Below are 171,879 nucleotides of genomic sequence, written 5' to 3' on the forward strand. Positions count from 1 at the left end.
GCGGGGGCCGCGGCCGGAGCCTTGGCCTTCACCCACGCGTCGAACTCGGCCTGGCTGACGACCTTGATCTCGATCGGCATGAAGGCGTGGTCGATGCCGCAGAGCTCCGAGCACTGGCCGTAATAGGTGCCCACCTTCTCGGCCTTGAACCAGGTCTCGTTCAGGCGGCCCGGGATGGCGTCGATCTTCAGGCCGAAGGCCGGCAGGGCGAAGGCGTGGATCACGTCGGCGCCGGTGACCTGCACGCGGACCACCTGGTTGACCGGCACCACCATCGCCTCGCTGGCGGCCAGCCGGTACAGGCTGTGCGGCAGGCCCTTGGCGGCCACCTGCTCCTCGGTGAGCACGTTGGAGATGATCTCGGGGATCTTCTGGTCGGGGTACTCGTAGCCCCAGTACCACTGATAGCCCGTGGCCTTCACGGTCATGTAGGGCTTGGGCATGTCGTTGTAGCGGAAGAGCAGCTTGAACGAGAAGATCGCGATGATCATCAGGATCAGCACGGGCACCAGCGTCCAGATGATCTCGATCATGGTGTTGTGGCTGAACTTCGCGGGGACCGGATTGGCCTTGGCGTTGTAGCGCACGGCGATCCAGATGATCAGGCCCAGGACCAGCAGGGTGATGGCCGTGATGATCGGCAGCAGGATCCAGTTGTGGAACCAGATCGCGTCATGCTTCAGCACCGACGCGGCGGGCTGGAGGGCGATCCCCCCAGGCGTCGGCTGACCCAATAGATCCTCTGCGAAGGCTTGCCCCGCGAACGCCATCGTGGCGGCGGCGGCGCAAAGGCCAGCCCACTTCCGCCGCATCCCCTGGAATTGCTTCATTTCCCTCTCGGCCCGTTTCGGCGGCGTTCTAACGGGGTGACACTCCGTCTCCCGCCGCGCCGACTTGCACAATACGACCGGATACCGGGGTTCAAGCAATCGACTTTGCAACAAGTCGGAGCTCTCCCCATGGCGCCGATCGGTCGCAGGCGTGCATACGCGCATCAATCCCTGTTGCCAAGCACCCGAAACCACATGTGGAGCAGGGGAATCGCACCAGTTGCGAAGCATTCTCAATAACTTCGCCAAATCCATCCACACGACCGACAGGCGAATCACGCCGATCTCCGAACATTGATAACTTGTAATAACAGCTACCTTGCATCACACACTACCTGTCGGTACAAGGGTCCTACCAACAGGAACCGAGAGCCGTGCCTGAAGCCATCGAAACACAATTGAAGAAGGGCGTGCTGGCGCTGTGCGTGCTGGCCCTGCTGTCGAAGGCCGACAGCTACGCCTACGAGATCGCCAGCCAGCTGGCCCACGACATCGACATGGGAGAGGGGACCATCTACCCGCTGATGAGACGCCTGCAGTCCGACGGACTGGTCGAGACCTACCTGGTCGAGTCGACCAGCGGTCCGCCCCGCAAATACTACCGCCTGACCACCGCCGGCCGCGACAGCTTCGCCGCCCAGAAGGCCGAATGGGCCGCCTTCACCAAGGCCGTGGACGACATCCTGGGAGCCGCCGCATGACCCGCGCCGAATTCATCAGCCGCCTGAAGCGCGGCCTGGCCGGCCTGCCGGCCACCACCATCGCCGACGCGGTCGCCGACTACGACGCCCACTTCGACGACGCCGTCGCCGCCGGCCGCACCGAGGCCGAGACGGCCGCCGCCCTGGGCGATCCCGAACGCCTGGCCCGCGAGCTGCGCGCCGAAGCCGGCCTCAAGCGCTGGGAAGAGACCAAGAACCCGTCGGCCGCCGCCGGCGCCGTGTTCGCGGTGCTGGGCCTGGGCGCGATCGACATTCTTATCCTGCTGCCCATCCTGATGGGCGTGATCGGGGCGCTGTTCGGCTTCTTCATGGCCGGGATCGGCGTCTTCATCGCCGGGGGCTTCGTGTTCTCGGCCGGACCGTTCTTCAACCCGCCGGGCGGCCCCGCCGTCGCCATCCTGGGCGGCATCGGCCTGATGGCCGCGGCCACCGCCCTGACCGCCGTCACCGGCCTGGTCACGGTCGGCCTGGTCAACGTGCTGGTCTGGTACGGCCGCCTCCACTACCGGCTGCTGAAGCCGGCCATCGAACCGCAAGCCTGAGGTCGCGCCATGATCCGCAACCTGACCATCATCGCCGTCGCCAGCTTCGTCCTGGCCGTGGCGTGCCTTGGAACCGCCTTCGCCATCGGCGGCCGCCAGCTGATCCAGCAAGGCGGCTGGACCATCCCCGCCAACATCCACTTCAACGTCGAGGACGACGACGGCCGCGTCTCCGTCCATCGCAACGGCGAAGTGACGATCGAGGACAACGGTCCCAACACCACCCGCCAGATCGCCTGGACCGGCGGCGAGGCCCTGCGCATCGACCTGCCCGCCCGGGTGATCTTCACCCAGAGCGACAAGGCCGGCGTCACCGTCGAAGGCCCGCAAGGCCTGGTCCGCCGCGTGGTGCTGTCGGGCGACCGCCTGCACCTCGACGGCGACGGCAACGGCCGCGGCTTCACGATCACCGGCGACGGGGTGCGGCTGCTGGCCCACTCCGACGACCTGATCATCCGCGTCTCGGCCCCGTCGGTGAAGAGCTTCGTGCTCAACGGCTCGGGCGACCTGGACATCCAGTCCTACGACCAGCCGAGCCTGGCCCTGGCGCTGAACGGCAGCGGCGAGGTCTACGCCTCGGGCAAGACCAAGGCCGTCGACCTGCACATCGCCGGATCCGGCGAGGCCGAACTGAGCGCCCTGACCGTCGCCGACGCCAAGGTCGAGATCGCCGGCAGCGGCGAGGCCAAGCTCGGTCCGACGGGCGAGGCCGACGTCAGCATCGCCGGCAGCGGCGACGTCACCCTGACCGAGCGCCCGGCCCGCCTGTCCAAGTCGATCGCCGGCTCGGGCGAGGTCAACGAGGACTGGTGAACCCCTCCCCTCCGCCCCGCGACAGGATCGCGGGGCGGAGGGAGATGACGCGGGGCCTTCGAGCGCCTAACTTGTACGGATGACCGCTCCCCTCTCCGCCCCTTCCCTGCTGGACGCCGCCGGCGTCGATCCGCAACGCGCCCGCGCCATCCTGGGCGAGGCCCTGGCCGGGGCCGACGACGGCGAGCTCTTCCTCGAGCGGTCCGAGAGCGAGGCCTTCGTCTTCGACGACGGCCGGCTGAAGACCGCCTCCTATGACTCGGGCGAAGGCTTCGGCCTGCGCGTGGTGGCCGGCGAGACGGCCGGCTACGCCCACGCCTCGGAAATCTCCGAAGCCGCCATCGGCCGGGCCGCGGCCTCCGCCAGCCTCGCCAAGCGCGGCCACGCGGGCGTCTCGGCCGAAGGCCCGCGCTCGACCAACGAAAAGCTCTATGGCGAGGACGACCCGGTCTCCTCGCCCGCCTTCTCCGAGAAGGTGTCCCTGCTCCAGGAGATCGACGCCTTCGCCCGCCAGCGAGATCCCCGCGTCGCCCAGGTGATGGCCAGCCTGACCGGCGAGCGCCGGGTAGTCGAGATCCTGCGCGCCGACGGCAAGCTGATCCGCGACGTGCGCCCGCTGGTGCGCCTCAACGTCCAGGTCACGGTCGAGAAGGACGGCAAGCGCGAAGCCGGCTCGTCCGGCGCCGGCGGCCGCGCCGGCTTCGCCGCCTGGATCAGCCCCGACAAGTGGCAGGAGCAGGTCGACGAGGCCCTGCGCCAGGCGCTCGTGAACCTCGACGCCGTCGCCTGCCCGGCCGGCGAGATGGACGTGGTGCTCGGCCCCGGCTGGAACGGCGTGCTGCTGCACGAGGCCGTCGGCCACGGCCTGGAAGGCGACTTCAACCGCAAGGGCATCAGCGCCTTCTCGGGCCGCATCGGCGAACGCGTGGCCGCCAAGGGCGTCACCGTCTTCGACGACGGCTCGATCCCCGGCCGCCGCGGCTCGCTGACCATCGACGACGAAGGCACGCCGACCGAGCGCACCATCCTGATCGAGGACGGGATCCTCGTGGGCTACATGCACGACCGCATGTCGGCCCGGCTGATGGGCATGGCCGCCACCGGCAACGGCCGCCGCCAATCCTACGCCCACATGCCGATGCCGCGCATGACCAACACCGGCATGCTGGCGGGCGACCACGACCCGGCCGAGATGATCGCCTCGATGAAGAAGGGTCTCTACTGCGCCAATTTCGGCGGCGGCCAGGTCGACATCACCAACGGCAAGTTCGTCTTCCAGTGCACCGAGGCCTACCTCGTCGAGGACGGCAAGATCACCGCGCCGGTCAAGGGCGCCACCCTGATCGGCGACGGCCCCAGCGCCCTGACCCGGGTGACCATGATCGGCAACGACTTCGACTTCGATCCCGGCATCGGCGTCTGCGGCAAGGCCGGCCAGGGCGTGCCCGTGGGCGTGGGCCAGCCGTCCTTGAAGATCACCGGCCTGACCGTGGGCGGCACCAGCCTTTAAGTCCTTAGGGAGAGGGCGACCCTGTCGGCGATTTAATCCACCTGTCGCGCTTGTAACTTCACCCGCGCCTCGCTCGCGGCCCAGTCTGGCGCGGCCCAGTCTGGGCGCGTCAACGAGGCCGCCGCCCGCGATTACCGGTCCCCAATCCCAAGCGGATCAGAAGCGGCCACTGCGAAGGACCCCGGCGGAGCATGCCGGGGTCCTTTTTCGTTGGCGGCGAGCGCCTCAGCCGGCCTTGGCGGCGCGGCCGGCCCGCACGGCGGCGGCCAGGTCCTCGAGCACGCGCACCGACGTCTCCCAGTCGATGCAGGCGTCGGTGACCGACTGGCCGTAGGTCAGGGGCTTGCCGGGCACGATGTCCTGGCGGCCGGCGACGAGGTTGCTCTCGATCATCACGCCCATGATCGGCGAGGTCCCGGTCGCCACCTGGGCGGCGATGTCGGCGACGACGGCGGGCTGGTTCCCGTGGTTCTTGCCGCTGTTGGCGTGGCTGGCGTCGACCATGATCCTGGGCGGCAGGCCGGCCTTGACCAGGGCTTCAGCCACCGCCCCGACGCTGGCGGCGTCGTAGTTGGGCGTCTTGCCGCCGCGCAGCACCACGTGGCTGTCGGCGTTGCCGGTGGTGGTGGCGATGGCCGCGCGGCCCTCCTTGGTCACGGCCAGGAAATGGTGCGGCTGGGCGGCGGCGGTGACCGCGTCGATCGCCACCTTCACGTCGCCGTTGGTGCCGTTCTTGAAGCCGACCGGGCACGACAGGCCAGACGCCATCTCGCGGTGGATCTGGCTTTCGGTGGTGCGGGCGCCGATCGCGCCCCAGGCCACCAGGTCGGCGATGTACTGCGGGGTGGTGACGTCCAGGAACTCGCAGGCGGTCGGCAGGCCTTGGGCGCTGACGTCGAGCAGAACCCGCCGCGCCAGCCGCAGGCCCTCGTTGATCCGGAAGCCGCCGTCGAGATCAGGATCGTTGATCAGGCCCTTCCAGCCGACCGTCGTGCGCGGCTTCTCGAAATAGACCCGCATGATCACTTCCAGCTCGCCGGCATGCCGCTCGCGCTCGGCCGCCAGGCGCTGGGCGTAGTCGAGGGCGGCCTTGGGATCGTGGATCGAGCAGGGGCCGATCACCACCACCAGGCGGTCGTCGCGGCCGTGCAGCACCTCGTGCACCGCCTGGCGGGCGTCGCCGACGATCTCGGAGATCGACGAGGAGGCCGGCGCCTCGCCGATCACCTGGGCGGGCGGGCTGAGGGTCTGCAGGCGCGAGATCCGCAGGTCGTCGGTGGGGACGGGCAGCGAGACGAGACTGGCGGCGGTGGAAGAAGAAGGCATGGCGCGGTTCCTGGAAGATCGAGAAGAAGTTCGGAAGGTCCGGCGGCCATTAAAAAAGCCGCCCGGGAGACCCCTGGCGGCTGGTGAAAGGCGTTTTTGGCGGCCTGATCTCAGGCCAAACGATCCCCTCCCGGCGCCAGAGGCGTCGGATAGCTAAAATACCAAAACAGCTGTTGGCTGGCGGCGAGGATCATCCGGGCACCCTAGAGCCAAGTTTTCCGGGAGTCCACAGCCCAGGCTGGGCGCCCCTTAAACGCTGCGATAGGCGAGGCCTATTGGTCCACCACCTTGATGATCCGCTCCGACGACGGGCGGCCGGCCAGGCCCTTGCCCGAGGCGTAGGTGATGATCAGGGCGTCGTCCTTGACCGCCGCGCCGGGCTTGCGGCCCTCGGCCAGCAGCACGCGGCCGATGCGGTTCAGCAGGTTGCGGTCGCCGTTGCGGGCCATGCGCTCGAAGGCCTCGGCCGCGACATTGGCGCTTTCGGCCACCAGAACCGAGGTCTCGGGCCGGGCGTCCTGCACGGTCTCGAAGCTGACCTGGTGGCGCGCGGCGCGGCTGGCGCGGTCGGCGGCCTGGGCCATGCGCAGGAAGAGCGCGCTGGGCTTGATGAAGGCCGGCGGCTGGATGGTCGTGGCCCGGCCCATCAGGGCCGCGGCGGCGCCGGCCGGGCGGTCGGGCGTGAACAGGATCATGCCCCCCAGCTTGGTGGCGCGCAGCACCGGCTCGCCCAGCTCGTTCTTGTAGATCACGTCGCCGCGCGGCCCGGCGTGGGGCGACAGCACCCACACCTCGCTGCTGTTCTCGAACTTCAGCAGGGCGGTCGGCGTGGCGCGGTCGAGCACGAAGGCCCCGCCGCCTTCCGAGACGTAGCGGGCCACGGGCGGCGCCGGCGGCTTGCGGGCTTCCGCCGTGGCGCGGTCGCCGAACAGGGCGTCGCGCAGGCTGTGCTTGGACTGGGCGGCGGCGGGCGAGGCGCAGAACCCTGCTCCGATCAGGGTGAGCGCCAGCGCGGCCGCGCAGCCTCTCGGCCCCATCGTTTCCACCGTCGGTCGTATCATGGCGACGGTGATGGTCCCCGACTGGGGCGATTCTTGGACGTGGAGGCGGCGCTTCCTGGCAAGCGTCGCCATGCGACTTTTCTGCAACGCTTCCCTGGCGCCCGGCAATCGCCACGCGCCCCCTGAACATCCCGGTCGGCGCCTACAGACGCCGACCGGGACCGCGTGGTCAAGCCACAAGCCTTCCGGCCCGGGCGGAACGACCGTCAGGCGAGGTACTGGCCGCCGTTCAACGACAGGGTGGCGCCGGTCACGAAGCCCGCCCGCTCGCCGGCCAGGAACGACACCATGTCGGCGATCTCCTCGCCCTTGCCCAGGCGGCCGACGGGGATGGCGCCGATGATGCCGGCCAGCACCGTCTCGGGGACGGCGGCCACCATCTCGGTGTCGATATAGCCCGGGCAGATGACGTTGACGGTCACGCCCTTCTTGGCGTTCTCGAGCGCCAGGGCCTTGGTGAAGCCGATCAGCCCGGCCTTGGCGGCCGAATAGTTGGTCTGGCCGACCTGGCCCTTCTGGCCGTTGATCGAGCTGATGTTGACGATCCGGCCCCAGCCGCGCTCGCGCATGCCCTCGATCACCGGGCGGGTCATGTTGAAGGCCGAGTCCATGTTGACCCGGATCACTTCCGACCACTGCTCGTAGGTCATCTTGTGCAGGAAGCCGTCGCGGGTGATGCCGGCGTTGTTGACCAGCACGTCGATGGGGCCGAGTTCGGCGGTGACCTTGGCCACGGCGGCCTGGCAGTCTTCGAACGAGCCGACATTGCCCTTGACCACCGTCACGCCCAGTTCCTTGGCGCAGGCCTCGGCCGCCGCCTCGTTGCCGGAATAACCCGCCGCCACCTTCAGGCCGTCGGCGACCAGCCGCTCGCAGATCGCCCGGCCGATGCCCCGGGTGCCGCCGGTCACGAACGCAACTCTAGCCATTCAACGTTCCTCTCTCGATCCGGGCCTTGTTCGGCCACGTGGGGGATGGGTCGTGCAGGAAGCGTCACTGTGCCTGTGGGGCTCCGTAAAGGAAACGCCAATCGTCGGCATAGCGGGGATCACGGATCCCGATCGGATGATAGGGGTTAGGACCATCACCTTTGAAGCCCTCGGGTAGAGCTTCACTAAAGATTCTCACATGGGTTGTCGGAACGCCCAGCCGGCGATAGCTCTCCGCCAGCAGGTCGGCGGTGTTTTCGCGGCTGTTGTAGGCGGCGTACCAGCGCTCGGGCGGGGTCGCGCCCGGCCCGTCGATCCACGGCGCCAGCCGGCGGCCGGGCGTGGTGAAGTCCCACGGACTGGAGAACAGCACCACCCGCGCCACCGGCGTCTCGCGGGCGATCCAGGCGGCCATGCCCGCGCCCTGCGACAGGCCGCTGACGACGATGCGGCTCCAGTCGGGCGCGCCGTCCTTCAGATAGCCGCCCCAGCCCTGGCCGGGATGGTCCTTGTCGAGCCGCGCCAGCAGGGCCGCCAGCCGCCCCTCGATCGAGGCCGCGCGGCTGTTGCTCACGGCGCGCGAAGGCCCATCGCCGCGGATGCGCATGCGGCGGAAGTCCGACGAGCAGGCCGGATCGGGATCGCGCGGACACACCTGCACCACCGCCGGAATGTTGGCGTACTGCAGGCCGATCGTCGGATAGCCTTGGGCGGCGATGACCTTGAGCAAGGCCGACGCGCCTTCGGGCTTTCCGCTTGTGCCCGGCAGAAAGATCACGAGCGGCGTTCCCGGCGCGATATTGGCCGGGCGCAGGACCAGGTTGGGCTCGTCGAACTCGGCGATCGACGGATCGATCGCCGAGGACCTGAGGCTCCAGGCCTGGATCTCCGCCGCATCCGCCGCGGAGATCAGGGTAGCGGCTGCGAGGGCGCCAAGGAGCGCCCCCGCGATACGCTGGAACACGCGCGGGCCGAGCGTCAGACGGCCTCGATGCAGAGGGCCACGCCCATGCCGCCGCCGACGCACAGCGTCGCCAGGCCCTTCTTGCCGCCCGAGCGCTTCAGCTCGTGCACCAGGGTGGTGAGGATCCGCGCGCCCGAGGCGCCGATCGGGTGGCCGATGGCGATGGCGCCGCCGTTGACGTTGACCTTGGCCGGGTCGAGGCCCAGCTCGCGCACCACCGAGATCGACTGGGCGGCGAAGGCTTCGTTGCTCTCGATCAGGTCGAGGTCGGCGACGGTCCAGCCGGCCTTTTCCAGGGCCTTCTTGCTGGCCGGGATCGGGCCGGTGCCCATGATCTCCGGATCGACGCCGGCGTTGGCCCACGAGACGATCCGGGCCAGGGGCTTCAGACCGCGCTTCTCGGCTTCCTCGGCCGTGGTCAGCACCAGGGCCGCGGCGCCGTCATTGAGGCCCGAGGCGTTGGCGGCGGTCACCGAGCCGTCCTTGGCGAAGGCCGGCTTCAGGCCCGAGATGCTCTCCAGGGTCACGCCGTGGCGGATGTATTCGTCCTGGTCGACGACGATGTCGCCCTTGCGGCCCTTAATGGTCACGCCGACGATCTCGTCGGCGAACTTGCCGGACTTCTGGGCCGCCTCGGCCTTGTTCTGGCTGGCGACGGCGAACTTGTCCTGGTCTTCGCGGGTGATCTGCCAGCGGTTGGCGATGTTCTCGGCGGTCTGGCCCATGTGATAGCCGTGAAAAGCGTCCCACAGACCGTCCTTGATCATGGTGTCGACGAAGCCCAGGTCGCCCATCTTCTGGCCGGTGCGCAGGGCCTGAGCGTGCGGGGCCTGGCTCATGCTCTCCTGGCCGCCGACCACCACGATCTTGGCGTCGCCCGACAGGATCTGCTGGGCGCCCAGGGCCACCGCGCGCAGGCCAGACCCGCACAGCTGGTTCAGGCTCCAGGCCGGGCTCTCGACCGGAACGCCGGCCTTGACCGAGGCCTGGCGGGCGGGACCCTGGCCGGCGCCGGCCTGCAGCACCTGGCCCAGGATCACTTCGTCGACGTCGGCCGGAGTCAGGCCCGCCCGCTCGACCGCGGCGACGATGGCGGTCTTGCCCAGCTCGGAGGCCGGCAGGCTGGACAGCGCGCCGAGGAAGGAGCCCACCGGCGTGCGAGCGGCGGAGACGATGACGATGTCGGTCATTGGCTTTCGTTTTCCCGTGACTGTTCGGTGACGCCTTCGCAGGTGCGGCGCCCACACTTTTGCAGTGCAACAGCACCATGCCGAAACGAACGGCGTTCGTCACGAATACATTTTCACGTCATGATGCGCAGTCCAGCTATTCGCGGGACTGGCGCCATGCCTTTGCATTGGCGATAGTGCGATGCGAAAAGGCGGGCGACACCGCTGTCCCAGGGAACGAAATGTCCGAGAACCCCGAAAAAGGCGAAGCCGCCCCCGGCGCTGACAAAGCTGAAAAAGGGTCGGGCCAGCGCGTCGTCATCAAGAAGTACGCCAACCGCCGGCTCTACAACACCGCGTCCAGTTCCTACGTCACCCTCGAGCACCTGTCGGACATGGTGAAGGAGGGCGTCGACTTCGTCGTCTATGACGCCAAGTCCAACGACGACATCACCCGCTCGGTCCTGACCCAGATCATCTTCGAGGAAGAGAACCGCGGCGGCGGCCAGAACCTGCTGCCCATCCAGTTCCTGCGCCAGCTGATCGGCTTCTACGGCAACTCGATGCAGGCCTTCCTGCCCAGCTACCTGGAGATGTCGCTGGAAAGCTTCTCCAAGCAGCAGGAGCGCATGCGCCAGCAGTTCACCGGCCAGGGCCTGGCCGGCAAGGCCGCGGCGCCGGGCATGGCCATCTACGAAGAGCAGATCCGCCAGAACATGGCGCTGTTCGACCGGGCCATGAAGATGTTCTCGCCCTTCGCCTACAACCGCCCGGAAGACGGCGCGGCCGCCGAGGCCCCGCCGGCCCCGGCGCCGCAGCCGGCCCCGTCCGCGCCTAGCGAGGACAGCCTGGCCGACCTCAAGCGCCAGCTGGAAGCGATGCAGGAGCAGATCGCCAAGCTGGCGACCAAGCCGTAAATCCTGAACGGGCGTCAACCATGCCGGCGCATTCGTTCTTAACGGACGCGCCGCTAGGGTTACTCACCATGAACGGTCCGATCGATCCCATCCGACGTGCGGCCAACGCACGCCGGGCGCTGCCAGCGCCCCGGGACTCCGACCGCCGCGAGGCGGACGGGGAAGACGTGACTCATGTTCGCGAGGAAGAGGAAACGCCGGCCCCGCCGCCGCCTCCGCGGCGCGGGGCCTTCGCGACCTTCGCCGCCCACCTGATGGGCCAGCCCGGCCAGAAGCGCGGGCTGCGCGGTGGGCAGGAAGTGCTCGACAACGCCCGTTCGACCTATCTCGGCACGGAATATTCCGGCCCGGCCGACCGCCGTCCCAAGACGGGCCTGATCAAGAAGACCGAGATCTAACCGCCCAAGGCGGCCAGCCGGGCCTCCAGCGCCGCCACCCTCGCCTCCAGTTCCGCGATGCGTCGCGCGGCCGGATCGACCGGCGCCGCATGCGCCCCGATCCCGGCCCTTTGCGCGGCCTCCTCGCGCGAAACCCCCAGCATTTCGGCGAAAACCGCCACTTCGGCGGGGCTCAGCTCGCGCTGGTCCTTGAACGCCAGGTCCAGCGCCTCGGCGCTCAGGCCCGCCGCCACGGCCAGGGCGACGCGATCGAGCCCGCGCTCGGCCAGCCGCGCGTCATACCACCCAGGGTCGAAAAATAACGTCATGTGGAATTGTTAGCGCCGAAGGCCGGCTTGGCGCCAGTCTTGCTAGGTCGAGCCCTGAATCTTTCCGCAGAGCGCGCCGACCTATGCTGACCCTCCTGATCCGAGCCTTCGACGTCGCCGTCGTCACCCTGATCTTCACGGCCCTGACCTGACAACGTTTTCCTGACAACGCTTCCCTGCGACAAAAGCGCCGAGCGACGTTCATTCGCTTGATTGAAGGGGCGAGCGGGTTCAATTTCAGGACGTCGCGTTCACCCCCCACAACGCGACATGCGTACCGCCGGCCCGAGGTTGCCCCTAGTCCTCGGGCCGGTTCTACGTCCAGCCTCCAGCACATCGGCAGATTTTCGCTACCGTTTCACGGGAATCGTGCAGACGGACAGAAAGCGCCTACGCCGCTTCCAGCAGCATCATCGTGCCCTGGCCGCCGTCGGCGCAGATGCTGACGATGGCCTTCTCGCCCTTGCCGCGCGCGGCCAGTTCCTTGGTCGCCTGCGACAGGATCCGCGCGCCGGTGGCCCCGAACGGGTGGCCGATCGCCAGGCTGCCGCCGGTGGGGTTCATCCGCTCGCGGGGGAAGGCCCCGAGGTCGGCGGTGACGCCAGCCTTCTCGGCCAGGAACTTTCTGCTCTCCCAGGCGGCGATGTGCGACAGCACCTGAGCCGCGAAGGCCTCGTGGATCTCCCACAGCCCGATGTCGCCCAGCGTCAGGCCGTTGCGGGCCAGCATGCGCGGCACGCCGTAGGCCGGGGCCATCAGCAGGCCCTCGTTCCTCAGGTCGATGGCGGTGACCTCGTAGTCGAGGATCTTCACCCGCGGCGTCCGCTCGGGCAGGCGGGCCAGCCCCGCCTCCGAAGCCACCCAGATGCTGGAGGCGCCATCGGTCAGGGGCGAGGAATTGCCGGCCGTCAGCGTGCCCAGGCCGCTGGTCTTGTCGAAGGCCGGCTTCAGCTTGGCCAGCTTCTCCAGCGTGCTGTCCTTGCGCGGAATGGTGTCGCGTCGGGCCTCGCCGATGGGGATCACCAGGTCGTCGAAGAACCCGCTCTCCCAGGCGCGCACGGCGTTCTGGTGGCTGGCGAAGGCGATGGCGTCCTGGTCGGCGCGAGCCAGGCCCCACTCCTTGGCGGTGATCTCGGTGTGCTCGCCCATGGACAGGCCCGTGGTGCGATTGGCCACCTTGGGCACATAGAGCCGCGCGTCGGCCGCCTTGAACGCCGACAGCACGGCCAGCCGCCCCTTCAGGTCGCGGGCCTGCTGGAAGCGGCGGATCCAGTCCGACAGCCGCACCGAAAGCCCGATCTGCACCCGGCTCATCGCCTCGACCCCGCCGACCAGGGCCAGATCCCGGCCGCGCCCGTCGATCATGCCGGCGGCCTCGAGCACGCCGGCCATGCTGGTCGAGCAGGCCATGACGGTCGAGAAGGCCGGGATGGTCGGATCGGCCCCGGCGTCCAGCAGCACCTCGCGGGCGATGTTGCTCCAGGTCAGGTTGGGGATCACCGTGCCCCAGACGGCGAAGTCGGGACGCGCGCCCTTCTCCAGCATGGCCTTCACCACGGGCACGGAGAGGTCGATGGCGTCATGGGCGGCCAGGGCGCCGTCCACCTTGGCGAAGGGGGTGCGCAGGCCGGCGGCGAGCCAGAGGTTGGAAGCGGTCATGAACGGCGTCCGTAAGAGGGTCTGTTACCGATAGATAGGCGCGCGCGGACCGCCGCGCTTGTCGAAATCCGCCGCCCTCACCAATAGCGTTCCTCGGCCCAGGGATCGCCGCGATTGTGATAGCCGCGCTCCTCCCAGAAGCCCGGTTTGTCGGCGGCGACGAACTCGATCCGCTTCAGCCACTTGGCGCTTTTCCAGAAATAGAGGTGCGGCGCGACCAGCCGCACCGGCCCGCCGTGCTCGGCCGCGATCGGCGCGCCCTCCCAGCCGTGGGCCAGCAGCACGCCCTCGTGCAGAAAGTCTTCGAGGGTCAGGTTGGTGGTGTAGCCGTCGTACGAATGCAGCATCACGAACCGCGCCTCGTCCCTGGGCGCGACGGCGTCCGCCAGGTCGCGGGTCAGCACGCCCCGCCAGTGGTTGTCGTAGCGCGACCAGGTGGTGACGCAGTGGATGTCCGACACCGGCGTGCTCTGCGGCTGGGCCAGCAGGGCCTGGAAGTCCCAGGTGGCGGGGCGGGCGACGAGGCCGTCGATGCGCAGCCGCCAGTCGGCGGTCGGCAGATCCGGCTTGAGGCCCAGGTCCAGCACCGGCCAGTCGCGGGTCAGATGCTGGCCGGGCGGCAGGCGCTCGGCCTCGGGCCTTGCGGTGTGGCCGGTCAGGAACTTGCCGGCCCTGGCCCAGGCTTCCTTGCTGCGGGTGAGCTTGCTGTCTTCCGGCGGCTGGTCGTCGTCCATCTGGGCCTCCTGGGCAGGGAGGCTAACGCGGAGATCCGGTTCACGGCTTGAAGAAACGCCTCAGCGGTCGCCGAAATCGACGTCGCGACGGGCGGCCACGATGGTGACGATGAAGCCGGCCAGCACGTCGAGCAGCACCATCAGGGTGATCAGGAAGAACACCGAGGTGGCGAAGGCCGGCAGCAGCAGCAGTTGCACCAGGCAGACGATGAACAGCACCATCGACAGCGAGTGGTTGATGATCGCGATCTTGCGGCTGGTCGTCGACTTCAGCAGCTCGACGAACAGCACCACCAGCGAGGCGCCCAGCAAGAGGTCGCCCCAGCTGACGATCCAGTCGACCCGCGAGGCCATGTGGATGCGGAACAGCTGCTCGCCGAACCGATAGCTGGCCGCGTCGGACGAGAAGCCGCCGCCGACGGTCAGGGCCAGCAGATTGTAGATCAGCACCGGCAGGGCCAGCAGCGGAAAGGCGGCGAACATTGCGGTGAATTCCCCCGAGACGGCTTTCAGGGTTAACCGGTTTCGGGGCCGTGGTGAAGCCGGGGCCGCCTGTCGGGCGAGCGCCTTTCCGAACCCCTCTTCCATAGGGAGAGGGAGGGGCCCGCCGCGAAGCGGTGGGAGGGTGAGGGGTTTCACCGTCGGCCGGCAAATCCCCAACCCGTTCTGCCAGGGCTATAGAGTGTCGGCGCTCGTAAGGGCCGCGCCCCTTTCGGATGAGGTGTAACCTCTCACCCTCCCACGCCTTCGGCGCGGGCCCCTCCCTCTCTCTATGAGAGAGGGGTCATTCCCTACGCCTCGTCGACGCCCTGCGGATTGCGCGCCCGCGACTGCAGCCACATCACGCCGAACAGGTCGCTGATCGAGGCCTTCAGGCGGCCGAAGTTGGTGTATTTCGACACCCCGGTCTCGCGGTGACGGTGGTTCACCGGCTGGAAGGCGATCTCGTAGCCCTCGCGCAGCATCAGCGCGGGGATGTAGCGGTGGATGTGATCGAAGTACGGCAGGCGCAGGAAGGCCTCGCGGCGGAAGGCCTTCAGGCCGCAGCCGGTGTCGTTGGCGGTGTCCTTCAGCAGGCGCTTGCGCACGCCGTTGCCGAACTTGCTGGCGAAGCGCTTGGCGTTGCTGTCCTGGCGCTTGACCCGCTCGCCGCCCACCAAGGCGAGTTCGACCGGCGCCGCCTTCAGCGCCTTGGCCAGGCGCGGCGCATCGGCCGGGTCGTTCTGGCCGTCGCCGTCCATGGTGACCACGATCGGAGCGCGGGCCGCCAGGATGCCGCTGCGGATCGACCGGCTCTGGCCCGAGTTCTTGCGGTGGCCCAGCACCCGCAGTTGCGGGATCTCGACCTTCAGGGCGGTCAGCAGGGCCTTGGTGTCGTCGCGGCTGGCGTCGTCGACGAAGATCATCTCGTAGGACTCGCCGGCGAAGGCGGCCGCGATCTCGCGCGCCAGGGCCGGCGCCGCGCCGCCCTCGTCGAATACGGGCACGACGACGGAGAAATCGGGGATCGCGGCGGGATTGGAAGACGTCATGGCCGCTTTTACCGCAAAACTCGCGCCAGGAAAGGATCGTGCTATTCCATCGCTCATGAGCGCCAATACGAGCCCCAGCCCGACCGCCAGCATGAGCCTTGAATCCCGCCTCGACGCCTGGTCGCGCGGCTGGCGCGCGCCGGTCTTCGCCGCCCTGGTCGCCCTGATCGCCGGCCTGCCGGGCCTCTTCGCCATGCCGCCGCTCGACCGCGACGAGTCCCGCTTCACCCAGGCGACGGCCCAGATGCTGGAGACCGGCGACTATGTGAACATCCGGCTGCAGGACCAGCCCCGCAACAAGAAGCCGGTCGGCATCCACTGGCTGCAGGCCGCGGCGGTCTCGGCCGTCTCCGCGCCCGAGGACCGGGGCATCTGGGCCTACCGCATCCCCTCGCTGCTGGGCGCCATGCTGGCCGCCGCCGCCTGCGCCTGGGGCGCGGCCGCTTTCTTCGGCCCGCGCGAGAGCCTGCTGTCGGGCGCGATCCTGGGCGCGACCTTCCTGCTGTCGACCGAGGCGTTCATCGCCAAGACCGACGCCTCGCTCTGCGGCTTTACAACCTTGGCCATGGCCGGCCTGGCCAGGATCTACGCCGCGGGCCTGGCGGGCGAAAAGGCCGGCAAGGGTCCGAAACTGGCCTTCTGGATCGGCATGGCCATGGCCGCCCTGATCAAGGGCCCGGTCGGCCTGCTGGTCGTCATCCTCGCCATCCTCGCCCTGTGGGCCTGGGACCGGAAGGCCGGCTGGCTCAAGCAGCTGGGCTGGAGCTGGGGCCTGATCCTGTTCGCGGCCATCGTCCTGCCCTGGGCGACCATGATCACCGTCGCCACCGACGGCGCCTTCTGGGGCGCGGCGGTGGGCGGCGACCTCGCCCCCAAGCTGGCCGGCGGCCACGAGCGCCACGGCGGGATTTTCGGCTACTACGCCCTGCTCTCGCCGCTGCTGCTGTTCCCGGTCACCCTGCTGCTGCCCGCCGCCCTAGTCCTGGGCTGGACCGGCCGCAAGGAGCCGGGCGTGCGCTTCGCCTTGTGCTGGCTGATCCCGACCTGGCTGATGTTCGAGATCCTGCCGACCAAGCTGGCCCACTACACCCTGCCCGCCTTCGGAGCCCTGGCGATGCTGATGGCCGCGGCCCTGCGCAAGCCTCTGGGCCTGCCCTCACGGATCGTCGGCACGGTGCTGCTGGCCATCGCCGGCCTCGCCTTCGCCGCCGTCTGCGTCGTCGCCTGGAAGCAGTACGCCGCGCCCTCGGCCCTGCCGCTGGCCATCCTCGCCGCCCTGCTGTTCGTCGCGGCCGCCGTCGCCGGCGGCTGGCTGATCCTGCGCGAGCGCAAGGCCGCCCTGGCCCTGGTCACCGCCGGGGCCCTGGGCATCCTGGCCCACGGCGCCATGGCCGGCCTGCTGGCCCCGCGCCTGGACTCGCTGTGGCTGTCGCAGCGCCTGGCCCGCGCCCTGGAGAAGGCCGATCTGGCCCCCCGCGCCGGCGCGCCCGGTCCGGTGGCGGTGACCGGCTATTCCGAGCCCAGCATGGTCTTCCAGTTGGGCACCACCACTGAACTCACCGATGCGGAAGGCGCCGCCGACGCCGTCGACGAGGGCCGCCCGGCCGTGGTCGAGGGCCGCGAGGACGCCAAGTTCAAGGCCGCGCTGGCCGCCATGGGCCACGCCCCGCGCCCGGCCGGCGAGATCAAGGGTCTGAACTATTCCGACGGCGACGACGAGGTGCTGCGCATCTATCGCGGCGAGCCGCGCCGCCATGACGCACCGGAAGACGCCGTGAGCGGCGCCGAAGTGGAGGCCCAGCCATGAGCCGCTTCATCGAGATCGTCGAGGTCGGTCCCCGCGACGGCCTGCAGAACGAGAAGGCCATACTGTCGGTCGAGGAAAAGCTCGACCTGATCCGTCGCCTCGAAGCCGCCGGCGCCCGCCGCACCGAGGTGGTGTCGTTCGTCAATCCGAACCGCGTGCCGCAGATGGCCGGCGCCGAAGAGATCATGGACGCCCTGGGCGGCCCCGATCCCAAACGCTCGCGCATCGGCCTGGTGCTCAACATGCGCGGCTGGGAGCGCTGCGTCTCGACCGGCTGCGACGAGGCCAATGTCGTGGTCTGTGCGTCGGACGGCTTCGGCGTGAAGAACCAGGGCGCCACGGTCAACCAGCAGCTCGACACCCTGGCGGCCATCGTCGAGCGCCAGGCGATCGACGGCGGCCCGCCGATCACCGCCACCATCTCGGTGGCCTTCGGCTGCCCGTTCGACGGTGAGATTTCCGAAGACCAGGTCGTGGCCATCGCCCGCGAGGCGGCGGCCATGAACGTGCCCGAGATCGCCATCGCCGACACCATTGGCGTGGCGGATCCCTGGACCGTCCGCAGGCGCATCGAGGCCGTCCGCGCCGCGGCGCCCGACGCCCGCCTGCGCATGCACTTCCACGACACCCGCAACACGGGCCTGGCCAACGCCTTCGCCAGCGTCGAGGCCGGGATCGACGTGCTCGACGCCTCGGTCGGCGGCCTCGGCGGCTGCCCCTTCGCCCCGGCGGCGACCGGCAACATCGGCACCGAGGATCTGGTCTACATGCTGGAGCGGGCCGGGTTCGAGACGAGCTACGACCTCGCCGCCCTGATCGCCATCGGCCGCGACATCAGCGAACGCCTGGGCAAGGCCCCGGCGTCGTCGCTGGCGCGCGCGGGCGGGTTTCCAGGCTCGTTTTGACGGTGGCCAAGAAGGTGTTCGAGATCTGGTGGACCGATCTTGGCCGCATGATGCTGCCGGTCGATCCTCAGAGCGATCGATTGATCCAGGCCTACCCCGAAGCCACGCTAGTGCATGTGTTCACGGCTGAATCGAGCTTCGAGGCGTTTCAGAAGAACTACGACTTCAACGACTTCGGCGTGTGGGACCCGGGTCCGGAAGGAAGAAACGACCTTTTCACCGATGAGGAGGTCGCCGAACAGCAGCGCTACATGGCGACGCGATCGCTTCCGAACGGCCAGATCACGCCGCCCGCGACAGCGGGCTGAAAGACTTTAGGCAGCGAACCTTCCCAGGTCCTGCTTGCTCTCGACCAGGTCCAGCACGTCGCCCATGCGGAAGCCGGGATCCACCGGGTGCAGGGCGTCGTAGATCGAGCGGGCGAAGGCGAGATCGGCCGGGGTCTTCACGCGCCAGTCGAGGCTGGACCAGTCGCGCACGGCCCGCAGGTGAGCCTGGCGGAAGCGGCCCGGCTGGCTGCGGATGGCGGCGGTCGGCGAGATGCGGGCCAGCGGGTCGCGCTCCTCGGCGGCGGCGGTGCGCAGGGTCTGGGCGGCGATGACCTCGACCTCCAGCCCGGCCGGATAGGTGCGGTGCACGCGGTTGGAGGCGTAGTCGGCGCCGGTGCTCAGGGCCAGGCGGACCGTCTGGTCGATCAGGCCCGGATCGACGAAGGGCGCGTCGCCCTTCAGCCGGACGATGTGGCTGACCGGGCCGGCGGCCTCGGCGCAGCGGGCGATGCGATCCAGAATGTCGGCGCCGGCCCCGCGATAGACGGTGACGCCGCGCGACACCAGGAAACCGGCCAGCGCGTCGTCGGCGGCCTGGTCGCTGGTGGCGACGATGATCTTCGAAAGGGTACGCGCCTCGCGGATCCGCTCCAGCTGGCGCAGGATCATCGGCTGTCCCTGGAGGGTGGCCATCGCCTTGCCGGGCAGACGGCTGGAGCCCATGCGGGCCTGCAGGACAGCGAGGATCATCGGCTTTGCCTCCCTTCGAGGCGTCTTCTCGGTTCTTTCTTGAACCTTGAGCTTCGAGTCGGGTCCGCCGCTAGGCGACCCAACGTCGCGGGTCGAGGGCCACCGGGTCGTCGATGGCCATCTCGTCCCAGTCGAGGTCCGGCGGCGGGCTGGAAGCAGCCGCCACGACGGCGGAAAGCTCGGCGGCCGAGGTCACGCCCACGATCACGGCCGAAGCCTCGGGACGCGACAAAGCAAAGCCCAGGGCGGCCTGAAGCGGATCGGAACGGCCTTCGGCGATCATGCGGCGCACGCGCGACAGGCGGCCCGAGGCCCCCTTCAGCTGGGCCGGCACGCGGTCGGGCGGCAGGAACAGCAGGCCGTTGAGGAAGATCGAGCGCAGCTGCACCTCGATGCCCATGCCGGCGATGCGTTGCAGCGAGCCGTCGGCCAGCAGGCGCTGGTCGAGCAGGCTGGCCGGCGCCTGGATGATGTCGGGCTTGAAGCGGCGGGCCACGCCCACCGGATCGTCGGTGGCGTGGGCGGAGATGCCGATGTTGCGGAACAGGCCCTGCTCGCGCAGGCGGTGCAGGCGGTCCCACATGGCCGGGCCATGGGCGCCGAACAGTTCCGACGGCGACTGGACGATGATGGCGTCGGCGCGTTCCAGGCCCATGCGGCGCAGCGAGGCGCGGGCCTCGGCCTCGACGAAGTCGGGACCGCGGTCGGCGCGGGCGGCCGCCATGGTGACGCGGCACGAGACCGGACGCGGGATCAGGTCGCCGAGCACGGACTCCGAACGGCCATAGACGCCCGAGACGTCCAGCACCGACAGGCGGGCGCGCGCGGCGATGTTCAGGATGTCACGCGCCTCGATCTCGGGGGAACGCGAACGCGGCGACGCGTTCATGCCGTCCAGTCCGAACTGGGCGGCGGCGAGACCGAGCTTGGAGACGGTGAGCGACATGAAAATCCGCGTCGGGTGAGCACCAATGTCGGGCAGCGTACGCGCCAAGGTTTGAAGAAGGCGTTTCTGGAAACTTGCCGAGGGGTTAAGATCGGGCCGATGGACCTTACCGATCCCGCCGTCCTTTCCGGCTCCGAATGGCCCATGCACGGCCTGGCCGACGACATCCGGCCGGCCCTGGAAAAGGCCCTGGCGGAAGGGCCGGCGGTCCTGGCCACCATCATCGCCCTGGAAGGCGGCGGGCCGCGCCCGGTCGGCACGCAGATGCTTTTCGCGCAAGGTTTTGCGAGCGGCTTCCTGTCGGGCGGCTGCATCGAGGGCGACGTCGAGATCCACGCCCGCGCGGTGCTGGAAACCGGCGCGCCCCGGCGCCTGGTCTATGGCGAGGGCAGCCCCTGGCCGGACATCCGCCTGCTGTGCGGGGCGCGCATCGAAATCCTTGTCGAGCGCCTAGACATTGACGACGCGGCCGCGCGCGACCTTTTGACTCATGCAACCGAAAGGCGGCCGGCGGTCTGGGTCAGCGACGGCGTCCGGCGCCTCTGCGCGACAAAAGAGGCCGCGCCGGCCCCTTGGCCCAGCGCCTTCGGCCGGGGGTTCGATCCCGTTCCACGCCTGGTGGTGATCGGCGGCGACCCGACCGCCCTGGCCCTGGCGAGCCTCGGCGCCCAGGCCGGGTTCGAGACGACGCTGGTCCGCCCCAAGGGACCGCTAGAGCCGCCGCCCCTGGCCGGCGTCGCCTACAGCCGCGCCGCGCCGGGCGAGGCCCTGGCCGCGATCGGCCTGGATCCCTGGACGGCGGTGGCGGTGTGCGGCCACGACCTGGTCCTGGACCACGAGGCCCTGCTGGCCGCCCTGCCCTCGCCCGCCTCCTATGTCGGCCTGCTGGGCGCCCGGCGGCGGCTGGCCGAACGGATCGCGGCGTTGCGTGCGGAGGGTTTGACCGAGCGGGATCTGGCCAAGCTGCGCGCGCCCATTGGCCTGGATCTCGGCGGCAAGGCCCCGTTCGAGGTGGCGATCGCGGTCATCGGCGAGATCATCGCGGCGCGCCATGGACAGCCGGCGCTGGAGAGAAGGGCGCACGCCGAAACGCTTTCAATATAGCCGTCATCCCGGCCGGAGCGCGCAGCGCGGAGAGCCGGGACCCAGGGGCGAGCGACGAAGCGCTGACCGCCGCGAAGGCGCCAGCCTCACCACCGAGCCCAGTCTCCTGGGTCCCGGCTCTACGCTTCGCTTCGGCCGGGATGACGAACTTTGGAGTCCGGGAGAAGGATCAGGCCTTCCAATCCCCCGACTTCCCCCCCGTCTTCTCGACCAGCCGCACGGCCTCGATGACCATGCCCTTCTCGGCGGCCTTGAGCATGTCGTAGATCGTCAGGCAGGCCACCGACACGGCGGTCAGGGCCTCCATCTCGACCCCGGTCGGACCGGTGGTCTTGACGCGAGCGGTGACGGCAAGCCCGCCCTCGCCCGGCTCGACCTCGACCACCACCTTCGAAAGCGCCAGCGGGTGGCACAGGGGGATCAGATCGGACGTCTTCTTGGCGGCCATCACCCCGGCCAGTTCGGCCACGGCGCGGACGTCGCCCTTGCGGCCGGTTCCCGACACGGCCAGCGCCAGGGTCTCGGCGCTCATCCGCACGAAGCCCTCCGCCACCGCCTCGCGCACCGTCGAGGCCTTGTCGGAGACGTCGACCATGCGGGCCCGGCCCTGGTCGTCGATGTGGGTCAGCTTGCTCACTTTGCGAGGCGCCCTATCGTTCCAGAAGCCGGGGCATCAGCTCGACCATGTTGCAGGGCTTGTGGCGGCTGTCGAGCTGCGGGCCGATGACCTTGTCCCAGCCGTCCTTCACCGCCCCGTTCGAGCCGGGCAGGCAGAACACGAACACCCCGTCGATCAGCCCGGCCGTGGCCCGCGACTGCAGGGTCGAGAGCCCCACCGTGGCGTAGGACACCAGGTGGAAAACCACCGCGAACCCGTCGATGACCTTGTCGAACAGCGGCTGCAGCGCCTCGACGGTCACGTCGCGGCCGGTCAGGCCCGTGCCGCCGGTGGAGACCACCGCATCGACCTCTCCGCTCGCGATCCAGCCCCGCACGGTGGCGCGGATCTTCTCGATGTCGTCGCGCACCACCGCCCGGCCGGCGAAGTCGTGGCCGGCGGCCTTGACCCGCTCGATCAGGATGTCGCCCGAGGTGTCGGTGCTTTCGTCGCGGGTGTCGGAGACGGTGAGGATCGCCACCCGCACCGGCTTGAACGGCAGCTCCGGCTTGATCCCGCCGCCCGGGGTGAGGCCTGCCGACATTCTGAAAGCTCCCGCTCTAATCCCAACGCTCGGCGTCGGTCCTATCCTGCGCCGTCGGCTCGATCCAGCGGGCGCCGTCCGGACCGTGCTCCTTCTTCCAGAACGGCGCCCGGCTCTTGAGCCAGTCCATCAGGAAGTCGCACGCCTCGAAGGCGGCCCGGCGGTGTTTCGACGCCGTCGCCACGAACACCACCGCCTCGCCCGGCGCGATCCGGCCCACCCGATGGACGATCCGCCAGTCCTGCAAGCCGAACCGTCCGGCCGCCTCGACCGCGAACGCCGCGATCGCGTTTTCGGTGAAGCCCGGATAGGCCTCCAGCTCCAGGATCGACGCATTCCCGCCCTCGGCGCGAGCCAGACCGACGAAGCTGGCCACCGCGCCTGTCTCGTCGCGACCCTTGCAGAAGTCGGTCAGCAGCGCCCCGGGCTCGAACGGCGCCTCGGTCAGGGTGATCATCCGCCGCTCATCGGCGGCAGGAAGGCGACCTCGGTCGAGCCGATCAGAGCCGCCTCGCCCCGCACCAGCGCCTTGTCGACCGCCACCTGCACGCCGGGACCGGCCAGGGCCTCGGCGAGACCCGCGTCGTCATTGGCGATGGAAGCGCGCAGGGCGGAAAGGCTTTCCGCCGCGACCTCGCGCTCGCGCCAGCCGGCCTGGTCGGCCAGGCGCCCGAACAGCAGCACGCGGGCCATGGCCTAGCCTCCGGTCGTCGACATGTGGCGGGCCACGGCCGGCCGTGGCGCGTCGACCTGGAAGTCGTGGCCCTTGGGCTTGGACCCGATCGCCGCGTGGATCGCCGCGACCAGTTCACCGTCGGTGGCCCCGCCGCGCAGCACGGCCCGCAGGTCGCTGGCGTCGTCGCGGCCAAGGCAGGTGTGCAGGGTGCCCGTGCAGGTCAGGCGCACCCGATTGCAGGTGTCGCAGAAATTGTGGCTCAGCGGGGTGATGAAGCCCAGCCGCCCGCCGGTCTCCTCGACCTTGGCGTAGCGGGCCGGACCGCCGGTCGCATAGGCCTGGTCGGTCAGGGTCCAGTAGGACGACAGCTCGCGCCGGACATCCCTGAGCGACAGGAACTGGTCGGTGCGGTCCTCGTCGATCTCGCCCAGGGGCATAGTCTCGATCAGCGTCATGTCGCAGCCGCGATCGTGCGCCCACTGGATCAGGGCCGGCAGTTCGGCGGCGTTGTCGCGCTTCAGCGCCACCGCGTTGATCTTGACCTGGAGGCCGGCCGCCAGGGCCGCGTCGATCCCGCCGATCACCTTGGCCACGTCGCCGCCGCGCGTCAGCCGGCGGAAGAGATCCGGCTTGAGCGTGTCGAGCGAGACGTTGATCCGCTTCACCCCCGCCGCCGCCAGACGCTCGGCGTACTGGGCCAGCTGGGTGCCGTTGGTGGTCAGGGTCAGTTCGTCCAGCGCGCCGGTCTTCAGGTGGCGCGACAGGCTTTCGACCAGCTCCATGATCCCCTTGCGCACCAGCGGCTCGCCGCCGGTCAGCCGCAGCTTTCGCACGCCCAGGCCGACGAAGGTCGAGGCCAGACGGTCCAGTTCCTCGAGCGTCAGCACCTCCGCCTTGGGCAGGAAGGTCATGTGCTCGGCCATGCAATAGACGCAGCGCAGGTCGCAGCGGTCGGTCACCGACACGCGCAGATAGCTCACCGCCCGGCCAAAGCCGTCGATCAGGCGGGGGGTGTCGTCAGGGGACGTCATATCCGCGATAGAATAGGCGTCTCGGAGCCTGGCGGAAAGGGAACTGATGCGGCTGGAGGCGATCGTGCTGGCGGCGGGGGCGGCCTCGCGGTTCGGCGGCGGCAAGCTGCTGGCCGATTATCGCGGCCGGCCGCTGCTGGATCACGCGCTGGATACGGCCCTGGCCGCGCCGGCGCGCGGGGTCACGGTCGTGCTGCGTCCCGGCGATACGGCCGCCCTGGCCCTGGTCGAGGCCCGGGCCGAGCCCCGCCTGCGACCCTTGGCCGCGCCCGAAGCTGACGAGGGGCTCGGGGCCTCGCTGCGCACGGCGATCCTGGCCCTGCCGGCCGACGCCGAGGCGGCGCTGGTGCTGCTGGGCGACATGCCGCGCGTGCCCCACGACCTGGCGGCCGACCTGGTCCAGGCCCTGAGCGCCGGCCCTGGCATCGCCGCTCCCGTCCACGCCGGCCGTCGCGGCCACCCGGTGCTGTTCGCCCGCCGCTGGTTTCAGGATCTCGCCGCCCTGGCCGGCGATCGCGGCGCGCAGGGCGTGCTGACCAAGGCCGGCGACGCCATCGCCCTGGTCGAGACCGACGACCCCGGCGTGCTGTTCGACGTCGACCGGCGCGAAGACCTGGAGCGGTAGGCCCGCCTAACCCTCCATCGCCTCGTACCGCCGCATCTCGCGCCAGTGCAGCCAGACGCCGAGCGCCAGGGTCAGCAGGATGGCGTAGCTCCAGACCGCCAGGCTCATCATGTAGGTGTTTATGGTCACCCGCAGGTCGATCAGCACCGCCACGTGCGAGGCCAGGGCGACCAGCTGGAACGCCGAGATCGCCACGGTCCACAGCAGGCGCGAGCGGATCGACTCCCAGATGAAGATCAGCGCCGCCACGGCGTCGACGATCATCACCCCGACGTCGGGATTGATGCGGTTGTGGCGGAACATGACCAGCGAGGCGGCCCAGCCGGCCAGCAGGGTGACCGCGATCCGCTTCTCCGACGACCCGCCCCGCCAGAAGGCCAGGCCGCAGATCACCAGGGTCAGGAAAAGATAGAGATAAGCCGACACTGTACGCCCCCCTTCACCGCTCCAGGTTGACGCAAGTCCGGCTCGGATCAAGTGCGATCCGAGCCGGAGCTTTACGCCTTGGATATCGGCGACCGCCCGCTAGGCGGACGGAACTCTAGTGCCGCGTCTTCTCGCCGTCGCAGAGAATCCGGCGGATCTCATCGACGACGCGCACCGCGCCATCGGCGTCGTCCGCCGCTTCCATATCGACGAGCCGCCGCAGCAGCACCGTCAGCACACGCTGCTGGGTCGGACACAGGGACCGAATGCACCGCCCGAACTCGGCGGCCTCTTCGATGGCCGGATCCATAATCGCCAGGACCGCGCTCATGCCGCGCCCTCCATTAGAACTTCGCGCATACCGGAGACGATCAGGCGGCCCGACCGCCGTCGACGGCGCGCAGGCCCGAGGTGCGCGGCGTGTCGCCGCCCTCGACCTTGCCCAGGTCGCCCAGCGCCAGGGCGCCGCAGCCGATCTGCGAGCGGACTTCCGCCAGATCGCCGTGCGCCTTCACGATGGTGCGGCGGGCCGACAGGATGTGGGTCAGGGTGACGCCCAGGGTCTCCAGGGCTTCCTGGCCGATCACGGCCGACAGCTGCGCGTCCATCCGCAGCGTGGGCAGCAGGCCCATCAGCTCGGCGGTTTCACGCACGGCCGCGTCGATCGCGGCTTCGGCTTGTTTCAGTTTTTCGGCCCCGGCACGGGCTGCGTCGCTGCGCTTCATGCAAGACTCTCCCACTCGCGCGGGCGCCCCCCGCACGTTCAAAGGCTTGGATTGTTGGAAATTCGGTTTTTTGGCTGACCCGAGACCGACGATCAGTTCGTCGGCGGGGCGCTCCAGCCCTCGCGGAACCGCTGGAGGGCGAAGAGGAATTCATGGGCTCCCATGGTCACCACGCTGAGCAGCACGCCGGCCGCCAGGGCTGAAACCAGGATCAGGCCCATCCATTGGGCTGGGCTCAGGTCATGGCGCCAACCTCCCCGCGTTCGGACCTGATCGGACTGTCGTCCGACAGGAAGGCCGTGGCCGCGAGAACTCGCAGCAACAGCTTCGAAGGAGGATCGCCGGCCGCCTGGGCCTTGCGCAGAGCCGACACCGTTTCCGGCACCAGGCGCTCCCGCTCGGGGGTGGCCGCCATCAGGGTCAGGCCTTCCTCGAGAGACTTCCAGCTCGCGATGAAGAAGGCCGATCCCGGGGGCGAGCCAGTCTTGGTCTTGGGTGTGTTGTCGTTCATGGCCGCTCCCGCTGCTGTCGTCAGGAGAGACCGGCTCAGGTTCGTCGGCTAGGCCCGGCGATTGCCTACGGTAGTCATTACCGGGGTGCTGTTCCCACGCCACGAAGGCCAGGGCGGCGTCGCGGCGCGGCATGCCGGCCAGGCGCCGGCGCGCGCTGAGCACGTGCATCTCGACGGTCTTGGGCGACAGGCTGAGCAGGCGCGCGATTTCCTTCGAGCGCTGGTGCTGGGCGATCAGGCGCAGGATCTCGCGCTCACGAGGCGTGAGCTTCTCGAAACCAAGGCTGTCGGCAGGCTCGACCATGGCGCTAACATGGTCCCAGCACAGCCTCCCGTCCAGCCGGTGAGGCGTCAATTTCGGACGCGTCAGAGTTAACAATCAGACAGTTCGCCCGGTCAGGCGCTTCGGACGAACGGCAGGCTGACGGTCGGCTGGCCCAACAGCGCCAGCAGGGCGTTGGCCGTCGCCGGACCGATCACCGGCGTTCCCGGCTCGCCCACCCCGCTTGGAGGCGCGGCCGACGGCACGATGTGGGTCTCCACGCTGGGCGCCTCGGCGAAGCGCAGCACGCGATAGGTGTCGAAGTTGCTCTGGTCGACCACCCCCTCGGTCAGGGTCACCTGGCCGAAGAGCGCCGCCGAAAGCCCGTAGCAGGTCCCGCCCTCCATCTGGGCGGCGATCTGGTCGGGCGAGACGGCCACGCCGCAGTCGATGGCGGTGACCACCCGGCCGACGCGCGGTTCGCCGTCCACCAGCTTGACCTCGGCGACCTGGGCCACGACCGAGCCGAAGCTCTCGTGCACCGCCACCCCGCGCGTCCACCCAGCCGACGCCTTCGGGCCGGCCTTCTCCAGGGCGAGATTCAGGGCCGCCAGGTGCCGGTTGGCGCCGGCCTTGGCGTAGAGCGCGCGGCGATACTCGACCGGATCCTTGCCGGCCTTGCGGGCCAGCTGGTCGATGGTGTGCTCCATGACGAAGGCGGTGTGGGTCGCCCCCACCGAGCGCCACCACAGCACCGGCACGCCGACCTCGGGGAACGCCACCTGGGCGTCGACGACGGGCGTGGCCTTCAGATAGGGCGAATCCGACGCCCCCTCGACGGCGGTCTGGTCGACGCCCTTCGAAGGCATCGGCGAGTCCTTCATGATCGACTGGCTGACGATGCGGTGACGCCAGGTCGCCGGCAGGCCGTCCTTGTCCAGCGTGACCCGCACGGCGTGGACCACCAGCGGCCGGTAGTAGCCGGCCTTCATGTCGTCCTCCCGGGTCCAGACCAGCTTCACCGGCTTGCCGCCGCCGACCTTTTTCGCGACGTGCACGCACTCGGCCACGTAGTCGGAATTGAAGGTCGCCCGCCGCCCGAACGAGCCGCCGGCGAACAGGGTCTCGACCTCGACAGAGCCGGGCAGGGTACCGACGATCTTGGCGGCGTTCAGCTGGTCGAGGGTCTGGCCCTGCGAGCCGTGCACCAGCTTGACCGAATTGCCCTCGACGATCGCCACGCAGTTCATCGGCTCCATGGTGGCGTGGGCGAGGTAGGGAAACTCGTAGACCGCCTCGAAGGCGTCGCCACCACCGGCGGCCTGGGCCGCGTCACCCTTGGCTCCGAACGACTCCCACTTCTGCTCGGCCGGACCCTTGCCGGTGGCGAGATCCCGGAACGCCGCCGTGATCTCTTTCGAGCCGCGCTTCTCGGCCTTGCCCTCGTCCCAGCGCACGACCAGCGCCTCGCGCCCCAGCCGCGCGGCCCAGGTGGACTTGGCCACCACCGCCACGCCCGTCGGGATCTCGTAGACATCGACCACGCCCGCCACCTTCTTGGCGGCGTCGGCGTCGAAGCTCTCGACCTTGGCCCCGAAGCGCGGCGGATGGGCGACCATCACCGTCAGCATGTCGGGCAGGTGGACGTCCTGGGTGTAGCGGGCCGTGCCGTCGACCTTGGCCTGCGCGTCCTTGCGGCGGACCCGATCGGTGCCGATCAGGGTGAAGGTCTTGGGGTCCTTCAGCGGCGGGTTCTGCGGCGGCGTCACCTTGGCGGCGTCGGCCGACAGGTCGGCGAAGGCGGCGCTCTTGCCCGAGGCGTGGGTCAGCACCCCGTCCTTGACCACGATCTCGCCGGCCGGGACGTTCCAGCGGTTGGCGGCGGCCTCGACGAACATCGCCCGCGCCCCGGCGCCGGCCTTGCGCAGTTGCTCCCAGCTGTTGGAGATCGCCGAGCTGCCACCGGTCAGTTGCGCGCCCAGGGCGCCGTTGCCGTAGAGCTTGGCGTTGGCGGGCGACTGCTCGACCCGCACCTTGGCCCAGTCGGCGTCTAGTTCCTCAGCGACGATCGCCGCCAGGCCCGCATGGCTGCCCTGGCCGAACTCAACGTGCTTGGAGATCACGGTGACGAAGCCGTCCGGCTCGAAGCGGATGAACGGGCCGAACGCCCCGACCTCGACCTTCGAGCCGGCGCTCATCAGGTCGGCCGGCGAGCAGCCGACCACCAGGGCGCCGCCGACCACCGCCGCGCCGACCACCACCTCGCGGCGGCTGAACCCTTCGGATTTCACGGGCGCGTTCATCGCACTTCTCCGCGCTGGATCCGCGACGTCGCGCCCGAGGCGGCCGAGATCGCCTCGTCGATGTCGGCCTCCTTGGCCGGTTCGGCGACGACCGCCGGCGCGGCGACCACCGGGATCGCCTGGCCCGTCGCGGCCTGCTTGATCGCCGCCCGGATCCGCTGATAGGCGCCGCAGCGACAGATGTTGCCGCCCATGGCCGCGTCGATGTCGTCGTCGGTCGGCTTCTTATTCGCTTCAAGCAGGGCGGCGGCCGACATGATCTGGCCCGACTGGCAGTAGCCGCACTGCGGCACGTCCAGCTTCACCCAGGCCTGCTGCAGCGGATGCGCCCCGCCCAGGCCCTCGATGGTGGTGATCTTGGCGCCCGACAGCGCGGCGATCGGGGTGACGCACGAGCGCACCGGATCGCCGTTCACATGCACCGTGCAGGCCCCGCACTGGGCCAGGCCGCAGCCGAACTTCGTGCCCGTCAGGCCCAGCTCGTCGCGCAGCACCCACAGCAGCGGCGTATCGGGATCGGCCTCGACCGACATCGTCTTGCCGTTGACGTCCAAGCTCGCCGCCATGCGTCTGCCTCCTGCCCTTGGGGCAGCTAACACCGTTCTCCCGAGGCTCCGCCAGTGAAATTTAACGCCGCCAAGATCGCCCCAAGGATGCTCGGAAAGCCGGTTCCGCCACGCCTGTTGCGCGAAAGGCCTCACGTTCTTGGCCGACGCGCCCTAGCTTGAACGCACGACGCCTTTACGAGGACGCGCTGCCTTGGACTCCTTCCCCGCCTATTTCCCCCTCGCCGGCCGCAAGGTGGTGATCGCCGGAACCGGCGAAGGCGCCGAGGCCAAGGCCCGGCTGTTCGACGGCTCGCCCGCCACCCTGGTGCGGCTGGACGGCCACGCGGCCTTCCTGCCCGGCTCCTATACGGGCGCGGTGCTGGCCTTCATCTCCAGCGCCGACGAGGTGTTCGCCCAGGCCGCCGCCCGCGCCGCCCGCGCCGCCGGGGTGCTGGTCAACGTCGTCGACAAGCCCGACATGTGCGACTTCAACACCCCCGCCGTCATCGACCGCGGCGAGGTGGTGGCCGCCGTCGGCACCGGCGGCGCGGCCCCCGTGCTGGCCACCATGCTGCGCTCCGACATCGAGGCCCAGGTGCCCGAGGGCGCCGGCCGGGTCGCGGCCCTGATGCGCAACTTCCAGAGCGAGGTGCGCGGCGCCCTGCCCACCCTGCACGAACGCCGCGCCTTCCTGCGCGAGGCGCTGTCGGGCGAGGCCGCCCAGGCGGCCATGACCGGCGACATGGAAAAGGCCGGCGCCCTGTTCCGCGACGCCCTGGCCAAGAGCGTCAAGAAAGAGGGCAAGGTCCGCTTCGTGGCCGGCAAGGGCCCGGCCGACCTGCTGACCCTGCGCGCGGTGCGGGCCCTGTCGGCCGCCGATGTGCTGGTTATCGACGAGGCCGCCGACCCCGAGGTCGTCACCATGGCCCGCCGCGACGCTCACCGCCTGTCGGCCGCCGAGGCGACGCCTGAACAGCTGATCGAACTGGCCCGCAGCGGCCGCCAGGTCGTGCGGCTGGTCGCGGCGCCGGTCGAGGCGGCGGACATCCAGGCGCTGGCGGCGGCCGGCGTGGCGGTCGAGGTGCTGCTGACGGCGCCGGCGGGCTGACAAGGGGGCGGCGCCCGTGCGGATCGTCGAGACTTTCGAGATAGCGGGACGCGGGCTCGTCGTGGTTCCGCAACTTCCCGCCGGCCTACCCGCGCAGGGACGCCTGATCGCCGTCATCACATGCCCCGACGGCCGCGTTGTGCGTGCGGAGGCCTCACTTGAATGGATGCTCAAACGCGGGGAGGAGCCTGTCGAAAGTCCGATCTTCCTCCTCAAAGGACTCTCGATCCCCGATATTCCAATCGCGAGTTCGCTGGCCTTCGAATTCGAGGATTGAGCCGGCGCGCCCCTACCGCTCGAAAACGTCTGAACGGGGCTTCGACGCCGCATTGACTCCCCGCCCCCCCTCCGTATGTTCCGCGCCGTTCGAGTGACTGGCGTTGAAGGTGGGTGACCACCGGGGAGCTCGAGACGCATATGCCGCGCGCCTGGGCTCCTTTCTGACCGCAACCAGACCCGGAGTCCCCCGTGCCCGCCGCCCCCGACTATCCGTCCGCCCCCGATCTCGTCGCCCCCAAGCGCGCCCTGCTGTCGGTCTCCGACAAGACCGGCCTGGTCGAAGCGGCCAAGGTCCTGCACGAGGCGGGCGTCGAGCTGGTCTCGACCGGCGGCACCAAGGCGGCCATCGCCGCGGCCGGCCTGCCGGTGAAGGACGTGTCGGACCTGACCGGCTTCCCCGAGATGATGGACGGCCGGGTCAAGACCCTGCACCCCATCGTCCACGGCGGCCTGCTGGGCGTGCGCGACGCTCCCGAGCACGCGAAGGCCATGGCCGACCACGGCATCGGCGGCATCGATATCCTCTATGTAAACCTCTATCCGTTCGAGGCCACCGTCGCGAAGGGCGGCGCCTACGAAGAGTGCGTCGAGAACATCGACATCGGCGGCCCGGCCATGATCCGCTCGGCGGCCAAGAACCACGGCTATGTCTCGGTCTGCACCGACCCGGCCGACCTGGCCGAAGTGCTCGAAGCCCTGAAGGCCGACGGCGGCACGACCCTCTCGCTGCGCAAGACCCTGGCGGCCCGCGCCTACGCCCGGACGGCGGCTTATGACGCGGCCATCTCGGCTTGGTTCGCCGGCCAGCTGGGCCAGGACTTCCCGGCCCGCAAGGCGATCGCCGGCGAGCTGCGCCAGACGATGCGCTATGGCGAGAACCCGCACCAGAAGGCGGCCTTCTACACCTTCCCCAATCCCCGCACCGGCGTGGCCACGGCCAAGCAGCTACAGGGCAAGGAACTCAGCTACAACAACATCAACGACACCGACGCGGCCTTCGAGCTGATCGCCGAGTTCGATCCCGCCGCCGGCCCGGCCGTCGCCATCATCAAGCACGCCAACCCCTGCGGCGTGGCCCTGGGCGCGACCCAGCGCGAGGCCTATGAGCGGGCCCTGGCCTGCGACCCCACCTCGGCCTTCGGCGGCATCGTCGCTGTCAACACCCGTCTGACCCGCGAGGCGGCCGAGGCCATGGTCGAGATCTTCACCGAGGTGGTGATCGCGCCCGAAGCCGACGACGACGCGATCGCCGTCTTCGCCGCCAAGAAGAACCTGCGCCTGCTGGTCACCGGCGGCCTGCCGGATCCGCTGTCGACCGGCGACACCTTCAAGAGCGTGGCCGGCGGCTTCCTCGTGCAATCCCGCGACGACGCGCGGATCAAGGCCGGCGACCTGAAGATCGTCACCAAGCGCCAGCCGACCGAGGAAGAGATCCGCGACATGCTGTTCGCCTTCCAGATCGGCAAGCACGTCAAGTCCAACGCCATCGTCTACGCCCGCGCCGGCCAGACCCTGGGCGTCGGCGCCGGCCAGATGAACCGCAAGGACAGCGCCCGCATCGCTGCCCTTCGGGCAGCTGATTTTGGCTTGGACCTCAGTGGCTGCGCCTGCGCCTCGGAAGCCTTCTTCCCGTTCGCCGACGGTCTGATCCAGGCGGCCGAAGCCGGCGCCACGGCGATCATCCAGCCGGGCGGCTCGATGCGCGACCCCGAGGTCATCGAGGCCGCCGACAAGCTTGGCCTCACTATGGCCTTCACCGGCGTGCGAGTGTTCCGCCACTAGGGTCTTTGGGGAGCTTTCAAGGCTCCCCAAATCCGACTACCCCCGCGAAGGCGGGGGCCCAAGCTGAGGTTCCGGAAAGCCCGCTTGGATCCCCGCCTTCGCGGGGATGCGCGGAGATAAAGACGGGAAGCTAGATGGACAGCACATCCTGGGGAGCCAAGGTCGTCTCGCGCTCGCGGGTGTTCAAGCCCGCGGGCCTGGGCCCCTTCCCGGTGGCGCTGATCCTGCACGGTTGCGGCGGCAAGACCCCGTTCCTGGAGACCTATGCCGAGGTCGCAGTGAAGGCCGGCTACGCCGCCATCGTGCTCGACTCGTTCGCGCCGCGCGGCATGAGCACGCTCGACGGCAAGCTCTTCGTCTGCACCCTGATGACCCTGCATGGGGCCAAGCGCGCGGCCGACGTGTTCGGGACCCTGGCCTGGCTGAAGACCCAGAGCTGGGCGCGGGCCGACCAGGTGTTCCTGGCCGGCTGGAGCCACGGCGCCTGGACGATCATGGACGCCTACGCCGCCGGAACCTCGGCCCCGTCGGCCACCGGCCTGGCCGACGCCGACGCGGTCGCCCTGCGCCGCCAGGTGAAGGGCGCGCTGCTGGTCTATCCGTATGCGGCCTATCCCTCGATGACCAGCCGCCGGGGCTGGGGTCCCGGCGCGCCGCCGGTGTGGTCGGTGCTGGGCCAGAAGGACGGCGTGGTCGGCTGGCGCTATCCCAAGAAGGCGCTGGAACGGCTCAGCGCCGACGGCGTCAAGGTCGACCTCAAGCTCTACCCCGACGCCACCCACGCCTTCGACGACGACAAGGCCAACGACCCGCGCGCCATCTACCGGCCGGACCTGTTCCAGGAGGTCCAGGACTACTTCGCTTCGGCGCTGCGGGCGGTCGCGCCGAAGCCGGGGCTGTTCACTTAAGATCCTGCCGAGAGGGAGAGTCCCTTTTCGGCCCCCTCCCCCGTAAAATCCCCGCGAAAGCGCAGCCGCCTGGTCCCTCTCCCCTTGCGGGAGAGGGTGGCCCTGCGGAGCAGGGTCGGGTGAGGGGTCTCTCAGAACTGAAAGCCGCGTGCAGCGGTTAGGCCGGGCGGGGCGTCTCCCATCTGAGAGACCCCTCATCCGACGGCCTTCGGCCGCCACCTTCTCCCGCAAGGGGAGAAGGGACGCCAATGGGGATAGAGCGCCCTCAATCCCCGGCGATCTCGGATCAAACCCCAACCAATCCAGCCACTTGCAACTTTCTCAGCGCTCTGGATCAGACGCGCTGAAACCCGCTGCATAATCAGAGCTGTCCCGTCGCAGGGAGAGGGCGCAAGGATCCGGCCCGAAGCGTGCGACGGCGATGCGATCGAGCGGGGCCGCCGGAGCTGCGAGAGCAGGGCCGGGCCAGGCTTAAATGAGGGTGGGGGACGTAAACCCATCCATCGGGAGTCTGCCCAATAGGCTCCCGCCCGTCCGAGGGTCCGCTCCGGCGCCTTCTGTCTGCACGCGATGGCTAGCGAAGCTTACAGCCCGGTTCCGGGGAAGGCACAAGCCGAAGGGGGTGAAGGGCGGAAGAGGCCCGCGCGCCCCGGCCTGAGGCACAACGATCGCGCGGGGCGTCCAGCTTCGTCGAAACGGTATTCAAACTCACAGCTCCGGGCGAGGCCCGGACGCCCCGCGCCCTCTCCGATCAACTCAGCGGTTCACCGCGTGAGATCGCAAACCCGTTCCCTCTCCCCTTGCGGGAGAGGGTGGCCTGCGAAGCAGGTCGGGTGAGGGGTCGCGCGTACAGAAACGCCGCGACGGCTTGTCAGCTGTCGCGGCGTCAGAAGTCTGAGAGACCCCTCATCCGTCGCCTTTCGGCGACACCTTCTCCCGCAAGGGGAGAAGGGTCTCGCTCCTAGTGCTTGAACGACACCGAAACCCCCATGAACCGGGGCTCGCCGGCGATGAAGGTGGGGATGCCGAAGGCGTCGCCGGTGTTGCCGGCGTCCTTGATGTAGTCCTGGTCCAGCGCGTTGGTGACGAAGGCGCCGAAGGTCACCGGGCTGTCCTTGGGCTGGTAGGTCAGGCGCAGGTTCAGCAGGCCGAAGGCCTTCTGGACCTCGTCCTGCACAGTGTCCTTGATCACGCCCGTCGTGCTCTGCAGGGCGGCGATGTCGTTGTTGTTGTCGAAGAACTGTTCCGACTGCCAGGTCCAGGTCGGCAGGAAGGTGAACTTGCCGATCCCGGTGTCGCGCGAGGCCTTCACGCCCAGCGAGAACGAGTGGTCGGGCGACAGGCGGAAGTGGTTGCCCTCGAACCGGCCGTTGCCGAACCGGGCGTGGCTGTAGCCGTAGGTGGCGAACACCAGCAGGTCGGACGTGGCCTGGAAGTTGGCCTGGCCCTCGAAGCCGTAGGTCTTAGCCTCGCCGGCGTTGATGGTGATGGCCGTGCCGGTGCTGGTCACGCCGCTGGTCTGGAAGTTCTCGTAGTCGTAGCGGTAGATCGCCCCGTCCACGGTCAGGCGACGGTCCAGCAGGGCGGCCTTGGCCCCGGCCTCGTAGGAGGTGACCTCTTCGGCCGGCACTTCGCTGAGGCTGGCGCCGGTCAGCACCTTGGGACGGCGGCCGGTCGAGACCGAGCCGTAGACGTTGACGTCGTCGGCCAGCTCGTAGCGGGCCACCAGGCGCCAGGTGACGCCGCTGTCGGTGAAGTCCTTGTAGTAGGTCGAGACCGGCTGAACGATCAGGCCGCGGGTGACGGTGGCGGTGCTGCCGCCGATGATCGACGGGCTGCTGATCCAGGCGCCGTAGCCGCTGGTCTTGTCGTCGTAGGTGTAGCGCAGGCCGGCGGTCAGCTCGAGGCGGTCGGTGGCCTTGAAGGTGAAGTCGGCGAAGGCGTCGTAGGAGTTGGTCTTGCCGTAGTTGGTGTATTCCTCGGTGCGGCCCGACGACAGCGCCGACAGGGCCGGGATGGCGTTGATCACGGTCGTCGACAGGCCGTTGGGGATCGACAGCTGGCCGGTCAGGAAGAGGTAGGCGATCTTCTCGTTGATCCGCAGCGGCACGCGCTGGCTGCCGTCTTCCCAGAACATGCTGACGCCGCCGAAGGCGGTGACGCGGCCGCCGGCGTCGTAGTTGAGGCGGAACTCCTGGCTGGCCGACTTGCCCTGCGCGTCCTCGGCGAACACGAACAGCGGCAGCGAGAAGCCGTCCGGATCGAACACTTCCTCGCCGCTGAAGTAGCGGTAGGCCGAGGTCGAGTTGAGGGTCAGGGTGTCGTTCAGCTTGTAGCTGGCCAGGGCCGTCAGGCTCCACAGGCGGCGGTCCAGGCCCAGCGGCTGGCCGTTCTCGAAGCCATCGACGGTCGACAGGGCCGCGCCGGAGTTACGACCCAGGTCGCCGATCACCTTGCCGGTGGTCGGGTCGGTCGGGGCGTAGGTCAACGACTTGAACGAGGTGCCTGACGGATTGTCCTGCTGGTAGTTGTAGAGCACGTCCAGCTTGAAGCGGTCGTTGGGCGTGTAGTTGACAGCCAGGCGCGCGGCCACGGTGTCGGTCGAGTTGAAATCCTCGCCGCCCAGCAGGTTCTCGACATAGCCGTCGCGCTTCTTGACGCGGGTCGACAGACGCACGGCCAGGGCGTCGGTGATCGGGGCGTTCACCATGCCCTCGGCCATGAAGTACCCGTAGTCGCCGCCTTCGACCTTGAGGCTGGCGTCGAAGTCCGGCTTGGCCTTGGCCTGGATGATGTTGACCGCGCCGATCAGGGCGCCGCGACCATAGAGGGTCGACTGCGGACCCTTGGCGATCTCGACCCGCTCCAGGTCGAAGAGCTCGACGTAGGAGCCGCGCGACTTCGAGATCGAGACGCCGTCCTGGTAGACCGAGACGCGGGGCTCGTTGGTGGCCTCGCCGCTGTCGGAGGTGATGCCGCGCATCACGAAGCCCGGGTTGTTGGGCGACTGGTTCTGCACGTCGAAGCCGGGCACGAACTGGCCCAGTTCCTCGAACTCCTGCAGGCCCAGCTCGTCGAGCTTCTCGCCGGAATAGGCCGTCAGGGCCATCGGCACGTCGAGCACCTTCTGCTCGCGCTTCTGGACGGTGACGATCAGCTCGTCGACCTGGGTCGGCGCGGCGGTCGCGTCGCCTTCCGCCGCGACCGGGGCGGCCAGGACGGGGCTGGCGATCGCCAGGGCCAGCAGGCTCGCGCCGGCGAGCGTGCCTCGGAGCGTGGTGGTGCGGATGGCGCGCATGGACTATTCCCCTCAAAACAACTGTACGAGGCCCCGCCCGTAGGGAGCGGCGGTGTCGCTTACGCGACGGGGTTGTGAAGGAGCCGTGAAACAGCGTGGCTGAAGCCGAGGACGACGTCGAAGACCTGCTGGATGCGCCCGCTGGAGGCGAACGGCGCCTGACGGCTGAACTGTCGGGCGACCTGGTCGGCCAGCGGCTGGACAAGGCCCTGGCGGCGCTGTTCGACGCACTGTCCCGCGCCCGCCTGCAGGCCCTGATGGCCGAGGGCCGGGTCTTCCGCCTCGACGCCGGCGGCGAGCCGCGCCCGGTCACCAGCGGTTCGGCCAAGGCCCAGGCCGGCGACTACCTGGTGGTCGAGCCGCCGCCGGCCCCGGCGATCCCGCAGCCCGAGGCCATTGCGCTCAGCGTGCTCTACGAGGACGCCCACCTGATCGTCGTCGACAAGCCGGCCGGCATGGCCGTGCACCCGGCGCCGGGCAGCGAGACCGGCACCCTGGTCAACGCCCTGCTGGCCCACTGCGGCGACAGCCTGTCGGGCGTCGGCGGCGTGGCCCGCCCCGGCATCGTCCACCGGCTCGACAAGGAGACCTCCGGCGTCATGGTCGCGGCCAAGAGCGACGCGGCCCATCGCGGCCTCTCGGCCCTGTTCGCGACCCACGACATCGACCGCATGTACGTCGCCCTGGTGCGCGGCGCGCCGCAGCCCTCGTCCGGCACGATCGAAACCCGGCTGGGCCGCTCGCCGCACGACCGCAAGAAGATGGCGGTTCTGAAGAGCGGCGGCCGCGAGGCGACCACCCACTATCGGGTCGAGCGCACCTTCGGCGGCGACGGGGCCAAGCCCCTGGCCGCCCGGGTGTCCTGCCGGCTGGAGACCGGCCGCACCCACCAGATCCGCGTGCACATGGCCAGCAAGGGCTCGCCGTGCCTGGGCGACCCCGTCTACGGCGCCGGCGCCCCGGCGGCCCCAGTCAAGGCCGTGCTGACCGAAACCGCCTTCGCCCGCCAGGCCCTGCATGCGGCCCTGCTCGGCTTCGTCCATCCCGTCACCGGCGAGACCCTGCGCTTCGAAACGCCCCTGCCGCCCGACATGGCCGCCGTCGAGGCGGGGCTGGAGGCGCTGTAGACGATGGCCCGAGGTCGCACCTACCCGCGCTTTCGCCGCTTCGTGGATCGCGAACTGGCAAAGCCGAGGACCGCCGCCCCGCTGCCGGCCTGCCTGCTGGTGCTCGCCATGGCCTTCCTGAAACCGCACCTGGCTCCACCCGCGGCCCTCGCCGGCTGGATCATCGTCGCGGCGGCTTCCCTGGCCTGGGTCGCCTTCCTCGCCTGGCGCGGCTGGCGCCTCTTCCGGGCCGGCGCCCTGCGCGGCGACCGCGCATTCGACCAGCGCGGCAAATTCGAGCTCCCACCCGAGTATTGGACCTCGGAAAGCGTCAGCCGGGCGCGCCGCCGAAAGCGTTGAACCGCCTTGCGTCGGAGCAATATTCGCGCCCTAATTCGGCTTGACCGCCCGCTTATCGGTAAAGGGCTGGAGATTTGTCCCATGTCCTTCGCCGCCCGCCTGGTTCCCGCCCTGCTGCTTCTGGCCGCGCCCGCCGTCGTGTTCGCCGCCGGCGCCGATGACGAGGTGGTGGCCACCGCCAAGACGACGACGAGCCCAGCCCAGGCCGAAGCCGCCCCGGCGCCGGCCGCGCCGGCCGCGACCCGTCCGCTCACCACCCAGGAGCAGATCGACGCCTGGCTGAAGGCCTCGCCGGTCAAGACGGTCGATGACAGCGGCGGCCCGCTGAACCTGACGCGCGCCGACGAGGACGGCCCGACCAAGCGCAAGATCCACGGCAGCGTCGAGGTCGGCGTCGGCACCGGCGGCTATCGCCACATGGGCGTCACCGCCTTCTATCCCGTCGGCGAGAACGGCACCCTGGGCGTCGCCGTCAGCCAGACCGAGTACGGCAAGAACGGCCGCGGCGGCTATGGCTACGACGGCTACGGTTATGGGGGCTACGGCTATGGCGGTCTCGGCTACGGCCCCTACGGCTATGGTCGCGGCGGCAAGAGCCAGTCGATCGCCCTGTCGCTGGACATGACCGGTCGCGGTTCGGCCGCCGAACGTTGTGCGAGCGGTCTCCGCGCCGACGACGGCCGCTACATCGAACCGCTGTGGGCCACGCAGATGCGCGGCGCCCAGCGCCCCTGCGACATCGACGACCGTCCGTAAAATTCGGGTTCAGACGAGTCCCGTTCCGGCGTTCGCCGAAGCTTAACGGCTTGCCGTCATGGTGCCCAGCAATCGGGGACCTTCAGGCGTAAGCATGCAGCCGGACATCACTGCGTATCACCATGCCGCCACGGGGCGGGTGACCTATCTCGTGGCCGATCCGGCCACTCTGCTGTGCGCCATCGTCGATCCGGTGCTCGATTTCGACCCGGCCACCGGCGAGACCTCGACCGCCTTCGTCGACGGCATCATCGCCGACATTCGCGAAAAGGACCTGGGCCCGACCTGGATCCTCGAGACCGGCGTCCACACCGGACACCTCTCGGCCGCCGGCCACCTGAAATACGAGACCGGCGCCTCGGTCGCCATCGGCGCCCACGTGCTGGAAAGCCTGCAGCGCCTGGTTCCGGCGCTCGGCGCCGAGGGCGTCGACCTGGAAGGCTGGGACTTCGACAAGCTGGCCCGCGAGGACGACGAGCCGCTGATCATGGGCGGGATCGAGTTCCACCCCATCGCCCTCTCCGGCCGCCTGCCCGGCGCCGTGGCCTACAAGGCCGGCGACGTGGTCTTCGTCGGCGACGCTCTTCTGCCCACCGGCCTGCCCGACAGCGACGCCCCCGGCGCCGATGCGGCCGGCCTGTTCGCCGACGCCCGCAAGCTGCTCTCGCTGCCCGACGACACCCGCCTGCTGTCGAGCCAGGGCGAGACGACCGTGGCCGCCCAGAAGGCCGACAATCCCGACGCCGGCGACGCGGTCTCGCAAGCCGAGTTCGTCGCCCGCCGCGCCGGCGACAAGCCCGCGCCCTCGGCCCTGACCATCGCCGCCCTCGACGTCGCCGTCCGCTCGGGCAAGCTGCCCTATCCCGACGAGGCCGGGGTCCGCTTTCCGTTGCGGAATATCAGTTCGCTTTAAAAACGGACTTGCCTTCATCGCCCTCGGCGCGCCTAATACTTCGCACGTGAAGCATTAGGAGGCCTCGCCATGGCCGACGACCAGAGCGCCAACCTCACCGCCGTCCAGGCCGGCAGCCTGCCCGACCACCTCGGCCTGCAATGGCTGGAGGCCAAGCCAGGCCTGGTGCGCGGACGCTTCGACGTCAAAAGCCATCACATGGCCCCCAACGGCTTCCTGCACGCCGCCGCCGTCATCGCCCTGGCCGACAGCGCCGCCGGCTACGGCTGCGTCGTCTCCCTGCCCGAGGGCGCGACCGGCTTCACCACCATCGAGTTGAAGTCGAACTTCCTCGGCACCGCCCGCGACGGCGGCGTGGCCTGCGAGGCCAAACTGATCCATGGCGGCCGCAACACCCAGGTCTGGGACGCCGTCGTCACGGCCGAAGGCACGGGAAAGACCATCGCCCTTTTCCGCTGCACCCAGATGGTTCTCTACCCGAAAGCCTGAGCCGCCACGGTCCGGACGCGGATCAAGCCGCCGCCCGACGCAGGAAATTGCGCCCTGAGACAGAAAAGCGCACCAGAGCCTCTTGCGCTCTTTCGGCGGCGCGGATAGGTATCCCGCCCTCACTCAAGGCCGGCCCCAAGCCAGCCACGAAGACCCCCTGGAGAGGTGGCAGAGTGGTCGAATGTACCGCACTCGAAATGCGGCGTGCCTGGAAGGGCACCGTGGGTTCGAATCCCACCCTCTCCGCCATTACCCCCTGAAAATCGACCCTGCGAAAGCGCCCACGGCGCTAGCCTGATCGCGTGCTCTCGCGCTCGACCAACCGGGCCGGCACGACCCGCGCCACGCAGGTCGCCCCCGCCTCCAAGCCCAGCAACTCCATCGCCATCGCCACCAGGGCCTCGATGTCCTGGTCGAACGAGGTGAGGCGGTAGGGGGACCAGCCGGCCATGTCGAGATTGTCGTAGCCGACCGCCAGCACGTCGTCCGGAACCCTCAGACCAAACGCGTCGCGCAGGGTGTCGATCACGCCGAAGGCCGCCAGGTCGTTGGCGCAGAACAGGGCGTCGGGCCGCGCCTCACTGCCAAACAGGACCCTCGCCGCCTCCGCCCCGCTGGCGTAGTCGTAGCCGCCGCCCGCCCGCACGGCCGGCGACAGGCCAAGGCTCGCGAGGCCATGGGCGAAACCGGCTTCGCGGGCGACCTGGGCCGGGCTGTCCGCAGGGCCCGCGACGAAGCCGAACCGGCGCCCGCCCCGCTCGTGCAGCAACCGCGCGGCGGCCTCGCCGGCGGCGAAGTTGTCGGACGACACGGAGCGGATCCAGTCGCCCGCCAGGTCCGAATTCAGGGTGACGATCGGAATGCGCAGCTTCGACAGCTGGTCGGCGGCCTCCTGCGAAGTCAGGGCCAGGGCCGAGACCACGGCGTCCACCCGATAGCCGGCCAGCTGATCGACGACGCCGTCGAGGATGCGGTCGCTGTCGACCCGCACCAGCATCATCTGCCGCCCCGCCGCCGTCAGGGCCTTGGAGAAGGCCTCCAGGGTCATGGCGAAATAGGGATTGTAGAAGCCGCCCACGACCACGGCGACGATGCCCGAGCGGTTGGTCTGCAAGATCCTGGGCAGGAGGTTGGGCCGATAGCCCAGGGCTTCGGCGGCGGCCATCACCTTGGCGCGCGTAGCCTCGGCGATCTTGGCGCCCGGCGTGAAGGCGCGCGACACCGCCGACTGCGACACCCCCGCCGCCTTGGCCACGTCGATCGACGACGGCGGTCGCCAGTTTCCGCTCATGCGGCGATCCCTCGCACCCTTTTCCCCACGCGAGCCTGTTTAGAGGGTTGCGCGCCGGCTGGCGAGTGAATAGCTATGCACGCATTCATCCAACCGCAGCGCGGCCCTAACCGCGCGCCGTGTCCGTCGAGCCAGCGCTCGGGCGGACGACAGGCGCGTGCGTGAAAGGCTTGGCTGCATCCGCCCAGCAAGGTCCGCCATGAGCGCCGATCCGTCCCACCGCCGCGCCCCCTCCGCGGCCCTCGTGCAACTGGCCTTGGCGCTGGGCGGCTTCGCCATCGGCACCACCGAGTTCGCCTCGATGAGCCTGCTGCCCGACTTCGCCCGCACCCTGGGCGTCGACGAGCCGACCGCCGGCCACGCCATCAGCGCCTACGCCCTGGGCGTCGTAGTGGGCGCGCCGATCATCGCCGTGCTGGCCGCCAAGATCGCCCGCCGGACCCTGCTGGTCGGGCTGATGGTGCTGTTCGCGGTCGGCAACGGCCTGTCGGCCCTGTCGCCCAACTTCGAGACCATGGTCCTCTTCCGCTTCCTCAGCGGCCTGCCGCACGGCGCCTATTTCGGCGTCGCGGCCCTGGTCGCCGCCTCGCTGGCCGCGCCCGACAAGCGGGCCTCGGCCGTGGCCCGGGTGATGATCGGCCTGACCGTGGCCACCATCGTCGGCGTGCCGCTCGCCAACGCCGTCGGCCAGTGGATCGGCTGGCGCTGGGGCTTCGTCATCGTCGCGGCCCTGGCGGCCCTGACCGCCCTGTCGGTCTATCTGCTGGCCCCGCGCGACGCCGCGCCCAAGAACGCCAGCCCGCTGCGCGAGCTGTCGGCCCTGGCCAGCCGCCGCGTCTGGCTGACGCTTGGCATCGGGGCCATCGGCTTTGGCGGCATGTTCGCGGTCTACACCTATCTGGCCTCGACCCTGATCGAGGTCACCCACGCCTCGCCGGCCGCCCTGCCTGGCGTCCTCATGGTGTTCGGACTGGGCATGACCGCCGGCACCCTGGTCTGCGCCTGGGCCGCCGACCGCGCCCTGATGCCGGCCGTCGGCGTCATCCTGTTGTGGAGCGCCGCCTCGCTGGCCCTCTACCCGCTGGCCGTCGGCAGCCTGTGGACCCTGGTCCCGGTCGTGTTCCTGATCGGCTGCGGCGGTGGCCTCGGCGCAGCCCTGCAGACCCGCCTGATGGACGTGGCGGGCGAGGCCCAGACCCTGGCCGCCGCCCTCAACCACTCGGCCTTCAACACCGCCAACGCCCTGGGCCCCTGGCTGGCCGGCCTGGCCGTGGCCTCGGGTTTCGGCTGGCGCTCGACCGGCTGGGTCGGCTGCGCCCTGGCCCTGGGCGGCTTCGTGGTCTGGGCCATCGCCGTCTGGGACGACCGCCGCCAGACCGAGGCGACGGCGACGGCCTGATAACAAACCCGTAACCCCCCCGCGAAAGCGGGGGCCCAGGTGTTTTATCGTCGAGCGCCGCGGGTTTCAGAAAAAGCCTGGGTCCCCGCTTTCGCGGGGATTTTACGGAAAATGAAAAAGGCTCCCTCTTCGGAGGGAGCCTTTTTTGATCTAGTCCTTCATGCGCCAGGTGGCGCCGGTCGGGCTGTCCATGACCACGACGCCGAGGGCGTCGAGGTCGCCGCGGATGGCGTCGGCGGCGGTCCAGTCCTTGGCGGCACGGGCGGCGACGCGGCGGGCCAGCAGGTCTTCGACCTGGGCCTTGAGGTCGTCGGAGGCGTCGCCCTCGAACCAGGCGTCGGGATCGGCCTGCAGGAAGCCCAGCAGGGCGCCGGCCTCGAGCAGGCGCGACTTGTGGATCGCCACCTCGGTCAGGTCGCCGGCGGTGACGGCCTTCTCGATGGCGCTCGACACCTCGAACAGCTTGGCGACGGCGGCGGGCGTGTTGAGGTCGTCGCAGAGGGCGTCCATCACCTCCTGCGGGGCCTCGACGGCCTGGTCGGCGACGACGTCCTTGGCGCGGCGCAGGGCGCCGTAGAGACGGTCCAGCGACTTCTTGCTCTGCTCGAGCAGCTCGGGCGTCCAGTCCAACGGCTGGCGGTAGTGGGCCGACAGCAGGGCCCAGCGCACCACCTCGCCCGGCGTGGTCTTCACCAGCTCGTGCGGGATGATGACGTTGCCCAGGCTCTTGGACATCTTCTCGCCGTCCATGTCGAGGAAGCCGTTGTGCATCCAGTAGCGGGCGTAGGTCGGCAGGCCGTGGGCGCAGCGGCCTTGCGCCACCTCGTTCTCATGGTGGGGGAACTGCAGGTCGATGCCGCCGGCGTGGATGTCGATCGGCAGGCCCAGCTGCTTGTCGATCATCGCCGAGCACTCGATGTGCCAGCCCGGACGGCCCGCGCCCCAGGGGCTTTGCCACTCGGGCTCGTTTTCCTTGGACGGCTTCCACAGCACGAAGTCGGCCGGGTGGCGCTTGTAGGGGGCGACCTCGACGCGGGCGCCGGCGATCATGTCGTCCAGGGGACGGCCCGAAAGCTGGCCGTAGTCGGCGAAGCTCTGGGTGTCGAACAGCACGTGGCCCTCGGCGGCGTACGCCGAGCCATTGTCGATCAGCTTGCCGATCATCTCGACGATGGCGTCGATGTGGTCGGTGGCCTTGGGCTCAAGCGTCGGGCGCAGGGCTCCGAGGGCGTCGGCGTCCTCGTGATAGGCGGCGAGATAGCGGTCGGTGATGACCTTGATCTCGACGCCCTCGTCGGCGGCCTTCTTGTTGATCTTGTCGTCCACGTCGGTGACGTTGCGGGCATAGACCACCGCCTCGTCGCCGAATTCGTGGCGCAGCAGGCGGAACAGCACGTCGAAGGCCACCACCGGACGGAAGTTGCCGATGTGGGCGTAGCCGTAGACCGTCGGTCCGCAGACATACATCGTCACCCGGTCGCGATCGGCGGGAACGAAGTCGCGCTTCTCGCGCGCCATGGTGTCGTAGAGCCTGATGGTCATGAAAACTCGGTCGCCTTGACGCAGCGGAAGGGTGTTGTCGGAACGAAAAACCGGACCCATATAGCGGGGAGCGAGCCTTCGAACCACGTCTTTGCGACGTGAGAGGCGCGCCCTTTAACGGGTGGCACGCGTAATTCCGGGGCGAACGGCGCTCCGGCGCAACTCAGCCCGTGGAAAGCCCCCTTCGAAAACATGGACGCACTGACCCGCGAGCGAACCCTGATCGGCTCTGACGACAACGCCGGTCTTGATCTTGAACCCGCCCAGCGCCCCAGCCGAGACGAGGCCATGGCCGCGGTGCGGACCCTGCTGGCCTGGGCCGGCGACAACCCCGACCGCGAGGGCCTGCTCGACACGCCCCAGCGCGTGGTCGACGCCTATGGCGAGTGGTTCGCCGGCTATACGGGCGATCCGGCCAAGGAACTGTCGCGCACCTTCGAGGACGTGCAGGGCTATGACGACATGGTCATGCTGCGCGGCATCGACGTGCAGAGCCACTGCGAGCACCACATGGCGCCGTTCCTGGGCAAGGCCTGGGTGGCCTACATGCCCACCGGCAAGGTCGTGGGGCTGTCGAAGCTGGCGCGCCTGGTGGAGATCTTCGCCAAGCGCCTGCAGACCCAGGAGACCATGACCATGCAGGTCGCCGACGCCATCGAGGACCACCTCTCGGCGGCCGGCGTGGCCGTGCTGATCGACGCCGAGCATCAGTGCATGAGCACCCGCGGCGTGCACCACCACGACGTCTCGACCATCACCACCCAGTTCCGCGGCGTGTTCAAGACCGACAAGGTCCTGCAGCAGCGGTTCATGGATCTGGTGACCCGGAAATAGGCCGATAGATGCTCCCCCTCTGGGGGAGCTGTCGCGAAGCGACTGAGGGGGTTTGGGCGGCCGACGCCGCGCTACCCCCTCCGGCCCTCTGGGCCACCTCCCCCAAAGGGGGAGGATCTGGGCCTGCGAGCCTCCCCGGATTCTAGCTGCGCTCGTAGGCCAGGAGCTCCGCCTCGCCGGCGCTGGTGATGATCCAGCCGGTGCGGCCGCGTTCGGCCAGGCCCAGTTCGGTCAGGCCGCGGGCGTCGGCGATGTTGATCCAGTCGACGTCGTGGCCTTGCTTCTTGCGGGCGAGATTGCGCAGGGCCGTCACCTGCTCGGGCGAGAGCGCCATCCTATTGGCCGCCCGACAGCGGGTTGGGCGCGACGGCGGCGCGGACGGCGAACGCCCCCAGGCGCTGCTGCAGCCGCACCACCTCGGCCGTGAGGTCGCCGACCTCGGCCTGGAGCTGGGCGTTGCGGCGCTTGAGATACTCGTTCTCCCGCTGGATGCGGTCGGTTTCCTCAGTCATCGGAGCCCTCCAGGCGGGGCGGGCGAGCCGCGGCGCTGCAACGCGCCACCCAGCCCAGTCCGCGCTCACGCGTCATCTGCATGACCGTGAAGTCCTGGATGCCGCCGTCGGGCGAGCCCAGGGTGTAGATGTCGCCGATGACCGGCGGGGTGGCCAGCTGGCCGCCGATCGTGACGCTGAGCGCCTCGTCACGCCAGCCGTAGGTGATCTCGTAGTCGTGGCGCCCGAACGGCTCGCTTCCACTGACGCTGCGGGCGCTCATGAGCGCCGGCCAGGAGGAGGGGTCTTCGCGGCCTGGTCGGCAAGGCTGTCGTCGACATGGGCGCGCAGCCCGGCTTCCATCGCGCCCTTGGCGTCGGCGGCGGCGACCGGTTTGGCGAACGCGGCGGCGATGGCGCGATGCGCCAGCAGGCCGGCGGCGTTGAGGTCGGGCTGGAAACGGGCCGCATAGCGCCGCAGGACATCCGACAGGGCCAGCAGGCGAAGATCCCGCGACAGGCGCGGCGAACGCCCTTCGGCCTGCGAAGCGATCGGCGGGTCAGTCGGCGGGAAGCGGGACATCGAGGATCTCCAGGCGCGCGCCGACGCACGTCCTGGCGATAGGACGGCGCGCCGGACGTCGGCGGCGATGAACGAAAACGGCCTTGAACGAAAAGGCCCACGAACGACGCCGGCATGAAACCGGCGGGCCGCCGAACCAGGTCGAGGTCGCCGCGAACGGAACCCCTTGGCGCGCTCTTCGGCGCATGGATCATCATAGCACGAAGCGGGCGATCCCGGCGGGATTTCTCCGGCTCGACGCGCCCCTTGGAACGCCCCTCAGGCCGCCGCGCGGATGCCTTCGCGCAGGCGCTCGACGCAGGCGTCGAGCGGGCGGTGGACGAGGCTGACCAGGACGAAGCTGATCAGCATCAGCAGGTACCAGGCCCCCAGCTTCTCGATGGCGACCATATGCCAGCCGCCGGCCTGGCTGGGATAGATCCAGGCCCCGGCGAAGGTGCCCAGGTTCTCGGCGAACCAGATGAACAGCGCCACCAGCATCAGGCCCAGCAGCAGCGGCATGCGCCGCGCCTGGCGGTCGGGCGTGTAGACGATCCAGGTGCGGCCGAACAGCACCGCCGACAGGGCGAAGAGGCCCAGGCGGATGTCGGTCACATAGTGGTGGGTGAAGAAGTTGACGTAGACCAGCACCGCCAGGATGTGGGCGCTCCAGAACGGCGGATACTTCACGAAGGTGAAGTCGAACAGCCGCCAGGCGCGGGCGATGTAGCTGCCGACGCAGGCGTACATGAAGCCGGTGAACAGCGGCACGTCGCCGATCCGCAGCACGCTGTCTTCCGGATAGATCCAGGAGCCGTGGGCGGTCTTGAAGATCTCCATGGCCGTGCCGACCAGGTGGAAGATCAGGATCACCGCCGCCTCGTCCCAGCGCTCGAGCTTGAGCAGCAGCAGGGCCGCCTGGATGGCGACCGAGGCGATGACGAGGAAGTCGTAGCGCGCCAGCGCCGCGTCCTTGGGCCAGAACAGGAAGGTGCCGACCAGCAGGGCCAGCATCAGGCCGCCGAACAGGCAGGCCCAGGCCTGCTTGAGGCCGAACAACAGGAATTCGTAGGCCCACGCGTTGGCCTTCGAGCGTTCAGCCCAGGGCCGCGCCCAGCGGTCCAAATCCGCCACGCCGCCCTTGATCCTGGACTTGAGGTCCATCGTCCCGTCTTTTCCCGTCCCCCGCCGGATGCGGGAGGCTAGCCCAAACCGGGGGTGTTGCGCCATATGTCTTTGATGACCAGCGCCTTCTTCCCCTCCGCCCCCGACAAGCATGCCCTGGAACGCGGCCCGGCCCTCGCTCCGCGCTTCGACGCCAACGGCCTGGTGGCGGCGGTGGCCCAGCACGCCGACACCGGCGAGATCCTGATGCTGGCCTGGATGAACGACGAGGCCCTGAAACTCACCCTGGAGACGGGCGTCGCGCACTATTTCAGCCGTTCGCGCAACGGCCTCTGGAAAAAGGGCGAGACCAGCGGCCAACTGCAGATCGTCAGCGAGGTCCGCGTCGACTGCGACCAGGACGCCGTGGTGATCAAGGTGCGCCCGCAGGGCGACGGCGGCGCCTGCCACGTCGGCTTCCGCTCCTGCTTCTATCGCGTCTGGGAGAACGGCCAGCTGGTCGAGCGGGAGGAGGACCACATCCATGACCACGCCTGAGGCCCTGGTCGCCTTCACCCTGGCCGCCAGCTTGCTCACCATCACGCCGGGGCTCGACACCGCCCTGGTGCTGCGCAGCGCCGCCACCGAGGGCCCGCGCCGGGCGGCGGCGGCGGCCATGGGCATCGGCATGGGCTGCCTGATCTGGGGCATGGCCGCGGCCTTCGGGGCCGGGGCGCTGCTGACCGCCTCGGAACTGGCCTATACGGCGCTGAAGTGGGCGGGCGCGGCCTATCTGGTGTGGATGGGCGTGAAGATGCTGATCAAGCCCCGCGACCGCTTCGAGCCGGGGGCGGTGTCGCCGACCGGCGGCGGGATCGCGGACTCGTTCCGGCGCGGCCTGTTCACCAACCTGCTCAATCCCAAGGTCGGGGTGTTCTACATCTCGTTCCTGCCGCAGTTCATCCCGGCGGGCGCCAACCCCGGCGTGTTCGGCACGCTGCTGGCCGGGATCCACGTGCTGCTGGGCCTGGCCTGGGCCGGCCTGCTGATCGCCGCCACCGCCCCGCTGGCCGGCCTGCTGCGGGAAGCGGCCGTGGTGCGCTGGCTGGATCGGATCAGCGGCGGGGTGTTCATCGCGTTCGGGCTGCGGCTGGCGCTGGAGCGGCGATAGGAAATCCCTCTCCCCTTGCGGGAGAGGGTGGCCTGCGCAGCAGGTCGGGTGAGGGGTCTCTCAGACCTCGAAGCCGCGTGCGACGGCCAGACCGGATGAAGCGTCTCCCATCTGAGAGACCCCTCATCCGTCGGCTTCGCCACCACCTTCTCCCGCAAGGGGAGAAGGATCAGATTTCGCTCAGCGCCTTCACACCGCCGCCATCCGCCGGCGTCACCACGAACGTCTTCAGCACTTCCGTCGTGTAGTCGGTCGACAGGATGGTCGAGACGGCGATCAGTTCGCCCACGGCCTTGCCCTTTTCCAGCGTCAGCAGGACGAAGCCCTTGGCGCTGGGGTGGGCGTATTTCACTTCCTTGTTGCGCTGGACGAAGGCCTCGCCGATCGGGGCGCCGGGCATGATGTCGCCGTAGCCGGGCGAGGTGACCGAGGTGGCCCCGAACTCGGCGGCGACGCGGGTCGAGCCGGCGTCGTCCCACAGCTCGTTGGCCCAGAACATGTGGCTGTCGCCGGCCAGGACGATCGGCGTCGCCTGGCTGGCCTTGAAGATGTCGTAGACCCGCTGGCGATCGACCGGATAGCCGTCCCAGGCGTCGAGGTTGGAGGGGATGTCGAAGGCCGACATGGCCACGCCCCCCGCCACCCGGCCGCGGGCGTATTCGGGCAGGGCCGCCAGCATGGCGTCGAACTTCTCGTCGCCCATCGTGGCCTTGAGGTTGGGCGGAGCGACGCGGGCCATGACCACCTGGTTGCCCAGAACCTGCCAGGCCGTGCCGGCCTTGACCGAAGCGTCGACCTCGCGGGCCAGCCACTGCTCCTGGCCCTCGCCCATCATCCGGCGCGACGGATCCTTCCACTTGGCGACGAAGGCGGCGATGTCGGGCTTGCCGTCGGCGGTCTTGGGCAGGTCGCGCTCGTAGGTCAGCTGCTCGGTGCGGGCGGTCAGACGGGTCTCGACCATCAGCAGGGTCGCGACATCGCCGAACTGGAAGCGGCGCCAAGCGGCTTCGGGCAGGGTTCCGCTGGACGGCTCGCGGATCGGCATCCACTCGTAATAGGCCTTGAGGGCGGCGGCCTTGCGCGCGGCCCAGTCGCCTTCGCCCTTGTCGGGGTCGTGGTTCTCGGCCCCGCCGACCCAGCTGTCGTTGGCGGTCTCGTGGTCGTCCCAGACGACGATCCACGGCGCGCGGGCGTGGGCGGCCTGCAGCATCGGGTCGGTCTTGTAGAGGGCGTGGCGGCGGCGATAGTCCGACAGGCTGACGATCTCGTGCGGCGGATCCGGCTGGCGCTGGGCGGCGACCGGCGAGCTCATGCCGTAGTCCTTGGGACCACCGCCGTATTCGTAGATGTAGTCGCCCAGGTGCAGCACGGCGTCGACGCGCGGCAGCTTGGCGATGGCGTCGTAGGCGTTGAAGTAGCCGTTCGGATAGAGCGAGCACGAGGTGACGGCCAGGACCACGTCCTTGACGCCGCCTTCGGGCAGGGTGCGGGTCGCGCCCGTGATCCCCTCGCCGACCGGCTTGCCGGCCTTCAGGGCGCGGAAGCGGTAGTGATAGTCCGTGCCCGGCTTGAGGCCCGTGGCGTCGATCTTCACGGTCCAGTCGCGGCCGGCGTCGGTGAGCGTCCGGCCCTGGGCGACGAGGGTCTTGAAGTCCGGATCGGTCGCCACTTCCCAGCGGACGGCGACCGGGGCGGTGGCGCCGCCTGCCGTCGCGCCTTGGGGCGTGACCCGGGTCCAGAGGATGACGCGGTCGGCCAGCGGGTCGCCCGAGGCCAGGCCGTGCAGGAACTTCACCTCGCCCTCGAAGGGCTTGGGAGCGGCGGCGGCGACCGGCGTGGCCGCGCCCGTGCCGAGCAGGGCCAGAAGCCCGCGACGATCGATCTTCATTGTACGCACTCCCCGACGGGACGCCCACGGCGTCTGCAAGCGGCGTTAGCGACGAGCGGCGACAGACATGTGACGCACGCCGTTCGCTCGGCGGTTTCTTGTGACCGACACGGACGATGGCTCAACGGCGCCATTTATCAACCCGTCATTCCCGCCCTTGTGGCGGGAACCCCTGGCTCCGTACGCACGTGAAGTTGCGGCGGATCGCTGGCGACCCGCCTCTTCCGCCCTTACGGCTGAAAGAGGGGTTCCCGCCACAAGGGCGGGAATGACGGGAGAAATTAAGGGATCACGCCCGCCGCAGCGGCGCGGGGCCGCGATAGAGCCGGCGCCAGATCCATTCCAGCGGACCCATGGTGAAGCGCTCCAGCCACCACCGCGACCACAGGATCTGGACGATCCAGATCGCCACGACGATCAGGGCCAGGGCTGGGCGGTCGAGGCGGGCGTAGAGGCCAAGGCCGCGTCCGCCGTAGAAGATGGCGGTCATGATCAAGGACTGGGAGAGGTAGTTGGTGAAGGCCATCTGGCCGACCGGCGCGAGCACGGCGGGGATCTTGCGCCAGACGCCGGTCGAACGCGCGGCCAGGGCCATCAGACCGACATAGGCCAGGGTGGTCAGGGGGGCGGTGATGGTCTGCAGGCCCTCGGCCAGGTGCAGGACCGGCTGGGCCATGCCGCCCAGCACGAAGGTGAAATAGGCCCAGCCGGTCGCGGCCAGGGCCAGCAGGCCGACGGCGATCAGCACGCCGTAGGTGCGCTTCGAGGCCTCGCCGGTGAAGACGCCGGTCTTGAAGGCGCCCAGGCCGATCATCATCAGGCTGGTCGTCAGCAGGAAGATGATCGGCTCGTAGGGCAGGCTCTCCAGCCGCTCGCGGGCGTTGATGGTCATCGACTGGATGAAGTCGCCGCGATAGGCCGCGATCGCCGCCGCGCCCTTGGCCGCCTCGCGGGCGGCTTCGGCCGCGGTCTCGGACGGCGCCTCGCCCGACAGCAGCGCCAGGCCCAGGGCGGTCAGGACGGCGAACACCAGCCACACCCCCACGCCCCAGCCCAGCAACCGCCGCGCCGGCCACGACCGCGCCTGGGCTACCACGAAGCCGGCCAGGGCGTAGCTCAGCAGCACGTCGCCCCACCAGATGGCGAAGCCGTGGGCGATCCCGAAGGCCAGCAGCCAGAAGAGACGCCGATAGAGGAGCGGACCACGTCCCTGACTTTTGTCGCCGCCGACCAGGAACATCGAGATCCCAAACAGCATCGAGAACAGGGTCACGAACTTGCGCTGAAACAGCCACTGGGTGACCAGCCACACCGACATCGTCTGCGGCCCGGTCCCGAACGGCCAGGCCGTCACGCTGTCGCTGAGATCGAGCGGAAAGGCAAAGCCCGGAACGTTGCACAGCAGTATGCCCAGCACGCCGAGGCCGCGCAGCGCGTCGAGCAGGAGGATACGGTCTTTGTCGGCGGCCATGCGGCGCTTGCCCCGGGGTTGAGTCGGGGGATGGTGACGAGGTTCGCGGGCGGCGTCAGCCGGTTCCTTCTCCCCTTGCGGGAGAAGGTGGCGACGAAGTCGACGGATGAGGGGTCGCACACACGGAAACGCCGCGACAGCGGATCGGCTGTCGCGGCGTTCGATGTCTGAGAGACCCCTCACCCGACCCCGCTCCGCGGGGCCACCCTCTCCCGCAAGGGGAGAGGGATCCGGGTCAGCCCTGAACCGACAGCTCGCGCAGCGCCGCGTTGGCGATGGTGAGCTTGGCGAAGGTCCAGCCGCCGCCGGCCTGTTCGATGTCTTCCACCGTGCGCTTGGCGGCCTTGACGCGGTCGGCGCGCAGGGCGGCCCACGAGGTCACGGCGGCCTTGGCGGAGGACTCGTCGTCGCCGGCCTGGGCGTTGGCGGCGAACTTCAGAACCGCCTGGGTGATGGCGGCCTGCTCGAACAGCAGGTCCTCGATCAGGCGGCGGACGGCCAGGCGCTCGAAGCTGTCGCCGCCGACGAACTGGCCGGCCGCCCAGCGCAGGCGGTCGAAGCCGAGCGCCGCGCCGACCTGGTGGTAGAGGCGGGCGACGTTCTCGACGCTCCAGCTGGAGGCGTTGCCGATGTCGACGAGGTCGGCGGCCGTGGTCGTCGGCTGCAGGGCCGCGACGGCTTCCGCCAGCGCCTGCGGGGCGCCGTCGGCGACATAGGCCTTGGCGCGCTTGGCCGTGGTCTTCTGCTCGAAGGTCGACAGGATCGTCGGGGTCAGGCCCTTCAGGGCGGCGACCGACGGACCGTAGGCCTCGACCAGTTGCTTGACGCTCGACTTGTCGCGGAAAGCGCGGCGGGCCAGCCAGAAGGTCAGGCTGCGCAGGGCGTAGGCCAGAGCCTTGTAGAGGGCGGTCTGGCCGTCGGCTCCGGCCTGGTTGTCCAGGGCCGAGACCTGGTCCCACAGGGCGTCGATCCCGAGGATCTCGCGGGCGGCGGCGAAGCCGACCACCAGGGCCTCGACGTCGCAGCCGGCGGCGGCCTTCAGGCGGCTCGGGAAGGTCGGGCCGCACATGTTGACCATCTGGTTGCCGACCACCGTGGCGATGATCTCGCGCTTCAGGCGGTGCTTCTGCATGGCGTCGGCATAGACGCCCAGCGCCTTGGGGAAGTAGCCGTGCAGGGTGGCTTGGAACCAGGGATCATCCGGCGCGCGCGAGGCGATGATGTCGTCGAACAGATCAAGCTTGCCGTAGGCCAGCAGCACGGCCAGTTCCGGCCGGGTCAGGCCCTTCTTGGCCTGGGCGCGGTCGGCCAGGACGGCGGCCTCGGGCAGGCCCTCGACCTTGCGGTCGAGACGGCCGCGGCCTTCCAGCTCGCTCATGAAGCGGGCGTGGGAGTCGAGCTCCTCGACGCTGTCGCTTTCCAGCAGGGTCAGCGCCAGGGTCTGGTCGTAGTTGTGCTCCAGCACGTGATGGGCGACGTCGTCGGTCATCGAGGCCAGCAGAGTGTTGCGGCTGGGACGCGTAAGGTCGCCCGAGCGCTCCAGCAGGCCCGTGAGGATCTTGATGTTGACCTCGTGGTCGGAGCTGTCGACGCCGGCGCTGTTGTCGATGGCGTCGGTGTTCAGGTGGCCGGTGCTTTGCGCGAACTCGATGCGGCCGGCCTGGGTGAGGCCCAGATTGGCGCCCTCGCCCACCACCTTGACCCGCAGGTCCGAGCCGTTGACGCGGATGGCGTCGTTGGCCTTGTCGCCGGCGTCGGCGTTGGTCTCGCCCTTGGCCTTCACATAGGTGCCGATGCCGCCGAGATAGAGCAGCTCGGCCCGCGACTTGAGGATCGCGGTCATCAGCTCGGCCGGCGAGACGCTGGCGGCCTTGAGGTCGAGCATGGCCTGGACCTCGGGCGACAGCGGGATCTCCTTCTGGTTCCGGGGCACGATGGCCCCGCCCTTGGAGAGCTTGCTGGCGTCATAGTCGGCCCAGGACGAGCGCGGCAGCTTGAACATCCGATCGCGCTCTTCCCACGAGATCGCGGGATCCGGATCGGGGTCGAGGAAGATGTGGCGATGGTCGAAGGCGGCCAGCAGCCTGGTCTGCTTGGACAACAGCATGCCGTTGCCGAACACGTCGCCCGACATGTCGCCGACGCCGACCACGGTGAAGGGCTGGGTCTGGATGTCCTTGCCCAGTTCGCGGAAGTGGCGCTTGACCGCTTCCCAGGCGCCGCGGGCGGTGATGCCCATGACCTTGTGGTCGTAGCCGACCGACCCGCCGGACGCGAAGGCGTCGCCCAGCCAGAACCCGTAGGACTCCGCCACGCCGTTGGCGATGTCGGAGAAGGTGGCCGTGCCCTTGTCGGCGGCGACGACCAGATAGGGGTCCTCGCCGTCGTGGACGACCACGGAGTCAGGCGCGATCACCTTGTTGTCGGCGTCGATGTTGTCGGTGATGTCGAGCAGGCCGAACAGGAAGGTCTTGTAGGCGCGGATCGCCTCGGCCTGGATGGCGTCGCGATCTCCGCCGCGCGGCAGCTGCTTGGGATAGAAACCGCCCTTGGAGCCGACCGGCACGATGACGGCGTTCTTGACCTGCTGGGCCTTCACCAGGCCCAGGACTTCGGTGCGGAAGTCGTCGCGGCGGTCGGACCAGCGCAGGCCGCCCCGGGCGACGGGACCGAAGCGCAGGTGCACGCCCTCGACATGCGGGGCCGAGACGTAGATCTCGCGATAGGGCTTGGGCGCGGGCAGGTCGGCCAGTTCGCGCGAGGCGATCTTGAAGCTGATGTGCGGCTTGGGCGCGCCGTCCTCGCCCGTCTGGTAGAAGTTGGTGCGCTGGATCGCGCCCACCAGGGCGGCGATGCGGCGCAGGGCCCGGTCAGCGTCGAGGCTTTCGACCGCCTGCAGGGCCTCGGTGATCTTGTCGGCGACCGCGACGGCCTGCTCCTTACGGGCCTCCAGGTCGGCGGCGATGGCCGGGTCGAACTTGATGCGGAAGAGATCCAGGATCAGGCGGGCGACGCCGGGATTGTCGGCCAGGGCGGCTTCTTGCACCGCCTGCGACGGGTCCAGGCCCGTCTGCTGGCGGTAGCGGGCCAGGGCGCGGACCAGGGCGGCCTCGCGCCAGTCGACGCCCAGCTCCAGCACCAGGCGGTTGAAGCCGTCGCTTTCGGCGCGGCCCGTCCAGATGGCCACGAAGGCGGCCTCGAAGGCGCCCTTCACGTCGGCGAAGGCCAGATGCTCGCCCTGCTCGTCGCGCAGCACGAACTCGTGCACCCAGGTCGGCGAGATCAGGCCGTCGACGATCGGCTTCAGCTTGAAGCCGTCCTCGATCAGGGCCTTGAGGCCCATGTGCTCGAGGATCGGCAGCACGTCGGCCAGGGGGGCCGCCGCGCCGGGGCGATAGAGCTTGAAGCGGAAGGTCAGGGCGTCGTCGCCCTCGCGGCGGAAGGCGCGCACGCGCACGGCCTCGCCGGACTTCAGGTCGTCGACGACGGCGATGTCGGCCAGGGCCTCGGCGGCGTCGTACTGGTCGCGATAGCCGGGCGGGAAGGCGCCGGCCCAACGGCCCAGGGTGTCGACCACCGGACGGGTGGCGCCGCGCTCGCGGACGATGGCCTCGAAGCGGTCGTCCCAGGTGCGGGTGGTCTCGGCGATGGCCGCTTCCAGGGCCGCCAGATCCGGATCGCCGTGCTGGCCCGGCTTGACGCCGAGGATGTAGTGCACGCGCGCCAGGGGGGCGTCGGAGAAGCTGGGATAATAGGCCGAGACGCGGCCGTCGAAGGCCTGGCTGAGCAGTTCGCCGGCCCGCTGGCGCACGCCGGAGTCATAGCGCTCGCGCGGGACGAACAGCAGGGCCGAGATGAAGCGGTCGAAGGGGTCGCGGCGGGTGAACAGGCGCACGCGCGGACGGTCGTAGAGGTGCAGCACGCCCAGCGCCATAGAGAGCAGGTCGCCCTCCTCGATCTGGAACAGCTCGTCGCGCGGCCAGGTCTCGAGGATGTTGCGCAGGCGCTTGCCGTTGTGGCTGTCGGGATCCTTGCCGGCCTGGTCGAGCACATGCTCGACCTTGCGGCGGATCAGCGGCACCTCGTGGGCGGGGGTCTCGTAGGCCTCGGCGGTGAACAGGCCCACAAACCGGACCTCACCCGAGGGCTTGCCGTCGGGGCCGTAGCGACGGATGCCGACGTAGTCCATGTAGCCGCGGCGGTGGACCTTGGAGCGCAGGTTCGACTTGGCCACGACCAGGGGCGCGCCCAGCAGCAGGTGGTCGCGGACCTGGGGCGACAGGATCGCCGGCTCGCTCTCGCGGCGCAGGACGGTGCGGGTCTGGTCGCGCAGGACGCCCAGGCTGCCTTCCGGCTGGTACAGCGGCTCCTCGGCCGCATAGCCGCCGTCGGCGGTGCGGGGGTAGTCGTAGACCCGCGCGCCCAGGAACACGAAGTGGTCGCCTTCCAGCCAGTCCAGGAAGGCCAGGCCCTCGGCCCGCTCGTCGGCGGGGAGGTCGACGCCCGCGCCGCGCAACTCGTCGATCGTGCGGCGCATCAAGGCGCGCATGGCGTCGAAGTCGTCGACGGCCAGGTGGACGTCGGCCAGGGCGTCGCGGACGGCGGTCAGCAGGGCCGCTTCCCGGTCCTGGCCGACGGGCTCGAGCCAGACCTGGATCAGCGAACGGCGCTGGCCGGCCAGTTCGACCATCGGGTGGAACATGGCGCGCACCGAGAAGCCGGTCTCGGCGATGGCGCCCATGATGCTGTCGACGAGGAAGGGACGGTCGGGCTGGACGATCTCGAGCACGTCGCCGCCTTCGGCCGCGCGGACGCGCAGGGCCAGGGGCTGGTCGGCGGCGGATTCGGCGAAGCGCCAGAGCTCGGCGAGGCCGGCGGCCACTTCGGCGGGTCCGACGCCGGGCAGCTCCTCGGCCGACCAGTCTTCCGACGCCAGGGCCGCGAACTGAGCCTGGGGCGGGGAAAGCGATCCGCCCAGCGCCGCGGCCAGGGCCGCGCTCAGAGCGTTTGACGCCTGCTGGTTCGCCTTGCGGTCATTTTCGCCGACCATGGGTATTTCCTCGCGAATTTTTGGCGACAACCTAGCCCTTTCCCACGCGCGTTCAACACACGCGCCTGAGAACCGAACAATATTTTGCCTAAACTGCCAAATTCCGAAGGATGCGCCACCCACATTTCTAGCCCAGCCGGATGACCATTGATTGTTCGGAAATGCGGTCCGGAAACGGAAGCGCCGCCGGTGGGGGGAGACCGGCGGCGCAGGCCCGCCTTGGGGGGAGCGGCGGGCTGTTTCCGCTTACGACGCGCCAGGTAAAGCAGGCTGGCGTCGCGCGGGACCGGGGTGGGGGCTCCCGGTACGAGACTTAGATAGGCGCGCCTTTTCGGAATTTAAGCCCCTTTTTTCAAACTTGGCTTTTTTCTCGTAGAACCCTGTTTGGCAACGCCCGCAGGGCCGTGCTCGACGGCTTTCTCGCCGCTGGGATCGCCGTCTTCCGACAGCAGGATGGCGATCCAGCGGGTGCCGTCGAACTGGGCCAGGATCAGCATCACGGCCACGGTCAGCGGCGTGGACAGGAACATGCCGGTGACGCCCCACAGCGCGCCCCAGACGGCCAGCGACAGCAGCACCACCGTCGGGTCCATGTTCAGGCTGTCGCCCTGCATGCGCGGCAGCACGACGTTGCCGACCACGAAGTAGATCACCTGCAGGGCGGCGGCCAGGATGATGGCCGGCAGCAGGGTGTGATTGAACTGCACGAGGGCGAACAGCGGCGGCAGGATGCAGCCGACGGCCCCGCCCAGGATCGGGATGTAGCTGGCGATGAAGATCAGGAAGGCCCAGAAGAAGGCGTTGTCGAGCCCGACCAGGGCCATGACCGCCCAGGCGGCGATGGCGATGATCAGGCCGGTGACGGTCTGGATCCACAGGTACTGCTCCACCCCGTTGCGGATGCGCTGGAACAGGGCCATCGAGCGGTCGCGCTCGGCGTGATGCGGGAACAGGGCGACGATCTTGCGCGAGAAGCCCCGGCGCGAGGCGACGATGAAGCCCAGATAGATCAGCACCAGCACGGCGTTGGAGGCGAAGTTCTGCAGGCTGCCGGCGACGGCGCCGACATATTGCTGCGGATTGAGCTGGGCGATCAGGTCGTCAATGGTCGGGGGCACCTGGACGCCCACCAGGCCCGTGACCTTGGCGATCACCTCGTTGAGGCGCGGGGCGTAGGCCTTGGCCTGGCCGACGAACTCGGCGCCGTTGTCGACCACGATCCACACCGAGCCGCCGAACAGCAGCAGCGACAGCAGGATCGCCATCGGCAGGGCCAGGCGCTGCGGGAACTTCGGCACCCGGTTGCTCAGCACCCGGGCGAAGCTGTCGATCATCACCGCCAGGAAGGCGGCCAGGGCCAGCGGGGTGAGGATGTCGCGCGCGAAGTACATGGCCGCGCCGGCGGCGACCACCGCCAGGAAGACGACGGCGTTGCGGCTGGTGATCGAGGGCGGAGCGGTCGTCATCGACGGGAATCTCTTTTGACGTAAGTCTTGGGGACCATTGTTCAGCCGGAATGGCGAAGGACAAGGCTTAGAGCTAGGCTTAAGCCTCAATCATGTAGGGAAGTTGCGCATGACCCTGGAGATCGGCGACGGCGAGATCCTTATCGGACTCGGCGAAGGGCCCGTGACGCAGCGGCTGGACCGCTCCAACCGCCACGGCGTGGTGGCCGGTGCGACGGGCACCGGCAAGACGGTGACCCTGCAGATCATGGCCCAGGCCTTCGCCGACGCCGGGGTGCCGGTGTTCGCCGCCGACGTGAAGGGCGACCTCTCGGGCGTCGCCGCCCCGGGAACGCCCAACGAGAAGATGCTGGCCCGCGCCGCCTCGATGGACATCGCGCTCGCCCCCGGCGCACCGCCGACCATCTTCTGGGACCTGTTTGGCGAGAAGGGTCACCCGATCCGCACCACCATCTCGGAGATGGGGCCGGTGCTGCTGTCGCGCCTGCTGGAGCTCAACGACGTGCAGGAAGGGGTGCTGACCATCACCTTCCACGTCGCCGACAAGGACGGCCTGCTGCTGCTGGACCTGAAGGATCTTCAGGCGGCGCTGAAATACGTGGCCGACCACGCCGCCGACATCGGCACGCAGTACGGCAACGTCTCGCCGGCCACGGTGGGCGCGATCCAGCGCAAGCTCTTGACCCTTCAGACCCAGGGCGCCGAGCACTTCTTCGGCGAGCCGGCCCTGAAGCTCTCCGACATCATGCGCATCGACGTGACGGGGCGCGGCTACGTCAACATCCTGGCGGCCGACAAGCTGATCCAGTCGCCCAAGCTCTATTCGACCTTCCTGCTGTGGCTGCTGTCGGAGCTGTTCGAGGAGCTGCCCGAGGTGGGCGATCCGGAGAAGCCCAAGCTCGTCTTCTTCTTCGACGAGGCGCACCTGCTGTTCAACGACGCGCCCAAGCCGCTGATCGAGAAGATCGAGCAGGTGGTGCGGCTGATCCGCTCCAAGGGCGTGGGTATCTATTTCGTCACCCAGAACCCGGCCGACATTCCCGACGCGGTGCTGGGCCAGCTGGGCGCCCGGGTGCAACACGCCCTGCGCGCCTACACCCCCGCCGACCAGAAGGGGCTGAAGGCGGCGGCGCAGTCGTTCCGGGTCAATCCGGCCTTCGACACCGCCGAGACCATCCAGGCCCTGGGCGTGGGCGAGGCCCTGATCTCGGTGCTCGACGCCAAGGGCGCGCCGACCGTGGTGCAGAAGACCCTGATCCGTCCGCCGGCCTCGCGCCTGGGTCCGCTGACCCCGGAGGAACGCGCCGCCGCCGTCGCCAAGAGCCCGGTCGCCGGCCTCTACGACCAGGTGCAGGACCGCGCCTCGGCCTACGAGACCCTGCAGGGCCGCGCCGCCCAGGCCCAGAAGGACGCCGCCGCCGCGGAGGACGCGGCCGAGGCCGAGCGCCAGCGGGCGGCCGAGGAGAAGGTGCGTGAGCGCGAGCGGGCGAAGGAGGAGCGCGAGGATGCGCGGGCTTCGCGGCCTCGGGCGTCAAACCGCCAGGGCATGGCCGAGACCTTCGCCAAGTCGCTGATCCGCACGGTGGCGTCTCAGGCGGGTCGGGAGATCATGCGCGGGCTGCTGGGGGGCTTGAGCAGAAGGCGGTAGAAACCTCCCCCTCTGGGGGAGGCGGCCGAAGGCCGGTGGGGGGCCGTTCTCAGCTTCCCGTGCTTTGGCCGATTTCGCAGCCGCTCCCCCCACCGATCGCTGCGCGATCGCCTCCCCCACAGGGGGAGGTTCCTTGGCGTTTTCCTTCTCCCCTTGCGGGAGAAGGTGTCGACGAAGTCGATGGATGAGGGGTCGCACCCACGAAAAACGCCGCGACGGCTGATCGGCTGTCGCGGCGTTTCATGTTTGAGAGACCCCTCACCCGACCTCCCTCCGGGAGGCCACCCTCTCCCGCAAGGGGAGAGGGATCAGCGGATGGCTTCGGCCAGCGCGCTTCGCAGCTGCTCGATGCGGAACGGCTTGCGCAAGACCGGCCACGGCGAGTCCTCCAGGGCGGCGGCCAGGCGGTCGCCGGCGTAGCCGGTGGTCAGCAGCACGGCCATGTCGGGGTCGCGCTGGACGGCGATGCGGGCCAGTTCGACGCCGCTGACGCCGCCGGGCATGACCAGATCCGACAACAGCACGTCGAACGGCGGCTCGGCCTCCAGGCGCGCCAGGGCCGCGTGGCCGTGCTCGGCGACCACGACGATGCAGCCCATTTCCGAAAGCGCGCCCTCGGTGATGGCCCGGACGCTGGCGTCGTCCTCGACCAGCAGCACGCGCACGCCCGACAGATCGGCCTCCGGACCGACCTCGACGACGATCGCCCCCGCCGCCTCGGGCGCGGCGGCCGGCAGGTGCAGCGACACGGTCGTGCCACGGCCCTCCTGGCTGTCGATGGTCACCGCCCCGCCGCACTGGCGCACGAAGCCGTAGACCTGGGCCAGGCCCAGACCCGTGCCCTTGCCGACCTCCTTGGTGGTGAAGAACGGCTCGAACACCCGGCCCAGCACCTCTGGCGACATGCCATGGCCGGTGTCGGTGACGGCGACCCGCACATAGTCGCCGGCGGGGGCCTCGCCCGCCTGCCCCTCGACCAAGGCCTCGGCCGTGACCGAGACGGTGATCGTCCCGGCGTCGGGGGTGGCGTCGACGGCGTTGACGACGAGGTTGAGCAGGGCCGCCTCGAACTGGGCGGCGTCGACGCGGCTGGCGCCGGCCTGCGGATCGGCCTCGACCACCAGGGTCTTGGCGTCGCCGGCCGCGCGGCGGACCAGGGGCTCGACCTGCAGGATCAGGCCGGCGATGTCGACGACCTCCAGCTTGAGTTCCTGGCTGCGCGAGAAGGCCAGCAGCTGGCGGGTCAGGCGCTCGCCGCGCTGGCCGGCGGCCAGGGCCGCCTCGCCCAGCCGCTGCACGCGGGCGACGTCGCCGGGCTTCTTGAGGATCATGTCCAGCCCGCCGACCATGACGGTCAGCAGGTTGTTGAAGTCGTGGGCAACCCCGCCGGTCAGGCGGCCGACCGTCTCCAGCCGCTGGGCCTGGGCGAGCGCCGCCTCGGCCTTGGCGCGCTCGGCGATGCTGGCCTCCAGGGCGGCGGTGCGCTCGACCACGCGGGCCTCGAGCTCAAGGGTGGTCTCGACCACCTCGGTATTGTCGAAGCAGCTGCCGATATAGCCCTGGAACTGGCCGTAGGCGTCGTGGCGCGGGGCGCCGGCGCTGCTGATCCAGCGCCAGGCGCCGTCGGCGCGCTTCAGCCGGAAGGCGGCGCGGAACGGCTGGCGCAGCTTGGTGGCGGCCAGCACCTCGGCCTCGGCGGGACCCAGGTCGTCGGCATGGACGCCGTGCGCCCAGCCCCTGCCTGTCTCCTCCTCCAGCGAGCGGCCGGTGAACTTCAGCCAGGCGTCGTTGAACCAGACGCAGTCGCCGCCGACGTCGGAGATCCAGATCATCACCGGGGCGGCGTTGGCCACGCCCCGGAACTGCTCCTCGCTGGTGCGCAGGGCGGCGGCGGCCTGGCGCTCGCGGGTCACGTCGCGGAAGGTGATGGCCAGCCCCTCGCTGATCCGCACGCCCGACGAGCGCACCCAGCGCGGCTCGCCGTCGATCACCCGCATCAGCTCCAGGTCGTCGGGACCGCCCTCGTCGAGCAGCCGCGTCAGGCGCGCGAGCATCTGCTCGCCGGTGTCGTCGCGAAAGACGTCGCGCACCCGGCGGCCGGTCAGGGTGGAGATCCCCTTGGGCCGCATGGCCTGGGCGGCGGGGTTGGCGTAGGTCCAGCGGAAGTCGACGATCTGGCCGCCGCGGCGAAGCGGTTCGAGGATGACGAAGGCGTCGAGCGAGGCCTCCTGGGCGATGCGGAACCGCTCCTCGGCCGCGAAGCCGTTGCGCACCGCCAGCCGCAGGGCCGCGACGAACAGCACGATCAGGCCCGCGCTCACGGCAAAGGTCGCCAGCTGGGCGGCCTCGACGGCGTCCAGCGGTCCCATCCACAGCAGCTTGACCAGCAGGGCGCTGGCCCCGACCGCCAGCAGACCGCCCCACAGGCCGCCGACCAGGGCGGCCAGCATCACCGCCACGAAGAACGGCGGGAAATTGCTCGGATGGTTGGTCAGGGCGACGGCGCCGACGCGCGCCGCGGCCGCCAGCCCCACGGCCAGGACCACGAGGCACAGCCGAAGGATCGGCCGATCGACGGACGAGGCGAAACGGATCGCCGTCCGGCTCAGAAATTGGCCCATGCCGCCGCCCTAGATCACACTTACACCCCGGGGAGGGCACCCCCGAGGAGGGCGCTGGAGCTAACGCCCCTCAGCGGTGAAGGTTCCGGCGGATCAGGCCGCGCCGCGAACCTTCACCTTCGGAGCCTTGGCGGCTTCAGGAAGGGGCTCGAACACGGCCGCTGCGCTGGCCAGGGTCCAGGCCGACAGGCTGTCGAGCGGACCCGGACGGCCGATGGCGTAGCCCTGCAGCTCGGCGCAGGCCTCGCCGCGCAGGAAGTCGATCTGCTCCTGGGTCTCGACGCCCTCGGCCACGACCGGGATCTCCAGACTGCGGCCCAGGCCCAGCACGGCGCGCACGATGACGGTGGCGCGGTCGTGGCGGTGGATGTTCTCGACGAAGCTCTTGTCGATCTTGATCTTGTCGAACGGGAACGACTGCAGGGTCGAGAGCGACGAGAAGCCGGTGCCGAAGTCGTCCATGGCGATGCGCACGCCCAGGGCCTTCAGGCGGCGCAGGTTGTCGAGCGCGCGCTGGTAGTCCTTGAACAGGGCGCTTTCGGTGATCTCCAGCTCCAGTCGCGAGGGCGACAGGCCGGTGGCGATCAGCACCTCGTGCACCAGGGTGGGCAGGTTGGGCTGGTTCAGCTGCAGCGGCGACAGGTTGACGGCGATGCGCAGCGGGCGGTCCCAGCTGGCGGCGTCGGCGCAGGCGCGGCGCAGGACCCACTCGCCCAGCTGGGTGATCAGGCCGTTCTCCTCGGCCACCGGGATGAAGTCGAGCGGCGGGACCATGCCGCGCACCGGGTGCTTCCAGCGGACCAGGGCCTCGAAGCCGCAGACCTCGCCGTCGGCGGCGCGGGCCAGCGGCTGGTAGAACACCACCAGCTCCTCGTCGGTGATGGCCTGGCGCAGCTCGCGGGCCAGGGTGCGGCGCTCGCGGATGGTCTCGTCCATCTCGCGCTTGAAGAAGCGATAGACGCCGCGGCCGCTTTCCTTGGCGCGGTAGAGGGCCATGTCGGCGTTGGCCAGCAGGGCCTCGGCGGTGCGGCCGTCGTCGGGGAACAGCGACACGCCCAGGCTCGCGCCCATGGCCAGGTCCTGGCCTTCGTAGACGGTGGGCAGCGACAGCTGTTCCAGCACGTGGCCGGCCAGTTCGGCGGCGGCGGTCGGCTGGTCGCCGGCGGCGATCTGCACGATGATGAACTCATCGCCGCCCAGGCGCGCGGCGAAGGACGGGGCGGTGACCGACTCCTGGAGACGGCGCGCGGCCTCGACCAGTAGGGCGTCGCCCGCTAGGTGGCCGTGCAGGTCGTTGGCTTCCTTGAAGTGGTCGAGGTCGATGCAGACCAGGCCCAGGCTCTCGCCCGAGGCCTCGACGCGCTCGAGCGCGGCCGCCAGGCGCACCTGCAGCGAGTTGCGGTTGGGCAGGCCGGTCAGGCCGTCGTGTTCGGCGAGATAGCGGATCTTCTCCTCGGCCGAGCGGCGCTCGCGCAGGTCGCGAATGGCCAGCACGGTGAGGCCCGAGGTCTCGGTGCGGGCGCCGTCGTCCATCAGGCGCGAGAACACCTCGACCGGAATGGCGCGGCCGCCTTCGGGCGGCTGAAGCAGGCCTTCGCGGCGCACGCCCTCGCGAGAGGATTCCTTGCCGTCGAAGGTCAGCATGGCGTTGTAGAGCGGCTTGCCGACCAGTTCATCCAGCGAGGCGCCGGCCAGTTCGCAGAAGGCGGCGTTGGCGTCGTTGATGCGGCCGTCCTGGACCACGACGATGCCTTCGTAGGCGGCGTTGGCCAGGCGGCGGATGCGGTCGAGGGCCGAACGGCTGGTCGAGGACTCGATGGTCACCGCGCCCAGGCCGCCCAGGATGATCAGGCCGGTGATCGAGGTGACGGCTAGGGTCAGCACGGCGCCCGACAGCAGCTGTTCGGGCACGATGACGCTGGGGTCGGGCATGATGGTGACCGCGCCCATGCCGGTGAAGTGCAGACCGCAGACGCCCAGGGTCAAAATGCCGCCGCCGATCAGCTGCTTGGGCAGCGTGCGGGCGCGGCCGCCCAGCACCAGGGCGCCGGCCGAGAACGCGACGCCGATCAGCACCGACACGGCCACCGTGGCCTGTTCCCAGACCACATAGCCCTGGGTCACGAAGGCCGACATGCCGGTGTAGTGCATCGCCCCGATGCCCAGGCCCAGCAGCAGGCCGCCGGCGCAGTCGTTGGTGCGGGTGCGCTCGGCCGAGGCCACGGCGAAGCCGGCGGCCATGAACAGCACGGCGATCATCAGCGACAGCAGAGTGCCGGCCGGGCTGTAGCCCGTCTTCAGGCCCGGGTCGTAGGCGACCATGCCGATGAAGTGGGTGGCCCAGACGCCCGAGCCGGCGACGAGGCCGGTGAGCAGCAGCCAGGCGCCGCGGACCAGGCCGCGGGCCCCGCGCAGGCGCGAGAAAAGACGGAACGCCGTGAAACACGCGGCGAAGCAGACGAGGCCGGCGACAAGCACGAGCCTGAAGTCATGCTGCCCGGTGAGGCAGGTCAGAACCTTCAACAAAGGCGTTCCCCCAGAGTGGTACGAGGCCACTCTGTGCGGAAAGATACAAAAAAATGGTTTCTAATACGCGGCCAGGTAGTCGTAGGCGCGGCCCATCGCCGCATTTCGTAGTGAATCGAACCTTAATCCGCTCGATTGCACGAAATATACCGCGCCCACGCGGTGTTTCTTAGAAGAAGCGTTCGCCGATACGGACGGTGTCGCCCGGGCCGACCTTGGTCGAGGGGGTGAGTTCGACCTTGGTCTCTTTCTCCTCGCCGTCGTGCTTGATGAACACCTTGGCCTTGTCGGCGCGGTAGGTGTAGCCGCCGGCGGTGGCCACGGCGTTCTGGACGGTCAGGCCCGAAGTATAGGGATAGGTGCCCGGCTTGGTGACTTCGCCCAGGATGTAGAACGGACGGAAGTTCAGGACCTCGACGCTGACGCGCGGCTCCTTCAGGTAGCCGTCGCGCAGGGCCGTCTCGACCGTGTCCTGGAACTGGCGGACGCTGAGGCCCTCGGCCTTGACCTCGCCGACCAGCGGCAGGGACAGCTTGCCCGAACCGGTGACGTAAAACTCGCCCGACAGCGACGGCTCGCCGAAGACCGTGACCCGGACCTTGTCGCCCGAGCCCAGCTGGTAGTCGAGGCCAGCGGCCTGGTCGGCGGTGATCGGTGCGCTGGCCTGCGGCGCGGGCGGAACGCCTTGGGCTTGGGCGGCCGGAGCGATCGCGGCGAGGGCCAGGCAAAGCGAAGCCGCCCGAATGAAGCGCCGAACGGTAATCATGCTGGTCACGTCTCTTGGCTGCATCCCTCGCCGGTCTCATGGCATGGGCGAAGGACAGCCACAAGCATCACGCCGGCACCGCGCGACGTTTTCGCGCTTGCAGCATCGAAGGCGGTCCTTCGCCCAGGCGTACGGCGGTCAGAACGCCCGTGGCGTAGGCTCCGGTGTCGACATTGATGCGGTGCGGCCCGACGAAGGGCTCCTCGTCAGGGGTGTGGCCATGCACGACCACCAGGCCCAGGCCGTGGGGCTGATGCAGGAAGTCGCCGCGGATCCACAGCAGGTCCTGCGGGTCCTGCTCGGCCAGGGAGCGGCCCGGCCGCACGCCGGCGTGGACGAACAGGTAGTCGCCATAGAGGGCTGAAAGCTCAAGCTGGCGCAGGAAGGCCAGGTGGCGGCTGGGCAGGTTGCGCTGGAACTGCTCCTGCGCCGCGCGCCAGGCCTCGGGATCGCGGCCGGCCGGGCGGGCGACGCCGTAGGAGGCCAGGGTCTCGCCGCCGCCGAACTCGGCCCACACCGGCCCGCCCTCGGGATCGTCGAGGAACTGCAGCAGGGTCTGCTCGTGGTTGCCCATAAGGGTCCGCACCTCGAAGCCGGAGGCGCCGCCGGACACCGCCTTCAGCGCCTCGACCCGGTCGATCACCCCGGCCGAGTCCGCGCCGCGGTCGATGTAGTCGCCGACGAACACCAGCACCGGCCGGTCCTGGCGGCCCAGGCCCGCGAAGTCGGCGGCCACGGCGTCGAGCAGGTCGTCGAGCAGGTCGAGGCGGCCGTGGACGTCGCCCACGGCGTAGACCACCCGCCCGCCGGTGCTGGCGGCCTTGGCCTTCGACGCGGACTTGGAACGCAGGAAGCGGAAAACCATGAGCTCTGATGATGACGGAAAACGAGGCTTCAAACTGCCTCAGCCGCTTGCGGGCGGCAACTGTCGCCGCACGCCATTGTTAACACGAAATACACCGAGAATTTGCACGCCAATTTCACCGTAAATATTCAGATACGATTATCAATAATACCAAATAAACTAGATCGCTTATTCGTTAAAACACCAAGCATTTTGATCCGATATTCAATGGAAGATCGCAGGATGGACTCACGAACTTCGCGAGACCACCATGAAGATCTCCGCATTTCTTGGATCCGCCGCCGTCGCTCTGAGCGCGATGATCGCCGCCGCGCCCGCCATGGCCGCGCCGCCGGCCTTCATGCCGCATGGCGCCCCGGCCGCGGCCCCTCCGGGCTTCAAAGCCTTGTGCCAGCGGGATCAGGCGAGCTGCATCGCGCCGCCGCAGGAGGTCGCCGCCCTGGCCGCCGACGCCAATTCCGCCGCCATCAACACCTCGTCGATCGGCGAGCGCCGCCTGACCTGGGGCTCGGCGCCGCTGTCCGTCTCGGCTGTAGAAGAAGACGAAGATACTTCCGTCCAGACCATCGAAGTCCTGCGCGCCGTGCGCCCGGACGTTAACATTCGCCTGAGCTCGCTGGACCAGACCCTGGCCGCCCTGCTGGCGACGACCGCCGCCTCCGCCCAGCCGGCCGGCGTGACGCTGGCTTCGGACGTCGACGGCCTGGCCCGCCTGACCCGAGACCAGATGAAGCTGATCAACGAGATCAATCGCCAGGTGAACCGCGAGGTCCGCAAGGCCGACGACTTCGATCTCTACGGCCTGGCCGAGTATTGGTCGCTGCCGAAGGTCATCGACGGCAAGATGTACGGCGACTGCGAAGACTACGCGCTGGAGAAGCGCCGCCGCCTGATCGAGGCGGGCGTGCCGGCCTCGGCCCTTTCGATGGCCGTCGCGGTCACCGCCCGCGGCGAAAGCCACGCCGTGCTGCTGGTCGCCTTCGAGCAGGGCGACTGGGTCCTCGACAACCTGACGCCCTGGGCCACGCCCTGGAGCGAACTGAACTATCGCTGGATCGAGCGCCAAGTGGCCGGCTCGTCGGCCTGGGTCTCGGTGAGCTGAGCCCCGGCCCTCCCGGATCTCAGCCCAAAGAGAAAGGCCTCGCTCCGGATCCCGGAGCGAGGCCTTTAATCTTGGTGCGGCGCCCTTTGGTTAGGCGCCTTCCGGCTGAAGCCTAGTAGGCGTTCTCGGCCAGCAGCAGGTGCGGCACGGTCAGCAGGATGATGCGGATGTCGCTGAACAGCGACCAGCCGTCGATATAGGCGATGTCGGCCTTCACGCGGGCGGCCATGGCCTCGACGTCGGTGGTGCCGCCGCGCAGGCCGCGGATTTGGGCCAGACCGGTAAGACCCGGCTTGGCCTGGAAGCGCATGTGATAGGTCGAGATCAGCGCGCCGTAATAGGCGTCGTGCGCCATGGCGTGCGGACGCGGACCGACCAGCGACATGTCGCCCTTGAGCACGTTGAGCAGCTGCGGCAGCTCGTCGATGCTGGTGGTGCGCAGGATCTTGCCGATCTTGGTGATGCGGTCGTCGTCGCGCTTGGCCTGGACGACCTTGTCGCCATTCTCCTCGCAGCGCATCGAGCGCAGTTTGAAGATCGTGAAGGTGCGACCGTTCAGCCCGCCCCGCGTCTGGCGGAACAGGATTGGTCCAGGAGATTCAAGTTTGATCAATAGCGCCGCGAGCAGAAGCACGGGCGCGAAAAAGATCAGTGCAAGGCCTGAAACGACGACGTCGATCACACGCTTGCCGGGGTCGACAGCCACGCGCGGAAGAATCTCCGACTGGACGTCGCCCATGATTTCGGTGTTCGAGCTTCCGCTCACAGCGCAACCCCCTATCCCACCACACACAAAACGAAGCCCGCCCCACTTCGTGTCTAACTACCTAATGCAACTCTTCGACGACGTCGCGCGGAAACTGATACTTAACCATAAATATAGTGACATTGCGTAAACCCTGTTCCTTCACGCAGGCTTTAGGGTCAGCGAACTAGGCTGTAGTCGCGTAGGGAGGGCCTGCGCGTAGGACTTCGGGTTCCATGCCGCACGTCAATCTCTCGCTGAACAGCCTCGCCCAGACGATCCCGGCGCCGCGCCGCCTGCCGCGCGCCATCGGCTGGGGCCTGGCGGCCATCGTTTCGGCCGGCATGTGGTACGCGGCGGTCGAAGCCGTCCGCCTGCTGTTCTGATCCTCTGAACCTGACCTTCAGGCCCTGACGGCGCGACGCGCCTAGATCAGGGCCGAACGCCCAGCGCCGTAAGCTGCAGCGCCATGCCCACCCGGCCCGCCGGGTTGCGGAGGCTGTTGGCCAGGGCGATGAGCGGCTTGGGCTTGCGCCTCAGGCGCCACTCCGCCCCCAGATGATAGAGCGCCTGCTCGCGGGCCGCCGGCGTCAGCCGGTCCCAGCGCTCGAAGGCGAAGACCGTCCGCGCGCGGAACAGGCTCGTCTGCAGCGGCGCCACCAGATACGACCGCTCCAGCGCCTGGGCCGCGGCCTTGTCGCGCCCGGCCGCCGCGTCCACCGCCGCCCGCCGCAGCCAGGCCGAGCCGGATCCCGGCCGCAGGGCCAGTTCGCGGTCGCTGAGACCATCCAGCTTCGCCAGCTCTTCCCGCGACGGCGCGCCATGCGACAGGCCGCGCTCGATCCGCGAGGCCAGGACCTCGGCCGAGGCCGTCGGCCAAGCCGAAAGATCGCCGTCCAGCTTGACGGCCAGCAGCGGCGCGGCCGCGCCGATGGCCACGAGACAACAGGCGATCGCTCCGGCCAGCATCAGGCGCGCGGGCCGCGAACTGGGCGCGGCGCGCGCCTCGCGGCGCCCGGAGGCCATGCCGCCGACCACGCCGAAACCAACCACGGCCAAGGCCTGGATGGCCGGCGTCTGCAGGGCGAAGTCGCTGAGGCCATGCACCAGGAACACCGCCACGGCGCAGATCGCGCCCCGCGACCAGACCGAGACGCCGTCCGAGCCCAGGGCCGCGCGGCCGATCGGGGCCAGGCGCTCCAGGAACAGGGCCGCCATCAGCGCTGCGCCGACCACGCCGGCCTCTTCCAGCCACTGGACATAGAGATTGTGCACCGCGCGGACGTTGTAGAGCGCCGGCAGGCTGTCCTGGGTGACGACCAGCTGGTTGACGGTCGGGAACGATCCCAGGCCGTAGCCGAACCACGGCGCGGCCAGGAAGGCGCGCCAGTGCGGCTCGACGATCTGGGCCCGGACGTCGAGATGCTGCTGGGCCATGCCGAAGCGCTCGAGCACCAGGCCCGCGCCATTGAACACCAGCACCCCCGCCACGAGCAGGGCGACCAGGGCGTAGAACACCGCGGCCTTGCGCGAGGCGCCGCGGCCGGAGAACAGCTCCCAGGCGACGAACAGGCCGACGCCGAAGACCGCCGCGACCAGGCCGCCGCGCGAGGCGGTCATCAGCAGGCAGACCAGCAGCAGCGCGCTCAGGCTCGCCATGCTGACGGCCCGCGGATCGCCCTGGCGCAGCATGCGCGCCCCGCCCCGGCGCAGCCGCGCGGCCAGGGCGGCCACGGCCATGACCAGGGCGGCGGCGAAGACGGTGGCGGCGCTGTTGGGTCCCAGCAGGGTGGCGCGCATCCGACCCAGGCCGCGCACCGAGACGTACTGCGCCAGAGACCCGGCGGCGTAGATCGCCACGGCGGCCAGCAGACAGAACAGCAGGCGGCGACCGCGCGTCTGCGACGCCCCGATCACCCGCGCCGAAACGTAGAGGCAGAAGAGGCCCAGCAGGTTGACGACGTTCAGCAGCACGGCCGACCGGTCCAGCGTGGTGGCGGCGAAGGCTTTGGGAACGTAGGACCAGACCGGGTGGGCGCCGTCGGGGGTCCAGGGGGTCAGCGGCCAGAGGACGGCGGCCAGCAGCAGGGCGGCCAGCACGCCCGGGACCAGCCATCCGCCGAGGCGGGCGAGGTCTCGACGCGCCCAGCCGCAGCTGGCCAGCAGGCCGACGAGGAACAGGGCGTAGAGCGCCGAGAAGCCGGCCGCCACCGCCAGCTCGCTGGCCCCGAAGGCCAGGACGGCGGCGAACACCAGGCCCGTCAGGACCAGACAGGCGGCGGTTTCGGACCCCGCAAGCCGCCGGGTCCGCCCCGCGTCAGTCGGCATAGTACTTTCGGTAGCTCTTGTAATAGTAGCCGGCGTCGCCGTAGCCGTAGCGGGACTGCGCCTTCAGATCCATCTGGGTCAGGGCCACGCCGGCCAGGAACACGCCGCGGCCTTGCAGCAGCGACAGGGCCGAGGTGATGGCCTTGACCGGGGTGCGCTTCCAGCGGGCCAGCATGACCACGGCGTCGGCGTGCGGCGCCAGGATGCGGGTGTCGGCGATGGCCAGCAGCGGGGCGGTGTCGAGCAGCACCACGTCGAAACGCTGGCGCAGCTCGGCCAGCAGGCGCTGGAAGGCGGCCGAACCGAAGACGTCGCGCGGCGTGTAGGCCGACTTCATCAGCGGCAGCACCTTGGCGCCGCTGACGTCGGAGACCAGGGCTTCGTCCAGGGTCGCCGCGCCGTTCAGCACCTCGATCAGGCCCACGGTCGGGGCCGTGGGCAGGAAGCGGTTGATCGCGCCCTGGCGCAGGTCGCAGTCGACGACGACGACATTGGCGCCCGAGGCGGCCAGCGTGCGGCCCAGCGAGAAGGTGGTGGTGGTCTTGCCCTCGCCCGGCAGCGACGAGGTGACCGCGATCACCTTCACCGCCTCGCCGACCTTGGAGAACAGGATCGCCGCGCGCAGCTTGCGCAGGCTTTCGGCGAAGCTGGAGAGCGGCTTGTTGAGCAGGTAGTCCGGCGGCGTCAGGCCCCGGACGGCGCGGGCGTCGTCCAGGGTGGAGCTGAGCAGCGGCACCGAGCCCAGGTAGGAGACGCCCAGGCGGCGCTCGACCTCGTCCTCGGTGAACAGGCCGGCCATCAGGATCTCGGCCAGGATGATGGCGCCGACGCCAGCGGCCAGGGCGGCGACCAGGCCGACCATCAGGTTCAGCGACGGCTTGGGCGCGCTGGGCTTGGTCGGGATGGTGGCGCGCGACACCACGCGGGCGTCGGGCTGCTCGATGCCTTGCTGGGCCGAGGTCTGCTTGAAGCGGGCCAGCAGGGATTCATACAGCGTGCGGACGGAGTCGGCCTTGCGCTCCAGCTCGCCCAAGCGGATGCCGGCGCGGTTGTTGCCGGCCAGGGCCCCGCGGGCGGCGCCGACGCTGCCGGCCATCGAGCCGGTGCGCTGGCGGGCGACCTGGGCCTGGGCCTCGAGGTTGGAGATGATGCGCTTGATCTCGGCCTGGATCTGCCCGTCGATGTCGGTCAGTTCGCGGCGGGCCTTCAGCAGGTCGGGGTGACGGTCGCCGTAGCGGCCCGACAGGTCGGCCACGGCGGCGCTCTTCTCGGCGCGCTGCTTGCGCAGCTGCTGCACGACCGGCGAGTTCAGCGACTCGCCGACGTCCTCGCCGGTGCTGCCGCGGGCCAGCTGGCTGCGGGCGATGCTGAGGCGGGCGTCGGTCTCGGCCTGCTCGGCGCGGGCGCCGGCCAGTTGCTGGTTCAGGCCCGAGATCTCCTGCTCGGTCAGGGTCGCGCCCTGGGCGCTCATCAGGTTGTTGGCGATCTTGTACTGCTGGACGTCGGCCTCGGCCTGCTGCAGCTCGCCGCGCAGGTCGGCGACGCGGGTGTTCAGCCAGTCGTTGGCCTGCCGGGTGGCGTCGAACTTCGCCTCCAGCTGCTCGGTCAGGTAGAGGTCGGCGAAGGCGTTGGCCAGCTTGGCCGCCTGGGCCGGATCGGGATGGGTGTACTGGACCGAGATCAGGTAGGTGACGCCCGAGCGCTTGACGGCCAGGCCGCTCAGCACGCGATCGACGACGCGCTCGCGCCGACGCTGGGCCTCGATGTCGCTGACCTTCTCGGCCGGGGTGACGGCCTTCTTCAGGAAGGGCAGCCAGGCGCGCACGCCCTTGGCGCCGGCCAGGCTAGGATTGAAGTAGGGGTCCTGTTCGAGCTTCAGCTTCTGGACCACGCGGTCGGCCAGCGAGCGCGAGCGCAGCACCTCGACCTCGGTGTCGACCACGGCGCTGTCGGCCGGCAGGCCCGAGAGCACCGCGCTCATGTCGGGCGTGACCTGCTCCTGACGCACGTCCAGCATCACCTGGGCCGAGGTCGAGTAGGTCGGCGTCTGCTGCAGGGTGTAGAGCACCACCGCCACGAACACCGCCAGCGCCACCGCCGCGAACAGCCGCAGCCGCCGCCGGAAGACGGCGATGATGACGTTGAGATCGAACGCAGGGCCTCCGACGTCGGACGCCGGAGCGGTTTGGGTCTCGAAGGTCGAGCCGTCCATGATGCACTCTTCAACTGGCCGAATGGTCCCCCGCCTAGCGGAGGACCGTGACCTATTTCAGGCCTGGAGCTCGTCCATTACCGAAGAAAACCTCGGCAATGGATTAACCGGCTCCAATTCAAACATTCCAAACGCGCCGGCCGCTCAAATTTTCGGCCGTCGGGTCCTAGAACTGCAGGGCGAGCGATGCCGCCAGCTTGTTGTCGGTGAAGCTCTTGGACTTGTCGACGCCGTCGGACTTGGTCTTGGCGTAGGTGTAGGTCAGGAAGACGCCGACGCGGCGGTTCATCAGATAGGCGGCCGACAGCTTGCCGCCGGTGCGCTTATCGGCGCGATCGATGCCGTCGTAGTCGTCCTTGCCGAAGCTGGCCTGGCCCGACAGCAGCACGTTGCGCAGCAGCTCGTGGTCGACGGCGACCGAGCTGTTGGTCGACACGTAGCCCTGCGAGGCCGCGACCACGGCTTCCTCGATGTTGCGCGAGGCGTTGAAGGTGACCGTGGTCAGTTCGGTCGGGAACCACTCGACCTTGGTCTTGGTGCTGAAGCCGCCGACGTCGCGGCTGCCGCCGGCGAAGTTGTCGTAGGTCTGCTTCATATAACCGGCGTCGACCTGGCCGCGAACGGCCTGGGCCAGTTCGAAGTCGACACCCGCGGCCAGGTTGTAGCCGTCGGAGTCGCGGGTCTTGGTGACGTCGTAGCGACGCGAGTCGCCGGTCAGCGAGACGTAGAAGGCGGTGTCGGGGCTGATCGCGTAGTCGGCCTTGACGCCATAGCGGATCTGGTCGCGATCGCGGAAGTCCTGGTCCAGGGCGGTCGTGCCGCCGCCGGTCACCGCCAGACGGCCGTCCTCATAATCGAACGAGCGGCTGTTCAGGTCGCCGGTGATGCGCAGGCGGTTGAATTCCTTGACGCCCTTCAAGGTGGCCGTGACGAGCGAGTACTCGATCGGGGCCAGCGAGGCCGTGGGCGATTCCGGCGCGGAGCGCGGCTCGATCAGCTGTTGGTACTGCAGCGAACCGGAGATGTTCGAGCCGCGCACCACGTCCAGGCGACCGTTGACGCCGAGGGTGTATTCCTCGTTGTTTTCGGTGTCGTGGTCCGAATAGCGGTTCACCGAGGCCGAGGCGAAGGCGCCCAGGGCATGGCGCGACCAGTCCGAACGCAGCGCCAGTTCCGGCTTCACGCGCCAGATGGTGTCGCTCGTCTCGCCGGTGGCGACGGCGTAGATGTTGTCGTCGCGCTCGGCTTCGACCGTCAGCCGAGGATAGGCCAGAAACCCGCCCAGGCGAACGCCGGCGGCCTCGTAGTCAGGGCGCGGACGCTGGCGCACGCTGACGTGCTTGTCGCGCTTGAAGCTGGTGGCGGCGTCTTGCGCAGCCGCCACCTGCGGCGCAGCCGCGACGAGCACGGCCGCGACCGCGGCTGAAGCCAGAATTTTCATTATCCATCCCCACTTCGACGGCCATCAGGCCGTCTTTTCGGAAACCCGACACAAACAAAAGGGCTCGCCGACGAAACCCGAGGGCGCGAAGAGCGCCGAAGTTCTAGACGGCGATCAGGTGCCGCAATAGTCGGCGATGACGCCGGCGCAGGCGTCGTACTGGGCGCCGGGCGTGCCGGCGTCGCCGCCGGCCGCGGCGCCGTCGAGGCTCGACAGCACGGTGACGGAGTCGCCGCCGTCGGTCGCCGCGGTGACGGTGCCGGTCGCGCCGGTGGCGGCGGCCACCTGGGCGCCCAGCTCCGGCGAGACGGCCGAGGCCACGTCGACGGCCATGGTCCCGGTGATCAGGCCGCTGGCGGCGGCCTTGGTCAGGGCGGCGACGATCACGGCCGGGGAGGCGCCGGACTTGGCGAGGGCGGCGGTGATCGCGGTCTTGACGGCGGCTTGCTTGCCGGCGTCGTCGAGAGCGGCGTAGCCGGGATCGGCGGCGGCGGCGGTCGCCGCGTCGGCGATCACCTGCTGGAGATCTTCAGCGGTCGGCGGAGCCGGTTCAGCGGCCGTGGTCGGCGCCTGCAGGGAGGCAGCGATCGAAGCGAGCGGCGCGACGGTGATAACCAGGCCCAGCGCGGCGGCCTTGGCGAAACGCGATGACATGGTTTACCCCCATTAGTAATGCGCGTTTTCCTATAGGCCGCAACCGCGGGCCATTACCAGCCCTAAATCCCGGCGTTAGGTTAATTGACCGCCCGTAGATGCGCATTCTGCACAGATGCGCAACAATCCCTGAGCGACCTGCTTCTGACAGGATCAATTCTTAGGCCATGCCTGTGACGCGGGCATGAAACCCGAGAACCATCGGTTCTATATCCTGAAAGGCGAATATTTCCCGCGGCGACTCATCGACTCGCCTGGAGAGCATCAAGCTCGACCATAGAGTCGAGTTTGTGATCAAGACGCGGAACGAATTGTCGCCAGTTCAATATCCAGCCGTTCACGGATAGAGCACTCAGCGCCGTCGACGCGCCATGCGGCGCAATCCTCGCACCACGGGCCGCTCGATGCTGGGCCAGATCAATAGTCCGACGAGAAAGATAATGACGGCGACGGCGACGAGCACGATGCAACCCCAAGGCGATAGACCCTTATAGTCCGAACGTGACCGTTTGTCCGTCCTCCTTGCGTGGAAAGCGCGTTGCCGTATTGCACCGCACGCTCGCGCGGCGCATGGAGGCGAAGCCTGACCTCCCCCGCGCCATCCTCCTCGTCTCGGGGCGGCGAGCGTCCGGCCCGATCCGAGCGAAGAGGTTTCGATGCGCGTAGCGATGATTGGCACGGGCTATGTGGGCCTGGTGTCTGGGGCGTGTTTTGCGGACTTCGGTCACGTGGTGACGTGCATCGACAAGGATCCGCGCAAGATTTCGCGGCTGCTGGCCGGGGAAATTCCGATCTTCGAGCCGGGCCTGGACGATCTGGTCGCCCGCAACGTGCGCGAAGGCCGGCTGTCGTTCACCCTGGAAGGCGCCCAGGCGATCAAGGACGCCGACGCGGTGTTCATCGCCGTGGGCACGCCCACCCGTCGCGGCGACGGCCATGCCGACCTCTCCTACGTCTACGCCGCGGCTGAAGAGATCGCCGGCCTGATCGACGGCTTCACGGTGATCGTCAACAAGTCGACCGTGCCGGTCGGCACCGGCGACGAGGTCGAGGCCATCGTCAAGCGCGTGGCCCCGAACGCCCAGTTCGCCGTGGTGTCGAACCCCGAGTTCCTGCGCGAGGGCGCGGCCATCGAGGACTTCAAGCGTCCCGACCGCGTGGTCGTGGGCACCGAGGACGAGCGGGCCCAGGCGGTGATGCGCGAGCTCTATCGCCCGCTGAGCCTCAACGAGACCCCGATCATCTTCACCGGCCGCCGCACCAGCGAGCTGATCAAGTACGCCGCCAACGCCTTCCTCGCCATGAAGATCACCTTCATCAACGAGATGGCCGACCTGTGTGAAAAGGTCGGGGCCGACGTGCAGCAGGTGGCCAAGGGCATCGGCCTGGACAAGCGCATCGGGAGCAAGTTCCTCAACGCCGGCCCCGGCTACGGCGGCTCGTGCTTCCCCAAGGACACCATCGCCCTGGTCAAGACCGCCGCCGACTACGGCGCGCCGACCCGGCTGATCGAGACCACGGTCGAGGTCAACACCGCCCGCAAGAAGGCCATGGCCGACAAGGTCGCCGCCGTGCTGGGCGCCGAGGACCTGTCGGGCAAGACCGTCGGGGTGCTGGGCGTGACCTTCAAGCCCAACACCGACGACATGCGCGACGCTCCCAGCCTCGACATCCTGCCGGCCCTGCAGGCCAGGGGCGCCAAGGTTCGCGCCTTCGACCCCGAAGGCCGTCATGAGGCCGAGCACCTGCTGCCCGGCGTCGAGTTCGTCGGCGGTCCCTACGAGGCCGCCCAGGGCGCCGACGTGCTGCTGATCCTCACCGAGTGGGACCAGTTCCGCGCCCTCGACCTTGTCCGCCTCAAGGGCCTGCTGGCCGCCCCGGTCGTCGTCGACCTGCGCAACATCTACAAGCCCGCCGAGATGGTGCGGGCCGGCTTCACCTACGCTTCGGTGGGGCGCGGGGCGAAGTAGGCCCCTACCCGCCCTCGCCCGCGATCAGCGCCGCCTTCATCGCCTGCGCCTGCTCGGGCGAGACGCCCATGGCGGCGAGGATCGGCGAGGGGGTGCGCGTATCCCAGCTGCTGCGCGGACCGATGGTGATGCCGCCGTCGACCACCAGGTGCGTGCCGGTGACGAAGGCGGCGTCGTCGCTGGCCAGGTAGAGGGCGGCGCGGGCGATGTCGTCGGGCAGGCCGGCCTTGGCGATCGGCTGGATCTTCGGGCCGATCTCGGCGACGCGGGCGGCCATCCGGTCGGCGACGTCGCGCGGCAGGCCGATCGAGGCGCCGAAGATCGAGGTGGCGATCAGGCCGGGGCACAGCGCGTTGACCCGGATACCCAGCGGCGACAGCTCGGCCGCCGCGCAGCGGCTCATGTGGATCACCGCCGCCTTGGCCGAGGAATAGGCCAGCGGCCCGAAGCCCGCCTGCAGGCCGGCGATCGAGGCGGTGTTGATGATCGAGCCGCCGCCCCGCGCCAGCATGGCCGGCACGGCGTGCTTCATGCCCAGCGCCGGACCGCGCAGCAGCACGGCGAAGGTGGCGTCCCAGGCCTCGCCGGTGATCTCGGCCGCGCCGTGCGGCGCGCCGCCGTGGCCGGCGTTGTTGAACAGGATATCGAGCCCGCCGAAGGCCTGCGTCGCCAGATCGATCGCCGCGGCGATGTCGGCCTCGGCCGTGACGTCGCAGCGGGCGAAGCGCACGGCGTCGGGAAAGCGTTTTTCGAGGATCTCGCCCTTCTCGACCTGCAGGTCGGCGGCGATGACGCGGGCGCCCTGCGCGACGAACAGTTCCACGGCCCCCAGGCCTATGCCCGAGCTGGCTCCGGTGATGACGGCGACCTTGCCGTCCAGACGTCCGCCCATGCGGCTTCCTCCCTTGGCTCGCGGCCTCTGGAGGCGGGCCGCTCAGCGCGGGAGGATCATGGAATGGCCGGCCGCGCGCGGCCAGTCTTACCCAGCGTCAGTTGGCGGGCGAACCGAAGACCCGGTTCGGAAACGGCCGCCCGACGGCCGGCCGTCGCGTCACCAGGCTGAAGACCAGCCACAGGGCGCACGGAACCAGCATCACCACCCAGGCCAGCACGAGTCCGGCCAGACCGAAGGCGGCGCAGACGCGCTGCCAGGCGTTCGGCTGTTCGATCGCGCGGCGGCGCGGCTTGTCGATCTTCAAACCCATAGGTCCCCCACGGACTTCAGAATTCAAGGCTTGAGCGCCGGCGCCCGTCGATACGCCTCGGGCGACACTTCGTTTTTCTTTTTGCCCGGCTTCAGCTGCCGCGCAAGGGCGTTCTTGGCGTCGACCATGGCCGGACCGAACAGATGCCACGGCTCGACGCAGTAGCGGGTGAACAGGCGCTGCGGATCGGCCATCAGCCGGAACAGCCACTCCATGCCCACCTGGCCCATCCAGCGCGGCGCGGCCAGCTGCACGCCGGCCTCGTAGTCGAAGGCGCCGCCGACCGTGAAGCCGACGCAGGGGTCGAGCTTCTTGTGGTTCTCCAGCAGCCACTTCTCCTGGCGCGGCATGCCCATGCCGACCAGCAGGACGTCGGGCTTGTAGGCCCGGATCTTCTCGACCACCGTCTCGTTCTCGAGGCTGCCGTCGGTGACGTCGAAATAGCCCTGGTGGCTCTCGACCTGGGCCGTCGGCCAGTCGCGGCGGATGTTGTCCAGCGCCGCCTCGGCCACGCCCGGGGCGCCGCCGACGAAGAACACCTTCCAGTTTTCCTTGGTGGCGCGCGCCCAGAAGTCGTTGCGCCAGTCGAGATAGGTGCAGCGGTGGAAGCGACGGCTGGCCCGGCCCACGATGCGGGCCCAGAAGATCAGCGGCACGGAATCGACCTCGATCAGGTCGGCCGACTTGAAGAAGTCGACGACCTGCTGATCCTTCTGGATCAGATAAAGGCTGTGCAGGTTGTGGTTGGCGACGACCGCGCCCTTGCCGGCCGAGATCCGGCCCGCCACGAAGTGGAAGACCTCCTCGGGGCGCACGAGATCCATCTCGCCCCCGAGCACCTTCACGCGCTCTTCGGGACGCCGGTTCATGCGAAACGGGCGGCGCGCCTCCAGAGGATACGCGTCGCGAGCAGGAAGGAACATCTGAACCCCGCCTCCGACTATTCGAAGAGCAGCAATAGCTCAGGTGACCTAACCGCTTCGCTAAAGGACGTCCTTAGCGAGATTTAACCGTATGATTTTACTGCTGTTTCATTATGGGACGACACGACCTCGTCAATCGATCGGCACGCGCGGCGGACGGGCGCCGGGTCCATGCGCCTCGACCTCGATCCAGATCGGCATGAACATCGGCAGCGCCCCGCGCCGGTCCTTCGCCGGCAGCAACGTCACGCCCAGGGTCCGATCCTTGCCGCAGACCTGGAACGGCCAGACCTCCACCCAGGCGCCCTTGAGGTCGAGCTCGTCGACATAGGGCAGCAGGCTCTCCGGCAACACGACCCCCGGACGCCCCTTGCTGGGTTCCGGCCTCTTGGCGCCGGGAAGCGCCACCGACAGGTCGCCCGGTTTCGCCGCGACATAGACGTCGGCCAGACGGGTCTCGCAACCGGCGTCGAGACCCTTGTGGACCTCGGCGACAGCCGCCCGATAGAGGTCTTCCTGCATATCCATCTCGGCGAGGCTGTCGCCGGGCAGGCCGGCGGCCATCCGCCAGGGCGGGCTTGCCTCGAAACGGCCGATGTTCAGGTTCTCGACCGAGGTCCGGCCACAGCCGGTGATCCGCGCCTTCACGCGCCAGACGATCATGTCCGGGTGGTCGGCGATCTTCCACGGCCTGACCGACACCACCTCGACCTGGGCGTCGTCGCAGCGCGAGCCGTTGAAGCGGGCGTCGGCGACCTTCGTCTGCTCGACGACCATGGCGTCATAGGCGGCCTGCTCGGCCGGCAGCACCCCGCCCGGCGGCGGTCCGGCCACGGCCAGCGCCGCGGCGACAAACATACCCAGCATCGAAAGCCCCCTCGATCCCAGGCCGTACTCTAGCGGTCATTCGCGTCTCAGGGCCAGCGGCGTCGCACGAACGACGCCGCCCGGCGGAGCGCCCTACTCCACCGTCACCACGACCTTGCCCATGGCCTTGCGGCTGGCCAGGTGGGCGATGGCGTCGCCGGCCTTTTCCAGGGGGAAGCGCTCGGAGACGTACGGCTTGATCTTGCTGGCGGCGTAGAGGTCCATCAGCTCGCGGACATTGGCCGCGTGGCCGGCTGGATCGCGGGCCACGGCCGCGCCCCAGAACACGCCGACGATGTCGCACGACTTCAGCAGGGTCAGGTTCAGCGGGATCTTCGGGATGCCCGACGGGAAGCCGATCACCAGCATGCGGCCGCCCCAGCCGGCGGCGCGGATGGTGGCTTCGGAATAGTCGCCGCCGACCGCGTCATAGGCCACGTCCCAGCCGTTCGGACCGCAGGCGGCCTTCAGCTGGTCGGCCAGGGCCTTCTGGCCGTCCTTGTCGAACGGGCCCCGGGCATAGACGACGCCGGCGTCGGCGCCGCGCGAGATGGCCAGATCCACCTTCTCCTGGCTGGAGGCGGCGGCGATGACCCGCGCGCCCAGGGCCTTGCCCAGCTCCACGGCCGCGAGACCCACGCCGCCGGCCGCGCCGAGCACCAGCAGGGTCTGGCCCGGCTTGAGGAAGCCGCGGTCCTTCAGGGCGTAATAGGATGTGCCGTAGGTGAGGATGAAGGCCGAGGCCTCGTCGAAGGGCATGGCGTCGGGGATCGGCGTGCAGCGGGCGGCCTCGACCGCCAACTTGTCGGCCATGCCCCCCCAGCCGGTGGAGGCCAGCACCCGCTGGCCGACCTCGAGCGTGGTGACGCCCTCGCCGAGCGCGGCGACCACGCCCGAGACCTCGCCGCCCGGCGCGAAGGGGCGGGTCGGCTTGAACTGGTACATGTCCTGGATGATCAGCAGGTCGGGATAGTTGACCCCGCAGGCCTTGACGTCGATCAGCACCTGGCCGGGCGCGGGGGTCGGATCGGGCAGCTCCTCCAGCACCAGGGTCTCGGGTCCGCCGACCGCCTTGCTGAGCACCGCCTTCATCTCGCTTCTCCCGTCTTTTCTGTTTAGAAGCCCGACGCTAGCGCAGGCCGACCGGTCGAGAAAGCCAAATGTCAAACAAACGTTTTACCCTCGCCCTGCACGGCGGCGCCGGCGCCAAGCGCGGCCATGACTATTCGGTGGAGATCGCCCACATGCGCGGCCTGATCGAGGCCGGGCGCGAACGGCTGGCCGCCGGCGCCTCGGCGCTGGACGTGGTGGTCGAGACGGTGGCGGCGCTGGAGGCCAGCGGCCTCTACATCGCCGGCAAAGGCGCCTCGCCCAACGCCGCGGGCGAGTACGAGCTGGACGCCAGCCTGATGGACGGCGCCACCACGCGCGCCGGCTCGGTGGCCGCGCTGCAGGGCTTCGCCAGCCCGATCCTGGCCGCCCGGGCGGTGATGGAGAAGACCCCGCACGTGATGCTGGCCGGCGAAGGCGCCATGAGCTTCGCCCGCGCCCAGGGCCTGGAAACGATCGAGGATCCGCAAGGCTACTACACCCGCGCCGGCGCCTTCGAGGACAACGCCGCACCGGACGTCTTGCCTGCGGGCACGGTCGGCTGCGTGGCGCTGGACCAGGAGGGGCGCCTGGCCGCCGCCACCTCGACGGCGGGCGTGTTCGGCAAGCTGCCGGGCCGGGTGGGCGACAGCCCCGTGATCGGCGCGGGGGCCTGGGCCGACGGCTTCGCCGCCGTCTCGTGCACCGGCCAGGGCGAATATTTCATCCGCACCGCCGTCGCCGCCCAGATCGCCCACCGCATCCGCTTCGGCGGCCAGAGCCTGGACGAGGCCGCCAAGGGCGCCATCGAAGGCGTCGCCGAGCTGGGCGGCCACGGCGGGCTGGTGTCGGTCGACCGGGACGGCAATGTCGCCATGCCGTTCGCCTCCAGCGGCCTCAAGCGCGCGGCCCTGCTGCCCGACGGGACCATCGTCGCCGAGGCGTTCTAGGGCGCGACGCTCGCGAGCTTGAGCCGCTTTATTCACCCAGCATCCCCGCGAAGGCGGGGATCCAAGCCGCGTCTGCGGAAGATCCACGGCCGCGCCTCCTCCTGAAAGTCAGCTTGGATCCCCGCCTTCGCGGGGAAAGTCGGATTGGGGAGAAACTGGGAGGCGAATGTCGATCCGCCCTGGGGCGAGGCGCGAAAGGGCGTGCCAACCGGGAGGCGAGCGGGTTAGCTTCGCCTCATGTCGCGTCGCGTCGCCGCCCTTCCTATTCTGCTGTGCCTGGCGGCCTTCGTCCAAGCGCCACCGGCGCGCGCCGACGTCGCGCTGGACGCCGACTGGATCCGCCGGGTCGAGACGGGCGAGGTGGCGCTGGGCGTGCGCGCCGATCCCAGCGTCCACGGCGGCGAGGTGCGCGCGGCCATCGACATCGCCGCCCCGCCGCAGGTGGTCTGGCGAACGATCCTGGACTGCGACCGCGCCGCCCGCATGACCCCCGGCGTGCGCCGCTGCACGGTGCTGTCGCGCTCGGCCGACGGCCGGGCCGAGACCCGCGAGCACCGGGTGAAGTGGAGCCTGCTGCTGCCGCCGCTGCGGTCGGTGTCGGAGCTGACTCTGTCCCCCTATCGCAGCATCGCCTTCCGCTGCATCGACGGCGACATCCGCGACTGCCAGGGCCGCTGGCTGCTGACGCCGCTGGCCGGCGGGGCCGGCACGCGGGTGGTCTATGAGAACCGCGCCAGCGCGCCGTTCGGCCTGCCCTCGGGCGTGGTGTCCTCGGCCATGCGCCGCGACGTGCCCGCCGCCCTGCTGGCCCTGAGACGCGAATGCCTGGAGACCCGCCCGTGACCCCTGCCCCGCCGCCCGAACCCCTCTGGCTGTTCGACGGGGTGTGCAACTTCTGCTCGGGCTCGGTGCGGACGGTGCTGGCCATCGACCGCAAGGGGATCATGCGCTTCACCCCGATCCAGTCGGACTATGGCCGGCAGCTGGCCCTGGCCCACGGGATCGACCCGGACGATCCGGCCAGCTTCCTGCTGCTCGACGGCGGCCGGGCGCTGGAGAAGAGCGCCGCGGTGCTGGCGCTGCTGCGGCGCCTGGGCGCGCCGTGGTCGTGGCTGGCGATCATCGGCGTGGTTCCAGAGCGCTGGCGCGACGGCGCCTATGACTGGCTGGCGACCAACCGCTATCGGCTGATGGGTAAGCGGAGCAGCTGCATGGTCCCCACGCCCGAGCAAAGAGCGCGTTTCGTGCTGGAGCCGCCGACCGCATGACCCTGCCCCGCAAACGCGTCGTCCTGGTGGGGGCCACCGGCGTCTTCGGCTCGCGCCTGGCGCGGATGCTGGCCCGCCGGCCCGATGTCGAACTGGTGCTGGCCGCCCGGCGGCTGGGACCGCTGGAGGCGTTCCAGGCCGAGCTGATGCAGGATCGCCCCAAGGCCCGGATCGAGGTCGCGGTCGTCGATCGCGAGCGGCCGAGGACCCTCGCAGCGCTGGCGCCCTTCGTCGTGATCGACGCGGCAGGACCGTTCCAGGGCCAGGACGCGGCCTTTCCCGCCGCCGTGCTGGCGGCCGGGGCGCACTATGTCGACCTGGCCGACGCCCGCGACTTCGTCGCCGCCTTTCCCGAACGGCTGGCGATTCCGGTCAAGGCGGCCGGCCGCTGGGCGATCACGGGCGCGAGCTCAACCCCGGCCCTGACCTGCGCGGCGGTCGATCGCCTGACCGAGGGCTGGACGCGGATCGACCGCATCGAGGCGGCGATCTCGCCCGGAGCGCGGGCGCCGCGCGGCCTGTCGGTGGTGCGGGCGATCCTCCGCTGGGCCGGCGCGCCGGTGGCGGTGTTCACCGACGGCCGCGAGACCGAGAAACCCGGCTGGAGCGCGCCGCGACGCCTGGTCTTCCCGGGCCTTGGCCGGCGATGGGTGAGCCTCGCCGAGACCCCCGACCTCGACCAGTTGAAGAGCCGCTACGCCCCGACGCGCGACGCCCTGTTCGGGGCCGGGCTGGAGCTGGCGCCGCTGCACCTGGGGCTCTGGTCCCTCAGTCTGCTGCGCCGCTGGAAGCTGCTGCCGGCGCTGGAACCGCTGGCCGTGCTGCTGAACGCCGGCGCGGGCCTGCTGGCGCCGTTCGGCTCGGATCGGGGCGGCATGACCGTGCGAGCCGAGGGCCTGGACGCGGCGGGCGCGCCAGCGCTGGCCCGCTGGAGCCTGTGGGCCGAGGAAGGCGCGGGTCCCAATGTGCCGGCCGCCCCGGCGGCGGCCATGGTCGCGGCGCTGCTGGACGAGCGCCTGGGCGAGGCGCGCCCCGCGCCTTGCGTCGGCCTCGCCCCGCTGGAAGACCTGCTGGCGCCGCTGGCCGGCCTGCCGATCCAGACGCGGATCGACCGCGCCGCCCCGGCCATGCCCGGCCTCTTCCCCCGCGTGCTGGGGCCGGCCTTCGACACCCTGCCGCCGGTGGTGCGGGCCGCTCACGACGGCGCGGCCGCGGTGGCGATGGAGGGCCGGGCGCGCGCCCGGGGCGGACGAGGACTGGCCACCCTGGCCCGGCGGGTACAAGGCCTGCCCGCGCCGGGCGACCACGCCCTGGCGGTGAGCATCGCGCCGGAGGCCGGCGCCGAGACCTGGAGCCGGCGTTTCGGCGCGCGGACCTTCCGTTCGCGGATCGCCGCGGCGGCCGACGATCCGTTCGCCTTCGAGGAGACGGTCGGTCCGCTGACCTTCCGCTTCCACGCGGCGGCGCGCGGCGAGGGCTTTTCGTGGATCTTCGAAAGCTGGCGGCTGGGTCCCCTGCCCCTGCCGGCCGCCTGGGGGCCGCGCGTGCGGGCCTACACCTTCGCCCGCAACGGGACCTATCGCTTCCGGGTGCTGGTGGCCCATCCGTGGCTGGGCGTGGTGTTCGGCTACGCCGGGCGGCTGGAAGCCAAGCGCTAAGCGTCCATCCGTCGGAACACCGCCATGGCCTGGCCGACGCCGGAGACGTCGCTGGGGATGGTCTCGACCAGACGCCAGGCCGGCGCGGCGCGGCGGGCGAAGCCTTCGGCGGTCATGTAGCCGCACAGCAGGTTGGAGCCCTCGGCCCCCCGCTGGCGGATGAAGAAGCCGTCGGCGGCCAGGCGGTCGGCGAACTCGGCGGCGGCCGGGATCTTTTCGTCGAAGAACGACAGCAGGGCCAGCCCGCCGGGCCGCACGACCCGGGCCAGCTCGGCCAGCCAGGCCTTCAGCGGCTCTTCGGTCATGTGGGTGAAGACCGAGGTGGCGTAGACGAGGTCGAAGGCGGCCGCTTCGTAGGGCAGGGGCGGCGTCTGGCGCGACAGCACGAAGCGGCCGGGCAGGTTGGCCGCGACCCAGTTGACCAGCTTACCGTTGATGTCGCAGCCCGACAGCCGGGCCCGGGCGCCGAGATAGCGCGACACCCGCCCGCAGCCGCAGCCGAAGTCCAGCACGTCGGGATGCTCGGAAAGCGGCCGGTCGTGGCGGGCGGCGACGGCCTCGACCAGGTCGGCGGCGGCGCGCCCCTGGGTCAGGAAGGCCGCGGCGTCGGCGTGACCGGCGGTCATCACCCGCAGATAGGCCGGCGGGACCGGCAGATCCTCGACGGCGACATCCTCGGCCGCCGGCTTGAGGGCCTGCAGGTGCTGGAAGATGGCGAAGGCCGCGTCGGCCAGGCCCAGGCGGTCGAGCACGCCGATCAGGCGACGCCTCATGACTTGCCCCGCTTCATGACTTACGCAGACGGGGATTGAGGGCCGGGCGGCAGATCGATAGCAGCAGGATCAGCGGCGCCAGCATGACGGCCGCGACATAGCGCTGCCAGGTGTCGGCCCGCTTGATGAAGTAGCGCGACAGGCCCACCCCCTTGTGGAACTCGACCTTGACCGGGTGCTCGAGGCTGGTGTGGCCCAGGTGGATGACGCGGGCCTGCGGGTGGAACAGCACCTGGCCGCCGGCCTGGCGCGCCCGCCAGCACAGGTCGATGTCCTCGACATGCAGGAAATAGCCCTCGTCGAAACCGGCCAGGGCCACGAAGTCGCGACGGCGCAGGGCGAAGCAGGCGCCGGAGATGGTCGGCACGGGCGCGGGCTCGGCCGGCAGGGGCTCGTGCTCGCGGTGGATCTCGAAACGAGCGAAGCGCTTCACCTTCTGGCTGAGCTGCGACAGGCTCAGCAGGGTGGTGACAGGGGTCACCTCGCCCCGGCGGCCGCCGCGCTGCTCGGTGCCGTCGACGTTCATGACCCGGGCGCCCATGACCGTGGGCGTCGGCTGGTCGCGGAAGGCCGTGACTAGCCCCGGCACGCAGTCCGACTGCAGGTTGGCGTCCGGATTGACGAAGATCAGATACTCGCCCTGGGCGATCGAGGCGCCGAGATTGGCGCCCCGGGCGAAGCCGACATTGCCGTGGCCCTGGGCCAGCTGCACGCGCGGTTCGGTGAGGCCCAGGGCCCGCAGCATCTCGGCGTCCGACGGCGAGGAGCCGTTATCGACGATGACGAACTCGTCGACCATCGGCTCGGCCAGCACGTGGCGGATGCTCTCGATCAGCGCTTCTCCCGTCCAGTAGACGACCATCACCACCGAAACCAAGGGCTTGGCGGGACGTGCGCCTGCGGCGATGACCGTAAAGGACGGGAGAATGCTGTTCATCAGACCTGCGCAGGCTCTCGAACATCTCGCGGCGCCTGGGCGCGCACGAGGTCGGGCGGCGTGGCCTCCTGGCCGAGCACCACGAGCGCGTCGTCGAGCGAAAGGATCTGCTGACCTTCGCCGCCCAGGCGACGTAGGGCGACCTGGCCCGTCTCCGCTTCCTTACGCCCCACCACTGCGATCACCGGAACCTTGCCGAGGCTATGCTCGCGAATCTTGTAGTTGATCTTCTCGTTACGAAGATCGACTTCCGCGCGCAATCCCATAGCGATCAACCGCTCGGCCACCGTGCGCGCATAATCGTCCGCGTCCGACGTGATCGTGGCTACGACGACCTGGGTCGGCGCCAGCCAAAGCGGCAGGTGGCCCGCGTAGTTTTCCAAAAGAATCCCGATGAACCGCTCGAACGACCCCAGGATCGCGCGATGCAGCATCACCGGCCGCTTCTTGGATCCATCCTCGGCAACGTACTCGGCGCCCAAACGTTCCGGCAAAACGTAGTCAAGCTGCAGCGTGCCGCAGGTCCACTCCCGCCCGATGGCGTCCTGGACGATGAAATCGAGCTTGGGCGCGTAGAAGGCGCCATCGCCCTCGGCGATCACCGGCTCGACGCCGGCCAGGCGCGCGGCCTCGGCCAGCATGCCTTCGGCCTTGTCCCAGAACTCGTCCGAACCGGCGCGCAGCTCCGGACGCGTGGCCAGGGCGATGTACTTGGTCGTCATGCCGAGGTCGGCGTGGATCATCCGCGTCAGGCGGATGAAGCGCTCGGTCTCCTCGACGATCTGGTCCTCGCGGCAGAAGATGTGGGCGTCGTCCTGGGTGAAGGCGCGCACCCGCATCAGGCCGTGCAGGGCGCCCGACGGCTCGTAGCGGTGGCAGGCGCCGAACTCGGCCATGCGCATCGGCAGTTCGCGGTACGACCGCTGGCCGACGTTCCAGATCTGCACGTGGCCGGGGCAGTTCATCGGCTTGAGGGACAGGATCTCGCCTTCGACCGTCTCGCAGACGAACATGTTGGCGCGGTACTTGTCCCAGTGGCCCGAGTTTTCCCAGAAGGTCTTGTCCAGGACCTGGGGCGTCTTGACCTCGATATAGCCGGCGCGGTCGAGGCTGCGGCGCATATAGGCCTCCAGCGTCTGCCACAGCTTCCAGCCCTTGGGGTGCCAGAAGACCATGCCCCGGCCCTCTTCCTGCATGTGGAAGAGACCCAGCGCCTTGCCCAGCTTGCGGTGATCGCGCTTCTCGGCTTCCTCGATGCGCTTCAGATAGGCTTCGAGGTCGGCCTCCGAGGCCCAGCTCGTGCCGTAGATGCGCTGAAGCTGGGCGTTGTTCTGGTCGCCGCGCCAGTAGGCGCCGGCCAGCTTGGTCAGCTTGAAGGCCTTGCCGACGTGCTTGGTCGACGGCAGGTGGGGACCACGGCAGAGGTCCTTCCAGTTCCCCTGGCGATAGACCGTGATCGTGTCCGTGCCCGGCAGGTCACGGATGATCTGGGCCTTGTACTGCTCGCCGATCTCGTCGAAGTGCTTGATCGCCTCGTCGCGGTCCCAGACCTCGCGCGTGATCTTCTCGTCGCGGTCGACGATCTCCTTCATGCGCTTTTCGATCGTCGCCAGGTCGTCGAGGCTGAACGGCTCGTCGCGGGCGAAGTCGTAATAGAAGCCGTCCTCGACGTTCGGGCCGATCGTCACCTGGGTGCCGGGGAACAGCTCCTGCACGGCCTCGGCCAGCACGTGGGCGGTGTCGTGGCGGATGGTTTCGAGGGCCTCGGGGGCGTCGCGCGTCAGGATCTCGAACTTGCGCTCGCCCGTCAGCAGGTCGGGCGTCAGGGCGCGGTCGAGATCGAGCACCTGGCCGTCCAGCTTGATCAGCAGGGCCTTCTTCTCGAGCGACTTGGAGATGGCGGCCGCGACGTCGCGACCCGTCGCGCCATCGGGGTACTGACGGGAGGAGCCGTCGGGGAAAACCAGATCGATCATTCTTCACACATCCATTTACGCGGCTCGCGCGGCGGCGGCGGGTCGTATCCCCAGCCGCCGAACGGATTGCATCGGCAGATCCGTCGCAGCGCCAGCCAGGACCCCTTGGCGGGTCCGTGATCCTTGAGCGCCTGGGCCGCATATTCCGAACAGGTCGGCATAAAGCGGCACTGGCGCCCGATGAGAGGCGAGAGCGTCAACTTGTAGGCGCGCAGGCCCAGGTCGACAGTGCGGTCATAAAGGCTCATGCCGGCGCTTTCGCGAACGGAGTCGGGGACTTATCGCACCCGCGAAAAGCTCCGATCAAGCGGCGCCGGCGCTGCTAGTTCGCGTTTGGGCGGAAGCTGTGGCCTTCCGGACAGCCTCGACCGCGGCCTCGAACGCCAGAAGCGTCGAGGCGTGACGGGCGGGATAGTCCTTGACCGGCTCCAGCACGGCGAGCTCCGCAAAGCGGCCCACGGGGGGCGGGCCGTTCGACTTGAGCATAGCGGCCAGGGCGTCGCGGGCCAACTCAAGTTCGGAAAGATCCGTACCGATGATCTGCGCGCCCAGCACCGCGGCGCTGGCCTGACCCAGGGCGCAGGCCGAAACCTCCTGGGCGAAGTCGGCGACCTTGCCGTTCTCGACCACCACGTCGACGACGATGCGGCTGCCGCACAGCTTGGCCGTCTTCTCGGCGCTGGCGTCGGGCGCGACCAGCCGCCCGGCCCGCGGCATGTTGGCCACGAGCGTCAGGATGCGGGCGCTGTAGAGATCGTCGATCATCCGACTTCAGATGGGACCGCGCCACGCTCGCGCCAGAGGGCCTCGGCCCGATCGCGCACCGCCTCGCCCATGGCCGTGAAGGCCGTCTTCAGCGCCTTGCGCTCGTCCTTGCCGATCCACTTGACCAACAGGCCCATGAACAGCTCGCCGTTCGAGAAGGTGGCGTTGTTCGGCCCCATGTTCTCGACCTCGATGTAGCGGATCGCCGTGACGAAGCCGCCCAGGCGCTGCGAACGCCAGTGCAGCTGCTCGTAGGGCACCCAGTCCTGGACGATGGGCTGGATGACCTTGACCGGACGATCGCCGATCGCCTCTTCCAGCGTCAGGGCGGTGCCGATCTTCAGCTGACCGGCGGCCTTGACGTAGAGCGGGTTCCACTGGTGCCAGCTGTCGAAGTCGGACACGACTTCCCAGACGATCTCGGCGGGGGCCTGGACCCCGATACGGTGCTCGACGGCGCGTTTCATGGCAGCGATCTAGCACATCCAGGGGGTGGAGCTACAGACGTGAACTGGTGTGAAGGCTGTCGGCGCCTACGCGCCTTCCTTTCCGCCCGTCATTCCCGCCCTTGTGGCGGGAACCCCTGGTTCCGTTCGCCCGGGAAGCGCAAGCGGACTGCTCAGCAGTCCGCCCCTCACGCCCTTGCGGCTGACAGAGGGTTTCCCGCCACAAGGGCGGGAATGACGGGAGTATGAGAGTGAAAATCTAGACCCCCGCCTCTCTTTGATACACGGGCAGATCCAGCGACGGCGGAGCGATCCCCGCCTGGCTCAGCAGGTCGTGGGCCTGGCCGCGGTGATGGGTCTGGTGGTTGAAGAGGTGGGCCAGGGTCTTCCACAGCGGACCGACCACCTCGACCCCGTCGGCCTTGCGCACCCAGCGGAACTGCGCGGCGCAGGCCTCGTCGGTGAGGCCGGCGACATAGGCCACAAGGCCCGCGTCCTCGGCGTCGCGGGCGGCGCGCAAGGACGCCAGGTCGTCGAACAGCAGGGTGTCGAGACCGTAGGACGGCAGCGGCGTGCCGGCCAGGCGCGCGGTCCAGATGCGGTCGGTGACCAGCAGGTGGTTCAGGGTCCCGGCGATCGAGCCGAAGAAACCGCCGCGCGGGGCGGTGAACCCGCCGGGCGGCAGGGCCTCGCAGGCGGCGTGCAGGCGGGCGTTGGCCCAGGCGTTGTAGCCGGCCATCAAGATGAAGTAGTCGCGCATGAGGTCGGCTCCGAACGCGGGCGGGTTGCGGACCGCCCGGTGCGGAGATGGCGCAGCTTGGCGGGCGGTGCAAGGCGGAGAGCCGCAGCCAGGGGCCTCCACGGAACCCCTCTCTCTTTGAGAGAGGGAGGGGCCCGCCGCGAAGCGGTGGGAGGGTGAGAGGTAACAAACTCTCCGAACGAGGCGCAGTCAGAAGGGCGCGGACAGAAACCCGGCGCCCCAGACAAAAGGACCCGGGACTTTCCGGCCGACGGTGAAACCTCTCACCCTCCCACGCCTTGCGGCGTGGGCCCCTCCCTCTCTCTCAGAGAGAGGGAATTATAGCGCCACCTCGAACGCCGCCTCGGTCTTGGCCTGGACCTCGTCGACGCTGACGCCCGGGGCCAGTTCGATCAGCTTCACCGGGGTCTTGCCGCGGTTGATCTCGAAGACGCCCAGTTCGGTGATCAGCAGGTCGACGACGCCGGCGCCGGTCAGCGGCAGGGAGCAGGCCTTGAGCAGCTTGGGGGCGCCGGACTTCTCGCAGTGGTCCATCACGACGACCACGCGCTTGACGCCGGCCACCAGGTCCATGGCCCCGCCCATGCCCTTGACCATCTTGCCGGGCACCATCCAGTTGGCGAGGTCGCCGGTCTCCGAGACCTGCATGCCGCCGAGGATCGACAGAGCGATGTGGCCGCCGCGGATCATGGCGAAGCTGTCGGCCGACGAGAAATAGGAGCTGCTGTCCAGCTCGGTGATCGTCTGCTTGCCGGCGTTGATCAGGTCGGCGTCCTCTTCGCCCTCATAGGGGAAGGGACCCATGCCCAGCATGCCGTTCTCGCTCTGCAGCGTCACGTGCATGCCCTCGGGGATGTAGTTGGCCACCAGGGTCGGGATGCCGATGCCGAGGTTCACGTAGAAGCCGTCGCGCAGCTCCTTGGCGGCGCGGGCCGCCATCTCGTCGCGGGTCCAGGCCATTACGCTTGTTCCTTTTGGCGCGTGGTGACGCGCTCGATGCGCTTTTCGAACTTCGCGCCCTTGATGATGCGGTCGACGAAGATGCCGGGGGTGTGGATGTTGTCCTTGTCGAGGGCGCCGGTCTCGACCAGTTCCTCGACCTCGACGACGGTGGCCTTGCCGGCCGTGGCCATCATCGGATTGAAGTTTCGGGCGGTCTTTCGGTAGACGAGGTTGCCCTCGGCGTCGGCCTTCCAGGCCTTGACGATCGACAGGTCGGCCACCAAGCCGCGCTCCATCACGTACATCTCACCGTCGAACTCGCGGGTTTCCTTGCCCTCGGCGACCAGGGTGCCGTAGCCGGTGCGCGTGAAGAAGGCGGGGATGCCCGCGCCGCCGGCGCGGATGCGTTCGGCCAGCGTGCCCTGCGGGTTGAACTCCAATTGCAGTTCCCCACTCAGGTATAGCTGTTCGAACAGCTTGTTCTCGCCCACATAGGACGAGACCATCTTCTTGATCTGACGGTTCTCCAGCAGGATGCCCAGGCCGAATCCGTCGACCCCGCAGTTGTTGGAGATGACCGTGAGGTCCTTGACCCCCGTTTCGCGGATGGCCGCGATCAGGTTTTCGGGAATGCCGCAGAGACCAAAGCCCCCCGCCATGATGGTCATGCCGTCGAACAGCAGACCCGCCAACGCTTCAGCGGCGTCGGACTTCACCTTGTCGACCATGGTTCCTCCCGGAGCGACGTTCGCCGACTGCTCTGAAGCGCCGGCCGGAGAAATTCAAGCCTTGATGAATAAATTTTCCCGCCACGCGACTTCGATCGGTGAGCGCGCGTGACGGGCGAGCCTAACACCGCGCTCGTGACGCCCGCCACCGCCGGCGCCCTGCTGACCCTGGCGCATCCGGCGCTTGAACGCTCGCGCGCCAATCGCGCCCTGGCCAAGGCGGCCAAGGCCCTTTCCGGCGTCACTTTCCACGACCTGTACGAGACCTATCCGGACTTCGCGATCGACATCGAGACCGAGCAGCAGAAGCTGCTCCAGCACGACATCATCGCCCTGCAGTTCCCGCTGTTCTGGTACTCGCCGCCGGCCCTGATGAAGGAGTGGCTGGACCTGGTGTGGCTGCACGGCTTCGCCTACGGACTGGGCGGCGACGCCTTGGCCGGTAAGCGCCTGTTCGTGGCCTGCACCACCGGCGGGGCGGCCCAGGCCTATCACGCCAAGGGCTACAACCGCTTTACCCTGGACGAATTCCTGCGCCCGCTGGAGCAGACAGCCTATCTGTGCGGCATGGTCTGGGAGACGCCGTTCGTGGTGCACGGGGCGGCGATGAAGGACGACGAGCAGCTGAAGGCCGAGGCCCTGCGCTACCAGGCGCGGCTGTCGGCCCTGCTGACCGCCGACCACGCGGCCGAGGGAGCGTAAGCCATGGAACCGTTCCTGAAGCAGACCCTGGTCTATCTGGGCGCCGCGGTGATCTCGGTGCCGATCGCCAAGCGACTGGGCCTGGGCTCGGTGCTGGGCTACCTGATCGCCGGCGTGCTGATCGGCCCGGCCATGCTGTCGCTGGTCGGCGAGCAGGGCGACGTCATGCGCTTCGCCGAGTTCGGCGTGGTGATCCTGCTGTTCCTGATCGGGCTGGAGGTGCGCCCCTCCACCCTGTGGGAGATGCGCAAGACGATCTTCGGCCTGGGCGGCGCCCAGGTGGTGGGCACCTCACTGGCCGTGGCCGCCATCGGCTATCTGCTGGGCCTGCCCTGGCAGACCGCCCTGGCCGTGGGCCTGGTGCTGGCCATGTCGTCGACCGCCATCGTGCTGCAGACCCTCGACGAGAAGGGCCTGAGGCAAGGTCCGGTGGGCCGCGCGGCCTTCGGGGTGCTGCTGCTGCAGGACCTGGCGGTGATCCCGATGTTCGCCCTGCTGCCGCTCTTGGCCACCGTCGCGCCCGAAGCGCACGGCGCGGACGCCGGCGGCCACGGCGCCAGCCTGATCTCGCACCTGCCCGCCTGGGCCCAGGGCCTGGCCGTGCTGGGCGCGGTGGGCGCCGTCGTCGGCGGCGGACGCTACGTCGTGCGGCCGATCTTCCGCTTCATCGCCGAGGCGCGACTGCGCGAGATCTTCACCGCCGCGGCCCTGCTGATCGTGGTCGGCGTGGCGGGCCTGATGCAGGCCGTCGGCCTGTCGCCCGCGCTGGGCGCGTTCCTGGCCGGGGTGGTTCTGGCAGAGAGCGAGTTCCGCCGCGAGCTGGAGACCGACATCGAGCCGTTCCGCGGCCTGCTGCTGGGCCTGTTCTTCATCACCGTCGGCGCCGGCATCGACCTGATGCTGATCGCTCGCCAGCCCCTGACGCTGATCGCCCTGGTGCTGGGCCTGATGAGCCTGAAGTTCCTAGTCATGTTCGGTATCGCGCGCCTGGCCGGCGCGCCCGGACGCGGCGCCGCGGCCGTGGCCACGGCCCTGGCCCAGGGCGGCGAGTTCGCCTTCGTGCTGCTGAGCTTCACGGTCGGGGCCGGCGTCATCGGCGCGGACCTGGCGGCCCTGCTGACCGCCGCCGTCGCCGTCTCGATGGCCCTGACCCCCGTGGCCATGATCCTCTACGAACGCATCGCCGAGCTGATCAACGCCTCGATCCCCGACGTCGAGCCCGAGGCCCCCAATTTCGACGAGGGCGAGCCGGACATCATCATCGCCGGCTTCGGCCGGTTCGGTCAGATCACGGGGCGCCTGCTGCAGGCCAACGGCTTCAAGTCGACGGTTCTGGACAGCGACATCGAGCAGATCGAGCTGCTGCGGCGCTTCGGCCGACGGGTGCACTACGGCGACGCCACGCGCCTCGACTTGCTGCGCGCCGCCGGGGCCGAGCACGCGCGGATGCTGATTGTCGCGCTCGATGATCGCGAGAAGACCGCCGAACTGGTCGAAACGGCCCGCAACGCCTTCCCTCACCTGATCATCCTGGCCCGCGCCTGGGACCGCCGCCACGCCTACGACCTCTTGGCCAACGGCGCCGACGCGGTCGAGCGCGAGACCTTCGAGGCGGCTTTGGCGCTGGGTTCGACGGCCTTGCAGAAGCTGGGCTTCCGCGCCCACAAGGCTTTCCGGGCCACCTCCTTCTTCCGCCGCCACGACCGCAAGACCTTCGAGGACCTCAAGCCGATGTGGGGCCAGGAAGAGGCCTACATCCTGGCCTCGCGCGACGCGGCCCAGACCATGGACCGCCTGCTGGCCGCCGACTTGGCCAGGATGCGTCCGGGCGAGATGGGCGGGGCCTGGGACACCGCCGCCCGCGACGAGGAGCTGCGCAAGCTGGCCCAGCGCCAGGGCCGGGACGGCGAGCCCGTGGAACCGGCCGACGCGGACGGCTGGACGGGAGCGCCGCCGAAGGGCTAAGGCAGGAGGAAGGTCGTCAATAACAACGGGAAAGAAGCGGCATGTATCTGGAGTGCTATCCCACCGAGAGCCGGCCGCCGGAGATCGTGCCTGGGCGTCCGCAGCGGGCCTGGATGGACCACTTCGCCGACCGCCATCCCTATCGCTGCCTGCCCCTGACCATGGCCAACACCACCGGCTGGGAGATCCTGTGCCCGGTCGGGTTCGAGGCCACCTGGAACGGTGGCGTCCACCAGAACGACATCACCTTCAAGTCGGACCACCCGCACCCGGGCTTCGACGACTTCGTCAAATCGCACTTCTCGCGCGGGACGATCACCTTCCACACCGGCTATCTGTTCCGCACGCCGCCGGACTGGCTGATCTGGACCATGGGTCCGCCCAACCACATCAAGGACGGCATCCAGCCGCTGGCCGGCCTGGTCGAGACCGACTGGCTGCCCTTCCCCTTCACGATGAACTGGATCTTCACCCGCCCCGGCACGGTGAAGTTCGCCAAGGGCGAGCCGTTCTGCTTCATCACCATGATCCAGGACAAGCCGCTGGAGAACGTGCAGCCGGTGATCCGGCACATGAACGCCAACCCCGACATCCGCAAGCAGTACGACGTCTGGGCCGAGAAGCGCGGCGAGTTCAACGCCCGCATCGCCGCCCGCGACCCGGCCGCCACCAAGGAGGCCTGGCAGCGCTTCTACTTCAAGGGCGAGCTGCCCGAGGAGATCGAGGCCCCCGCGCCGAAGGGCCACGTCAACAAGCGCCGCCTGAAGGCCCCGAAGATCGGGTTCTGAGGTTCCTTTTACGTCCCGTCATTCCCGCCCTTGTGGCGGGAAACCCTGGCTCCGCTCGCAGGTGAAGAGCAAGCGGCGTGCTGAGCACGCCGCCCCATCCGCCCTTGCGGCTGACAGAGGGGTTCCCGCCACAAGGGCGGGAATGACGGGCGTTGGGGATTAGCGCGCCAGCACCCGCCCCGCCAGCCAGCGCCGCACCGGCTCGTCGACGAGCTTGAGGCTGGCCCAGGCGATCGCCACCGCCGCCACGAACACCCCGACCCCGACCAGCGCGCCCAGGGCGGCGGGGATTTTCCGGTCGATGACCCAGCCGGTGTAGATGTAGATCAGCGGATAGTGGGTGATGTAGAGCGGGTAGGAGAGGTCGCCGAAGAAGCGGGCGATCCTGACGCTGGGCCCCTTGGCGTCCTTCTCGCCGGCGCCGATGGCGACGATCAGCGGGAACAGCAGGATGATGCAGGCCGCCTCGTAGAGGCCGTTCAGCCACAGCCTTTCCGTCCCGCCGAAGCGCGGCAGGGAGAAGGCGGCCACCAGCAGCAGGCTGCAGACCCAGAAGCCGTGGCCGACCTTGACCCGCTTGCCCAGGCGCATCAGCAGCACGCCGGCGAAGAACGGGAACATCACCCGCGTAAGCCCGATCTGGATGCCATTGGCGTCCAGCGCCCAGCCGCCGATGACGTCGCCGCGCGGGCCTCGCACCAGAAGCCAGATCAGCGCGATGGCCGACAGCGCCACCAGGCCTCCCAGCCAGCGGTTCGAAAGCTTCCGCAGGCCGACGGCGTAGAGGAAGTTGGCGATGTACTCGTAGAACAGCGACCATTGCGGGCCGTTCAGCGGATAGATCTCGCCCCAGCCGCGGATCTCGGCCGACGGCCGCAGCGGGATCATCACGAAGCCCAGCAGCAGGACGCCGATCACCTGCCAGGTCGTGGCCGTCGCCAGCTTGGGGAACAGCGACCAGTGCTGGAGGCCCAGCAACGCCGCGCCAATCAGGCCGCCGATGATGATCATCGGCTGGAGACGCACCAGGCGGCGCTTCCAGAAGTCCCACTGCCCCATGCCAGCCCTTTGGCCAATGGCCCAGCGGTCGTCATAGGCGTAGGCGATCACGAAGCCCGACAGCAGGAAGAAGAAGTCCACCGCCAGGTAGCCGTGGTTGATGATCTGCTTCTGCGGACTGCCGCCGGAATAGGCCTCGAACAGGTGGAAGACGACCACCATCAGCGAAGCCACGCCCCGCAGGCCGTCGAGGATGACGTAGTGGCTCTTGGTCCGGCTGGCGGCCGGGACGACGGATGAGGTCATGAACAAGCTTCGCTGCTGAAGAGTCGCCTCGCAGGCTTGTTGGGTTTATCGTTAAACCACAACCCTCTTTCGAACGGTGTTCGGACGGTCATGCGACGGCCCCCAAGACAGCCCTCGGCAAGACGCCCCCGCGAGGGCGGCAAGGTCACGATCAAGGAGGTGGCCGCCCACGCCGGTGTCTCGGCCATGACGGTGTCGAACGTCTTCAACGACACCGGCAAGTTCAGCCGCGAGACCCGCGAGCGCGTGCTGGCGGCCATCAACGCCCTGGGCTACGTGCCCAACTCGGCCGCCCGGCGGCTGGTCGGCGCGACCCCGGCCAGGATCGGCCTGCTCTACGCCGGCGTCGACAGCATGTTCATCGACGCGGTGCTGGCCGCCGCGGCCGTGGCCAGCGCCGAGCGGGGCCTTCAGCTGATGGCCCGCAAGGCCGCCACCCCGGGCGAGGCGATGGACGCCGCCCGCGCGCTCCAGAGGTCGGGGGCCGACGCCCTGCTGCTGCTGCCGCCGTTCGACACGGTGCTGAGCGGTTCGGTCGAATTCAGGGCCCTGGGCCTGGCGGCGGCGTCGATCGCCACGGCCGCGCCCCTGCCCGACATGTTCACCGTCCGGATCGACAACCGCGCCGCCTCGCGCGCCATGACCGAGCGGCTGATCGCCCGGGGACGCAAGCGGATCGCGATCATCGCCGGGCCGCAGGACCATTCCGACAGCGTCGAGCGCCTGCTGGGCTGCCGCGAGGCGCTGGCCGCCCACGGACTGGACTTGGCGAAGGACAGGGTGATCGAAGGCCGCTTCACCTTCGAGTCGGGCCTGGCCGCGGCCGAACGGCTGCTGGCCCTGGCCGAGCCGCCGGACGCTATCGTCGCGGCCAATGACGACATGGCGGCCGCCGCGCTGTGGGTCGCCCATCGCCGGGGACTGTCGCTGCCGCGCGATCTGGCCGTCACCGGGTTCGACGACACCTTGCTGGCCACCCGCGTGTGGCCGCCGCTGACGACGGTGCGCCAGCCGATCGACCGGATGACCGGCCGCGCGCTGGATCTGCTGCTGGACGCCTTGCGGCGGCGCACGGACGAGCCGGCGGACGTCCTCGAAGACTATGCCCTGGTCGGGCGGGCCTCGGACTAGACGCTCAGAAGTTCAGGAACAGCCGCCCCGCCAGCCAGGCCGTGGCCAGCCAGAAGGCGCTGCTGAGCACGCCGCCCAAGAACAGAGCGCGTCGGAAGTCGCGGCTGTGCAAAAGTCCGGGCGCGGCGACGGGCCGCGTATCCTGCGTGTGGAACACCTGGAACATCCTCCCGTGGCCCGGCGCTGTGGGGGCTCGCGCCGTTAACCACGGACTCGACGATGTCACGAAACTGACGAAACACAACCTGAGCCGTCGCCTTGTGGGCGAATTTTCGCCCATTTTTCGACAACTTAGTGCGAACGCACGTGAAATGGCGTCAGACGGCCTTCACCGCCGAGGCGATGTCGCCGACCACCTTGCGCACCAGGGCCGGGTCGTCGCCCTCGGCCATGATGCGGATCAGCGGCTCGGTGCCCGAAGCCCGTACGACGATGCGGCCATTGCCGTTGAGGGCGGCCTCGCCGTCGGCGATGGCTTCCTTCACGGTCTTGGCCTCCAGCGGCTTGCCGCCGGCGAAGCGGACGTTTTCCAGCAGCTGCGGCACCGGCTCGAACTGACGGGCCAGGGCGCTCATCGGCTGGCCGGTCTCGATCATCACGGCCAGCACCTGCAGGGCGGCGATCAGGCCATCGCCCGTGGTCGAGAAGTCCGACAGGATCAGGTGGCCCGACTGCTCCCCGCCGACATTGAAGCCGCCCTCGCGCATACGGGCCATGACGTAGCGGTCGCCCACGGCGGTGCGCTCCAGAGTCAGGCCCAGGTCCTTCAGCGAGCGCTCGAGGCCGAGGTTCGACATCACGGTGGCCACGACGCCGCCGGCCTTCAGCTTGCCGGCCCGGGCGAAGGCGCCGGCGATGATGGCCATGATCTGGTCGCCATCGACGATCAGGCCCTTCTCGTCGCAGATCACCAGGCGATCGGCGTCGCCATCCAGGGCGATGCCGATGTCGGCGCGGTACTCACGGACCAGCTTGGCCATCGCGTCGGGATGGGTCGAGCCGCATTCCTCGTTGATGTTGGTGCCGTCCGGATCGACGCCCAGGCTGATGACCTCGGCGCCCAGCTCGTAGAGGGCGGTGGGGGCGACCTTGTAGGCCGCGCCGTTGGCGCAATCGACGACGATGCGCAGGCCCGACAGCGACAGGTGACGCGGGAAGGTCGCCTTGACGATCTCGACATAGCGGGCCTGGGCGTCGTCGATGCGCTTGACGCGGCCAAGATCGCGCGGGGCGGCGAGGCCTTCCTGCAGCCCCTCGCCCATCAGGGCCTCGATCTTCAGCTCCTGCTCGTCCGACAGCTTGTAGCCGTCGGGGCCGAACAGCTTGATGCCGTTGTCGGCGAAATTGTTGTGCGAGGCCGAGATCATCACGCCGAGGTCGGCGCGCATCGAGCGGGTCATCATCGCCACGGCCGGGGTGGGCAGCGGGCCGAACAGGCGCACGTCCATGCCGACGCTGGTGAAGCCGGCGACCAGGGCCGGCTCGATCATGTAGCCCGACAGGCGGGTGTCCTTGCCGATCACCACCAGGTGGCGGCGGTCGTCCTGCGAGCGGAACAGCTTGCCGGCCGCCAAACCGACGCGCAGGGCGACTTCGGCGGTCATCGGGTGCTTGTTGGCCTGGCCGCGGATGCCGTCGGTGCCGAAATAGGCGCGCTTGCTCATGGGGGTCTTCATGTCGCTTAAGTGAACTTGCGCGGCCCATATAGAGCCTCGCCGGTGCGGAGTCTGGACCGCGAAACGATCCGAAATGCAGATTTACGTCGCCGGTCCCTGCGCGAGTGCTAAAGGCCGCGCTCGAAATATCCCGTACGGGTAGCAATAATCTTCCCGGCGCGTTCTACAAAGGATCATGTCCCATGTGCGGCATCATCGGCATCGTCGGTAAGGCCTCCGTCGCCGAGCGTCTGGTCGAGAGCCTCAAGCGGCTCGAGTACCGGGGCTACGACTCGGCCGGCATAGCGGGCGTGGTGGGAACAGGCGTCGAACGCCGCCGGGCCAAGGGCAAGATCAAGGCCCTGGAAGAGGTGCTGGCCGCCGAGCCTCTCACCGCCACCACCGGCATCGGCCACACCCGCTGGGCCACCCACGGCGAGCCGAACCTGAAGAACGCCCACCCGCATTCGGCCGGCCGCGTCACCCTGGTGCACAACGGCATCATCGAGAACTTCGCCGAGTTGAAGGCCGAGCTGGCCGCCGCCGGCCGCACCTTCTCCAGCGACACCGACACCGAGGTGATCGCCCACCTGATCGACGCCGAGCTGGCCACGGGCCTGGCCCCGCTGGACGCCTTCAAGGCCACGCTCGACCGCCTGACCGGGGCCTACGCCCTGGCCGTGCTGATCGAGGGGGCCGAGAACCTGGTGCTGGGCGCCCGCCGCGGCAGCCCGCTGGTGGTGGGCGAAGGCCAGGGCGAGATGTTCCTGGGCTCGGACGCTCTGGCCGTCGGCCCGTTCACCAACCGGGTGATCTATCTCGACGAGGGCGACTACGTGGCCCTCGACCACGACAGCGCCCGGATCTTCGACGCCTCGGGCGCGGCGGTGACCCGTCCCGTGCGGGTGGTGCCGGCCAGCGCCGTGATGATGGAGAAGGGCAATTACCGCCACTTCATGGAAAAGGAGATCCACGACCAGCCCGAGGGGTGCCAGCGCACCATCGCGGCCTATGTGGACGCCCTGACCAGCAAGACCGCCATCCCGGGCGAGGTCGACTGGGCCAAGCTGGAGCGCATCCAGATCGTCGCCTGCGGCACCTCCTACATCGCCGGCGTCGTGGGCAAGTACCTGATCGAGCAGCTGGCCGACCTGCCGGTGGACGTCGAGATCGCCTCGGAGTTCCGCTACCGCCAGCCGGCCCTGCGGCCGGGCGCCCTGGTCGTGGCCATGTCGCAGTCGGGCGAGACCGCCGACACCCTGGCGGCCCTGCGCTACTGCAAGGCCAAGGGCATGAAGAGCGCCGTGGTCGTCAACGCCACGGAATCGACCATGGCCCGCGAGGTCGATGTGGTCTGGCCGATCCACTGCGGGCCGGAGATCGGCGTGGCCTCGACCAAGGCCTTCACCGCCCAGGTCAGCGTGCTGACCGCCATCGCCGTGGCCGCCGCCAAGGCGCGCGGGACCATCGACGCGGCCGAGGAACAGCGCCTGGTGAAGGTGCTGCTGGAGGCCCCGCGCCTGATCGCCGAGGCCATCCACCTGGAAGGCGCGATCAAGGAGATCGCCGCCGACGTCGCCAAGGCCCGCGACGTGCTCTATCTGGGCCGCGGCCCGATGTCGGCCCTGGCCCTGGAAGGCGCGCTGAAGCTGAAGGAGATCAGCTACATCCACGCCGAGGGCTACGCCGCCGGCGAGCTGAAGCACGGCCCGATCGCCCTGGTCGACGACAAGACCCCGATCGTCATCCTGGCACCCCATGACAGCTGGTTTGAAAAGTCGGCCTCGAACATGAGCGAGGTCATGGCGCGCGGCGGCCAGGTGATCTTCATCACCGACACCGAAGGCGTGAAGCACGCCCCGGCCGGCGCCAAGGTGGTGGTCACCGCCCCGGCCAGCGATCCGCTGGTCTCGACCCTGGTGATGTCGGCCCCGATCCAGCTGCTGGCCTACCACGTCGCCGTCATCAAGGGCGCGGACGTCGACCAGCCGCGCAATCTGGCCAAGTCGGTGACGGTGGAATAGCGTCGCACGCTTGACGGCAGAAGCGGCCAAAGACTCTACTCCCGGAATGTTTTCCGGGGGCGTGCTTCGATGATCGACAGACCTTGGCTGGCGGCGGTGCTGGCGCCCGTCGTCCTGTTCGGAGCGGCGGCGCAGGCCCGCGCGGCCGAGGCGTACGACGCCGCCAACTGGCATGGGCTGTGCGACGCCGTCGGCTGCTCGACCTGGGGCGCGGGCGAGACCCTGGCCCAGCCGGGTTACGTGCTGCTGGCCGAGACCGCCGGCGGCCGGCGGCTGGTGTTCGGCGCCGGGGTGCGCTCGCAGCGCCCGTCGGAGGGCCTGCTGAAGATCGAGATCGCCGACAAGGCCGGCGCGAAACTGTGGGCGGCGACCCTGCCCGGCCGCGCCAACCGCCCATCGACGCGGGCGGTGCTCTATGACGACGCCGAGATCCAGCGCGTGCTCGACGCCCTGAAGGCCGGGGCCAGCCTGAAGCTGGGCCTGACCTCGGATCCGTGGCCGGCGGCGACCATCGCCCTGAAGGACGCCGGCGCGGCCCTGGCCTGGTCGCGGGCCAAGCCCGGCGTGGCCGCTTCGCCGCCGATCGTGCGCCGCCCGACCGCGCCGCCCTCGGCCGACCTGCCATCGACGCCGCCCGAAGTGGCCAAGGCCTGCGAGGCCCTGTCGGAATTCGCCATCGTCCGCCTGTCGCTCAACAAGATCCTGTGGGTGTCGAACTGCAGCGGCGTGTCGATCAACGAAGACGCCAAGCTGCACATGACCGACGACGCCGGCCGGCTGCTGCCGCTGCCGGCCTTCGGCGACGCCCCCACCGGCGGCGCCCCGGAGCTGACCAACGTCACCTTCGACTACCAGACGCGGGTGCTGACGGCGGTGTTCCGCGACAACCGCTACTACGGCTGCGGGCAGCGGCGCGACTGGGTGTGGGACGGCCAGCGCCTGGCCCTGATCCGCGACGCCTCGGCTGAGTGCATCGGCATGGACGAGACCGACTGGCCGACCTCGTTCCGGGCCATGGTCGAGGAGCGCTAGCCCGCCGCCAGCCCCGCCAGGATCGAAGGCTTCACCTTCAGGTCGGTCTTGCTGAACACCAGGTCCTCGCGGCCGAAATATTCCTTCTGGCGGCCGGCGCACCAGTCGGTGGTGACGATGGTCAGATGGGTCTTGTCGGGACGCGTGGGACCGCTGGCGTAGGCGAAGTCGCCGGTCAGCCTGTCGAACGGGAAGCCGCGATCCTGGTCGGTGCGCGACAGGATGTCGGCCAGGGTGGCCGCATCGACTTCCGCCTTCATGATCACGCCGTCGAAGCGGACCACGGAGTCGTAGGCGTAGCGGGTCAGTTCGCCGGCCGGCAGGCCCATGCCCATGGTCGTGTGGCCCATGAAGCCGACGTCGGCGCCGGCCGCCCTGGCCATCAGGCCGGCGACCTTGCGGCCGCTGTCGCCCAGCGACAGGGCCTTGGGCACGCTGGCGACCACCGCCCGCTCCTCGGGCTGCAGGCGGGCGGCGAGCACCGCTTTGACGTGACGCTTGAGGACCGGATCGGCCGGGCCGTTGGGATCGACGACGACGCGGGAGATGCGGATCGGGTCGGCCTTGCGGGCGCGGTCGATCGTGGCCACCGTCAGGGGCTGGCCCCAGGCGCCGGTGTGGACGTAGCGGCTGGACCCCTGCGCGTGCTCGACGGTCAGGTGGTTGTGACCGCCCAGGAACAGGGTGCGGTCGGGCAGGCCAGCCAGCAGCGGCCGATCGGCGGGCAGGCCGGCGTGGCTCATCACCACCAGCAGGCCGTCGCTGGGCGGGGCGGACGGCAGATTGGCCTGCGCCCAGGGCGTCGGGGCGGGGATCGACAGGTCGGGCCGGATCGCCTTGGGATAGGTGTCGATCGAGTTGGTAGCCCAGCCGACCAGATGCACCGGGAAGCCGAGGTCGAGCGTGGCGCGCGAGGAGGCGATCGGCCGGCCGGTGCGCTTGTCGACGATGTTGCTGACCACGGTGATGCCGAGCGCCCTGGCGCGCTCGGCGGCGGCGGCGATGTCCTCGACCAGGTCGGCGTCGTGGTTGCCGATGTTGATGACGGTGGGCGCCAGCCTGGCGACGGCTTCCAGGAAGGCCCAGTCGAGCTCGCCGTCGCTGCGCTTGGCCACGACGTTGCCGGCCTCGAAGAGGTCGCCGTTCAGCAGGATCAGGCTGGGCGTGGCGTCACGGCGGACGATGCGGCGCATGGCCTCCAGCAGGGCCGGCATGATCCCGTAGGCCGAGTGCAGATCCGACAGCATCAGCACTCTGGCCTTGCCGGCGGCGGCCAAGGCCGCGGGGGCGAGCGACAGCGCCAGGCTCGCGGTCGCCCCGCCCAACACCGTCCGCCGATTGAACCCGGTCATGCTCGCCTCGCCCTATGCTTGTCGGCGCCCTGCCTAGACCGCTCCAGGCAGGGCGCCAACCAGGCTTTGGCGGGTCAGCGTTCGCTGTCGAGGTGCGCCATCATCGCCGGGGCGTAGCGCTCACCGGCCGCCGCGCCCTTGGGCACCGCCGCTTCGATGGCGGCCAGGTCGTCCGCGCCGAGCACGACGTCGAGCGCCCCCAGGGCTTCGGACAGGCGGTCGCGGCGGCGGGCGCCGACCAGGGGGACGATGTCGTCGCCGCGCGAGGCGACCCAGGCGATGGCGATCTGGGCGACCGACACGCCCTTGGCCTGGGCCACGCCGCGCAGGGTCTCGACCAGGGCCAGGTTGCGGTCGAGGTTCTCGCCCTGGAAGCGCGGGGAGTGGGCGCGGAAGTCGCGGGCGGCGGGCTGGGCGGTCTTGTCCCAGTGACCGCTGATCAGGCCGCGCGACAGCACGCCATAGGCGGTGATCGAGATGCCCAGTTCGCGGGTGGTCGGCAGGATGGCCTCCTCGATGCCGCGCGACAGCAGCGAATATTCGATCTGCAGGTCGCTGATCGGGGCGACGGCGGCGGCGCGGCGGATGGTGTCGGCGCCCACTTCCGACAGGCCGATATGGCGGATGTAGCCGGCGTCGCGCAGCTCGACGAGGGCGCCGATGGTGTCCTCGATCGGCACGTCGGGATCCAGGCGCGAGGGCCGGTAGACGTCGATGTGGTCGACCTGCAGGCGGCGCAGCGAATAGGTCAGGAAGTTCTTCACCGCCTTGGGCCGGCTGTCGTAGCCGAGGAAGGCGCCGTCGGGGCCGCGCAGGGCGCCGAACTTGACGCTGATCAGCGCCTTGTCGCGGTCCTGGCCCTTGAGCGCCTCGGCGATCAGCATCTCGTTGTGGCCCATGCCGTAGAAGTCGCCGGTGTCGAGCAGGGTGATCCCGGCCTCGAGGGCGGCGTGGATCGTGGCGATGCTCTCGGCCCGGTCGGCGGGGCCGTAGAGGTCGGACATGCCCATGCAGCCGAGGCCGAGGGCCGAGACGGCGGGACCGGTGGTTCCGAGCTTGAGGGTGCGCATGGCGATCTCCTTCGTGCGGGGCGGTCTCGGTTGGGGAGACCCGAGCGCCGCGGTGTTTGACGAGGCGACTATGCCGTCGCGCGACCTGTGCGATAATCCGCTCACTCACGCACGAGCCGTTCGGAAATTCGCACAATGGCCAGCCCCGACCTCGCCGATCTCGACGCTTTCGCCGCCGTGGCCCGGGCCCGCAGCTTTCGCGGCGCAGCCGTGGGTCGAGGGGTGTCGGCCTCGTCGCTGAGCGAGGCGGTGCGGCGGCTGGAGGCGGCGCTGGGCGTGCGCCTGCTCAACCGCACCACCCGCAGCGTCACCGCCACCGAGGCCGGCGAGCGCCTTCTGGAGCGCCTATCACCCGCCCTGGCCGAGGTGGCCGGCGCGCTGGACGCGGTGAACCAGTTCCGCGACAGCCCGACCGGAACCCTGAAGCTGAACGTGCCGGGCGCGGCGGCCAAGCTGTCGCTGGGCGAACTGATCGGCCCGTTCCTGCGCGCCAATCCGGGCGTCACGCTGGAAATCATCGTCGAGGACAGCTTCGTCGACGTGCTGGCGGCCGGGGCCGACGCCGGGGTGCGCTACGGCGAGCGGCTGGAGAAGGACATGATCGCCGTGCCGCTGTCGGGTCCCGAGCGCTACCAGGCCGCGGCCTCGCCGGACTTCCTGGCCCGCCACGGAACGCCCCGCCATCCGCGCGATCTCCTGGCCATGCCCGGCATCCGCCACCGCTTTCCCAGTGGGGCGATGATCGTTCCGGAATTCGAGAAGGACGGCGAGATCATCCGCGTCTCGCCGGAGGGACCGCTGGTCACCTCGTCGTCGGAACTGGAGATCCGCGCCGCCGAGGAGGGGCTGGGCGTGGTGATGAGCTTCGAGGGCCTGCTGGCCCCGGCCGTGGCCGCCGGCCGGCTGGTCCCGGTGCTGGAGGACTGGAACCCGCCCTTCGACGGACCCTTCCTCTACTACCCCAGCCGGCGGCACATGCCGGCCCCGCTACGGGCCTTCGTCGACTTCCTGCGGGCCCGCAGAACGGCGAGCCTGGCGGGAAATTGAATCTTCTCCGGCGTTTGCCGCCTGTTCACCGTCGGCTGTCATGCTGCCAGGCGATAGAACGAGGGGCACTCCGCCGATGACCGTCCACAGCCGCTTCGCCGCCCGCCTGGGCGGGGCGTTCGCCCGTGTCGCCACGCGCCTGCGCGGCCTCGGTTCGAACACGCGCGGCGGCATCGCCGTCTGGGTGGCCCTGAGCATCCTGCCGCTGTCGATCCTGGTGTTCGGCGTCGTCGACGTCAGCCGGATGAGCCTGGAGCGCCGCCGCCTGCAGGACGCCCTGGACGCCGCGACCCTGATCGCCGCGCGCACCACCGCCACCGACGAGAGCACTCTGACGGCGACCGGCAGCGCGGCCCTCAAGGCCGAGCTCGGCTCCACCACGGCCACGTCGAAGTTCTACGTCGACTCCAAGAAGGAGGTCATCGGCGAAGCCTCGATCTCGATCTCGCCAATCATCCTGGGCCTGATCAACAACAACAAGCCGCTGGTGACCAGCGCCAAGTCCTACGTCGTGCGCTCGTCGAAGAACCTGGAAGTAGCCCTGGTGCTCGACATCACCGGCTCGATGGACGGCACCAGCCGCATCGGCGCCCTGAAGACCGCCGCCGCCGACCTGATCGACACCGTCGTGCAGGACGTGCAGACGCCCTACTATTCCAAGGCCGCGATCGTGCCGTACTCGATCGGCGTCAATGTCAGCACCTATGCCGACAGCGTGCGCGGGGCCGTTCCGTCCAGCACGCTGAGCAGCGCGGCCTGGTACAGCGCCACCAAGACCATCTCGGCCTACACCAAGGGCTCGCCGACGACGATCACCACCTCGGCCACGCACGGCTTGGCGGTGGGCGACTACGTCTACATCACCGGCACCGGCTCCAGCTATCTGAACTCCAAGATCCTGGCCGTGACCAGCGTGCCGTCGACGACCACCTTCAAGGTCACGCCCAGCAGCAGCATCACCAGCACCGGTTCGGCCGGCACGATCTACAAGTGCCTGACCTCGACCTGCTCGGTGGTGATCACCACGGCCTCGACGCACAACTTCCAGACCGGCGACCAGGTGCTGCTGAGCGGCATCAGCGGCATGACGGCCCTGAACAGCCAGAAGCCGACGATCACCTACAAGACCACGACGACCTTCGACACCAACATCGTCGGCACCTCGTACACCACCGCCGGAACCGGCGGCACGGGCTCGTGCTACAGCACCGCGCGCTCGGACATCAGCTGCGCCTTCTTCAACTTCACCAGCGCCAGCAGCACCAGCGAGAGCTTCCCGATCAGCACCTGCGCCACCGAGCGCACGGGCACCTACGCCTATACCGACGACGCGCCCAGCACCTCGCTGGTCGGCCGCAACTACCCGGCCTCGACCACCTATGGCGCCAGCTCGACCAACCCCTGCCCGACCAGCGTCATCACCCCGCTGAGCACCGACAAGACGGCCCTGAAGGCCCAGATCAACGGCCTGGCGGTGGGCGGCTCGACGGCCGGCCAGATCGGCCTGGCCTGGGGCTGGTACATGGTCTCGCCGAACTTCTCGTACCTGTGGCCCAACACCTCGCAGAAGCCGGCCGCCTACGGCGCCGAAGACCTGATGAAGGTGGTGGTGCTGATGACCGACGGCGCCTTCAACACCAACTACTGCAAGGGCGTGATCGCCAAGGACGCCGGCTCGGGCTCGGGCGGCACGGCCGACCACATCAACTGCGCGGCCACCAACGGCGACGCCTTCACCCAGGCCCAGACGCTGTGCACCAAGATCAAGGCCAAGAACATCATCATCTATACGGTGGGCTTCGACGTCGGCAGCGACGCCACCGCCAAGTCGATGCTCAGCGCCTGCGCCACCAGCAGCGACTACGCCTACTTCCCGGCCAACGCCACCGAGCTGAAGACCGCCTTCAAGGCCATCTCCCAGCAGATATCGGCGCTGCGGATCGCCCAGTAGCAGGCGAGCAGCGGGCGAGCGGCGCCCCTCGAAGCGCGCATGAAAAAGGCCCCGTCCGCGAGGACGGGGCCTTCGTCGTTTCAGAGACCTCGGCGGCCCGATCAGGCCAGCTTGATCTCGCGCAGGCGCTGCTGGAGGAACTCGTCGGCGGTGATCGATTCCGGATAGCGGTCCGGGTTCTCCGCGGTGACGGTGTTGGGCAGGGTCTTGATCTCGTAGTCCGACGCGAAGTGCAGGAAGAACGGCGTCGAGTAGCGCGGCACGCTCCGGCGCTCGGGCGGCGGGTTCTGCACGCGGTGGACGGTCGAGGGCAGGACGTGGTTGGTCAGGCGCTCGAGCATGTCGCCGATGTTGACGACGATGCAGCCCGGCGGCGGGTTGATCGGCAGCCAGTCGCCGTTGCGGTCGAGCAGCTCCAGGCCGCCCTCTTCGGCGCCGAGCAGCAGGGTGATGGTGTTGATGTCGCCGTGGGCGCCGGCGCGCACGCCGGTGGCGTCCTGCGGGATCGGCGGATAGTGCAGCAGGCGAAGCACGCTGTTGCCGTTCTCGACGGTCGGCTTGAAGAAGTCGCGGTCGAGCTTCAGGTAGGTGGCGATCGCCTCCAGCACCTTGCCGCCCATGCTGTCGAGCGCGTTGTAGAGCCAGCTGACGTCATGCTTGAAGGCCGGGATCTCAGCCGGCCAGACGTTGTCGGCCATGGTGGCGCGGAAGCGGTGGCCGGGCGGCAGGTCGCGGCCCATGTGCCAGAATTCCTTCAGGTCGTGGTGCGTCGCGCCCTTGGCGGTCTCAACCCCGAACGGGATGTAGCCGCGCGCGCCGCCCTTGACCCCGGCGTACTGCTTCTTGGTGTCGACCGGCAGGGCGAAGAAGGCCTTGGCGTCGTCCACCGCCGCGTCGATGCGGTCCTGCGGCAGGTCGTATTCCGAGAGCACCGCGAAGCCATAGCGCTCGAACGAGGCGCCCAGCTCCTTGGAGAAGCGGTCGAAGTCCTTGCTGTAGAGGGTGAACGAGACGGGCTCGATGGCGGATGCGGACACGGTTGGCCTTCGGATATTAGTAAGACGGGCCTTACTACACCCAAGAGGCGGCGGAACGAAGGCCGTTCATCCCCCGCTCATGTGGTTTGTCGGAACTTGACCATAACGGGTGCGTTTCATCCGCTAATCGAACACTTCACGGGATAGACGGCAGATGACCAACAAGACCGCCTTCCGCGCCGCCGCTTTGGGCGCCCTCCTGATCGGCGCCGGCGCCATGACGGCCTGCACCACCACCGACCCGTACACGGGCATGCCGGTGCGCAACAACACCGGCACGGGCGCCCTGGCCGGGGCCGGCATCGGCGCGGCCCTGGGCTATCTGACCAACACCAACAAGGGCGAGCAGGGCCGCAAGAACGCCCTGATCGGGGCGGGCATCGGCGCCCTGGCCGGCGGCGCGACCGGCGCCTACATGGATCGCCAGCAGGCCGACTTCCGCCGCAGCCTGGAAGGCTCGGGCGTCGCGATCCGCCGCAACGGCGACCAGATCGTGCTGGTCATGCCCAGCGACGTGACCTTCGCCGTCGACAAGTCGGACGTGCAGCCGCAGTTCACCCGCGTGCTCGACGACGTGGCCCGCACCCTGAACGCCTATCCGCAGACCACGATCGACGTGGTCGGCCACGCCGACTCCACCGGCCCGGACGACTACAACCAGGGTCTGTCGGAGCGTCGCGCCGGCTCGGTGGCCGCCTATCTGACCGGTCCCGGCCGCGTTCTGCCCGACCGCCTGTTCGTGGCCGGCCAGGGCGAGCGCCAGCCGGTCGCCACCAACGACACCGCCGAGGGCCGCGCCCAGAACCGCCGGGTCGAGATCATCCTGCGCCCGCTCACCCAGTAAGCGACGCGCCAGGACGCCAGATCGAGGGCGGGGCGGCTTGACCAGCCGCCCCGCCCTTCGCTTTACAGGGGCCATGAAGACCCGCGCCGACCTCATCGCCTTCTTCGACGCCCACGGCGTCGACCATTCCACCCTCGACCACCCGCCGGTGTTCCGCGTCGAGGAGGGGCTGGAGATCAAGAAGGCCCTGCCGGGCGGCCACACCAAGAACCTGTTCCTCAAGGACGCCAAGGGCCAGCTGTGGCTGATCTCGGCGCTGGGCGAGACGGTGATCGACCTCAAGAAGCTGCACCACGTGATCGGCTCGGGCCGGCTGTCGTTCGGCCCCGAGGCGATGATGGTCGAGACCCTGGGGGTGACGCCGGGCTCGGTCACCGCCTTTGGCCTGATCAACGACGGCGAGCGGCGCATCCGCTTCGTGCTCGACAAGGCGCTGGGCCAAGCCGATCCGGTGAACTTCCACCCGCTGAAGAACGACGCCACCACCGCCGTCAGCCAGGCCGGCTTCCGCAGGTTCCTCGCCGCCCTGGGGATTGAGCCGATGATCGTCGACTTCGAGGCCATGGCCGTCATTGGCCAGGACGGGGTCGGCTAGGACGGGGTCGGCTAGGACAGGGTCGGCCGCCTTTTTCCAGCTCAGCTTGAAACCGGACGGCTTTTCTACATTTTAAGTTGCATGGAGGCGCGCGAACTCCACCCTCGAGGAGGCTCTCCATGCATCTGGCTTTCCGACCCGCCCTGACCGCGGTCCTGGCCTGCGCGGCGCTGACGACCCAGGCCTGCGCCCAATCGCAGCCCGCCTCGGGACCCGACCTGAAAGCCTTCGACCAGGCCCGGTTCATTCCGTTCGCGCCCTGGCCGGCCGGGCAGGCGCCGTTCACGACGGCGCCGACCGTGGCCCTGCGCCTCGACGGGCCGCTGGGCGCCTTCAGGCCGCCGCCGGTGGTGATGGACACCGGCTCGACAGGCCTGGTGATCTCGGCGGCGGACCTGCCCGGCTACAGCGCCGCCAAGACGGTGGGATACAAGCCCGGCTGGGAGTTCCTGAGCAGCAGCAAGCGGCTGTGGATCGGTCACTGGGTTCCGACCAGCGTCGCCTTCCTCGATGGGGCCGGCGTCGAGGTCGCCCGGTCGCAGGTTCCGGTGCTGGTGGTCGAGACCGAGCTGAACTGCCCAGGCTACGACGTGAAGGCCGCGCCGGGGACCTGCGCCGCGCCCAAGGCCCGGATCGATCTGCCCAAGGGCATCGCCTATATGGGCGTCGGCTTCGGGCGCGAGGGCAACGGCCAGTCGCAGGGCACGCCCGACAAGAACCCGCTGCTGAACGTCGTCGCCATCGACGGCCGGCCGATCGCGCCGGCGACCTTTCGCCGGGGCTATGTGGTGACGCGCGACGGCGTGCACGCGGGCCTGACCCCGGCCCTGGCCGCCGGCTTCCGGTTCGCCAAGCTGGGTCCGCCAGGCGCGGGCGGGCCGCTGGACTGGCCGCAGGCGCCGATGCGGGTCGCGGCCGGACGCCTGCCCGCCCAGCCGGGCGCGCTGCTGATCGATACCGGCATCCCGACCATGTATCTGGGCGTGGCCGATCCAAGCGCCCTGCGGACGGTCACGCAGACCAACCACAACGACAAGGCCCAGGCTAAGGTGCTGGCGGCCGGCGAGACGGTGACCGTGACCGTGCCGACCGCGCCGGCCACGACCTTCGCCTTCACGGTGGGCCGGCCCGACGACGCGGCCCCCAGCCAGGTGCTGGTGAACTCGCCGATGGCCACGGCCTTCGTGAACACCGGCCGCCACGTGCTGCGCCGCTACGCGGTGCTGTTCGACGCCGACGGCGGCTGGTTCGGACTGCGGCCGGCGGCCGAGGGCGGCCAGGTCTAGGCTTGCGCGGCACAACCACAGGCCGCATCCTTCCCGCAAAACAAACCCGAGGGAGGGGCCATGACCTGGTTGCCGATCACTTCTGCTTTGTGCGTGGCGAGCGTCGCGGGGCTGGTGGCCCTCAGCGTGCCGGTGGCGACCTATCGGCTGAAGTCGCAGATCACGCTCGGCAAGGGCGACGACCCGGTGCTGACCGCCCGCATCCGCGCCCACGGCAACTACATCGAATATGTCCCGATCGGCCTGATCGCCATTGGCCTGGCCGAGCTGGAGGGCGCGCCGACGCTCCTAGTGCTGGCCAGCGCCGTTGCTCTTGTCCTCGGCCGGCTGATCCACGCGATCGGCATGCTGACGGGGGCGAAGATCCCGCCGCGGGCCATCGGCATCACCCTGACCTGGCTGGCCCTGGCGGGCGCCGGGGCCGGGGTCCTCACAGCAATGATCCGCTCGTGACGCGGCGAAGATTGCGAAGCGGCCCGGCAAGGACCATCTTGCGGCGCTGAGCGACCGCGCGTGAGAGAAGACCCATGTCCCTGATCGGTGAAAAGCCCGCCCCCATCCAGGCCGGCGGCGGCAAGAGCGAGCACATCAAGGACGGGACCGACGCCACCTTCATGGCCGACGTCATCGAGGCCTCGAAGACCCAGCCGGTGATCGTCGACTTCTGGGCGACCTGGTGCGGTCCCTGCCGCCAGCTGACCCCGGCCCTGGAAAAGGTGGTCAACGCCGCCAAGGGCGCGGTGAAGCTGGTCAAGATCGACGTCGACGCCAACCCGGGCTTCGCCGGCCAGCTGCGCGTGCAGTCGATCCCCACGGTCTACGCCTTCGTCGACGGCCAGCCGGTGGACGGCTTCCAGGGCGCCCTGCCCGAAAGCCAGATCCAGCAGTTCGTCGAGCGCATCTCGGGCCCGCCGGCCGCCGGCGCGGTGGACGAGCTGCTGTCGATGGCCAAGGAGAGCCTGGACGTCGAGGACCTGGGCGGCGCGGCCCAGGCCTTCGCCCAGGTGCTGCAGATGGAGCCCGACAACATCAAGGCGCTGGGCGGTCTGGCCCGCGTCTACCTGGCCGGCGGCGACCTGGAGCGCGCGGCCGAGATCGCCGCCATGGCGCCCGAGACCGCCAAGGATCCGGACCTGGAAAGCGTGCGCGCCGCCCTGAAGCTGGCCGAGGCCGCCCCGTCCGAGACGGCCGCCTTCGAAAAGCGCCTGGCCGCCGACGCCGACGACCACGAGGCCCGCTTCGAGCTGGCCAAGGCCCTGGCCGGCGCCGGCCGCCTGGACCAGGCCAGCGACCACCTGCTGACCATCATCCAGCGCGACCGCGCCTGGAACGACGAAGCCGCCCGCAAGCAGCTGCTGACGGTGTTCGAGGCGGCCGGGCCGACCTCGGAAATCGCCAAGCAGGGCCGCAAGCGTCTGTCGGCGATCCTGTTCAGCTAGGAAACCCTGGCGGGGCCGCGCGTTCACACTATCCAGTCAAGGAGGCCGCCATGCCGGGCGTATACCGGAAGACCCTCGACCTGCCGCTGGTGATACCCGTGTTCCCGCTGGACGGCGCCTTGCTGCTGCCGGGCGGCCAGCTGCCGCTCAACATCTTCGAGCCGCGCTATCTCAACATGCTGGACGACGCCATGTCGGGCGAGCGGATCATCGGCATGGTGCAGACCCGGGCCGGGAGCGACGTGCAGAGGCCGTCTCTGGCGCCGGTCGGCTGCGCGGGCCGCGTGACCAGTTTCGCCGAGACCAGCGACGGGCGCTACCTGATCACCCTGACCGGGGTGGCGCGGTTCCGGGTCGGCGAGGAGCTGCCGGTGCGCACGCCCTACCGCCAGGTGCGGGCCGACTTCGCGCCCTATGACCTCGACCTGCACGAGGACCAGCAGGAGCCCGCCGGCGACGGCGCGCCGCTGCTGAACGCCCTGCGCCGCTATCTCGACCACCGCGGCCTGGCCATCGACTGGGGCGAGGCCCACGCCGCGCCCTCGGACGCCCTGATCAACAGCCTGGCCATGGCCCTGCCGTTCGATCCGCTGGAGAAGCAGGCCCTGCTGGAGGCCCGCACCCTGGCCGACCGCCGCAGCACCCTGGTCACCCTGCTGGAAATCGACGCCGCCCAGGACGACGACGAACCGCCGTCGCTGCAGTAGGCGGCGTCAGGCCCGTAGCCGCTCCAACGCCTCGTGGGCGGCGTTTCTGACCGCCGGCCACGCCGCGTGACCGGCATACTCGTCGTCGCCGCCGTCCGGCAGCCGCTGCACGAGATGGTCCAGCGCGCAGAGCACCGGCTTCACGGCCGCGACTTCGCGCTCGTCGATCAGCACGTCGCCCAGCGCACGATGATCGAGATCGTGGTCGTCGAAGAAGAAGTGGATGACCTGATCTATGCCGGAAACCAGTCCACGACGGGTCTCGTCGATCCAGATCGCGCGTGGATCGGGCGCCGCGAGCTCTTCCAGATAGGCGAGCAGTTCAGCGCGCGCCTGGGGCTGGCGGAGATCGGCGAGGCGTCGAGAGCGATCCTGCATGGTCGCTCCAGCCTAGCCGGCAAATCTGCACGGGCAAGGCTGGGGCGCTCCGTCCACGTCCCGTCCGACCGGAACCGACCGCTTAAGGCTTAACGGCGTCCCAGGCGGCCACCTGGTAGCCGTTTTCGGACAGGCACTGGCCCATGGCCGCCTTGTGCCGCTCGTCGAGGGCGGCGCGCTGGCTCTTGCTGCCCTTGGCCTTGTCGTAGGGGACCTTGAGCACCAGGCCGGTGGGGCCGGGCGGCAGATCGCGGGCGGTGGCGCTGGCCGGGTGCACCTTGAAGCCGGTGGTCTTGCCGCCCCGCACCTCGTCGCGGCACGAGGCGAAGGTGCTGGCGAAGGCCTTCTCGTCGGCGGCGTTGGTCGCCAGGCGCGGGGAATAGCCGCCGCCCATGGAGCCGCAGGCGGCGAGGGTCATGACGCTGGCGGCCACGGCGGTGCTCAGGAAGATCCGTTCGGTGACGGTCATGTCTGCATCCAAGATCGTTGTTATCGCTTCTGCGACAACCGCGACCTTGCGCCGGAGGTTCCGGCGGCGGGGCTTTCCCATTTCGCCGGCCGGCTCTAGAACAGCGCCATGACCGCCGCTCCTCCGCTCCCGCCCGTCGATGTCGATCCGCGCCTGCTGGAGGTGCTGGTCTGCCCGGTGACCCGCGCCCCGCTGTTCTACGACCGCGCCCGCGGCGAACTCGTCAGCCATACGGCCAAGCTGGCCTATCCGATCCGCGACGGCGTGCCGATCATGCTGCCGGAAGAAGCCCGCAGCCTGGCGGACGGGGAGTAGGCGGCGCTACCCCCTCCGGCCCTTCGGGCCACCTCCCCCAGAGGGGGAGGATTACGCCGCGCAGATGCTCCCCCTCTGGGGGAGCTGTCGGCAAAGCCGACTGAGGGGGCTTCCTAAAGCGCGGTGCCTCGCAGCAGCTTCGGCAGGTCGCCCACGCCGCCGCCGGCCTCGTGCATGAAGAACCGGCGCGCCGGGGCGATGCGGTTGACCGCCGCCATGCCGATCCCGCGCGCGACGCGCAGCAGCGGATTGTCGTTCGAGAACAGCCGCACAAAGCCGTCGAAGGCCAGGGCGTTGGTGACGTTGTCGAACCTGCGCCAGCGGGCGTAGCGCTCCAGCGTCGCCTCGGCGCCGATGTCCTCGCCATTGCGGATCGCCTCGACCACCACCTCGGCCAGGGCCGCGGCGTCCTTGAGACCAAGGTTCAAGCCCTGCCCCGCGATCGGGTGCACCCCGTGGGCGGCGTCGCCGATCAAGGCCAGGCGCGGCGCGGTGATCCGCTCGGCCAGCGACAGCGACAGCGGATAGACAAACACCGGCCCGGCCATCTCGACCTGCCCCAGGAAGTCGCCGAACCGGCGCATCAGGTGGGCGTGGAAGGCTTCGGGCGAGGCGCCCCGCAAGGCTTCGCCGCGCGCGGTGCTCTCGGTCCAGACCAGGCTGGCGCGGTTGTCGGTCAGCGGCAGGATGGCGAACGGGCCGCTGGGCAGGAAGTATTCGTGCGCCACGCCCTCGTGCGGGTGCTGCATCTTCACCGTGGCGACGACGCCGCTCTGGCCATAGCCCCAGCCGATGTCGCCGATGCCGGCCGCTTTGCGCAGGGCCGAGCCGCGGCCCTCGGCGCTGACCGCCAGCGGCGCGGTCAGCACCCGGCCGTCGGTGAGCGTCACTCGGGCTTCGGCGGCGTCGACCTCCAGGCCGGCCGCGCCGGCGGGCGCGATGACCGTCAGGCCCTTGTCGAGCGCCGTCTTCGACAGGGCCGCGCGGATCTGGCGGTTCTCGATCAGGTAGCCCAGGGGCTCGCCTTCCGAGCGGTCGGCGATCTCGCCGCTGTCGAAGCGCAGGAAGAAGGGCGACGGCTTTCCGGAAGCCGCGCCGGGCGCCTTGCCGTCGGTGACCAGGATCTGCTCGATGCGCTGGGCGTGGGGCGCCAGGGCCTCGCCGGCGCCGATCGCCCGCCACTGGCGGAACGACGAATAGGCGATCGCTGAAGAGCGGCCGTCGAAGGTCGGGGCCAGCTGGGCGTCGAAGGGCTGCGGATCGACCAGCAGCGGCTTGACCCCGGCCGAGGCGAGGGCGAGCGCCAGGGTGGTTCCGGCCATGCCGGCCCCGGCGATGATGACGTCGGCGTCGTGCTTGCGCATGGCGTGGGTATGCGCCCGGCGCGGGCGGGCTGTCCAGTTGGACGAAGCGTCCACGCACCCGCCACCTCTCCTCCCGTCATTCCCGCCCTTGTGGCGGGAACCCCTCTGTCAGCCGCAGGTGCAGTAGGGGCGGATCGCCAGCGATCCGCTTGCGCCTCTCGTCGAAGCGGAACCAGGGGTTCCCGCCACAAGGGCGGGAATGACGGGAGAATAAAAGACGGGAGAATAAAAGAAGCCATTCAGCCGAAATCAGGCAGGCCCCGCCCTCTCCGCAAAAATATTCCCTCAAGCGCGGCCATACGCCGCCCTGTTTGAAAAACCCTGCCCTTGCCTACCGGCGTTCCCAGGCGTAACGGGACGGCGCATTTCCCCTTGTCGGGGCTGAAAGATTGGAGACTGCGATGGGTTACCGGGTCGCCGTGGTCGGCGCCACGGGCAACGTGGGCCGCGAGATGTTCAACATCCTCGAGGAAGTGAAATTCCCCGTGGAGAAGATGCACGCCATCGCCTCGCGCAAATCCATCGGCACCGAGGTCTCGTTCGGCAACCAGATCCTCAAGTGCGAGGACCTGGAGCAGTTCGACTTCTCGAAGGTCGACATCGTGCTGATGAGCGCCGGCGGGTCGATCTCGGCCGCCTGGGGCGAGAAGATCGGCGCGGCCGGTCCGATCGTCATCGACAACTCCAGCCACTTCCGGATGGACCCGGACGTGCCGCTGGTGGTGCCGGAAGTGAACCCGGACGCCGTCAACTCCATCCCCAAGAACATCATCGCCAACCCCAACTGCTCGACCGCCCAGCTGGTGGTGGCCCTGAAGCCGCTGCACGACGAGGTGCCGATCAAGCGCGTGGTGGTGTCGACCTACCAGTCGGTTTCCGGCGCGGGCAAGGAAGGCATGGACGAGCTGTGGGACCAGACCAAGGGCGTCTTCGTCCTGGGCGCGCCCGAGCCGAAGAAGTTCACCAAGCAGATCGCCTTCAACGTCATCCCCCACATCGACGTCTTCATGGACGACGGCTTCACCAAGGAAGAGTGGAAGATGACCGTCGAGACCCAGAAGATCCTGGATCCGGCCATCCAGCTGGTCGCCACCTGCGTACGCGTGCCGGTGATGGTGGGTCACTCGGAGTCGATCAACATCGAGTTCACCGGCCCGCTGGACGAGGATGACGCCCGCGAGATCCTGCGCGACGCCGAAGGCATCGTGGTGGTCGATAAGCGCGAGAACGGCGGTTACATCACGCCGAAGGAAGCCCAGGGCGAGTTCCCGGTCTACGTGTCGCGCATCCGCAAGGACCCGACCGTCGAGCACGGCATCGCCCTGTGGTGCGTGGCCGACAACCTGCGAAAGGGCGCGGCCCTGAACGCGGTGCAGATCGCCCAGCTGCTGCACGACAAGGGCCTGATCAAGCAGAAGACGCCGGCCTAAAGAACGACCTCCCCGTCGTCCTTCCGCCAGCGGAGGGACGACGGGAAGCGCCTTCGGGCGAATTTCGCACCTCTCCGCAAAAAGCGGGCGGACGCCGGGACGACTCCCTGTCAGATCCCTCCGCGAAAGGTGCGGTCCATGCCCCCAAGTTCCACCAGCAGCGCTTCGAGCGACGCGCGTTCGGCCTATCTGGCCGGCGTCGGCTGCTATGTGATGTGGGGCTTCCTGCCCCTCTATTTCCACACCCTGGCCACTCTGGGCGTCACCTCGTTCGAGATGATCGCGCACCGCACGCTGTGGTCGGTGCTGTGGGCCGGCGGGCTGGTGCTTCTGGCCCGGCAGAGCGGCCAGGTGGCGGCGGTGATGCGCCAGCCCAAGACCCTGGCCCTGCTGGCCCTGTCGACCCTGGCCATCTTCGGCAACTGGACGATCTACGTGGTGGCGGTGAACGCCGGCCACGTCATCGAGGCCAGCCTCGGCTACTACATCAACCCGCTGATGAACATGGCGGCCGGCGCCCTGCTGTTCCGCGAGCGGATGACCACCGAGGGCAAGGTCGCCATCGGCTTCGCCACCGTCGGCGTGGCCATCCAGACGGTGGCCCTGGGCCACCTGCCGCTGGTGTCTCTGGGCCTCGCCCTGACCTTCTGCGTCTATGGGATCGTGCGAAAGCAGGTGAAGGCCGACGCCCAGACCGGCCTCTTCATCGAGTGCGCCTATCTGGCCATCCCGGGGCTGCTGTACGTCTGGCATCTGCAGGCCAGCGGCGCGGGGCACTTCACCCAAGGCGCCGGCACGGCGATCCTGCTGCTGGTCGCCGGCCCGGCCACGGTGATCCCGCTGGCCCTGTTCGCCTGGTCGGCCCGCCGCCTGCCGCTGAGCGCGCTGGGCTTCCTGCAGTTCATCGCCCCGACCCTGCAGTTCCTGCTTGGCGTTTTCCTCGGCGAGGCCTTCACGCCGCTGCGGGCGCTGTCGTTCGTGTTCATCTGGCTGGGGGTGGCGGTGTTCGCCTACGGCGCCTGGAAAAGGCTCAGGGCCGCGCCCGCTGTGGCCTGAGAACTTCAGTCGTGACAAAACGTTGGTCAATTTGTCGCATGGCCGCCGGCGCTTAAGTCGGCGGCAACGGACGCGATTGCAGGTATGCCCGCAGTCTTTCGCAGGGGGAAACCATGACTACCGATGCTGGCGCCACGCCCAACCTCGCCGCCGTGCTCGAGGCCCTTTCCGTCGAGATGTCGCTGGCCGCCGAGGCCTGCGGCCACCTGGACAGCGCCCTGGGCAAGATCCTCGAAAATACGCCGGCGGAATCGCGCCTGGCCGTGATGCAGGAGCTGCACACGGTCGACCACCTGGCCCAGCACATCACCGCCATCACCGACTTCACCGCCAAGCTGGTGCAGGCCGCCCCCGAAGGCGTGCCGCTGGAGGTGCAGGAAGCGCTGGCGACCATCACCCTGGGCGCCGTGGCCGAGCGGCTGAAGGGGCGGCTGGGGCTGTAGGGCCCTCCCCTCCTCCGCTTATCCCCCGCGAAGGCGGGGGCCCAAGCCGAGCTAGCGGCTCGCTCCGGATCCGTCCGGGTGAGCCGCTTGGATCCCCGCCTTCGCGGGGAAGATCGGTGGATCTATCACAAGCTCGCGTACGCCGCCTTGATCAAACTCACCGCCCGCGGATCACCGATCAGTTCGTTGCCCTGGCGGTTCATCACGTACGAGCCCGAGACGCCCATCTTGGGATCGGCGAAGGCGCACGAGCCGCCCCAGCCGGAGTGGCCGAAGGCGTCGGCCGTCGGGCCGTAGAAGAAGTTGGGCGTGTTGCGCATGAAGCCCGCGCCCCAGCTGATCGCGTAGGGCAGGACGAGGTCCTGGCCGGCGATGCGCTCGGCCCGGGCCAGCTCCATCGCTTCCTGCGACAGCACCTTGACCCCGTCCAGCGTGCCGCCGCTGGCCAGAGCGCCCATCAGGCGGGCCAGGGCCGGCGCCGTGGCGTGGCCGTTGGCCGAGGGGATCTCGGCGCGGCGCCACTCGCCCGTGCCGCGACCGCCGGGGGCTGCCCACTTGGTCATGAAGGCGGCGCGGATGGCGTCGTTGATCTCGCCGAACTTGGGGAAGGCGGTCGGCCGCATCAGGTCGGCGCAGCGTTCGTGCTCGCTGTCAGGCAGGCCGATCCAGATATCCAGGCCCAGCGGAACGGCCAGGTCCTCGCGCAGCGCCGTGCCCATGGTCCGCCCGTCGACCCGACGGAAGATCTCGCCGGCGGTATAGCCGAAGGTCACCGGGTGATAGCCGCTGGCCGTGCCGACCGGCCACAGCGGGGCCATGGCGGCCAGTTTCGCCGTCGTCGCCTCCCAGTCGAACCAGATGGCCGGATCGACCTCGTCGAGGAAGCCCGACAGCCCGTCCTGGTGCGACATCACCTGGCCGACGGTGATCGCTTCCTTGCCGTTCTGCGCGAACTCCGGCCAGACCGAGGCCACGGTCTGGTCGTAGGAGAGCTTGCCCTGGTCGATGAGGCGCGCGACCAGCAGTGCGGCCACGGCCTTGGTGGTCGAGAACAGCGGCGTCAGGGTGTCGGAGCCGAAGGCGACCTGGCGCTTGCGATCGGCGAAGCCGGCCATCAGGTCGACGACGATCTCGCCGTCGATGGCCAGGGAAAAGCGCGCGCCGAGCTCGCCGCCGCCCGGCGAGGCCGGATCGAAATTGGCCTCGAAGGCCTCATAGACCTGGGCGAACGGGGCGGGGCAGACGCCGGTGATGTCGAGGCTCATGGCTTTTGCTCTAGCCCGGCGCGCCCGGGTTTGTCATCCGAAGGACAGTCCCCCCGCGTAACGGAGCCCGTCGATGAAGCCCGAGATCCTGCAGCTCAAGGCCCTGTCGCCGCAGCTCGAAGCCGGGCTGGAGGCAGCTTACGTCGTCCACCGCCCCTATCGCGCCGCCGATCCGGACGCGCTGATCACGGAGGTCGGCTCCAGGGTGCGCGGTCTCGTCACCGGCGGCGATCTGGGCGTGCCGGACGCCTTGTGGGATCGCCTGACGGCCCTCGAGATCGTCGCCGTGCACGGCGTCGGCCTCGACAAGGTGGACCTCGACCTCGCCGCCGCCCGGGGCGTGGCCGTGACCACGACGCCCGGCGTGCTCACCGAGGACGTCGCCGAACTGGCCATCGGTCTGTGGCTGTCGCTGTCACGCCGCATGGTCACGGCCGACCGCTATGTGCGCGAAGGCCGCTGGCCCAGGGCCGAGCGCCTGCCCCTGGCGCGGCGCGCCACCGGACGCACGGTGGGGATCCTGGGCCTGGGCCAGATCGGCCGCGCGATCGCCGACATGGCGAGGCCGTTCGCGGCGAGCATCGCCTATCACAGCCGTCGGCCGGTCGAGGGCGTCCCTTACGCCTACCACGCCAGTCCGCTGGCGCTGGCCAAGGCGGTCGACGTGCTGTTCCTGGTCACGCCCGGCGACGCCGGACCGCTGGTCGACGCGGCCGTGCTGGCGGCGCTGGGCCCTGACGGCCTGCTGATCAACGTGGCGCGGGGCTCTGTGGTGGACGAGGCGGCGCTGGTCGCGGCGCTGGCGGACGGAACCATCGCCGGAGCGGGCCTGGACGTGTTCGAGGACGAACCCAACGTGCCACAGGCGCTGCTGACCATGGACAACGTCGTGCTCCAGCCCCACCGGGGCAGCGCGACCGAGGAAGCCCGCCGGGCGATGGCGGCGCTGGTGCTGGAGAACTTGGAAAAACACTTCGGGGGGTGACCAGTCCCCTCACCTCCCGTCATTCCCGCCCTTGTGGCGGGAACCCCTGGTTCAGCTGACACGTGAGATGCAAGCGGATCGCCAGCGATCTGCCCCTGCCGCCCTTGCGGCTGACAGAGGGGTTCCCGCCACAAGGGCGGGAATGACGGGAGTATTGGGAAAGCTTGCGGGAGCCGCGAAGAGCGCCGCCCCTAAGCCAGCCGCTCGATCCGCACGGTCGGCGAGGTCTGCTTGATGCGGGCGGCCATGGCCACGATCGGCAGTTCGGGGGCGTTCCAGATGTTGGCGGCGGTCACCGTCTCGGCGACGCCGCCGACGGCGCGGGCCAGGCCGTAGGACAGGGTCTGGCCTTCGAGGATCGAGGCGGCGAACAGGGCGGTCAGCAGGTCGCCGGTGCCGCTGGGCGAGCGCTCGGCCTTGGCGTGGGCGGCGAGCCAGGCCTCCTTGCGGTCGGCGTAGACCACGCCGATCTCGTTCCCGCGCTGCACCGACGAGACGATCACCGGCTTGTTCAACAGGCGGGCGGCGCGCACGGCCCCGGCCGGATCGCGCACCTCGGCGCCGGTCAGGCGCTGCAGCTCCCAGGCGTTGGGGGCGACGATGTCGGCGCGGGGGATCAGGTCGGCGGCGATGGCGTCGGCCACCTCGCCGGGCACGTAGAGGCCCTTGCCAGCGTCGCCCATGGTCGGATCGACGATGATGGTCGGCTTGCGAGCGGCGGCCCCATCGCGCGGCGCGGCGCGCACGGCGTCGATGGCGCGGGCGGCGGCGCGCACCTGGGCGGCGCTGGCGAAATAGCCGGTGATGACGAGGTCGGTCAGGCCGAACAGGCCGTTGGCCTCCAGCCCGTCGAGCATGCCCTCGACCACCTCGATCGGCACCGGCGCCCCGCCGGGCACGCCCCAGCCGGGATGGCGGCCGTAGAGCACGGTGGGGACCACCATGGTGTCGATGCGGAACTGGGTCAGGGCGGCGGCCTGGGCGGTCGCGCCCACCTGGCTGCCGGCGACGTGACTGGAAATGAGGAGCGCGAGCGGCATGGGCAAAGCAGTTAGCCGAGCCTGCGGAACTTGAACAGGGCGTCACGAAGGCAAAACCGCGGCGGCTCGTCCACTGGTCGATACGCAACAAAAAAGCCCGCTCCGAAGAGCGGGCTTTCCGTCGAGCGCCCGGAGCCTGCTAGCAGGCTCCTGATCAAAGATACCAAGCGCGCTCCTAGTAGCGGTAGTGGTCCGGCTTGAACGGGCCGGCTTCCGGCACGCCGATGTAGTCGGCCTGTTCCTTGTTCAGCTTCGAGAGCTTGGCCCCCAGCTTCTCCAGGTGGAGGAAGGCGACCTTTTCGTCGAGGTGCTTGGGCAGAGTATAGACCTCGTTCTTGTACGCGGTCTTGTTGGTCCACAGCTCGATCTGGGCCAGGGTCTGGTTGGTGAACGAGGCCGACATCACGAACGAGGGGTGGCCGGTGGCGTTGCCCAGGTTCACCAGGCGGCCTTCCGACAGCACGATGATCTTCTTGCCGTCCGGGAATTCCACGTGGTGGACCTGCGGCTTGATCTCGTCCCACTTGAAGTTGCGCAGGCCGGCGATCTGAATTTCGCTGTCGAAGTGGCCGATGTTGCAGACGATGGCGTTGTTCTTCATCTGCCGCATGTGGTCGACGGTGATGACGTCCTTGTTGCCGGTCGCCGTCACGTAGATGTCGGCCTTGCCGGCGACGTCGTCGAGGGTCTGGACCTCGTAGCCTTCCATGGCCGCCTGCAGGGCGCAGATCGGGTCGATCTCGGTGACGATCACCCGGGCGCCGCCTTGGCGCAGCGAGGCGGCCGAGCCCTTGCCCACGTCGCCGTAGCCGCAGACCACCGCGACCTTGCCCGACAGCATGACGTCGGTGCCGCGACGGATGGCGTCGACCAGCGATTCACGGCAGCCGTACAGGTTGTCGAACTTGGACTTGGTGACGCTGTCGTTGACGTTGATGGCCGGGAACGGCAGGTCGCCCTTGGCGGCCATCTGGTACAGGCGGTGCACGCCCGTGGTGGTCTCTTCAGACACGCCGCCGATGGCGTCGCGGATGGCCGAGTAGAAGCCCGGCTTTTCGGCTAGGTAGCGCTTCATCACGGTGTAGAGCGCTTCTTCTTCCTCGTTGGTCGGGTTGTTGAGGATCGACGGATCCTTCTCGGCCTTCGGACCCAGCACGCACAGCAGGGTGGCGTCGCCGCCGTCGTCGAGGATCAGGTTCGGGTAGCCGCCGTCGTGCCACTCGAAGATCCTGTGGGCGTATTCCCAGTACTCGACCAGGTTCTCGCCCTTGAAGGCGAAGACCGGGATGCCGGCGGCGGCGATGGCGGCCGCGGCGTGGTCCTGGGTCGAGAAGATGTTGCACGAGGCCCAGCGGACCTCGGCGCCCAGGGCCGTCAGGGTCTCGATCAGCACGCCGGTCTGGATGGTCATGTGCAGGCTGCCGGCGATGCGGGCGCCCTTCAGCACCTGGGCCGGACCATATTCGGCGCGGGTGGCCATCAGGCCCGGCATTTCGGTCTCGGCGATGGCGAGTTCCTTGCGGCCGAAATCGGCGAGCGAGATGTCCTTGACGATGTAGTCGGCCACGGTCGGCTCCTGGATCGGGGGATTGTCTTGCCCGCCTTATAGCGCGCACGGCCGACAGTGGCAAATTCACATAAAGATTTCCTTATGTCCGCAGGGCGCGAAGGAAAACCCGTCTCGGGCGAACTGGCGTGACGCTTGCGGGCGAAGGCGGCTCAAGTGTCAAAGTGGGATCTGGGGGACTACCAAACATGCGCTCGCCGAGCCGGCCTTTCTTCAAGGCCTATGAAATCGTGGCCATCGTCGCCTTCGTGGCGGCCGCCGTCATCGTGGGCAGCCTGAAGCTCGTCTACTAAAACTCGCCGCCTGAACGGGGGCGAACGGCTCGCCTTGGAACGAAACGGCGCCGCCCACGCGTTGTAGGCGGATGCCGGAAGGTTCCGTTACGCCACCGCCGCCTCCGCCCGAGGCCACCGCCACGCCGCGGCGCCGCTCGTGGCGCGCCTTGCCGCGCGCCGCGCGCTGGGGGATCGGCGCGGCGCTGCTGATCCTGGCGGCGATCATCGCCTTCGTCGTCTGGTTCGACTGGAACATGCTGCGCGGCCCGGTCGGCCGCTTCGCCTCGGCCCAGCTGCATCGCGAGGTGCGGATCGACGGCGACCTGCGCGTCCATCCCTGGTCGTTCTCGCCCAAGGCCGAGGCCTATGGCCTGTTCGTCGGCCAGCCCGACTGGGCGCCCAAGACCGGTCCGCAAGCCGGACACATGGCCCGGGTCGACCGGGTGGCGGTGCAGATCAAGCTGCTGCCGCTGCTGAAGGGCGACGTCATCCTGCCGCTGGTGGCCGTGGACCGGCCCGACGTGCGCCTGCTGCGCGAGGCCTCGGGCCGCGCCAACTGGACCTTCGGCGACCCGAACAAGAAGAGCGCCAAGCCGCTGAAGCTGCCGGCGATCCAGCACTTCGTGATCAACGAGGGCAATCTGCGGGTCGAGGACCGCTCGCGCGACGTCTTGTTCATCGGCACGGTCAGCTCGAACGAACACGCCAACGGCGACGGCAAGGGCCGCTTCGTGCTGGAGGGCAAGGGCCAGTACAACCGCTCGCCGTTCCTGGCGCGGGTGACCGGCGGCCCGCTGCTGAACATCTCGCCGAGCCGCCCCTACCCGTTCGACGCCAAGGTCAGCGCCGGCTCGACCCAGGTCACGGCCGAGGGCTCGATCACCAAGCCGTTCGACCTGGGCCGCTTCGAAAGCGACCTGACGGTAGCCGGCAGCGACCTGAACCGGCTCTACGGCCTGACCGGCCTGACCCTGCCCAACACCCCGCCCTACAGGATCAGCGGCCACCTGGTGCGCAAGGGCGGCCGGTTCGACTTCGAGAAGCTGAACGGCCGGATCGGCGACAGCGACGTCAGCGGCGACCTCTTCGTGCTGGTCGATCGCGAGCGGCCCTATCTGGAGGCCGATCTGCGTTCGAAGCGCCTGGACTTCGACGATCTGGGCAGCCTGGTCGGCGCCGCGCCGGCCACGGGCCGGGGAGAGACCGCCTCGGCCGGCCAGAAGGTCGAGGCCGGCCAGCGCGAGGCCACCGGCCGCCTGCTGCCCGACGCCACCCTGCAGACCGACCGCGTGCGGGCCATGGACGCCAAGGTCACCTATCGCGCCCTGGCGGTGAACGCCCCCAACCTGCCCCTGCAGAAGGTTCGCCTGGACCTGGCGCTCGACAAGGGCGTGCTGACCATGGACCCGATCGCCTTCACCTTCTCGCGCGGCGATCTGGCGGGCAAGGTGCGGCTGGACGCGCGGCCCAACGTACCGGTCACCGACCTCGACCTGCGCCTGACCAACGCCAAGCTGGAGGACTTCATCCCGCTGAAGAGCGGCGGCAAGCCGGCCATCGAGGGCGGCATCGTCGCCCGGGCCAAGCTGCGCGGCGTCGGCAATTCGGTGCACCGCGCCGCGGCCTCATCGAACGGCACGGTGACCCTGGTCGCCCCCAAGGGCCAGGTGCGCCAAGCCTTCGCCGAGCTCCTGGGCGTCAACGCCTCCAAGGGCCTGCTGATGCTGCTGTCGAAGGACACCAAGGAGACCAGCCTGCGCTGCGCCGTGGCCAGCTTCGACGTCAGGAACGGGGTGATGCGCGCCGACAAGATCATCGCCGACACCGGCGTGGTCCTGGCCAAGGGCGAGGGCACGATCAACCTGGAGACCGAGCGCCTGGACCTGCAGATCGAGGGCGATAGCAAGAAGCCGCGCCTGGTGCGGCTGTTCATCCCGATCGAGATCAAGGGTCCGCTGGGCGCGCCCCGCATAAGCCTGCAGACCAGCGGGGCCTTCGCCCAGGGCGGCGTCGCCGCGGCGCTGGGCTCGCTGATCAACCCGCTGGCCGCCATCCTGCCGTTTGTGACCCCAGGCCTGGAAAAGGACGCCGACTGCGCCTCGCTGGTGGCGCAGGCCCGCGGCGACGGCGTGGCGGTGCGCACGACCCAGACGACGCAAGCCGCGCCAAAGAAGGGATCGAAGAAGGGCGAGTAGGACGCCGCAAGGCGACGCGTCAGGACGCACCAGACAGCGATTGCTCCCCCGCCAACTCCGCCTAAAGTGGAGCAAATATCCTTTGGGGGGAGCCTGACATGAAGATCCGGACTGCAGCGCTCGCGACGGCCGTCGCGCTGGGTCTGGCGATCGCGCCGGCCCGGGCTCAGAACGAAGACGTGTCGGAAATCGTCGTCACCGCCGCCCGGCTGACCGAATACGACCCGATCAAGACGCCCTACGTCTCGCTGAAGAAGCGCCCCGACAACCTGATCACGGTGGTGCGGGTGCTTTGCGACACGCGCGACCTCAGCCAGCGGCGCAACGAGCTGAAGGCCACTCTGCGCAACATGATCAAGGCCGCGCCCGCCGCCGGGGTCGAGCTGGGCCTCGGCGAGGAAATTATCGGCCGCTTCGACGAGTCGATGCTGGACAGCGTGATCCGCCCCGACAGCCGTCCCGACACCAGCCAGGCCGTGCTGGTGATCAAGACCCGCATCAGCCCGACCGACACCTTCGACGCCGCGACCGGCCGCATCATGGCCTTCGCGGACAAGACCCCCGCCGTGGGACGCGCCGAGATCGTGCCGAGCGAAGACTGGGACCTGACCCTGATCGGGCCGCAAAAGCATCGCGGCGAGGTCATCGCTCTGGTGGCCGAAGACGCCCGCCGCGCGTCGGCCGCCTTCGGACCGCAATACGCCGTCTCGGTCGAAGGCCTGCAGCTGCCGGTGTCCTGGTACCAGTCCGGGCCGCTGGAGCTGGCCCTCTACATCCCCTACCGGATGACCGTGCTGCCCAAGGGAACGGAATAGCCGCCGACGCCCGTCACCAGAACGGCTTGAGGCCCGCCAGGTCGTCCAGCGCGGCCTTGGCTTCGCGGGTCAGGCTCTCCGTTCCTTCCGGCGCGGCCGACAGCCGGCCGGCGGCGTAGGCGGCTTCGGGATCGCCATCGGCCAGGGCGGCGGCGCGGGCCAGGTCCGCGCCCAGGCTGGCGTCGTTGAGGCCGCCCAGCGCGTCCTGCATCTGCCGGGTCGCCGCTGACCACCGCTCCAGCCGCTTGGGATGGTCGGGGAACAGCGGGGCCAGGGCGTCGATGGCGTAACGCAGGCCCTTGCCGCGGATGCGCAAGGCGTGGCGGGCCTCGATGTCGAGGGCGTCGAAATCCTCGCCGCGCTTCAGCACGTCCTTGGCCAGCTTGTTCAGTTGCTTGGCCGCGAAGGCCTTGGCCGGCGCGCGGCGGGCCTCGGCGCGCTCGGGGTCCTCCAGCCAGTCGCCGGTCTCCAGCCAGGCGGCGATGTCGAGCGCCAGCGGACCGAAGCGCTCCGGCTGGGCCGCCTCCACCGCGCGGGCATAGGCGCCCTGCTGGGCCTCGACCAGCGCCTTGCCCAGCGCGCCCAGGCCCTCGACCGGCTGTGGATCGGCCGAGACGGCGGGACGCCAGACGCCGGCGATATAGACGTCGAGGTCGCGGGCCGGGCCCAGGGCGTCGGCCAGGGCCTTCAGCGCCTCGAGCGCCGGCGTGGCGGCCAGCTTGCCGGTCAGCGGCCGGAAGAGCTTGATCAGCGCTCGCAGCCGGCGGGCGGCGACGCGCAGTTCGTGCACCGCTTCGGGCCCGGGCAGGTCGGCCAGGGTCTCGGCGGCGACGCACAGGCGGCCCAGCGCGGTGTTGCCCAGGGCCTGGAAGGCCTCGGCGGCGGTCATGTCGGGCCGCAGCACGGCCGCTTCGCGCCGGGCGGACGGCGCCTCGCCCAGGGCCAGGGCGTAGCCGCGCTCGGCCTTGCTGACGAGGGAGAGGCGCAGGGGCGCGTGGGCCATCAGGTCGCGGGCCAGGGCGAACAGAGCGGCCGGCGCGCCGGTCTTCAGTTCGAGCTCCAGCTCGCTGACGGCGGCGCGGTCGGTTCCGGCCTGCAGTTCGCCGCGATCCAGCGCCGCTTCGATGGTCGCCCCGCCGTGCTCAACCAGACGCAGGGTGCGCTCGACCTTGGTGGCGAAGATGGGGGCGAGGACGTCGCCGTTGACGATGCGGCCGGCCGGGGTCTGGTCCAGCAGGTCGCGGTCGGGACCGGGACCTGTGACCGGGGCTTCCCATTCGCCGCGGGCGAACACCCCGCCGGCCGAGGCCGATTTCAGGGTCTGCTTGCGGCCGCCGTCGCCGTCGCGCACCCGCAGGCCGAAACCCGCCCGGCGCAGGGCGTGGTCGGCGGTGTCGTAATAGGTGGCGTCGAGCCGGCGCACGGCCTCTCGACCGTCCAGACGGGCCAGGACCGCGTCGGAAGCCTCCGGGGCGATCAGGAACTTCAGTTCGATTTCGCGGTCCATCATACGACTATAACCAGCCTGGCGAGGTTTGGCTTCCGCAACGCAACATCGGTGCGCATGCGCGGGCCGTCTTGCCATTCGGATCGCCCAAGTTCAAACCTGCGCGCCATGACGCCGATCAACATCTCCGCACAGCCCCGCCACGACTGGACCCTTTCCGAGGTCGAGGCCCTGTTCGCCCTGCCGTTCATGGAGCTGGTGTTCGAGGCCGCGCGCGTTCACCGCGCCTGGTTCGACCCCTCCGAGATGCAGCTGTCGCAGCTGCTGTCGGTCAAGACCGGCGGCTGCGCCGAGAACTGCGGCTATTGCAGCCAGAGCGCCCACTTCAAGACCGGCCTCAAGGCCGAGAAGCTGATGGAGCCGGCCGTGGTCATCGCCAAGGCCAAGGCCGCCCGCGACGGCGGCGCCCAGCGCTTCTGCATGGGCGCGGCCTGGCGCGAACTGAAGGACCGCGACCTGCCCAAGCTCGCCGCGATGATCGGCGGGGTGAAGGCGCTGGGCATGGAGACCTGCGCGACCCTGGGCATGCTGACCGCCGAACAGGCCAAGCAGCTGAAGGACGCGGGCCTCGACTACTACAACCACAACCTCGACACCGGCCCGGACTACTACAAGGACGTGGTGACGACCCGCACCTACCAGGAGCGCCTCGACACCCTGGCCTATGTGCGCGACGCGGGCATGAGCACCTGCTGCGGCGGCATCGTCGGCATGGGCGAGACCCGCCGCGACCGCGCCGGCCTGCTGCACCAGCTGGCCACCCTGCCCTCGCATCCCGACAGCCTGCCGATCAACGGCCTGGTCCCCATCAGCGGCACCCCGCTGGGCGACCAGATCCTGGCGGAGGGCGAAAAGGCCATCGACTCCATCGAGTTCGTGCGCACCATCGCCGTCGCCCGCCTCGTCTGCCCCAAGGCCATGGTGCGCCTGTCGGCCGGCCGCGAGGGCATGAACCGCGAGCTGCAGGCCCTGTGCTTCATGGCCGGCGCCAACTCGATCTTCGTCGGCGGCAAGCTGCTGACCACGCCGCTGCCGGACATGGACGACGACAGCCGCCTGTTCCACGACCTCGACCTCAAGCCGATGGTCATGATGAAGGCCGAGGTCGCGGCGCCGGAAGCAATTCCCGCGGAGTAACTCTCTCCGTAAAATCCCCGCGAAAGCGGGGACCCAGGCTTTTTCTGAGAGGCCTGACGCTCGACGATAAAACACCTGGGTCCCCGCTTTCGCGGGGATTTTACGGGTGGGGGCGAGCCCCCAAGCTCGAGCATTTCTGGACGAAATTTAATCCGGCGGCGCACGCCGTTCGCTTGTCCCGGAGGCCCCGCAACCTATGGTGCGGGGCATCTTCGCTTTTGCGCGAAACCTATTCGGGGCCTTTCATGAAGCTGTTCGCCTCCGCCGCCGTCGCGGCGTTGCTCCTCGCCAATCCCGTGCTGGCCCAAGCCGCGCCAAAGCCGGCGGCCAAGGTCACCGGCCAGCTGGCGCAGCTGCCCGAAGTCGACATCCCCTACAGCAAGTTCGTGCTGCCCAACGGCCTGACGGTGATCGTCCACGAGGACCACAAGGCCCCGATCGTGGCCGTGAACGTCTGGTACCACGTCGGCTCCAAGAACGAGCCCAAGCGCCGCACCGGCTTCGCCCACCTCTTCGAGCACCTGATGTTCAACGGCTCGGAGAACTTCAACGACGACTGGTTCAAGGCGCTGGAGAAGCTTGGCGCCACCGACATGAACGGCACCACCAACACCGACCGCACCAACTACTTCCAGAACGTGCCGACCGCGGCCCTGGACCAGGTGCTGTGGCTGGAAAGCGACCGCATGGGCCACCTCGTCGGGGCCATCGACAAGGCCCGCCTCGACGAGCAGCGCGGGGTCGTCCAGAACGAGAAGCGCCAGGGCCAGAACCAGCCCTACGGCCAGGTCTGGGACGTGATCACCGCCAGCACCTACGACGCCGACCACCCCTACGGCCACACGGTCATCGGCGAGATGGAAGACCTCGACGCGGCCTCGCTGGACGACGTCAAGGACTGGTTCAAGAACTACTACGGCCCGGCCAACGCCACCCTCGTGCTGGCCGGCGACATCACGCCGGCCGAGGCGAAAGCCAAGGTCGAGAAGTACTTCGGCGACATCCCCTCGGGTCCGCCCCTAACCCACCAGAAGGCCTGGGTGGCCAAGCGCACCGGCAGCCAGCGCGCCGACATGCAGGACCGCGTGCCCCAGGCCCGGATCTACAAGGTCTGGAACGTGCCGGAATACGGCGCGGCCGACATCGACTACCTGGACCTGCTCAGCGACGTGCTGGTCTCCGACAAGACCTCGCGCCTCTACAAGCGCCTCGTCTACACCGACCAGATCGCCACCAATGTCGGCGCCACCGTCTCGACCAGCGAGATCGGCAGCCAGTTCCTCGTCATCCTGACGGTCAAGCCGGGCGGCGACCCGGCCGCCGTCGAGAAGGCCTTCGACGAGGAGTTCCAGCGCCTGCTGCGCGACGGTCCCACCCCCGAGGAGGTGGCCAAGGTCCGCACCCTGCACCTGTCGAACTTCGTGCGCGGCGTCGAACGGATCGGCGGCTTCGGCGGCAAGTCCGACATCCTGGCCGAAAGCCAGGTCTTCCTCGGATCGCCCGACGCCTACAAGGAGAGCCTTGAGCGCGTTCGGGGGGCGACGGCGGCCCAGCTGCAGGCGGCCGGCAAGACCTGGCTGACCGACGGCGACTTCACCCTGACGGTGACGCCGTTCCCGACCTACACCACCACCGCCGGCGTCGATCGCAAGACCATGCCCGAGGTCGGCGCGACCAAGGCCCCGGCCTTCGTCAAGCTCGAGCGCGCCACCCTCTCGAACGGCGTCAAGGTGATCCTGGCCGAGCGCCACGAGACGCCGCAGATCCGCATGAACATGGTGTTCGACGCCGGCGTCGCCGCCAGCGCCGGCGACAAGGCCGGCCTGACCGGCGTGGCCACCAGCATGCTGACCGAAGGCACGACGCATCGCGACGGCCTGACCATCAGCCGCGAACTGGCCCAGCTGGGCGCCGGCGTCGGCTCGGGCAGCGGCCTGGACTTCACCCAGGTGACGCTGAACACCCTGACCACCACCCTCGACCCGGCCCTGGCGATCTATGCCGACGTGCTGCAGAACCCGGCCTTCAAGCCCGAGGACCTCGACCGGTTCAAGAAGCAGAACATCGCCGCCATCCAGCAGGCCAAGCAGAACCCGCAGGCGATGTCGGGCCGCATCCTGCCGGTCCTGACCTATGGCGCCGGCTCGCCCTACGGCCAGCTGACGACCGAGGCCTCGATCGCCTCGATCACCCGCGACGACCTGGTGCGCTTCCAGAAGACCTGGCTGCAGCCGCAGGGCGCCACCCTGGTCGTGGTGGGCGACACCACCCTGGCCGAACTTCTGCCCAAGCTGGAAGCCCAGCTGGGCGGCTGGAAGGGCGCCCAGACCAAGTCCAAGCCGCCGGTGGTCGCCGCCCCCGCCAAGGCCGCCGTCTACCTGATCGACAAGCCCGGGGCCCAGCAGTCGGTGATCGCCGCCGGCGACCTGCTGCCGCCGCGCGATCCGTCCGAGCAGGCCGCGCTGGACACCTTCAACACGGTGTTCGGCGGCGACTTCGTCTCGCGCCTGAACATGAACCTGCGCGAGGACAAGCACTGGTCGTACGGGGCCTCGTCGGGCGTGCGCGACGCCCGCGGCTCGCGCCTGTTCCTGATCCGCGCGCCGGTGCAGACCGACAAGACCGCCGAGTCCTTCGTCGAGGCCCGCAAGGAGCTGACCGAGATCATCGGCGCGCGCCCGATCACCCCGGCCGAGCTGACCAAGGCCCAGAACAGCCTGACCCTGTCGATGCCCGGCAACTGGGAGACCGGCGACGCCGTGGCCGGCTCGATCGGCGAACTGGTCAATTACGGCCTGCCCGACAGCTATTTCGACAACTATCCGGCCGACGTGCGGGCGGTGACCATCGACAGCGCCACGGCGGCGGCGAAGAAGGCGATCAAGCCGGACGAGTTGGTCTGGGTGATCGTCGGCGACCGCGCCGTCGTCGAACCCAAGCTCAAGGCCCTGAAGCTCGACATCCAGGTGATCGACGCCGACGGCAAGCCGGTGAAGTAAGGGTTCGCAAGAGCCGAACATGCGAAGGGCGGCCTCTCGGGGCCGCCCTTTTGCTTTTGCGCCTATTTTCTCCCGTCATTCCCGCCCTCGTGGCGGGAAACCCTGGTTCCGCTCGCATGTGAGGCGCAAGCGGATCGCCAGCGATCCGCCTCATCCGCACCTGCGGCTGACAGAGGGGTTCTCGCCACAAGGGCGAGAATGACGGGATTTTGGGAGGAGGCCGGAAGCCTCACCGCTCCTCGTCGAACCGGTTGCCGACCAGCTCCACCAGGGCGTCGACGGCGGCTTCGGCTTCGGGGCCTTCGGCGGCGATGTCGATGGTCGAGCCGATGCCGGCGGCCAGCATCATCAGGCCCATGATCGAGCGGGCGTCGACGCTGGAGCCCTCGCGGGCCACCTTGACCTCGGCGTCGAAGCCCGAGGCCAGCTTGACGAACTTGGCCGAAGCCCGGGCGTGCAGCCCGCGCTCGTTGACGATCTCGACCGTGGCTGTCGCCGTTCGACTCATTTTTCTCCCGCCAGCACGTAGGAGGCCACGGAGATGTATTTCCGTCCAGCCTCCTGGGCGTGGGCGACGCAGGCGTCCAGGTCGTCGCGGGTGCGCACGCTGGCCAGCTTGATCAGCATCGGCAGGTTCAGGCCGGCGATGACCTCGGCCTTGGTCTGCTCCATGACCGAGATGGCCAGGTTGCTGGGCGTGCCGCCGAACATGTCGGTCAGCAGAATGACGCCGGCGCCGTCGTCGACGGCGGCGCAAGCCTTCAGAATATCCGACCGGCGACGCTCCATGTCGTCTTCCGGCCCGATGCAGATGGCCTTCACCGCGGTCTGCGGCCCCACCACATGCTCCATGGCGGAAACGAATTCCTCCGCCAATCGCCCGTGCGTGACGATCACGAGCCCGATCATGCCTGGTCTCTCAAACGGGATCCCCTTCGCCCGAAACGGCAGGGAGGCGCCGCGCGGGCCGCCTTGATACGCTTGTTAGGGAGCGACTCCAAGATGCTCCAGCATGCGTGCGATCTTCGTCGGAGCGGCGGGTTCGAGCGGCCACAGGTCGAAGACGGGTACGGAAACGCCCAGAACCACTTCAAACCGAGGCTCGGGCAGGCGTTCGACGCGTTCGGGGGCCTCGACGCAGCGCACCACCAGCGTGATCTCGGCGAGGCGCAAAGCCGGCTCGGAGACCACGCCGAAGCCCCGGATCTCGACCAGACCGGCCAGAGGATCGGGCGCGCGGCCGTAGAGCCGGCCGTCGGAAGCGAAGGTCACCACCCGGTCGTCGGCCACCAGGCGAAAGCCCGCCTCCAGGGTCCGCAGGGCCAGATCGCTCTTTCCCACGCCCGAGGCCCCTTCGATCAACGCCCCGCGCCAGCGGCCGCCGACCAGGCGGGCCACCAGTCCGGCGTGGCGGATCACTCGCGCCCCCCATGGCCGTGGCCATGATTGTGATGGCCGTCGCGGTGCTCGGGCAGTTCGACCACGAACCGCGCGCCGATAACCTTGCCGGTCTCGTCCTGGCGGTTCTCGGCGTGGATCTTGCCGCCGTGCGCCTCGACGATCTGGCGGGCGATCGACAGGCCCAGACCCGAATTGCCGCCGAACGCCCGGCCCTTGGGCCGCGAGGTGTAGAAGCGCTCGAAGATGGTCTCCAGATTGTCGGCCGGAATGCCCGGGCCGTCGTCCTCGACCGTCGTGGTCAGCCGGCCGTTGTGGCGGACCAGACCGACCCGCACCTCGCCGTCGCCGGCGCTGAACGAGCGGGCGTTGTCGATCAGGTTGCGGAACACCTGGCCCACTGGGATCTCCCGCGCCAGCACCCGGACCGGACCGGTCGGCAGGCCGGCCAGCGCCACACGGACGCTGAACGGCGGCTCCTCGCCGCGCACCTGGCCCTGATAGATGGCCGCCGTCTCGGTCAGCAGGCGGGCCAGATCGATCGGCCGCGGCGCCTCGCGCGACAGCTCCGCATCGAGCCTGGACGCATTGGAGATGTCGGTGACCAGGCGATCCAGTCGGCCGACGTCCTGTTGCAGGATGCCGAGCAGGCGCTGGCGGGCCTTGGGCTCGGTGACGAGGTCCAGGGTCTCGATGGCCGAACGGATCGAGGTCAGGGGGTTCTTGATCTCGTGGGCCACGTCGGCGGCGAACCGCTCGATGGCCCCCATCCGCTCGGACAGGGCCTCGGTCATTTCTTCAAGAGATCGAGAAAGGTCGCCGATCTCGTCGTTGCGGCGCGATATGTCGGGCAGGCTGATGGCCCGCGCGCCCTCCAGGCGCACGTGGTCGGCGGCCCGGGCCATGCGCAGCACAGGCTGGGCCACCAGGCGGTGCAGCAGCACGCTCGATACCAGCACTGCGCCCACGGCCACCAGCACGAAGGGCAGCAGAGCCTTGCGCTCGGCGGTGATGATCTCGTCGACGTCGCCGGCCTCGACGGTCAGCACGCCCAGGACCGCCCGGACGTGCTGGATCGGGATCGACACCGACACCACCCGCTCGCCGTTCTCGGCCACGCGCTGCTGCTTGACCGTCTCGCCCATGCGGGCGCGGGCGATCTCCTGCTCGAACTCGGCGCGGGCGCGCTCCAGGGCGCGCGGCTTGGCGTCCTTGTCCTGCAACGACAGCCGGAAGCCGTTGTCGCCGGCCTTGCGGGCGGGCGGCAGCACCTTCCACTCGACGCGGTCCTCGACGAGGTAGGAGTCGGCCAGCAGCCGGCCCTGGCCGTCATAGAGGCGGGCGCGCTGCGAATGGCCGGCGAAGAACGATTGCAGGATGTCGTTGGCCGCCGCCACGTCGAGCGCCGGCTCGGGCTCGCCCACGGTGGCGGCCCGTTCGATGATGTTGGCGATCAGCTCGCCCTGGGTGCTGAGGCTGTCGATCCGCGCGTTGATCAGGCCGTTGCGCAGCTCGTTGAGCACGAGGGCGCCGACCACCAGGATGGCCAGGGCCAGCAGGTTCAGGCCGATGATCAGCCGCCCCAGCCGCGAAGCGCGCGGCCAGGCCAGCCGGCGCCGCTCGCGCGGCGCAGGCTCAGGACCCGGCTCAGGCCTCGCGGTAGCGGTAGCCGACGCCATACAGGGTTTCGATGGAATCGAACTCGGGGTCCACCTGGCGGAACTTCTTGCGCATCCGCTTGATGTGGCTGTCGATGGTGCGGTCGTCGACATAGACCTGATCGTCGTAGGCGGCGTCCATCAGGTTGTCGCGGCTCTTCACGAAGCCGGGACGCTGGGCCAGCGATTGCAGCAGCAGGAACTCGGTGACCGTCAGGCGCACCGGCTTGCCGTCCCACAGGCTGTCGTGGCGGGCCGGGTCGAGCGTCAGCTTGCCGCGCTTCATCATCTTCGAGCCGGCGGCGCCGGCGGCCGGGGCCGCGGGATCCTCCTCCTCGGGACGGGCGCGACGCAGCACGGCCTTCACCCGCTCGAGCAGCAGGCGCTGGCTGAACGGCTTGTGCATGTAGTCGTCGGCGCCGAGGTTGAAGCCGAGGATCTCGTCGATCTCGTCGTCTTTCGAGGTCAGCATGATGACCGGCGTCTCGGTCGACTGGCGCAGGCGGCGCAGCACTTCCATGCCGTCCATGCGCGGCATCTTGACGTCCAGGATGACGAGGTCGGGCGGATTGCTTTCCACCGCCTCGAGCCCGGAGACGCCGTCGTAATAGGCCTTCACCGTGTGGCCATGGCTCTCCAGGGCCAGAGAGACCGAAGCAACGATGTTTTCGTCGTCGTCGATGAGCGTGATCTCGGCCAAGCCGTGTAATCCTCCGAAAATCCGTGGGCCGATCCTATCGACCCTGGCGCTCCGCTACAACGCACGGAGCGGCCAAGCTTTCCATCCGGCCTTTTCGAACCCTATTGCGGCCGGGGCGTGGCGGGCTTGGACACACATGAGGCGTCGATCCGCCGCCCCGATACGAAGCCCGATACGAAGCCCAGTACGAAGAAAGCGCAAAACACCGGTCTTGGCCCCTCAACCTCGCCTTAAGGTCTCGTACGCCATAGTCGAGTCTCAGGAGCCCCATCAGCCCATGAGCGACCAGGTCCATTACGAGCTATTCGTGCGCCGCAAGGTCGGCGCGCAATGGACTCTGGACATGGCCACCGAGGTCCGCAGCCACGCCCTGGCCCAGGCCGAGGAGGTTCTGAACTCGGGGCGCGCCGTCGCCGTGCGGGTCTCGAAAGAGACCCTGGACCCCGAAACCCGCGAATATCGCTCCATCTCGATCTTCACCAAGGGCATGGTCGACGGCGGCAAGCCGAAGAAGCCCGTGGAGGAGATGGAGCCGCTGTGCGTTCAGCCGGCCGACCTCTACACGGCCCACGCCCGCGACCGCATCGGCCGCCTGCTGGAAAGCTGGCTGCACCGCCACAAGGCCACGCCCTTCGAACTGCTGCACCGGCCCGACCTGGTCGAGAAGCTGGAAGCCTCCGGCACCGACCTGCAGCACGCCCTGCAGAAGATCGCCATTCCCGAGGCCGAGGCCCGGGGCATGTCGGTCCACGAACTGATCCGCAATTTCCAGGGTCTGGTCGAGCGCTCGGTCGCCAACCTGATGAAGGCCTTCAAGAAGGGCCAGCTGCCGGACCTCGACAAGGAAGGCTTCGCGAAAGCCGCCGAGCGCCTGGCCGCCGATCCGGACCGCGCCTTCCTGCTGGGGGCCGGCGTCGCCGCCTCGATCGCCCCGGCCAAGGACTGGAGCGAGAAGATCGCCCGCCTGCTCGACCTGGCCGACGCCGCGCCGGCCGAGCCCAAGGCCCGCGCCGCCGCCCTGGCCGCCATCGAGACCCCTCTGGCCGAGATCATCGGCTCCAAAGCCGGCATGGCCGACCTGCTCAACACCGCCGACGACCTGGGCGCCACCCTGGCCGCCATGACCCGCCTCGCAGGCGGGGCGCAGGTCGAGGCGCTGATCCGGATCGAGGCCAGCGTCCGGGCCTGCATGCCCGAGCTGTCCGGCACGGCCAAGCGCCTGGGCCAGTGGCTGACCGGAGACACCTTTCCCACCGTCCGCGCCTCGATCGCCCGCCGGGTGCTCAAGGAGCTGAACGGCGTGCGCCGCCTGAAGCCGACCGACGCCGAGAGCGAGATCGAGCACCTGCGGGCCCTGGCCATGGGCCTGACGGCCGCCGCCGGCCGCATCCTGCCGGCCGAAGACATCACCGCGGCCTTCACCACCCGCTCCAAGACCCTGCTCAACGGCGACTTCATCGAAAGCCTGCTGGGCCGCGACCGCTCGGCGCGCGAAGAGATCGTCATGCTGATCCGCCTGGCCGAGAACGTCATGGGCGCGGTCAACAAGCGCCACGCCGCCCGCTGGCTGTCGGCCAACATCCAGGCGATGCGCTTCGAGAAGGAGATGCGCCAGGGTCCCGATACCCCGTCGGTGAAGCTGGCCGCCCTGGCGGCGCTGCAGAAGTCGCTGATCCGTTCGGGCCTGGTGCCCGAGGACTACCAGCCGCTGTGCGCCAAGCTGGGCGAGGTGGGCGGCATGGTCGAGGCCGACGCCCGCCTGCTGTCGCTGCTGGTCCGCGCGCCCGCGCCCCTGCCCCAGCGCCTGGCCCTGCTGGCGCGCCTGGCCACCGGCGAGGCCGGCCCCACCGGCCCGGTCGCCGACCGCGCCCGCATCGAGGCCCTGAAACTGGCCCGCGCCCCCGAAGCGCGCGAGGCCCTGGCGGCGAGTCCGGAGACGCTGGACCTGCTCAAGGGCCTGGTGCAGCAGCAACAGGCGGCCTGACCCGGAATGAACCTCTCCCATGGGGAGAGGGAGGGGCCCGCGCCGCAGGCGTGGGAGGGTGAGGGGGTACGCCCTCACCGGATAATCCCGAAAATCTCGCGGAGACGACGGCGCGCAACCGGCCGCCGTTCCTAACCCCTCACCCTCCCAGGCTTCGCCTGGGCCCCTCCCTCTCCCTCTGGGAGAGGTGTTTATGGGAGCTTGACCGACGGACGCTGGCGGCCAATCTGTCGCCCCTTTCGCGACCGGTCCGGAACTCGTCATGGCCTTCATCAGCATCGTCTATCCGGCCCGCGACGGCGCGCGCTTCGACCACGACTATTACGCCCGCACCCACATCCGCATGGTGCGCGAGGCGCTGACCGAGACCGGCCTGCTGGACGCCCGGGTCTATCGCGGGGTGTCGGCCCTGGACGGCGGCCCGGCGCCGTTCGTGGCGATGGCGCACCTGACCTTCCGCGACGAGGCCGCCATGCGCGCCTGCCTGGACAGCCCGGCCGCGCCCGGACTGCACGCCGACGTCGCCAATTTCACCGACATCGCGCCCGTCATCGAGATCTACGCGGCGGGCTGAGGGCCAACCTGTGAGACCCTCTCCCATGGGGAGAGGTTTCTAAAGCGACAGCGCCCGCGCCAGCGCTTCGACCACGCGGTCGACGTCGCCGTCGTCCATGGTCGGATAGAGCGGCAGGGTCAGGCAGCGGTCATACCAGGCGTCGGCGCCGGGCAGATCAGCTTGGCCATACCGGTTCACATAGTAGGGCTGGCGGTGCACGGGGATGTAGTGGACCTGGCTGCCGATCCCCTGCGCCTTCAGGGATTCCACCACCGCGGCGCGGGTGGTCATGGCCGCCTCGAAATCGATCAGCACGGTCAGCAGGTGCAGGGCCGGGTTCGACCCGGTCGGACTGGCGGCCAGGGTCACCAGCGGCGACAGCGGGACCAGCAGCTGGGCGTAGCGGGCCGTCAGGGTCCGCCGACGCTCGACGAAGCGGTCCAGCTTGGCCAGCTGCGAGAGGCCCAGGGCGCAGAGCACGTCGGGGATGCGGTAGTTGAAGCCCAGCTCCGGCATCTCGTAGACCCAGGGCTCGGCGCCCGCCGGGCGGACCATGCCGTGGCCGCGCAGGGAACGGGCGCGCGCCGCCAGGGCCGCGTCGTTCGTGGTCAGCATGCCGCCCTCGCCGGTGGCCAGGGTCTTGACCGGATGGAACGAGAAGCTGGCGAAGGCCGAATAGGCGCCGTCGCCGACCGGGTGCTCTTCGTTACCGAAGGTCGCGGTCGAGCCCAGGGCGTGCGGCGCGTCCTCGACCAGCACCGCGCCGGCGGCGCTGGCCATGGCCTTCAGCGCCGGCAGGTCGCAGACGTCGCCGCGCAGATGCACCGGCAGCACGGCGCGCACGCGGCGGTCGCCCACCCGCGAGAGGGCGTCGGCCAGGGTGTCGGGGGTCATCAGGCCGCTGGCCGAATCGACGTCGGCGAACACCACCTCGGCCCCGACATAGCGGGCGCAGTTGGCCGTCGCCAGGAAGGTCACCGACGGGGCGATGCAGACGTCGCCCTCGCCGACACCGAGCGCCAGCATGGCCAGGTGCAGGGTGGCGGTGCCGTTGGCCGTGGCGATGGCGTGCTGCGCCCCGACCTTCTGCTTGAACGCCGTCTCGAAGGCCTCGACCGTCGGGCCCGTGGTCAGGAAGTCGGCCCGCAGGGCGGCGGCGACGGCGGCGACGTCGTCGTCCTCAATGGTCTGGCGACCATAGGGGAGGAACGGCTGGGCCATCAGCCCGCCTTTTCCTCCAGCATGGCGAGCAGCCCGTCGGCGCTCAGCCAGTCGTGGTTGTTGTCGCTGCTGTAGGAGAAGTCCTCCGCGACCGGCTTGGCCCCATCGGCCGCCGAATAGGGGACGCGGCCGAACTCGGCGAAGTTGGGCTCGATGGCGAAGCGGTCGTCGAACTCGACGGTCGAGCGCGAGTCGTCGGCGCTGATCATGATCTCGTGCAGCTTCTCGCCGGGGCGGATGCCGATGACCTTGATCCCCGCCGTCGGCGACATGGCCTTCACCAGATCAGGCATGGCCATCGACGGGATCTTCGGCACGAAGATCTCGCCGCCGCGCATCAGGTTCAGCGACGACAGCACGAAGTCGACGCCCTCGGTCAGGGTGATCCAGAAGCGGGTCATACGCGGATCGGTGATCGGCAGCTCGGTCGCGCCCTGGGCCAGCAGCCGGCGATAGAGCGGCACCACGCTGCCGCGCGAGCCCACCACGTTGCCGTAGCGGACCACCGCGAAGCGGGTGCCGATGTCGCCCGACAGGTTGTTGGCCGCCACGAAGGTCTTGTCCGAGGCCAGCTTGGTGGCGCCATAGAGGTTGGTCGGGTTGCAGGCCTTGTCGGTCGACAGGGCGATCACCTGCTTCACGCCGTTGTTGAGGCTGGCCCAGACCACGTTCTCGGCGCCCAGCACGTTGGTGTGGATGCATTCGGACGGGTTGTACTCGGCGGCCGGCACCTGCTTCAGCGCCGCGGCGTGGATGACGATGTCGACCCCGCGCAGGGCCAGGGTCAGGCGTTCGCGGTCGCGGACGTCGCCCAGGAAGAAGCGCAGCTTGGCGAAGGCGGCCTCGTCGAACTGCTCGCGCAGCTCCAGCTGCATGTCGCTCTGCTTCAGCTCGTCGCGGGAATAGATGATGACCTTCCGCGGGTCCGACAGCCTGAGCACCGTCTCGATGAACCGGCGACCGAACGATCCCGTACCGCCGGTGACCAGGATCACCTTGCCGTCGAGGTCGAGGGTTTGCGGTGAAAAGCGTCCCAAGATCAGCCTCCTCGCGCCCGCCGCGCGCGCAAACGACGCACGGGCAATCCAGGTTAACGCCGTTTGTGACGCACCAGACGTAAAGAGGACGTCAACCACGACGGGTTATGGGAAGTCCATGCGCCGCATCCTTGCCCTCCTCGCCGCCGTCCTGACGCTCGCCGGTCTCTCGGCCTCGCCCGCTCTCGCCAGCGGCCACGAGGCCAAGAAGGAGGCGCCGCCGACCTATTTCGCCCTGCCGACCATCACCGCCACGGCCATCCGCCGCGACGGCCGCAAGGGCGTGATGACGCTGGAGACCGGCATCGAGGCCAAGGACCCCAAGGTCATGGAATACGCCGTGGCCTCGACCCCGCGCCTGCGCGCGGCCTTCGCCCAGGTGCTGATGACCTACACCGCGGGCCTGCGCCGCGGCACGCCGCCCGACCTCGACTATATCGGCGCCGAGATGCAGAAGGCCGCCGACCGGGTGCTGGGCAAGAAGGGCGCGAAGGTGCTGCTCGGCTCGGCGATGGTGAACTAGACTTCCGGCGGAGCGGGTTTCGCCTTCCGCCGCGCCCGGAAAAACCCGCGCAGCAGGTCGGCGCTCTCCTGCGCCATGACTCCCCCCGTGACCTCCGGCCGCCAGTGACAGGTCGGCTGGGCGAAGAATTTCGGGCCGTGCACCACCGCCCCGCCCTTGGGATCGTCGGCGCCCCAGACCACGCGGCCGATGCGCGCGTGGCTGATCGCCCCGGCGCACATGGCGCAGGGCTCCAGGGTCACCACCAGGGTCAGGTCCGTCAGCCGGTAATTCTCGAGCCTCGCCGCCGCCGCCCGCATGGCGGCGATCTCGGCGTGGGCCGTGGGATCATGGGCGGCGATCGGACCATTGCCGGCCTTGGCGATCACCTCGCCCGTCCTCGGATCGAGGATCACCGCCCCCACCGGCGTCTCGCCCCGCTCGGCAGCCGCGCGGGCCTCCTCCAGGGCCAGGGCCATGGCGTCTTCGTCGGTGATGGGATGGGCCTCCGGCTGCTGGACTTGATCCTATGGCGGTTCGGCGCCATCACCACAAGCAGCCCATCGTGAGATGCGCCCCTCCCATCGAAGGAACACCGGTCATGACCGACAAGTACCAGCCCGCCCTGCACGACGCCGTCGAGCACGACACCGACGCCGAGGGCGGCGAGCGCGTCGCCAAGGCCCTGGCCCGCGCGGGCGTGGCCTCGCGGCGCGAGGTCGAGCGGCTGATCGAGGCCGGCAAGGTGGTGCTGAACGGCCAGGTGCTGACCACCCCGGCCGTGCGCGTGTTTCCCGGCGACCTGCTGGTCGTCGACGGCAAGCTGGTCGAGGACCGCCAGCAGACCCGCCTGTTCCGCTATCACAAGCCCACCGGCCTGGTGACCACCCACAACGATCCGGGCGGCCGTCCGACCGTGTTCGGCGCCCTGCCGCATGGCCTGCCGCGGCTGATCTCGGTCGGCCGTCTCGACCTGAACTCCGAAGGCCTGCTGCTGCTGACCAACGACGGCGAGCTGTCGCGCGCCCTGGAGATGCCGCAGAACGCCTGGACCCGCCGCTATCGCGCCCGCGCCTTCGGCCACGCCACCCAGGAGACGCTCGACAAGCTGAAGGACGGCAAGACCATCGAGGGCGTGCGCTACGGCCCGATCGAGGCCAAGCTCGACAAGGCCCAGGAAAAGGCCGGCGGCGGCCGCAACTGCTGGATCACGGTCACCCTGACCGAAGGCAAGAACCGCGAAGTCCGCAAGGTACTGGAGTCGGTGGGCCTGAAGGTCAACCGCCTGATCCGCCTGTCCTACGGTCCGTTCGCCCTGGGCACGCTGCTCACCGGCCAGGTCGAGGAGGTCGGCCCCCGGGTGATCCGCGAACTGCTCGAAGGCGTGATCTCCGAAGAGAACATGCCCACCGGCGACCGGCCGCAGTTCGTCGGCGTCGCCGATCCGCTCTACGCCCCGGGCGTCGCCAAGGACGGCGAGCGTCCGCGCGGCGGCGAGGTGCAGCGCCGCGCTCCCTCCGGCCGCGCCCCGCAGATCGCCACGCCCAAGGTCGAGGAGCCCAAGAAGGTCTACAAGGCAGGCTGGGCCAAGGCCAAGATCCGCACCGACGGCCACAAGGCCAAGACCCACAAGCCCAAGTCCCTGGAGACCAAGTTCGTCGACAAGGCCCCGCCGCGCGGCAAGCCGCCGGGTCCGCGCCCCGGCGCGGCCAAGGATGCGGCGGGCAAGGGTCCGGTCGGCAAGGGGCCTCTGAACAGAGGACCGGCCAGCAAGGCCGGCCCGGGCAAGCCCGCCCCCCAGGGCGCGGTGCGCGGGAACGTGACGGCGGCTCGCCCGACCGCCAAGCCCGCCGGCTTCAAGGGCCCGCGCCCGACCACCGGCGGCAAGCCGGCGCCGCGCAGTCCGAAGCGGTAGGCCTTCCTACCCCTTCTCAGCCAGCCGCGTGGCGAGGTTCCCCGTCCGCCGCACCACGGTGACCAGGGTCCCGACGGCGATCACCGCCAGGCCCAGGGACAGCACCTCGCCGCGCCCGCGCCATAGCGGCTCGAAGGCGGCGACGGCGCAGGCCGCCGTCAGCACCGCCATGCGCTGGGGCTTGGCCAGGGGTCCGGAGAAGTCGGCGGGGAAGCCGAGGCCCCGGCCGAGCTCGCGCACATAGGCCGTCAGCACCGCCAGCACGGCGGCGAGCCAGCCCAGGGCCGGGCCGCCCGAGAAGCCGGCCGTCATCGCCCCGTAGCCGGCCCCGGCCAGCAGCAGCACGTCGGCGATGCGGTCGGGCAGCTCGTTCCAGATCGGGCCGAACGGGCTGGAGCGCCCGTGCTCCACCGCCACCAGGCCGTCGAGCAGGTTGCAGACCAGCCGCAGCTGGATGCAGGCAGCCGCCACGACCAGGGCCGCGCCGCGCGGCCAGCCGTCCACCCCGCCGCTGGCCGCCAGCAGCGCCCCGCCCAGACCGGCGAAGGCCAGGCCCAGGCCCGAGATCGCGTCGGCCTTGATCCCCTTGCCGGCCACAGCCTTGGCCAGGCCCCGGGCCCAGGCGGTCTGGCGGCTCTTGAGCGGGCGGCGGTTGTCGAGGTCGGGCGCATCGGTCATCGGGCGGCTTTCCGGCGGGGCGTCGTTCCCGGAAGGACGACGGCGGCGGGAAGTTCCACGCCTCTGCGCAACTAGGCTATACCGAAGGTCGAGCCAGCGGGAGCGTCGATGGATTTCGCCGATTGGATAGGACGGGCGCAGGCCTTCCTGGCCGCCAAGCCGCCCGCCCTGCTGGCGGGCCTGGGCGGCGTGGTGATCCTGCTGGGCGTCGCCAGCGCCATCGCCGCCGTCCTGCCGCTGCTCAAGCCCGGCAAGTCGTTCGAGGAGCTGCGGCTGCGCATCGCCTCGTGGTGGGGGATGGTGGCCCTGCTGGCCGGGGCGCTGCTGCTGGGCTGGCAGGCGACCACCGCCGTCTTCGCCCTGATCTCGTTCCTGGCCCTGCGCGAGTTCCTGTCTCTCGCGGTCCGGCGGCGCGAGGACCGGCCGGCGATCCTGGCGGCCTATGGCTGCCTGATCGCGGCCTACGGCTTCATCGTCGCCGACCGCTACATGTTCTACATCGTGTTCATCCCGGTCTGGGTTTTCCTGGGCCTGCCCGCCCTGATGGCCCTGATCGGCCAGACGCGGGGCTATCTGGCCAGCGCCGCCACCTTCCACTGGGGCCTGGTCACCTGCGTCTACAATCTGGGGGTCGTGGCCTTCCTGATGCGGGTGCCCGACAGCGAGCCGCTGCCGGCCGGGGCGGCAGGCCTGGTGTTCTTCCTGCTGCTGGCCACCGAGTTCAACGACGTCGCCCAGTACTGCTGGGGCAAGCTGGTCGGCCGCCACAAGATCCTGCCCAAGGTCAGCCCGAACAAGACCTGGGAGGGCTTTATCGGCGGCTGGATCACCACCGCCGCCCTGATCTGGTTTCTCGGCCCGGTATTCACGCCGCTGTCGGGCCTGGGCCTGGCCATCGTCGCCTTCGTGCTGCCGGCGGCGGGTTTCGCCGGCGACGTGACCATGAGCGCCATCAAGCGCGACATCGGGGTCAAGGACACCTCGCACGCCATTCCCGGCCACGGCGGGGTGCTGGACCGCGCCGACAGCCTGACCTTCACCGCCCCGCTCTACTTCCACCTGCTGGCCCTGTTCGGCCTGCAGAAGTTCTGAACCAGCCGTGCGCTTCCTCCGTTTCCTCCTGCTCGTCCTCGTCGCCCGGCCGCTGGCGGTGCTGATGACGGGGGCCGACGTCACTGGTCGCGAGCGCCTGCCGCTGAAGGGTCCGGCGATCATCGCCGCCAACCACGCCAGCCATGTCGACACCCTGCTGATGCTGGCTGTCTTCCCGTCGCGGGCGGTGTCGAAGCTGCGGCCGGCGGCGGCGGCCGACTATTTCCTGCGCGATCCGGTGATCGGCTGGTTCTCGCGTCATGTGATCGGCATCGTGCCGGTGGCGCGCGGCAAGGCGGCCGACGGCGAGGACGTGCTGGCCCCGGCCCGCGCCGCCCTGGCCGCCGGCGAGATCGTGCTGATCTTCCCCGAGGGCACGCGGGGCGACGGCGAAAGCGACGAGATGGGCCAGCTGAAGAGCGGCGTCGCCCGCCTGGCCGAGGCCTTCCCGCAGGCGCCGGTGATCCCGGTGTGGATCCAGGGCGCCGGCCGGGTGCTGCCCAAGGGCGCCAGCGTGCCGGTGCCGCTGAACTGCGCGGTGCTGGTGGGCGAGCCGGTGGTCTGGACCGGCCGGCGCGGCGGCTTCATGGACGCCCTGCGCACGGCCATGCTGGCCCTGAAGGCCCAGGCCCCGCCGCTGCGCTGGGCTGACGAGCCTTAGGCCGTCACCACGCCCGCCCAGCGCGACAGCCGGGGCGTGCGGGCCACCAGTTCGGCCAGGCCGACATAGAGCGCCAGCATGCCGGCGGCGATCGGAACCACCTCCCAGCGGAAGGCGTGGGGCGCTTCGGGCGCCAGGGTCATCGGCTGCAGGAAAAGCAGGATGACGATGTTGTTGGCCGCGTGGGCGCCGATCGAGAACTCGATCCCGCCCAGCCGCAGCGTCGCCCAGGCCAGGCCGACGCCCAGCACCATGCGCACCAGGAAGGCGTCGGGATTGGGATCGAAGTGGATGGCCGAGAACAGCAGGCCGTTGATCGCCAGAACCAGCCAGGCGCGGTGGGTGAAGGCGCCCGAAAGCTTCAGCAGCCAGCCGCGGAACACCAACTCTTCGGCCGCCGCGGCGACCAGCAGCAGGCCGATCGCGCCCGCCGCATGCACAAACCGGCTGTCGAGATCCGGCGTCAGGGTCAGGATCGGCGCGGCCGGCGGATGCGGGTCGAGCTGGGCCAGACCCGCCAGCAACGGCCCCAGCGTCACGGTGAACAAGGCCAGCCCCAGCAGGGTCAGCCGCCAGCGGAAGCTCGGCGCGCTGGTCAGGTAGGACTTCAGGCGGCGCTCGTGCAGCATGGCGGCGACGGCGGCGAAAGCCGTGGCCATGCCGCCGTTGGTGGCGGCCAGCAGGCACAGGACGAACAGCAGGGTCTGCAGGCTGCCGGCGGCCGCCTTGGGATCGCGCAGCGATTCCACCAGGGCCATGGCCGTCTCGAAGCCGCCCGGCGCCAGACCGGCGAACAAGGCCATGACGAAGACCGCCCCGATGATCGCCGCCAGGGCCGCTGCGATCACGCCCACGGGCAGGGTCAGCAGCACGCGGCTGATGCGGCGGTCGGCCGGCGTCAGGTCGCCCAAGAAGGCCGATCCTCTCACGTCCTCGAACACGCCGCCGTCCCCTCGTACAACCCCTGCTCCTCGCTAGAGCGGCGCGAGGCGAAGGAAAAGGGTTTTCGCTCAATCGAGGCCCGCGACTTGCCGCCGCGCGGCTATGAAGGCACACATCCCGCAGTATTTAGGGGTGGTTTTATCCACGGGGGTTTCATGAGCAAGACGGCGAACACGGGCGGACACGAAGGCAGCGCGCCCCACCTGCATCGGCTGGTGCTGTTTTCGGATGCGGTCTTCGCGATCGCCATCACCCTGCTGGCCATCGAGATCCACCCGCCCGAGCACTGGAGCGGCATCGCCGACCTGTTCGGCCAGATGGGCCACAAGCTGTGGGCCTATGCGGTCAGCTTCGCGGTGATCGGCGTCTACTGGATCAGCCACCGGCGGATCTTCGCCCGGCTGCGGACGGCCAACGGCGTGCTCGACGTGCTCAATCTGGTCGTCCTGGGCTTGATCGGCCTGCTGCCCCTCGTCACCGAACTGCTGTGGGAGCACGGCGGCGCGGCCGCCATCGTCTATCTGGGCCTGGTGACGGCGATCGGCTTCGCCCTGGCCGCCCTCTGGGGCTATGCGGCCTTCGTCGGCGAACTGACCGGCCCGGTGCATCGGGGCGAGGCCCTGTTCACGCTGGCGCGGGTGGCGATCGCGCCCGGCCTGATGTGCGGCCTGATCTTCTTCGCCCTCAACCACGCCTGGGGCCTGGTCCTGCTGGCCCTGGCGCTAGGCGCCTTCATCGCCGGCGGCCGCTACATGCGCCGGCAGGCCGAGCAGGGCGTCGAGATCGACCAACCCGAAGAGGCCTCGGCCTGATGCGCATCGTCTCCGGCCAGTTCCGCGGCAAGGCCATCGCCACCCCGCCGGGCGACGCCACCCGTCCGACCTCGGACCGCGCCCGCCAGGCCGTGTTCAACATCCTCGAGCACGCCGCCTGGGCGCCGGAACTGCACGGGGCGCGGGTGATCGACGTCTTCGCCGGCTCGGGCGCCCTGGGTCTGGAAGCCCTCTCGCGCGGCGCCGTGAACTGCCTGTTCGTCGAGACCAACGAAGCCGCGCGCGGGGCCATCCGCCAGAACATCGACGCCTTCGGCCTGTTCGGCCAGACCCGCGTGCACCGCCGCGACGCCACCGACCTGGGCCTCCGCCCCGCCAGCGCCGGTGCGGCCTTCGACATCGCCTTCCTGGATCCGCCCTACGCCAAAGGCCTGGGCGAAAAGGCCCTGACCGAACTGGTCGCCGGCGGCTGGCTGGCCCCGGGCGCGATCGTGGTGTTCGAGCGCGGAGTGGGCGAACCGGACCCCGTGCTGGAAGCATTCGAGACCCTGGACGCCCGCGACTACGGCGCGGCGCGGGTGCTATTTTTGAGGCTGCTGTAGAGCGCTCACCCTATCCGCCCGTCATTCCCGCCCACGTGGCGGGAACCCCTGGTTCCGCCCACACGTGAGGCGCCAGCGGACTGCTTAGCAGTCCGCCCCATTCGCCCTTGCGGCTGACAGAGAGTTTCCCGCCACAAGGGCGGGAATGACGGGTTTGAGGTAGTGGCTCTAAGGCCGCTTGCCCGCCCAGACGAGGTAGCCGTACGCGTCGCGGCCGGCCGACTGGTATTCGCCCTGAGGGCCGTAGGCCGCCGCATAGCCGTAGCCGGAAGCGGGTCCGGCCTCGGCATAGCCGCTGGCGGCGCTGTCGTAGCGTTCGCGGCTGGACTCGTAGGACTCCTCGATGCGCGAATAGGCTGAGCCGCCGCGATAGGTTTCCTGACGGGCGACATCGCCGCGATAGCCGTCATCCCGATACCCGCCCTCTTGATAACCGGCGTCGTCGTGACGGCGGCTGTAGCGGTCGGGCGCGTATTCCGGCGACGAAGGGGGCGGCGGCAGGGCGGCGTGGTCTTCCACCCGCAGCGGCGGGCGGCCGTAACTCCAGCGGTCGAAGTCGCTCCAGCCGCGCTCGCCGTCGTCGCACTCCACCCGCTCCCAGCGATAGGCCCCGCCGGGACCGGTGACGCGGCGGGCGACGCATTCGCCGGGCCGGGTGTCGGGCGGCAGGATCTCAGGATCGACCGGCAGGCTGGCGTGGTCGGGCGGACCGCCGGCCAGGCCGCGATCATGGGCCAGGGCCGGGGCGGCCAAGGCGAGGCCGGCGACGATCAGCAGCGGGGCGAAGCGGAAAGCATGGCGCATGGGGGAACACTCCAGGCCCGTTAATAAATCAGACCCGGGCGAGGCGCGCCCGCTCTTTCGCGCTCGGCGCGAGCTTGGCCGTTGATCACAGGGGGATCGAAGGCGGGATCGAAGGCGGCTTTTCCCGCCGCCCGTCCTCGCCTAGGATCGCATTCAAACAATCGTTCGAGGCAGGCATCATGGCGATCGAGGCGGTGATCTGGGATTTCGGCGGGGTGTTCACCACCTCGCCCTTCGAAGCCTTCCGCCGCTACGAGGCGCGCAACGACCTGCCGACCGACTTCCTGCGCGGGGTCAACGCCGTCGATCCCAACACCAACGCCTGGGCGCGGTTCGAGCGGGCCGAGATCGACGCGGCCGCCTTCGACGCCCTGTTCCTGGAAGAGTCCACGCGGCTGGGCCACGCCGTGCCGGGGGCCGACGTGCTGCCGCTGCTGTCGGGCGAGGTGCGGCCGGGGATGGTGGCGGCGCTGAAGGCCTGCAAGGCCCGCTTCAAGGTCGGCTGCATCACCAACAACGTGCCCGGCGCCGGCCACGGGACAGGCATGGCCTCGTCGCCGGAGAAGGCCGCGGCGGTGAGCGAAATCCTGTCGCTGTTCGACGCCCTGATCGAGAGCTCCAAGGCCGGGGTGCGCAAGCCCGATCCGCGCATCTACCGGATGATGTGCGAGCTGCTCGATGTCGCGCCCGAGGCCTGCGTCTATCTCGACGACCTGGGGGTCAACTGCAAGCCGGCGGCCGCCCTGGGCATGATCGCCATCAAGGTGACGAGCGAAGAGCAGGCCCTTGCCGAGCTTGCGGCGGCGACCGGATTGGCGTTCTGAAGAAGGCTTACGTTTTCGGAGCCGCCCGCATGACCGCCCCCGCCAAGATCGGCGCCGCCGCCGCCCTCGCCCAACTCCAAGGCTGGACCGCCGCCAGCGGCAAGGACGCCATCGAGAAGACCTTCAAGTTCGCCGACTTCAACGCCGCCTTCGGCTTCATGACCCGCGTGGCCATCGAGGCCGACAAGCGCGACCATCACCCCGAGTGGTTCAACGTCTACAACCGCGTCGAGGTGACCCTGACCACCCACGACTGCGACGGGGTGAGCGAACGCGACGTGCAGTTGGCGAAGTTCATGGACGCGATCGCGGGCTAAGGCCCCTTCCCCTCCTCCCGCATCCGGTTCAAACTATCGTTTGAATTTCAGGGAGGACGCCGAATGGCGCAGACCACGGGCCGGGTCGCCGGCAAGAAGGCCTTCATCACCGGCGCGGCCCAGGGGCTGGGCGCGGCGGCGGCGCGCAAGCTCGCCTCGGAGGGCGCCAAGGTCGCCCTGGCCGACATCAATGTCGATGGCGCCAAGGCCGTGGCGGCCGAGATCAACGCGGCGCACGGCGCCGGCACGGCCTTCGCCTACGCCCTGGACGTCACCCAGGAAGACCAGTGGATCGCGGCCCTGGAAGCGGCGGCGAACGACCTGGGCGGGATCTCGGTGCTGGTCAACAACGCCGGGGTGGCCGGCGACAAGCCGCTGGAGCAGATGGAGTTCGACCTCTGGAAGAAGATCATGTCGATCAATGTCGACAGCGTCTTCCTGGGGGCCAAGCACGCCCTGACCCACATGCGCGCCCACCAGCCGGGCTCGATCGTCAACATCAGCTCGATCGCCGGCCTGATCGCCAACCACAACTCGCCGGCCTACAACGCCTCCAAGGCCGGGGTCTGGCTGCTGAGCAAGAACATCGCCCTCTACTGCGCCAAGCAGGGGCTCGACATCCGCTCGAACTCGATCCACCCGACCTTCATCGACACCCCGATCCTGGATCCGCTGAGCCAGCGCATCGGCAAGGAAGAGGCCCACGCCAAGCTCGGCCGGCAGATCCCGCTGGGCCACATTGGCGAGCCCGACGACATCGCCAACGCCGTGCTCTACCTGGCCAGCGACGAGAGCAAGTTCATGACCGGCGCCGAGCTGAAGCTCGACGGGGGGATCTCGGCGATGTGAGCCATCTCCCTTCTCCCCTTGCGGGAGAAGGTGTCGGCGAAGCCGACGGATGAGGGGTCTCTCAGACGCAAAACGCCGCGAAAGCTGATCGGCTTTCGCGGCGTTTCTGTTCGTGCAACCCCTCACCCCACCTCCTTCGGAGGCCACCCTCTCCCGCAAGGGGAGAGGGGCTTAGCGCGGCGCTCGCTTCGCGAGGATCCGTTGCAGGGTGCGGCGGTGCATGTTGAGGCGGCGGGCCGTCTCGGAGACGTTGTGGCCGCACATCTCGTAGACCCGCTGGATGTGCTCCCAGCGCACGCGGTCGGCGCTCATCGGGTTTTCCGGCGGGGCGGGCGCGGCGTCCTTGGCGGCCAGCAGGGCGCGGGCCACGTCATCGGCGTCGGCCGGCTTGGAGAGATAGTCGACCACCCCGGCCTTCACCGCCGCCACCGCGGTGGCGATGTTGCCGTAGCCGGTCAGCATGATGACCTTGGCGTCGGCCCGGGCGTCGCGCACGGCCTCGACCACCTTGAGGCCCGAGCCGTCCTCGAGCCGCATGTCCAGCACCGCATGGGCCGGGGCGTTGCTCTTCAGCGTGCTCATCGCCTCGGCCACCGAGGCGCAAAGCGTCACCTCGAAGCCGCGTTGTTCCAAAGCTCGACCGAGCCGCGTTCTCAGCGGCGCATCGTCGTCGAGCAGAAGCAGGGACTTGTCCGGCAGCGCCGCGACCAGTTCACCGATATCCGCCATGAACTCAGCGCCTCCCCGCGCCAATACTCAACCGGGTGTCGTGCACCATCATGTGTACGACTTGCAAAACTTCGCAAGTCTTTCGTCATTAAACGCCGATGAAGCCAGGAGCCTCCATCGCCGGGCGCGGCCACCGTGCGGCCACCACCGCGCCGCCTCGTCGTCCATTTCTGAAATCCACCGCCGCCCCTGTTCGTTCCAACAGGGTCTTGGCGATGAAGAAGCCCAGGCCCATGCCGATGTGGCCGGTCCTGGAGCCCTCCGCCCCAGGACGTGACGTTACGTAAGGTTCGCCTAGTTTGGCCAGTACTTCCGGAGAAAAACCCGGACCGTCGTCGCGAACCTCGATCAGGATTGAGCGGGGGTCGAAGCGGGCCACGACGATCACCTCCGAACGGGCGAAGTCGACGGCGTTCTCGACGATCGATGTCAGGGCGTGGATCACCTCGGCCCGCCGCCAGACGTCGGGCGCGGATTCGCCGGAGGGACCGTTGACCACCGCCTCGACCCGCACGCCGTGGATCATGTGCGGCTCGATGATCTCGTGCACCAGCTGGGTCAGGCTCATGCGCTCGTGGACGGCGTCCTGGGCCTCGGGCATCTCGGTCAGGCGCTGCAGGATCTCGCGGCAGCGGGCCGCCTGGCCGATCAGCAGTTCGGCGTCCTCGCGGGTCTGCTCGTCGGGGGCGCCACGGGCCATCTCGCGGGCGACGACCGAGATGGTGGCGAGCGGCGTGCCCAGTTCGTGCGCCGCGGCGGCCGCCAGGGCGCCCAGGGCCGAGAGCCTTTGTTCGCGGGCCAGCACGGTCTCGGTGACGTTGAGGGCCAGCTCCATGCGGGCCGACTCCGTCGCCGCCTGCCAGGCGTAAAGGCCGGTGATGACGATGCCCACCACCCGGGCGGCGACGATGGCGAAGACCACCACGCCCTCGGGCCGGGGCGTGGCCGGCACGCCCGCGGCCGACGGCAGCGGCATGTAGAGGAAGGCCAGCACGATGCTGACGATGACCGCCAGCACGCCCAGGCCCAGGGCGTAGCGCGCCGGCAGGGTGGCCGCCGCCAGGGTGACGGGCGCGATCAGCAGCAGGGAGAACGGATTGAACACCCCGCCGGTCAGATAGAGCATGCCGGCCAGCTGCAGGATGTCGAAGGCGATCTGGGCGGTGGCCTCGACGTCGCGAGCCATGCGCTGGCCGGTAGAGGCCAGGCCGATCAGCACGTTCAACCACGCCGAGAGCGCGATCAGCGAGAAGCACAGCGCGTAGGGCACCTGGACGTCGAGGACGAGCCCGCAGAACAGCACCGTCACCGATTGACCCGCCACGGTCAGCCAGCGTTGGGCGAGCAGGGTTCGCACCCGGAGGCGGCCGCGACGGAGCCCGGGGCCCGCCCACGACCAGTCGTCGCTGTCTTGCGCCGCTCCGCCGTCGGGCCTATCGAGCCCGTCGTGGGATGTTTTCTTCGGCGCGTCCCTGAACGAAGCGTCGGCCATGTCGCCACATTAAGGCCAGAAATTTCGATCTGGCGAGCCCCAAAGGACGCGTACCCCATGAACCGCAACCGCCTGACCGTCCTGGCCGTGTGCGTGGTGGGGGTGATCCTGGCCGGCGCGCTGATCTTCCGCAGCGGTGTGTTTTCGCCTCCGCCGCAGCCCTCGGCGGTGGGCGGACCGTTCCAGCTGGTCGATTATGACGGCAAGCCGGTCGACGAAACGGTGCTCAAGGGCAAGTGGAGCGCCCTGTTCTTCGGCTTCACCTACTGCCCCGACGTCTGCCCCGGCACGCTGCAGGCCCTGGCGACCGCCAGCGACCAGCTGGGCCCCAAGGCCAAGGATCTGCAGATCGTCATGGTCTCGGTCGATCCGCAGCGCGACACGCCCGCGGTGATGAAGACCTACCTGACGGCCGGCTACCTGCCCAAGAACATCGTCGGCCTGACCGGCACCCCGGCCCAGGTGGACGCGGCGGTGAAGACCTATCGCGGCTACTACAAGAAGGTCGGCGATGGCCCCGACTACAGCGTCGACCACTCCACGGCGATCTACGTGATCGACCCCAAGGGCCGCTTCGACCGGGTCATCGCCTACAGCCTGCCGCCCGAAGAGATCGCCCGTCAGCTGAAGGCGGCGATGGACGGGCGGTAGAACGCCCATTTTTGCGGCGCAATGCCGCTAGGTCACTTCAGGGCTGTACCTTCTTAACCGCCAGCGTGTTATGCTGCATTGCACAATCGCTGGAGACGGCATGCTGTACGCCCTGCACGAAGCGAGCTTCTACGCCTCGACCCCGCTACGCCTGGCCGCCCGCGCGGCCCGGGACTTCTGGGGCTCGCCCCTGAACCCGGCCGCCAGCACCGAGCTGGGCCGGCGGCTCTATGCCGGCGCCGACCTGTTCTCCAACGTCACCCGCCGCTACGGCAAGCCCGACTGGCGGATCGACAGCGTCAAGATCAACGACGTCGACGTGCGCGTGCGCCCCACCGTCGTCTGGCAGAGCCCGTGGGCCCGGCTGATCCAGTTCGACCGCGACATGTCCGACATGCGCCGGGCCGGCCGCTTCGAGCTGGACCCCGCCGTGCTGATCGTCGCCCCGCTTTCGGGTCACTACGCCACGCTGCTGCGCGGCACGGTCGAGGCCTTCCTGCCCGACCACGCGGTGTTCATCGTCGACTGGCAGAACGCCCGCGAAGTTTCGGTCCTGCAGGGCCGTTTCGACTTCCACGACTATATCGACCACATCCGCGACATGCTGCGGGTGCTGGGGCCGCGCCCCAACGTGCTGGCCGTCTGCCAGCCCGGGCCGCCGGTGCTGGCCGCCGCCGCCCTGATGGCCGAGGACAACGATCCCTCGCGTCCGGCCAGCATGACCTTCATGGGCTCGCCGATCGACGCGCGCCTGTCGCCGACCGTGACCAACAACCTGGCGGAGGAAAAGCCCTTCACCTGGTTCCAGTCGAACATGATCTACACCGTGCCCGCGCCCTATCCGGGCATGGGTCGGCGCGTCTATCCGGGCTTCGTGCAGCTGGCCAGCTTCATGAGCATGAACGCCGACAAGCACCAGGAAGCCCACCAGCGCTACTTCCACAGCCTGGTCGACGGCGACGGCGACAGCGCCGACAAGCACCTGGAATTCTACGACGAGTACCTGTCGGTGCTCGACCTGACCGAAGAGTTCTATCTCCAGACCATCGACATCGTCTTCCAGCGCCACCTGTTGCCGAAGGGCGAGCTGATGCATCGCGGCCGCCACGTGAACACCGCGGCGATCACCGACATCGGCCTGATGACCGTCGAGGGCGAGAAGGACGACATCTCCGGCATCGGCCAGACCCAGGCCGCCCACGACCTGTGCACGAATATCCCGGCCGAGCTGAAGGAGGACTACGTCCAGCCCGGCGTGGGCCACTACGGGGTGTTCAACGGCCGCCGGTTCCGCGAGGAGATCTATCCCAAGGTCCGCGACTTCATCCTGCGCAGCGATCCGAACTTCGGCGGCAAGAAAGCCTAGTCGCCGGCCGCGCCCCTGAGGCGGCGATCACCCGGCCAGCGGGGCGCGGTATAGATTCCCGACGGCGCGGAACCGCCCTCGCCCAGCGCGGCCAGGGCGACGCGGCGGCGCCCCTCGACGGCCACGAAGACGTTGGCCTTGGCCGCCTCCAGAGCCTCCGGCGTGACGGCGTCCAGACGGATCTCGCGCAGGAACAGCGGCCCCTGCGCCCGCAGCGCCGCCACCTGCCATGAGCACGTCAGGTCCGCGCAGGCGACGCGGTAGACGACGCAGGCGCTCTCGACGCAGGTCTGGCGCAGGCTCTCGGCCGGCAGGTCGATGAAGTTGTCACCGGCGACGACCTGCACCTTCACGCCAAGCCGCGCCGCCGCCTCGGGATCGGCCACGGCCGGGCGGCCGTCCCTCACGACGCGCACCGAACCGACGACCTCGGAGACAGGCGCGTAGTCGCGAGCGATGCAGAAGGGCGGATCCTGGCAGACGAGATCGAACACGCGGAACTCCAGTCGGGATCAGGCGAAGGCCGGCGGCAGGGTGCGGCCCAGGGCGGTGCGCTCGGGGGTCTCGCCGTCCCACAGGTGGAAGGCGCCCTTCATGTGCCGGACGATGTGGAACGGCCCGTTGCGGTCCCAGAAGTGGTGATAGAGGAACGAGTCATGGGCGATCGGCATGCCGATCAGCGAGAAGGTGTCGAACGACGTCTTGGGCGGCCCGTTGCTCTGCTTGACCACGGCGTAGAGATCCAGGTCGTCGCCGATCACCACCGCCAGGCGCGTGCCGGCGACATCGGTCAGGCGGATCGGGTCGTTGGACCGGATGTAGTGGCGGCTGGCGGCGATGGCCTGGGCGTCGACCGCCGCGCCGCGCGCGGCCGCCACGGCCCGGATGGCGTCGGCGAAGGGCGCCGAGGCGAAACCGGTGGCGGTGACGGGGAAGCTCGCCGGCAGGTTCGCGGCCTGGCGAAACAGCGCCGCCTGGGCCTCGGCCATGGCCCCGCCCAGCGAATGGCCGGTGAAGGTCGCCCGCGCCACCGGCAGGCCTTGCGCGACCAGGGCCGCATGGGCCGCCAGGGCGTAGGCCAGGGCGGCGTTGACGGTGCGGGTGTCCTGCAGCACGGCCGACTTGAAGTTCAGCAGCCAGTCCAGCTCGCTGTCGGTGCCGCGGTTGACGATCACCAGCTCGGCCAGCCCCGGCGCGTAGAAGCAGAAGGCGTCGTAGCCGCTGGGCTTGTCGTTGGCCGGCCCGATCGGCGCGACGAGGCCCAGCTTGCCCAGCCAGGACGGCGCGGTGGCCTCGGTCGAGGGCTTGTGGAAGGCGCGGTAGACCCAGGCGCTGAGCGCCGCCAGCACCGCATGGCCCGAGCCGAAGGGCGCGCCGGACTTTACGTGGTCCCGGATGGCGGCCGCCAGGGCGGCGCTGCGATCCGCCCGGGCGGGAACCTTGAGCAACACCGTCACGCCACACCCCCGACTAGAGAAATAACGCCGTTATCGCCAAGGTAGATTTCCGCTCCCTCGCGGTCAACGGCGCCTCTTGCGTCCGGCGGCGGCGAGCGCGATCTAGAGGGCGATGAACCTTTTCCGTCCGCAGCCGAAAGCCGCCCCGAAACGCTTCGCCGACGGCGACCGGCTGGAGGTGGAGGGCTGCGCCCTGCGGCTGAAGGTGGACGGCCGCGCGCGGCGGGTGTCGCTGCGGGTCGATCGGGCCAAATCCGAGATCGTCGCCATCGCCCCCACCCCGCGTCGCCTGACCGAGGCCGTGGCCTTCGCCCACGAAAAGGCGGGCTGGATGAGCCTGCAGCTGGCCGCCCTGCCCGGCCGCCAGGTGATCGAGCCCGGCGGCGTGCTGAAGATCTGGGGCAAGCCCTACCGGTTGGAGGTCGCACCCGGCCGGGCGCGGATCACGGACGATGCCTTGATCGCCCCCGACGACGCCAACTGGGGCCTGAAGATCCTGCGGCTGGTCAAGCGCGAGGCGCTGGAGAAGCTGACCGAGCGGACGGCCCATCACGCCGGGCGTCTGGGACGGCCGATGCCGTCGGTGGCGGTGGCCGATCCGAAGGCCCGCTGGGGCTCGTGCCGGCCGGCCCGTCCGGGCGCGCCGGCGGCGATCCGCTATAGCTGGCGTCTCGTCCTGGCCCCGGCGGCGGTGGCCGACTACGTCGTCGCCCACGAATGCGCCCACCTGATCGAGGCCAATCACGGCCCGCGCTTCTGGGCGCTGTGCGAAACCCTGATCGGCGATCCGGCGCCGCACCGCGCCTGGCTGCGGGCCCACGCGGCGCAGCTGCACGCGATCTCAGCCTAGGCCTTGTCATCCCGGCGAGCCGCCGGGATGACAAGAGTGGGAAAGCTTACAGCTGGCCCAGCAGGTAGTCGGCCGACGAGACCTTGAATTCGCCGGCTTCCTCGACGTTCAGCGTCTCGACGACGCCGTCCTTGGCGACCAGGGAGTAGCGCTGCGAGCGCACGCCCATGCCGAACTTCGAACCGTCGAAGTCCAGGCCCAGGGCGCGGGTGAAGTCGCCGTTGCCGTCGGCCAGCAGCACGACTTCGTCGGAGATGCCCTGGTCGGCGCCCCAGGCCTTCATCACGAAGACGTCGTTGACCGAGACGCAGGCGATCGCATCCACGCCCTTGGCCTTCAGTTCGGCGGCCTTCTCCTTGAAGCCCGGCAGGTGCTTGGCCGAGCAGGTCGGGGTGAACGCGCCGGGGACGGCGAACAGGGCGACGGTCTTGCCCTTGAAGAGGTCGTCGGAGGTGACCGGCTTGGGGCCTTCGGCCGAGCTGGTCATGAAAGTGGCCGCCGGAAGCGTGTCGCCAACCTTGATCGCCATGGTGTCATCCTGTGCTGAAAGGGCGTTCCGGAGATAAAGCGTCCGGATCGGTTCGCCAATAACGTGGTTTGACTTGAAACCGACGCGTTGTGTGCCGATCCTCAACAGATGGACGCTCCCGAGACCGATCCCCTCGACGGCGAGGGCCAATTCCTGACCGGACGGGTCCTGGTGGCCATGCCCGGCATCGAGGACCCGCGCTTCGAACGCGCCGTGGTCTATCTCTGCTCGCACGACGACGAACAGGCCATGGGCCTGGCGGTGAACCGCCCGGTCGAGGGCCTGACGGTCTTCGAACTGCTGGGCAAGCTGGGCATCGACCCGGAAGTGCGCGCGCCCAGCGACCTCGTCATGCTGGGCGGACCGGTGGAGCGCGAGCGCGGCTTCGTGCTGCACACCGACGACTACGCCTCGCCGGAATCGACCTCGCCGATCGCCGACGGCCTGGCCCTGACCGTCACCCGCGACGCGCTCGACGCCCTGGGCAGCCGCATCCACCGCCCCCGCCGGGCGATCCTGGCCCTGGGCTATTCAGGCTGGGGCGCCGGCCAGCTGGAGCAGGAGCTGCGCGACAACGTCTGGCTCATCTGCGACGCCGACGAGGGCCTGCTGTTCGACGACGACCACGACAGCAAGTGGACGAGAGCCCTGGCCAAGATCGGCGTCACCGCCGACCACCTTTCGGCCCAGGCCGGCCGGGCCTAGGCGCGTACTAGCGGGATCTCGAAGCGGAAGGTCGATCCGACGCCGGGCGTGCTGTCGACCGCGATGGACCCGCCCATCAGCTCGACCAGTTCGCGGCAGATCGACAGACCCAGGCCCGACCCGCCATGCGAACGGGTGGATGAGCCGTCGACCTGGGAGAAGGTCTCGAACAGGCGCGGCAGGTGCTCGGCCGCCACCCCCACACCGGTGTCGGCGACCGCGAAGGCCAGCCCCGAAGACCCTTCGGAAACCACGACCCGCACAGCGCCGACCTCGGTGAACTTCACGGCGTTGGCGACCAGGTTGCCCAGCACCTGGCGCAACCGCATCGGATCGCCGATCCAGGCGCCGCGGCAATCTTCATCGACGCTCCAGGACAACTCGATCCAGCGGCTCGCCGCCGCGCCCGAGAAGACCGCGCAACTGGCGTCCACCAGGGCCTCGATATCGAAGGCCGCCTCGCGCAGCCCGACGGCGCCGGCTTCCAGCCGGGTCATTTCGAGCACGTTGGTCAAGAGCGCCAGCAGGGCCTGGGCCGACTCCTCGGCGATCGCCAGGCGCTCGCGCTGGACCGGCGGCAGCTCGCCGGCGGCCATGATCTGGGTCATGCCCAGCACGCCGTTCAGGGGCGTGCGGATCTCGTGGCTCATATTGGCCAGGAACTGGCTCTTGGCCAGGTTGGCGGCCTCGGCCTGCTCCTTGGCCTCGACCAGCGCCTGCCGCTTGCGGGCGAGATTGGCCAGCACCCGCGACAGCCAGGCGAAGAGCACGACGCTGGCCCCGACCAGCAGTAGGAAGACCACGCCCACCCACGGCGCGGCGCGCAGCAGCAGCGACATCCCCGGATCCCGGGCCGGCCAGGCCAGGGCGCCGATCCGCCGCCCCCGGCGATCATGCAGCGCCACATAGGGCTCCACCGCCTCGTCGCCCGTCACCAGGCTCAGCCCCTCGACGCCGAGGTCGCCGCGCATGCCCGCGATGAAGCCGGAGCTGATCCGCCGGGCCGAGACCACCACGACCGGCGCGCCGGGCCGCCTGGCCATCAGCGCGGGATGCTCGGCGATCACGTCGCTGGCCACCACCAGATAGAGCGCGTCGCCCGACCGCACGAGGCCGGAAGCGGTCGAGACGCCCTCCAGATCGGCGCGCCCCGCCCGGCGGGCCGAGAGGGCGCTGGCGGTCACCGTCTCGACGATGTCGTCGGCGTCGATCCGCAGCGCCTCGACACGGTCGGGCAAGACGCGTTTGCCGGCTATGGAGGCGTAGACCACCCTGCCTTCGCGGACGGCGAAACTCAGGTCGTGACTGAAATAGCGATGGTAGTAGTCGCCGTAATTGACGTCGGCCCAGGCGGCGTCGACCTCGCCGGTCATGGACTTGTAGGCCTCGTCCCAGACGGTGGCCGAGGTTACCTCCCGCGTCATGCGGTCGAGGGTGCGGCGGACGGTGCGTTCGATCAGCGCCCGCTCGTCCAGGGTCTCAATATGATCGAGCGACCGCGCGGCGAGCAGCATCAGGGCCAGACCGCCGAGGATCGAGGCCGCCACCAGCACGACGGCCGAGCCGACGATCCAATGGATCGCCTGCAATCGGCGGGCTTCGGGAGAGGTCGGAGTGCGCAACACGCCTCTTGGCCTAAAGGCCGCGTCGCTAGCGCTTCGTTAACTGCGACCGATGGCCGCAAGACATTGTTTTTCCAAAACCGTAAGGACCCTGGTCACGAATGGCGGTCCACTGGATCGGCAAGATCCGGAGTTCTTGATGCGCACCTTCCTCGCCGGGGCCGCCCTGGCCGTCGCCCTCGCCTCGCCTGTCCTCGCCCAGACCGCGGCCGAACCCGCGGTCACGATCACCGGCAAGATCGGCGTGGTGTCGGACTACCGGTTCCGGGGCGCGACCTTCTCCGACGAGCAACCGGCCCTGCAGGGCGGTCTGACCGCCACGGCCGCCAACGGCCTCTACGGCTGGGTCTGGGGCTCGACCATCGACGACTACGGCGGCGCGACCACCGAGCTGGACGTCGCCCTGGGCTACACCTTCACCGCCGGCGGCACGACCTTCGACGTCTCGGCCGCCCGCTACGGCTATCCCGGCGGTCAGGACGTCGACTACTGGGAACTGCCGATCTCGGCCAGCCGCGCCTTCGGCGACTGGACCTACGGCCTGGGCTTCGCCTGGTCGCCCGAGCAGGACGCCCTGGGCGGGATGGACAACCGCTATGGCTATGTCCGCGCCGCCTGGACCTCGCCCAAGGTCCCCGTGACCATCGCCGCCCAGCTCGGCTACGAGGACGGCGCCTTCGCCCCCGACGGCAAGTGGGACTGGTCGCTGGGCGTGAACCACAAGATCAAGGCCGTGGACCTGGGCCTGGCCTACATCGGCAGCGACCGCGCGCCCGACACGGTGGTGGCCTCGGTGACGGCGGGGTTCTAGGGCGCGAGAAGCATCGCCGGCAGGACCTTTTCGATCTCCGCCCAATAGGCCGCGCCGCCCAGGGCCAGATCATGCGAGCCGGCTAGGGTGACCAAGGTCGGGCCGGCGCAGGCCGTCGGCGGCGTCCAGGAGACCCTGTCATCCGCCTGCGCCAGGTAGACGCGCGAGCCCGGCGGAAGCAGGCAGGCGTCGAAGGCGTCCAACCAGCGCCGGAACGGCCGGTCAGGCGCGAGGCCCGGCCCAAAGACGCGCTCATGCATCAGTTGGCTGCGCGCGACCGAAGCCTCGATGCGCGGACGCAGGCCATCGGGATAGGGCCGGCCCATCCGCGCCTCGTCCGCCTTCACCATGTCGGCGGGCGAGCGATAGGCGGTCATCGGCACGCTGAGGATCACGCGATCGGGCTTGAGACGCCCACGTTCGAGCGCCACGCGGATGGGCAGAGCCCCGAAACTGTCGCCCGCCAGGACCAGGGGACGGGGATACCGGGCCTGATCGGCCAGTTCGTCTTCCAGCGCGGCCAGGTCGGCGTCGAGCGCGTCCCGTCCGCCGACGGCCAGGCGTCGCCAGGCGCCGTCGCTCAGGCCGTCCTGGCCCGCCACGCCCGCGCGCACCACGACCGCGCCCAGGTTGACCGCCGTGACGGCGACGGCGCCATGACCGAACTCGGGCGCGCCGCCCGGGCCGCCGTCGAAATAGACCAAGGTCCCCCGGGTCGGGACCTCCGGCCGATCGACGAACAGGCTGAGAGGGCGGTCGGCCGAACCCGCCATGACCCGCCGACGCTCGGCACGCGCAGGCGGCGGTGTGAAGGCCTTGACGTTCCAGCCGGGAGGCAGGCCCCCTAGCCGAAGCGGGCAGGCGCGTGAGACCTGGCCAGCGGCGGAGGTCAGCTCCACGCGTCGTGAGGCCACGCTGTCGCCCACGCCCAGCAGCATGCCCCCGGGAACCCGGAAGGCGAAGCTGACGATATCGGCATGACGGCCGGTCTTCAGCACCTCCGCGGACATCGGCGCGAGATAAGCCGACGTCCGGCCATCCAGCAGCGGGATGAACTCGCCGGTCGGACAATCGGGACCCTGGTCGCGGCAGACCTGCTCGCGCTCGGCCCGGGTGAGCAGCAGACGGCCCTTGGCGAGCGGCAGGGTCGTTCCGGCGGAAGCGATCAGCGCCACCTCGGTCGGCGTGGGCCAGAGGCCGCAGAGTTCGGGCGCATCACAACGGATCCGGCGCGGCGCCGTCGGTCCGGCCGCCGCCTCGGCATAGCCGAACACCCGTCGCGACGGCCCCTCGAAGGTCGACTGCAACGCCGCCTCCGGCGCGCCGTCATTGACCATAAGCCGCGCGCATCCACCGACATAGTAGCCGGCCGCCCGGCAGGGATCGTCCGCGACCGTGGCGATCTGCGTGACCTTGCCGTCCAGGCCGATACGGAACACGCCCCCGCCGTGAAGGCGCACGGTCATCGAGCTTTCGTCGAGGCTGACCCCGGTGATCGGCGCCATAGCCGAGATCTTCACCCAGCCGGCGCAAGGACCCGAAAGGCAATCGCTCGGCGCGAAGGCGGCGTCGTAGACCGACCCGGCGAACGGGCCGCGCACGCCGACGATCCCCGCTCCGAACGCCGCCGCCAGGCCGCCCCTCGGCGAGACGAGATAGTGATTGGCGTCACAGATCTCTTCGAAGGGCGCGCCGGTGCGGGCGTGCAGCAGCGGCGCTTCCTCGGCCCGGACCGGCGACCCGAACAGGAACACAGACGCGAAAGCGGCCGCCCAGGCGGCGAGATACGAAGAGAACAAGGCCCACCCAGCTGACTATCAGCCCAAGGTTGCGCCATGGCGTAGGCTTAGACAAGCTTGTCCGGCCCCTCGCCGCACCTTGCCCCCAAACGCAAAACGGGCGGCCCCTTTCGGAGCCGCCCGCTGCCTTTTCAGGTCGAACCTGAAAGTCGGCGTCAGGTGTTGACGGCGTCTTCCGGCGAGACTTCAGCCTTCTTCGACAGGTCTTCACCCGTCGTCTGGTCGACAACCTTCATCGACAGCTTGGTCTTGCCGCGATCGTCGAAGCCCAGGAGCTTCACCTTCACGATCTGGCCTTCCTTCAGCACGTCCGACGGCTTGGCGACGCGTTCGTTGCTGATCTGGCTGACGTGGACGAGGCCGTCCTTGGCGCCGAAGAAGTTCACGAAGGCGCCGAAATCGACGACCTTGACGACCTTGCCGTCATAGATCGCGCCGACTTCAGCTTCTTGCGTGATCGACTTGATCCAGTCGATGGCGGCCTTGATCTTGGCGCCGTCCGAGGCCGAGACCTTCACGGTGCCTTCGTCGTTGATGTCGACCTTGGCGCCGGTGGTGGCGACGATCTCGCGGATCACCTTGCCGCCGGTGCCGATCACTTCGCGGATCTTGTCGGTCGGGATGGTGATGGTCTCGATCTTCGGAGCGAAGTCGCCGACTTCCTCGCGCGGCGCGTCCATGGCCTTGTTCATTTCGCCAAGGATGTGCTCGCGGCCGCCCTTAGCTTGCGCCAGGGCCTGCTCCATGATCGCGGGCGTGATGCCGGCGATCTTGATGTCCATCTGCAGCGAGGTCAGGCCCTCGCTGGTGCCGGCCACCTTGAAGTCCATGTCGCCCAGGTGATCTTCGTCGCCGAGGATGTCGGACAGAACGGCGAAGCCGTCCTTTTCGAGGATCAGGCCCATGGCGATGCCCGAGACCGGACGGACCAGCGGAACGCCGGCGTCCATCATGGCCAGCGACGAACCGCAGACCGTGGCCATCGAGGACGAGCCGTTCGACTCGGTGATCTCGGAGACCAGGCGGATGGTGTAGGGGAAGTCTTCCTTGCTCGGCAGCATCGGGCGCAGGGCGCGCCAGGCCAGCTTGCCGTGGCCGATTTCGCGGCGGCCCGGGCTGCCCATACGGCCGGTTTCACCGACGCTGTAGGGAGGGAAGTTGTAGTGCAGCAGGAAGGACTCCTTGTAGGTGCCTTCCAGGGCGTCGATGAACTGCTCGTCGTCGCCGGTGCCCAGGGTGGCGACCACGATCGCCTGGGTCTCGCCGCGGGTGAACAGGGCCGAGCCGTGGGTGCGCGGCAGGATGCCGACTTCGCCCAGGATCGGACGGACCTTGTCGACGGTGCGGCCGTCGATGCGGATGCCGGTGTCGAGGATCGAGCGACGGACGATGTCCGCTTCCAGTTCCTTGAACACCGAGACCAGCTTCAGCGGGTCGATGCCGGCCGGGTTCGCATCGCTCTTGGCGAAGGTCTCGATGGCCTTGGCCTTGGCGGCGCCCAGGGCCGAAACGCGTTCGCCCTTGGCCTGGATCTTGTAGGCGTCGGCCAGGTCCTGACCCACGGCCTTCTTCACTTCGGCCTTCAGGGCGTCGGTGTCTTCCGGTTGGAAGTCGAACGGCTCCTTGGCGGCGTGTTCGGCCAGCTCGATGATCGCGTCGATCACCGTCTGCATTTCCTTGTGGGCGAAGTTGACGCCGCCCAGGACGATCTCTTCCGAGAGTTCCTGGATTTCCGACTCGACCATCATCACGGCTTCGGCGGTGCCGGCCACGACGAGGTCCATCTTGCTTTCCTTCAGCTCGTCGAGCGTCGGGTTCAGCACGTAGCCGCCGTCAACGTAACCGACGCGCGCGGCGCCGATCGGGCCCATGAACGGGGCGCCCGACAGGACCAGGGCGGCCGAGGCGGCCACCATGCCCAGGATGTCGGGATCGTTCTCGAGGTCGTGCTGCAGCACGGTGACGACGACCTGGACTTCGTTCTTGAAGCCCTTGACGAACAGCGGACGGATCGGACGGTCGATCAGGCGGGAAACCAGGGTTTCCTTTTCCGACGGACGGCCTTCGCGCTTGAAGAAGCCGCCGGGGATCTTGCCGGCCGCGAAGGTCTTCTCTTGGTAGTTGACCGTCAGCGGGAAGAAATCTTGGCCGGGCTTCGCCTTCTTGGCGAACACGGCGGTGGCCAGGACGACGGTTTCGCCCATGGTGGCCAGAACGGCGCCGTCGGCTTGACGGGCGATGCGACCGGTTTCGAGGACCAGCGTCTTGCCGCCCCACTCGATCGTCTTGCGTTTGATATCGAACATTTTTCTTCTTTCGGTTCCCGCGGGCGGATTCCCGTCGGGGGTGGACAGGGGCGGACGGCCAATGGAGCCGGCCCGATGATCCTCATCCTAATGTGACAGGCGGGGGTTTGAGGACGTGAACCCTCACACGTACGGGGCGCCGGTCCTTTGGGACCTGGAACCCTTGGATCCGCCGCTTCGGCCTGTCTCGAAGCGAGGACCCTAAAAAGCGTTCCGCCGCCCTACCGGAGTAAGGCGGCGGAAATGCGCCTTAGCGGCGCAGACCCAGCTTCTCGATGAGAGCCGCGTAACGGCCTTCGTCGGACTTCTTCAGGTGGTCGAGGAGACGGCGACGCTGGGAAACCAGCTTCAGCAGGCCACGACGGCTGTGGTTGTCCTTCTTGTGGGTCTTGAAGTGCTCGGTCAGGTTCGAGATTCGCTCCGAGAGGATCGCGACCTGGACTTCAGCGCTGCCGGTGTCACCCTCGGTGCGAGCGTGTTCGGCGATAAGAGCGCTCTTGCGCTCGGCAGTGATCGACATCGGGTTGTCTCCGCTCAGGTGAGTTGGAAGACCCGCACCGGATTGAGCTTTCCGGCGCGCATCTCGCACAAGGCCACCAGGCGCTCTCCGGACATGGCGGAAACAGTGCGATCGCCGGGCGTGAGCTCGGCTTTCAGCTGTTCCACCTGCCTGGGTAGCAGAACGATGGCGCGTCCTTGCGCAAGCCGAAAGGCGTCTTCGTCGGTCACGGCCAACGCCGGGATGTCGTCCAGCGCGGTCTCGACCGGAAGCAATGCCTCCGACAGGCGCGCCTCATAGCTCAAATTCTCGAGACTTTCCAGGCTTATCGCCGAATCCTCGGCGAACTGGCCCACCCGCGTTCGGCGAAGCTGGCTGACATGTCCACAGGCTCCGAGCGCGGCCGCCAGATCCCGGACCACGGCGCGCACATAGGTGCCCTTGCCGCATTCCATCTCCAGCTCGACATGGTCGATGTCAGGAACCGACAGCAGGCGCAGGGCGTGGATGGTCACCTTGCGGGTCTGGAGCTCGAACTCCACCCCGTCGCGGGCCAGGTCATAAGCGCGCTCGCCGTCGACCTTGATGGCCGAATAGTTCGGCGGGATCTGATCGACCTCGCCGACGAAGGCTGGGAGCGCCGCCTCGACGGCCTCCGCCGAGGGCCGCACGTCGGACGAAGCCGTGGTCTCGCCCTCGCGGTCGAGGGTGGTGGTGTTGCGGCCCCACTCGATGGTGAAGCGATAGGCCTTGTCGGCGTCCATCAGGAACGGGACGGTCTTGGTCGCCTCGCCAAGCGCGAGCGGCAGGATGCCCGTGGCCAACGGATCCAGCGTGCCGGCGTGGCCCGCCTTCTGGGCGTTGAACGCCCGGCGCACGCGGGAAACCGCGCTGGTCGAGGTCAGGTCGTAGGGCTTGTCCAGGCACACCCAGCCGGAGACGGCGTCGCCCTTCTTGCGGCGCGCCATGGGCTAGTCCTCGTCTTCGTCGAGGACGTCGCTCAGGCGACGATCGGTGTCCTGCAGAACCTTGGGATCGAGGAACAGCTTGTCCATATAGGCGGCCGTGCTGAAGCTCTCGTCGTGAAGGAACTTCAGGTCGGGCGTGAACTTCATGTCGATCGACCGGCCCAGGCGCCCGCGCAGGAACTTGGCGACGCGGTTCAGGCCCTTGATGATCTCGTCGACGTTCTGGGCCGCGCCCTGGTCGGCGAGACCCGCCCCCAACGGCTCGACGAAGCAGACGGCGTGCCTGAGATCGGGGCTCATCCGCACTTCGGAAACGGTGACGGAGACGCCGGTCAGGGCCTCGTCCTGCAGCTCCTCCTCGCGGAGGATGTCGACCAGGGCGTGGCGGATCAGTTCGCCGGCGCGGAGCTGGCGTTGCGAGGGACCCACGGGCCCGCTCTTGGATTTTTCGGAATGGCGCTTCATGGCGCGGATAGCCTTTGCAGCCCGGCCGGCGGATCGAACGCCGGGAACGCGGGGGAAAATCGAAGGCGCGGTGTCTAGGCGCGTAAAGTGGAAAAGTCCAGAGAACACCCCCTCAGTCGCTCCGCGACAGCTCCCCCAGAGGGGGAGCATCTACGCCGCGTGGACCAGATCCTCCCCCTTTGGGGGAGGTGGCCCGGAGGGCCGGAGGGGGTCGCGCGCAGCGCGTGCTAAGCCCCCGTCCGTTCCCGGAAGAACTCGACCACCCGCCGCGCCGCCTGCATGCCCGCCCCGTCCGGCCGGTCGCGATCCAGGTGCAGGGTCAGCACCGAATGCGGCGGGATCACGCGGTAGGCGTTGGCGTCGGCGTCCTCCAGCTCGATCAGTTCGGCCCGCCCGCCGAACTCGGCCTTCAGCCGCTCGAACCGGGCGTCGCGCACATGGCGGTCGCTGCGATAGCGCAGGGCGATCAGCGACAGGTCTTCGGCCTCGAACCGCGCCTTGGCGCAGGCGATCTCGGCCGGCGAGGCGTCCAGCCCGCCCTTGTCGAGCACCGGCAGCGACGGCTCGGCCAGCACCGGCGCCACCACGACCGGCTCGGTCATCATCGCCAGGGCGAAGCCGCCGGTGAAGCACATGCCCACCGCCCCCACGCCCTTGCCGCCGCACTCGGCGTGGACCTGGCGCGCCAGGGCCTTCAGCCACTCGACCACCGGGCTGGAGCGGCCGCCGCGCCAGATGGCGAACTCGCGCCGCACGCAGGCCAGGCGGAAAGTCGTCGCGTCGATATAGCGCTTGGTCACGCCCTTGCCCGGCTCGCCGAACAGGCTGGGGCAGAAGACGGTCATGCCGCCGGCGGCGACGTCGCGGGCGAAGTCCAGCACGCCGGGATGAAGGCCGGGGATCTCGTGGATGACGATGACCGCCGGCCCCGTCCCCATGCGCCAGACCGGGCGGGTGCGGTCTTCATGGGTGAAATCGAACCGGGAAAAGCCTTCGAGCGCCGTCTCGTCCAACGCGTCCGCCATCGCTTCCCCCTCCGTGCTCAGCCCGCCTTGGGCCCGATCAGGAACTGCTCGACCTTGCCCTCGGGCGTCAGCCGCATCGACACCGACAGGGTCCGCGCCCCGAACGCCGCGTCGAAGCCGTACCAGGTCATGCCGCCGCGCACTTGGACGCCCTGGCCCTCGAGCATGCGCAGCGGACCCAGCGGCGCGAGACTTCGACCAAAGTCGGCCAGCCGCGCGGCCGTGAACCAGGCGCGGCCGTTTTCGGTGAGCAGGGCGGGGTCGATCCGGCCGGCCTGCAACTGGGCGATCAGGCTGCGCGCCGTCGCGGTCGCACCCGTCGAGGGCCGCAGCAGGAAGGCGACGCGCTGGGAGATGGCCGTCTGCGGGTCGCCAAAGTCGGCGTTGGCGATCACGCTCACCGCCCGCTTCTCGGCGGGCCAGACGGTGTTGCTGGTCAGCACGCCCGACAGCATGCCGCCGTGGCTGATCGACGTGGCCCCGTCGCGCACCTTGATCGAGACCCCCAGGCCATAGCCGGCTGGGACGCCGCTGGAGAGATCCACCGAGGTGGTCATCGCCTCCCACGAGGCGGGCTTCAGCAGGTCGCGGCGGATCATCGCCCGGTTCCAGCGCGCCAGGTCCGACGGCGACATGGCCAGCTCGGCCGCGCCGAACAGCCAGCCGGGCGCCTCCTTGTCGGCCAGGACCACGGGGCCAAGGCCATAACGGGTGTAGTGCCCGGCGTCGGGCGGCGACAGGGCCTTCGTATCGTCCTCGGAGACGCCGGTCATGCCCAGGGGATCGAAGATCCGGCGCTTCAGGAACGCGACCAGCGGCTCGCCCGCGACCTTCTCCACGATCAGGCCGGCAATGACGAAGCCGGTGTTGGAATAGCGCCACTGCTCCCCGGGCGGATAATCCAGCGGGATGCGCGCCCAGCCATCGAGGATCTTCTGCGAGGTGGTCGGCGAACGCATGGCCTCGAACACGAAGTCCTGGGGCCAGTAGTCGCGATAGCCGGCGGTGTGCGACAGCACCTGGCGCAGGGTGATCTTGTCGCCCTCGGTCAGTCCGGGGATGTACTTGCCGACCGGATCGTCGAGCGAGACCTTGCCGTCCTCGACCAGCAGCAGCACGGCCGCGGCGGTGAACTGCTTGCTGACCGAGGCGATCCCGTAGCGCGTGGTTGTGGTGGCGGGGACGGCCGGCGACAGCCGGGCCTGGCCGTAGGCCTTGGCGTAGGCCAGTTCGCCGTCCTCGACGATGGCGACCGAGGCCGAGGGCGCGCCGGTGGCGGCCAGCACCTCGCGGGCGATGGCGTCGATCTCGCGGGTCTTGTCGGGAGAAAGGGGCGCGGCCAGGACGGGCGCGGCCAGCGTGAGGGCCAGGGCCAAGCCGCTCGCCAGAACCGTCCGTCGCCGCATCGAAAGCCCCCTCGCACTGGAGACGGCACAGTGGGGCCGCGTCGTCGCCGGAGGCAAGGGCGGCTAGAGGGTCACGCCCGCATGGGCCGGCATCTGGATCAGGTTGAAGAAGGTCAGCACCGTCTCGCCGTGCTGGTTGGTCACCGTCGTGAAGGTGCGGATCGTGCCGCGATCGGGCTTGGAGCGCGAGCGTGTCACCTCGACGATCTCGCGGCGCACGGTCAGCGTGTCGCCGGGACGGACGGGCTTTTGCCAGGTCAGTTCGTCGATGCGGATGCCCAGCATCGGCGTCGCGCCGAACGGAGCGGTGTCGACATATTCGCGCATCACCCGCGAGGCCACGTGCCAGCCGCTGGCGATGATCCCGCCGAACCGGCCGGCGGCGGCCGCCTCGGGATCGACATGCATCGGCTGGGGGTCATAGGCGCGGGCGAAGTCGAGGATCTCGGCCTGGGTGAGCGTGAAGGGTTCGCCGGTCCAGGTCTCGCCGACGGTCAGGTCGTCCAGATAGCGGTCGGTCATGTGTGGATCCCGAAACGACGCCGAAAACGACGAAAGCCCCCGGCGAGGTGCTGGGGGC

General features: G+C 69.4%; 170 protein-coding genes, 1 tRNA gene, 1 pseudogene and 1 riboswitch. Of the genes and pseudogenes, 72 read left to right on the forward strand and 100 right to left on the reverse strand.

Going from position 1 to position 171,879, the window contains the following annotated elements; translation table 11 throughout:
- Positions 1-830 (reverse strand): cytochrome c oxidase subunit II (coxB, locus tag AC2YHT_RS12185; RefSeq protein WP_487290052.1); only part of this gene is annotated, 830 nt, incomplete at its 3' end.
- Between the two features lie 374 nt (positions 831-1,204).
- On the opposite strand from coxB, the gene AC2YHT_RS12190 reads away from it, so the two are divergent.
- The 4 genes from AC2YHT_RS12190 (at position 1,205) to tldD (ending at position 4,417) form a co-directional block, all read left to right on the forward strand.
- The gene (locus AC2YHT_RS12190; protein ID WP_110121359.1) at positions 1,205-1,531 is read left to right on the forward strand and encodes a PadR family transcriptional regulator; all 327 of its coding nucleotides are present in this window, start codon (positions 1,205-1,207) and stop codon (positions 1,529-1,531) included.
- Positions 1,528-2,094, forward strand: a complete 567-nt coding sequence (locus AC2YHT_RS12195; protein WP_487290053.1) for a DUF1700 domain-containing protein — start codon at positions 1,528-1,530, stop codon at positions 2,092-2,094. Before AC2YHT_RS12190 ends, AC2YHT_RS12195 begins: the two co-directional genes overlap by 4 nt.
- 9 nt (positions 2,095-2,103) lie before the next feature.
- A complete protein-coding gene (locus tag AC2YHT_RS12200; protein WP_487290054.1) occupies positions 2,104-2,907 on the forward strand; it encodes a GIN domain-containing protein in 804 nt (267 codons plus the stop codon).
- A 79-nt stretch (positions 2,908-2,986) separates the two neighbouring features.
- On the forward strand, positions 2,987-4,417 hold the full coding sequence (gene tldD, locus AC2YHT_RS12205) for a metalloprotease TldD (protein WP_487290055.1): 1,431 nt from the start codon (positions 2,987-2,989) through the stop codon (positions 4,415-4,417).
- 225 nt (positions 4,418-4,642) lie between these two features.
- Here tldD and AC2YHT_RS12210 read toward each other — a convergent pair whose 3' ends face one another.
- From AC2YHT_RS12210 to AC2YHT_RS12235, 6 genes are all read right to left on the reverse strand, one after another.
- Positions 4,643-5,743, reverse strand: a complete 1,101-nt coding sequence (locus AC2YHT_RS12210; protein WP_487290056.1) for a 3-deoxy-7-phosphoheptulonate synthase — start codon at positions 5,741-5,743, stop codon at positions 4,643-4,645.
- A gap of 110 nt (positions 5,744-5,853) precedes the next feature.
- Positions 5,854-5,937: a hypothetical protein gene (locus tag AC2YHT_RS12215; RefSeq protein WP_101711352.1), complete on the reverse strand. Its 84-nt coding sequence runs from the start codon at positions 5,935-5,937 to the stop codon at positions 5,854-5,856.
- Positions 5,938-6,015: 78 nt separating this feature from the next.
- Positions 6,016-6,780, reverse strand: coding sequence for a DUF4908 domain-containing protein (locus AC2YHT_RS12220; protein WP_487290057.1), 765 nt, complete (start codon positions 6,778-6,780; stop codon positions 6,016-6,018).
- 230 nt (positions 6,781-7,010) lie between these two features.
- The gene (gene phbB, locus AC2YHT_RS12225) at positions 7,011-7,733 is read right to left on the reverse strand and encodes an acetoacetyl-CoA reductase (RefSeq protein WP_487290058.1); all 723 of its coding nucleotides are present in this window, start codon (positions 7,731-7,733) and stop codon (positions 7,011-7,013) included.
- 64 nt (positions 7,734-7,797) lie between these two features.
- The gene (locus AC2YHT_RS12230; protein WP_487290059.1) at positions 7,798-8,697 is read right to left on the reverse strand and encodes a BPSS1187 family protein; all 900 of its coding nucleotides are present in this window, start codon (positions 8,695-8,697) and stop codon (positions 7,798-7,800) included.
- Positions 8,698-8,711: 14 nt separating this feature from the next.
- Positions 8,712-9,887, reverse strand: a complete 1,176-nt coding sequence (locus tag AC2YHT_RS12235; RefSeq protein WP_487290060.1) for an acetyl-CoA C-acetyltransferase — start codon at positions 9,885-9,887, stop codon at positions 8,712-8,714.
- Positions 9,888-10,108: 221 nt separating this feature from the next.
- On the opposite strand from AC2YHT_RS12235, the gene phaR reads away from it, so the two are divergent.
- Entirely contained in the window at positions 10,109-10,783 is a 675-nt protein-coding gene (gene phaR, locus AC2YHT_RS12240) for a polyhydroxyalkanoate synthesis repressor PhaR (RefSeq protein ID WP_487290061.1), read from the forward strand.
- Between the two features lie 68 nt (positions 10,784-10,851).
- A complete protein-coding gene (locus AC2YHT_RS12245; protein WP_487290062.1) occupies positions 10,852-11,181 on the forward strand; it encodes a hypothetical protein in 330 nt (109 codons plus the stop codon).
- On the opposite strand, the gene AC2YHT_RS12250 is transcribed toward AC2YHT_RS12245, so the two are convergent.
- The 5 genes from AC2YHT_RS12250 to AC2YHT_RS12270 all read right to left on the reverse strand — a co-directional run bounded on the left by AC2YHT_RS12250 (position 11,178) and on the right by AC2YHT_RS12270 (position 15,414).
- Positions 11,178-11,489: a DNA-binding protein gene (locus AC2YHT_RS12250; RefSeq protein ID WP_487290063.1), complete on the reverse strand. Its 312-nt coding sequence runs from the start codon at positions 11,487-11,489 to the stop codon at positions 11,178-11,180. The two genes, AC2YHT_RS12245 and AC2YHT_RS12250, sit on opposite strands and share 4 nt — an antisense overlap.
- Positions 11,490-11,879: 390 nt before the next feature.
- Positions 11,880-13,148, reverse strand: a complete 1,269-nt coding sequence (locus tag AC2YHT_RS12255; RefSeq protein ID WP_487290064.1) for an acetyl-CoA C-acyltransferase — start codon at positions 13,146-13,148, stop codon at positions 11,880-11,882.
- Positions 13,149-13,225: 77 nt separating this feature from the next.
- Positions 13,226-13,882 carry a sulfite oxidase-like oxidoreductase gene (locus AC2YHT_RS12260; protein WP_487290065.1) on the reverse strand — a complete coding sequence of 219 codons (657 nt, stop codon included), beginning with the start codon at positions 13,880-13,882 and terminating at the stop codon, positions 13,226-13,228.
- Between the two features lie 60 nt (positions 13,883-13,942).
- Entirely contained in the window at positions 13,943-14,365 is a 423-nt protein-coding gene (locus tag AC2YHT_RS12265; RefSeq protein ID WP_110120940.1) for a hypothetical protein, read from the reverse strand.
- A gap of 308 nt (positions 14,366-14,673) precedes the next feature.
- Complete coding sequence (locus AC2YHT_RS12270) at positions 14,674-15,414, reverse strand: glycosyltransferase family 2 protein (protein WP_487290066.1); 741 nt, start codon at positions 15,412-15,414, stop codon at positions 14,674-14,676.
- A gap of 91 nt (positions 15,415-15,505) precedes the next feature.
- On the opposite strand from AC2YHT_RS12270, the gene AC2YHT_RS12275 reads away from it, so the two are divergent.
- From AC2YHT_RS12275 to AC2YHT_RS12285, 3 genes are read left to right on the forward strand one after another with little or no spacing between them, the layout of a single operon-like run.
- A complete protein-coding gene (locus AC2YHT_RS12275; protein ID WP_487290067.1) occupies positions 15,506-17,221 on the forward strand; it encodes an ArnT family glycosyltransferase in 1,716 nt (571 codons plus the stop codon).
- Positions 17,218-18,126, forward strand: a complete 909-nt coding sequence (locus tag AC2YHT_RS12280) for a hydroxymethylglutaryl-CoA lyase (RefSeq protein ID WP_487290068.1) — start codon at positions 17,218-17,220, stop codon at positions 18,124-18,126. Before AC2YHT_RS12275 ends, AC2YHT_RS12280 begins: the two co-directional genes overlap by 4 nt.
- A gap of 2 nt (positions 18,127-18,128) precedes the next feature.
- Positions 18,129-18,434, forward strand: coding sequence for a hypothetical protein (locus AC2YHT_RS12285; RefSeq protein WP_487290069.1), 306 nt, complete (start codon positions 18,129-18,131; stop codon positions 18,432-18,434).
- Positions 18,435-18,440: 6 nt separating this feature from the next.
- On the opposite strand, the gene AC2YHT_RS12290 is transcribed toward AC2YHT_RS12285, so the two are convergent.
- On the reverse strand, positions 18,441-19,145 hold the full coding sequence (locus tag AC2YHT_RS12290; RefSeq protein WP_487290070.1) for a glycosyltransferase family protein: 705 nt from the start codon (positions 19,143-19,145) through the stop codon (positions 18,441-18,443).
- Between the two features lie 70 nt (positions 19,146-19,215).
- The gene (locus AC2YHT_RS12295; RefSeq protein WP_110120936.1) at positions 19,216-20,091 is read right to left on the reverse strand and encodes a bifunctional regulator KidO; all 876 of its coding nucleotides are present in this window, start codon (positions 20,089-20,091) and stop codon (positions 19,216-19,218) included.
- Between the two features lie 99 nt (positions 20,092-20,190).
- Here AC2YHT_RS12295 and AC2YHT_RS12300 point away from each other — a divergent pair, with 99 nt between their 5' ends.
- Positions 20,191-21,195 carry an XdhC family protein gene (locus AC2YHT_RS12300; protein WP_487290071.1) on the forward strand — a complete coding sequence of 335 codons (1,005 nt, stop codon included), beginning with the start codon at positions 20,191-20,193 and terminating at the stop codon, positions 21,193-21,195.
- 169 nt (positions 21,196-21,364) lie between these two features.
- Here the strand turns inward: AC2YHT_RS12300 and moaC are convergent, their stop codons facing one another.
- Genes moaC through moaA form a run of 5 tightly spaced genes read right to left on the reverse strand, consistent with a single transcriptional unit; the run spans position 21,365 to position 24,104 of the window.
- Positions 21,365-21,832, reverse strand: a complete 468-nt coding sequence (moaC, locus tag AC2YHT_RS12305) for a cyclic pyranopterin monophosphate synthase MoaC (protein WP_487290072.1) — start codon at positions 21,830-21,832, stop codon at positions 21,365-21,367.
- 13 nt (positions 21,833-21,845) lie between these two features.
- Entirely contained in the window at positions 21,846-22,397 is a 552-nt protein-coding gene (gene moaB, locus AC2YHT_RS12310; protein ID WP_487290073.1) for a molybdenum cofactor biosynthesis protein B, read from the reverse strand.
- 16 nt (positions 22,398-22,413) lie between these two features.
- Entirely contained in the window at positions 22,414-22,854 is a 441-nt protein-coding gene (locus AC2YHT_RS12315) for a molybdenum cofactor biosynthesis protein MoaE (protein ID WP_487290074.1), read from the reverse strand.
- Positions 22,851-23,090 carry a MoaD/ThiS family protein gene (locus AC2YHT_RS12320; RefSeq protein WP_487290075.1) on the reverse strand — a complete coding sequence of 80 codons (240 nt, stop codon included), beginning with the start codon at positions 23,088-23,090 and terminating at the stop codon, positions 22,851-22,853. Before AC2YHT_RS12320 ends, AC2YHT_RS12315 begins: the two co-directional genes overlap by 4 nt.
- Positions 23,091-23,093: 3 nt before the next feature.
- Positions 23,094-24,104: a GTP 3',8-cyclase MoaA gene (gene moaA, locus AC2YHT_RS12325; protein WP_487290076.1), complete on the reverse strand. Its 1,011-nt coding sequence runs from the start codon at positions 24,102-24,104 to the stop codon at positions 23,094-23,096.
- A 46-nt stretch (positions 24,105-24,150) separates the two neighbouring features.
- On the opposite strand from moaA, the gene AC2YHT_RS12330 reads away from it, so the two are divergent.
- Positions 24,151-24,729 (forward strand): nucleotidyltransferase family protein, encoded by a 579-nt coding sequence (locus tag AC2YHT_RS12330; protein ID WP_487290077.1) that lies wholly within the window; start codon positions 24,151-24,153, stop codon positions 24,727-24,729.
- A 6-nt stretch (positions 24,730-24,735) separates the two neighbouring features.
- Here AC2YHT_RS12330 and AC2YHT_RS12335 read toward each other — a convergent pair whose 3' ends face one another.
- From AC2YHT_RS12335 to AC2YHT_RS12370, 8 genes and pseudogenes are all read right to left on the reverse strand, one after another.
- The gene (locus tag AC2YHT_RS12335) at positions 24,736-25,155 is read right to left on the reverse strand and encodes a hypothetical protein (protein ID WP_487290078.1); all 420 of its coding nucleotides are present in this window, start codon (positions 25,153-25,155) and stop codon (positions 24,736-24,738) included.
- A 115-nt stretch (positions 25,156-25,270) separates the two neighbouring features.
- Entirely contained in the window at positions 25,271-25,486 is a 216-nt protein-coding gene (locus AC2YHT_RS12340) for a hypothetical protein (protein ID WP_110120927.1), read from the reverse strand.
- Positions 25,487-25,526: 40 nt separating this feature from the next.
- Entirely contained in the window at positions 25,527-25,880 is a 354-nt protein-coding gene (locus tag AC2YHT_RS12345) for a hypothetical protein (RefSeq protein WP_487290080.1), read from the reverse strand.
- Positions 25,881-25,972: 92 nt separating this feature from the next.
- Positions 25,973-26,101, reverse strand: coding sequence for a hypothetical protein (locus AC2YHT_RS12350; RefSeq protein WP_255580246.1), 129 nt, complete (start codon positions 26,099-26,101; stop codon positions 25,973-25,975).
- Between the two features lie 14 nt (positions 26,102-26,115).
- Positions 26,116-26,391, reverse strand: a complete 276-nt coding sequence (locus tag AC2YHT_RS12355; protein ID WP_110120925.1) for a hypothetical protein — start codon at positions 26,389-26,391, stop codon at positions 26,116-26,118.
- Positions 26,392-26,518: 127 nt separating this feature from the next.
- Positions 26,519-26,695, reverse strand: a pseudogene (locus tag AC2YHT_RS12360) (response regulator transcription factor); the annotation flags it as partial.
- Positions 26,696-26,787: 92 nt separating this feature from the next.
- Positions 26,788-28,956, reverse strand: coding sequence for a xanthine dehydrogenase family protein molybdopterin-binding subunit (locus AC2YHT_RS12365; protein WP_487290082.1), 2,169 nt, complete (start codon positions 28,954-28,956; stop codon positions 26,788-26,790).
- Positions 28,953-29,522 (reverse strand): (2Fe-2S)-binding protein, encoded by a 570-nt coding sequence (locus tag AC2YHT_RS12370; RefSeq protein ID WP_487290084.1) that lies wholly within the window; start codon positions 29,520-29,522, stop codon positions 28,953-28,955. Before AC2YHT_RS12370 ends, AC2YHT_RS12365 begins: the two co-directional genes overlap by 4 nt.
- A 193-nt stretch (positions 29,523-29,715) precedes the next feature.
- On the opposite strand from AC2YHT_RS12370, the gene AC2YHT_RS12375 reads away from it, so the two are divergent.
- The 4 genes from AC2YHT_RS12375 (at position 29,716) to AC2YHT_RS12390 (ending at position 33,581) form a co-directional block, all read left to right on the forward strand.
- Positions 29,716-30,612, forward strand: coding sequence for a precorrin-2 dehydrogenase/sirohydrochlorin ferrochelatase family protein (locus AC2YHT_RS12375; protein WP_487290086.1), 897 nt, complete (start codon positions 29,716-29,718; stop codon positions 30,610-30,612).
- A 16-nt stretch (positions 30,613-30,628) separates the two neighbouring features.
- On the forward strand, positions 30,629-30,889 hold the full coding sequence (locus tag AC2YHT_RS12380) for a hypothetical protein (protein WP_487290088.1): 261 nt from the start codon (positions 30,629-30,631) through the stop codon (positions 30,887-30,889).
- An 83-nt stretch (positions 30,890-30,972) separates the two neighbouring features.
- Positions 30,973-31,053, forward strand: a riboswitch (ZMP/ZTP riboswitch).
- A gap of 27 nt (positions 31,054-31,080) precedes the next feature.
- On the forward strand, positions 31,081-32,673 hold the full coding sequence (gene purH, locus AC2YHT_RS12385; RefSeq protein WP_487290090.1) for a bifunctional phosphoribosylaminoimidazolecarboxamide formyltransferase/IMP cyclohydrolase: 1,593 nt from the start codon (positions 31,081-31,083) through the stop codon (positions 32,671-32,673).
- A 134-nt stretch (positions 32,674-32,807) separates the two neighbouring features.
- A complete protein-coding gene (locus AC2YHT_RS12390; protein WP_487290092.1) occupies positions 32,808-33,581 on the forward strand; it encodes a dienelactone hydrolase family protein in 774 nt (257 codons plus the stop codon).
- A 961-nt stretch (positions 33,582-34,542) separates the two neighbouring features.
- Here the strand turns inward: AC2YHT_RS12390 and AC2YHT_RS12395 are convergent.
- Positions 34,543-36,879 carry a TonB-dependent receptor gene (locus AC2YHT_RS12395; RefSeq protein ID WP_487290094.1) on the reverse strand — a complete coding sequence of 779 codons (2,337 nt, stop codon included), beginning with the start codon at positions 36,877-36,879 and terminating at the stop codon, positions 34,543-34,545.
- A 95-nt stretch (positions 36,880-36,974) separates the two neighbouring features.
- Here AC2YHT_RS12395 and AC2YHT_RS12400 point away from each other — a divergent pair, with 95 nt between their 5' ends.
- From AC2YHT_RS12400 to AC2YHT_RS12425, 6 genes are all read left to right on the forward strand, one after another.
- A complete protein-coding gene (locus AC2YHT_RS12400; protein ID WP_487290096.1) occupies positions 36,975-38,006 on the forward strand; it encodes an RluA family pseudouridine synthase in 1,032 nt (343 codons plus the stop codon).
- 3 nt (positions 38,007-38,009) lie between these two features.
- Complete coding sequence (locus tag AC2YHT_RS12405) at positions 38,010-38,345, forward strand: hypothetical protein (protein ID WP_487290098.1); 336 nt, start codon at positions 38,010-38,012, stop codon at positions 38,343-38,345.
- Between the two features lie 81 nt (positions 38,346-38,426).
- The gene (locus tag AC2YHT_RS12410) at positions 38,427-39,101 is read left to right on the forward strand and encodes a hypothetical protein (protein WP_487290100.1); all 675 of its coding nucleotides are present in this window, start codon (positions 38,427-38,429) and stop codon (positions 39,099-39,101) included.
- Between the two features lie 94 nt (positions 39,102-39,195).
- On the forward strand, positions 39,196-40,014 hold the full coding sequence (locus AC2YHT_RS12415; RefSeq protein ID WP_487290102.1) for an MBL fold metallo-hydrolase: 819 nt from the start codon (positions 39,196-39,198) through the stop codon (positions 40,012-40,014).
- Positions 40,015-40,083: 69 nt separating this feature from the next.
- On the forward strand, positions 40,084-40,503 hold the full coding sequence (locus tag AC2YHT_RS12420; RefSeq protein ID WP_487290104.1) for a PaaI family thioesterase: 420 nt from the start codon (positions 40,084-40,086) through the stop codon (positions 40,501-40,503).
- 159 nt (positions 40,504-40,662) lie between these two features.
- Positions 40,663-40,752 (forward strand) — tRNA-Ser (locus AC2YHT_RS12425).
- A gap of 40 nt (positions 40,753-40,792) precedes the next feature.
- On the opposite strand, the gene AC2YHT_RS12430 is transcribed toward AC2YHT_RS12425, so the two are convergent.
- Positions 40,793-41,794: a LacI family DNA-binding transcriptional regulator gene (locus AC2YHT_RS12430; RefSeq protein ID WP_487290106.1), complete on the reverse strand. Its 1,002-nt coding sequence runs from the start codon at positions 41,792-41,794 to the stop codon at positions 40,793-40,795.
- 199 nt (positions 41,795-41,993) lie between these two features.
- On the opposite strand from AC2YHT_RS12430, the gene AC2YHT_RS12435 reads away from it, so the two are divergent.
- A complete protein-coding gene (locus tag AC2YHT_RS12435; protein WP_487290107.1) occupies positions 41,994-43,193 on the forward strand; it encodes an MFS transporter in 1,200 nt (399 codons plus the stop codon).
- 150 nt (positions 43,194-43,343) lie between these two features.
- Here AC2YHT_RS12435 and cysS read toward each other — a convergent pair whose 3' ends face one another.
- On the reverse strand, positions 43,344-44,735 hold the full coding sequence (cysS, locus tag AC2YHT_RS12440) for a cysteine--tRNA ligase (protein WP_487290109.1): 1,392 nt from the start codon (positions 44,733-44,735) through the stop codon (positions 43,344-43,346).
- A 192-nt stretch (positions 44,736-44,927) separates the two neighbouring features.
- On the opposite strand from cysS, the gene folE reads away from it, so the two are divergent.
- Positions 44,928-45,569, forward strand: a complete 642-nt coding sequence (gene folE, locus AC2YHT_RS12445; protein ID WP_110121597.1) for a GTP cyclohydrolase I FolE — start codon at positions 44,928-44,930, stop codon at positions 45,567-45,569.
- A 142-nt stretch (positions 45,570-45,711) separates the two neighbouring features.
- Here folE and AC2YHT_RS12450 read toward each other — a convergent pair whose 3' ends face one another.
- From AC2YHT_RS12450 to AC2YHT_RS12470, 5 genes are all read right to left on the reverse strand, one after another.
- The gene (locus AC2YHT_RS12450; RefSeq protein WP_487290111.1) at positions 45,712-45,903 is read right to left on the reverse strand and encodes a hypothetical protein; all 192 of its coding nucleotides are present in this window, start codon (positions 45,901-45,903) and stop codon (positions 45,712-45,714) included.
- Position 45,904: 1 nt separating this feature from the next.
- Positions 45,905-46,081: a hypothetical protein gene (locus AC2YHT_RS12455; RefSeq protein ID WP_199228617.1), complete on the reverse strand. Its 177-nt coding sequence runs from the start codon at positions 46,079-46,081 to the stop codon at positions 45,905-45,907.
- The gene (locus tag AC2YHT_RS12460) at positions 46,074-46,343 is read right to left on the reverse strand and encodes a hypothetical protein (protein WP_487290113.1); all 270 of its coding nucleotides are present in this window, start codon (positions 46,341-46,343) and stop codon (positions 46,074-46,076) included. Before AC2YHT_RS12460 ends, AC2YHT_RS12455 begins: the two co-directional genes overlap by 8 nt.
- Positions 46,340-46,642, reverse strand: coding sequence for a hypothetical protein (locus tag AC2YHT_RS12465; protein ID WP_487290114.1), 303 nt, complete (start codon positions 46,640-46,642; stop codon positions 46,340-46,342). Before AC2YHT_RS12465 ends, AC2YHT_RS12460 begins: the two co-directional genes overlap by 4 nt.
- A 258-nt stretch (positions 46,643-46,900) precedes the next feature.
- Positions 46,901-47,785 carry a DUF817 domain-containing protein gene (locus AC2YHT_RS12470; RefSeq protein WP_487290115.1) on the reverse strand — a complete coding sequence of 295 codons (885 nt, stop codon included), beginning with the start codon at positions 47,783-47,785 and terminating at the stop codon, positions 46,901-46,903.
- A gap of 75 nt (positions 47,786-47,860) precedes the next feature.
- On the opposite strand from AC2YHT_RS12470, the gene hisI reads away from it, so the two are divergent.
- Both hisI and AC2YHT_RS12480 read left to right on the forward strand, forming a co-directional pair.
- Positions 47,861-48,283: a phosphoribosyl-AMP cyclohydrolase gene (hisI, locus tag AC2YHT_RS12475; RefSeq protein ID WP_487290218.1), complete on the forward strand. Its 423-nt coding sequence runs from the start codon at positions 47,861-47,863 to the stop codon at positions 48,281-48,283.
- Positions 48,270-48,896, forward strand: a complete 627-nt coding sequence (locus AC2YHT_RS12480; RefSeq protein WP_487290116.1) for a LysE family translocator — start codon at positions 48,270-48,272, stop codon at positions 48,894-48,896. Before hisI ends, AC2YHT_RS12480 begins: the two co-directional genes overlap by 14 nt.
- A gap of 169 nt (positions 48,897-49,065) precedes the next feature.
- Here AC2YHT_RS12480 and AC2YHT_RS12485 read toward each other — a convergent pair whose 3' ends face one another.
- From AC2YHT_RS12485 to AC2YHT_RS12500, 4 genes are all read right to left on the reverse strand, one after another.
- On the reverse strand, positions 49,066-50,784 hold the full coding sequence (locus tag AC2YHT_RS12485) for an alkaline phosphatase D family protein (RefSeq protein WP_487290117.1): 1,719 nt from the start codon (positions 50,782-50,784) through the stop codon (positions 49,066-49,068).
- Positions 50,785-51,073: 289 nt separating this feature from the next.
- On the reverse strand, positions 51,074-52,255 hold the full coding sequence (locus tag AC2YHT_RS12490; protein ID WP_487290118.1) for a DUF418 domain-containing protein: 1,182 nt from the start codon (positions 52,253-52,255) through the stop codon (positions 51,074-51,076).
- A 235-nt stretch (positions 52,256-52,490) separates the two neighbouring features.
- Positions 52,491-57,305, reverse strand: coding sequence for an NAD-glutamate dehydrogenase (locus AC2YHT_RS12495; protein ID WP_487290119.1), 4,815 nt, complete (start codon positions 57,303-57,305; stop codon positions 52,491-52,493).
- Positions 57,306-57,643: 338 nt separating this feature from the next.
- Entirely contained in the window at positions 57,644-58,771 is a 1,128-nt protein-coding gene (locus AC2YHT_RS12500; RefSeq protein WP_487290120.1) for an AI-2E family transporter, read from the reverse strand.
- Positions 58,772-58,880: 109 nt separating this feature from the next.
- Here AC2YHT_RS12500 and AC2YHT_RS12505 point away from each other — a divergent pair, with 109 nt between their 5' ends.
- Positions 58,881-60,419, forward strand: a complete 1,539-nt coding sequence (locus AC2YHT_RS12505) for a helicase HerA-like C-terminal domain-containing protein (protein WP_487290121.1) — start codon at positions 58,881-58,883, stop codon at positions 60,417-60,419.
- A gap of 308 nt (positions 60,420-60,727) precedes the next feature.
- Here the strand turns inward: AC2YHT_RS12505 and AC2YHT_RS12510 are convergent, their stop codons facing one another.
- From AC2YHT_RS12510 to AC2YHT_RS12525, 4 genes are all read right to left on the reverse strand, one after another.
- Entirely contained in the window at positions 60,728-63,040 is a 2,313-nt protein-coding gene (locus AC2YHT_RS12510) for a hybrid sensor histidine kinase/response regulator (RefSeq protein WP_487290122.1), read from the reverse strand.
- 93 nt (positions 63,041-63,133) lie between these two features.
- The gene (locus AC2YHT_RS12515; protein ID WP_487290123.1) at positions 63,134-65,566 is read right to left on the reverse strand and encodes a bifunctional diguanylate cyclase/phosphodiesterase; all 2,433 of its coding nucleotides are present in this window, start codon (positions 65,564-65,566) and stop codon (positions 63,134-63,136) included.
- A gap of 169 nt (positions 65,567-65,735) precedes the next feature.
- The gene (locus AC2YHT_RS12520) at positions 65,736-66,332 is read right to left on the reverse strand and encodes a polysaccharide biosynthesis/export family protein (protein ID WP_487290124.1); all 597 of its coding nucleotides are present in this window, start codon (positions 66,330-66,332) and stop codon (positions 65,736-65,738) included.
- Positions 66,333-66,399: 67 nt separating this feature from the next.
- The gene (locus AC2YHT_RS12525; protein WP_487290125.1) at positions 66,400-67,197 is read right to left on the reverse strand and encodes a metallophosphoesterase family protein; all 798 of its coding nucleotides are present in this window, start codon (positions 67,195-67,197) and stop codon (positions 66,400-66,402) included.
- 250 nt (positions 67,198-67,447) lie between these two features.
- Between AC2YHT_RS12525 and AC2YHT_RS12530 the strand changes: the two genes are divergently transcribed.
- Positions 67,448-68,299, forward strand: a complete 852-nt coding sequence (locus tag AC2YHT_RS12530; protein ID WP_487290126.1) for a transglutaminase-like cysteine peptidase — start codon at positions 67,448-67,450, stop codon at positions 68,297-68,299.
- A 112-nt stretch (positions 68,300-68,411) separates the two neighbouring features.
- Here the strand turns inward: AC2YHT_RS12530 and pssZ are convergent, their stop codons facing one another.
- Positions 68,412-69,038 (reverse strand): exopolysaccharide biosynthesis protein PssZ, encoded by a 627-nt coding sequence (gene pssZ, locus AC2YHT_RS12535; protein ID WP_487290219.1) that lies wholly within the window; start codon positions 69,036-69,038, stop codon positions 68,412-68,414.
- A 242-nt stretch (positions 69,039-69,280) separates the two neighbouring features.
- Here pssZ and AC2YHT_RS12540 point away from each other — a divergent pair, with 242 nt between their 5' ends.
- Positions 69,281-69,430, forward strand: coding sequence for a hypothetical protein (locus tag AC2YHT_RS12540; RefSeq protein WP_487290127.1), 150 nt, complete (start codon positions 69,281-69,283; stop codon positions 69,428-69,430).
- A gap of 46 nt (positions 69,431-69,476) precedes the next feature.
- On the opposite strand, the gene AC2YHT_RS12545 is transcribed toward AC2YHT_RS12540, so the two are convergent.
- The 4 genes from AC2YHT_RS12545 to AC2YHT_RS12560 form a co-directional block, all read right to left on the reverse strand.
- Positions 69,477-71,372: an O-antigen ligase family protein gene (locus tag AC2YHT_RS12545; protein ID WP_487290128.1), complete on the reverse strand. Its 1,896-nt coding sequence runs from the start codon at positions 71,370-71,372 to the stop codon at positions 69,477-69,479.
- The gene (locus AC2YHT_RS12550; protein ID WP_487290129.1) at positions 71,362-73,584 is read right to left on the reverse strand and encodes a GumC family protein; all 2,223 of its coding nucleotides are present in this window, start codon (positions 73,582-73,584) and stop codon (positions 71,362-71,364) included. The genes AC2YHT_RS12545 and AC2YHT_RS12550 overlap by 11 nt, the downstream gene beginning before the upstream one ends.
- 166 nt (positions 73,585-73,750) lie before the next feature.
- Positions 73,751-75,025 (reverse strand): outer membrane beta-barrel protein, encoded by a 1,275-nt coding sequence (locus AC2YHT_RS12555; RefSeq protein ID WP_487290130.1) that lies wholly within the window; start codon positions 75,023-75,025, stop codon positions 73,751-73,753.
- 114 nt (positions 75,026-75,139) lie between these two features.
- Positions 75,140-75,679, reverse strand: a complete 540-nt coding sequence (locus tag AC2YHT_RS12560) for a hypothetical protein (RefSeq protein ID WP_487290131.1) — start codon at positions 75,677-75,679, stop codon at positions 75,140-75,142.
- A 656-nt stretch (positions 75,680-76,335) separates the two neighbouring features.
- Between AC2YHT_RS12560 and AC2YHT_RS12565 the strand changes: the two genes are divergently transcribed.
- Entirely contained in the window at positions 76,336-77,649 is a 1,314-nt protein-coding gene (locus tag AC2YHT_RS12565; RefSeq protein ID WP_487290132.1) for a UDP-glucose dehydrogenase family protein, read from the forward strand.
- Between the two features lie 4 nt (positions 77,650-77,653).
- On the opposite strand, the gene AC2YHT_RS12570 is transcribed toward AC2YHT_RS12565, so the two are convergent.
- The 5 genes from AC2YHT_RS12570 to AC2YHT_RS12590 all read right to left on the reverse strand — a co-directional run bounded on the left by AC2YHT_RS12570 (position 77,654) and on the right by AC2YHT_RS12590 (position 81,736).
- Entirely contained in the window at positions 77,654-78,541 is an 888-nt protein-coding gene (locus AC2YHT_RS12570) for an SDR family NAD(P)-dependent oxidoreductase (RefSeq protein ID WP_487290133.1), read from the reverse strand.
- Between the two features lie 97 nt (positions 78,542-78,638).
- Entirely contained in the window at positions 78,639-78,854 is a 216-nt protein-coding gene (locus AC2YHT_RS12575) for a hypothetical protein (protein ID WP_487290134.1), read from the reverse strand.
- A 23-nt stretch (positions 78,855-78,877) separates the two neighbouring features.
- Entirely contained in the window at positions 78,878-79,777 is a 900-nt protein-coding gene (locus AC2YHT_RS12580; RefSeq protein WP_487290135.1) for a WecB/TagA/CpsF family glycosyltransferase, read from the reverse strand.
- 132 nt (positions 79,778-79,909) lie between these two features.
- Positions 79,910-80,644, reverse strand: a complete 735-nt coding sequence (locus AC2YHT_RS12585) for a hypothetical protein (RefSeq protein WP_487290136.1) — start codon at positions 80,642-80,644, stop codon at positions 79,910-79,912.
- A gap of 93 nt (positions 80,645-80,737) precedes the next feature.
- Entirely contained in the window at positions 80,738-81,736 is a 999-nt protein-coding gene (locus tag AC2YHT_RS12590) for an NADPH:quinone oxidoreductase family protein (RefSeq protein ID WP_487290137.1), read from the reverse strand.
- Positions 81,737-81,804: 68 nt separating this feature from the next.
- On the opposite strand from AC2YHT_RS12590, the gene AC2YHT_RS12595 reads away from it, so the two are divergent.
- The 4 genes from AC2YHT_RS12595 (at position 81,805) to AC2YHT_RS12610 (ending at position 85,609) form a co-directional block, all read left to right on the forward strand.
- Positions 81,805-82,683: an isoaspartyl peptidase/L-asparaginase family protein gene (locus tag AC2YHT_RS12595; protein ID WP_487290138.1), complete on the forward strand. Its 879-nt coding sequence runs from the start codon at positions 81,805-81,807 to the stop codon at positions 82,681-82,683.
- Positions 82,684-82,920: 237 nt separating this feature from the next.
- Positions 82,921-83,526, forward strand: coding sequence for an SRPBCC family protein (locus AC2YHT_RS12600; protein WP_487290139.1), 606 nt, complete (start codon positions 82,921-82,923; stop codon positions 83,524-83,526).
- Positions 83,523-83,951, forward strand: a complete 429-nt coding sequence (locus AC2YHT_RS12605; RefSeq protein WP_487290140.1) for a thiol-disulfide oxidoreductase DCC family protein — start codon at positions 83,523-83,525, stop codon at positions 83,949-83,951. The genes AC2YHT_RS12600 and AC2YHT_RS12605 overlap by 4 nt, the downstream gene beginning before the upstream one ends.
- Complete coding sequence (locus AC2YHT_RS12610; RefSeq protein ID WP_487290141.1) at positions 83,948-85,609, forward strand: DUF4166 domain-containing protein; 1,662 nt, start codon at positions 83,948-83,950, stop codon at positions 85,607-85,609. Before AC2YHT_RS12605 ends, AC2YHT_RS12610 begins: the two co-directional genes overlap by 4 nt.
- Here AC2YHT_RS12610 and AC2YHT_RS12615 read toward each other — a convergent pair.
- The 9 genes from AC2YHT_RS12615 to AC2YHT_RS12655 all read right to left on the reverse strand — a co-directional run bounded on the left by AC2YHT_RS12615 (position 85,606) and on the right by AC2YHT_RS12655 (position 92,936).
- The gene (locus AC2YHT_RS12615; protein ID WP_487290142.1) at positions 85,606-86,382 is read right to left on the reverse strand and encodes a class I SAM-dependent methyltransferase; all 777 of its coding nucleotides are present in this window, start codon (positions 86,380-86,382) and stop codon (positions 85,606-85,608) included. The two genes, AC2YHT_RS12610 and AC2YHT_RS12615, sit on opposite strands and share 4 nt — an antisense overlap.
- 13 nt (positions 86,383-86,395) lie before the next feature.
- A complete protein-coding gene (locus tag AC2YHT_RS12620) occupies positions 86,396-87,319 on the reverse strand; it encodes a glycosyltransferase family 2 protein (RefSeq protein WP_487290143.1) in 924 nt (307 codons plus the stop codon).
- Positions 87,319-89,295, reverse strand: coding sequence for a threonine--tRNA ligase (thrS, locus tag AC2YHT_RS12625; RefSeq protein ID WP_487290144.1), 1,977 nt, complete (start codon positions 89,293-89,295; stop codon positions 87,319-87,321). The genes AC2YHT_RS12620 and thrS overlap by 1 nt, the downstream gene beginning before the upstream one ends.
- Positions 89,292-89,543 (reverse strand): membrane protein insertion efficiency factor YidD, encoded by a 252-nt coding sequence (gene yidD / locus AC2YHT_RS12630; RefSeq protein WP_487290145.1) that lies wholly within the window; start codon positions 89,541-89,543, stop codon positions 89,292-89,294. The genes thrS and yidD overlap by 4 nt, the downstream gene beginning before the upstream one ends.
- 55 nt (positions 89,544-89,598) lie before the next feature.
- Positions 89,599-90,060: an iron-sulfur cluster assembly scaffold protein gene (locus tag AC2YHT_RS12635; protein WP_487290146.1), complete on the reverse strand. Its 462-nt coding sequence runs from the start codon at positions 90,058-90,060 to the stop codon at positions 89,599-89,601.
- Positions 90,057-90,527 carry an SRPBCC family protein gene (locus AC2YHT_RS12640; RefSeq protein WP_487290147.1) on the reverse strand — a complete coding sequence of 157 codons (471 nt, stop codon included), beginning with the start codon at positions 90,525-90,527 and terminating at the stop codon, positions 90,057-90,059. Before AC2YHT_RS12640 ends, AC2YHT_RS12635 begins: the two co-directional genes overlap by 4 nt.
- Positions 90,528-90,765: 238 nt before the next feature.
- Positions 90,766-91,266 carry a DinB family protein gene (locus AC2YHT_RS12645; protein WP_487290148.1) on the reverse strand — a complete coding sequence of 167 codons (501 nt, stop codon included), beginning with the start codon at positions 91,264-91,266 and terminating at the stop codon, positions 90,766-90,768.
- A 318-nt stretch (positions 91,267-91,584) separates the two neighbouring features.
- Positions 91,585-92,226 (reverse strand): 3-oxoacid CoA-transferase subunit B, encoded by a 642-nt coding sequence (locus AC2YHT_RS12650; protein WP_487290149.1) that lies wholly within the window; start codon positions 92,224-92,226, stop codon positions 91,585-91,587.
- A complete protein-coding gene (locus tag AC2YHT_RS12655) occupies positions 92,226-92,936 on the reverse strand; it encodes a CoA transferase subunit A (RefSeq protein ID WP_487290150.1) in 711 nt (236 codons plus the stop codon). The genes AC2YHT_RS12650 and AC2YHT_RS12655 overlap by 1 nt, the downstream gene beginning before the upstream one ends.
- 108 nt (positions 92,937-93,044) lie before the next feature.
- Between AC2YHT_RS12655 and kefF the strand changes: the two genes are divergently transcribed.
- From kefF to AC2YHT_RS12670, 3 genes are read left to right on the forward strand one after another with little or no spacing between them, the layout of a single operon-like run.
- Positions 93,045-93,638: a glutathione-regulated potassium-efflux system oxidoreductase KefF gene (gene kefF / locus AC2YHT_RS12660; RefSeq protein WP_199228449.1), complete on the forward strand. Its 594-nt coding sequence runs from the start codon at positions 93,045-93,047 to the stop codon at positions 93,636-93,638.
- A gap of 3 nt (positions 93,639-93,641) precedes the next feature.
- Positions 93,642-95,603 carry a monovalent cation:proton antiporter-2 (CPA2) family protein gene (locus AC2YHT_RS12665; protein ID WP_487290151.1) on the forward strand — a complete coding sequence of 654 codons (1,962 nt, stop codon included), beginning with the start codon at positions 93,642-93,644 and terminating at the stop codon, positions 95,601-95,603.
- Positions 95,604-95,644: 41 nt separating this feature from the next.
- Positions 95,645-96,391, forward strand: coding sequence for a DUF6065 family protein (locus AC2YHT_RS12670; RefSeq protein WP_487290152.1), 747 nt, complete (start codon positions 95,645-95,647; stop codon positions 96,389-96,391).
- A gap of 159 nt (positions 96,392-96,550) precedes the next feature.
- Here the strand turns inward: AC2YHT_RS12670 and AC2YHT_RS12675 are convergent, their stop codons facing one another.
- Positions 96,551-97,696: an acyltransferase family protein gene (locus tag AC2YHT_RS12675; protein WP_487290153.1), complete on the reverse strand. Its 1,146-nt coding sequence runs from the start codon at positions 97,694-97,696 to the stop codon at positions 96,551-96,553.
- A gap of 159 nt (positions 97,697-97,855) precedes the next feature.
- Between AC2YHT_RS12675 and AC2YHT_RS12680 the strand changes: the two genes are divergently transcribed.
- Positions 97,856-98,827, forward strand: a complete 972-nt coding sequence (locus AC2YHT_RS12680) for a LacI family DNA-binding transcriptional regulator (protein WP_487290154.1) — start codon at positions 97,856-97,858, stop codon at positions 98,825-98,827.
- Positions 98,828-98,831: 4 nt separating this feature from the next.
- Here the strand turns inward: AC2YHT_RS12680 and AC2YHT_RS12685 are convergent, their stop codons facing one another.
- On the reverse strand, positions 98,832-98,984 hold the full coding sequence (locus AC2YHT_RS12685; RefSeq protein WP_487290155.1) for a hypothetical protein: 153 nt from the start codon (positions 98,982-98,984) through the stop codon (positions 98,832-98,834).
- Between the two features lie 160 nt (positions 98,985-99,144).
- Entirely contained in the window at positions 99,145-100,491 is a 1,347-nt protein-coding gene (glmM, locus tag AC2YHT_RS12690) for a phosphoglucosamine mutase (protein WP_487290156.1), read from the reverse strand.
- Positions 100,492-100,685: 194 nt separating this feature from the next.
- Between glmM and glmS the strand changes: the two genes are divergently transcribed.
- Together glmS and AC2YHT_RS12700 are read left to right on the forward strand one after the other, a co-directional pair.
- Entirely contained in the window at positions 100,686-102,506 is a 1,821-nt protein-coding gene (gene glmS, locus AC2YHT_RS12695) for a glutamine--fructose-6-phosphate transaminase (isomerizing) (RefSeq protein ID WP_487290157.1), read from the forward strand.
- A 69-nt stretch (positions 102,507-102,575) separates the two neighbouring features.
- Positions 102,576-103,538: a DUF1176 domain-containing protein gene (locus tag AC2YHT_RS12700; protein ID WP_487290158.1), complete on the forward strand. Its 963-nt coding sequence runs from the start codon at positions 102,576-102,578 to the stop codon at positions 103,536-103,538.
- Here the strand turns inward: AC2YHT_RS12700 and AC2YHT_RS12705 are convergent.
- Together AC2YHT_RS12705 and AC2YHT_RS12710 are read right to left on the reverse strand one after the other, a co-directional pair.
- Positions 103,535-104,890 carry a metallophosphoesterase gene (locus AC2YHT_RS12705; protein ID WP_487290159.1) on the reverse strand — a complete coding sequence of 452 codons (1,356 nt, stop codon included), beginning with the start codon at positions 104,888-104,890 and terminating at the stop codon, positions 103,535-103,537. The genes AC2YHT_RS12700 and AC2YHT_RS12705 overlap by 4 nt on opposite strands.
- 74 nt (positions 104,891-104,964) lie before the next feature.
- A complete protein-coding gene (locus AC2YHT_RS12710; protein ID WP_487290160.1) occupies positions 104,965-105,960 on the reverse strand; it encodes an aldo/keto reductase in 996 nt (331 codons plus the stop codon).
- A 135-nt stretch (positions 105,961-106,095) separates the two neighbouring features.
- Here AC2YHT_RS12710 and AC2YHT_RS12715 point away from each other — a divergent pair, with 135 nt between their 5' ends.
- Complete coding sequence (locus AC2YHT_RS12715; RefSeq protein WP_487290161.1) at positions 106,096-107,007, forward strand: LysR family transcriptional regulator; 912 nt, start codon at positions 106,096-106,098, stop codon at positions 107,005-107,007.
- 76 nt (positions 107,008-107,083) lie between these two features.
- Positions 107,084-108,958 carry a ubiquitin-activating E1 FCCH domain-containing protein gene (locus AC2YHT_RS12720; protein WP_487290162.1) on the forward strand — a complete coding sequence of 625 codons (1,875 nt, stop codon included), beginning with the start codon at positions 107,084-107,086 and terminating at the stop codon, positions 108,956-108,958.
- 101 nt (positions 108,959-109,059) lie between these two features.
- On the opposite strand, the gene AC2YHT_RS12725 is transcribed toward AC2YHT_RS12720, so the two are convergent.
- A complete protein-coding gene (locus AC2YHT_RS12725) occupies positions 109,060-109,995 on the reverse strand; it encodes an isopenicillin N synthase family dioxygenase (RefSeq protein WP_110119871.1) in 936 nt (311 codons plus the stop codon).
- 154 nt (positions 109,996-110,149) lie between these two features.
- On the opposite strand from AC2YHT_RS12725, the gene AC2YHT_RS12730 reads away from it, so the two are divergent.
- The 6 genes from AC2YHT_RS12730 (at position 110,150) to AC2YHT_RS12755 (ending at position 114,866) form a co-directional block, all read left to right on the forward strand.
- Positions 110,150-110,839: a YiaD family glycine zipper/OmpA-like lipoprotein gene (locus AC2YHT_RS12730; RefSeq protein WP_487290163.1), complete on the forward strand. Its 690-nt coding sequence runs from the start codon at positions 110,150-110,152 to the stop codon at positions 110,837-110,839.
- A 73-nt stretch (positions 110,840-110,912) separates the two neighbouring features.
- The gene (locus AC2YHT_RS12735; RefSeq protein ID WP_487290164.1) at positions 110,913-111,434 is read left to right on the forward strand and encodes a prolyl-tRNA synthetase associated domain-containing protein; all 522 of its coding nucleotides are present in this window, start codon (positions 110,913-110,915) and stop codon (positions 111,432-111,434) included.
- Between the two features lie 119 nt (positions 111,435-111,553).
- Positions 111,554-112,720, forward strand: a complete 1,167-nt coding sequence (locus AC2YHT_RS12740) for a hypothetical protein (RefSeq protein WP_487290165.1) — start codon at positions 111,554-111,556, stop codon at positions 112,718-112,720.
- A gap of 60 nt (positions 112,721-112,780) precedes the next feature.
- Complete coding sequence (locus AC2YHT_RS12745; RefSeq protein WP_487290166.1) at positions 112,781-113,173, forward strand: MAPEG family protein; 393 nt, start codon at positions 112,781-112,783, stop codon at positions 113,171-113,173.
- A 74-nt stretch (positions 113,174-113,247) separates the two neighbouring features.
- The gene (gene trxA / locus AC2YHT_RS12750; protein WP_487290167.1) at positions 113,248-114,159 is read left to right on the forward strand and encodes a thioredoxin; all 912 of its coding nucleotides are present in this window, start codon (positions 113,248-113,250) and stop codon (positions 114,157-114,159) included.
- Positions 114,160-114,209: 50 nt separating this feature from the next.
- A complete protein-coding gene (locus tag AC2YHT_RS12755; protein WP_487290168.1) occupies positions 114,210-114,866 on the forward strand; it encodes an LON peptidase substrate-binding domain-containing protein in 657 nt (218 codons plus the stop codon).
- A 6-nt stretch (positions 114,867-114,872) separates the two neighbouring features.
- Here the strand turns inward: AC2YHT_RS12755 and AC2YHT_RS12760 are convergent, their stop codons facing one another.
- Entirely contained in the window at positions 114,873-115,244 is a 372-nt protein-coding gene (locus tag AC2YHT_RS12760) for an SCO4402 family protein (protein WP_487290169.1), read from the reverse strand.
- Positions 115,245-115,326: 82 nt separating this feature from the next.
- A complete protein-coding gene (locus AC2YHT_RS12765; RefSeq protein WP_487290170.1) occupies positions 115,327-115,713 on the reverse strand; it encodes a hypothetical protein in 387 nt (128 codons plus the stop codon).
- A gap of 108 nt (positions 115,714-115,821) precedes the next feature.
- Here AC2YHT_RS12765 and AC2YHT_RS12770 point away from each other — a divergent pair, with 108 nt between their 5' ends.
- On the forward strand, positions 115,822-116,028 hold the full coding sequence (locus AC2YHT_RS12770) for a Trm112 family protein (protein ID WP_110119879.1): 207 nt from the start codon (positions 115,822-115,824) through the stop codon (positions 116,026-116,028).
- 113 nt (positions 116,029-116,141) lie between these two features.
- Here AC2YHT_RS12770 and AC2YHT_RS12775 read toward each other — a convergent pair whose 3' ends face one another.
- A complete protein-coding gene (locus tag AC2YHT_RS12775) occupies positions 116,142-117,392 on the reverse strand; it encodes a UbiH/UbiF/VisC/COQ6 family ubiquinone biosynthesis hydroxylase (RefSeq protein ID WP_487290220.1) in 1,251 nt (416 codons plus the stop codon).
- 401 nt (positions 117,393-117,793) lie between these two features.
- On the opposite strand from AC2YHT_RS12775, the gene AC2YHT_RS12780 reads away from it, so the two are divergent.
- The 3 genes from AC2YHT_RS12780 (at position 117,794) to AC2YHT_RS12790 (ending at position 120,321) form a co-directional block, all read left to right on the forward strand.
- Positions 117,794-118,822: an aspartate-semialdehyde dehydrogenase gene (locus AC2YHT_RS12780; RefSeq protein ID WP_487290171.1), complete on the forward strand. Its 1,029-nt coding sequence runs from the start codon at positions 117,794-117,796 to the stop codon at positions 118,820-118,822.
- Positions 118,823-118,960: 138 nt separating this feature from the next.
- Positions 118,961-119,878 carry an EamA family transporter RarD gene (rarD, locus tag AC2YHT_RS12785; protein ID WP_487290172.1) on the forward strand — a complete coding sequence of 306 codons (918 nt, stop codon included), beginning with the start codon at positions 118,961-118,963 and terminating at the stop codon, positions 119,876-119,878.
- 113 nt (positions 119,879-119,991) lie between these two features.
- Positions 119,992-120,321, forward strand: coding sequence for a hypothetical protein (locus tag AC2YHT_RS12790; protein ID WP_487290173.1), 330 nt, complete (start codon positions 119,992-119,994; stop codon positions 120,319-120,321).
- A gap of 125 nt (positions 120,322-120,446) precedes the next feature.
- Here AC2YHT_RS12790 and AC2YHT_RS12795 read toward each other — a convergent pair whose 3' ends face one another.
- A complete protein-coding gene (locus AC2YHT_RS12795; protein WP_487290174.1) occupies positions 120,447-121,586 on the reverse strand; it encodes a serine hydrolase domain-containing protein in 1,140 nt (379 codons plus the stop codon).
- 73 nt (positions 121,587-121,659) lie between these two features.
- Between AC2YHT_RS12795 and AC2YHT_RS12800 the strand changes: the two genes are divergently transcribed.
- The gene (locus AC2YHT_RS12800; protein WP_487290175.1) at positions 121,660-122,571 is read left to right on the forward strand and encodes a 2-hydroxyacid dehydrogenase; all 912 of its coding nucleotides are present in this window, start codon (positions 121,660-121,662) and stop codon (positions 122,569-122,571) included.
- A 191-nt stretch (positions 122,572-122,762) separates the two neighbouring features.
- Here the strand turns inward: AC2YHT_RS12800 and AC2YHT_RS12805 are convergent, their stop codons facing one another.
- Both AC2YHT_RS12805 and ahcY read right to left on the reverse strand, forming a co-directional pair.
- The gene (locus AC2YHT_RS12805; RefSeq protein WP_110132999.1) at positions 122,763-123,611 is read right to left on the reverse strand and encodes a PfkB family carbohydrate kinase; all 849 of its coding nucleotides are present in this window, start codon (positions 123,609-123,611) and stop codon (positions 122,763-122,765) included.
- A gap of 175 nt (positions 123,612-123,786) precedes the next feature.
- Positions 123,787-125,178, reverse strand: a complete 1,392-nt coding sequence (gene ahcY, locus AC2YHT_RS12810; protein WP_487290176.1) for an adenosylhomocysteinase — start codon at positions 125,176-125,178, stop codon at positions 123,787-123,789.
- Between the two features lie 442 nt (positions 125,179-125,620).
- Here ahcY and AC2YHT_RS12815 point away from each other — a divergent pair, with 442 nt between their 5' ends.
- Positions 125,621-127,648, forward strand: coding sequence for an AsmA family protein (locus tag AC2YHT_RS12815; RefSeq protein ID WP_487290177.1), 2,028 nt, complete (start codon positions 125,621-125,623; stop codon positions 127,646-127,648).
- Positions 127,649-127,746: 98 nt separating this feature from the next.
- Entirely contained in the window at positions 127,747-128,463 is a 717-nt protein-coding gene (locus tag AC2YHT_RS12820; protein WP_487290178.1) for a hypothetical protein, read from the forward strand.
- Between the two features lie 13 nt (positions 128,464-128,476).
- Here the strand turns inward: AC2YHT_RS12820 and AC2YHT_RS12825 are convergent, their stop codons facing one another.
- Positions 128,477-129,970 carry a CYTH and CHAD domain-containing protein gene (locus AC2YHT_RS12825; RefSeq protein WP_487290179.1) on the reverse strand — a complete coding sequence of 498 codons (1,494 nt, stop codon included), beginning with the start codon at positions 129,968-129,970 and terminating at the stop codon, positions 128,477-128,479.
- Between the two features lie 108 nt (positions 129,971-130,078).
- Between AC2YHT_RS12825 and bioB the strand changes: the two genes are divergently transcribed.
- Both bioB and AC2YHT_RS12835 read left to right on the forward strand, forming a co-directional pair.
- Positions 130,079-131,107 (forward strand): biotin synthase BioB, encoded by a 1,029-nt coding sequence (gene bioB, locus AC2YHT_RS12830; protein WP_487290180.1) that lies wholly within the window; start codon positions 130,079-130,081, stop codon positions 131,105-131,107.
- A 245-nt stretch (positions 131,108-131,352) separates the two neighbouring features.
- Complete coding sequence (locus tag AC2YHT_RS12835; protein ID WP_487290181.1) at positions 131,353-134,106, forward strand: M16 family metallopeptidase; 2,754 nt, start codon at positions 131,353-131,355, stop codon at positions 134,104-134,106.
- A 229-nt stretch (positions 134,107-134,335) separates the two neighbouring features.
- Here AC2YHT_RS12835 and AC2YHT_RS12840 read toward each other — a convergent pair whose 3' ends face one another.
- The 5 genes from AC2YHT_RS12840 to chvI all read right to left on the reverse strand — a co-directional run bounded on the left by AC2YHT_RS12840 (position 134,336) and on the right by chvI (position 137,862).
- Complete coding sequence (locus AC2YHT_RS12840) at positions 134,336-134,614, reverse strand: HPr family phosphocarrier protein (protein ID WP_110119891.1); 279 nt, start codon at positions 134,612-134,614, stop codon at positions 134,336-134,338.
- Positions 134,611-135,015 carry a PTS sugar transporter subunit IIA gene (locus tag AC2YHT_RS12845; protein ID WP_058348726.1) on the reverse strand — a complete coding sequence of 135 codons (405 nt, stop codon included), beginning with the start codon at positions 135,013-135,015 and terminating at the stop codon, positions 134,611-134,613. The genes AC2YHT_RS12840 and AC2YHT_RS12845 overlap by 4 nt, the downstream gene beginning before the upstream one ends.
- 75 nt (positions 135,016-135,090) lie before the next feature.
- A complete protein-coding gene (locus AC2YHT_RS12850; RefSeq protein ID WP_487290182.1) occupies positions 135,091-135,525 on the reverse strand; it encodes an HPr kinase/phosphorylase in 435 nt (144 codons plus the stop codon).
- A complete protein-coding gene (gene chvG, locus AC2YHT_RS12855) occupies positions 135,522-137,183 on the reverse strand; it encodes a two-component sensor histidine kinase ChvG (RefSeq protein WP_487290183.1) in 1,662 nt (553 codons plus the stop codon). Before chvG ends, AC2YHT_RS12850 begins: the two co-directional genes overlap by 4 nt.
- Complete coding sequence (gene chvI, locus AC2YHT_RS12860; RefSeq protein ID WP_487290184.1) at positions 137,152-137,862, reverse strand: two-component response regulator ChvI; 711 nt, start codon at positions 137,860-137,862, stop codon at positions 137,152-137,154. Before chvI ends, chvG begins: the two co-directional genes overlap by 32 nt.
- 277 nt (positions 137,863-138,139) lie before the next feature.
- Between chvI and AC2YHT_RS12865 the strand changes: the two genes are divergently transcribed.
- Complete coding sequence (locus tag AC2YHT_RS12865; protein WP_487290185.1) at positions 138,140-139,846, forward strand: hypothetical protein; 1,707 nt, start codon at positions 138,140-138,142, stop codon at positions 139,844-139,846.
- A 262-nt stretch (positions 139,847-140,108) separates the two neighbouring features.
- Positions 140,109-140,420: an EthD family reductase gene (locus tag AC2YHT_RS12870; RefSeq protein WP_487290186.1), complete on the forward strand. Its 312-nt coding sequence runs from the start codon at positions 140,109-140,111 to the stop codon at positions 140,418-140,420.
- A 39-nt stretch (positions 140,421-140,459) separates the two neighbouring features.
- Here the strand turns inward: AC2YHT_RS12870 and pseC are convergent, their stop codons facing one another.
- Positions 140,460-141,623: a UDP-4-amino-4,6-dideoxy-N-acetyl-beta-L-altrosamine transaminase gene (gene pseC / locus AC2YHT_RS12875; protein ID WP_487290187.1), complete on the reverse strand. Its 1,164-nt coding sequence runs from the start codon at positions 141,621-141,623 to the stop codon at positions 140,460-140,462.
- Positions 141,623-142,660 carry a UDP-N-acetylglucosamine 4,6-dehydratase (inverting) gene (gene pseB, locus AC2YHT_RS12880; RefSeq protein ID WP_487290188.1) on the reverse strand — a complete coding sequence of 346 codons (1,038 nt, stop codon included), beginning with the start codon at positions 142,658-142,660 and terminating at the stop codon, positions 141,623-141,625. Before pseB ends, pseC begins: the two co-directional genes overlap by 1 nt.
- Positions 142,661-142,778: 118 nt before the next feature.
- Here pseB and AC2YHT_RS12885 point away from each other — a divergent pair, with 118 nt between their 5' ends.
- Positions 142,779-143,183: a hypothetical protein gene (locus AC2YHT_RS12885; RefSeq protein ID WP_487290189.1), complete on the forward strand. Its 405-nt coding sequence runs from the start codon at positions 142,779-142,781 to the stop codon at positions 143,181-143,183.
- On the opposite strand, the gene AC2YHT_RS12890 is transcribed toward AC2YHT_RS12885, so the two are convergent.
- Positions 143,180-143,641, reverse strand: a complete 462-nt coding sequence (locus tag AC2YHT_RS12890) for a nucleoside deaminase (RefSeq protein ID WP_487290190.1) — start codon at positions 143,639-143,641, stop codon at positions 143,180-143,182. The two genes, AC2YHT_RS12885 and AC2YHT_RS12890, sit on opposite strands and share 4 nt — an antisense overlap.
- 122 nt (positions 143,642-143,763) lie before the next feature.
- Here AC2YHT_RS12890 and AC2YHT_RS12895 point away from each other — a divergent pair, with 122 nt between their 5' ends.
- On the forward strand, positions 143,764-145,077 hold the full coding sequence (locus AC2YHT_RS12895; protein ID WP_487290191.1) for a pseudouridine synthase: 1,314 nt from the start codon (positions 143,764-143,766) through the stop codon (positions 145,075-145,077).
- A gap of 6 nt (positions 145,078-145,083) precedes the next feature.
- On the opposite strand, the gene AC2YHT_RS12900 is transcribed toward AC2YHT_RS12895, so the two are convergent.
- Entirely contained in the window at positions 145,084-145,755 is a 672-nt protein-coding gene (locus AC2YHT_RS12900) for a CDP-alcohol phosphatidyltransferase family protein (protein WP_487290192.1), read from the reverse strand.
- 108 nt (positions 145,756-145,863) lie between these two features.
- Between AC2YHT_RS12900 and AC2YHT_RS12905 the strand changes: the two genes are divergently transcribed.
- A complete protein-coding gene (locus tag AC2YHT_RS12905; protein WP_487290193.1) occupies positions 145,864-146,847 on the forward strand; it encodes a phosphatidate cytidylyltransferase in 984 nt (327 codons plus the stop codon).
- A gap of 7 nt (positions 146,848-146,854) precedes the next feature.
- Positions 146,855-147,508, forward strand: a complete 654-nt coding sequence (locus tag AC2YHT_RS12910) for a lysophospholipid acyltransferase family protein (RefSeq protein WP_487290194.1) — start codon at positions 146,855-146,857, stop codon at positions 147,506-147,508.
- Here AC2YHT_RS12910 and AC2YHT_RS12915 read toward each other — a convergent pair.
- The gene (locus AC2YHT_RS12915; protein ID WP_487290195.1) at positions 147,505-148,449 is read right to left on the reverse strand and encodes a CPBP family intramembrane glutamic endopeptidase; all 945 of its coding nucleotides are present in this window, start codon (positions 148,447-148,449) and stop codon (positions 147,505-147,507) included. The two genes, AC2YHT_RS12910 and AC2YHT_RS12915, sit on opposite strands and share 4 nt — an antisense overlap.
- Positions 148,450-148,605: 156 nt before the next feature.
- Between AC2YHT_RS12915 and AC2YHT_RS12920 the strand changes: the two genes are divergently transcribed.
- Together AC2YHT_RS12920 and rsmD are read left to right on the forward strand one after the other, a co-directional pair.
- A complete protein-coding gene (locus tag AC2YHT_RS12920) occupies positions 148,606-149,262 on the forward strand; it encodes a TMEM175 family protein (protein ID WP_487290196.1) in 657 nt (218 codons plus the stop codon).
- Positions 149,262-149,825 (forward strand): 16S rRNA (guanine(966)-N(2))-methyltransferase RsmD, encoded by a 564-nt coding sequence (rsmD, locus tag AC2YHT_RS12925; protein ID WP_487290197.1) that lies wholly within the window; start codon positions 149,262-149,264, stop codon positions 149,823-149,825. The genes AC2YHT_RS12920 and rsmD overlap by 1 nt, the downstream gene beginning before the upstream one ends.
- A 168-nt stretch (positions 149,826-149,993) precedes the next feature.
- Here the strand turns inward: rsmD and AC2YHT_RS12930 are convergent, their stop codons facing one another.
- Positions 149,994-150,629, reverse strand: a complete 636-nt coding sequence (locus tag AC2YHT_RS12930) for a hypothetical protein (protein WP_487290198.1) — start codon at positions 150,627-150,629, stop codon at positions 149,994-149,996.
- A gap of 179 nt (positions 150,630-150,808) precedes the next feature.
- Between AC2YHT_RS12930 and AC2YHT_RS12935 the strand changes: the two genes are divergently transcribed.
- The 3 genes from AC2YHT_RS12935 to AC2YHT_RS12945 all read left to right on the forward strand — a co-directional run bounded on the left by AC2YHT_RS12935 (position 150,809) and on the right by AC2YHT_RS12945 (position 152,619).
- Positions 150,809-151,453, forward strand: coding sequence for an HAD-IA family hydrolase (locus AC2YHT_RS12935; RefSeq protein ID WP_487290199.1), 645 nt, complete (start codon positions 150,809-150,811; stop codon positions 151,451-151,453).
- Positions 151,454-151,482: 29 nt separating this feature from the next.
- The gene (locus AC2YHT_RS12940; protein WP_487290200.1) at positions 151,483-151,770 is read left to right on the forward strand and encodes a 4a-hydroxytetrahydrobiopterin dehydratase; all 288 of its coding nucleotides are present in this window, start codon (positions 151,483-151,485) and stop codon (positions 151,768-151,770) included.
- A 63-nt stretch (positions 151,771-151,833) separates the two neighbouring features.
- Complete coding sequence (locus AC2YHT_RS12945) at positions 151,834-152,619, forward strand: SDR family oxidoreductase (protein WP_487290201.1); 786 nt, start codon at positions 151,834-151,836, stop codon at positions 152,617-152,619.
- Between the two features lie 171 nt (positions 152,620-152,790).
- Here the strand turns inward: AC2YHT_RS12945 and spdR are convergent, their stop codons facing one another.
- Positions 152,791-153,348: a stationary phase response regulator transcription factor SpdR gene (spdR, locus tag AC2YHT_RS12950; RefSeq protein ID WP_110120159.1), complete on the reverse strand. Its 558-nt coding sequence runs from the start codon at positions 153,346-153,348 to the stop codon at positions 152,791-152,793.
- A gap of 88 nt (positions 153,349-153,436) precedes the next feature.
- Complete coding sequence (locus AC2YHT_RS12955) at positions 153,437-154,840, reverse strand: ActS/PrrB/RegB family redox-sensitive histidine kinase (RefSeq protein ID WP_487290202.1); 1,404 nt, start codon at positions 154,838-154,840, stop codon at positions 153,437-153,439.
- Between the two features lie 57 nt (positions 154,841-154,897).
- On the opposite strand from AC2YHT_RS12955, the gene AC2YHT_RS12960 reads away from it, so the two are divergent.
- Together AC2YHT_RS12960 and AC2YHT_RS12965 are read left to right on the forward strand one after the other, a co-directional pair.
- Positions 154,898-155,491 (forward strand): SCO family protein, encoded by a 594-nt coding sequence (locus AC2YHT_RS12960; RefSeq protein WP_487290203.1) that lies wholly within the window; start codon positions 154,898-154,900, stop codon positions 155,489-155,491.
- 100 nt (positions 155,492-155,591) lie between these two features.
- Positions 155,592-156,857, forward strand: a complete 1,266-nt coding sequence (locus AC2YHT_RS12965; RefSeq protein ID WP_487290204.1) for a polyhydroxyalkanoate depolymerase — start codon at positions 155,592-155,594, stop codon at positions 156,855-156,857.
- Here the strand turns inward: AC2YHT_RS12965 and AC2YHT_RS12970 are convergent.
- Positions 156,854-157,351, reverse strand: coding sequence for a hypothetical protein (locus AC2YHT_RS12970; protein ID WP_487290205.1), 498 nt, complete (start codon positions 157,349-157,351; stop codon positions 156,854-156,856). The two genes, AC2YHT_RS12965 and AC2YHT_RS12970, sit on opposite strands and share 4 nt — an antisense overlap.
- Positions 157,352-157,369: 18 nt before the next feature.
- Entirely contained in the window at positions 157,370-158,314 is a 945-nt protein-coding gene (locus tag AC2YHT_RS12975; RefSeq protein WP_487290206.1) for a Tle-like phospholipase domain-containing protein, read from the reverse strand.
- A gap of 112 nt (positions 158,315-158,426) precedes the next feature.
- Here AC2YHT_RS12975 and AC2YHT_RS12980 point away from each other — a divergent pair, with 112 nt between their 5' ends.
- Positions 158,427-159,164 (forward strand): M48 family metallopeptidase, encoded by a 738-nt coding sequence (locus AC2YHT_RS12980; RefSeq protein ID WP_487290207.1) that lies wholly within the window; start codon positions 158,427-158,429, stop codon positions 159,162-159,164.
- A gap of 46 nt (positions 159,165-159,210) precedes the next feature.
- On the opposite strand, the gene AC2YHT_RS12985 is transcribed toward AC2YHT_RS12980, so the two are convergent.
- Complete coding sequence (locus tag AC2YHT_RS12985) at positions 159,211-159,693, reverse strand: redoxin family protein (RefSeq protein ID WP_487290208.1); 483 nt, start codon at positions 159,691-159,693, stop codon at positions 159,211-159,213.
- Between the two features lie 108 nt (positions 159,694-159,801).
- Between AC2YHT_RS12985 and AC2YHT_RS12990 the strand changes: the two genes are divergently transcribed.
- On the forward strand, positions 159,802-160,398 hold the full coding sequence (locus AC2YHT_RS12990) for a YqgE/AlgH family protein (protein WP_110120152.1): 597 nt from the start codon (positions 159,802-159,804) through the stop codon (positions 160,396-160,398).
- Here AC2YHT_RS12990 and AC2YHT_RS12995 read toward each other — a convergent pair.
- The gene (locus AC2YHT_RS12995) at positions 160,395-162,023 is read right to left on the reverse strand and encodes a sensor histidine kinase (protein WP_487290209.1); all 1,629 of its coding nucleotides are present in this window, start codon (positions 162,021-162,023) and stop codon (positions 160,395-160,397) included. The genes AC2YHT_RS12990 and AC2YHT_RS12995 overlap by 4 nt on opposite strands.
- Positions 162,024-162,159: 136 nt before the next feature.
- Between AC2YHT_RS12995 and AC2YHT_RS13000 the strand changes: the two genes are divergently transcribed.
- Complete coding sequence (locus AC2YHT_RS13000) at positions 162,160-162,831, forward strand: TorF family putative porin (RefSeq protein ID WP_487290210.1); 672 nt, start codon at positions 162,160-162,162, stop codon at positions 162,829-162,831.
- Here AC2YHT_RS13000 and AC2YHT_RS13005 read toward each other — a convergent pair.
- The 8 genes from AC2YHT_RS13005 to AC2YHT_RS13040 form a co-directional block, all read right to left on the reverse strand.
- On the reverse strand, positions 162,828-164,630 hold the full coding sequence (locus AC2YHT_RS13005) for a hypothetical protein (RefSeq protein ID WP_487290211.1): 1,803 nt from the start codon (positions 164,628-164,630) through the stop codon (positions 162,828-162,830). The two genes, AC2YHT_RS13000 and AC2YHT_RS13005, sit on opposite strands and share 4 nt — an antisense overlap.
- 155 nt (positions 164,631-164,785) lie before the next feature.
- Positions 164,786-166,936: a polyribonucleotide nucleotidyltransferase gene (gene pnp, locus AC2YHT_RS13010; RefSeq protein ID WP_487290212.1), complete on the reverse strand. Its 2,151-nt coding sequence runs from the start codon at positions 166,934-166,936 to the stop codon at positions 164,786-164,788.
- Between the two features lie 250 nt (positions 166,937-167,186).
- On the reverse strand, positions 167,187-167,456 hold the full coding sequence (gene rpsO / locus AC2YHT_RS13015) for a 30S ribosomal protein S15 (RefSeq protein WP_058348691.1): 270 nt from the start codon (positions 167,454-167,456) through the stop codon (positions 167,187-167,189).
- A 14-nt stretch (positions 167,457-167,470) separates the two neighbouring features.
- Positions 167,471-168,403 (reverse strand): tRNA pseudouridine(55) synthase TruB, encoded by a 933-nt coding sequence (gene truB / locus AC2YHT_RS13020; RefSeq protein WP_487290213.1) that lies wholly within the window; start codon positions 168,401-168,403, stop codon positions 167,471-167,473.
- A gap of 3 nt (positions 168,404-168,406) precedes the next feature.
- On the reverse strand, positions 168,407-168,868 hold the full coding sequence (rbfA, locus tag AC2YHT_RS13025) for a 30S ribosome-binding factor RbfA (RefSeq protein ID WP_487290214.1): 462 nt from the start codon (positions 168,866-168,868) through the stop codon (positions 168,407-168,409).
- A gap of 227 nt (positions 168,869-169,095) precedes the next feature.
- Positions 169,096-169,893, reverse strand: a complete 798-nt coding sequence (locus tag AC2YHT_RS13030; RefSeq protein WP_487290215.1) for a dienelactone hydrolase family protein — start codon at positions 169,891-169,893, stop codon at positions 169,096-169,098.
- 17 nt (positions 169,894-169,910) lie between these two features.
- Positions 169,911-171,299, reverse strand: a complete 1,389-nt coding sequence (locus tag AC2YHT_RS13035; RefSeq protein WP_487290216.1) for a serine hydrolase domain-containing protein — start codon at positions 171,297-171,299, stop codon at positions 169,911-169,913.
- Between the two features lie 63 nt (positions 171,300-171,362).
- Positions 171,363-171,821: a MaoC family dehydratase gene (locus AC2YHT_RS13040; protein WP_487290217.1), complete on the reverse strand. Its 459-nt coding sequence runs from the start codon at positions 171,819-171,821 to the stop codon at positions 171,363-171,365.
- Positions 171,822-171,879 lie beyond the last annotated feature (58 nt).

It is taken from the genome of Caulobacter sp. SRI_008 (assembly GCF_057586355.1).

Coding starts and splice junctions, on each gene's coding strand:
- AC2YHT_RS12845 (WP_058348726.1), bottom strand. CDS start 135,015: ATGATCGGGCTCGTGATCGTCACGCACGGGCGATTGGCGGAGGAATTC.
- AC2YHT_RS12320 (WP_487290075.1), bottom strand. CDS start 23,090: ATGGCCCGCGTGCTGCTGTTCGGGCGCCTGGCCGACCAGGCCGGCTGG.
- AC2YHT_RS12755 (WP_487290168.1), top strand. CDS start 114,210: ATGCCGGGCGTATACCGGAAGACCCTCGACCTGCCGCTGGTGATACCC.
- AC2YHT_RS12585 (WP_487290136.1), bottom strand. CDS start 80,644: ATGCTGGGTATGTTTGTCGCCGCGGCGCTGGCCGTGGCCGGACCGCCG.
- AC2YHT_RS12490 (WP_487290118.1), bottom strand. CDS start 52,255: ATGGCCGCCGACAAAGACCGTATCCTCCTGCTCGACGCGCTGCGCGGC.
- AC2YHT_RS12635 (WP_487290146.1), bottom strand. CDS start 90,060: ATGATCGACGATCTCTACAGCGCCCGCATCCTGACGCTCGTGGCCAAC.
- AC2YHT_RS12730 (WP_487290163.1), top strand. CDS start 110,150: ATGACCAACAAGACCGCCTTCCGCGCCGCCGCTTTGGGCGCCCTCCTG.
- rsmD (WP_487290197.1), top strand. CDS start 149,262: ATGCGCATCGTCTCCGGCCAGTTCCGCGGCAAGGCCATCGCCACCCCG.
- AC2YHT_RS12210 (WP_487290056.1), bottom strand. CDS start 5,743: ATGCCTTCTTCTTCCACCGCCGCCAGTCTCGTCTCGCTGCCCGTCCCC.
- AC2YHT_RS12545 (WP_487290128.1), bottom strand. CDS start 71,372: ATGCCGACTGACGCGGGGCGGACCCGGCGGCTTGCGGGGTCCGAAACC.
- hisI (WP_487290218.1), top strand. CDS start 47,861: ATGACCAGCGCCTTCTTCCCCTCCGCCCCCGACAAGCATGCCCTGGAA.
- AC2YHT_RS12640 (WP_487290147.1), bottom strand. CDS start 90,527: ATGAAACGCGCCGTCGAGCACCGTATCGGGGTCCAGGCCCCCGCCGAG.
- AC2YHT_RS13000 (WP_487290210.1), top strand. CDS start 162,160: ATGCGCACCTTCCTCGCCGGGGCCGCCCTGGCCGTCGCCCTCGCCTCG.
- AC2YHT_RS12990 (WP_110120152.1), top strand. CDS start 159,802: ATGGACGCTCCCGAGACCGATCCCCTCGACGGCGAGGGCCAATTCCTG.
- AC2YHT_RS12655 (WP_487290150.1), bottom strand. CDS start 92,936: ATGGTCGACAAGGTGAAGTCCGACGCCGCTGAAGCGTTGGCGGGTCTG.
- AC2YHT_RS12420 (WP_487290104.1), top strand. CDS start 40,084: ATGGCCGACGACCAGAGCGCCAACCTCACCGCCGTCCAGGCCGGCAGC.
- AC2YHT_RS13035 (WP_487290216.1), bottom strand. CDS start 171,299: ATGCGGCGACGGACGGTTCTGGCGAGCGGCTTGGCCCTGGCCCTCACG.
- AC2YHT_RS12290 (WP_487290070.1), bottom strand. CDS start 19,145: ATGATCCTCGCTGTCCTGCAGGCCCGCATGGGCTCCAGCCGTCTGCCC.
- AC2YHT_RS12740 (WP_487290165.1), top strand. CDS start 111,554: ATGCATCTGGCTTTCCGACCCGCCCTGACCGCGGTCCTGGCCTGCGCG.
- AC2YHT_RS12365 (WP_487290082.1), bottom strand. CDS start 28,956: ATGAACGCGCCCGTGAAATCCGAAGGGTTCAGCCGCCGCGAGGTGGTG.
- AC2YHT_RS12885 (WP_487290189.1), top strand. CDS start 142,779: ATGCGCCGCATCCTTGCCCTCCTCGCCGCCGTCCTGACGCTCGCCGGT.
- AC2YHT_RS12510 (WP_487290122.1), bottom strand. CDS start 63,040: ATGGGCCAATTTCTGAGCCGGACGGCGATCCGTTTCGCCTCGTCCGTC.
- moaB (WP_487290073.1), bottom strand. CDS start 22,397: ATGTCGGCAGGCCTCACCCCGGGCGGCGGGATCAAGCCGGAGCTGCCG.
- AC2YHT_RS12920 (WP_487290196.1), top strand. CDS start 148,606: ATGAGCAAGACGGCGAACACGGGCGGACACGAAGGCAGCGCGCCCCAC.
- AC2YHT_RS12455 (WP_199228617.1), bottom strand. CDS start 46,081: ATGACTGAGGAAACCGACCGCATCCAGCGGGAGAACGAGTATCTCAAG.
- AC2YHT_RS12480 (WP_487290116.1), top strand. CDS start 48,270: ATGACCACGCCTGAGGCCCTGGTCGCCTTCACCCTGGCCGCCAGCTTG.
- tldD (WP_487290055.1), top strand. CDS start 2,987: ATGACCGCTCCCCTCTCCGCCCCTTCCCTGCTGGACGCCGCCGGCGTC.
- AC2YHT_RS12405 (WP_487290098.1), top strand. CDS start 38,010: ATGGCCCGAGGTCGCACCTACCCGCGCTTTCGCCGCTTCGTGGATCGC.
- AC2YHT_RS12710 (WP_487290160.1), bottom strand. CDS start 105,960: ATGCGCACCCTCAAGCTCGGAACCACCGGTCCCGCCGTCTCGGCCCTC.
- chvG (WP_487290183.1), bottom strand. CDS start 137,183: ATGGCGTCGGCTACCGCTACCGCGAGGCCTGAGCCGGGTCCTGAGCCT.
- AC2YHT_RS12395 (WP_487290094.1), bottom strand. CDS start 36,879: ATGCGCGCCATCCGCACCACCACGCTCCGAGGCACGCTCGCCGGCGCG.
- AC2YHT_RS12495 (WP_487290119.1), bottom strand. CDS start 57,305: ATGGTCGGCGAAAATGACCGCAAGGCGAACCAGCAGGCGTCAAACGCT.
- AC2YHT_RS12350 (WP_255580246.1), bottom strand. CDS start 26,101: ATGGGCCTGATCCTGGTTTCAGCCCTGGCGGCCGGCGTGCTGCTCAGC.
- AC2YHT_RS12600 (WP_487290139.1), top strand. CDS start 82,921: ATGTCGCGTCGCGTCGCCGCCCTTCCTATTCTGCTGTGCCTGGCGGCC.
- truB (WP_487290213.1), bottom strand. CDS start 168,403: ATGGCGCGCCGCAAGAAGGGCGACGCCGTCTCCGGCTGGGTGTGCCTG.
- AC2YHT_RS12220 (WP_487290057.1), bottom strand. CDS start 6,780: ATGGGGCCGAGAGGCTGCGCGGCCGCGCTGGCGCTCACCCTGATCGGA.
- AC2YHT_RS12670 (WP_487290152.1), top strand. CDS start 95,645: ATGTATCTGGAGTGCTATCCCACCGAGAGCCGGCCGCCGGAGATCGTG.
- AC2YHT_RS12520 (WP_487290124.1), bottom strand. CDS start 66,332: ATGATTACCGTTCGGCGCTTCATTCGGGCGGCTTCGCTTTGCCTGGCC.
- AC2YHT_RS12935 (WP_487290199.1), top strand. CDS start 150,809: ATGGCGATCGAGGCGGTGATCTGGGATTTCGGCGGGGTGTTCACCACC.
- AC2YHT_RS12255 (WP_487290064.1), bottom strand. CDS start 13,148: ATGACCGCTTCCAACCTCTGGCTCGCCGCCGGCCTGCGCACCCCCTTC.
- rarD (WP_487290172.1), top strand. CDS start 118,961: ATGCCCCCAAGTTCCACCAGCAGCGCTTCGAGCGACGCGCGTTCGGCC.
- AC2YHT_RS12705 (WP_487290159.1), bottom strand. CDS start 104,890: ATGACCGGGTTCAATCGGCGGACGGTGTTGGGCGGGGCGACCGCGAGC.
- cysS (WP_487290109.1), bottom strand. CDS start 44,735: ATGACCATCAGGCTCTACGACACCATGGCGCGCGAGAAGCGCGACTTC.
- glmS (WP_487290157.1), top strand. CDS start 100,686: ATGTGCGGCATCATCGGCATCGTCGGTAAGGCCTCCGTCGCCGAGCGT.
- phbB (WP_487290058.1), bottom strand. CDS start 7,733: ATGGCTAGAGTTGCGTTCGTGACCGGCGGCACCCGGGGCATCGGCCGG.
- AC2YHT_RS12780 (WP_487290171.1), top strand. CDS start 117,794: ATGGGTTACCGGGTCGCCGTGGTCGGCGCCACGGGCAACGTGGGCCGC.
- moaA (WP_487290076.1), bottom strand. CDS start 24,104: ATGACGTCCCCTGACGACACCCCCCGCCTGATCGACGGCTTTGGCCGG.
- AC2YHT_RS12275 (WP_487290067.1), top strand. CDS start 15,506: ATGAGCCTTGAATCCCGCCTCGACGCCTGGTCGCGCGGCTGGCGCGCG.
- AC2YHT_RS12840 (WP_110119891.1), bottom strand. CDS start 134,614: ATGAGTCGAACGGCGACAGCCACGGTCGAGATCGTCAACGAGCGCGGG.
- AC2YHT_RS12235 (WP_487290060.1), bottom strand. CDS start 9,887: ATGACCGACATCGTCATCGTCTCCGCCGCTCGCACGCCGGTGGGCTCC.
- AC2YHT_RS12450 (WP_487290111.1), bottom strand. CDS start 45,903: ATGGCGCTCTCGCCCGAGCAGGTGACGGCCCTGCGCAATCTCGCCCGC.
- AC2YHT_RS12890 (WP_487290190.1), bottom strand. CDS start 143,641: ATGGCCCTGGCCCTGGAGGAGGCCCGCGCGGCTGCCGAGCGGGGCGAG.
- pssZ (WP_487290219.1), bottom strand. CDS start 69,038: ATGGGCGACGTCCAGTCGGAGATTCTTCCGCGCGTGGCTGTCGACCCC.
- AC2YHT_RS12665 (WP_487290151.1), top strand. CDS start 93,642: ATGGAACCGTTCCTGAAGCAGACCCTGGTCTATCTGGGCGCCGCGGTG.
- AC2YHT_RS12355 (WP_110120925.1), bottom strand. CDS start 26,391: ATGAACGACAACACACCCAAGACCAAGACTGGCTCGCCCCCGGGATCG.
- AC2YHT_RS12460 (WP_487290113.1), bottom strand. CDS start 46,343: ATGAGCGCCCGCAGCGTCAGTGGAAGCGAGCCGTTCGGGCGCCACGAC.
- AC2YHT_RS12500 (WP_487290120.1), bottom strand. CDS start 58,771: ATGACGACCGCTCCGCCCTCGATCACCAGCCGCAACGCCGTCGTCTTC.
- AC2YHT_RS12770 (WP_110119879.1), top strand. CDS start 115,822: ATGACCGCCGCTCCTCCGCTCCCGCCCGTCGATGTCGATCCGCGCCTG.
- AC2YHT_RS13030 (WP_487290215.1), bottom strand. CDS start 169,893: ATGGCGGACGCGTTGGACGAGACGGCGCTCGAAGGCTTTTCCCGGTTC.
- AC2YHT_RS12735 (WP_487290164.1), top strand. CDS start 110,913: ATGAAGACCCGCGCCGACCTCATCGCCTTCTTCGACGCCCACGGCGTC.
- AC2YHT_RS12760 (WP_487290169.1), bottom strand. CDS start 115,244: ATGCAGGATCGCTCTCGACGCCTCGCCGATCTCCGCCAGCCCCAGGCG.
- AC2YHT_RS12245 (WP_487290062.1), top strand. CDS start 10,852: ATGAACGGTCCGATCGATCCCATCCGACGTGCGGCCAACGCACGCCGG.
- AC2YHT_RS12200 (WP_487290054.1), top strand. CDS start 2,104: ATGATCCGCAACCTGACCATCATCGCCGTCGCCAGCTTCGTCCTGGCC.
- AC2YHT_RS12955 (WP_487290202.1), bottom strand. CDS start 154,840: ATGGCCGACGCTTCGTTCAGGGACGCGCCGAAGAAAACATCCCACGAC.
- AC2YHT_RS12415 (WP_487290102.1), top strand. CDS start 39,196: ATGCAGCCGGACATCACTGCGTATCACCATGCCGCCACGGGGCGGGTG.
- pseC (WP_487290187.1), bottom strand. CDS start 141,623: ATGGCCCAGCCGTTCCTCCCCTATGGTCGCCAGACCATTGAGGACGAC.
- rpsO (WP_058348691.1), bottom strand. CDS start 167,456: ATGTCGATCACTGCCGAGCGCAAGAGCGCTCTTATCGCCGAACACGCT.
- trxA (WP_487290167.1), top strand. CDS start 113,248: ATGTCCCTGATCGGTGAAAAGCCCGCCCCCATCCAGGCCGGCGGCGGC.
- AC2YHT_RS12820 (WP_487290178.1), top strand. CDS start 127,747: ATGAAGATCCGGACTGCAGCGCTCGCGACGGCCGTCGCGCTGGGTCTG.
- AC2YHT_RS12895 (WP_487290191.1), top strand. CDS start 143,764: ATGACCGACAAGTACCAGCCCGCCCTGCACGACGCCGTCGAGCACGAC.
- AC2YHT_RS12215 (WP_101711352.1), bottom strand. CDS start 5,937: ATGATCCTCGCCGCCAGCCAACAGCTGTTTTGGTATTTTAGCTATCCG.
- rbfA (WP_487290214.1), bottom strand. CDS start 168,868: ATGAAGCGCCATTCCGAAAAATCCAAGAGCGGGCCCGTGGGTCCCTCG.
- AC2YHT_RS12525 (WP_487290125.1), bottom strand. CDS start 67,197: ATGGTTTTCCGCTTCCTGCGTTCCAAGTCCGCGTCGAAGGCCAAGGCC.
- AC2YHT_RS12765 (WP_487290170.1), bottom strand. CDS start 115,713: ATGACCGTCACCGAACGGATCTTCCTGAGCACCGCCGTGGCCGCCAGC.
- AC2YHT_RS12900 (WP_487290192.1), bottom strand. CDS start 145,755: ATGACCGATGCGCCCGACCTCGACAACCGCCGCCCGCTCAAGAGCCGC.
- AC2YHT_RS12315 (WP_487290074.1), bottom strand. CDS start 22,854: ATGATCACCCTGACCGAGGCGCCGTTCGAGCCCGGGGCGCTGCTGACC.
- AC2YHT_RS12330 (WP_487290077.1), top strand. CDS start 24,151: ATGCGGCTGGAGGCGATCGTGCTGGCGGCGGGGGCGGCCTCGCGGTTC.
- AC2YHT_RS12265 (WP_110120940.1), bottom strand. CDS start 14,365: ATGTTCGCCGCCTTTCCGCTGCTGGCCCTGCCGGTGCTGATCTACAAT.
- AC2YHT_RS12825 (WP_487290179.1), bottom strand. CDS start 129,970: ATGGACCGCGAAATCGAACTGAAGTTCCTGATCGCCCCGGAGGCTTCC.
- AC2YHT_RS12980 (WP_487290207.1), top strand. CDS start 158,427: ATGAACCTTTTCCGTCCGCAGCCGAAAGCCGCCCCGAAACGCTTCGCC.
- AC2YHT_RS12800 (WP_487290175.1), top strand. CDS start 121,660: ATGAAGCCCGAGATCCTGCAGCTCAAGGCCCTGTCGCCGCAGCTCGAA.
- AC2YHT_RS12580 (WP_487290135.1), bottom strand. CDS start 79,777: ATGTTCCTTCCTGCTCGCGACGCGTATCCTCTGGAGGCGCGCCGCCCG.
- AC2YHT_RS12965 (WP_487290204.1), top strand. CDS start 155,592: ATGCTGTACGCCCTGCACGAAGCGAGCTTCTACGCCTCGACCCCGCTA.
- glmM (WP_487290156.1), bottom strand. CDS start 100,491: ATGAGCAAGCGCGCCTATTTCGGCACCGACGGCATCCGCGGCCAGGCC.
- phaR (WP_487290061.1), top strand. CDS start 10,109: ATGTCCGAGAACCCCGAAAAAGGCGAAGCCGCCCCCGGCGCTGACAAA.
- AC2YHT_RS12390 (WP_487290092.1), top strand. CDS start 32,808: ATGGACAGCACATCCTGGGGAGCCAAGGTCGTCTCGCGCTCGCGGGTG.
- AC2YHT_RS12470 (WP_487290115.1), bottom strand. CDS start 47,785: ATGGACCTCAAGTCCAGGATCAAGGGCGGCGTGGCGGATTTGGACCGC.
- AC2YHT_RS12570 (WP_487290133.1), bottom strand. CDS start 78,541: ATGGGCGGACGTCTGGACGGCAAGGTCGCCGTCATCACCGGAGCCAGC.
- AC2YHT_RS12295 (WP_110120936.1), bottom strand. CDS start 20,091: ATGTCGCTCACCGTCTCCAAGCTCGGTCTCGCCGCCGCCCAGTTCGGA.
- AC2YHT_RS12615 (WP_487290142.1), bottom strand. CDS start 86,382: ATGAGGCGTCGCCTGATCGGCGTGCTCGACCGCCTGGGCCTGGCCGAC.
- AC2YHT_RS12340 (WP_110120927.1), bottom strand. CDS start 25,486: ATGAGCGCGGTCCTGGCGATTATGGATCCGGCCATCGAAGAGGCCGCC.
- pnp (WP_487290212.1), bottom strand. CDS start 166,936: ATGTTCGATATCAAACGCAAGACGATCGAGTGGGGCGGCAAGACGCTG.
- AC2YHT_RS12430 (WP_487290106.1), bottom strand. CDS start 41,794: ATGAGCGGAAACTGGCGACCGCCGTCGTCGATCGACGTGGCCAAGGCG.
- AC2YHT_RS12465 (WP_487290114.1), bottom strand. CDS start 46,642: ATGTCCCGCTTCCCGCCGACTGACCCGCCGATCGCTTCGCAGGCCGAA.
- thrS (WP_487290144.1), bottom strand. CDS start 89,295: ATGATCGATCTGGTTTTCCCCGACGGCTCCTCCCGTCAGTACCCCGAT.
- AC2YHT_RS12195 (WP_487290053.1), top strand. CDS start 1,528: ATGACCCGCGCCGAATTCATCAGCCGCCTGAAGCGCGGCCTGGCCGGC.
- AC2YHT_RS12565 (WP_487290132.1), top strand. CDS start 76,336: ATGCGCGTAGCGATGATTGGCACGGGCTATGTGGGCCTGGTGTCTGGG.
- AC2YHT_RS12280 (WP_487290068.1), top strand. CDS start 17,218: ATGAGCCGCTTCATCGAGATCGTCGAGGTCGGTCCCCGCGACGGCCTG.
- AC2YHT_RS12645 (WP_487290148.1), bottom strand. CDS start 91,266: ATGCGCGACTACTTCATCTTGATGGCCGGCTACAACGCCTGGGCCAAC.
- AC2YHT_RS12775 (WP_487290220.1), bottom strand. CDS start 117,392: ATGCGCAAGCACGACGCCGACGTCATCATCGCCGGGGCCGGCATGGCC.
- AC2YHT_RS12715 (WP_487290161.1), top strand. CDS start 106,096: ATGGCCAGCCCCGACCTCGCCGATCTCGACGCTTTCGCCGCCGTGGCC.
- AC2YHT_RS12835 (WP_487290181.1), top strand. CDS start 131,353: ATGAAGCTGTTCGCCTCCGCCGCCGTCGCGGCGTTGCTCCTCGCCAAT.
- AC2YHT_RS12610 (WP_487290141.1), top strand. CDS start 83,948: ATGACCCTGCCCCGCAAACGCGTCGTCCTGGTGGGGGCCACCGGCGTC.
- bioB (WP_487290180.1), top strand. CDS start 130,079: ATGACGCCGATCAACATCTCCGCACAGCCCCGCCACGACTGGACCCTT.
- AC2YHT_RS12905 (WP_487290193.1), top strand. CDS start 145,864: ATGGATTTCGCCGATTGGATAGGACGGGCGCAGGCCTTCCTGGCCGCC.
- AC2YHT_RS12485 (WP_487290117.1), bottom strand. CDS start 50,784: ATGAAGATCGATCGTCGCGGGCTTCTGGCCCTGCTCGGCACGGGCGCG.
- AC2YHT_RS12575 (WP_487290134.1), bottom strand. CDS start 78,854: ATGGGTTTGAAGATCGACAAGCCGCGCCGCCGCGCGATCGAACAGCCG.
- AC2YHT_RS12870 (WP_487290186.1), top strand. CDS start 140,109: ATGGCCTTCATCAGCATCGTCTATCCGGCCCGCGACGGCGCGCGCTTC.
- AC2YHT_RS12550 (WP_487290129.1), bottom strand. CDS start 73,584: ATGGACGGCTCGACCTTCGAGACCCAAACCGCTCCGGCGTCCGACGTC.
- AC2YHT_RS12960 (WP_487290203.1), top strand. CDS start 154,898: ATGAACCGCAACCGCCTGACCGTCCTGGCCGTGTGCGTGGTGGGGGTG.
- AC2YHT_RS13040 (WP_487290217.1), bottom strand. CDS start 171,821: ATGACCGACCGCTATCTGGACGACCTGACCGTCGGCGAGACCTGGACC.
- AC2YHT_RS12620 (WP_487290143.1), bottom strand. CDS start 87,319: ATGAACAGCATTCTCCCGTCCTTTACGGTCATCGCCGCAGGCGCACGT.
- AC2YHT_RS12410 (WP_487290100.1), top strand. CDS start 38,427: ATGTCCTTCGCCGCCCGCCTGGTTCCCGCCCTGCTGCTTCTGGCCGCG.
- AC2YHT_RS12945 (WP_487290201.1), top strand. CDS start 151,834: ATGGCGCAGACCACGGGCCGGGTCGCCGGCAAGAAGGCCTTCATCACC.
- AC2YHT_RS12865 (WP_487290185.1), top strand. CDS start 138,140: ATGAGCGACCAGGTCCATTACGAGCTATTCGTGCGCCGCAAGGTCGGC.
- AC2YHT_RS12435 (WP_487290107.1), top strand. CDS start 41,994: ATGAGCGCCGATCCGTCCCACCGCCGCGCCCCCTCCGCGGCCCTCGTG.
- AC2YHT_RS12700 (WP_487290158.1), top strand. CDS start 102,576: ATGATCGACAGACCTTGGCTGGCGGCGGTGCTGGCGCCCGTCGTCCTG.
- AC2YHT_RS12720 (WP_487290162.1), top strand. CDS start 107,084: ATGACCGTCCACAGCCGCTTCGCCGCCCGCCTGGGCGGGGCGTTCGCC.
- AC2YHT_RS12590 (WP_487290137.1), bottom strand. CDS start 81,736: ATGAAGGCGGTGCTCAGCAAGGCGGTCGGCGGACCCGAGACCCTGGTG.
- folE (WP_110121597.1), top strand. CDS start 44,928: ATGGACGCACTGACCCGCGAGCGAACCCTGATCGGCTCTGACGACAAC.
- AC2YHT_RS12985 (WP_487290208.1), bottom strand. CDS start 159,693: ATGGCGATCAAGGTTGGCGACACGCTTCCGGCGGCCACTTTCATGACC.
- AC2YHT_RS12650 (WP_487290149.1), bottom strand. CDS start 92,226: ATGGCCTGGACCCGCGACGAGATGGCGGCCCGCGCCGCCAAGGAGCTG.
- AC2YHT_RS12930 (WP_487290198.1), bottom strand. CDS start 150,629: ATGCGCCATGCTTTCCGCTTCGCCCCGCTGCTGATCGTCGCCGGCCTC.
- AC2YHT_RS12795 (WP_487290174.1), bottom strand. CDS start 121,586: ATGAGCCTCGACATCACCGGCGTCTGCCCCGCCCCGTTCGCCCAGGTC.
- AC2YHT_RS12940 (WP_487290200.1), top strand. CDS start 151,483: ATGACCGCCCCCGCCAAGATCGGCGCCGCCGCCGCCCTCGCCCAACTC.
- AC2YHT_RS12595 (WP_487290138.1), top strand. CDS start 81,805: ATGTCAAACAAACGTTTTACCCTCGCCCTGCACGGCGGCGCCGGCGCC.
- yidD (WP_487290145.1), bottom strand. CDS start 89,543: ATGAGCCTTTATGACCGCACTGTCGACCTGGGCCTGCGCGCCTACAAG.
- AC2YHT_RS12270 (WP_487290066.1), bottom strand. CDS start 15,414: ATGACGTCTTCCAATCCCGCCGCGATCCCCGATTTCTCCGTCGTCGTG.
- AC2YHT_RS12505 (WP_487290121.1), top strand. CDS start 58,881: ATGACCCTGGAGATCGGCGACGGCGAGATCCTTATCGGACTCGGCGAA.
- AC2YHT_RS12260 (WP_487290065.1), bottom strand. CDS start 13,882: ATGGACGACGACCAGCCGCCGGAAGACAGCAAGCTCACCCGCAGCAAG.
- AC2YHT_RS12745 (WP_487290166.1), top strand. CDS start 112,781: ATGACCTGGTTGCCGATCACTTCTGCTTTGTGCGTGGCGAGCGTCGCG.
- AC2YHT_RS12540 (WP_487290127.1), top strand. CDS start 69,281: ATGCCGCACGTCAATCTCTCGCTGAACAGCCTCGCCCAGACGATCCCG.
- AC2YHT_RS12675 (WP_487290153.1), bottom strand. CDS start 97,696: ATGACCTCATCCGTCGTCCCGGCCGCCAGCCGGACCAAGAGCCACTAC.
- AC2YHT_RS12250 (WP_487290063.1), bottom strand. CDS start 11,489: ATGACGTTATTTTTCGACCCTGGGTGGTATGACGCGCGGCTGGCCGAG.
- AC2YHT_RS12530 (WP_487290126.1), top strand. CDS start 67,448: ATGAAGATCTCCGCATTTCTTGGATCCGCCGCCGTCGCTCTGAGCGCG.
- AC2YHT_RS12805 (WP_110132999.1), bottom strand. CDS start 123,611: ATGCCGCTCGCGCTCCTCATTTCCAGTCACGTCGCCGGCAGCCAGGTG.
- spdR (WP_110120159.1), bottom strand. CDS start 153,348: ATGGCGGATATCGGTGAACTGGTCGCGGCGCTGCCGGACAAGTCCCTG.
- AC2YHT_RS12300 (WP_487290071.1), top strand. CDS start 20,191: ATGGACCTTACCGATCCCGCCGTCCTTTCCGGCTCCGAATGGCCCATG.
- AC2YHT_RS12345 (WP_487290080.1), bottom strand. CDS start 25,880: ATGAAGCGCAGCGACGCAGCCCGTGCCGGGGCCGAAAAACTGAAACAA.
- AC2YHT_RS12560 (WP_487290131.1), bottom strand. CDS start 75,679: ATGTCATCGCGTTTCGCCAAGGCCGCCGCGCTGGGCCTGGTTATCACC.
- AC2YHT_RS12555 (WP_487290130.1), bottom strand. CDS start 75,025: ATGAAAATTCTGGCTTCAGCCGCGGTCGCGGCCGTGCTCGTCGCGGCT.
- AC2YHT_RS12790 (WP_487290173.1), top strand. CDS start 119,992: ATGACTACCGATGCTGGCGCCACGCCCAACCTCGCCGCCGTGCTCGAG.
- AC2YHT_RS12370 (WP_487290084.1), bottom strand. CDS start 29,522: ATGGCGGCGAGCTTGGACGTCAACGGCAAGACGATGTCGGTCGAGGCC.